The sequence below is a fragment of the Nonomuraea jiangxiensis genome (genome assembly GCF_900099965.1).
GTDB lineage: Bacteria > Actinomycetota > Actinomycetes > Streptosporangiales > Streptosporangiaceae > Nonomuraea > Nonomuraea jiangxiensis.
On the sequence record NZ_FNDJ01000018.1, the window covers coordinates 1 to 208,704 of the forward strand.

At 69.9% G+C, this 208,704-nt stretch carries 180 protein-coding genes, 2 tRNA genes and 2 pseudogenes; 90 read left to right on the forward strand and 94 right to left on the reverse strand.

Going from position 1 to position 208,704, the window contains the following annotated elements:
• The 7 genes from BLS95_RS34135 to BLS95_RS58265 all read right to left on the reverse strand — a co-directional run.
• The coding region (locus BLS95_RS34135) for a hypothetical protein (RefSeq protein ID WP_218136118.1) at positions 1-190 on the reverse strand (190 nt) is incomplete at its 3' end.
• 311 nt (positions 191-501) lie between these two features.
• Entirely contained in the window at positions 502-810 is a 309-nt protein-coding gene (locus tag BLS95_RS34145; protein WP_090941109.1) for a transcriptional regulator, read from the reverse strand.
• Positions 807-1,292, reverse strand: coding sequence for a hypothetical protein (locus tag BLS95_RS34150; RefSeq protein WP_090941112.1), 486 nt, complete (start codon positions 1,290-1,292; stop codon positions 807-809). The genes BLS95_RS34145 and BLS95_RS34150 overlap by 4 nt, the downstream gene beginning before the upstream one ends.
• A gap of 193 nt (positions 1,293-1,485) precedes the next feature.
• Positions 1,486-3,078 (reverse strand): alkaline phosphatase D family protein, encoded by a 1,593-nt coding sequence (locus BLS95_RS34155; protein ID WP_090941115.1) that lies wholly within the window; start codon positions 3,076-3,078, stop codon positions 1,486-1,488.
• Between the two features lie 191 nt (positions 3,079-3,269).
• The gene (locus BLS95_RS34160; protein WP_143043976.1) at positions 3,270-3,506 is read right to left on the reverse strand and encodes a hypothetical protein; all 237 of its coding nucleotides are present in this window, start codon (positions 3,504-3,506) and stop codon (positions 3,270-3,272) included.
• A gap of 206 nt (positions 3,507-3,712) precedes the next feature.
• Positions 3,713-3,838, reverse strand: coding sequence for a hypothetical protein (locus BLS95_RS59195; protein WP_281250061.1), 126 nt, complete (start codon positions 3,836-3,838; stop codon positions 3,713-3,715).
• Positions 3,839-3,865: 27 nt separating this feature from the next.
• A complete protein-coding gene (locus BLS95_RS58265; protein ID WP_245765458.1) occupies positions 3,866-4,054 on the reverse strand; it encodes a DUF4872 domain-containing protein in 189 nt (62 codons plus the stop codon).
• Between the two features lie 203 nt (positions 4,055-4,257).
• Between BLS95_RS58265 and BLS95_RS34170 the strand changes: the two genes are divergently transcribed.
• From BLS95_RS34170 to BLS95_RS34180, 3 genes are all read left to right on the forward strand, one after another.
• Positions 4,258-5,499 carry a vanadium-dependent haloperoxidase gene (locus tag BLS95_RS34170; RefSeq protein WP_218136119.1) on the forward strand — a complete coding sequence of 414 codons (1,242 nt, stop codon included), beginning with the start codon at positions 4,258-4,260 and terminating at the stop codon, positions 5,497-5,499.
• Between the two features lie 820 nt (positions 5,500-6,319).
• Positions 6,320-7,762, forward strand: a complete 1,443-nt coding sequence (locus tag BLS95_RS34175; RefSeq protein ID WP_090941124.1) for an ATP-binding protein — start codon at positions 6,320-6,322, stop codon at positions 7,760-7,762.
• A 487-nt stretch (positions 7,763-8,249) separates the two neighbouring features.
• Positions 8,250-8,594, forward strand: coding sequence for a hypothetical protein (locus tag BLS95_RS34180; protein WP_090941126.1), 345 nt, complete (start codon positions 8,250-8,252; stop codon positions 8,592-8,594).
• Between the two features lie 1,785 nt (positions 8,595-10,379).
• Here BLS95_RS34180 and BLS95_RS54570 read toward each other — a convergent pair.
• Both BLS95_RS54570 and BLS95_RS34190 read right to left on the reverse strand, forming a co-directional pair.
• Positions 10,380-11,573: a hypothetical protein gene (locus BLS95_RS54570; RefSeq protein ID WP_143043977.1), complete on the reverse strand. Its 1,194-nt coding sequence runs from the start codon at positions 11,571-11,573 to the stop codon at positions 10,380-10,382.
• 4 nt (positions 11,574-11,577) lie between these two features.
• Positions 11,578-12,867 carry an NsdA family TPR-like regulatory protein gene (locus BLS95_RS34190; RefSeq protein WP_090941129.1) on the reverse strand — a complete coding sequence of 430 codons (1,290 nt, stop codon included), beginning with the start codon at positions 12,865-12,867 and terminating at the stop codon, positions 11,578-11,580.
• Between the two features lie 345 nt (positions 12,868-13,212).
• Between BLS95_RS34190 and BLS95_RS34200 the strand changes: the two genes are divergently transcribed.
• On the forward strand, positions 13,213-13,497 hold the full coding sequence (locus BLS95_RS34200; protein WP_090941135.1) for a hypothetical protein: 285 nt from the start codon (positions 13,213-13,215) through the stop codon (positions 13,495-13,497).
• 246 nt (positions 13,498-13,743) lie between these two features.
• Positions 13,744-14,478 carry a GntR family transcriptional regulator gene (locus BLS95_RS34205; RefSeq protein WP_218136120.1) on the forward strand — a complete coding sequence of 245 codons (735 nt, stop codon included), beginning with the start codon at positions 13,744-13,746 and terminating at the stop codon, positions 14,476-14,478.
• Here the strand turns inward: BLS95_RS34205 and BLS95_RS34210 are convergent.
• Entirely contained in the window at positions 14,463-14,843 is a 381-nt protein-coding gene (locus BLS95_RS34210; RefSeq protein ID WP_090941138.1) for a hypothetical protein, read from the reverse strand. The genes BLS95_RS34205 and BLS95_RS34210 overlap by 16 nt on opposite strands.
• A gap of 417 nt (positions 14,844-15,260) precedes the next feature.
• Between BLS95_RS34210 and BLS95_RS34215 the strand changes: the two genes are divergently transcribed.
• The 3 genes from BLS95_RS34215 to BLS95_RS57120 all read left to right on the forward strand — a co-directional run bounded on the left by BLS95_RS34215 (position 15,261) and on the right by BLS95_RS57120 (position 17,272).
• Entirely contained in the window at positions 15,261-15,767 is a 507-nt protein-coding gene (locus BLS95_RS34215) for a site-specific integrase (RefSeq protein WP_245765459.1), read from the forward strand.
• A complete protein-coding gene (locus BLS95_RS58270; RefSeq protein WP_425434767.1) occupies positions 15,656-15,889 on the forward strand; it encodes a tyrosine-type recombinase/integrase in 234 nt (77 codons plus the stop codon). Before BLS95_RS34215 ends, BLS95_RS58270 begins: the two co-directional genes overlap by 112 nt.
• A gap of 1,134 nt (positions 15,890-17,023) precedes the next feature.
• The gene (locus tag BLS95_RS57120; RefSeq protein ID WP_218136121.1) at positions 17,024-17,272 is read left to right on the forward strand and encodes a tyrosine-type recombinase/integrase; all 249 of its coding nucleotides are present in this window, start codon (positions 17,024-17,026) and stop codon (positions 17,270-17,272) included.
• A gap of 163 nt (positions 17,273-17,435) precedes the next feature.
• Here the strand turns inward: BLS95_RS57120 and BLS95_RS34225 are convergent.
• From BLS95_RS34225 to BLS95_RS34255, 7 genes are all read right to left on the reverse strand, one after another.
• Positions 17,436-17,510, reverse strand: a tRNA-Val gene (locus BLS95_RS34225).
• Positions 17,511-17,527: 17 nt separating this feature from the next.
• Positions 17,528-18,478, reverse strand: a complete 951-nt coding sequence (locus BLS95_RS34230) for an ROK family protein (protein WP_245765461.1) — start codon at positions 18,476-18,478, stop codon at positions 17,528-17,530.
• Positions 18,479-18,813: 335 nt separating this feature from the next.
• Positions 18,814-19,149 carry a hypothetical protein gene (locus BLS95_RS34235; protein WP_090941144.1) on the reverse strand — a complete coding sequence of 112 codons (336 nt, stop codon included), beginning with the start codon at positions 19,147-19,149 and terminating at the stop codon, positions 18,814-18,816.
• 15 nt (positions 19,150-19,164) lie between these two features.
• Complete coding sequence (locus BLS95_RS34240; protein WP_090941561.1) at positions 19,165-19,623, reverse strand: peroxiredoxin; 459 nt, start codon at positions 19,621-19,623, stop codon at positions 19,165-19,167.
• A gap of 31 nt (positions 19,624-19,654) precedes the next feature.
• On the reverse strand, positions 19,655-20,083 hold the full coding sequence (locus tag BLS95_RS34245; protein ID WP_090941147.1) for a DUF3052 domain-containing protein: 429 nt from the start codon (positions 20,081-20,083) through the stop codon (positions 19,655-19,657).
• Positions 20,084-20,201: 118 nt separating this feature from the next.
• Entirely contained in the window at positions 20,202-20,609 is a 408-nt protein-coding gene (locus BLS95_RS34250) for a secondary thiamine-phosphate synthase enzyme YjbQ (protein WP_090941150.1), read from the reverse strand.
• Between the two features lie 9 nt (positions 20,610-20,618).
• Positions 20,619-20,801: a DUF1918 domain-containing protein gene (locus BLS95_RS34255; RefSeq protein WP_090941153.1), complete on the reverse strand. Its 183-nt coding sequence runs from the start codon at positions 20,799-20,801 to the stop codon at positions 20,619-20,621.
• Between the two features lie 115 nt (positions 20,802-20,916).
• Between BLS95_RS34255 and BLS95_RS34260 the strand changes: the two genes are divergently transcribed.
• From BLS95_RS34260 to BLS95_RS34280, 5 genes are all read left to right on the forward strand, one after another.
• On the forward strand, positions 20,917-22,320 hold the full coding sequence (locus BLS95_RS34260) for a sensor histidine kinase (RefSeq protein WP_090941156.1): 1,404 nt from the start codon (positions 20,917-20,919) through the stop codon (positions 22,318-22,320).
• Entirely contained in the window at positions 22,317-22,970 is a 654-nt protein-coding gene (locus BLS95_RS34265; protein WP_090941161.1) for a response regulator, read from the forward strand. Before BLS95_RS34260 ends, BLS95_RS34265 begins: the two co-directional genes overlap by 4 nt.
• Positions 22,971-23,281: 311 nt before the next feature.
• On the forward strand, positions 23,282-26,029 hold the full coding sequence (gene aceE, locus BLS95_RS34270; RefSeq protein WP_090941164.1) for a pyruvate dehydrogenase (acetyl-transferring), homodimeric type: 2,748 nt from the start codon (positions 23,282-23,284) through the stop codon (positions 26,027-26,029).
• 184 nt (positions 26,030-26,213) lie between these two features.
• A complete protein-coding gene (locus tag BLS95_RS34275) occupies positions 26,214-27,713 on the forward strand; it encodes an alpha/beta hydrolase (RefSeq protein ID WP_090941166.1) in 1,500 nt (499 codons plus the stop codon).
• A 9-nt stretch (positions 27,714-27,722) separates the two neighbouring features.
• Positions 27,723-28,472: a maleylpyruvate isomerase family mycothiol-dependent enzyme gene (locus BLS95_RS34280; RefSeq protein ID WP_090941168.1), complete on the forward strand. Its 750-nt coding sequence runs from the start codon at positions 27,723-27,725 to the stop codon at positions 28,470-28,472.
• Between the two features lie 156 nt (positions 28,473-28,628).
• Here the strand turns inward: BLS95_RS34280 and BLS95_RS34285 are convergent, their stop codons facing one another.
• The 3 genes from BLS95_RS34285 to BLS95_RS34295 form a co-directional block, all read right to left on the reverse strand.
• Positions 28,629-28,988 (reverse strand): VOC family protein, encoded by a 360-nt coding sequence (locus BLS95_RS34285; protein ID WP_090941171.1) that lies wholly within the window; start codon positions 28,986-28,988, stop codon positions 28,629-28,631.
• 88 nt (positions 28,989-29,076) lie between these two features.
• A complete protein-coding gene (locus BLS95_RS34290; protein WP_090941174.1) occupies positions 29,077-29,805 on the reverse strand; it encodes a helix-turn-helix transcriptional regulator in 729 nt (242 codons plus the stop codon).
• Between the two features lie 137 nt (positions 29,806-29,942).
• Positions 29,943-30,971, reverse strand: coding sequence for a PHP domain-containing protein (locus BLS95_RS34295; protein WP_090941177.1), 1,029 nt, complete (start codon positions 30,969-30,971; stop codon positions 29,943-29,945).
• Between the two features lie 98 nt (positions 30,972-31,069).
• On the opposite strand from BLS95_RS34295, the gene BLS95_RS34300 reads away from it, so the two are divergent.
• The 8 genes from BLS95_RS34300 to BLS95_RS34335 all read left to right on the forward strand — a co-directional run bounded on the left by BLS95_RS34300 (position 31,070) and on the right by BLS95_RS34335 (position 37,906).
• Positions 31,070-31,471 carry a hypothetical protein gene (locus tag BLS95_RS34300; protein WP_090941180.1) on the forward strand — a complete coding sequence of 134 codons (402 nt, stop codon included), beginning with the start codon at positions 31,070-31,072 and terminating at the stop codon, positions 31,469-31,471.
• Between the two features lie 3 nt (positions 31,472-31,474).
• Positions 31,475-32,620, forward strand: coding sequence for a glutathionylspermidine synthase family protein (locus tag BLS95_RS34305; RefSeq protein ID WP_090941183.1), 1,146 nt, complete (start codon positions 31,475-31,477; stop codon positions 32,618-32,620).
• Positions 32,621-32,679: 59 nt separating this feature from the next.
• Positions 32,680-33,111, forward strand: coding sequence for a DUF350 domain-containing protein (locus tag BLS95_RS34310; RefSeq protein ID WP_090941185.1), 432 nt, complete (start codon positions 32,680-32,682; stop codon positions 33,109-33,111).
• A gap of 88 nt (positions 33,112-33,199) precedes the next feature.
• Positions 33,200-34,366: a PucR family transcriptional regulator gene (locus BLS95_RS34315; protein ID WP_090941188.1), complete on the forward strand. Its 1,167-nt coding sequence runs from the start codon at positions 33,200-33,202 to the stop codon at positions 34,364-34,366.
• Positions 34,367-34,460: 94 nt separating this feature from the next.
• Entirely contained in the window at positions 34,461-35,357 is an 897-nt protein-coding gene (locus BLS95_RS34320) for an ACP S-malonyltransferase (RefSeq protein WP_090941191.1), read from the forward strand.
• On the forward strand, positions 35,354-36,310 hold the full coding sequence (locus BLS95_RS34325) for a beta-ketoacyl-ACP synthase III (RefSeq protein ID WP_090941194.1): 957 nt from the start codon (positions 35,354-35,356) through the stop codon (positions 36,308-36,310). The genes BLS95_RS34320 and BLS95_RS34325 overlap by 4 nt, the downstream gene beginning before the upstream one ends.
• Positions 36,311-36,397: 87 nt before the next feature.
• Positions 36,398-36,637, forward strand: coding sequence for an acyl carrier protein (locus BLS95_RS34330; protein WP_090941197.1), 240 nt, complete (start codon positions 36,398-36,400; stop codon positions 36,635-36,637).
• Between the two features lie 36 nt (positions 36,638-36,673).
• Positions 36,674-37,906 (forward strand): beta-ketoacyl-[acyl-carrier-protein] synthase family protein, encoded by a 1,233-nt coding sequence (locus tag BLS95_RS34335; RefSeq protein ID WP_090941199.1) that lies wholly within the window; start codon positions 36,674-36,676, stop codon positions 37,904-37,906.
• Between the two features lie 533 nt (positions 37,907-38,439).
• Here BLS95_RS34335 and BLS95_RS34340 read toward each other — a convergent pair.
• Positions 38,440-38,934: a DUF3145 domain-containing protein gene (locus BLS95_RS34340; protein ID WP_090941201.1), complete on the reverse strand. Its 495-nt coding sequence runs from the start codon at positions 38,932-38,934 to the stop codon at positions 38,440-38,442.
• 176 nt (positions 38,935-39,110) lie between these two features.
• On the opposite strand from BLS95_RS34340, the gene BLS95_RS34345 reads away from it, so the two are divergent.
• The 4 genes from BLS95_RS34345 to BLS95_RS34360 all read left to right on the forward strand — a co-directional run bounded on the left by BLS95_RS34345 (position 39,111) and on the right by BLS95_RS34360 (position 43,732).
• Positions 39,111-40,118 carry a S8 family peptidase gene (locus tag BLS95_RS34345; protein WP_090941204.1) on the forward strand — a complete coding sequence of 336 codons (1,008 nt, stop codon included), beginning with the start codon at positions 39,111-39,113 and terminating at the stop codon, positions 40,116-40,118.
• A gap of 73 nt (positions 40,119-40,191) precedes the next feature.
• Positions 40,192-40,728: an RNA polymerase sigma factor gene (locus BLS95_RS34350; protein ID WP_245765462.1), complete on the forward strand. Its 537-nt coding sequence runs from the start codon at positions 40,192-40,194 to the stop codon at positions 40,726-40,728.
• The gene (locus BLS95_RS34355) at positions 40,725-41,171 is read left to right on the forward strand and encodes a hypothetical protein (RefSeq protein ID WP_090941207.1); all 447 of its coding nucleotides are present in this window, start codon (positions 40,725-40,727) and stop codon (positions 41,169-41,171) included. Before BLS95_RS34350 ends, BLS95_RS34355 begins: the two co-directional genes overlap by 4 nt.
• A 65-nt stretch (positions 41,172-41,236) precedes the next feature.
• Positions 41,237-43,732: a CHAT domain-containing protein gene (locus tag BLS95_RS34360; protein ID WP_090941212.1), complete on the forward strand. Its 2,496-nt coding sequence runs from the start codon at positions 41,237-41,239 to the stop codon at positions 43,730-43,732.
• Positions 43,733-43,786: 54 nt separating this feature from the next.
• Here the strand turns inward: BLS95_RS34360 and BLS95_RS34365 are convergent, their stop codons facing one another.
• From BLS95_RS34365 to BLS95_RS34380, 4 genes are all read right to left on the reverse strand, one after another.
• Positions 43,787-44,602, reverse strand: coding sequence for a sulfurtransferase (locus tag BLS95_RS34365; protein WP_090941217.1), 816 nt, complete (start codon positions 44,600-44,602; stop codon positions 43,787-43,789).
• Entirely contained in the window at positions 44,599-45,708 is a 1,110-nt protein-coding gene (locus BLS95_RS34370) for an alkaline phosphatase family protein (protein WP_245765463.1), read from the reverse strand. Before BLS95_RS34370 ends, BLS95_RS34365 begins: the two co-directional genes overlap by 4 nt.
• A 68-nt stretch (positions 45,709-45,776) precedes the next feature.
• On the reverse strand, positions 45,777-46,367 hold the full coding sequence (locus BLS95_RS34375; protein WP_090941225.1) for a DUF5998 family protein: 591 nt from the start codon (positions 46,365-46,367) through the stop codon (positions 45,777-45,779).
• 229 nt (positions 46,368-46,596) lie between these two features.
• Positions 46,597-49,500, reverse strand: coding sequence for a bifunctional acetate--CoA ligase family protein/GNAT family N-acetyltransferase (locus BLS95_RS34380; RefSeq protein WP_090941228.1), 2,904 nt, complete (start codon positions 49,498-49,500; stop codon positions 46,597-46,599).
• 168 nt (positions 49,501-49,668) lie between these two features.
• Between BLS95_RS34380 and BLS95_RS34385 the strand changes: the two genes are divergently transcribed.
• Positions 49,669-50,562 carry a carbohydrate kinase family protein gene (locus tag BLS95_RS34385; RefSeq protein WP_090941230.1) on the forward strand — a complete coding sequence of 298 codons (894 nt, stop codon included), beginning with the start codon at positions 49,669-49,671 and terminating at the stop codon, positions 50,560-50,562.
• Between the two features lie 67 nt (positions 50,563-50,629).
• Here BLS95_RS34385 and BLS95_RS34390 read toward each other — a convergent pair whose 3' ends face one another.
• The 3 genes from BLS95_RS34390 to BLS95_RS34395 all read right to left on the reverse strand — a co-directional run bounded on the left by BLS95_RS34390 (position 50,630) and on the right by BLS95_RS34395 (position 53,869).
• Positions 50,630-52,744 (reverse strand): RecQ family ATP-dependent DNA helicase, encoded by a 2,115-nt coding sequence (locus tag BLS95_RS34390; protein ID WP_245765464.1) that lies wholly within the window; start codon positions 52,742-52,744, stop codon positions 50,630-50,632.
• A gap of 10 nt (positions 52,745-52,754) precedes the next feature.
• Positions 52,755-52,886, reverse strand: coding sequence for a hypothetical protein (locus tag BLS95_RS59200; RefSeq protein ID WP_281250062.1), 132 nt, complete (start codon positions 52,884-52,886; stop codon positions 52,755-52,757).
• A 158-nt stretch (positions 52,887-53,044) separates the two neighbouring features.
• The gene (locus BLS95_RS34395) at positions 53,045-53,869 is read right to left on the reverse strand and encodes a TauD/TfdA dioxygenase family protein (RefSeq protein ID WP_090941236.1); all 825 of its coding nucleotides are present in this window, start codon (positions 53,867-53,869) and stop codon (positions 53,045-53,047) included.
• A 625-nt stretch (positions 53,870-54,494) separates the two neighbouring features.
• On the opposite strand from BLS95_RS34395, the gene BLS95_RS34400 reads away from it, so the two are divergent.
• Positions 54,495-57,014, forward strand: a complete 2,520-nt coding sequence (locus BLS95_RS34400) for a DNA gyrase/topoisomerase IV subunit A (RefSeq protein ID WP_090941239.1) — start codon at positions 54,495-54,497, stop codon at positions 57,012-57,014.
• Positions 57,015-57,865: 851 nt separating this feature from the next.
• Positions 57,866-58,009 carry an ATP-binding protein gene (locus tag BLS95_RS56045; RefSeq protein WP_176993532.1) on the forward strand — a complete coding sequence of 48 codons (144 nt, stop codon included), beginning with the start codon at positions 57,866-57,868 and terminating at the stop codon, positions 58,007-58,009.
• Here BLS95_RS56045 and BLS95_RS34405 read toward each other — a convergent pair.
• Positions 57,993-58,679: a hypothetical protein gene (locus BLS95_RS34405; protein WP_218136122.1), complete on the reverse strand. Its 687-nt coding sequence runs from the start codon at positions 58,677-58,679 to the stop codon at positions 57,993-57,995. The two genes, BLS95_RS56045 and BLS95_RS34405, sit on opposite strands and share 17 nt — an antisense overlap.
• A gap of 133 nt (positions 58,680-58,812) precedes the next feature.
• Positions 58,813-58,947 (reverse strand): hypothetical protein, encoded by a 135-nt coding sequence (locus tag BLS95_RS59920; protein ID WP_425434765.1) that lies wholly within the window; start codon positions 58,945-58,947, stop codon positions 58,813-58,815.
• Between the two features lie 664 nt (positions 58,948-59,611).
• Between BLS95_RS59920 and BLS95_RS34410 the strand changes: the two genes are divergently transcribed.
• The 3 genes from BLS95_RS34410 (at position 59,612) to BLS95_RS34425 (ending at position 64,559) form a co-directional block, all read left to right on the forward strand.
• Positions 59,612-60,220, forward strand: coding sequence for an MFS transporter (locus tag BLS95_RS34410; RefSeq protein WP_176993533.1), 609 nt, complete (start codon positions 59,612-59,614; stop codon positions 60,218-60,220).
• Positions 60,193-60,774 (forward strand): hypothetical protein, encoded by a 582-nt coding sequence (locus tag BLS95_RS34415; RefSeq protein WP_090941247.1) that lies wholly within the window; start codon positions 60,193-60,195, stop codon positions 60,772-60,774. The genes BLS95_RS34410 and BLS95_RS34415 overlap by 28 nt, the downstream gene beginning before the upstream one ends.
• A gap of 752 nt (positions 60,775-61,526) precedes the next feature.
• Positions 61,527-64,559, forward strand: coding sequence for a glycoside hydrolase family 3 N-terminal domain-containing protein (locus tag BLS95_RS34425; RefSeq protein ID WP_090941254.1), 3,033 nt, complete (start codon positions 61,527-61,529; stop codon positions 64,557-64,559).
• Between the two features lie 54 nt (positions 64,560-64,613).
• Here BLS95_RS34425 and BLS95_RS34430 read toward each other — a convergent pair whose 3' ends face one another.
• A complete protein-coding gene (locus BLS95_RS34430) occupies positions 64,614-64,985 on the reverse strand; it encodes a VOC family protein (RefSeq protein WP_090941257.1) in 372 nt (123 codons plus the stop codon).
• A gap of 54 nt (positions 64,986-65,039) precedes the next feature.
• On the opposite strand from BLS95_RS34430, the gene BLS95_RS34435 reads away from it, so the two are divergent.
• The 4 genes from BLS95_RS34435 to BLS95_RS34450 all read left to right on the forward strand — a co-directional run bounded on the left by BLS95_RS34435 (position 65,040) and on the right by BLS95_RS34450 (position 68,563).
• Positions 65,040-65,603, forward strand: coding sequence for a thioredoxin family protein (locus BLS95_RS34435; RefSeq protein ID WP_090941259.1), 564 nt, complete (start codon positions 65,040-65,042; stop codon positions 65,601-65,603).
• Positions 65,604-65,720: 117 nt separating this feature from the next.
• Entirely contained in the window at positions 65,721-66,746 is a 1,026-nt protein-coding gene (locus BLS95_RS34440) for a sugar ABC transporter substrate-binding protein (RefSeq protein ID WP_090941570.1), read from the forward strand.
• The gene (locus tag BLS95_RS34445) at positions 66,743-67,684 is read left to right on the forward strand and encodes an ABC transporter permease (RefSeq protein ID WP_090941261.1); all 942 of its coding nucleotides are present in this window, start codon (positions 66,743-66,745) and stop codon (positions 67,682-67,684) included. The genes BLS95_RS34440 and BLS95_RS34445 overlap by 4 nt, the downstream gene beginning before the upstream one ends.
• A gap of 75 nt (positions 67,685-67,759) precedes the next feature.
• A complete protein-coding gene (locus BLS95_RS34450; protein ID WP_090941264.1) occupies positions 67,760-68,563 on the forward strand; it encodes an SAM-dependent methyltransferase in 804 nt (267 codons plus the stop codon).
• Between the two features lie 108 nt (positions 68,564-68,671).
• Here BLS95_RS34450 and BLS95_RS34455 read toward each other — a convergent pair whose 3' ends face one another.
• On the reverse strand, positions 68,672-68,986 hold the full coding sequence (locus BLS95_RS34455; protein WP_090941267.1) for a hypothetical protein: 315 nt from the start codon (positions 68,984-68,986) through the stop codon (positions 68,672-68,674).
• Positions 68,987-69,124: 138 nt separating this feature from the next.
• On the opposite strand from BLS95_RS34455, the gene BLS95_RS34460 reads away from it, so the two are divergent.
• Positions 69,125-69,619, forward strand: a complete 495-nt coding sequence (locus tag BLS95_RS34460; RefSeq protein WP_090941270.1) for a beta-class carbonic anhydrase — start codon at positions 69,125-69,127, stop codon at positions 69,617-69,619.
• Between the two features lie 400 nt (positions 69,620-70,019).
• Here the strand turns inward: BLS95_RS34460 and BLS95_RS34465 are convergent, their stop codons facing one another.
• A complete protein-coding gene (locus BLS95_RS34465) occupies positions 70,020-72,086 on the reverse strand; it encodes a DNA gyrase/topoisomerase IV subunit B (RefSeq protein ID WP_090941273.1) in 2,067 nt (688 codons plus the stop codon).
• A 247-nt stretch (positions 72,087-72,333) separates the two neighbouring features.
• Between BLS95_RS34465 and BLS95_RS58275 the strand changes: the two genes are divergently transcribed.
• The gene (locus tag BLS95_RS58275) at positions 72,334-72,564 is read left to right on the forward strand and encodes a DUF7455 domain-containing protein (RefSeq protein WP_090941276.1); all 231 of its coding nucleotides are present in this window, start codon (positions 72,334-72,336) and stop codon (positions 72,562-72,564) included.
• Between the two features lie 206 nt (positions 72,565-72,770).
• On the opposite strand, the gene BLS95_RS34475 is transcribed toward BLS95_RS58275, so the two are convergent.
• A complete protein-coding gene (locus BLS95_RS34475) occupies positions 72,771-73,499 on the reverse strand; it encodes a GNAT family N-acetyltransferase (RefSeq protein ID WP_090941279.1) in 729 nt (242 codons plus the stop codon).
• A gap of 86 nt (positions 73,500-73,585) precedes the next feature.
• Here BLS95_RS34475 and BLS95_RS34480 point away from each other — a divergent pair, with 86 nt between their 5' ends.
• Complete coding sequence (locus BLS95_RS34480) at positions 73,586-74,335, forward strand: YaaA family protein (protein WP_090941282.1); 750 nt, start codon at positions 73,586-73,588, stop codon at positions 74,333-74,335.
• 1,616 nt (positions 74,336-75,951) lie between these two features.
• Here BLS95_RS34480 and BLS95_RS34490 read toward each other — a convergent pair.
• The 3 genes from BLS95_RS34490 to BLS95_RS34500 all read right to left on the reverse strand — a co-directional run bounded on the left by BLS95_RS34490 (position 75,952) and on the right by BLS95_RS34500 (position 80,769).
• A complete protein-coding gene (locus BLS95_RS34490; RefSeq protein ID WP_090941572.1) occupies positions 75,952-77,619 on the reverse strand; it encodes an RNA polymerase sigma factor in 1,668 nt (555 codons plus the stop codon).
• 242 nt (positions 77,620-77,861) lie between these two features.
• Positions 77,862-79,955, reverse strand: a complete 2,094-nt coding sequence (locus BLS95_RS34495) for a SpoIIE family protein phosphatase (RefSeq protein WP_090941288.1) — start codon at positions 79,953-79,955, stop codon at positions 77,862-77,864.
• 244 nt (positions 79,956-80,199) lie between these two features.
• Positions 80,200-80,769 (reverse strand): HhH-GPD-type base excision DNA repair protein, encoded by a 570-nt coding sequence (locus BLS95_RS34500; RefSeq protein WP_090941290.1) that lies wholly within the window; start codon positions 80,767-80,769, stop codon positions 80,200-80,202.
• 155 nt (positions 80,770-80,924) lie between these two features.
• Here BLS95_RS34500 and BLS95_RS34505 point away from each other — a divergent pair, with 155 nt between their 5' ends.
• The 6 genes from BLS95_RS34505 to BLS95_RS34530 all read left to right on the forward strand — a co-directional run bounded on the left by BLS95_RS34505 (position 80,925) and on the right by BLS95_RS34530 (position 85,792).
• Positions 80,925-81,149, forward strand: coding sequence for a hypothetical protein (locus BLS95_RS34505; RefSeq protein WP_090941293.1), 225 nt, complete (start codon positions 80,925-80,927; stop codon positions 81,147-81,149).
• Between the two features lie 144 nt (positions 81,150-81,293).
• The gene (locus BLS95_RS34510) at positions 81,294-82,784 is read left to right on the forward strand and encodes a hypothetical protein (protein ID WP_245765475.1); all 1,491 of its coding nucleotides are present in this window, start codon (positions 81,294-81,296) and stop codon (positions 82,782-82,784) included.
• Positions 82,785-82,803: 19 nt separating this feature from the next.
• Complete coding sequence (locus BLS95_RS34515) at positions 82,804-83,577, forward strand: thioesterase family protein (RefSeq protein ID WP_090941299.1); 774 nt, start codon at positions 82,804-82,806, stop codon at positions 83,575-83,577.
• 15 nt (positions 83,578-83,592) lie between these two features.
• A complete protein-coding gene (locus BLS95_RS34520; protein ID WP_090941302.1) occupies positions 83,593-84,348 on the forward strand; it encodes a LamB/YcsF family protein in 756 nt (251 codons plus the stop codon).
• Complete coding sequence (locus BLS95_RS34525) at positions 84,345-84,965, forward strand: 5-oxoprolinase subunit B family protein (RefSeq protein ID WP_090941305.1); 621 nt, start codon at positions 84,345-84,347, stop codon at positions 84,963-84,965. The genes BLS95_RS34520 and BLS95_RS34525 overlap by 4 nt, the downstream gene beginning before the upstream one ends.
• Positions 84,962-85,792 carry a 5-oxoprolinase subunit C family protein gene (locus tag BLS95_RS34530; protein WP_090941308.1) on the forward strand — a complete coding sequence of 277 codons (831 nt, stop codon included), beginning with the start codon at positions 84,962-84,964 and terminating at the stop codon, positions 85,790-85,792. The genes BLS95_RS34525 and BLS95_RS34530 overlap by 4 nt, the downstream gene beginning before the upstream one ends.
• On the opposite strand, the gene BLS95_RS34535 is transcribed toward BLS95_RS34530, so the two are convergent.
• Positions 85,770-86,600, reverse strand: a complete 831-nt coding sequence (locus tag BLS95_RS34535; protein WP_090941311.1) for a PhzF family phenazine biosynthesis protein — start codon at positions 86,598-86,600, stop codon at positions 85,770-85,772. The genes BLS95_RS34530 and BLS95_RS34535 overlap by 23 nt on opposite strands.
• Positions 86,601-86,659: 59 nt before the next feature.
• On the opposite strand from BLS95_RS34535, the gene sthA reads away from it, so the two are divergent.
• Positions 86,660-88,075: a Si-specific NAD(P)(+) transhydrogenase gene (sthA, locus tag BLS95_RS34540; RefSeq protein WP_090941313.1), complete on the forward strand. Its 1,416-nt coding sequence runs from the start codon at positions 86,660-86,662 to the stop codon at positions 88,073-88,075.
• 19 nt (positions 88,076-88,094) lie between these two features.
• Here the strand turns inward: sthA and BLS95_RS34545 are convergent, their stop codons facing one another.
• From BLS95_RS34545 to BLS95_RS34560, 4 genes are all read right to left on the reverse strand, one after another.
• Positions 88,095-89,951 (reverse strand): ricin-type beta-trefoil lectin domain protein, encoded by a 1,857-nt coding sequence (locus BLS95_RS34545; RefSeq protein ID WP_090941316.1) that lies wholly within the window; start codon positions 89,949-89,951, stop codon positions 88,095-88,097.
• Between the two features lie 129 nt (positions 89,952-90,080).
• Positions 90,081-91,106, reverse strand: a complete 1,026-nt coding sequence (locus BLS95_RS34550; RefSeq protein ID WP_090941319.1) for a LacI family DNA-binding transcriptional regulator — start codon at positions 91,104-91,106, stop codon at positions 90,081-90,083.
• A gap of 23 nt (positions 91,107-91,129) precedes the next feature.
• Positions 91,130-91,861, reverse strand: a complete 732-nt coding sequence (locus tag BLS95_RS34555) for a DoxX family protein (protein ID WP_090941322.1) — start codon at positions 91,859-91,861, stop codon at positions 91,130-91,132.
• An 8-nt stretch (positions 91,862-91,869) separates the two neighbouring features.
• Complete coding sequence (locus BLS95_RS34560; protein ID WP_090941325.1) at positions 91,870-93,399, reverse strand: MFS transporter; 1,530 nt, start codon at positions 93,397-93,399, stop codon at positions 91,870-91,872.
• Positions 93,400-93,656: 257 nt separating this feature from the next.
• On the opposite strand from BLS95_RS34560, the gene BLS95_RS34565 reads away from it, so the two are divergent.
• From BLS95_RS34565 to BLS95_RS34600, 8 genes are all read left to right on the forward strand, one after another.
• Entirely contained in the window at positions 93,657-95,393 is a 1,737-nt protein-coding gene (locus BLS95_RS34565) for a tetratricopeptide repeat protein (RefSeq protein ID WP_090941328.1), read from the forward strand.
• 15 nt (positions 95,394-95,408) lie between these two features.
• On the forward strand, positions 95,409-96,305 hold the full coding sequence (locus tag BLS95_RS34570) for a haloalkane dehalogenase (protein WP_090941330.1): 897 nt from the start codon (positions 95,409-95,411) through the stop codon (positions 96,303-96,305).
• A 64-nt stretch (positions 96,306-96,369) separates the two neighbouring features.
• Positions 96,370-98,721: an AAA family ATPase gene (locus tag BLS95_RS34575; protein WP_090941333.1), complete on the forward strand. Its 2,352-nt coding sequence runs from the start codon at positions 96,370-96,372 to the stop codon at positions 98,719-98,721.
• Positions 98,722-98,901: 180 nt separating this feature from the next.
• Positions 98,902-99,885: an ABC transporter permease gene (locus tag BLS95_RS34580; RefSeq protein ID WP_090941336.1), complete on the forward strand. Its 984-nt coding sequence runs from the start codon at positions 98,902-98,904 to the stop codon at positions 99,883-99,885.
• Positions 99,885-100,793 carry an ABC transporter permease gene (locus tag BLS95_RS34585; protein ID WP_090941339.1) on the forward strand — a complete coding sequence of 303 codons (909 nt, stop codon included), beginning with the start codon at positions 99,885-99,887 and terminating at the stop codon, positions 100,791-100,793. Before BLS95_RS34580 ends, BLS95_RS34585 begins: the two co-directional genes overlap by 1 nt.
• A complete protein-coding gene (locus BLS95_RS34590) occupies positions 100,790-102,811 on the forward strand; it encodes a dipeptide ABC transporter ATP-binding protein (RefSeq protein WP_090941342.1) in 2,022 nt (673 codons plus the stop codon). The genes BLS95_RS34585 and BLS95_RS34590 overlap by 4 nt, the downstream gene beginning before the upstream one ends.
• Positions 102,812-102,842: 31 nt before the next feature.
• Complete coding sequence (locus BLS95_RS34595) at positions 102,843-104,537, forward strand: ABC transporter family substrate-binding protein (protein WP_090941345.1); 1,695 nt, start codon at positions 102,843-102,845, stop codon at positions 104,535-104,537.
• 49 nt (positions 104,538-104,586) lie between these two features.
• Positions 104,587-105,681: a winged helix DNA-binding domain-containing protein gene (locus tag BLS95_RS34600; RefSeq protein WP_245765466.1), complete on the forward strand. Its 1,095-nt coding sequence runs from the start codon at positions 104,587-104,589 to the stop codon at positions 105,679-105,681.
• 32 nt (positions 105,682-105,713) lie between these two features.
• On the opposite strand, the gene BLS95_RS34605 is transcribed toward BLS95_RS34600, so the two are convergent.
• On the reverse strand, positions 105,714-105,959 hold the full coding sequence (locus BLS95_RS34605; RefSeq protein WP_090941351.1) for a hypothetical protein: 246 nt from the start codon (positions 105,957-105,959) through the stop codon (positions 105,714-105,716).
• A 94-nt stretch (positions 105,960-106,053) separates the two neighbouring features.
• On the reverse strand, positions 106,054-107,148 hold the full coding sequence (locus BLS95_RS34610) for an MFS transporter (RefSeq protein ID WP_090941354.1): 1,095 nt from the start codon (positions 107,146-107,148) through the stop codon (positions 106,054-106,056).
• A gap of 502 nt (positions 107,149-107,650) precedes the next feature.
• Here BLS95_RS34610 and BLS95_RS56050 point away from each other — a divergent pair.
• Positions 107,651-107,818, forward strand: a complete 168-nt coding sequence (locus BLS95_RS56050) for a hypothetical protein (RefSeq protein WP_176993535.1) — start codon at positions 107,651-107,653, stop codon at positions 107,816-107,818.
• 32 nt (positions 107,819-107,850) lie between these two features.
• Here the strand turns inward: BLS95_RS56050 and BLS95_RS34615 are convergent, their stop codons facing one another.
• The 3 genes from BLS95_RS34615 to BLS95_RS34625 all read right to left on the reverse strand — a co-directional run bounded on the left by BLS95_RS34615 (position 107,851) and on the right by BLS95_RS34625 (position 110,906).
• Complete coding sequence (locus BLS95_RS34615) at positions 107,851-108,471, reverse strand: pyridoxamine 5'-phosphate oxidase family protein (RefSeq protein WP_090941357.1); 621 nt, start codon at positions 108,469-108,471, stop codon at positions 107,851-107,853.
• A 78-nt stretch (positions 108,472-108,549) separates the two neighbouring features.
• Positions 108,550-109,635 (reverse strand): PrsW family intramembrane metalloprotease, encoded by a 1,086-nt coding sequence (locus BLS95_RS34620; RefSeq protein ID WP_090941360.1) that lies wholly within the window; start codon positions 109,633-109,635, stop codon positions 108,550-108,552.
• 65 nt (positions 109,636-109,700) lie between these two features.
• Positions 109,701-110,906 (reverse strand): amidohydrolase, encoded by a 1,206-nt coding sequence (locus BLS95_RS34625; protein WP_090941363.1) that lies wholly within the window; start codon positions 110,904-110,906, stop codon positions 109,701-109,703.
• A 159-nt stretch (positions 110,907-111,065) separates the two neighbouring features.
• Here BLS95_RS34625 and BLS95_RS34630 point away from each other — a divergent pair, with 159 nt between their 5' ends.
• The gene (locus BLS95_RS34630) at positions 111,066-111,563 is read left to right on the forward strand and encodes a pyridoxamine 5'-phosphate oxidase family protein (protein ID WP_143043979.1); all 498 of its coding nucleotides are present in this window, start codon (positions 111,066-111,068) and stop codon (positions 111,561-111,563) included.
• On the opposite strand, the gene BLS95_RS34635 is transcribed toward BLS95_RS34630, so the two are convergent.
• Entirely contained in the window at positions 111,511-112,917 is a 1,407-nt protein-coding gene (locus BLS95_RS34635) for an MFS transporter (protein WP_218136123.1), read from the reverse strand. The genes BLS95_RS34630 and BLS95_RS34635 overlap by 53 nt on opposite strands.
• A 122-nt stretch (positions 112,918-113,039) precedes the next feature.
• Here BLS95_RS34635 and BLS95_RS34640 point away from each other — a divergent pair, with 122 nt between their 5' ends.
• Both BLS95_RS34640 and BLS95_RS34645 read left to right on the forward strand, forming a co-directional pair.
• Entirely contained in the window at positions 113,040-115,601 is a 2,562-nt protein-coding gene (locus BLS95_RS34640; protein WP_090941366.1) for a glycosyl hydrolase family 18 protein, read from the forward strand.
• A 177-nt stretch (positions 115,602-115,778) separates the two neighbouring features.
• A complete protein-coding gene (locus BLS95_RS34645; protein ID WP_090941370.1) occupies positions 115,779-116,624 on the forward strand; it encodes a glycerophosphodiester phosphodiesterase in 846 nt (281 codons plus the stop codon).
• Between the two features lie 12 nt (positions 116,625-116,636).
• On the opposite strand, the gene BLS95_RS34650 is transcribed toward BLS95_RS34645, so the two are convergent.
• Complete coding sequence (locus BLS95_RS34650) at positions 116,637-117,749, reverse strand: MalY/PatB family protein (RefSeq protein WP_245765467.1); 1,113 nt, start codon at positions 117,747-117,749, stop codon at positions 116,637-116,639.
• A 38-nt stretch (positions 117,750-117,787) separates the two neighbouring features.
• On the opposite strand from BLS95_RS34650, the gene BLS95_RS34655 reads away from it, so the two are divergent.
• Positions 117,788-118,657, forward strand: a complete 870-nt coding sequence (locus tag BLS95_RS34655) for a nucleotidyltransferase domain-containing protein (RefSeq protein ID WP_245765468.1) — start codon at positions 117,788-117,790, stop codon at positions 118,655-118,657.
• A 350-nt stretch (positions 118,658-119,007) separates the two neighbouring features.
• On the opposite strand, the gene BLS95_RS57125 is transcribed toward BLS95_RS34655, so the two are convergent.
• From BLS95_RS57125 to BLS95_RS56055, 9 genes and pseudogenes are all read right to left on the reverse strand, one after another.
• Positions 119,008-119,211: a hypothetical protein gene (locus tag BLS95_RS57125; protein WP_218136124.1), complete on the reverse strand. Its 204-nt coding sequence runs from the start codon at positions 119,209-119,211 to the stop codon at positions 119,008-119,010.
• 218 nt (positions 119,212-119,429) lie between these two features.
• A complete protein-coding gene (locus BLS95_RS34665) occupies positions 119,430-119,846 on the reverse strand; it encodes a prevent-host-death protein (RefSeq protein ID WP_090941590.1) in 417 nt (138 codons plus the stop codon).
• Between the two features lie 77 nt (positions 119,847-119,923).
• Positions 119,924-120,115, reverse strand: coding sequence for a hypothetical protein (locus BLS95_RS54585; RefSeq protein WP_143043980.1), 192 nt, complete (start codon positions 120,113-120,115; stop codon positions 119,924-119,926).
• 153 nt (positions 120,116-120,268) lie between these two features.
• Entirely contained in the window at positions 120,269-120,589 is a 321-nt protein-coding gene (locus BLS95_RS54590) for a hypothetical protein (RefSeq protein WP_143043981.1), read from the reverse strand.
• A 71-nt stretch (positions 120,590-120,660) separates the two neighbouring features.
• Positions 120,661-121,086: a toll/interleukin-1 receptor domain-containing protein gene (locus BLS95_RS58280; protein ID WP_245765469.1), complete on the reverse strand. Its 426-nt coding sequence runs from the start codon at positions 121,084-121,086 to the stop codon at positions 120,661-120,663.
• A gap of 94 nt (positions 121,087-121,180) precedes the next feature.
• A pseudogene (locus BLS95_RS59925) lies at positions 121,181-121,318 on the reverse strand (DUF1883 domain-containing protein); the annotation flags it as partial.
• A 579-nt stretch (positions 121,319-121,897) separates the two neighbouring features.
• Positions 121,898-124,741, reverse strand: coding sequence for a vitamin B12-dependent ribonucleotide reductase (locus BLS95_RS34680; RefSeq protein WP_090941382.1), 2,844 nt, complete (start codon positions 124,739-124,741; stop codon positions 121,898-121,900).
• Positions 124,738-125,193 (reverse strand): transcriptional regulator NrdR, encoded by a 456-nt coding sequence (nrdR, locus tag BLS95_RS34685; protein WP_090941385.1) that lies wholly within the window; start codon positions 125,191-125,193, stop codon positions 124,738-124,740. The genes BLS95_RS34680 and nrdR overlap by 4 nt, the downstream gene beginning before the upstream one ends.
• 1,588 nt (positions 125,194-126,781) lie before the next feature.
• Positions 126,782-127,066 carry a LysM peptidoglycan-binding domain-containing protein gene (locus tag BLS95_RS56055; RefSeq protein ID WP_176993537.1) on the reverse strand — a complete coding sequence of 95 codons (285 nt, stop codon included), beginning with the start codon at positions 127,064-127,066 and terminating at the stop codon, positions 126,782-126,784.
• A 1,584-nt stretch (positions 127,067-128,650) separates the two neighbouring features.
• On the opposite strand from BLS95_RS56055, the gene lexA reads away from it, so the two are divergent.
• Positions 128,651-129,358: a transcriptional repressor LexA gene (lexA, locus tag BLS95_RS34695; RefSeq protein WP_090941391.1), complete on the forward strand. Its 708-nt coding sequence runs from the start codon at positions 128,651-128,653 to the stop codon at positions 129,356-129,358.
• 973 nt (positions 129,359-130,331) lie between these two features.
• Here lexA and BLS95_RS34700 read toward each other — a convergent pair.
• A complete protein-coding gene (locus BLS95_RS34700; RefSeq protein ID WP_090941394.1) occupies positions 130,332-133,478 on the reverse strand; it encodes a S41 family peptidase in 3,147 nt (1,048 codons plus the stop codon).
• Positions 133,479-133,624: 146 nt separating this feature from the next.
• On the opposite strand from BLS95_RS34700, the gene BLS95_RS34705 reads away from it, so the two are divergent.
• Both BLS95_RS34705 and BLS95_RS34710 read left to right on the forward strand, forming a co-directional pair.
• Entirely contained in the window at positions 133,625-134,065 is a 441-nt protein-coding gene (locus BLS95_RS34705; RefSeq protein WP_090941397.1) for a DoxX family membrane protein, read from the forward strand.
• Between the two features lie 28 nt (positions 134,066-134,093).
• Positions 134,094-135,062, forward strand: coding sequence for a TIGR03557 family F420-dependent LLM class oxidoreductase (locus BLS95_RS34710; RefSeq protein ID WP_090941400.1), 969 nt, complete (start codon positions 134,094-134,096; stop codon positions 135,060-135,062).
• A gap of 6 nt (positions 135,063-135,068) precedes the next feature.
• Here BLS95_RS34710 and leuS read toward each other — a convergent pair whose 3' ends face one another.
• Positions 135,069-137,549, reverse strand: a complete 2,481-nt coding sequence (leuS, locus tag BLS95_RS34715) for a leucine--tRNA ligase (protein ID WP_090941402.1) — start codon at positions 137,547-137,549, stop codon at positions 135,069-135,071.
• A 552-nt stretch (positions 137,550-138,101) separates the two neighbouring features.
• On the opposite strand from leuS, the gene BLS95_RS34720 reads away from it, so the two are divergent.
• The gene (locus BLS95_RS34720; RefSeq protein WP_143043984.1) at positions 138,102-139,784 is read left to right on the forward strand and encodes a hypothetical protein; all 1,683 of its coding nucleotides are present in this window, start codon (positions 138,102-138,104) and stop codon (positions 139,782-139,784) included.
• A 21-nt stretch (positions 139,785-139,805) separates the two neighbouring features.
• On the opposite strand, the gene BLS95_RS34725 is transcribed toward BLS95_RS34720, so the two are convergent.
• Positions 139,806-141,047 (reverse strand): cytochrome P450, encoded by a 1,242-nt coding sequence (locus tag BLS95_RS34725; protein ID WP_090941408.1) that lies wholly within the window; start codon positions 141,045-141,047, stop codon positions 139,806-139,808.
• A gap of 294 nt (positions 141,048-141,341) precedes the next feature.
• On the opposite strand from BLS95_RS34725, the gene BLS95_RS34730 reads away from it, so the two are divergent.
• Complete coding sequence (locus tag BLS95_RS34730; protein WP_090941591.1) at positions 141,342-142,469, forward strand: TRM11 family SAM-dependent methyltransferase; 1,128 nt, start codon at positions 141,342-141,344, stop codon at positions 142,467-142,469.
• An 18-nt stretch (positions 142,470-142,487) separates the two neighbouring features.
• Here BLS95_RS34730 and BLS95_RS34735 read toward each other — a convergent pair whose 3' ends face one another.
• Positions 142,488-143,363 (reverse strand): alpha/beta fold hydrolase, encoded by an 876-nt coding sequence (locus BLS95_RS34735; RefSeq protein ID WP_090941411.1) that lies wholly within the window; start codon positions 143,361-143,363, stop codon positions 142,488-142,490.
• A 75-nt stretch (positions 143,364-143,438) separates the two neighbouring features.
• A complete protein-coding gene (locus BLS95_RS34740; protein WP_090941413.1) occupies positions 143,439-144,983 on the reverse strand; it encodes a GMC family oxidoreductase in 1,545 nt (514 codons plus the stop codon).
• Between the two features lie 147 nt (positions 144,984-145,130).
• Between BLS95_RS34740 and BLS95_RS34745 the strand changes: the two genes are divergently transcribed.
• The 3 genes from BLS95_RS34745 to BLS95_RS59205 all read left to right on the forward strand — a co-directional run bounded on the left by BLS95_RS34745 (position 145,131) and on the right by BLS95_RS59205 (position 147,976).
• Complete coding sequence (locus BLS95_RS34745; protein ID WP_090941416.1) at positions 145,131-146,666, forward strand: long-chain-fatty-acid--CoA ligase; 1,536 nt, start codon at positions 145,131-145,133, stop codon at positions 146,664-146,666.
• 113 nt (positions 146,667-146,779) lie between these two features.
• Complete coding sequence (locus BLS95_RS34750) at positions 146,780-147,733, forward strand: phosphotransferase enzyme family protein (protein ID WP_090941419.1); 954 nt, start codon at positions 146,780-146,782, stop codon at positions 147,731-147,733.
• Between the two features lie 111 nt (positions 147,734-147,844).
• The gene (locus BLS95_RS59205) at positions 147,845-147,976 is read left to right on the forward strand and encodes a hypothetical protein (RefSeq protein ID WP_281250063.1); all 132 of its coding nucleotides are present in this window, start codon (positions 147,845-147,847) and stop codon (positions 147,974-147,976) included.
• A gap of 59 nt (positions 147,977-148,035) precedes the next feature.
• On the opposite strand, the gene BLS95_RS34755 is transcribed toward BLS95_RS59205, so the two are convergent.
• The 4 genes from BLS95_RS34755 to BLS95_RS34770 form a co-directional block, all read right to left on the reverse strand.
• Positions 148,036-149,295: an SAM-dependent methyltransferase gene (locus tag BLS95_RS34755; RefSeq protein WP_090941422.1), complete on the reverse strand. Its 1,260-nt coding sequence runs from the start codon at positions 149,293-149,295 to the stop codon at positions 148,036-148,038.
• 6 nt (positions 149,296-149,301) lie between these two features.
• A complete protein-coding gene (locus BLS95_RS34760) occupies positions 149,302-150,651 on the reverse strand; it encodes an FAD-binding oxidoreductase (protein ID WP_090941425.1) in 1,350 nt (449 codons plus the stop codon).
• Between the two features lie 142 nt (positions 150,652-150,793).
• On the reverse strand, positions 150,794-151,765 hold the full coding sequence (locus BLS95_RS34765) for a 2-hydroxyacid dehydrogenase (protein WP_090941428.1): 972 nt from the start codon (positions 151,763-151,765) through the stop codon (positions 150,794-150,796).
• A complete protein-coding gene (locus BLS95_RS34770; protein WP_143043985.1) occupies positions 151,762-153,297 on the reverse strand; it encodes a serine/threonine-protein kinase in 1,536 nt (511 codons plus the stop codon). The genes BLS95_RS34765 and BLS95_RS34770 overlap by 4 nt, the downstream gene beginning before the upstream one ends.
• Positions 153,298-153,418: 121 nt before the next feature.
• Here BLS95_RS34770 and BLS95_RS34775 point away from each other — a divergent pair, with 121 nt between their 5' ends.
• Complete coding sequence (locus BLS95_RS34775; protein WP_090941434.1) at positions 153,419-154,540, forward strand: CaiB/BaiF CoA transferase family protein; 1,122 nt, start codon at positions 153,419-153,421, stop codon at positions 154,538-154,540.
• A 206-nt stretch (positions 154,541-154,746) separates the two neighbouring features.
• Here the strand turns inward: BLS95_RS34775 and BLS95_RS34780 are convergent, their stop codons facing one another.
• Positions 154,747-155,199, reverse strand: coding sequence for a GyrI-like domain-containing protein (locus BLS95_RS34780; RefSeq protein WP_090941437.1), 453 nt, complete (start codon positions 155,197-155,199; stop codon positions 154,747-154,749).
• Positions 155,200-155,296: 97 nt separating this feature from the next.
• On the opposite strand from BLS95_RS34780, the gene BLS95_RS34785 reads away from it, so the two are divergent.
• Entirely contained in the window at positions 155,297-156,736 is a 1,440-nt protein-coding gene (locus BLS95_RS34785; protein ID WP_090941592.1) for a GuaB1 family IMP dehydrogenase-related protein, read from the forward strand.
• A gap of 12 nt (positions 156,737-156,748) precedes the next feature.
• Here the strand turns inward: BLS95_RS34785 and BLS95_RS34790 are convergent, their stop codons facing one another.
• A complete protein-coding gene (locus tag BLS95_RS34790) occupies positions 156,749-157,507 on the reverse strand; it encodes an SDR family NAD(P)-dependent oxidoreductase (protein ID WP_090941439.1) in 759 nt (252 codons plus the stop codon).
• Positions 157,508-157,584: 77 nt separating this feature from the next.
• Here BLS95_RS34790 and BLS95_RS34795 point away from each other — a divergent pair, with 77 nt between their 5' ends.
• From BLS95_RS34795 to BLS95_RS34805, 3 genes are all read left to right on the forward strand, one after another.
• Positions 157,585-157,959: an FKBP-type peptidyl-prolyl cis-trans isomerase gene (locus BLS95_RS34795; protein WP_090941442.1), complete on the forward strand. Its 375-nt coding sequence runs from the start codon at positions 157,585-157,587 to the stop codon at positions 157,957-157,959.
• A 489-nt stretch (positions 157,960-158,448) separates the two neighbouring features.
• Complete coding sequence (locus BLS95_RS34800; protein WP_090941444.1) at positions 158,449-159,972, forward strand: ATP-dependent DNA ligase; 1,524 nt, start codon at positions 158,449-158,451, stop codon at positions 159,970-159,972.
• Positions 159,973-160,753: 781 nt separating this feature from the next.
• Positions 160,754-161,443, forward strand: coding sequence for a septal ring lytic transglycosylase RlpA family protein (locus BLS95_RS34805; protein WP_176993539.1), 690 nt, complete (start codon positions 160,754-160,756; stop codon positions 161,441-161,443).
• Positions 161,444-162,506: 1,063 nt separating this feature from the next.
• On the opposite strand, the gene BLS95_RS34810 is transcribed toward BLS95_RS34805, so the two are convergent.
• On the reverse strand, positions 162,507-163,106 hold the full coding sequence (locus BLS95_RS34810) for a DUF1707 and DUF4870 domain-containing protein (RefSeq protein WP_245765470.1): 600 nt from the start codon (positions 163,104-163,106) through the stop codon (positions 162,507-162,509).
• A 133-nt stretch (positions 163,107-163,239) separates the two neighbouring features.
• On the opposite strand from BLS95_RS34810, the gene BLS95_RS34815 reads away from it, so the two are divergent.
• The gene (locus tag BLS95_RS34815) at positions 163,240-163,584 is read left to right on the forward strand and encodes a hypothetical protein (protein ID WP_090941452.1); all 345 of its coding nucleotides are present in this window, start codon (positions 163,240-163,242) and stop codon (positions 163,582-163,584) included.
• Positions 163,585-164,208: 624 nt separating this feature from the next.
• Entirely contained in the window at positions 164,209-164,346 is a 138-nt protein-coding gene (locus BLS95_RS56060) for a hypothetical protein (RefSeq protein WP_176993540.1), read from the forward strand.
• Positions 164,347-164,760: 414 nt separating this feature from the next.
• Here the strand turns inward: BLS95_RS56060 and BLS95_RS34820 are convergent, their stop codons facing one another.
• From BLS95_RS34820 to BLS95_RS34840, 4 genes are all read right to left on the reverse strand, one after another.
• On the reverse strand, positions 164,761-166,155 hold the full coding sequence (locus BLS95_RS34820) for an IS256 family transposase (RefSeq protein WP_425434768.1): 1,395 nt from the start codon (positions 166,153-166,155) through the stop codon (positions 164,761-164,763).
• 632 nt (positions 166,156-166,787) lie between these two features.
• Complete coding sequence (locus tag BLS95_RS34830) at positions 166,788-167,810, reverse strand: M48 family metallopeptidase (RefSeq protein WP_176993541.1); 1,023 nt, start codon at positions 167,808-167,810, stop codon at positions 166,788-166,790.
• A 270-nt stretch (positions 167,811-168,080) separates the two neighbouring features.
• The gene (locus BLS95_RS34835) at positions 168,081-168,722 is read right to left on the reverse strand and encodes a DNA alkylation repair protein (protein WP_218136129.1); all 642 of its coding nucleotides are present in this window, start codon (positions 168,720-168,722) and stop codon (positions 168,081-168,083) included.
• A 196-nt stretch (positions 168,723-168,918) separates the two neighbouring features.
• Entirely contained in the window at positions 168,919-169,341 is a 423-nt protein-coding gene (locus BLS95_RS34840; RefSeq protein ID WP_090941464.1) for a MerR family transcriptional regulator, read from the reverse strand.
• 221 nt (positions 169,342-169,562) lie between these two features.
• Between BLS95_RS34840 and BLS95_RS34845 the strand changes: the two genes are divergently transcribed.
• Positions 169,563-170,555 (forward strand): aldo/keto reductase, encoded by a 993-nt coding sequence (locus BLS95_RS34845; RefSeq protein ID WP_090941467.1) that lies wholly within the window; start codon positions 169,563-169,565, stop codon positions 170,553-170,555.
• A gap of 395 nt (positions 170,556-170,950) precedes the next feature.
• Here the strand turns inward: BLS95_RS34845 and pyrH are convergent, their stop codons facing one another.
• The 5 genes from pyrH to BLS95_RS34870 all read right to left on the reverse strand — a co-directional run bounded on the left by pyrH (position 170,951) and on the right by BLS95_RS34870 (position 176,016).
• A complete protein-coding gene (gene pyrH, locus BLS95_RS34850) occupies positions 170,951-171,673 on the reverse strand; it encodes a UMP kinase (protein ID WP_218136126.1) in 723 nt (240 codons plus the stop codon).
• Positions 171,674-171,747: 74 nt separating this feature from the next.
• A complete protein-coding gene (locus BLS95_RS34855; RefSeq protein WP_143043987.1) occupies positions 171,748-172,785 on the reverse strand; it encodes a hypothetical protein in 1,038 nt (345 codons plus the stop codon).
• 138 nt (positions 172,786-172,923) lie between these two features.
• Positions 172,924-174,165 carry a low temperature requirement protein A gene (locus BLS95_RS34860; protein WP_090941475.1) on the reverse strand — a complete coding sequence of 414 codons (1,242 nt, stop codon included), beginning with the start codon at positions 174,163-174,165 and terminating at the stop codon, positions 172,924-172,926.
• A complete protein-coding gene (locus BLS95_RS34865; protein ID WP_143043988.1) occupies positions 174,152-174,574 on the reverse strand; it encodes a hypothetical protein in 423 nt (140 codons plus the stop codon). The genes BLS95_RS34860 and BLS95_RS34865 overlap by 14 nt, the downstream gene beginning before the upstream one ends.
• Before the next feature lie 503 nt (positions 174,575-175,077).
• Positions 175,078-176,016 (reverse strand): hypothetical protein, encoded by a 939-nt coding sequence (locus BLS95_RS34870; RefSeq protein WP_090941482.1) that lies wholly within the window; start codon positions 176,014-176,016, stop codon positions 175,078-175,080.
• Between the two features lie 183 nt (positions 176,017-176,199).
• Here BLS95_RS34870 and BLS95_RS34875 point away from each other — a divergent pair, with 183 nt between their 5' ends.
• The 3 genes from BLS95_RS34875 to BLS95_RS34885 all read left to right on the forward strand — a co-directional run bounded on the left by BLS95_RS34875 (position 176,200) and on the right by BLS95_RS34885 (position 179,587).
• Positions 176,200-178,047, forward strand: coding sequence for a serine hydrolase domain-containing protein (locus BLS95_RS34875; RefSeq protein ID WP_090941485.1), 1,848 nt, complete (start codon positions 176,200-176,202; stop codon positions 178,045-178,047).
• Positions 178,048-178,176: 129 nt separating this feature from the next.
• Positions 178,177-178,839 carry a DUF2500 family protein gene (locus BLS95_RS34880; RefSeq protein ID WP_090941488.1) on the forward strand — a complete coding sequence of 221 codons (663 nt, stop codon included), beginning with the start codon at positions 178,177-178,179 and terminating at the stop codon, positions 178,837-178,839.
• 28 nt (positions 178,840-178,867) lie between these two features.
• On the forward strand, positions 178,868-179,587 hold the full coding sequence (locus BLS95_RS34885) for a polysaccharide deacetylase family protein (RefSeq protein WP_090941491.1): 720 nt from the start codon (positions 178,868-178,870) through the stop codon (positions 179,585-179,587).
• A gap of 75 nt (positions 179,588-179,662) precedes the next feature.
• Here the strand turns inward: BLS95_RS34885 and katG are convergent, their stop codons facing one another.
• Positions 179,663-181,891 carry a catalase/peroxidase HPI gene (gene katG, locus BLS95_RS34890; protein ID WP_090941494.1) on the reverse strand — a complete coding sequence of 743 codons (2,229 nt, stop codon included), beginning with the start codon at positions 181,889-181,891 and terminating at the stop codon, positions 179,663-179,665.
• Positions 181,892-181,922: 31 nt separating this feature from the next.
• Entirely contained in the window at positions 181,923-182,360 is a 438-nt protein-coding gene (locus tag BLS95_RS34895) for a Fur family transcriptional regulator (protein ID WP_090941497.1), read from the reverse strand.
• Positions 182,361-182,555: 195 nt separating this feature from the next.
• On the opposite strand from BLS95_RS34895, the gene BLS95_RS34900 reads away from it, so the two are divergent.
• The gene (locus BLS95_RS34900; protein WP_090941500.1) at positions 182,556-183,113 is read left to right on the forward strand and encodes an AAA family ATPase; all 558 of its coding nucleotides are present in this window, start codon (positions 182,556-182,558) and stop codon (positions 183,111-183,113) included.
• Positions 183,114-183,230: 117 nt separating this feature from the next.
• Here BLS95_RS34900 and BLS95_RS34905 read toward each other — a convergent pair whose 3' ends face one another.
• The 3 genes from BLS95_RS34905 to BLS95_RS34915 form a co-directional block, all read right to left on the reverse strand.
• Positions 183,231-184,214, reverse strand: coding sequence for an LLM class flavin-dependent oxidoreductase (locus tag BLS95_RS34905; protein WP_090941504.1), 984 nt, complete (start codon positions 184,212-184,214; stop codon positions 183,231-183,233).
• A 112-nt stretch (positions 184,215-184,326) separates the two neighbouring features.
• Entirely contained in the window at positions 184,327-185,685 is a 1,359-nt protein-coding gene (locus tag BLS95_RS34910; protein ID WP_090941507.1) for a glycoside hydrolase family 6 protein, read from the reverse strand.
• 148 nt (positions 185,686-185,833) lie between these two features.
• A complete protein-coding gene (locus BLS95_RS34915; protein ID WP_090941515.1) occupies positions 185,834-186,394 on the reverse strand; it encodes a TetR/AcrR family transcriptional regulator in 561 nt (186 codons plus the stop codon).
• A gap of 48 nt (positions 186,395-186,442) precedes the next feature.
• On the opposite strand from BLS95_RS34915, the gene BLS95_RS34920 reads away from it, so the two are divergent.
• Genes BLS95_RS34920 through BLS95_RS34945 form a run of 6 tightly spaced genes read left to right on the forward strand, consistent with a single transcriptional unit; the run spans position 186,443 to position 191,048 of the window.
• A complete protein-coding gene (locus tag BLS95_RS34920) occupies positions 186,443-188,293 on the forward strand; it encodes an MDR family MFS transporter (protein ID WP_176993542.1) in 1,851 nt (616 codons plus the stop codon).
• Complete coding sequence (locus tag BLS95_RS34925; protein WP_090941521.1) at positions 188,293-188,706, forward strand: hypothetical protein; 414 nt, start codon at positions 188,293-188,295, stop codon at positions 188,704-188,706. Before BLS95_RS34920 ends, BLS95_RS34925 begins: the two co-directional genes overlap by 1 nt.
• Positions 188,703-188,939, forward strand: a complete 237-nt coding sequence (locus BLS95_RS34930; protein WP_090941528.1) for a hypothetical protein — start codon at positions 188,703-188,705, stop codon at positions 188,937-188,939. Before BLS95_RS34925 ends, BLS95_RS34930 begins: the two co-directional genes overlap by 4 nt.
• A gap of 16 nt (positions 188,940-188,955) precedes the next feature.
• Positions 188,956-189,426, forward strand: a complete 471-nt coding sequence (locus tag BLS95_RS34935) for a universal stress protein (protein ID WP_176993543.1) — start codon at positions 188,956-188,958, stop codon at positions 189,424-189,426.
• A 47-nt stretch (positions 189,427-189,473) separates the two neighbouring features.
• On the forward strand, positions 189,474-190,193 hold the full coding sequence (locus BLS95_RS34940) for a M15 family metallopeptidase (protein ID WP_090941535.1): 720 nt from the start codon (positions 189,474-189,476) through the stop codon (positions 190,191-190,193).
• A gap of 12 nt (positions 190,194-190,205) precedes the next feature.
• A complete protein-coding gene (locus BLS95_RS34945; RefSeq protein ID WP_090941536.1) occupies positions 190,206-191,048 on the forward strand; it encodes an NUDIX hydrolase in 843 nt (280 codons plus the stop codon).
• A gap of 20 nt (positions 191,049-191,068) precedes the next feature.
• Here BLS95_RS34945 and BLS95_RS34950 read toward each other — a convergent pair whose 3' ends face one another.
• Positions 191,069-191,410, reverse strand: a complete 342-nt coding sequence (locus BLS95_RS34950) for an STAS domain-containing protein (protein ID WP_176993544.1) — start codon at positions 191,408-191,410, stop codon at positions 191,069-191,071.
• Between the two features lie 36 nt (positions 191,411-191,446).
• Between BLS95_RS34950 and BLS95_RS34955 the strand changes: the two genes are divergently transcribed.
• Positions 191,447-191,533 (forward strand) — tRNA-Ser (locus tag BLS95_RS34955).
• Position 191,534: 1 nt separating this feature from the next.
• Here the strand turns inward: BLS95_RS34955 and BLS95_RS58285 are convergent.
• Positions 191,535-193,898, reverse strand: a complete 2,364-nt coding sequence (locus tag BLS95_RS58285; protein WP_245765472.1) for a MinD/ParA family ATP-binding protein — start codon at positions 193,896-193,898, stop codon at positions 191,535-191,537.
• A gap of 115 nt (positions 193,899-194,013) precedes the next feature.
• On the opposite strand from BLS95_RS58285, the gene BLS95_RS34965 reads away from it, so the two are divergent.
• Both BLS95_RS34965 and BLS95_RS34970 read left to right on the forward strand, forming a co-directional pair.
• Positions 194,014-194,970: an NAD(P)H-quinone oxidoreductase gene (locus BLS95_RS34965; RefSeq protein ID WP_090941538.1), complete on the forward strand. Its 957-nt coding sequence runs from the start codon at positions 194,014-194,016 to the stop codon at positions 194,968-194,970.
• Positions 194,971-194,975: 5 nt separating this feature from the next.
• Positions 194,976-195,491: a bacterial proteasome activator family protein gene (locus BLS95_RS34970; protein WP_090941544.1), complete on the forward strand. Its 516-nt coding sequence runs from the start codon at positions 194,976-194,978 to the stop codon at positions 195,489-195,491.
• A 10-nt stretch (positions 195,492-195,501) separates the two neighbouring features.
• On the opposite strand, the gene BLS95_RS34975 is transcribed toward BLS95_RS34970, so the two are convergent.
• Positions 195,502-196,278, reverse strand: coding sequence for a Cof-type HAD-IIB family hydrolase (locus BLS95_RS34975; protein WP_342742804.1), 777 nt, complete (start codon positions 196,276-196,278; stop codon positions 195,502-195,504).
• Positions 196,279-196,528: 250 nt separating this feature from the next.
• Between BLS95_RS34975 and BLS95_RS34980 the strand changes: the two genes are divergently transcribed.
• Both BLS95_RS34980 and BLS95_RS56065 read left to right on the forward strand, forming a co-directional pair.
• On the forward strand, positions 196,529-196,732 hold the full coding sequence (locus BLS95_RS34980) for a cold-shock protein (RefSeq protein WP_043619750.1): 204 nt from the start codon (positions 196,529-196,531) through the stop codon (positions 196,730-196,732).
• 153 nt (positions 196,733-196,885) lie between these two features.
• Positions 196,886-198,322 (forward strand): hypothetical protein, encoded by a 1,437-nt coding sequence (locus BLS95_RS56065; RefSeq protein WP_176993545.1) that lies wholly within the window; start codon positions 196,886-196,888, stop codon positions 198,320-198,322.
• A gap of 103 nt (positions 198,323-198,425) precedes the next feature.
• Here the strand turns inward: BLS95_RS56065 and serS are convergent, their stop codons facing one another.
• The 6 genes from serS to BLS95_RS35010 form a co-directional block, all read right to left on the reverse strand.
• Positions 198,426-199,688 carry a serine--tRNA ligase gene (gene serS / locus BLS95_RS34990; RefSeq protein WP_090941546.1) on the reverse strand — a complete coding sequence of 421 codons (1,263 nt, stop codon included), beginning with the start codon at positions 199,686-199,688 and terminating at the stop codon, positions 198,426-198,428.
• A 124-nt stretch (positions 199,689-199,812) separates the two neighbouring features.
• Complete coding sequence (pheA, locus tag BLS95_RS34995) at positions 199,813-200,733, reverse strand: prephenate dehydratase (protein WP_090941547.1); 921 nt, start codon at positions 200,731-200,733, stop codon at positions 199,813-199,815.
• 350 nt (positions 200,734-201,083) lie between these two features.
• Positions 201,084-201,509, reverse strand: a complete 426-nt coding sequence (locus BLS95_RS35000; protein ID WP_245765473.1) for a DUF4446 family protein — start codon at positions 201,507-201,509, stop codon at positions 201,084-201,086.
• 22 nt (positions 201,510-201,531) lie between these two features.
• Positions 201,532-202,716, reverse strand: coding sequence for a glycosyltransferase 87 family protein (locus BLS95_RS35005; protein WP_090941553.1), 1,185 nt, complete (start codon positions 202,714-202,716; stop codon positions 201,532-201,534).
• Complete coding sequence (locus tag BLS95_RS59210; RefSeq protein WP_281250064.1) at positions 202,713-202,841, reverse strand: hypothetical protein; 129 nt, start codon at positions 202,839-202,841, stop codon at positions 202,713-202,715. Before BLS95_RS59210 ends, BLS95_RS35005 begins: the two co-directional genes overlap by 4 nt.
• 182 nt (positions 202,842-203,023) lie before the next feature.
• Entirely contained in the window at positions 203,024-203,701 is a 678-nt protein-coding gene (locus tag BLS95_RS35010) for a hypothetical protein (RefSeq protein ID WP_090941555.1), read from the reverse strand.
• A 523-nt stretch (positions 203,702-204,224) separates the two neighbouring features.
• Here BLS95_RS35010 and BLS95_RS56070 point away from each other — a divergent pair.
• Positions 204,225-206,408 (forward strand): hypothetical protein, encoded by a 2,184-nt coding sequence (locus BLS95_RS56070; RefSeq protein WP_176993546.1) that lies wholly within the window; start codon positions 204,225-204,227, stop codon positions 206,406-206,408.
• Between the two features lie 817 nt (positions 206,409-207,225).
• On the opposite strand, the pseudogene mptB reads toward BLS95_RS56070, so the two are convergent.
• Positions 207,226-208,227, reverse strand: a pseudogene (gene mptB / locus BLS95_RS58290) (polyprenol phosphomannose-dependent alpha 1,6 mannosyltransferase MptB); the annotation flags it as partial.
• Between the last annotated feature and the right edge of the window lie 477 nt (positions 208,228-208,704).

Below are 208,704 nucleotides of genomic sequence, written 5' to 3' on the forward strand. Positions count from 1 at the left end.
CCAGCTCAGCGGGAGCCGCCCCCTCCTGCTCCAGCCAGCGGCTCAGATGCGCCAGCACATACGCGTGGCCCTGAGCGGTCCGCGGCGTGAACCCCTGACCGATCAGCTCCAGCCGAAACTCGTGCACCAGCCCCGCCAACGGCCCCGACACCCTGACCGGGTAGCGGCCGTCCGTCGCAGCCCTGACCATGTCTTCACCTCCATCGACAGCCCCTCGATGAAGGAGACGGTGAACCTCCGGCGTTATGAGGTCAATTCACCCGGTCGCACCACCCGCAGCCAGCACTGATCCACCCAGCCCGGCATAACATCCAACCCCAGATAATTGCCGGCGTCGTAGCCGCGGGAGTCTTCGCCGACGGTGTCGGCGCCCTTGACGCTCTGGGCGTCCAGGACCCCGGCCGACGGCGAGCCGCCGCGACGCCATGCGTGCCCTGAGCCGGCACCGGAGTACCGGAAGACCACCGGGAGAAGCCTTCGCTTCCGCAGGAAAAAACCTCGTCACTGGGGGAATACCGAGAGCCCGGACCGGGCGATGATCGCCTGGAGCGCGGCCACGTGGTTCCGGTAAGCCTGGCGGCCCAGATTCGTCAGGCTGAACCACGTTCTCGGGCGCTTGCCCACATATCCCTTGCGGATCTTCACATACCCGGCCGTCTCCAGGGCGCTCGCGTGCTTGGAGAGTACGGAGTCGCTGATGTCCAAGGTGTCGCGTACGAAGGCGAACTCGGCCTCCTCGGCGGCGGCGAGCAGAGAGACGATCTGCAGCCGCGTCGGCGCGTGGATGGCCGGATCGAGCTGCGGGGTCACCGCGCGCCCTGCGCCGCCCGGCGAGCGGTGCGCCAGGACATCCAGCGGGTAAGGACGGGCGCGCTGGCCGCCACGACCGCGACCATGATGGCACCCATGATCGTCCGAGGGTGGTCCACCTCCAGCACCTGCAGCCCGAAGGTCAGCACGATGCTCCCCAGCGTGGTGACGACGATCCACCCCACCATGCCCGCCCAGGCCCACGGATCCACCACGGAGGCGTGCGGGCGCAGGCTCTGGTTCCGGATGTCGACGACGAGCTTCACGACGGCGACCGCGAGGCCGATGGCGAGCACGGGCACGCCGATCCACAACACCCACGGCGGCGTGACCTCGGTGACGAGCTGGATGCCGGCGACGAAAACCCAGACCGCCACCAGATACCACGAAGGGAACAGCGGCGGCGCGGACCGCAGCGCCCTGTGCTGCGTCCGGCGAATCTGCGCCAGCGAGTGCGCGGCCTCTTCGGGCGTGATGTGCATGACGGTCTCCCAAGTAGTTTCCCACTCGGAAACTACTTTCCACTTTCCATACCGTCAAGTACTTTCCACCGCACGCCACCGACTCATCGCGGCGACCAATTGGCCCGGCTGCTCGGTCGCGAGAGCCCAGGTCGCGCACCCGTCCCAGCGGGGGCATGCGACCCGGGCTCTCACAGGTTCAGCAGGATCGCCGTCAGCGGCGCTCAGGGTCCAGCGTCTGCGTGAAGAGCGCCTTGCCCTCGACGTCCTTGAGGGTGACGGTCAGCCGCTTCGTACGCGGGTCGATGTCGACCTGGCCGAAGAACTGGTAGCCCTCCAGCGGCGAGGCGGACGCCCGCGACGGCACGGCCTGGAACACGGCCTCGGGGCCGAAGGTCGCGTCGAGCGCGTTCGGACCGAAGGCGCCGGCGTTGAGCGGACCGGACACGAACTCCCAGAACGGGTCGAAGTCCTGGTACGCCGCCCGGTCCGGGTGGTAGTGGTGCGCGGCGGTGTAGTGCACGTCGGCGGTGAGCCAGACGTGGTTGCGGATGCCGAGCCGCTTGATCTTCGTGAGCAGGTAGGCGAGGTCGAGCTCGCGACCCAGCGGCGCACCCGGGTTGCCGTTGGACGACGACTCCTGGTTGCTCCCGTCGGGCACCACGAGACCGATCGGCAGGTCGTTGGCGATCACTTTCCAGGTCGCCTTCGACGCCTTGAGCTCGCGCAGCAGCCACTCGGTCTGCTCCTTGCCGAGCAGGCCACCGTCGGCGACGGTCTCGAGGCCGGTGGTGTTCGCGTCCTTGAAGGTACGCATGTCGAGGATGAACAGATCCATCAGCGGCCCGTACGACAGCTTGCGGTAGACCCGACCGGTCCTGTCCGGCGAGGCCGGCGAGACCGGGATGTACTCGTGGAACGCCTGGCGGGCGCGGGCCGCCAGCTGGTCCACGCGCGTACCGTCGGGATAGCCGGCACGGCCGACCAGGACCTGGCCGGGGTACCAGTTGTTGATCACCTCGTGGTCGTCCCACTGAGCGACGATCGCGGTCTCGGCGAGGAAGGCCCGCCAGTTGTCGGCGAGCAGGTTGTACTTGTACTGCCCGCGGTACTGGTCGAGCGTCTGCGCGACCGCGGCCTTCTCCTCGGTCACCAGGTTGCGCCAGATCCGGCCGTCCGGCAGCGTCACGGTCTCGGTGATCGGCCCGTCGGCGTACACGTTGTCACCGGAGGAGAGGAAGAAGTCGGCGTTCGCCGCGCGCATCGCGTCGGCGATCCGGAACCCGCCCAGGTCGGGGTTGACGCCCCAGCCCTGGCCGGCGATGTCACCGGACCAGATGAAGCGGATGGGCCGCTGACCGTCGTGCCGGCCCAGACCCGCGCGGAAGCGGCCGACGAGCGGCTCGCTGCTGCGGTGGTGGTCGTGCTGGTCGACGGCGGTGATCCGGTAGTAGAGGTCGGTGGCGGTGGGCAGGCCGCGCAGGTCGATCTGACCGGTCAGGTCCGAGGCGGGGGTGACGGTCGGACCGGCGACCCTGCGCAGGATCCGGCGGAAGGAGGGATCCGTGGCGATCTCCGCCTGCAGCCGGGCAGGCCGGTTGACCCGGGTCCACAGGGAGACGGAGCCGTCAACGGCGTCGCCGGCCTGGACACCGTGGGTGAGAACGGGACGGTCAGAGATTACGTACCCGGAGCCACGGCGGGCCGAGCGGGCAAGAGCAGGAGAGCCGAGCGCGGGCGCGAGAACGAGCCCAACTCCGATGGCGGTGGTGCCCCGGAGCAGCATGCGGCGGTTGAGCGCGGTCATGCGCCGATCTTGATACAATCCGGACAACAGCGGGTAAAATACCGGGAACCGGGCGCTGAAACCGCAGCGATCACCAAGTACCCCAGCGAGACCGCACAGGCTGCCCCACACCAACCCCATGCCCACAGATGGGGCTCACCGCCGCAACCACACCCTCGGCGGCAACCCGCTCAGAGCCGGCACGACGCCTTTCATGATTGACCACGCTCGCGGATCGCCGCTTCCAAGCGTAGGCCGAGTCCGATCACCGCCAACATCACGAAGACTCCTAGCACCTGCCAGTACGGGTCGCCTTCCGAGAACACAAGGGCCGCCACGGACAGCATCCCGCCCGCAAGAAGAGCAACGGTTCCGCAGGCCCGAAGAGCTTCCAGGTCACCTCGTTGACTCGTATCCGCGTGTAAGCCCGGCTTCTCCGACTCAGTCATGATCGTGAGCATCCCATATCAACATCCACGTGGACAGCGGCTCTACATTCCGCCCTTGCTTCCCGATCTTCCCGCCTGCCTCGCCCAGCCGGCACTCCTCGCGGATCCGCCCAAAGCCTCGCGCGGAAGCCAGTACGCACGCCATCCCCAAAAGCGACCAATCTCGACTCCAAACCAGAGACTCTTATGTACGATGCCTGCCCGAGCTACAACTGACGCAGCACCCGCATGGCGTCCTCCTCGATGCGCGAGAGATCGTGGAGAATGTCGCCGGCCTGCTCGAGGTACCCCGCGTCGCCGCTCTCTCCAGCCTTCGCGATCAAGGTGGACACATCCGTCCACAGGACGGCGGCCTCGGCCTAAAGCCGGTGACCGGCACGGAGATTGCCGTCGTCGATCAGCCGGATGCACTCGTCGAGGAAGTCACGGAACAAGGCACCGCCGGTGCCACCCTTCTCCATGAGGAGGGCGGCCTGCGGCAGGTCCTGCTGCGAGACCGAGCTGCGCTGGTACGGGGGAACGTCTCCGTGTATGAGGAGGGCTGTCATGCCTTGGGAGGCTTTTGCGTGCTGCTGGCACTGGTCACGTCCGTACGGCAGCATCACCCCGCGCCCCGAATTTCGGCTGCGCCATTAATGGTTTTACGGAAGTTCGTTCGCTGTAATTAATATGACCGGCATAGTAATTTTCCGCCATGCCTACATTACGTGACGCCGGCCGCGCGGGTGTCCTGACGCGTAAGGCCCTTTCCTTGGCCGTCGCCGGCACCGTCGCCGCCGCAGCTCTGGTCGGACTCGGCCCGTCCGTCGCCCACGCGTCGAACACGTCGGCCAATGCCGTCATCACCTGGGACAGATACGCCCAGACAGCGATCTGGGACATCGCCGGCCAGGCGCCGCAGGTCCAGGCGCGCAGTTTCGCGATGGTTCACGGCGCCATCTACGACGCCGTGAACGCGATCGCCGGCACGCCGTACGAGCCGTACCTGAACGCGCCTCCCGCCAACGGGACCGAGTCGACGAGCGCGGCCGTCGCGACCGCGGGCCATCTTGTGCTGAACGCGCTGTTCCCGGCTCAGCAGGAGAGGTTGAGAACGCAGTACGAGGAGGAGCTGGCCCGGATTCCCGCCGGCACCGCCAAGCAGCGCGGCATCACCGTGGGCACCCAGGCCGCAGCTGCGATGATCGCCGCTCGGCAGGGCGACGGCGCCTTCGGCAACCAAACCTGGTCCGTGGGCACTCAGCCCGGCCAGTGGCGGCCGACGCCACCCGGGTTTTCCGTTGACGGGGCATGGGTCGCCCACCTCAAACCGTTCCTCATCCCCAGCGCGTCGATGTTCCGCACGTCCGGCCCGCCGGCGCTCACCAGCCGCCGGTACGCCCGAGACCTCAACGAGGTCAAGGCGATCGGCTCGGCGACCAGCACGGTGAGGACGGCCGACCAGACGCAGGCCGCGATCTGGTGGCATGACCGGCATCTGGCCGAATGGGAGATCAAGCGCCAGCTTGCCACGAAGCAGAAACTGAACACGCTGCAGTCCGCACGCATGTTCGCGATGGTAGACATGGCCGAGGCCGACGCCACGATCGCGTGCTACAGCGAGAAGGCGGCGTGGAATTTCTGGCGGCCGATCACCGCGGTCCAACTGGCCGACACCGACGGTAACCCGGCCACCACGGGCGATCCCGACTGGACGCCCCTGCTGGTTACGCCGCCGCACCCTGACTTCACGTCCGGACATTCGTGCTTCACGGCGGCGAGCATGTCGGCTTTGACGCATTTCTTCGGCCGGGACGACATCTCCTTCAGCGGGTACAGCGCCGACTCCGGTACCACCAGGTATTTCCGCAGCTTCTCGCAGGCGCTGGCCGAGGTCATCGAAGCCCGCATCTGGGGCGGAATCCACACGCGTACGGCCGACGTGGAGGGCGCGAAGATCGGTAAGAAGGTGACCTCCTACATGGTCGCGCACTACTTCAAACCAAGGAGGTAGGCGCTCACCAGGCTGGATCCGGTATGGCGGGACGAGCCGACCGCGGTGCCACCGCGGCCGGCGATCGTGTGCCACGGGCATCAAAGCATTACGTCAGGTCGGGACAATCACCCTGGAGATCTTCACGACCCGCCTGCCATGACCGTCGTCTCCTCGCACCGCAGGTGGGCTCGAACGCCTGTGCACTCAAGCGTGCCCTGGGCGACGCTGCGATTCGACCACTGGATCGTCCCCGCCATGCATGCCAGATACGTCGGAGCATGCACCGCGCGGCCTGGCAGGTCGGCGCCTACGACAGGATGCACGACCGACCGGATCGCGCGCAGACTCCCCGCTCATGACCACATGCAGGGTGCTTTCGCAGGTGGGCGGCACTGGGTTCGAACCAGTGACTCCTCGCTTGTAAGGCATGCCAGAAGAAGGCGGGATCTTGGGTGACGCGGGTTCTCGCCTCGGCAAACGTTCCGCCCAAGTCCTCGGCTGTCCACGTTCGTCTCTGGCCGTTGCCACTCAGATAGTCACTCAGCAGGACGACGTGGCCGTGTTCCAGATGGGCCGTCCCCCGGCGAACGGGCGGTGGCGGCGGCCTTGAGAGGACTGGCAAGGCGCTCGATCAGGAGGGTGGTCACGTCGGCGGCGCCGGATGGAGCGCCTCGGCATCACGTCGATCGGGAACTCGTCAGGCCGCGCGATGCTTGGACGGTCGGCTCCGGAATGCCGGACTCTGGGCGACTACGCGTCTGGGGGGCGCAGGATCGGAACAGGATGAAATATAACCAGAACTCGAGTAAATGTAACCAGTCCATGGTTACATTTACCTATGAGCCAGCACGTGCATGAGGTGGTCGCACGTCTCCGCACGACCAGGGGCGACTACGACGATGTCGAGGTCAAGTCGGCGGCAGGAGGGCTGCCGCAGTCGCTCGCCTCAACTCTGAGCGCGCTCGCAAACCATCCAGGCGGCGGGACGATCATCCTCGGCCTCGACGAGGCCACCGGCTTTCGTCCGGTCCAGCTTTCAGATCCGCAAGCACTCAAGCAGGGCCTTGCTCACAAGGCTCGCTCGTTCTCGCCACCTGTTCAGCTTACGATCAGCGACGCGGAAGTGGATGGGGCACCGGTCATCGTCGCCAGGGTGCATGAATGCGATCCGTCGGCCAAGCCGTGTCGGATCACGGCGTCGGGCACGGCATACATGCGAGGGTATGACGGGGACTTCCCGCTGTCGGATTTGGAAGAGCAGGCATTCCTTGCCGCCCGTAAGCCACCGCTCTTCGACCGGCAACCCGTGACAGGCGCCACCCGCGAGGACCTGGACGGCGACCTTGTCGAAGCGTTCCTACGTTCGGTGCGTGAACGGGATCCCCATGGCCTCGGCCGTTTCCCTGACGATGTCGAGCTGCTGCGGCGTGCTGGAGTGACTCTGCCCGACGGCACTCCGACCGTCGCAGGAGTGTTGGCTTTGGGGGTCCATCCACAGGAGTGGTTTCCGCGCTTCGTCATCCAGGCTTCGGCAGAGCCATTGCCGACCGATCCCGCAGGATCGCGGGCCCGGAACCAGACAACGATCACTGGGGCCATTCCGCGGATGTTGGAAGACGCCCTGCGCTGGGCACGGCGAACCTTTGACACCAGCGTCGTGTCGGCTCCGGACGGGACCGTTCGTGATCAGCCCGCTTATCCATACATCGCCTTCCGCGAGATCATCGCGAACGCTCTCATCCATCGCGACCTCGATCATTGGTCGGCTGGCATGGCCGTAGAGGTTCGGCTCCGCCGTGACCGGTTGATCGTCTCCAACCCGGGCGGTCTGTACGGCATCACGGTCGATCGGCTCGGCCGGGATGCCGTCACCTCCGCACGCAATGCGCGACTCGTTGCGATCTGCCAACACGCTCGCACGCCAGAAACAGGCGCGCGAGTGATCGAGGCGCTGGCAACCGGCATTCCGATCGTGGCCAACGCCCTAGCAGAGGCCGAGCTCCCACCTGCGCATTACATCGACGCCGCCATCCGATTCACTGTCGTCCTACGGCAGCAGGTAGTTCCCGTCATCCGCCCGGGCTCCGACCTGAACGAGACGGAGCTACGCGTCTACGACGCCTTGGCGGCCGGGACACGCAGTGTCGCTGACCTCAAGCAGGAACTGAACCTGTCCGCACCCAACACCCGCAAGGCACTCCGCGAACTGAGATCGAGAGGACTCGTCGAGCAACTGGGGGGCCAAGGACGGTCAACAACCTACCGGAGACTCTCGGAATAGGGGATGCTGATGTCCTTGCACGCCGGTTCGCCCAGCCAGACAAGACAGGCCCCGATGCCCAGGAGTTGGCCAGTTGGGCGACGACTGATCAAGCCAATCTCGCCGAAACCCGCTTGCGCGGGCCAATGGCCCGACAGCCCCCAAAGGGTGATCGCCACGGGGTTTCTGATGCAGGTGGGCGGTACTGGGTTCGAACGAGTGACCCCTCGCTTGTAAGAGTAGCTATTCGATCACTGGACCTGGTGTTTTCGCTGTTCAGGTCTACATTCGGTGTGCACTCATGTGCAGGGTAGCGCTGCGATGGACGTCCCTGATGTCACTCAGTTCGCCACTCAAACTCTCGATGTCTCGGGCGTCAGAAACCCTGCGGCTAGTGTCTGGCTGCGTGCCCGGTGTCAAGCTGGTCAGTGGCTGGTCTGCTTGTCTTCAACCGATGGTAGAGGAAGCCTTTTCATCGACCTGGACGGGGTCAGCTACGGTCGTTCGGGTGAGGACCGACGAGGACCGTGTTCGCCTGGCCCAGCAGCTCGGGCAGTTACCTATGCACGAATTGGTCGACGTGCTGGGCCATGTCCTGCCCCAGCATGCCGAGGACAGCAACGGATTGCGTACGATGCTGGTCTTGGCTACGGCCACCGCCTACGAGCAGGAGCCTGCCAGCATCGACGTGACGCTGGTGGCTTGGCCCGATCGGGACCACTACGACGGTGGTCTTGGACCCGAGCAGGGGCTGTGGGAAGACGGGCGCTGCGCACGGTGCGATGTCGAGGTCACCTCGAACGCCAAACGAGCTTACTGCCCGGTGTGCAACACGCCCTGCACGCTGACCTGAACAAGCCGAGCCTCTACATCAGTGAACCTTTTTTCATGCTTATGCGGCCTGCTCGACGCGATGGTTTTGAAGGACGGCGATGGCCTTGCAGAGGTGGCCGGCCCTGGAAGGGCTGCAGCGTAGCTTGCGGAGGATCTTCCAGCTCTTCAGTCTGGGCGTTCGCGCGTTCGGGCCGCCAGGCCGGATTCAGACGTTGAAGCGGAACTCTGATCGGCCTCTTGCCGACCTTGGGCGGGGGGCTTGCTGCGCTGGTCGGGCAGCTCTTTTGACTTCACGTCGATGCTCACTGGTTGCCGACGTTTCACGATGTCTTGTGCCCCGTACGTGCCCCCATGAGGTAGGAGAGCTGGCGGCCTTGCGCGGCACGCACAGCTACCCCTTGGCCTGCCCCTCTGCCGTCGTCCCACCTACGAGGTAGCGGACCAGCCGCGGGGGTGCCCCGGCCGCGCGCTCGGCACCACGGCAGTGATGGAGGGAAGGCGGCCCCGCGGCTGGTCCGCTAGGGGCTTGCCCTGGGACGGCGGTAGGCGGGCAGGCTTCCACGGCAACCCACTCAGATGGGCAGGGGAACGATCTTGGCTGCCCGGAGCCGGAGCCCCCGCCGGAGGCATGCAGTAAGGCCGGCCCCGTGACCGCGCACGCGGGCGCTGACTGGCCTCCCTCGTGACCCGAGAAGTGCGCCCCCCTGTGATCACTCTGTACTCTCGCATGGCGGTTCCTCCACTCGTCCGCGCCAGCCGTCCGGCGGTGCTTTAGCCGTCCGCCGGGAGCGCCAGCGGGAGGCGACGACGTGCCGAGACGGCGGCGCGTGCGGCCCCGTGGGGCCGCTTTAATAGCGCCAAGCTCATCGGCAAGGACTGGGCGCCCAGGGAGCTCCGACACAGTTTTGTGTCCCTGCTCTCGGAGCATGACATCCCGATCGAGGACATCTCGCGCTTGGTCGGACACTCAACACGGTTGTTACAGAGACGGTCTACCGGCAGCAGATACGACCAGTCATCCAAGAAGGCGCGACTGCGATGGACCGCATCTTCCCTGTAGCGGACGAGGCATAGCCGTTCAGCATGTCACCAAGTTTGTCACTCACGCCCCGTTTCCATGATCGGAGACGGGGCTCTTGCTGCTGGTGGGCGGTACTGGGTTCGAACCAGTGACCCCTCGCTTGTAAGGAGCCAAGATCGGCTCCGCGTGGTCCCCCACCTGGAGCAGGTTAACGCGGCTCCTCGCCCCCGGAAGCAGCCCGGACACAGCTAATGGCACGCTAATGGCACGGTGATCATGCCTCTCTGGTCTGCAGCTATGCCGACTGACCAGGGCTTCCCCTCGCTCTCGGAATCATTGAATGGCACGGGTATGGCACGCACACGTACGCATGTACACGCTGACCCCCTGGCGCCTGTCGCGATCATCACGGGGAGCGACGACGGCGTCAGAACCAAGCCCGATGATCAGCCACTTTGCTCGGTGGGCCAGGGCTGAGGAACGAAGCCCTGGACCTTCGATCGCCCCCAACCATGCACGGCGACCAATCATGCCGTGGCGATCGTAAGGGCTGCATCTGTGCGGCGGCGCGGCAACCCCTATCAGAGCGTCCGGTTCGTGCGGTGAGGTGGGCGTGCGGCGACCGGCCCGCAGTCCCGCGCCGTCCGGGACCGGCCCCCAGGCCGCACGCCCGGACGGCGGGCGGGTGGCGGGCCGGGGGTACGGCGGCGCGCCCGCCGCCGCCTTGATATCTATGAGAACAATTCAGCAACCTATTGTGCAGCCTGAAACCAGGTGATTCCATTAGCGCTTGCGCCGATCAATCTTCACCGCATGACCATCAGGTCTTCTGAATAGCTGAACGCTAAACTTTTGCTGCACGAAAGGAGCATTCGGGTTCCACCAGCGATGATACGCATCGCGAATATTAGACGGCCATTCTTGACTTATTCCGTGCACATCTATTCCAAACGACTGTAGATGTGCTTTGATGCTGCAAATATAGCCCTTTGTGAATATTAGCTGGGGCGGAGTTAATTGCGTACACATCTCCCTATTTCGCCATGCATGACGGAGACCGGACATCACTTCTTCAAGTTCGGCATAAATCATGGGGTAAAGGCGACCTCGCCCGCCCATGACGAGCACCATTCCACCTGGCGGCAGCACTTGTTTTATATGACTCAATGCCTCCCTAGATTCGGCCATACTATCAGGGGTAGTGAGAAAGTTCCCCACCATACCGAGATGGTACCGCTCAGGCAAATGCCAGCCGGGGTTCTCCTCCTGGAGGAGTCTCGCCGCCCACTCATAGCTGATTTCATCTTGGTCTAGAATGCCCCTAATGAGCTGCTCTTTGTACTGGGCGTTTTCATGCTTGGAGCGCAGGATCCTCAATCCATAGAAGTCCCTAATCGATGCGCCGTATGGCCCTCCCCGCCCGCGCTCTTCGGATAGCTGGTGAACAAAGCTAGACATGGCCGGGCTGGCTTCGGCCAATTCGACCGTTGGAGGAGGAGCGTAAAGTTGACCGATCTCGTGACCCCGAGGAAATAGCAATGCGATCTCGTTGATTGCGCGACCAAAGTCCATGAGGGCATAAGTGGCAGGACCGGGGCCAGCGCCGACATCCAATGCATGGATCCCTGAACGCCTAATGGGAAAGCGACCGCCCTGCAGCAACAGAAGAAAGACCTGCCACCATCGGCAATAACGGTCTACCAGATGGACATATGCATATGCCTCAGCGGCGAGGGGCAAGTCATAAATATCCTCATTACATCGAACCAGCACATCGGGTAGGCGATCGAGGAACATGCGCGCGGCTTGCGGGCTGGATATGGCCTTTAACAGAAACGCTCTAGTATCCAGCGTCATACGCCTTAAGTTGTCATTGAAACATTCATCAAGCATCTTGGATAGCAGCGAATAGTTTCTCCGCTGCAATGAGCGCCACGTGCGACGCCGTACTATAGATTGCTTTACTTCCTGGCTCATGTTTCTACTCAAGGAGTTCAGGGCGGCGCTCACTTAGTGCTTGGCGAGCGATAAGAAGCCGTTCATGGAATTCTATGGCAAGAGCTTCTTTACGGTAGCGCTGACGCAGCGCGCAATCGAGATCTCCAGCCCGGTTGACGAGGTCGGTGAGGGACCTACGGTCAATGTCGAAGGCGAACATGCCGTGGTCTACGGCTGCATCGAGGTCGCCTCGTCGGGCGTGGACAATGCCGAGGTCTATGTGTGCGTCGGCGAGGCGCATGGGAGCGTTGGACGTGCCGTCTGGCCGGGTGTGCATCTGGATGGTTTCGCGGGCGTGTTCTTCGGCGCGGTCGTCGTCGGCGAGCCAGGTGTAGCAGGTGGCGGCGTAGAAGATCCACTTGGCGTGGTCGAAGACGAAGTGGTGGTCTGGGTGGTCGGGCATGGGCAGGTTGCCGAGCACATCGGCTCCGCGGGTCAGGGCGCGGTCAGCTTCGCGACGGTCGCCGATGCGGGCCAGGCCCCGGGCTTCTTGGAGAGTGAGTTGAACCATGGCGCTGCTAGTGCCGGCCACTGCCTGCCCCATACGTGCAGCGGTCACGACATCTTCGTAGCGGCCTTCGACGAGGGCGAACCAGGCTGACATCTCGTGGGCCCATCCCATGAGCTCTCCGTGCCCTACCTGGCGTCCCATCTCGAAGGCGGTACGCCGGGCGGTTTCGGCTTCCTCCCTCTCCCCCAAGTCGTAATGGATACATCCCAGCAAGGCGGTTAGCCATCCGGTAGTCACGAGCAACTCACGGTGCTGGTCGAGGGTGAGGCGCCCGGCGAGCAGATGATTGATCTGGGCCAGGCGCTTCTGTGTGCGATCACGCAGGGTGCCAGCGGGCACCACCGGGTAGGCACGGCAGAGCAGATCGACGGCCTCGGCGAGAGCTTCCAAGGTGCCCGTGCCGACATCGGATGCCTGGAGTTGCTGAGCAAGCTGCATCGTTCCGTACAGGTCGGCTTCGGCGCGTAGTGCGTCGATGGGCATGACCTGGGCTTCGATGAGGCGGCTCTCGTTCTGCCTCCCCTGTGAGAAGCCAAGCTCTTCCGGTTGCTTCCCGGTCAGTTGGGTCAGCGCCAACCGGTATTCGGTGCGCGGCCACCTGACTTCGCCTGCTTCCCAGCGCCGGATCCGCTCCTCGTCGCAGGCCAACCTTTGCGCGACACCGATGGGCGTCGCGTTGATCTTTTCGGCCATCTGCGCGCGGTTGAGCTGCTCCTGGTTGCGCCAGGCGCGTAGGCGCACGTTTGGGATGTAGTCGGGCATCTGCGGGCCTTCCTCCCGGCTGGGGGCTCGAAAGGGGGAACAAGGGGGCCGTTCAGGGGTCCTGCTCAGACGCGGTTGCCGGTGGACTTGTCATCAATCAACCACGCTACGTCACGCGGCCTCCCGCCACAGGGAACGCCGAATGAACGAGGAGATGGCGACGGTGATCCGGCCAGACGAGACAAGCAAGACGTCGCCCTGCCCTGCTTGCCGGGGACGCGGGATCAAGCTGCGCGACTCGCGCCGTTCGCTCCTCATCGGCGACACCGACAGAGATCAGATCTCGAGTGAGGAGCGGGAGTGTCTCGACTGCCTCGGAGACGGCCGGGCCGAAGGGAGCGGAAGATGAACTCGATCATTCAAGCGGCGGAGAGCGGCTTCCCGCAGGGTCAGGAAGAGGGCGACATGCTCGTCCGGCTGCGTGACCAGCTCACGCGTGTCGGTGTCAACGCCGAGCTGCGGGATAACAACAGTGCGCTCATGGTGCACAAGCGTGAGCCGGGGATGCCGGTGTGGGTGTTCGTCGGGTACGGCGGGGCGTACTACTCCTGGCAGAACGCGGAGAGGCGGCATCCCACCAGTGATGTCGAGGGTACGGCGAACGTCCTGGCGGAGTACATCGCCAGGTGATGACGGGCGTGGCGGGGCAGGCGTGGTTTCTTCCGGAGGGGGTGGGGGCCGTGGCCTTGTCTCGTTGTGCCTCCCCGGCAGGCAGATGCAGTGACAGCCCCCGCGGCAGCCTTCCCAGCCCGGTCGCTGCGCTGCCTGCCGGATTACTCGTGTATGGCTTCCCGTTGTCGTCAACTACGTGGACAGTCGGCGACGAGCCGGATACGCCCAAACTTGGTAAAACAACCTGTCGGCTGTTGGACGGTCATGATGTCGCTTGAGTCCGTGCCGCCTAAGTATGCGCAGCTTGTGCAGACTCTCCAAAGGCGCATCGAGTCGGGAGAGTACCCGCCGGGCACGCTCCTCCCCAGCGAGAACCAGCTCATCCAGGAGTTCAGCGTCTCCCGTCCCACTGTGGTCGCCGCTCTGCGCGTGCTGCGTGAGCAAGGGTGGATCGAGTCCCAGCAGGGCAAGGGGCGCTTCGTGCGCGGGCGGCCAGCGATGGCCTCGGTGGAGCAGAAGCGTCCCGGGCAGGCATACCTCACCAAGGCGGAAGCCGACTCCACAGGTAAGGTCATCGAGGTGGGCGCGGTGGCCGTGCCGAATCGGGTTGCCGTCCTGCTTGACGTACGCCCCAAGAGCAAAGTGTTCGTACGGCGGCGACTGATCGCGCGCGATGGCGAGCCGACCGAGGTGGTGTCGCTCTGGCTGCCCTTGGAGCTGTCCGAAGGGACCGATCTCACCAGCGGTGAGCCGTTGCGGCAAGGCTTCCGGGAACATCTTCAGGCGCGCAAGGGCGTGCGCTTCGATCACATCGTGGAGCAGATCACCGCCCGCATGCCCTCGACCGACGAGGCCAAGCAACTGAGCATGCCCAAGAACGTCCCGATCCTGGTTGTCTTCGGCGCGGTCCGTGATGCCTCCGGCCGGCCTCTCGCCGTCGTGGAGGTTCTCCTGCCCGCCGACCGGCACGAGTTGGAGAACGCCTACCCGATCTCGTGAGGAACGACGACGACCTGTCCGTCGTCCTCGTAGATGATCCTGCCGGGGTCCACCGATTCGAGGCGTACGCATTCCACGTCGTGGGCGGCGAGGATCGCCAGGTATCCGGGCACCCTCTGCATGAGATGACCGGCTGAGAGCTTGAACCAGGCCGCGGCTCCCGGGTTGATGCTCCGGTCGTAGACCGTGGGGTCCACGGTGGCGGGATTGGTGAAGTTCGCCTCGTACCAGGCGTTGTTCTCGCGCCTGAACCGCTCCTCCGCATTGGACAGGCGCCCCTGCGCAGCCAGCCCGTTGACGAGACCGAACACGCCCGGGTACGTCCCTCGCCCGTTCGGTTTCGGGCTCTGGAACCTCACGTACATCGGTGTTCCTCCCGTGATCACCCTGCCTGGGGCGTTCTACCAGCTCCACTGGTTGGACACCAACTCACTTAGGCACTTGACCTAGCAAGCTACGGAGAGTTTCCGTCTAACGGACAAGTGGATCATCGAACGGACGAATCTCCGGCCTCGCGCCGTCGAGCTCTACAACGGACCGCTCAAGCGCTACATCCGCCCTCACCTGGGCGGCGTGCCCATCTGCAAGGTAGACACGGCTGCAATCCGTGAGTGGCGAGTCCTACTGCTCGGCAATGACGTCGGCCAGTCCGAGGTAGCCAAGGCCTACCGCTTCCTGCGGGCCGTTCTCATGACGGCGGCAGACGACCAGATAGCCCTCGCAATCCCTGCCGCATCCGGGGCGCCGGTGAGGAGAAGCCGGAGGAGCGTCCGGTCCTGACCGTGGCGAAGGTCTTCGAGCTGGCCGGCCTGATGCCTGAACGCCTGCGCGCCCTGGTCCTCCTCGCCACCTTCGCCAGCCTGCGTTGGGGCGAAGTGGCAGCCCTGCGGCGCCTGGACCTGGACCTGACCGCCCGGACTGTCAGCGTTCGGCCACAGCATGTCGAACTCGACACCGGCGAACTCCTCTTGGGCCCGCCCAAGTCCCGCGCGGGCGTCCGTACGATCGCCATCCCAGAAGCGATCATCCCGGCCCTCCGCGATCACCTCGACCAGTTCACCGACCCCGAACCCGACGCGCTGATCTTCACCGAATCACGAGGCGGCATCCTGCCCGCAGCAACTTCCGGCGCGCGTCCAAGTGGGGCAAGAGCACAAGGGAGATCGGTTTTCCAGGCCTGCATTTCCACGACCTCCGACACACCGGTAACACGATCGCCGCCAGTTCCGGCGCGAGCCTCAAAGATCTCATGCAGCGGATGGGACACGACTCCGTCCGTGCCGCGCTGATCTATCAACACAGCACAGCTGAAGCCGACCGCAAGATCGCCGATTCCATGAACGACAAGATCAACCAGAGCAACCCGGACGACGAAGGTGGATCTTCAGGAGTGCTCACCCGCGTGACCTAATGGCACGTTAATGGCACGACAGCCCCGTAGCATGATCGCTGCGGGGCTTCTCAATGCAGGTGGGCGGTACTGGGTTCGAACCAGTGACCCCTCGCTTGTAAGGGTGGTTATTCGATCACTGGAACTGGCGTTTCCGCTGTTCAGGTCCGCATTCGGTGTGCACCCATGTGCATAGTCGCGCTGTGGTGAGCGTCCCGGATGTCACTCAGTTTGTCACTCGACGATGATTTATAAGGAGGGTGGGATCACGGGATTCTGACGCTCCGAGACGTATCCGGGAGCGGTTCCATACCCACCCTCCTTGAGCTGCGGGCACTGAACGCTCTCAGACCAACTCCAACAACCTAGAGTTTAGATCTTGCGGTTTAAGCGCCACAAGGGATGCACCCTGGCCTGCCCGTATGCCGTCGTCCCACCCACGGGGTAGCGGGCCAGCCGCGGGGCTGCCCCGGCTGCGCGCCCGGTGTCAGGGCCGTGATGGAGCGGAGGCGGCCCCGCGACTGGTCTGCTAGGGCTTGCCCTGGGACGGCGGTAGGTGGGCAGGCTTCCACGGCAACCCGCTCAGACGGATAGGGACCGATCTTGGCTGCCCGGAGCCGGAGCGCCCCCGCCGGAGGCATGTAGTAAGGCCGGCCTCGTGACAGCGCACGCGTGCGCTGATGGCTCGCCCCCCGTGACCCGAGAAGTGCGCTCCCTGTGATCAGATCTGTACCGTCGCACGGCGGCCCACTTCGACTCGTCCGCGCCAGCCGTCCGGCGTTCTTTGCGCGCTGTCCGCCGGGAGCGGAGCGGGAGGCGGCGGCGTGCGCCGTGACGGCGGCGCGTGCGGCCCCTTGGGGCCGCCTTGACGTTGGCCCAGGCGGAAGATGTCTTGAAGGCCGCCGAGAGCGCCCACCCCCGCATCCGCGCCTACATCGTCGTCTCACTGCTGTCCGGAGCACGAACAGAGGAAGTGCGGGCACTTCAGTGGAGTCATGTGGTCGCATACGACGAGAAGACCCAAGCATGGCGATCAGTGGTCGAGGTCGGCTGGGACCACGACGAGTTCGCCTTGTATGTCTGGCGATCAGTTCGTAAGAAAGGTGAGACCAAAACTCCGAAGTCCCGACGCAGTCTCCACTCCCCAAACGCTGCGTGGACGCCCTGAAGGCTCACAAGGAAGCTCAGGACGGTGATCGCGAGTTGGTGTTCTCTACCCGGACCGGCTCAAAGATGGCCGCCCACAACGTCCGCCGCGACTTCCGGAAGGTGCTCGATAGCGCCAAGCTCATCGGCAAGAACTGGGCGCCCAGGGAGTTCCGACACAGGTTCGTCTCCCTGCTCTCGGATCATGACATCCCGATCGAGGACATCTCACGCCTGGTCGGACATTCAACACGGTAGTTACCGAGACGGTCTACCGGCAGCAGATACGACCAGTCATCCAAGAAGGCGCGACTGCGATGGACCGCATCTTCCCTGTAGCGGACGAGGCATAGCCGTTCAGCATGTCACCAAGTTTGTCACTCACACCCCGTTTCCAAGATCGGAAACGGGGCTTTTCCGCTGGTGGGCGGTACTGGGTTCGAACCAGTGACCCCTCGCTTGTAAGGCGAGTGCTCTACCGCTGAGCTAACCGCCCCTGATCGGCACTACACCTTACGACACCACAGGGGCCGATCGCACATCCACCGTCCAGCCCGGGCCGAGCTCGGGCCGGCCGGCCGCGCGCCAGCCCAGAAGGGCCGCGCCGAGCATGCCCGCGTCCACCCCCAGGGCCGCGGGGATCAGCGGGGGCGCGTCCCGCCAGACCAGGCGCTTGACCAGGCGCGTACGTACGGGGTCGAAGAGGGCGGGACCCGCTTCCGCCAGGCCGCCACCCAGGACGATCACCGAGGGATCGAGCAGCAGCGTGTACGTGGCCAGCGCCAGCGACAGCGCTTCCACGGCCTCGTCCCAGACCTCTATCGCGATCGGGTCGTCCGAGGACACCACCTCCTCCGCCTTGACGCCCTCCACCCCGGCGCGCTGGCTGTAGCGACGGCCCACCGAGGCGGCCGAGGCGTACGTCTCCAGGCAGCCCAGCTGCCCGCACACGCACTGCTCACCGTCGGGGAAGACGGGGGTGTGGCCGATCTCGCCGGCCCAGCCCGAGGAGCCGCCGTACGCCTCGCCGTTGATGATCGAGGCCCCGGCGATGCCCGTGCCGATGGGCAGGAACAGGAAGTCCGTCAGCCCCTTGCCCGCGCCGAGGATGCTCTCCGCCATGCCCCCGGTGCGTACGTCGTGGCCCAGCATCACGGGGATGTCCAGGGTGGTGAAGTCCGAGGCCGGGACGTGGTCCCAGCCCAGGTTCGCCGCGTAGACGGCCGCGGTCTCCGTCACCAGGCCCGGTACGGCCAGGCCCACGCCTGCCGGGGCTCCGTCGCCCGAGTCGGCCAGATGGCTGATGAAGTCGGAGATGGCGGCCACCACCGCCTCCGGGCCCTCCGCTCGGGGGGTCGGGCGCCGCTCGCTCAGCAGCACCGCGCCGGACTCGTTGACCAGGCCGCCCTTCATGGACGTGCCACCGACGTCGAGCGCGACGACGAACGAACTTATAGCGGACACGGAAGGAGACGATATCGCAGCTCAGCTGATGTCCGTAAAATTTCCGCCCGCCACCGGCGAAGGACTGTCCAGGGATCCCTCCCTGATCCACAAGTCGAACAGCCGGGGATCCAGCCATACGTCTGGTCAAGGTGCCGGTGCGGCTCGTCTGGTCAAGGTGCCGATGCGGGTCATCTGGTCAAGGTGCCGATGCATTCGTCGCCAGGCTCACGGTTGCCCGCCGTCACCGAGCCGTCCGCGCCAAAGCTGGAAGGAGCCGGAAAGGGGCTACGAAGGGCCAGGAAAGAAGCCGGGGAAGGAGCCGGGAAAGCACGGCGGGCCCCCGCAGGAGGCCCTCAGGCGCGGCCCAGGACCCGGTTGAGCGCTGCCTCCACCTCCGCCGACAATCCGGGCGCCGACGCCGGACGTGCGGCGGTCTCGGCGCGGTCCGTGGCGGCGGTGTCGTCTGAGCGCGCCAGCCGGACCGCCCCGCAGGACCGGCACTCCACTTCGCCCAGCCGGCAGATCAACGCGGTGGACCCGCAGGTCCCGCAGGAGTCGAGGTCGAGGTCGTGCAGCCGTTGACAGTCCGGGCAGATCAACACCTGTGCCTCGTCGCGCACCCCGCGCTGCCACGGGCTGGCGCCGCGCACCGGGTCGGTCTGCCTGGCCCCGCAGCGGTAGCAGGGCATCGTTCCCTCCGAAGGTCAAGAAATGTCGGCGAGTGCCTTCACGTAGTCGGCGACGTCGCGTGCCGAGGAGACCGGATGGACCACCGACCACCGGATCACGCCCTCGCCGTCGATGACGAAGGTCCCCCGAAGCGCGAACCCCTTCGCATCGTCAAAGACACCGTACGCCCGCGCGACCTGTCCGTGTGGCCAGAAATCAGAGAGCAGCGGAAACGTATAACCCTCGCGATCCGCCCAGGCACGATGGGTGAAGACGGAATCAACCGACACCGTCAGCACCTGCGCGTCGAGTGGCTGGTCACGCAGCGCGGACAGCTCGCTGTGACAGATCCCGCTGAAGGCCAGCGGGTAGAAGACCAGCACGACCTTGCCGCCCCGGAACCGGGACAGCCTCACCGGTGTACCGTGCTGGTCCTGCAGCTCGAAATCCGGAGCCTGGGCGCCGACCTCGGCAGGATGTGCGTTCACAGGCATCATCCTGCCGTACGGCAGGCGCTCGGGCTTCCTACCGGCGGCCCTTGGGCGTGACGAGCCTGGTGCCGGACCAATCGGGTGCGGCTGAGATGCTGCTGGTCTGCGAGAGACCCGCCGAAGCGGCATCCTCCCCTATGTCGCTCGGCTCCACGTGGCCTTCGCGCCCGGCCTTGGGAGTCAGCAGCCAGATCTGGCCGCCTTCGGCGAGTGCTCGCATGGCTTCGCTGAGCGCGTCGAACAGGTCCCCGTCCCCGTCGCGCCACCACAGCAGCACCACATCGACGACGTCGTCGCTCTCCTCATCCAGCAGCTCGTTACCGGTCAGGTCCTCGATGGAGTCGCGAAGTTCGTCGTCGACGTCCTCGTCCCAACCGATCTCCTGCACCACCTGACCCGGCTTGAGGCCGAGTCGTTCGGCCAGGCCGCGCTCGCCCTGCGCCTGACCCGCGGTCGCGCTCACGTTTATCCCTCCTGCTTGAGTGGCCCCGCTCTATGCGGTTTATCGCTTCGGCACAGTCCACACGCTGTGACCCTCAGTCGTCAACGGTCGCCACGGGTACGGCCGTAGTCGGCCAGAATCAACCAGACAAAAACGACAGGCGAACCTGACGTTGCGGGTTGTCGATGTTCAGATCCACGAGTGCGACCGATTGCCAGGTGCCCAACGCCATTCGCCCGCCCAGCACGGGGATGGTGGCGTACGGCGGGATCAACGCCGGCATGACGTGCGACCTGCCGTGGCCGCGCGAACCGTGGACATGACGCCAGCGGTCGTCGGCGGGCAGGAGGTCGCGCAGTGCGGCCACCAGGTCCTCGTCGCTGCCCGAGCCCAGCTCCAGCAGCGCGACGCCGGCGGTCGCGTGCGGCACGAAGACGTGCAGCAACCCGTCCTCCCCCTGCGCGCGCACGAAGTCGGCGCATTCGGCCGTGATGTCGTGCACCGTCTCTCGTGAACCCGTGGCCACAGAGATGATTTCGGATCTCACAGACGAATACTACTTTGGTAGGACGACAGCATCGGGGCCGGGAAACACCAGCCCAGTGTGCCCGTCGTCGAACCGCACCACGTAGGGGGGCCCGCCGTCGAGGCCCTGGACCTCCGTGATTACTCCGCCCCGGTCCCTTTCGCCCACGGTATTCCCGTGGACCAGGAGCCGGTCTCCAACCATCGCATTCATACCTCCACATTGGTACTCCGAAAGCCGGAGGAAAAGACCAAATCCCAAGTAGGGTGATTTTTTGCTCCCCCGCTCGGGGGAGGAAAAAAGATGACCAAAACGTTACGCTGCGCGGATGTCGCGTTTCGGACTCCGCGCCCGGATGGCGGCGTCCTATGTACTGGTCACCGCCACCGCGGTGCTGCTGGTCGAGGCCGTGGTCGTCGGCCTCTACCTGATCCCCCAGGCCAACGCCGTCGACCTGGCCGCCGTGCTCCAGGAGCAGGCGAGCAAGGACGCGAAGATGCTCAGCCTGGAGGTCGCCAGGGTGTCGGCCGCCGGCCCCGGCCGCTCCCCGAGCGAGCTGCTGGCCGCCGCGGCGCCCGGCAGGTCGACGCTCGTGGGCGGGGCCAGGCCGCCCGAGCCGGGTTACGCCATGCTGGAGGCCCTCGTCGACACCGGCGGCGTGATCGTGGCCGGCTCCGCCCCGGGGCTCTACGCCGCCGGCGACAGGCTGGACGTCCCGCTGCCCGGGCCGGACGGGGGCGGAGGCTCGTCCAGGACCAGGACGGGGCCGTCGACCTGGCATTTCAGCCCGGTGCTCGGCAGGAACCTGGAGATCCTCGGGTACGTCTACGTACAGGCTCCGGCGCAGACCGTGGTCAACGCGCCGACAGCGGAGTCGGTGGCGGGCCTGCTCGCCCCCGGGCTGCTGGTGCTGGCCCTGGCGATCCCGGTGGGGCTGGTCTTCGGCCTGCTCAGCACCCGCCGCCTGACCAGCAGGGTACGCGAGCTGGCGAACGTGACGACCGCCGTGGCCGCGGGTGACTTCCGGCCCCGGGTCCCGGTCACGGGCAACGACGAGGTCAGCGTTCTGGAACGCTCGTTCAACGTCATGACCGACCGGCTGGGCACGGCGGTGGAGGCCGCCCGGCTGGCGGCGCGTACCGAGGCCCGGCAGAGCGAGCGCGGCAGGATCGCCAGGGAGCTGCACGATTCCATCTCCCAGGACCTGTTCTCGCTGAGCCTGCTCGCCGGCGGCATGCGGCGGGCCGCGCCGGAGAGCCTGCGCGCGCAGGCCGCGTCGATGGAGCGGACGGCCGCCCGGGCGATGCGCGAGATGCGGGCGCTGCTGCTGGAGCTGCGGCCGGTCGCGCTGGAGGACGCGGGCCTGCTGCTCGCGCTGGAGGAGCTCTGCAACGCCTACCGGACGCGGCTCGGCGTGCGGGTGGAGGCCGACCTGGCGGACGTCACGCTGTCGCCGCAGGCCGAGCACGCGGTGCTCCGCCTCGTGCAGGAGGCGCTCGGCAACGCGGTCAAGCACGCCGATCCCACCCGCGTCGAGGTACGCCTGAGCCAGGACGGCGGCCCGGTCACCGTGGAGGTCGCGGACAACGGCCGGGGATTCGACCCGGCGGGCGTGGCCGGCAGGCACGGCATGGGCCTCGCCCTGATGCGCGAGCGGGTGACGGAGCTCGGCGGCCGATGGGAGATTCACAGTGACGGGAGCGGCACCACAGTGAGAGCGAGCCTGCCATGACGATCCGGGTCCTCATCGTCGACGATCATGAGGTGGTGCGCCAGGGCCTGCGGTTCGTCCTGGAGCAGGAGGAGGGCATCGAGGTCGCGGGCGAGAGCGGTGACGGGGCCGCGGCGCTGCGGGCCGTACGCGCGCTGCGGCCGGACGTGGTGCTGCTCGACCTGGTCATGCCCGTCATGGACGGGCTGGCGGTGCTGGAGAGGCTGCGCGCGGAGGAGGAGCGGCCGGAGGTGATCGTGCTGACGTCGTTCCTGGAGGAGGACAGGGTGGTGGACGCGATCCGGCTCGGCGCGCTGTCGTACCTGCCCAAGACCACCGCGGTCGACCAGGTGGTGGAGGCCGTACGCGCCGCGGCCCGCGGCGGCAGCGTCCTCGCGCCCGGGATCGCCGCGCTGCTGGTCAAGCAGGTACGCCAGGGCGGGCGCCCGCGCCCCCTGGACCCGCTGACCCCGAGGGAGCGGCAGGTGCTGGCCGCCGTGGCGCGGGGCCGGTCGAACTCCGAGATCGCCAGGGAGCTGGGCCTCGGCAGGGAGACGGTCAAGACCCACGTCTCCAGCGTCCTGGCCAAGCTCGGCCTGGCCGACCGCACCCAGGCCGCCATCTTCGCCCTCCAGCAGGGACTCGTCCCGCTCGACGAAGCCCTGGGGTGAACGGGGACCCACCGGGCCTGGGTGAGAACCTCCCTGTTCGGGGGAGGGGTGACGTACGGCGGCGACGCGGGCGCGGCAGGCCACGACATTCGAGCGAAATTTCGTCCGTTTTCCGGTCTTGTTAAATTGCTCCCGCGCTGTAGCCTTTGTGGCAATTCGTCCTACCATCGGTGGTCTAGGCCAGCAGGCAAGCCCCTGCCAGCAGGGACACTCTGGTTACTGGCTAGTAGAGATGCGTTTTCTACGAGTAGCGACCAGGATGGAAGGCGACCTAAGACCAGACATCAGTCATCCTCGGAAGGCGAGACCCAGTGGCTTCCGGACGCCAGCGTTTCTCGATCATCAGTGACGGCCTACCCAGCCAACTGCCTGATGTCGATCCCAGTGAGACCAACGAGTGGCTCGAGTCTCTCGACAACGTCGTCAAGACCGAAGGCCGCACCAGAGCCCGCTACCTGATGCTCCGCATGCTGGAAAGGGCGCGTGAGCACCAGGTCGGCGTGCCGGGCCTGCGCAGCACCGACTACATCAACACGATCCCGCCGGAGCGTGAGCCGTGGTTCCCGGGTGACGAGCACGTCGAGCGCCGCATCCGTGCCTACATCCGCTGGAACGCGGCCATCATGGTGTCCCGGGCCAACGCCCGCACCAACGTGGGCGGCCACATCGCCACCTATGCCTCGGCCGCCTCTCTCTACGAAGTGGGCTTCAACCACTTCTTCCGCGGCAAGGATCACGGCGAGTCGGGTGACCAGGTCTTCTTCCAGGGCCACGCCGCACCGGGGATCTACGCCAGGGCCTTCCTCGAAGGCCGGCTCAACGAGTCCCAGCTTGACGCGTTCCGCCAGGAGTTGTCGCACGGCTTCCGCGGCCTGCCCTCCTACCCGCACCCGCGGCTCATGCCGGAATTCTGGGAGTTCCCCACCGTCTCCATGGGTCTGGGGCCGATCGGCGCGATCTACCAGGCGCGGTTCAACCGCTACCTGCTCAACCGCCAGATCAAGGACACGAGCCGCAGCCACGTATGGGCGTTCCTGGGCGACGGCGAGATGGACGAGCCCGAGTCGCTCGGCGCCATCGGCCTGGCGGCCCGCGAGGAGCTCGACAACCTCACCTTCGTGATCAACTGCAACCTGCAGCGGCTCGACGGCCCGGTACGCGGCAACGGCAAGATCATCCAGGAGCTGGAGTCCTACTTCCGCGGCGCCGGCTGGAACGTCATCAAGGTCGTCTGGGGCCGCGACTGGGACCCGCTGCTCGCGGCCGACGTGGACGGCGTGCTGGTCAACCAGATGAACACCACGCCCGACGGCCAGTTCCAGACCTACTCCGTCGAGTCCGGCGAGTACATCCGGGAGCACTTCTTCGGCGGTGACCCGCGCCTGCGCAAGATGGCCGAGCACCTCACCGACGACGACATCCGCAAGCTGTCGCGCGGCGGCCACGACTACCGCAAGGTCTACGCGGCCTTCAAGGCGGCCCGCGAGCACGTCGGCCAGCCGACCGTGATCCTCGCCCAGACCATCAAGGGCTGGACGCTGGGCAAGGACTTCGAGGCGCGCAACGCCACGCACCAGATGAAAAAGCTCACCAAGGCCGAGCTCAAGGAGTTCCGCGACCGGCTCTACCTGCCGATCCCGGACTCGGCGCTGGAGGGCGACCTGCCGCCCTACTTCCACCCGGGCGAGAACGACCCCGAGATCCAGTACATGAAGGAGCGCCGCGCGGCCCTCGGCGGCGTGCTGCCCAAGCGGGTCATGCGCGCCAAGCCGGTCAAGCTGCCCGGCGACGAGGTCTACGGCACCTTCAGCAAGGGCTCGGGCAAGCAGCAGGTGGCCACCACGATGGCCTTCGTCCGGCTGCTGAAGGACCTCATGCGGGACAAGGAGATCGGCCACCGGTTCGTGCCGATCATCCCGGACGAGGCCCGCACCTTCGGCATGGACGCCATGTTCCCGACGGCGAAGATCTACTCGCCACACGGCCAGACCTACGAGGCCGTCGACAGGGAGTTGCTGCTGTCGTACAAGGAGGCCGTGCAGGGGCAGATCCTGCACGAGGGCATCAGCGAGTCGGGTTCGATGGCCTCGGCCATCGCGGCGGGCACCTCCTACGCCACGCACGGTGAGCACATGATCCCGATCTATATCTTCTACTCGATGTTCGGGTGGCAGCGCACCGGCGACCAGATGTGGCAGATGGGCGACCAGATGGGCCGCGGCTTCCTGCTGGGCGCCACCGCCGGCCGCACCACGCTCAACGGCGAGGGCCTGCAGCACGAGGACGGTCAGACGCCGCTCATCGCCTCGACCAACCCGGCCGCCGCCTCCTACGACCCGTCCTGGGCGTTCGAGCTGGCCCACATCGTCAAGGACGGCCTGCGCCGGATGTACGGCGACCAGCCCGAGGACGTCTTCTACTACCTGACCGTCTACAACGAGCCCTACCTGCAGCCGGCCCAGCCCGCGAACCTCGACGTGCCGGGGCTGCTCAAGGGCCTGTACAAGTTCGCCGACGGCCCTCAGACGCAGGGCCCGAAGGCCAACATCCTGTCCTCGGGCGTGGCGGGCCCGTGGGCCATGGAGGCGCAGCGGCTGCTGGCCGAGGACTGGGGCGTGTCGGCCGACGTGTGGTCGGCGACGTCGTGGTCCGAGCTCCGCCGCGAGGCCCTGGCCTGCGATGAGCACAACCTGCTCAACCCGGACGCCGAGCGGCGCGTCCCGTACGTGACGCAGGCGCTGTCGCAGGCGCGCGGGCCGTTCGTGGGCGTCAGCGACTACATGAAGGCCGTGCAGGACCAGATCGCGCAGTGGGTGCCGGGTGACTGGTCCTCGCTGGGCACCGACGGGTTCGGCCTGTCCGACACGCGCTCGGCGCTGCGCCGCCACTTCCACGTGGACGCGGCCTCGATCACGCTGGCCGTGCTGACCAGCCTGGTCAAGCGGGGCGAGCTCGACGGTGAGGTGCTGCGCGAGGCCATCGCCCGCTACCACCTCAAGAACGGCGTCACCGAGGCCGGCGGCGCCGAGAGCAACGACACGCAGTCGATGGGAGTCTGAGTCATCCGAAGCCGGCGCTCCCGCGAATGTTCTCCGCGGGAGCGCCGGCGTTTTCGGCCGCTCGCGTCGTTCAGGCTGTGAGGCGGCACGTTCAGGAGGGGTACGTGCCGCCTCACCCAGGTTTGGTGCGGGCTCACGTATTGTGGGCACTACTTCCCCCTGAGAACACGAGGGGAATTCTGTTATGCGACGCGTCCTAGCCGCCGCCCTGGTCGTGACGGCCGCCGGTTGCTCCACCGCACCCGCCGAGCCCGCCGCCGACGCCACCACCGCGCCCGAGCAGATCGCCTGGGGTCCGTGTACCGACCTCAAGCGTCCCGACGGCGCGCCGCCGGCCCGGCAGGACCCCTCCGTGCGGTGCGGGAAGCTGAGCGTGCCGCTGGACTACGCCAAGCCCGACGGCGACAAGCTGGAGTTGGCGCTCATCAAGCTGCCCGCCACCGACAAGGGCAAGCGGCTCGGCTCGATGGTGTTCAACTTCGGCGGTCCCGGCGCCTCCGGCGTCGACACGCTCGACCAGGCCGGCAAGATGCTCGCCACGCTGCGCACCCGCTACGACCTGATCAGCTTCGACCCGCGCGGGGTCGAGCGCAGCTCCGGAGTGCGCTGCGGCGACAGCGCCGAGCTGGAGGAGTTCACCTCGCTGGACACGTTGCCGTCCAACGAGGAGACGCACCGGGAGAGCGAGCAGGCCAACAAGCAGTTCGCCGCCCTGTGCCAGCAGGACTCCGGCAAGATCCTGCCCTTCGTCGGCACCGTGAACGCCGCCCGCGACATGGATCGCATCCGCGCCGCCGTGGGCGACCCCAAGCTCAACTACGTCGGCATGTCGTACGGCACCCAGCTCGGCGGCGTCTACGCCACCCTGTTCCCGCGCAACGTGGGCCGCATGGTGCTCGACGCGCCGCTCGACCCCACGGTCTCTTTCGAGCAGCGCACGCTGGCGCAGACCCGCGGGTTCCAGCAGGCCTACGAGAGCTTCCTGCGCTCGTGCGTCAAGGACGGCTCCTGCGCCGTCGGCAAGGACGTGGCCACCGCCAACGCGAACGTCGCCAAGCTGATGAACGACCTCGCCGCCAAGCCGCTGAAGGTCGGCAACCGCCAGCTGACCCAGGGGCTGGCCTCGACCGGCGTGGCCGCCGCCCTCTACTCCGAGCTGACCTGGCCGTTCCTAGAGCAGGCGCTCGGCGACACGCTCAAGGGCCGTGGCCAGGCGCTGATGTTCCTGGCCGACTCCTACACCGGGCGCAGCGAGAGCGGCACCTACTCCACGCAGATGACCAGTTTCCCGGCCATCACCTGCGTGGACACGGCCGAACGTCCCTCTGAGGCCGACCTGCGGCGCACCGAGGCGGCGGCGCTGAAGATCTCACCGCTGTTCGGCAGCGAGGGCTCGGGCGGGCTCTGCCGGGTGTGGCCGGTCAAGGGCAGCAACGAGGCGCGGCACGTGGACGCCACCGGGTCGGCGCCGATCGTGGTGGTGGGCGGCAAGGGCGACCCGGCCACGCCGTACGAGTGGGCGCCGCGGCTGACGTCGCAGCTCAAGACCGCGACGCTGGTGACGTACGAGGGCGAGGGGCACGGGGCGTACCTGTCGGGCAGCAAGTGCATCCGCGGCCTCGTGGACAGCTACCTGCTGGAGGGCAAAGTGCCCGGGAAGGGCGCCACCTGCCCGGCCGCCTAGGGTGGGCGCGTGACGATCGACTACCGAGCGCGGATCTCGCTCATCGAGCAGGAGACCGCACGCCTCGCCGCCCTGGCGGGCGACCTGTCCGTCCCGGTGCCCACGTGCCCGGGATGGACGATGGACGAGCTGGTCACTCATGTCGGCCGGCTGCACCGCTGGACGGTCCACGTGTTGCGCGAACGGGTCCAGGAGCGGATCTGGCCGGCCCGGATTCCCCTCGGCCTGGCCGAAGGAGGCAGCGTTGACGCCGGCTGGCTCGTGGCCGGGGCGGCGGAGCTGCTCGACACGCTGCGCGCCACCGATCCCGAGCTGGAGGTGTGGACCTGGGGCCCCGACCGGCGGGCGTCCTGGTGGCCCCGCCGGATGCTCTCCGAAATGGTGATCCACCGGGCCGACGCCGAGCTCGCACTCGGCATCGACCCGGTGGTCCCGGCGGAGATCGCGATCGACGTCATCGAGGACCATCTGCACAACCTGCCGTACGCCTCCTGGGTCACCCGGCCGCTGGCGGAGCTCGACGTGGAGGGGGCCACGATCCACCTCCACGCCACCGACGCCGCCGGGGAGTGGACCATCACGCAGGGTCCCGCCGGGAGGATCACCTGGGCCCGTGGCCACGACAAGGGCGACGCGGCCGTACGGGGCCCGGTGCGCGACCTGCTCCTGCTCCTCTACGGCCGGCTCTCTCCAGACCCGCTCACCGTGTACGGCGACCGCGACCTGCTGAACCGCTGGCTGACGACGGCCGCCCTCTGACCGCCCCCTCCATCCTGTCCGTGTGCCCGGCCCTGGACGCGCCGCCGCTCGGCGATCGGCGGCGTGTCCAGGGCATGGGGTGAACCGCTCCTCCGGAGCAGTCCGGTGGCGCGCCGGGGTCGGCGGGGAAGGTGCTCTCCCCGGCGCGCGACCTGCTCATCCCCTGCGGTGGAAGACGCCGAAGAGATTGCCCGACGCGTCACGCAGGTAGGCGAAGTCGGTGCCCGCACCGTCGTCGATCACCTTCGTGACCACCTTGCCGCCCAGCGACTCGCTCCTGGCGCAGGTCTCCTCGACGTCGGCCACCTGAACGTGGAACACGGCATGGCCGGGGAACTCGCCCTTGGTGTTGTAGAGTCCGCCGGCCGGCTGAGCGCCGCCCGGAAAACCGATCATCCGGTAGTCCATCGGCCCGTCGTCGCGGGTGAACTCCCACCCGAACAACCCGCCATAGAACCTCTCGGCACCGTCGGGGTCGTCGGTCGCGACCTCGAACCAGGTCACCGTGTTATCCATCGTCGCCTCCAAAATTTCGAACAAGACAACGATCTAACGTGTCGGCGACAACCCTATGTCGGTGTTTTCGATTGACTTTTCGAGCGTTTCAGTCCAGGAGGGTGCCGTGGACGATCATCTCGGGAACGTCGGGGGCGAAGCCTTCGAGCGGCCGGTCGGGGCAGCGCTCGGCGGTGACGACGGCGGCGGCGATGCGATCGAGGCGGAAGACCCGCACGTCCTCGCGCAGGCGGCACCAGGCGACCAGATACCAGAACCCGCCCCGGCCGCCCAGGAACACCCCCGGCTCGACGTCTCGTGAGGTCAGCGCGCCCTTGGCGTCGGCGTAATCGAGTCTGAGGACCCGGCGGCGGAGCAGGGCGTCCTCGATGGCCCGCGAGATGCCCTCCCCGCCCAGCGGCTGGATCCCGGCGCCCGGCTCGGGCGGCAGGTGAACGAGCTGCACCCGCCGCGCCAGCTCCCTGGCCAGCTCGCCCTCGGGCCCCGGCATCGCGGCCACCACCTTGCGTAAGGCGCTGCGGGCCTGCCGCCCGAACGGCTGGTCCCCGGCCCGGCTCAGCGCCAGCGCGATGGCCACCGCCTCGGCCGGGGTGAAGTTGAGCGGCGGGAGGGACATCTTCTTGTCGATGGCGTAACCGCCCTTGCGCCCCGGCTCCGCGTAGATCGGCACCCCCGACTCCTGTAACGCGGCGATGTCACGCTCGATGGTGCGCACGCTCACCTCGAACCGCTCGGCCAGCTCGCGGGCGGAGCGGCAGCGGGGTGAGATCGCGCGCAGGTCCTCGACGAGCGCGTAGAGCCGGTCGGTACGGTTCACAGTCGCGACGTTACGTCGCGCCACCGACAATCGTGCGGCACCCGCCGACCCCGCAACCCCCCTCTGTCCGCCCCGCCACCCTGCTGTCCCGGCTGAGCCACTACCTCACCCGCCCAGCCCGTCAGGCACGAGCCGGGTCACACCTCTCCCCGGGTCCACGCGAGGAGCCGGTCGAGCGGCCAGGTGTTCACGACCCGATCCGCCTCGATCCCGCACAGGGCCGTCCGCTCGCACCCGTACCGCTGCCAGTCGAGCTGCCCGGGCGCGTGCGCGTCCGAGTCGATCGCGAAGACGCACCCCATCTCGTACGCCAGCCGCATCAGCCGCTTCGGCGGATCGAGCCGGTCGGGCCGCGAGTTGACCTCCACCGCCACCCCGAACCGGCGGCAGGCCTCGAAGACCAGCTCCGCCTCGAAGGACGACTCCGGCCGCCGCGCCCCGCGCGCGCCCCCGGCCCGCACCACCCGCCCCGTGCAGTGCCCCAGCACGTCCACCAGCGGGTTGGCGATGGCGGTGACCATCCGGCGGGTCATGTCCTCGCTGTCCATGCGCAGCTGCGAGTGCGCGCTGGCCACCACCACGTCCAGCCGTTCCAGCAGCTCGGGCGACTGGTCGAGCGAGCCGTCCGGGTTGATGTCCACCTCGATGCCGGTCAGGACCCGGAACGGGGCCAGCCGCTCGTTCAGCTTGGCCACCACCTCCAGTTGCTGCTCCAGCCGCTCGGCCGGGAGCCCTCTGGCCACCTTCAGCCGGGGCGAGTGGTCGGTCAGCGCCCAGTATTCGTGCCCCAGAACGATGGCCGCCTCCGCCATCTCCTCGATCGGCGAGCCCCCGTCCGACCAGTCGGAATGGCTGTGCAGGTCGCCTTTCAGCGCGGCCCGCAGCTCCGCGGCGGCCGCGTCCAGCTGGACGCCCTCTGTCGCCCGCATCCTGCGCAAATATGTCGGAACCTCACCCGCCAGCGCTTCGTTGATCACGAGTGTGGTGACCTTACCGATGCCTGGCAGGTCGCCGAGTCCGCCCGTGCGGGACAGCCGCGCCAGTTCGTCCGGGGGCAGGTCGGCGACGACCGCGGCGGCGCGGCGGAAGGCCCGCACACGATAGGTGGGCTCTCCGGCGCGCTCCAGCAGGAAGGCGATCTCGCGCAAGGCCTCAACCGGTTCCATAAGCCGATTGATACCCCAAGGAAAGACAACAACCGACCATCATTGAACGGGGGGCGGGGCCGCCGATAGGCTGTTCGGCCCATGAAAGCAGGATCTTGATGCCCAATCCGCCGCACCACAACGACCAGCCGAAGCAGCCGCGAAAATCGTCCAAGGCCGTTCCGCTGACCATCGTCGGCGTCCTGTCCGTGATGCTGGTCGGGGCCTGGGTCATCGCCGAGAACGATGACGACGACGTCACCGCCGACTGTGTCATCCAATTAGCGGACGGCACCTACGAGGTCGTGGACGACGACTACTGCGACGATGACGACGACGGCTCCCACCACTACTACAGCGGTTCGCGCGGGGCGTACCACTGGTACTACGGCGGCACCAGGACCGGCAACACCGTGCACGGCGGCACCACCTACCGGCCGTCGGACACGAACATCACCACCCGCGCCGGCAAGCAGATCCAGCGCGGCGGCTTCGGCAGCCGCGGGAGCGGCGGGAGCTGACAGGTGCGCCGCGAGCATGGCACTCCCAGGCCTGGCTGGGAGAAGACGATCGAGGGCCATGGCCTGGCCTACCACCGCACCGCCCACCCGTCCGGGCTGCACCGGCCGTACTGGGACGAGTCCGTCCACTACGTCTTCTCGATGGACGAGGTCGAGGCGCTGGAGGAGCAGGTCGAGGAGCTGCACGGCATGTGCCTGCGCGCGGTCGAGCACGTGATCTCGACCCGGCGTTTCGCCGACTTCGCCATCCCCGAGTGGGCTTGGGAGGACGTGGCGCGCTCATGGGAGCGCCGCGACCCCCACGTGTACGCTCGCTTCGACCTGCGCTACGACGGCACCGGCCCGGCCAAGCTGCTGGAGTACAACGCCGACACCCCGACCTCCCTCGTGGAGTCGTCGGTCGTGCAGTGGTTCTGGCTAAAGGACGTCCACCCGGCCGACGACCAGTGGAACTCCCTGCACGAGCGGCTCATCGACCGCTGGCGCGAGCTGAGGCTGCCGCCGGGGCCGACACACTTCGCGTTCACCAACATGGACGAGTCGGGCGAGGAGGCCATGACGGTGGCCTACCTCCAGGACACCGCCGAGCAGGCCGGCCTGCAGACCATGGCCGTCGCCATGGAGGACATCGGCTGGGACTCGCTCAACCGCTGTTTCGTGGACGTCGAGGAGCGGATGATCCGCTCGGTGTTCAAGCTCTATCCGTGGGAGTGGATGCTGGGCGAGCCGTTCGGGCGGCACGCCGTACGGTACGCCACCTGGATCGAGCCGCTGTGGAAGACGCTGCTGTCCAACAAGGCCCTGCTGGCCGTGCTGTGGGAGCTCCATCCGGACCATCCCAGCCTGCTGCCCGCCTACCTCGACGGACCGCGCGACCTGACCTCCTACATCGCCAAGCCGCTGCTGGGCAGGGAGGGCGCCTCGATGCGCATCGTCACCCCCGAGGGCACCCAGGAGACCCCCGGCGCCTACGGCCAGGAGGGCTACGTCTACCAGGGCTTCGAGGCACTGCCCGTCTTCGAGGGGCAGCGTCCGGTGCTCGGCGCCTGGGTGGTCGCCGACGAGGCGGCCGGGCTGGGCATCCGGGAGACGACCGGCTTCATCACCGACGACACCTCCTCGTTCGTCCCGCACCGCATCGCCGACTGAGCCCCCTCCCGAGCTTCACCGAACCACCGACCCGCACAGCACCCCCGATTGGAACTGACGTGACCCTCATCGAAATCCTCGCCCGTGGCGCGGGCGCCATCGCCGCGTACGCCGCCGTCGGCGTGCTCCTGATGATCATCGGCTTCTACGTGATCGACTGGGCCACCCCCGGCAAGCTGAGCGAGGTCATCCGCAGCGAGCGCAACCCGAACGCCACCCTCCTGACCACCTCGGCCCTGGGCGCGGTCGGCCTGATCGTGGCCGCCTCCATCTGGTCCTCCGGCGGCCGGCTGACGGAGGGGCTGGCGGGCACCGCGGTCTTCGGCCTGGTGGGCATCGTGGTGCAGACCGTGGCGATGCTGCTGTTCGACCGGATCGTCGGCATCTCGGTCCGCGACCTGGTCAAGGAGCCCGAGCTGCAGCCGGGCGCGCGGCTGCTGGCCGTCACCCACCTGGCCATCGGCCTGATCACCGCCGTCGCCGTCATCTGAGCACCGCACCGGCCGCCGGGCGAGGCACGGCGACCACGCGGGGCCGCGGGGTTCAGCTCATCCGAACGAACCTGGCACTCTAGGAGACGTGACAGACCGGACCCGGGAGGACACCACCCGCAGGCTGGAGCGGGCCATGGGCTCGCTCGGCACGGCGGCGATGGCGCGCATGGACGAGCAGCTTCCATGGTTCCGCGCGCTCAGCGCCGAGGACCGGTCGTGGGTCGGACTCGTGGCCCAGGCCGGCATCGCGGCGTTCGTCGAGTGGTTCCAGCACGCCGGCAAGGACCGGCCCACGCCCAGCATCGAGTTCTTCGGCACGGCCCCGCGCGAGCTGAAGCGGTCGATCTCGCTGCAGCAGACCGTCGACATCGTCAGGGTCGTGGTCGAGGTGGTCGAGGCGCAGACGCACGAGCTGGCCGCGCCGGGCGGCGAGGACCAGCTCCAGCAGGCCATGCTGCGCTACACCCGCGACGTGGCCTTCGCCGCCGCCCACGTCTACGCCAGGGAGGCCGAGGCCAGGGGGTCGTGGGACGCCCGGCTGGAGGCGCTGATCGTGGACGCCCTCGTACGCGGCGAGGTGGACGACGGCCTGCACTCCTGGGCGGCCGCGCTCGGCTGGACCTCCTCCCCCGTGGTCGTCATCGCCGGCCACGCCCCCGAGGGCGACCCCCGGGCGGTCATCGACGGCCTACGGGAGAAGGGCCGCCGCATCGGCATGGACCTGCTGGCCGGGGTTCAGGCCGACCGGCTGATCGTGATCGTCGGCGGCGCCGATAGCGTCAACGACGCGGCCAGGCAGGTCGTGGCCCGCTTCGGCGTGGGCCCCATCGTCATCGGCCCCGAGGTCGCCGACCTGCACGCCGCCGCCAGCTCCGCCAGGGCGGCGCTGGCCGGGCTGAAGGCCTCCGCCGGCTGGCCGGACGCGCCCCGCCCGGTGCACTCCGAGGACCTGCTGGCCGAGCGGGCGCTCGACGGTGACGTCGACGCCAGGGAGCAGCTCATCGAGAACGTCTACCTGCCGCTCGCCGGCACGCCGCTGCTCGACACGCTGGCCACCTACCTGGAGCAGGGCACCTCGCTGGAGGCGACGGCGCGGTTGCTGTTCGTCCACCCCAACACGGTCCGCTACCGCCTGAAGAAGATCACCGAACTGACCGGCTACCAGCCCACGGAGGGCCGCTCGGCCTTCACGCTGCAGGTCGGCCTGATCCTCGGCAGGCTCTCCGAAACCGCCGTTACCTGGCCCGCCTGAAATCCCCACTGTAGGTTCCCCACAAAACAGCCGCCACAAAGTGTGTACGGATCTCCATCCGCGTGTCGGAGTTCTACAGGGCAAGGTGGAATTTGTGCTTGTACTCGTCGCTCCGGGCCAAGGCGCCCAAACACCAGGTTTCCTGACTCCCTGGCTAGAGCTGCCCGGTGTGGCCGACAGGATCGGCGCCTGGTCGGAGGTCGTCGGGCTGGACCTGATCGCCTTCGGCACGACCGCCGGTGCCGACGAGATCCGTGACACCGCCGTCGCCCAGCCGCTGCTCGTGGCAGCCGCACTGGCCTCGGCGGAGGTGCTCGGCCTGACGCCCGACGTGGTCGCAGGCCACAGCGTGGGCGAGTTCGCCGCCGCCGCGCTCGCCGGGGTGCTCACCCCGGAGGAGGCGCTCGGCCTCGTACGCGACAGGGCCCAGGCCATGGCCAAGGCCGCCGCCGTCACCGAGACCGGCATGACCGCCGTGCTCGGCGGGGTCGAGGAGGAAGTGCTGGCCGCCATCGAGCGGCACGGCCTGACCCCCGCCAACGTCAACGGCGCCGGCCAGATCGTCGCGGGCGGCACGATGGAGCAGCTCGCGGCGTTCAAGGAGGACGCGCCGGCCCGGGCCCGGCTCATCCCGCTCTCCGTGGCGGGCGCGTTCCACACCGACCACATGGCCCTGGCGGTGGAGAGCCTGCGGGAGGCGGCCCGGCACGTCGTGCCGTCCGACCCGCGGATCACGCTGCTGTCCAACGCCGACGGCAAGGCCGTCACCTCCGGCACCGAGTTCCTCGAAAGCCTGGTCAAGCAGGTCAGCAGCCCCGTCAGATGGGGCGCCTGCATGGAGACCATGGCCGAGCTCGGGGTCACCGAGATGATCGAGCTGCTGCCCGGCGGCACACTGACCGGCCTGGCCAAGCGCGGCCTGCGCGGCGTGCGGACCGCGGCCCTGAAGACACCAGACGACCTTGACGCGGCCAGGGAGTTGAACAAGTGAGGATCCCGGACATCGCCCCCGGCGGCCGAGTGCTGGCCCTGGGCCACTACCAACCGCCGAACATCGTCACCAATGACGATCTGACCAAGACCATGGACACCAGCGACGAGTGGATCCAGTCCAGGGTCGGCATCCAGCAGCGCAGAGTCGCGGGCAAGGAAGAGTCCGTCGAGGACATGGCCACCATCGCCGGCGGTAAGGCGCTGGCGGCGAGCGGCCTGTCGCCCGATGAGGTCGACCTGGTCATCGTGGCCACCTGCACGCTGGAGTCCCAGATCCCCAACGCCTCCGCCGTCGTCGCCCACCGCCTCGGCATCAACTCGCCGGGCGCCTTCGACGTGAACGCCGCCTGCGCCGGGTTCTGCTACGCGCTCGCCACCGCCAGCGCCGCCGTTCGCGCGGGCTCGGCCAGAAACGTGCTGGTCATCGGCGCGGAGAAGCTGTCGCAGTGGGTCGACTGGACCGACCGGTCCACTGCGGTGATCTTCGCCGACGGCGCGGGCGCCGCGGTGGTGGGCCCCTCCGACACGCCCGGCATCGGCCCGGTGGTGTGGGGCAGCGCCGGCGACAAGTCCGAGGCGATCAGCATCGAGGACCGCACGTCCTTCCTCTACCAGGAGGGCCAGACCGTCTTCCGCTGGGCCACCACCGCGCTGCACCCGGTGGCTCTCGAAGCCTGCAGCCGCGCGGGGGTGGACCCCTCGGAGCTGGCGGCCTTCGTGCCGCACCAGGCCAACCTGCGCATCATCGAGGCCATCGCCCGCAAGCTCGGCGCCGACAAGGCCGTCGTCGCCCGTGACATCGTCACCGCCGGCAACACCTCGGCCGCCTCCATCCCGCTGGCGCTCTCGCGCATGCTGGAGCGCGGCGAGGTCCGCTCCGGCGGCCTCGCGCTGGTGCTCGGCTTCGGCGCGGGCCTCACCTACGCGGGCCAGGTCATCGAGATCCCCTGACATCCGATACGGTTGCCCGCCGTACCGATCAGAGCTTGTGCGGCCCGACCGCACAGAAACCAGAAAACCAGAAGGAGAAATAGCGACATGGCCGCCACCGAGCAGGACATCCTCGAAAGCGTCAGCAAGATCATCAACGAGATCACCGGCATCCCGGCCTCCGAGGTGACTCCCGAGAAGAGCTTCGTGGACGACCTCGACATCGACTCCCTGTCCATGGTCGAGATCGCCGTGGCCGCCCAGGACGAGTTCGGCGTCGAGATCCCCGACGACCAGCTGAAGAACCTGAAGACGGTCAAGGACGTCCTCAACTTCATCCAGAACTGAAACACCCCTCAGCCTGACCTAGTTAGGAGCGCGAACGTGAGTGCGAACCGGGTACGTGTCGTCGTCACCGGGCTTGGCGCGACGACGCCCGTCGGTGGAGACGTCACCTCGACCTGGACGGCGCTCCTCGCCGGTCAGTCGGGTGTCGAGACCCTGACCACGGACTGGATCGACACCGTCCCCGTGAAGTTCGCGGGGACGGCCGCGGTCGACCCGACCGAGGTCCTCCCGGCGCCGGAGGCGCGCCGCCTCGACCGCAGCGAGCAGCTCGCGCTGGTCGCCGCGCGGGAGGCCTGGCAGGACGCCGGCGCCCCCGAGGTGGCGCCCGAGCGGCTCGGGGTGGTGGTCTCCAGCGGCATCGGCGGCATCTCGACCACGCTGAGCGCCTACGACACCTACCGGCAGCGCGGCTGGAACCGGCTCTCGCCGTTCACCGTGCCGATGCTCATGCCCAACGGCCCGGCCGCCTGGATCGGGATCGACCTGGGCGCCCAGGCGGGCGTGCACGCCACCGTGTCGGCGTGCGCCTCCGGGGCCGAGGCCATCGGCCACGCGATGGACATGATCAGGTCCGGCCGGGCCGACGTGGTGGTCGCCGGTGGCACCGAGGCCGCCATCCACGGCCTCAACATGGCCGCCTTCGCCGCCGCGCGGGCCATGTCCAAGCGCAACGAGGACCCGCAGGGGGCCTCCAGGCCGTGGGACCGCGGCCGGGACGGGTTCGTGCTCGGCGAGGGGGCGGGCATCGTCGTCCTGGAGTCCGAGGAATACGCCAGGGCCCGTGGCGCGCGGATCTACGCCTACGCCGCCGGTGTCGGCTTCTCCGCCGACGCCCACCACATCACCCAGCCCGAGCCCGAGGGCCGGGGCATCATCATGGCGATGACGCAGGCGCTCAACGACGCCGACGTCTCCGGCCTGGACGTCAAGCACCTCAACGCGCACGCCACCTCCACCCCCGCAGGTGACGTCGTCGAGGTGCAGGCGGTGGCCAAGGCCATCGGCACGCACCCGCTCGTCACCTCGACCAAGTCGATGACCGGCCACCTGCTGGGCGGCGCGGGCGGCATCGAGTCCGTCTTCACGATCAAGGCGCTGCAGGACCGGATCGTCCCCGCCACGATCAACATAGACGACCTCGATGACGGCATCGAGGTGGACCTCGTCCACGGCTCGAACCGGGCGCTGCCGGACGGCGACATCGCCGCGGTCAACAACTCGTTCGGGTTCGGCGGGCACAACGCGACCGTGGTGTTCAAGTCGGCGTGAAGCCCGGCCAGGGCTCCCCGCACCTGTGCGGTTGACGGTCGCTTCCTCGAGCTGCCGGCAACATCGTCCACGCTGACCACGTGGCCGTCCGAGAACGGGTGCCGGTCTTCGGACCCGGCACTCCGGCGGTGCGCGACTCGCCAAAGGCGTCGAGTCGCAGCACGCCGCCGGCCGGGTGCCCGCCGCCATGATCTGGTCGACGGCTGTCCCGACGCCACGCCGCCGAGAAAGTCACCCGTCCGTACACATGTATGACGCGCCCTGGGGGCCATTGGTTGTCCCCGGGCGGCGGCATCCCCCTCTGATCTTCTGACCAGGCCCCGCGCCGACGCCGGCGGGGGGCCTTTCGCATGCTCACCCGTGCCCCTCCTGCCGAAAGCCCCGCGCCGGCGTCGGCGCGGGGCTGTGACGAGGTCCGGGGCTCCTGCGGCGGAGCCCCTGGTGGGAGGAGGTGGCGGAGGGCGGGACGCGGGCGTCGGACGGCTTTGTGGGGCCGGTGGCGGCGGCGTGGGGCCGGTGGGGCGGGCGGGGCCTCAGACGGCGGCGTGGAGCCAGCGGACCGGGGCGCCGTCGCCGGCGTAGCGGAAGGGCTCCAGCTCCTCGTCCCACGGCCGGCCGAGCATCTTGTCCAGCTCGTCCTCCAGCACGCACCGCCCCTGCGCGGCGGCCAGCATCGCGGTGCGCAGCCGGTCCTCGGGGATCATGATGTCGCCGCCGGCGCCGATCACCGCCGTGAAGGCGCCCAGCGTCGGCGTGTAGGCGTGCCGGGAGCCGTCCACCCCCGGCGAGGCGTCCTCGGTGATCTCGAACCTGAGTCGTTGCCAGCCCATGAGCGACGAGGTGATGGCCGCGGCGATGCCCGGGCGGCCCTCCCACTCCGCCTGCGCCCGTACGACGTTGGGCGCGGCGGGTTGCGGAGTCCACGTCAGATCTACGGGCACGCCAAGGACACCCGCGACTGCCCATTCGATATGTGGGCACAGCGCGGGCTGAGCCGAGTGGACGTAAAGGACGCCACGAGCAGACACCGGACCTCCCGTTTCGGTACGAGGTGCGCCTTCCCCAACGGCCTCGTATCGGGATGATCACAAGTGACTAGGGAGAGACTACCGTCGGTCGCTACCCGGCACCAGAGGGGGGCCATACCAAGTTGGTGCGGGAGTGGCGCGTGAATGCTTGCCGAGCAGGGGGAAGCACCCCGCTCATGGAAATTCAATCTGTCGGCGAGTCGTACGTCCGGGCAGGTCAGGTGCTGACCGACCGGTCGGCGGTCTCCGCCGCGGCGCGCTGGACCCAGGCGGTCTCGGAGGCGGACGGCGTCTGCGTCCTGCACCTGTCGCCCGGCGTCGACCCCTGCGAACTGGCGGCCGACCTGCGCGATCAGGGTCTCAGGGCCTCCCCCAACCACGTGCTCCGCGGCCAGCCGCTGTGGTTCGGCGGTCCGTCGTCCCGGCCGTTCCCCGCGCCGCCCATCGCTCACAAACCGGGTAAGTCGCGCTCGGACGTGATCGTGGGCCTGCTGGACACCGGCGTCGCCGAGCACCCGTGGTGGCCGGGCGGCGGCTGGTACGACGCCCTCGGCCCCGACGAGGCCGACGCCACGGAGGGCTCGCAGGCAGGCCACGGCACGTTCATCGCGGGCCTGCTGGTCCGCCGGGCGCCCGGCGTGGCGCTGCGGGTGCGCCGGGTGCTCGACGGCGACGGCCTGGGCGACGAGGCCACCGTGGTGCGCGCCCTCCACCGCATGCGCGAGCGCCCGCCGCAGGTGCTCAACCTGTCCTTCGGCTGCCGCTCCTTCGACGACGGGCCGCCGCCCCTGCTGGCCGACGCCCTCGGCGCGCTGCCCGACACGGTGGCGGTGGCCTGCGCCGGCAACGACGGCTCCGACCGGCCGTTCTGGCCCGCGGCGCTGCCCGGCGTGGTGGCCGTGGCGGCCCTGGACGCCACCGAGGAGCACCGCGCGCCCTATTCGGGTCACGGCGACTGGGTGGACGCCTGCGCCCGCGGCGACTGGCTCACCAGCAGCTATCTCGACGGCGGCGAGTTCACGGGCTACGCGGCGTGGAGCGGCACGTCGTTCGCCACCGCCCTGGTCGCCGGGGCCATCGCCGACGCGGCCGCCGGCGAGCCGGCCAAGGAGGCGGCCAGGCGACTGCTGGACGGCCCCCGGCAAATTCCCGATCTGGGAGTTGTCTTCCCGGCGAGTCTGTAGAGTTTACGCTCAGTCCTCAGCCAATCACGAGGAGGCATGATCGCCTCTCGTCACCGGTCGGAAGGGAGGCCGCGTGAGCGATCCCCGCGAGCCGGCGGAGCTGTTGCAGGCCGCCGCCGATGGTGACCGGTCGGCGTGGGACGCGCTCGAGTCCAGATTCGGGCCGCGCATGTGGGCCGTCGCCCGCGCGTGCGGTCTGAGTCCGGCCGACGCCGCCGACGCGGTCCAGGGCTCCTGGCTGCGCCTGCTCCAGCAACTCCAGAGCATCAGGGATCCGGCGAGAGTGGGAGGCTGGCTCATGACGACCGTGCGCCACGAGGCCCTGCTGCTGTCGCGGAGGGAACGCCGGGGGATCACCTCCTTCGAGGTCGTCGAGGACCCCGACCCGGCCTCCGCCGTCCTGGAGGCCGACGGCCGGCGCCTGCTCTGGAAGACGGTCTCCGCCCTCCAGGAGCCCTGCCGCACGCTGCTTCAACTGGTCGCGTTCGACCTCGGGAGCCAGCAGATGGCCTCGCGGCTCGGCGTTCCCGTCGGCAGCGTCGGCCCGACCCGGGCCCGCTGCCTGGAGAAACTGCGCACTCTGATCTCAACCCAGGAGACGGCGCAATGATCAACGACGAATACTTCCTGGCAGCCCTCCGGCTGGCCGCCGGGAACGACCCGATCCCGAGTCGCGTGTCCGCCGCCGCGCGTGACCTGTTCAGGTTCCGGGTCCCCCGGGCGGTGACCGCCGCCTTCAGCGAGTGCGCCGCGATCCGCGGCACGCGCGATGACGACGGTTCCCACCTGGTGCGCTTCGTCGCCGCCGGCCTCACGTTCGACCTGGAGGTGACGGTGGGCGACGGGCTCATCGACGTCGCGGGACAGGTCTCTCCCTATCCGGGAGAGGGCGCTCTCGTCGATGTGCGGACCCCGCATCTCACGCTCACCGCGCGGATCGCGCACACCGGCCACTTCATCGCCACCGGGCTGCCGCCCGGCTGGCTCAGCGTGGTGTGCCACCGGCCGGGCCACGCCCCCGTACAAACCAGGTGGGTGCGCATCCGCCCCTGACCCGTGCAGCTGTCGACCAGCCGGGAGAGCCGCGCCCTCTCCCGGCTTTTTCGAGCAAGGCCCTCATGAGCGTGACATCGGATCCACTGCGCGACCGGCTCGTCAGGGCGGCCGAGGCCGCCCTCATGCGTTCCCTGGTCGATCCCGCCCATGCCCTGCACGCGGGCAGCCTCGTGCTCGCCACGGCCCGCCGCGCCGGCTTCCCTGAAGGGGAGGCCATGGCGCTTCGGGCGATGGCGCTGGCCGCCCGCGAGCTGGGTGACCTCCAGAGCGCCGAGGAGCATCTCCGCGCGGCCATCGCCACCGTGGGCGCGCCGCCGGAGCGGGTGGCCCAGGCACGGCTGTCCCTGGTCACCGTCCGCACCGAACGCGGCCATCCCCTGCAGGCCCTGCGGGTGGCCGCGCTGGCGTGGGCATACCTGTCCCCGCTGGACCGCGCCAAGCTGGACACCCAGCGCGCGGTCGCCCTGGCCCACCTCGGCCGCCACCAGGAGGCCATCGCCGCCTGCGACCGGGCGCTGCGGAAGCTGGTGAAGGCGCCGGGCACCATCGACGACCACCGGTTCCTGGCGGGCGGGCTGCTCAACCGGGGGCTCATCCACTCCTACCGTGGTGACTGGGACGCCGCCATGCGCGATCTGAGCGCCTGCCTGGAGATCTCCCGCCGGTCCGGGCTACGGCACCTGGCCCGCCTGTCCGCCGCCAACCTGCCCTTCCTCGCCGTACGCCGGGGGGACATCGCCGGGGCGTTCAAGCACTACCGGGAGGCCGAGGACACGCTGTTCGGCTTCCCCGAGCGGCTGGCCACGATGCGGGCCGACTTTGCCGGAGCCCTGCTGGCCGCCCACCTGCCCGGGGAGGCCAGGGCCATGCTGAGCCTGGCCGTACCCGATCTGGAGGCGGCCGGCGCGCACGTGGCGCTGGCGGAGGCGCGGCTGAAGCTGGCGCAGGTGGAGCTGCTCACCGGTGACCCGCGCCGGGCGTGGGAGGTGGCCGACCAGGCGACGGCCGAGCTGGCCGCGCAGGACCGGACGTCGTGGCTGCCGCTGGCCAAGGAGGTCATCCTGCGCTCCCGCCTGGCTCTCGAACCGGCCACGCCCGAGCTGCTCGCGGAGCTGATCGCGTGCGCGGACGAGCTGGAGCAGGGGTTCGCCGACCGGGCGGGGGCGGCGGCGTTGCGGCTGGCCGCGGCCGAGGCGGCGCTGGCCGTGGACGATCATCCGACGGCCTCGGCCCAACTGGCCAGGCTCACCCGGCACGTCCACCGGAACGAGCGCTGGATGCCGGTCGGCACCCGGCTCACCTCGCTGGGAGCCGAGCCTCAGACGACCGGCATCCCGGTGCCGGTGCGGCAGCACGCGCTCGCCCTGGAGGCCTCGCTGCGGGAGGACGTCACGGGGGCCTTCCGCGCGGTCCACGACGGGCTGGCGGAGGTGAGCGAGCAGGTGGAGACGTTCGACGACCCGTCGGTGCGCGCACACGCGGCCCGGGCCGGGGACCGGCTGGCGGCCTTCGGGCTGCGGCTGGCGGTCCGGGACGGGTGCGCGACGGACGTGTTCGAGTGGGCCGAGCGGTGGCGGGCGGTCACCGCGCCCGCGCACGCCTGCTCGGCGGTGGACCCCGAGCGGGTGCGGGCCGAGCTGGGCGCGCGCGGGGCGCTGGTGGAGTTCGTGGCGGAGGGCGACGCGCTGCTGGGCGTGCTGATCAGCCGTGAGCGGGTGCTGGTGCGGCGGGTCGGGAGCGTGCGCGCGGTCAAGGAGGCGATCGTACGGCTGCGTTACTCGCTGCGGCGGCAGGCCGATCCGGAGGACGTCGAGGTCGCGGGGACGGAGGTGGAGCGGCTGCTGTTGCGGCCGCTGCTCGCCGAGCTGGGTGACCGGGCGCTGGTGGCGGTGCCGGTGGGCCCCCTGCACACTCTGCCCTGGGCGGCGCTGCCGTGCCTGCGCGAGCGTCCGGTGAGCGTGGCCGCCAGCGCGGCGGCCTGGGTGCGGGCCAGGGAGCTGGGCCGCGCGCGCGACGGCGGCCCGCCGGTGGTGGTGGCCGCGGCCGGGCCCGAGCTGGCGCACGCGCGGACGGAGGTCTCGCACGTGCTGTCCTGCCATCCGGACGGGCGGGAGGTGCCCGGGCGGACGGGGGACGTGCTGGCGGCGCTGGGAGTGGCCGACGTGCTGCACCTGGCGGCGCACGGGGTGTTCCACGCGCGCAGTCCGCTGGTGTCGGGGATCACGCTGGAGGACCGCTCGCTGATGGCTTACGACCTGCTGGACGTGCCGCGGTCGGCGGGGCTGGTGGTGTTGTCGGCGTGCAATTCCGGCATGTCCCGTACGCCGGTGGAGGGGGCGCCGCTGGGGCTGCCGGGGACGTTCCTGGCCAAGGGGTCGACCTGTGTGGTGGCGGGAATGGTGCCCGTGCGGGATGACGTGGCTCCGGTGATGATGAGCACGTTCCACCAGCTCGTGGCGGCGGGGCATCCCCCGGACGCGGCCCTGGCCCACGCCGCCGCCAAGACCGGCGAGGTCGGCTTCGCCTGCTTCGGCGCGGGTGACCTTCCCCTGTATTAGGGGGTGGTGGATCGAGATGGCCGGTGCTTCGAGGGATGCCCGGGGCCGGGGTGGTCAGCCTGTGGCGATCGGGCGGGTGGGGTCGGTGATCCAGTGGGACCAGGAGCCCACGTAGAGGGCCGCGGGCAGGCCCGCCACCGCCAGGGCCAGCACCTCGTGGGCGGCGGTCACGCCCGATCCGCAGTATGCACCCGCCTGGACGCCCTCGGCGACGCCTAGCCCGGCGAAGCGGGCCCGCAGGGCGGCCGGGTCGAGGAACCTGCCGTCGGGACCCACGTTGTCGGTCGTGGGCGCGCTGACGGCCCCCGGAACGTGCCCGGCCACCGGATCGACCGGCTCCACCTCGCCCCGGTAACGCTCCGCGGCCCTGGCGTCGAGCAGCACGCCCTCAGTGGCCAGCGCCGCCGCCGCGGCGGCGGTCAGCGTCGGCATCCCGCCCGGCCGGGCCGTGAAGTCGCCCGGCGCGACGTCCGGGGTCTCCTTGGTGATCGGCAGTCCGGCCTCGGTCCAGGCCGGCAGGCCGCCGTCGAGCACGCGTACGTCGTCGTGGCCGAAGTAACGCAGCACCCACCAGGCCCGGGCGGCGGCCGTCGCGGCGGTGTCGTCGTAGACCACCACGGGCCGCGCGTCCGACACCCCCAGGCGGCGCATCGCGGCCTGGAACAGGCCCGCCTCCGGCAGCGGATGCCGCCCACCCGCGCCGGGCGCGTCCGCGAGATCGGCGTCGAGGTCGCAGAAGACGGCGCCCGGGAGGTGCCCCTCGCGGTAGAGCTCCACCCCGGGCGGGCCGCCGAGCCGCCAGCGGACGTCGAGCACCGTCACGTCGCCGAGCGCGGCGAGGTCGGCGGGAGTGATCAGCGGGCTCGTCACGTGCGTACCTCCAGGAGCGGGACGTGCTGCTCGGCCCGGGTCAACGAACCGTGGTATCCGGTGAACAGGGCCTCGATCGGGTGGTTGCCGGGCGCGGTGATGGCCACGTCGGCGTAGGGGACGGCGATGACGTCGCCGATGCGCCCCAGCCACGCGTCACGCACCCGGGGCCCGAACCAGCCGGAGTCGACCGCCTCCTGCCTGGACACTACCCAGGCCTTCCCGTCGAGCCTCTCCCGCCACGCCTCCAGCACCTGCTTGGCCGCTCCGGGGCGCGCGTAGACGTGCCTGGCCCTGGCCTCGCCGCCGAGCATCGCCACCCCCGCCGTCAGCTCGGGGACGCTCTCCGCGTCGATCTTCTCGGTGGCGTTGATCATGCCGTGGTCGGCGGTGACGTAGAGGGCGGAGCCGGGCGGCAGGCCCTCGGCGAGCCGGCGCGCCATGTCGTCGACGATGCCGAGCCGGCGCAGCCACTCCTCGCTGCCCCAGCCCGTCATGTGCCCGGCGGCGTCGAGGTCGCCGTAGTAGACCGTGACGTGGGCGGATCGCTCGCGCATCGCCTCGCGGGCGCGGGCGACGCGGTCGTCCGGGGCCTCGGCCGCGAGGTAGCGGACCCCGCGGTAGACGGCCCTGGTCAGCCCGGTGCCCTCGAACTCGGCCGGCGCCACGTAGACGCTCTCGATCCCGGCCTGGGCGGCGCGCTGGTAGACCGTCGCGGCGGGCTGCCACTCCTCCGGGTCCATGAACAGGCCGTCGGGCATCGTCCAGCGCAGGCAGTTGAGCAGGTGGCCGGTGCCCGGCACGGCCAGCAACAGGCCGAGCATGCCGTGCTCGCCCGGGGTCAGGCCGGTGCCGAGGGAGCACAGGCTGGTGACGGTGGTGGCGGGGAAGCCCGCGGTGAGGGTCCGGTGGGCCAGCCCGGAAAGGAACGGGGCCGTCTCGGCGTGGGCGCGCAGCAGCTCGGCTCCCAGGCCGTCCACCAGGAACAGGCAGATGCGGTCCGCGGGCTCTATGGCGAGCGCGTTGGGCTCGCGCAGGCCCAGCGCGGCCAGCAGCGAACCTGGCAGATCGGTCAGGGACCCACCGCCATAACGCGGGACCAGCATGTTCCCCATCGTAGCCCTCGTCCGATTTCTTAAGTTTTTACTGTTTGGCGGCGTGCGGTGCGGCCCGGTCAGGAGGCGGCGCGGGCGGTGGCCTCCGAGAGGGCCTTGGCGAAGGCCAGTACGTGCGTGACCGCCTCCGGGCCGTCGGCCGCCTCGCTCACCCTGAGCGAGAGGTCGTCGGCCGTGATCGCGCCCGTGTAGCCGTGGTCGGCCTCGCAGTTTTCGTCGCCGCACGTGGCCGGCTCCAGGTCCACGTGGGAGATGGCGCCCCAGCCGATCGTGAGCGTCACCTCCGTGGGCGGCACCCCCGGCGCGTAGGAGGCGGGGTCGGGCACGACGCGGGTGACGGCGACCGACTGGACCCGGCTGAGCCGCACGGCCTCGGTGGTGGTGGAGGCGTGGGAGGCCGAGACGCCCTCCACCGCGGGGTGCTCGTCGGTGTGGCAGACCAGCAGCCGCGTCGCCGACAGCACCAGGACGGTGACGTGTCTGCGCACCTCCATCGCGGGATCGAATGTGGCCTCGTGATGGACCACGAACGCGGTCACGGCCTCCTTGCCCAGCGCGGATTCGACCGCATCGGTGACGAGGTCGGGATAGTAGCCGCTGCGCTCGATCGCTTCACGCAGGCCCGCGGCTGAGACTCGGGTTTCCCTCATGGCTCCATCCTGCCAGGGACCGGCTCCGCACTCACCCGCCGCATATAACGCTCTATAACGTCTTTATCCAGGCATCATTGCGCACTCAGGCCACTTCCTTCGCTCAGGGCGGATCACGAGATCCGACCCGGGCCGCGTCGGCTCAGGGCGGGGTCAGGAGCCGGCGTGGGCCGCCTTCGCTCTGGGCGGGTCAGGAGAGCCGACGTGGGCCGCCTTCGCTCTGGGCGGATCAGGAGAGCCGGCGTGGGCCGCCGTCCAGCCGTGGGCCCGCCGGGGTGCGCAGGGTGGCCCTGGCGCCGAGCACGAAGGCGTCCGACTCGCCCACGAGCACCGGGTCCAGGTCCAGCCGGGCCAGCTCCGGCAGGTCGCCTGCCAGGCGGCCGACGCGCACGAGGAGGTCCTCCAGGGCACCGACCGCCACGGGCGGGTAGCCGTACTGGCCGAAGAGCAGGGGCGCCGCGCGTACGGACCTGACCAGGGCGGAGGCGTCCGCGCCGGTCAGCGGGGCCAGGCGGAAGCCCTGGTCGAGCAGGAGGCGGGCGGCCACCTCGCCCAGTCCGAACGACACCACCGGCCCGAACGCCGGGTCCTCGATGACGCTCACCACGGTCGGCACGGCCGGCTGCGGCGCCATACGCTGCACCGCCAGCTCCACCTCCGCGCCGAGCTGGTCGGCGAACTCGGCGTACGCGTGCCGCACCATCTCCTGGCCGGTCAGCCCCAGGCGCACGGTGCCCGCGCGGCGCGAGGCGCCCGGATCGGCCACCTTGAGCACCACGGGCCAGCCGAGGCGTTCGGCGGCGGCGACCGCCTCGTCGGGCGAGCGCACCACCTCGGCGGGCCAGACCGTCAGGCCGTAGCAGGAGAGCAGCTCGGTGGCGTCGATCTCGACGGGCGGGCCGGCCTCGGCGAACACAGGCGGCGGCGCGGCGACCGCGTCTCCCCCGCCGACCGGACCAGCCGCGTCTCCCCCGCCGGTCGGACCGGCCACGCCGGCGACCAGCCCGGCCACGCCCGCAGTCGGGGCGGCCAGGCCGGTCGCACCGGCAGTCGGGGCGGTCGCGGCGGTGAGCTGGTGGGTCTCAGCAGTGAGCTGGGGGGTTGCGGCGGTGGACTGGGGGGTCTCAGCGGCGGGCTGGGGGGTTGCGGCGGTGGGCTGGGGGGTCGTCGGCTCTGGCGGGGTGGACAGGGCGGTGTGGGCGAGGGTTCGGGCGCGGGCGGTGTCGATGTCGTCGAGCGCCGTCGGCGGCGCCACCGGCTGGGCGCGCCACTTCGCGTAGCGCACCGCGTGGGCCAGCGCCCTGACCGCCTCCTCCGGCGCCGCATAGGACGGGATCGAGCCACGGGCGGGCGTCACGGAGCCGCGCGTCCCCACCCGCAGCGCCGGGTCCATGCCCAGGTAGCCGCGGAACGTCGTGAGCACCGGCTTGCCGGTGTCCTTCGCGGCCCGCAGCAGCTCGGCCGCCACCTGGTCCGTCTCCCCGGGAACGGGCGGCATGTAGATCACGACCGCGGCGTCCACGTCGGGGGAGGCCAGTTCGTCGGCGAGCGCCGTACCGAACTCCGCGGGGCCCGCGGCCGCACCCAGGTTGACCGGCGCACGGGGCTCCAGCCCTGCGGCGCAGCAGGCGTCGGCGGCGAGCAGGCCGAGCGCGTCGGAGTTGGTCACGAGCGCGACCCGGGGGCCGGCGGGCAGCGGCTGGTAGGCCAGCAGCTGGCCCACGTCGAACAGCTGGAAGAGGTCGTCGACCCTGATCAGGCCCGCCTGTTCGAACAGCGGGCCGATCGCCGAGTCCGGCAGCCCCGGCTCCTCCGGCGAGAGCCCGGCGCGGGTGCCGCCGCTCTTGACCACGACGATGGGCTTGCTGCGGGAGATGCGCCTGGCCAGCCGGGTGAACTTGCGCGGATTGCCCAGCGTCTCCAGGTAGAGCAGGATCACCTCGGTCGAGTCGTCCTCCTCCCAATATTGCAGCAGGTCGTTGCCCGAGACGTCGGCCCTGTTGCCCGCGGAGACGAACGTCGAGATGCCCATGCCGCGCTGCGCCACCCGCTGGAGCAGCGCGGTGCCGAGCGCGCCTGACTGGCTGAAGAAGCCCACCTTGCCCCGGCCCGGCACGGTGGCGGCGAGGGTGGCGTTGAGCTTGACGGCCGGGTCGGTGTTGGCGATGCCGAGGCAGTTGGGGCCCACGACGCGCAGGCCGTAGGAGCGGGCGACGCGCGCCAGCTCCCGCTGCCGGGCCCTGCCCTCCGCCCCCCTCTCGCCGAACCCCGACGAGACCACGACCAGCCCGTGCACACCCTTCTCCGCGCATTCCTTGACCACGTCGACGACGCTCTCGGCCGGCACCGCCACCACGGCCAGGTCCACGTCGTCGTCGATCGCGCTCACGCTCGGATATGCCCGCACGCCCGCGACCGCCCGCACCTCGCGGTGCACCGGATAGACGGGGCCGGTGAAGTCGGCGGCCAGCAGGTGGCGCAGGACCGTCTGGCCCACCCCGCCCGGCTCGCGCGAGGCGCCGATGACCGCGACCGAGCCCGGGGCGAGCAGCCGGGCGATGGACCTGGCCTCCGCCCGGTGCTCACGCGCCGCCGTGACCTCGGCGGAAGTGTCGGTGGGAGTGAGGTCTAACGTCATGCGTACGACGCCGTCGGCGAACTGGGTCTGCGCCGTGTAGCCCGCCTGGCGCAGCAGGCCTGTCATGCGCTTGTTGGCCGGCAGGACGTCGGCGATGAACCGCTCGATGCCGCGCTCGCGGGCCGTGGCCGCCAGGTGCTCCAGCAGCACGGAGGCCACTCCCCTGCCCTGGTGGGCGTCCTCGACGAGGAAGGCGACCTCGGCCTCGCCCGGGCCCGTGCGGTCGTAGCGGATCACGGCCACCATGTCGGCGCCGATGGTGGCGATCAGCGCGACCCTGTTGACGTAGTCGACGTTGGTGAACCGCTCGACCTCCCGGTCCGACAGGTTGGGGCGCGGACCGAAGAACCGGAAGTAGATCGACTCGTCCGACAGGCGCGAGTAGAAGGAACGGAGGCGGTCGGCGTCGGCGGGCCTGATGGGACGGACGTGTGCGGTGCCACCGTCGGCCAGGACGACATCGGCCTCCCAGTGGGCCGGATAATGTGCCTCCACGGTGTTGAGCGTAAACCCGCATCCCAGATGCCAAGACCAGTACGCTTTTTGGGCAACGCTTGTGCATCGACTGCAGTCCGGTGTCGGGGGTCCGCCCCACGGGCAGCCCGGAAGCTGTTAGTTTTGCCGTGGCCAGGCTCGTTCAGAAGGATGCAAGGTGGTGGCATCATGACGCGGGTCGTCGTGGTGGGTGATCTCATGACCGACGCCGTTGCGCGCGCCCGTTATGCGCTTGCCAGGGCGAGCGACACCCCGGCGATCGTGACCATGCACGGCGGTGGTTCGGGAGCGAATGTCGCCTCGTGGCTTGCCGTCGAGGGTGCCGAAGTGGCCTTCATCGGCCGCAGGGGCGCCGACATCACGGGGCGAAACCGCGACATGGAGCTGATGGGCTACGGCGTGGACGCCCGGCTCGTCATGGATCCCGAGCGCCCGACCGGCACCTGCGTGGTGCTCGTGACGCACAAGGGCGAGCGCACCATGCTGTCCGACCCGGGTGCCAACGCGGCGCTGTCGCCGGAGGACCTGCCGCGTGACCTGTTCGCGCCGGGCACGCACCTGCACCTGTCGGGCTACACGCTGATCAACGAGGGTTCGCGGGACGCCGGGCTCGCCGCGCTCGACATGGCCCGCCGCGCCAACATGTCGATCTCGGTCGACTGCGCCTCATCCGCGCCGCTGGAGCGCACGGGTGCCGAGCCGTTCCTGGAGTGGACGAGCGACGCCCGGCTGCTGTTCGCCAACACCGACCAGGCCAAGGTGCTGACCGGCCGCGATGACGCCGAGGCCGCCGCCAAGGTGCTGACGGCGTGGTTCCCGCAGGTCGTGATCAAGATGGCCGGCGAGGGCGCGTTGTGGTACTCCAACGGCCGCCCCGACTCGGTGCACGTGGCCGCCGAGCCGGTCGACAAGATCGTGGACGGCACGGGGGCCGGTGACGCGTTCTCGGCCGGGTTCCTGCCGGCGTGGCTGGCGGGCAAGCCTCCGGCGGAGGCGCTGTCCTCGGGGTGCCGGCTGGCGGCCAAGGCGATCATGCACCTGGGCGCGCGCCCGCCGTTCTAGCCGTTCGGAGCACCGGGTGCCGCGGGCATGCGGCCCCGGTGGACCAGCGGCTCGCCGAGCGAGCCGCTCAGGACGTGATCGCCAGGGCCAGGGGCAGGACGGCCGGGGCGCCCGCGTGGCGGACCAGGGCCGCCGCCAGCGTCATCGTCCACCCCGTGTCGACCTGGTCGTCCACGAGCAGCACCGGGCCGCCGCAGCTCCCGATCGAGGCGCCCAGCTCCCTGGGCATGGCCAGCGTGCCCCTGATCGCCCGCACCCGCTTGGCGCTGTTGAACTGCTGCCCGGGCGAGCCCGCCCGATAGCCCAGCTCCCCCAGGTAGGAAAGCCGCCCGACCTGCGCCAGCCGTTCGGCGAACCCGCGTACCAGCAGGGGCCGCGTCGCGGACGGCACGTTGACCACGGCGACCGGGCGGGAGGCCCACTCCCAGGACGACAGCACCTGCACCACGGCCTTGAACAGGTCGTCGGGCAGCGGCCCGTCCGGCCCGTTGAACAGCTCGCGCAGCCGGTTGCCCCACCCGATGTCGGTCAGCCGCCCGAGCGCCCTGCCCGGCTCCGCGCCGAGCTCGGGCTTGATCCGCCCTGACAGGTCGGCCAGGCCGGTCGGCCACTGCTTGCGGGCCTCGATCTCGACGCCGGGGCGGCTCAGGCGTTCGCGGGCGGTCTCGACGGCCTGCGCGCCGATCTCCGGGGAGCGGTGGTCGCCGGTGCAGTTGTCGCAGCGGCCGCACGGGGCGGCGGACTCGTCGTCGAGGTGCCTGCGCAGGTACTGCTCGCGGCACTCGGACGTCGTCAGGTAGCCGAGCATGGCCTGCTGCTCGCTCTTGCGCTCGGCGGCGATGCGGGCGTAACGGTCGGTGTCGTACGACCACGGCTCCCCGGTGGCCTCCCAGCCGCCCTTGACCCGCCGGACCGCGCCGTCCACGTCGAGGACCTTGAGCATCATCTCCAGGCGGCTGCGGCTCAGGTCGACGGCGGCCTCCAGGGCGGGGGTGGACATGACGCCGCCCGCTTCGAGGGTCTGGAGGGTGGCGCGTACGACGGGTTCGGGCGGGAACGCCAGCGAGGCGAAATACGCCCAGATCTCGCGGTCCTCCACGCCGGGCAGCAGGATCACCTCGGCCCGCTCCACCCCACGCCCGGCCCTGCCGACCTGCTGGTAGTAGGCCACCGGCGACTGGGGCGCGCCCACGTGCACCACGAACCCGAGGTCCGGCTTGTCGAACCCCATCCCGAGCGCGCTCGTCGCGACCAGCGCCTTGAGCTTGTTGTTGAGCAGCGCCTCCTCGGCCGCCAGCCGCTCGGCCGGCTCGGTCTGCCCGGAGTAGGAGGCCACTTCCAGGCCCTGTTCGCGCAGGTAACCGGCGATCTCGTGGGCGGCGGCCACGGTGAGGGTATAGACGATGCCGGAGCCGGGCAGCTCGCGCAGCGTCCGGGCGAGCCAGGCCAGCCGCTGCTCCGCCGACGGGAGGCGGACGACGCTGAGGTGCAGGCTGTCGCGCTCCAACGGGCCGCGCAGGACGAGCGTGTCCTCGCCCTCGGGCCGCAGCTCCTCGGGCAGGCGCATCTGCTCGGCCACGTCGCGGGTGACGCGGGCGTTGGCGGTGGCGGTGGTGGCCAGCACGGGGATGCCCGGCGGCAGCTCCGCGAACATCGTGGCCAGCCTGCGGTAGTCGGGCCTGAAGTCGTGGCCCCAGTCGGAGATGCAGTGAGCCTCGTCGACCACCACCAGCCCGGCGCTCTCGGCCAGCTCGGGCAGGACGTTGTCGCGGAAGTCGGGGTTGTTGAGCCGTTCGGGGCTGACCAGCAGCACGTCGACCAGCCCGTCGGCGACCTGTCCGTAGACCTCCTCCCACGCCTCGGGGTTGGCGGAGTTGATCGTGACGGCGTTGATGCCGGCGCGCTCGGCGGCGGCGATCTGGTTGCGCATGAGCGCCAGCAGCGGCGAGACGATGACCGTGGGGCCCTCGCCCAGCTCGCGCAGGAGGGCGGTGGCCACGAAGTAGACGGCCGACTTGCCCCACCCGGTGCGCTGGACGACGAGCACCCTGCGCCGGTCCACGACGAGCGCCTCTATCGCGGCCCACTGGTCGTCACGGAGCCGCGCGTGGTCGCCGGCCAGCGCCCGCAGCTTCTCCTCGGCCTCTTCGCGCAGCATCGCCGCATCGGGGGCATCAATCATGCCCTCCTTGTTACCAGCTTCCCGTGCCCCCGCGCGCAACCTCCGGTCGTACGGGGGCGGCGCACACGTGGTCGCCATCGTGGTCACCATCGGGGTCGTCGTCGGGGTCGTCGTCGGGGTCGTCGTCGGTCAAGCTGGTCACCAGCTTTCCCGGCGGGCATGGAAGCACCACCCAGGGGGCCCAGTTCGCGCACGTCACGGCGCCCCGCCCCGTGCGGGTCAGAGGGCGTTTTCCTGGAGGCCGCCCGCCGGGTGCGGCGGGTGGCGGTGCCGTTGGCTCCGCCGTACCGGATGGGGTTTTCAGGTCTTGTCGGCGTGCTCGGGGAAGGCGTTGATGGTGACGCGGTGCATGCGGCGGCGTTCGGTGTAGTCGGCGACCGCGTAGTGCTGGGTGGGGCGGTTGTCCCAGAAGGCGAGGGTGCCCGGGCGCCACCTCAGCCTCAGCTGGAACTCCGGCGACCTGATGTGATCCGTGAGGAGCGGCAGCAGCGCCTCGTTCTCCCGATCGGTCAGCCCCACGAGGCGGGTCGTGGAGGCGCGGTTGACGAAGAGGGCCTTGCGGCCGGTCTCGGCGTGTACGCGCACCACCGGACGTTCCACCGGCGGCCACTTCGCCTGGATCTCGGCCAGATCGAACGGGTGCCCCTTCGCGATCGCCTTCTTCATCGACATCGTGATGTCGTGCGTGGCCGTCAGTTCGTCGCACAGCCGCTGCATCGACGGCGAGAGCGTCTCATAAGCCAGGTACGTGTTCGCCCAGCACGTGTCCCCGCCCACAGTGGGCAACTGGACGCAGCGCAGCAGGGATCCCATCGGCGGGGTCGGTTCGAAGGTGTTGTCGCTGTGCCATTCGTCCGCGCCCTCCCCCTTGGGCGACGTCTGGTCGAGTACGTGGATCGGGCTGCCGGAGTCCCGCTTGAAGGCGGGGTGGTTGAGCGTGCCGAAGTTCAGGGCGAACTGCAGGTGCTGCTCGTCGTCGATCCCCGTTTCGCGGAAGAACAGCACGAGGTGCCTGAGCCAGCCCGCCCGCAGGATCTCGACCTCTTCCTGGGCCAGCGGCTTGCGCAGATCGACCCCGGTGACCTCGGCGCCGATGTGCTTGGTCACGGGATGGAACTCGATCATGACGCCTCCGGACAAGAGGGGGGTGACCGCAGTGTCCCGAACGTAACACCCAAGCAATTGCTTGGTCAACGAATCGCCCTCCGGTCGACACGGAGCCCGCCTATCGAACAGATATGCGAGAAGCGGCGAGGATCGGGTATCCTCTTGCCTCGGCAGGATGTTCGACGCCATGCTCTCCCGGGTCACCGGGCCGAGTCGGCCAAATCCTGCGTGACCAGCCCAGTCATCGGCGTGGGAGGTGCCCTTGACGACTCCGTGCCGCGTGCCCGGCAGGACCCGTCCCGTGCCCGCGCGGCGACCGGCCTCGCCTTGCTGGAGGTTCGCGACGACGGCCACGGGCTTACCTCACTCGCGCCCGCCAAGGCGGAAGGAACGCTCCGGATACATCACTGGAGACCTGGCTCGTGCCATCATCTCCAGGGGGCGAAGACGTCGGCACCCATACCGGTCGCGTGGCCGTGCTCCTCTGGCCGTCACCGAGTCGCGACCGGGACGGGATACGTTGACACCCCACAGGCCGATCTGACGCTGCTCCAGCGGGCTGACGGCTACGGTTACAGCACAAGGACAGAAGGAGGATGCGCTTCCCCTCGGCGCGACGGCCGAGGCAGCCGCGCAGCACAAGATGGCCCGACGCACGACTGCACCCCCGCCTGAGGATTTCGAGGAGCGGATCGTCGACATCGACGTCTCCTCGGAAATGCGCACGAGTTACCTCGAGTACGCCTACTCGGTTATCTACCAGCGCGCCCTGCCCGACGCTCGTGACGGACTCAAGCCGGTGCAGCGGCGCATCCTCTACTCGATGAGCGAGATGGGCCTGCGCCCCGACCGCGGGCACGTCAAGTGCTCGCGCGTCGTCGGCGACGTCATGGGCAAGCTCCACCCGCACGGCGACTCCGCGATCTACGACGCCCTCGTCCGCCTGGCGCAGCCGTTCTCCATGCGCCTGCCCCTCGTGGACGGCCACGGCAACTTCGGCTCGCCCGACGACCTGCCCGCCGCCATGCGTTACACCGAGGCCAGGCTGGCCCCGGCGGCGATGCTCATGGTCGAGTCGCTCGACGAGGACACCGTCGACTTCAAGCCCAACTACGACGGCCAGGAGACCGAACCCGCGGTCATGCCGTCGGCCTTCCCCAACCTGCTGGTCAACGGCACGAGCGGGATCGCGGTCGGCATGGCCACCAACATGGCCCCGCACAACCTCGCCGAGGTCGTGGCCGCCGCCCGCCACCTGATCAAGAAGCCGGACGCGACGCTCGACGAGCTGATGCGGTTCGTGCCGGGTCCCGACCTGCCGACCGGCGGCTCGATCATCGGGCTGCAGGGGGTCAGGGACGCCTACGAGAGCGGGCGCGGCACGTTCCGCATGCGGGCCAAGTGCGCGGTCGAGCAGATCACCCCGCGCCGCAAGGGCATCGTCGTCACCGAGCTCCCCTACAACGTCGGCCCCGAGCGCGTCGTCACCAAGATCCGGGAGCTGGTCACCAGCAAAAAGCTGCAGGGCATCGCCGACCTCAAGGACCTCACCGACCGGCACAAGGGCCTGCGCCTGGTCATCGAGATCAAAAACGGCTTCATCCCCGAGGCCGTCCTGGAGGAGCTCTACCGGCTGACGCCGATGGAGGAGACCTTCGGCATCAACAACGTCGCCCTGGTCGACGGCGAGCCCCGCACGCTGGGCCTGCGCGAGATGCTCCAGGTCTACGTGGACCACCGGCTCGAAGTCGTGCGCCGCAGGACGGAGTTCCGTCGCCGCAAGCGCGAAGAACGCCTCCACCTGGTCGACGGCCTCGTCATCGCCCTGCTGAACATCGACGAGGTCATCCAGGTCATCCGCTCCTCCGACGACTCGTCGCAGGCGCGGACGCGGTTGATGGACGTGTTCTCGCTGAGCGAGATCCAGGCCTCCTACATCCTCGACACGCCGCTGCGCCGCCTGACCCGCTACGACAAGCTGGAGCTCGACCGCGAGAAGCAGACGCTGACCGAGGAGATCGCCGCGCTCTCCGAGATCCTCTCCTCGGAGACCAAGCTGCGGCAGGTGGTCTCCGGCGAGCTCTCCGACGTGGCCAAGAAATACGCCACGCCCCGCCGTACTGTCCTGCTGGAGGCCCCGGGCGTCACCCGCACCGCGGCGATCTCGCTCCAGGTGGCCGACGACCCGTGCCTGGCGCTGCTGTCCTCGACCGGCCTGCTGGCCCGCACCGCCGACGCCACGCCGCTGCCGGGCGAGGGCGATCGCGCGGCGCACGACGTGCTGGTGTCGGTCGTACGGACCTCCGTACGCGGTGAGGTCGGCGTCGTGACGTCACTGGGCCGGTTGATCCGGGTCCAGGTGGTGGACCTGCCGACGCTGCCGCCCGCGGCCAACCCGCCGTCGTTGTCGGGCGGCCACCCGGTCTCCGAATACGTCTCGCTGCAGCCCGACGAGAAGGTCGTCGGCCTCGGCTCCCTCGATCCCGACGGCCCCGGCCTGGCCCTGGGCACGGCGCAGGGAGTGGTCAAGCGGGTGGTGCCGGACTATCCGGCCAACCGCGACGACTTCGAGGTGATCGCGCTCAAGGACGGCGACCACGTGGTGGGCGCCGTGGAGCTGGTGTCCGAGGCTCACGACCTGGTGTTCATCTCCTCCGACGCCCAGTTGCTGCGTTTCCCGGCCTCCCTGGTGCGCCCGCAGGGCCGTCCGGCGGGCGGCATGGCGGGCATCCGGCTGGACGACGGGTCCAGGGTGATCTGGTTCGGCGTCGTCGACCCCGATCGCCCCGCGCAGGTGGTCACGATAGCGGGCTCCTCCACGGCACTGCCCGGCACGCAGGTGGGGGGCGGCAAGGTGGCCGACTACGCGGACTTCCCCGCCAAGGGGCGGGCCACGGGCGGGGTGCGGGCCCAGCGGTTCCTGAAGGGCGAGGACGAGCTCCTGCTGGCCTGGGCCGGCCCGGCCCCGGCCAAGGCGGTCTCGGCGGTGGGCAAGCCGGTGCCACTGCCGGAGGAGCTGGGCCGCAGAGACGGCTCCGGCGTCCGCCTCACCCACACGATCGGCGCCATCGGCGGCGCCATCGCCTCAGACCCCACCTCCTTGCCCACCACGTCCACCTCCACCACCGGCTCCGAGCCAGACGAGGACGACGAGGAGGAATAACCCCCCCAACGGCCCACCTCCCAAGGGCCCACGACTCCCCAGGGGGTCACAGCTCCTCGCGGGCTGCGACCCCCTACGGGCGACGACTCTTGCCAGGCCACGACTCCCCACGGACTACGGCTCCTGGCGGGCCACGACTCTTGGCAGGCCACGACTCCCCACGGGCTACGGCTCTTCGCGGGCTACGGCTCTTCGCGCACTGCGACTCCCAGCGGGCTACGGCTCCCCAACGGCTACGGCTCTCGGCGCGCTCGAGTTTCCCGGCGTGCTGGGACTCGGGGCGGGGAGTGGGTGGTGGTCCCGGGGGCCACTTCACGGGAGCGAGGCCCGGCGCACAGTGGACCGGAAACCACGTGGACTGCGATGCTCACAGGCGCTACTTCGGGAGCGCGCGGGTCCCGCGCACGCGGGACTGCGGTGGCCCGGCCCTGCGGGGCTGCGAGCCTGCGGGGCTGCGAGCGTGCGGAGTTGCGAGCGTGTAGGCGCGCAGGGCTGTAGGTGTGCGGGCGCGCAGGAATGTCGGCGTGCCGGCGGGCAGGACTGTGGGCGTGCGGGGTTGTCTCCAGCGCGCTGCGCCGACGTGCCGGAGGCGTCTCCAGACGGTCTCGCCGCAGTCGCAGGCCCAGGCGGTCTGGTGGACGCCCGGCTCGTCTCGTAAGGCAATGCCCGGCCCGCCCCCTCGTGAGACACCACCCATGCGCTCTCCGCGACACCACCCTGGCGGACACTGTGACACCGCCCAGTCCGCCTCGTGGGACGCCATCCGCTTCACCTCCGTGAGCCGTCGCCCAGGCGGTGGCCGTGGCTCCACCAAGGCGGTTCAGGAGGCGCACGTTACGGCGGCCCGCCCTGTGCGGACCAGAGGGCGTTTTCCTGGAACACTCCTGCGGGATCGGCTCCTGCACCACTGCGAGGTCCTGGCGATCAACGGCCCCAGCTACCGGCTCAAGAACCGGCTGGCCACCGTCGACATCCACATCACCGCCACCGGCTGACCTCACCGGTCGGCGTCAACGCGAGCACACCCGTTCCCTGCACCCTGGTCTCCTGCGTCAACGTGAACGGGCTGACGCCGTAGGAGGCGGCGATCTCAGGGGCTAGATCGAAAGCGGCCCACTTCCACGCCTCGATCTGTTCATCGCCCGCGCTCCGCAGGTCTCCGTCGGCTGGCAGCCCCAGTTCCAGGCACTTGGCTTGTTCCTGGGGCAGTGATTCGCCGAGGGTCAGCAGTTCGTCCTCGGGTTCGCCGGTCGCCGCATACCGGCGAATGACGCGGCCGTGCTCGGCCACCAGCCATGCCGATCCGTCTCCTTGCGCGCCGTAATAGTAAGCCTGGGCCCCTCCGTAGCAGGCGCTGAGCGCCTCGCACAACCGGAGCACATCCTCCTGACGCGCGCGGTCACAGGGATCGCACCAGGCTCCGATGACCAGGGTCCAGCCATCTACTTCGGGAGTGACGAAAACCCGTGACAGGTGACGAAAATCATCGGGGTCGCCGTGTCCATCGGCGTCGATCACTTCTCTGGCCTCGGCGAACGTGATCGGCCTGGGCGAGGACAGGCCGAGAACGTCCATGATGCCCGCCTGGTCACCGGTCGGGACCGCGATCCAGTGGTTCCAGCATGTCCATACCGGCTCAGGCCAGTCCTTCACCTCTGCCTGCACGGGGCCACTATGCCAGGTACACCGAACCGTCAGCACGGGGGGATTCACGCAGAGGTGTACGTCGACATGTTGCCGCTACAGCTGCCTTTGCGCCACGGGAGGTCAGTATCAGACTGCTGCATAGCAACTCCTTTCAGTCCCCTTCGCTCAGGGATCTCAGTAGTGCAGTGGTGTCGGTGGGGCTCAACGTCACGGCGCGAAGGTGTTCAAATGTCAGGTCATGCCTGATCAGCTCGGTCTCCTCTTCGAGGAAGAGATCACCTCCCATGCTGTCCACGTAAACGATGTCGAGCTGACCGCTCGGGGCGCGGTGCGGCTGGGCGCATGAGACGGGGGTGGGGCTCCTCGTGCATCCCGAGACGGTTCACGATGACCTCTGACGCCTGATCAGGGAGGCGGCATCGCGGGGGCAATCCCCTAGCGGTGCCGTCCAAGCACTACGGCGAGAGCCCCCGTTGCCGGCCCGAGCCGCCGAAGGCATCCGAAGGACAGCCGTTGAGGCTAGGTCGGCCGGCGACGGGCGCGGCCTTGGAGCTGCTGTTAGCGGTCATGTGGAACCTGGTAGGCGGACACATCATGCCTGGTAGATGGCCAGGTGCCTCCCGGTGGGGGACATAGGAACTCCAGGTAGACGGACAGCGATCGGGCACGATGGCGGCCGAGCGCGAGTCGCGCTGCGCCAAATTACGTTGACAGCACGCAGTCGACCTCAGCAGTATCTCGGCGAACAGTCGTGTTCGATCCAGTGAGAGGGACGGGACGAATCATGCGCGGACTCGTGTGCCCAGAAGCCACCGCTGACCTGCACACGAGGAGCCATGAGCCGTTCGAATCCGCCCACGCCCGCAGGACTTGACGCCTTCTCCGAGCACCCGCACCCTGGACCCCGCGTCCTCGCCCGCCGTTTCCTGGTCTGGAATTTCCTGCGGGCAGTGCTGCACCACGGCTGGTGGCTCGTCACCAGCCTCTATATGGCTATCGATGCGGGCCTGTCCCCTGCGCAACTGCTGCTCATCGCCGCCGCGCAGGGGGTGGCCAGCATCCTCTTCGAGGTCCCGGCCGGGGTTGTGGCCGACACCGTTGGTCGCAAGAAGGCGATCGTCGCGTCGCACGTCCTGATGGCCACCGCCATGGCAGTCACCGGCCTGTTCCCCGGCTTCGTCCTGCTGATGCTGGCCCAGATGCTGTGGGGCATCTCCTGGACCTTCACCAGCGGATCGGACGTTGCCTGGGCGACCGACGCGATTGACCGGCCCGACCGCATGCACCTCCTGATCGCCGCTCAGGCCCGATGGCAGATGATCGGGGCAGGGGCAGGGATCGTCGCGTTCGGCGTCTTCGCGGCCATCGTGGACCGCCCGACATCGATCGTCTGCGCGGGAGTCTTGATGCTCCTGCTGGGCACGTGGTTCACCGCGGCCTTCCCGTCCGCGTCCGCAAGAACCACCTCAAGGCCGCACTCGGTATCGCCCGCCGAGGCGCACGCCTGGCGGTCACCGATCGCACCGTCCTCATGCTGGTCGTCGTCACCGTCCTGGTGAACGGCGCGGCCGACACGTTCGGCCGGATCTACCCGGTACACCTCGCCGACCTCGGCCTGCCTCCAGGAACCTCCGGCATGGCCTGGTTCACCGCGATCAATCTGGCCGTCTACGCCACCGCGGCCCTCGCCCTCGCCGCCGCCCAGTGCCGGCTCGACTCCGATGCCGGGGCCCGCACCTTCCTGGCCCTTTCCTGTCTTACCGGGCTGGTCAGCCTCGTCCTCCTCGGCTTGGCGTCGAACCTCCCCCTCGTGGTCGCCGTGGTGATCACCGCGAACGGCATCGCCATGCCCCTGGTGCGAACCGTCACCACCATCTGGGTCAACCGTCGCACCGCCAGCGACATCCGGGCCACCACCCATTCCTTCCTGGCGCAGGCCGAGTACACCGGCGAAATCCTCTGCGCCGCCGCCCTCGCCGCCCTGGCCGGGACCTTCGGAACCGGCGGCACCATGCTCCTGGCCGCGACACTCTTCGCGGCCAGCGCAGGAACCGTCGCCCTCAACTGGTGTCGAACGAAAGCCCGAGCGAGGGACTGCCAACGTGAAGGCTGATCTTGGCGGTTGGGTGGCAATGGCCGACAACTGACGGGCTGGGAAAAGCCCGAAACCTGGGGCTCCTGGGCTGAGAACGGTCACCGGCATCTGAAACACCCTCGCGTGTCGGCCGCGCACTGTGATCATGTCGCGGCTGACCTCCTCCACGCGTCGTCGCGGCCAGCCCACACGCCTAAGCGGCTGACCAGCTAATCCGCTTGGCGGCCCTGGATAACGATCGGGCTGAGATAAGGGCACCGGGAGTCAGGTGCCGCGGACGACAGCGTAGCCCGCAGGCTCTACCAAGCTGCGCAGAGCTGTAAGCCCGATGCCGGGAGGCCCGGAGGATGGCCTTGTGGCCCTGATCGCCCTGGCCGTACGGCGAGTGTCGAAGTCAGCGATCATGACGGCCTCAGCTTGAAGCCCTTCGAAGGCCATGAGGTGCTCACTCGATGGCCGTCCGCCGGTACGCGTGGTGTCCGTCTGCCAGGAGGTCGCGTGGCCATGGATCTGGATCGTCATGGCCGTTTTCCTGGAGGCCCTTGCCACGTGCGGCGGGTGGCGGCCTGCTTGGCTCTGCCGTACTGGATGGAGGGGTTTTCCCACTTGGTAGGGGCTTTACTGTAGGAGGGGGAGGTTTTAAGGAGGGGATTGGTTGCGCGGGGGAGCGGTGGTTGCACGGGCTGTTATGAAAGGTGCGGTACGGCCGATCACACCTGGGAGAGCGCTCTCTTCCGACTGGAGGTACCGTGTTCCGATCGAGACCCCCCATGTGGGCCGCCCTCGCCGCACTGATGACCTCGCTCGTCGTCGCCCCGCCCGCCACGGCCGCCGGCGAGCCGCTCACGATCACCGACTTCCAGTCGGACGGCGTGCCCGCCGGCGTCTACGCCTGGGGCAACGACGCGGCCTCCACTCCCGTCCTCACCACGGAGCCCGCCACCGACAGGCCGGGCGCTCCCCCCGCCAACCGGGCGCTCAAGTCCGTCTACGCCGTCGGCCAGTGGGGCGGCTGGTCCCACGACCTGACCGTGCCCCAGGACTGGTCCCCCTACGAGGGGTTCTCCTTCTGGGTGAACGGCAGCGGCTCCGGTCAGCGGATCTTCTTCGAGGTCAAGGACGGGGGCGGCGGAGCGGGGTCGGCGGAGCTGTTCGAGTCGTCGTTCACCGATGACACGGCGGGCTGGCGGCAGGTGCGGGTGCCGTTCTCCAGTTTCACCCGGCGCACCGACCACCAGCCCGGCGGCGCTCCCACCGACGGCGCGCTCGACCTGGACGTCATGTGGGGCTACGCGATGCGCCTGCCCACCGCCACCGGCACCCTGGTGTGGGACGAGGTCCAGGTCTACGGCACGGCTCCGCCGAGACCCGTGCGGCTGTCCACCGACGCGCCCGTCTACCCGGTGGACGAGCAGGGCCGGGCCGAGGTCAGGGTCACGATCATCACCGCCACCGGCGCCCCGCTCTCCACCGACCTGGCCGTGGACTACCGCACCGGCACCGGCACCGCCACCCCGGGCGCGGACTACACGGCCGCCCAGGGCACGCTGACGTTCCCGGCGGGTACGGCGTCCGGCGCCAGCAAGGCGTTCACCGTCAGGACAAACCAGGACGGGCAGAACGAGGTCGCCGAGACCATCCCGATCGAGCTGTCGGGCACGGGCACCAGGCCACCGGCCGAGGCGCCGGCCATCGTGATCAACGCCCACGGCTTCCGCTACCTGAACGCCCGCCTGCCGGTCAAGAAGCGCGTCGCCGACCTCCTGCGCAGGATGACGCTGGAGGAGAAGGCCGGCCAGATGACGCAGGCCGAGCGCGGCGCGCTGGCCAAGCAGAGCGACGTCGCCACGTACCTGCTCGGCTCCCTCCTGTCCGGCGGCGGCTCCGCGCCCGCCCAGAACACGCCGCGGGCGTGGGCCGACATGGTCGACGCCTTCCAGCTCCAGGCCCAGCGGACGCGGCTGCAGGTGCCGCTGATCTACGGCGTGGACGCGGTGCACGGCCACAACAACGTGGCCGGCGCGACGATCTTCCCGCACAACGTCGGGATGGGCGCCACCCGCGACCCCGCGCTGGTCGAGCAGCAAGGCAAGATCACCGCCAGGGAGGTCAAGGCCACCGGCATCCCGTGGGACTTCGCGCCGTGCCTGTGCGTGTCGCGCGACGACCGCTGGGGGCGGGCGTACGAGTCGTTCGGCGAGGACCCGGCACTGGTGACCCGGATGGCCACGATCATCGACGGGCTGCAGCAGAACGGCGTGCTGGCCACCGCCAAGCACTACGTCGGCGACGGCGGCACCGCGTACGGCTCCTCCACCAACGGCGACTTCACCATCGACCAGGGCATCACCAGGACCAGCCGCGAGGAGCTGGAGGCGATCCACCTGGCGCCGTTCACGGAGGCGGTCAAGCGCGGCGTCGCCACCGTGATGCCGTCGTTCTCCAGCGTCGATTTCGGCGCCGGCCCGCTCAAGATGCACGCCCACGGCGAACTGCTCAACAACGTGCTCAAGGGCCGGCTCGGCTTCAAGGGCTTCGTGATCAGCGACTGGCAGGCCATCGACCAGATCCCCGGCGACTACCCGAGCGACGTGCGCACGTCGGTCAACGCCGGGCTCGACATGATCATGGTCCCGTACGCCTACCCGGCGTTCACGAGCACCCTCAAGGCCGAGGTCGAGGCCGGGCGCGTGACCATGAAGCGGGTGGACGACGCGGTGACCAGGATCCTGATGCAGAAGTTCCGCCTGGGGTTGTTCGAGCGCCCGTATGCCGACCGCTCCCGCATCGGCGACGTGGGCTCGGCGGCGCACCGGGCCGTCGCCCGCACGGCCGCGGCCAAGTCGCAGGTGCTGCTGAAGAACGCGGACGGATTGCTGCCGCTGCGCCGTGACGCCAGGGTGTACGTGGCGGGCTCGAACGCCGACGACATCGGCAACCAGTCAGGCGGCTGGACGATCAGCTGGCAGGGTTCGTCGGGGCCGATCACCCCCGGCACCACGATCCTGTCGGCCATCCGCTCCCGCGCGGCCGGCGTGACCTACTCCCGCGACGCCTCCGCCGGCCTGGCAGGGCATGACGTGGGCGTCGTGGTGGTGGGCGAGACCCCGTACGCCGAGGGCCAGGGCGACGTGGGCCGCGCCGGCCGCACGCTCGACCTGTCCGCCGCCGACCGGGCCGCCGTCGAACGGGTCTGCGGGGCCATGAAGTGCGCGGTCCTGGTGGTGTCCGGCCGCCCGATGGTGCTCGGCGACCTGTCGGGCGTCGAGGCGGTGGTGGCCTCCTGGCTGCCCGGAACCGAGGGTGACGGGGTGGCCGACCCGCTGTTCGGCGCCGTGCCCTACACCGGGCGGCTGCCGTTCACCTGGTTCCGCTCGGCCGAGCAACTGCCGATCAACGTGGGCGACGCGGCCTATGACCCGTTGTTCCCCTATGGATGGGGGCTGCGTACCGACCGTGGACAGGACCGGCTCAAGGCCGCAGGCGCCGGCCTGGGCGCCGGCGACAACCTGTCCAAGGCCGCCGCCGCGGCGCTCACGCCCGCCCTGCACGACCGCAACTGGAACGCCGACGGCTCGGCCCGCGACCCCCGCGCCGTCCTGAGCGCCCTCGGCACGGCGGCGTCGCTGCTCGACCGCTCGAAGAGCGACGCGTACGCCGTCGGCGACGCGGTGGTCTCGGTGGCCAGGGACATCGCGCAGCGCGCCGGCAAGCGGCCCGATCTGCAGGCGGCGGCCGACCACGAGCTGGCGGCCGGCAACCTCAGGAAGGCGGTGGACCTACTGGCCCAGTCCGCCGGCTGACCCGTCCGGGACCGGCCCGGCGGCGGGCCGGTCCCGGACGGCACACCGTCGTGGTCAGTCCACGCAGAGGCAGAACGGATGCCCGGCCGGATCGAGGAACACCCGGAAGTCGTCCTCCTCGCTCGGCTGGTGCTCGTGCTTGACCGCCCCCATCTTGATCGCCTGTGCCTCCGCCTCGTCCATGTCCTCCACGGTCACGTCGAGGTGGAGCTGCTGGGGCACCTCGGGGTGCGGCCAGGTCGGCGGCCGGTGGTCCGGCGCGAGCTGAAAGGCCAGCCGCATCGGCGACCCGCCGTCGCTGACCACGACCCAGTCGTCCTCCACGGACGTGATCGGCCACCCGAGCAGGTTGGCATAGAACTCGGCCAGCCCCTTCGGATCCGCGGTGTCGAGCACGATGCTCCGGAACTTGGCGATGCCACCCATCAATTCATCTCTCCGCTCGTTTGCCTGCCCGCCCGGGGGACGAGAATTAACGCCATGGCTGCCAACTCGTTCATGGTTCCACTGGGGACTCCCGCGCCTCCCTTCGACCTGACCGCCATCAACGGCGGCAGTGTCTCGCTGGAAGACCTCAAGGGCTCACCCGCCACCCTCGTGGTGTTCCTGTCCAACCACTGCCCCTATGTACGGCACATCGAAGCCGGCATCGGTACCCTCGCCAACGACTACGGCGCCAGATTGTCGATCGTCGCCATCTGCAGCAACGACGCCGTGAACTACCCGGATGACGATCCCACACACCTGGCGGAGCAGGCCAACAGAGCGGGCTTCACGTTCCCGTACCTGCTGGACGACACCCAGGAGGTGGCCAAGGCCTACCGGGCTGCCTGCACCCCTGACTTCTTCCTGTACGACGCGCAGCTGCGGCTCGTCTACCGGGGCGAGTTCGACGGCGCCAGGCCTGGCAACTCCGTACCGGTGACCGGCTCGTCGGTGCGCGCGGCCATCGACGCCCTGCTGGAGGGCGAGCCGGTGCCCGAGGAGCAGATCCCCTCGCTCGGCTGCGGCATCAAGTGGAAGCCGGGCAACGCTCCCGCCTGAGACAACACCGCCCTCCGGCCGCCCATCGGCCGGAGGTGCCTCCGCGGCCTCCCTGGTTTCTCTATGATCACAGGCACCCTGCCCCGTGAGTCCCCGAGGATGCCGAAGGAGACCGTCATGGTCGCACGATGGACTGCCTTACCCGTTCTGGCGGCGGTGGCCCTGCTGACCACCGCCTGCGTCAACCCCGCCGACTCCGGCACCGCCACCGCGACCGGCAGCGCCACGTCGGCCCCGGCCACCGGCGGACCGAAGCGCATCGGGTTCTTCGGCTTCGCCAAGGCCAACTCCTTCTCGACCGCCACGTTCGCCGGGATCGAGGAGCACGCCAAGGCCAACAACGCCACCGCCGAGTTCCTCGACTCGAACTTCGACGCCCAGGCCCAGGTCCAGCAGTTGCAGGACGCGGTGACGGCCAAGCGCTTCGAGGTGTTCGTGGTGCAGGCCAACGACGGCGCGGCCGTGGTGCCGGCGATCCGCTCGGCCGTGCGGGCCGGGATCTCCGTCGTCGTTCATTTCACCCCGGTCGGCAACCGGTACGACACCGCCGAACCCCAGGTCGAAGGCACGATCACGCTGGTGGACGTGCCCACGGTCAACGGCGAGGGCCTCGGCAGGCTGGCCGTCGAGGCGTGCAAGAGCAAGAAGCTGGACCCCTGCGAGGTCGGTTACTTCGAGGGTCTGAAGGCGCTGCCGCTGGACAACGCCCGCACCCAGGCGGCCGTAGACGTGCTGCGGGCGACGCCGGGCGTGGAGCTCAAGGCCCAGATCGAGGGCGGTTACACGCAGGAGAGCGGGCGCAAGGCCATGCAGGACGTGCTGCAGAAGGACCCCGGCATCGACGTGATCATCGGCGCCTCGCAGGCCATCCTGGGCGCCGAGGCGGTGGCCAAGGACAAGGACATCCTCTACGTCGCCAACGGCGCCTCCCGGCAGACCGTCAAGGCGGTGCAGGAGGGACGCTGGTACGCCGCGTACTACCTGCCGGTCAAGACCCTCGGTGCCAAGGCCGCCGAGCTGGGCCTGAACAAGGCGCTCGGCCGGCCGGTGCCCACCACGAACCTCGCGACCGAGGTCGACCCGGGCAAGGCCATGGGGACCAAGGAAGCGCTCGCCCAGGTGACCGGCGAATACGACGAATGACGACGCTCCGCCTGCGCGACTACGGGATCGTGCTGGCGGTCGCCGTGCTCGTGGTGGCGCTGTCGCTGTCCACGGACACGTTCCTGACCACCGGCAACCTCGTCAACCTGCTGGACCAGGCCGTCGTCGTCGGACTGCTCGCGTGCGGCATGACCCTGTGCGTGATCTGCGGGGTCTTCGACCTGTCGGCCGGCGCGGTGCTCGCGGTGAGCGCCATCGTGGCGGTGATCGTCACCGAGCGCGCCGGGGTCCCGGCCGGGTACGCCGCCGCCGTCGTCACCGGCGGCCTGCTCGGCACCCTCAACGGCGTGGTCGTGGTGCTCTCACGGGTGCACTCGTTCATCGCCACGCTGGCGCTCGGCATCGTGCACCGCGGCCTGGCCCTGGTGATCACCGGCGGCGCGATCGTCTACCCGGGCCCGGAGCGGCTGGCCGCCTTCCAGTCGCTGAGCTGGCCCACGGTGCTGGGCGGCGTCACGGCCTCGTCCCTGCTGCTCCTGGTCGTGGCCGTGGCGGCGACGGTGCTGCTGTCGCGTACCACGTTCGGGCGGCGGGTCTATGCCGTCGGCGGCAATCCCACGGCGGCCTGGCTGTCCGGCATCGGGGTGGGCGGGATCCGGGTCGCGGTGTTCGCCGTCAGCGGGGTCTGCGCGGCGCTGGCCGGCCTGGTCCTGGCCGCGCGCGGCGGCTCCGCCCAGGCGGACATGGGAACGCTGCTGGAGCTCACCGCCATCGCCGCGGCCGTGATCGGCGGCACGAGCATCCTGGGCGGTCAGGGGGCCGTCTGGCGGGGCATGGTGGGCGTGCTGATCCTGACGCTCATCGGGAACGGCTTCAACCTGCTCGGCTGGAATTCCACCTACCGCCCGATCGTCGAAGGCCTGCTCATCCTGACGGCCGTGAGCACTGATTACGCGCTCAGACACCGCCGGGATTAGCAGGAAAGATCAAAAAATGAGGGACTTGGGCGTTAACATCTGGTCCAACAGCGGTGCTTGATCTGAAGGGCCGAGATGACCAACCCCTCGCGGGTCCCGAAGGGGATCAATCCGAACATCCCCAATGCGGCGCGCATGTACGACTTCTACCTCGGAGGGAAGGACAACTTCGCGGCGGACCGTGAGGCCGCCATGAAGATCATGGCCCTGGGGCCCAGCAGGGAGATCTGCCTGGCCAACCGCCGCTTTCTCGGCCGCGCCGTCCGCTACGTGGCCCACCAGGGCATTGACCAGTTCATCGACCTGGGCACCGGCCTGCCGAACCAGAACAACGTGCACGAGGTCGCCCGCAAGGTGCACCCGGAGGCGCACGTCGTCTACGTGGACTACGACCCCGTGGTGATCGTGCACGCGCGGGCCCTGCTGGCCGGGACCGACTCGACCATCACGATCGTGCACGCCGACGTGCGCGATCCCGCGACCATCCTGGACAGTCCGGAGACCAAGCAGCTGATCGACTTCAGCAAGCCGGTGGGGGTGGTGTTCCTCGGCGTGCTGCACTGCCTGACCGACGCGGAGAACCCGTGGCAGGTGGTCGCCGAATTCCGCGAGCGCATGGCGCCGGGGAGCGCGCTCATCCTCTCCCACCTCACCGACGACGCCCATCCGGAGGTGGGGGTCGCGGCCAGGGAGGTGTACGACAAGGCCGACGCACCGCTGATCCACCGCAGCCATGAGCAGGTGTCGCGCATGTTCGACGGGTTCGACGTGCTCGACCCCGGCGTGACGCATGTGGCCGACTGGCGCCCGGACGAGGTCTGGGAGACCGAGCTGGCGGGCAGCGAATGGTGGTATGTCGGCGTCGGCCGCAAACCCTGACCACCCGTGCCCACCCCTCGCTCCCCACAACTCCCGACGTCACTCGGCACCGTCGACCAGGCCGCACCCGGTGGGTCCGGGCGTCATGTGGCAGCTGCCGGGCTGGCGTCAAGTGGCGGCGGCGATGGCAGCCGGGATGGCGAGCAGCAGTTCGTGTGGCTCGCCGCCCTGCCAGTGCCGGATCAGCCGGTTACCGGCCTCTCCCGGATCGAAACCCTCGCACCCCAGCGGGCCGAAGCAACCAGCCTGGTCCAGCATGAGGATCAGCGGGTCGTCCTCGGGGAGGCTGGCCGCGTAAACCGCACTGTCGAGCAGGGCCAGGGCGCACTTGGCGTTGCGGCCGTCGTCCCTGGACTCCACACGGTCGAGGCGGCGCCGGGCCTGGGCGCGGAGATACTCGGCGAGCGATTCGGACCTACTCACAAGAACCTTCTTCGATGACGTACACACGGCTACGACATCATCACGCAAAGTGAAGCGCTCTAGTGGGACGTTTGCCAACTCCGGACAGTTGCCACCCCGGAAACCACCAGCTATAGGTCATAGGGGATCATTTGTGCCATGAGCCCGTTCGACGATTTGTACGCCGCCAACGCGAAGTTTGCCAAGAAGTTCGGGAGCTCAGGGCTGACCGGCCGGGCGGCCCGCGGACTGGCGGTCGTGACCTGCATGGACTCCCGCATCGACCCGCTGGGACTGCTGGGGCTGAAGGCGGGTGACGCCAAGATCCTCCGCAACGCCGGGGCGCGGGTGACGGACGACGTACTCCGTACGCTGGTGCTGGCCGTCTACGTGCTCGGGGTGGACCGGGTGCTCGTCATGCCCCACACGGACTGCGGTATGACGAAGGTGACGGACTCGGACGTACACGCTCTGACGGCCGAGCGTGGGGTGGACACCCGCAGCCTGGAGTTTCACACGGTGCCCGACCAGGGCGAGGCCCTCCGCCACGACCTCATCCGCATCAGGAGCACCCCGTTCCTGCCGGAGGGCATCCCGGTGGCCGGAGCCATCTACGACGTGCACACAGGCCGCCTGACCCCGTCACCGCACTGACACACCGCCTGACCCTGTCACCGCACTCACACGCCCCCTGGGCCCCTCAGCGCACTCCCACGCAACGCCCTGTCGCCCACCAGCCCGACCTGGCCGCAACGTCACGCGCGCCGGGCCGCGATCCCACCGTGCGTAGCAGGGGAACCACAGACAGGCCCGCACGCGTCAACACAACCGCGCGGAAGCACTCCCCTGTATCGACTCTGCGCGCGCACAGCCCGCGAACCACCAAAACGCGGATGTATTCCCCCGTACCGACAATGCGTGGACGCACACCCGCGTACCGACAACATCCGGATGCACACCCGCGAACCGATGCGCCCGAGCACACTGCCGAGCTCGCACCCCGCGTACCGACACGACATGCCCCCCGCCCACCGGCGGGGCGGGAGCCGCGTCGTCAGGCGTCGATGTGGTCGCGGTCGACCTCGGCCGCGCTGTTGACGATGAATTCGCGGCGGGGCGCCACGTCGCTCCCCATCAGCAGGTTGAAGATGCCCTCGGCGCCCTCGGCGTCCTCGATGCGGACCCGGCGCAGGATGCGGTGCCTCGGGTCCATCGTCGTCTCGGCGAGCTGGTCGGCGTCCATCTCACCCAGACCCTTGTAGCGCTGCACCGGGTCCTTCCACCGCTTGCCCCGCCGCTCCAGGTCGCGCAGCACCTTGTGCAACTCGGCGTCGGAGTAGCAGTAGATGTATTTGTCCTTGCCGCGGCCGGGGTTGGTCAGCTCGATGCGGTGCAGCGGCGGCACGGCGGCGAAGACGCGCCCCGCCTCCACCATCGGCCGCATGTAGCGGTGGAAGAGGGTCAGCAGCAGGCAGCGGATGTGGGCGCCGTCCACGTCTGCGTCGGCCATCAGGATGACCTTGCCGTAACGGGCGGCCTCGATGTCGAACGAACGCCCCGATCCGGCCCCGACCACCTGGATGATGGCGGCGCACTCGGCGTTTTTCAGCATGTCGCTCACGGACGCCTTCTGCACGTTGAGGATCTTGCCTCGGATCGGCAGCAGGGCCTGGAACTCGGAGTCGCGGGCCAGCTTGGCGGTGCCAAGCGCCGAGTCACCCTCGACGATGAACAGCTCGCTGCGGTCCACGTCATCGCTGCGGCAGTCGACCAGCTTCGCCGGCAGCGCGGAGTTTTCCAGCGCGCTCTTGCGCCGCTGGTTGTCGCGGTGCTCGCGGGCCGCGATGCGCGCCTTGGCCGCGGCCACGATCTTCTCCAGCACGGCCCGCAGCGGCTGCTTGTAGCCACGCGGCGGGTTGGCGAACAGCTCCTTGAGCTCGCGCGAGACCACGTGGGAGACGATGCGGGTGGCCGCCGAGGTGCCGAGCACCTCCTTGGTCTGGCCCTCGAACTGCGGCTCCGGCACCCGCACCGTGACCACACCGGTCAGACCCTCGGAGATGTCCTCCTTGTTGACCGGGTCGTCGCCGTTTTTCAGCAGGCGGGTCTCGCGCAGCAGCTCGTTGATCGTGCGGACCAGGCCGCGCTCGAACCCGGTGAGGTGGGTGCCGCCCTTGGGGGTGGCGATCACGTTGACGAACGAGCGCACGGTCGACTCGTAGCCCTTGCCCCAGCGGACCGCCACGTCCACGGTGAGCTCGCGCTGCACCTCGGTGGGCGTCATGTGGCCCTGGTCGTCGAGGACCGGCACGGTCTCGTGGAAGTGACCCATGCCCTGCAGGCGCAGCACGTCGCACACGGCCTCGTCGCGGGCCAGGAACTCGGTGAACTCGGAGATGCCGCCGTCGAAGTGGAACTCCTCCTCGACGCGCTCCTCCTGCCTGCTGTCGAACACAGCCAGGGTCAGGCCGGGGACCAGGAAGGCGGTCTGGCGCAGGCGCACGTGGATCTCGTCGAGGGAGACCTCGGCGTCCGGCAGGAAGATCTGCTTGTCGGCCCAGAACCGCACCCGCGTGCCGGTGACCCTCTTCGGCAGCTTGCCGCCGATCCGCAGCCCCGACTTCTTCTTGAACTTGGCCGTGGGGCCTTCGCCCTCGAAGACGCCGGCGACGCCGCGCCGGAAGCTGATCTCGTGGACGAGCCCGTCGCGGTCGACCTCGACGTCCACCCGCGCGGACAGGGCGTTGACCACGGAGGCGCCGACGCCGTGCAGGCCGCCGGAGGCGCCGTAGGAGCCGCCGCCGAACTTCCCGCCGGCATGCAGCTTGGTGTAGACGAGCTCGACACCGGCCAGGCCGGTCTTCGGCTCGATGTCGACCGGGATGCCGCGCCCGTTGTCGCGGACCTCGATGGAGCCGTCGGCGTGGAGCTCGACCTCGATGCGGTCGCAATGCCCGGCCAGCGCCTCGTCGACGCCGTTGTCCACGATCTCCCAGAGGCAGTGCATGAGCCCGCGGCTGTCGGTGGACCCGATATACATGCCCGGCCGCTTGCGAACCGCTTCGAGGCCCTCAAGCACCGACAGGTGACGAGCCGTGTAACCCGCCTCCACTAGCGTCACTCCAGCTCCCCTGGTCTAGGCATCGAACACCTGTGCGCAGCCTACCGTTCTTCCCACACGCGCGCGTACAAGCTTGCCATGGCGCGACGTTTGCCGTTACCAGCAGCCTGATCATCATTACCAGTGGACACATTCTGCTCTGGGCGTAGCGACCCGGCGGTTGGGAACGTCCACGTCCGGTTAGATGTTGTTCCAAGTGACTGACGCCAGATCCTCGCTTCGGCGGGGGTGACCCGAAAGGCGATACGTGACTGGAGCTCTCGCCCCCGTTAAGCCGCTGACGGCCCTCGACCGCTGCGACCGCTGCGGCGCCCAGGCCTATGTTCGCGCAACCCTGCCCGTGGGTGGGGAGCTGTTGTTCTGCGCTCACCATGGGCGTCAGCACATCGCAGCGTTGCGTGAAAAGGGTGCCGACATCCTGGACGAGTCGGCTCGCCTCAGCGAAACCCGTGCAATCGCCCCCAACGACGAGCGCTGACCCTTGGCGCTGGTCGTGATGACATAACACATTCGCACAACCGGTGACGGCGACCTCGGTACACCCGGGGTCGCCGTTCCGCGATCAATCAAACGTCCGAGGTCCGCGCTACACCGACCAACGCGCGGGCCCGCGTGTTTGGCGTGCCCGACTCCTAAGCCGCCGTTCCCCCCGGACCTCCGGGGGTCGCGTGACGCGGTCAGGGGTCATCGGACCCGATAGTGATAGCTTCCGGCGGCCTCGAAACCCTCACTGCGATACAGCGCCTGCGCGGCCTGGTTGGGTGCGGTCGTGACCAGATACGCGGATTTCGTCCCGCTATGCCGTATCAGGGCTCGCAGCACCCTGCGTGCCAGCCCTCGGCGGCGCGCCTGCGGCAGCGTGGCCATGCAGTAGATCCCGAGCGTGTCGCCCTGCGGGACCCCCCGCCCCACCGCGACCGCCACCCCGTCCTCCTCGTACGCCGCGTACCAGGCGGGCACGCCGGTGCAGATGCGCTCGGCGACCTCGATCTCGCTGGTGAAACGCCCGTCCACGGCCCACCACGTCTCCAGCCACCCCGCCCACGGCCGCCCCTCGATCCTGACCTGGGAATCGCCCCGGCCGTATCCGACCGTGGCGCCGTCCAGGAAGTCCGACAGGGAAGTGCCGGCCATGATGATCGTCGGATCGACCGGCTCATAACCCCTGCGTGCCAGCTCGTCCTCCAGCCCCGGCGCGGCGTTCGGCCCCAGCGAGAAGACGCAACGCTGCTCACGCTCCCGGTAGAACTCCTCCGCCGCTTCAATGGCCCCGTCCAGGTCCTGGGGGATCGTCAGGGCCAGCACCGAGTTGGCCCGCTTGGTCACGCCTCCCGCGTAACGCAGCACCCATCCCTCGTGAACGCGCTGCTCGTAGGCGGGCCATGCCTCATGGACAAGTAGGTCAAAATTCACCTGCGCAGCCTAATTGACCTGCTCAGTCGCGCCTTCAGCCGACCTCCGGCCCTGCCGGCGGCGGTGACGCCGTAAGGTTGAGGGTCGTGCTGATGTTGTTGCCGCCGTCCGAGGGCAAGGCCCAGGAAGGGGACGGCCCGCCCCTCGGGGAGCTGTCCTTCCCGACCCTCGACCGGACCCGCAAGCGGGTGATCACCGCACTCGTACGGGCCTCCAAACGGCGTGACGCCCTCGACGTGCTGGGCCTGACCCCCGGCCTGGCGGGCGAACTGGAGAAGAACGCGGCCCTGAAGACGGCCCCCACGCTCCCGGCCTCCGCCCTCTACACCGGCGTCCTGTACGACAACCTCGGCCTGGACACCCTGGACCCCGAGGCGAGACGCCGCGCGGAGGAGTCGCTGCTGATCTTCTCCGGCCTCTGGGGTGTGGTGAAGATCACAGACCGGATTCCGCCGTACCGCCTCTCGATGGGCGTCAACCTCCCTCCGCTCGGGGGTCTGGCGGCCTTCTGGCGCCCGCAGATCACCAAGGAACTGGACCGGATCCCCGGTCTGGTGGTGGACCTCCGGTCGGCCACGTACACGGGGGCGTGGCAGCCGGGCGAGCGTTCCGTGACGGTACGGGTGTTCCGGGACGGCAAGGTCGTCAGCCACATGGCCAAGGCCACCCGAGGAGAGATCGCCCGCGCCCTTCTCCACCAGGACACCACCCCCACGTCCCCGGACGAACTAGCCAAAACCCTCGACACCCTGGGCTACACCGTCGAGTTGACGGCTCCCCCACGCCCCACCCGTCCCTGGACCCTAGACGTCCACATCACCGACCCTCCTGCCTAGCTCCCAGCCGACGACACCAGAGAGGCCCAACTGCGGAGGGGACCGGACACAAACCCCACCTCCGGACTAGAGCCGACCACAGAACAGCCCAAAGGCCCACGTCCGGGATGAGCCAGCCGTAGGACGGCCCATAAAAGGCCCACCCGTGGGACCGGCGATCACACGGCGGCACAGGTGGGCCACACGGCGCACACACAGGCCCACATACGGCCCTGACTGGTTGGCTACCCCTAACGCTAGGTCGCGCCTGAGAGACGCTGCCAGGACCGCCTGCGGGCATTCGGGGGCGGAGCCGGGCGGGGGCCGGGCGGGGGCCGGGCGGCGGCCGGGCGGGGGCCGGGCGGCGGCCGGGCGGGGGCCGGGCGGGGGCCGGGCGGCGGCCGGGCGGGGGCCGGGCGGCGGCCGGGCGGCGGCCGGCGGGTGTCAATGGCCACGGACGCGGGGAGGCGAGCACGCAGAGCGACGGCATCCGACTTTCTGCCGCCGAGCGATCCCATCGGCCAGTGACGTGTCCAGATGCCATCCAGCCATGTGAGGCGCGCCTGCTCAATGCGCGCGATCCGCCGTATGAGGCGTGACCTGGGTGCGCCGCCAGTCCTGTGGGGCGGCAGATGTCGGTGCGCCGCCAGTGACCTGTGTGGCGTGTCCCAGGCTCGCTGCCGCCCTTGGGGTGCGCATCCCAGGTCCACTGCCCCAGCCGGGTGGGATGCGGCGTGTCCCCAGGCCCGCCGCCCAGCCCTGCGTGGCACCGCGTGTCCCACATCCGCCGCCCAATCGCGTGACATGCGGCGTGTCCCCAGGCCCGCCGCCCAGCCCTGCGTGGCACCGCGTGTCCCACGTCCGCCGCACAGTCGCGTGAGATGTGGCGTGTACAAGGTGCGCCGCCCAGCCCTTGGGGCGCCAGATGTCGTTGCGTCGGCAGTGACCTGTGTGGCGTGTCCCGGGCTCGCCGCCCAGCCCTTTGGGCGCCGCGTATCCCAGACCCGCCGCCCCGCCGCATGAGATGCCAGATGCCCCAGGCCCGCCGCTCAGCCATGTGAGATGCCGCGTGTCCCCAGGCCAGCCGCCCAGTTCTGCGGGGGGTCGCGTGTCCCAGCTACGCCGCGCAGCCCTGCGGAGCGCACCGCGTGTCGCAGGGGCACCCGTCGTTGCCCCCCTCCGATCAGCCCGCCCCGGCAAGGCCCGGGCGGCACAGCGACCCGCGTGCCCCGCCGTCCCACAGTTGGGGCGTTGCTCGGCCGGGGTGCAGTGAGCGGCGATGCCATCCCACAGGTCGCTGGGACAGTTGTGGCCCAAGTGGCGAGGCCATGAACACCACCTCGTCCCCATGAAGCCAGAAGCGCCAACCCGCCCACATGATGGTGGAAACGCCCACCTCGTCCACATAGGTGGCGGAAACGCCCACCCCGCCCACACAAGGTCGAAACGCCCGCCCGCAGGGGCCGGAGACGCCCAACCTCACCCGCATAAGACCGAAAACGCCAACCCCACCCGCATAAGGCTGGAGACGCCCAGACCCGCCTGATCGGCAACGCCCCGACACCGGGCATAGTTCCGGAAACGCCGCCGCCCCGCCCGGAAAAGTCCCGGGCGGGGCGGTGGGTGGTTGAGCGCTGTCAGTCCAGGTAGTCGCGCAGCACCTGGGAGCGTGACGGGTGGCGCAGCTTGGACATGGTCTTCGACTCGATCTGGCGGATGCGCTCGCGCGTCACCCCGTAGACCTTGCCGATCTCGTCCAGCGTCTTCGGCTGCCCGTCCGTGAGACCGAAACGCATCGACACGACGCCCGCCTCCCGCTCCGACAAGGTGTCGAGAACGGAGTGGAGCTGCTCCTGGAGCAGCGTGAAGCTGACGGCGTCGGCCGGCACGATGGCCTCGGAGTCCTCGATGAGGTCACCGAACTCGCTGTCACCCTCCTCACCCAGCGGGGTGTGCAGGGAGATCGGCTCGCGGCCGTATTTCTGGACCTCGACCACCTTTTCGGGCGTCATGTCCAGCTCGCGGGCCAGCTCCTCCGGCGTGGGCTCGCGGCCCAGGTCCTGCAGCATCTGCCGCTGGACACGGGCCAGCTTGTTGATCACTTCGACCATGTGGACCGGGATGCGGATGGTCCGCGCCTGGTCGGCCATGGCACGCGTGATCGCCTGCCGGATCCACCACGTGGCGTAGGTGGAGAACTTGTAGCCCTTGGTGTAGTCGAACTTCTCCACGGCCCTGATCAGGCCCAGGTTGCCTTCCTGGATCAGGTCGAGGAACAGCATGCCGCGCCCGGTGTAGCGCTTGGCCAGCGAGACCACGAGCCGGAGGTTGGCCTCCAGCAGGTGGTTCTTGGCCCGGCGGCCGTCCTCGGCGATCCACTCCAGCTCGGCCCGGACGTCGACCGGCAGCCCCTCGGTCTCGCCGCCGCCGAGCTGCTCCTCGGCGAACAGGCCCGCCTCGATGCGCTTGGCCAGCTCGACCTCCTGCTCGGCGTTGAGCAGGGGGACCTTACCGATCTGCTTGAGGTAGTCCTTGACCGGGTCGGCGGTGGCGCCGGCGGCGGCGACCTGCGCGACCGGCGCGTCATCGTCGTCGTCGGACAGGATGAGGACCTCGTCCTCGCCCTTCTCGACGGCGGCGACGTCGGCGGCCTTGGGCTCCTCGTCGGCGTCGGAGTCGGAGTCCGGCTCGGCGTCGTCGTCGGCATCGCCCTCGGTGTCGGCGTCGGCGACGATCTCGTCGACGTCGAGATCCTCGAGGTCCTCCAGCTCCACGTCGCCGTCGAGCTCGATGTCCTCGTCGTCGTCCGAGTCGGCCCTCGGGGCCTCGGGCGCCTTCTGCTTGCTCTCGGCAGGCCCACCGTTCTTCGGCTCGGCCTTCTTGGCGGCGGCCGGAGCCGCGGCCTTCTTCGCCGCCGGAGCGGCCTTCTTGGCAGGGGCCGCCTTCTTGGCGGCCGGCTCGGCTTCAGCGGTGCCCACGACCGCGGTCACGGTCTCGGGCTGCTGCTCTTTGGCGGCCGCCGCCGTCTTGGTCTTGACGGGGGCGGCGGTGCGGCGCTTTGCTGGACCACGAGACTTCTTCGGCGCAGCCGAATCCGCGGCGGTCACCACCACGGTCACGCCCTCTTTGCTGAGGTTCCGCAAGAACGCGGCGGCGTGCGACATGGGGATGTCCGCCTCCTCGAAGGCCTGACGAACATCCTCAGACTCGAGGAAACCCTGCGAGCGCCCACGCTCGAGCAGTCGCTGAATGACGGGCTCGTTCAGCTCTTGTGGCTTCGAGCGAGTCGAACTTGCAGGCGACACGAACACCTCTCGAACGAACGCGTGGCGACAATGGACCCAGATGCCCGCTGGGGGGCTGTTGCCTCTCTCGGAGATCGGTGAGGCCGTGCGGACCGCGACGGACCTGCACAGCATTCTGGCACGACCCCGCACTCCATACGGCCACCTCCCGGCGGTTGACCTCCACCCTAGGCCGACCAAGACAGTAGTGCGTACGTAAGCGGGGCACTGATACCCGAAAGCAACCGTTATGACTGTTTCATTCAGTCACTCTTCGTGGCGGGCGGCACGTGGATGGCCAGGGCGGTAACGTCATCATCCTGTTCATATCCAGACAACATTCGGTCAACCAGGAAGTCCAGCAACATATGCGGGCTACTGACCACCTCAGGCGGCGCTTCGGTCACAACACTGCAAACCTCTGCCAGTCCGGCATCCAGCCCGCGCTTCCTGTTCTCCACGAGTCCGTCGGAGTAGAGCACGGCGGTATGGCCGGGCGGCACCACGAACCGGAACTGCCTGCGGCTGGTCGGCCAGCCTAGCGGAGTGCCGGGCTCGGCGTCGCACAGGATCGCCGTGCCCTGCGGCGAAACCAGGACGGGCGGCGGGTGGCCGGCCAGCGCCAGCGTGCCCTCACCGGTGACCGGCTCGACGACCATGTAGGCCAGGGTCGTGACCTGCTCCTCCTCTTCGGTGGCCTCGAAGACCCGGTCGAGACCGGTGAGCACGGCCGCGGGCGGCGGGTTGGTCAGCGCCAGCGCCCGCATGGCGTTGCGGATGCGGCCCATGCCCGCCGCGGCCTTGACGCCCTTGCCCATGACGTCGCCGACGACCGCCGCGACCCGCCCGTCCTGCAGCACGAACGCGTCGTACCAGTCGCCGCCGACCTGGACGTGGCGGCTGCCCGAGCGGAAGCGCTGGGCCAGCACCAGGCCCTTGACCACGGGCAGGCGGTCGGGCAGCAGGCTGCGCTGCAGCGTCTCGGCGGTGCGGTGCTCACGCTCGAACAGCGTGGCCCGCTCGACCGCCAGCGCGCACTGGCCGGCCAGCGCCTCCAGGAAGACGCCGTCCTCCTGCGAGATCTTCTGTGGCCTGGTGAAGGAGAACCGCAGCGCTCCCAGCGCCCGTCCCGCGGCGAGCAGCGGCAGGCCGACCCAGGCCTTCTCGTCGCTGTGGAACAGGTAGTTGGCCAGGATCTCCTCCTCGCCACCCGCCTCCAGCAGCTGGGCCTTCAGCGACTCAGGCGACTCGGCGAACACCGGCCGGCGGCTGTTGACCGCCATGGTCATGACGCTGGAGCTGGACAGCGGGATCTCCTCGCCGGAAACCCCGGACGCCTCGGGCACGCCCTCGCCGTTGATCAGCTTGAGCGCCGCGCGGTCGGTGTCGAGCAGCGCGACCGCCGAGCGGTCGGCGGCCAGGGCGGTGCGGCCCACGTCGATGATGACCTGGACCACCTGCTCGACGGTCAGCGCCTCGGCGAGCATCGCGGTGGCGCCCTGCAGCCGGGCGGTGCGCAGCGCCGCGGCGCCGAGCTGGTCGGTCAGCCGGCCGCGCATCTCCTCGGCCTCGCGCTGCGGGGTCACGTCGGTGTTGGCGCCGACCCACTCCACGACCCGGCCGTGGCGGATGATCGGCACGGCCCGCACCTCGAAGTGGCGGTAGCCGCTGGCCCGGGTGCGCACCCGGTAGTTCCACTCGAACATGGTCCGCCCGCGCAGCGCCTCCCGCCAGGCCTCCTCGGTGTGCTGGCGCTCCTCGGGGTGCACGACCTCCAGCCAGCCGTTGGCGAGATATTCCTCCAGCCCCTGGCCGGTGATGGCGCGCCACTGCGGCGCGTCCTCGACGACGGCGCCGGTGGGCGAGGTGATCCAGACGAGCTGCGACTGCGCCTCGACCAGCGACCGGTAGCGCTCCTCGCTGCGGCGCAGCGCCTCCTCGGTCTGGCGGCTCTCGGTCACGTCGAGCCCGATTAGGGCGATGGCCCGCAGCTCACCCGCGTCGTCGTGGACCGGCGAGAACGACAGCGACCAGTGCCTGGTGTCGCCCTCCGCCGACCGCACCCGCACGCGGCCCTCGGTGACCGGCGCGTCGCTCTCGATGACGGCCTGTACGGCGTGCGTGATGATCTGGCTCAGGTCGGCGGCCAGCACTTCGACGGGCTGGCGGCCGAGCATGCGGTCGGCGGGCACGTTGACGACATCGCTGAACACGTCGTTGACCCGCTGGACGCGGCCATCGCCGTCGAAGAACGCGAAGGCGAACTCGGCCTCCGACAGCATGCCCTTGAAGAGGGCGGAGTCTGAGATGTCCACATCCGACTCCCGGGGACGGGGAACGGAGGTCTCGGCGCTCATGGTCGGCACCTCCGTCGCGTGCCAGGGTCTCCCACGCGGCACATCTCCATAACTGTGTATCGGCGTAGCGCAGCTCCGGGCGACCGGATTCTGCAGTACATCATCGGCGATGGGCATGTGCGGACGGAAGCCCCCGTCGCGGCCGGGTCGCCTTTAGGGTCAACGCATCCTGTCAAAGTAGCTCCACATCGCGCAGCAAGATCAGGTTACAGCGCAGGATTGCCAGGCCCGCCTACTGGGCCTCCTACTGGGCCTTCGCCGCGCGCTTGGCCTCCTGCTTGGCTGAGCGCACGCGGGTCAGGCTGTCGGCGTCGACCACGTCGGCCACCGAACGGTATGACCCCTCCTCGCCGTAAAGTCCGGCCGCCTCACGCCAGCCTGACGGCTCGACCCCGAGTTGCTTGCCCAACAATGCCAAAAAGATCTGGGCTTTCTGCTTGCCGTATCCCGGCAGGGCCAGCAATCGTTTCAGCAAGTCCTTGCCGTCGTCGACCCCGGCCCAGATCCGCTCGGGCTCCCCGTCGTAGTGCTCGACGAGGTAGGCCGCGAGCTGCTGGACCCTGGCCGCCATGGACTTGGGGTAGCGGTGCACGGCCGGTTTCTCCGCCAGCAGCGCGGCGAACGCCTCCGGGTCGTACGACGCGATCTCCGCGGCGGTGAGGTCGTGACCCAGCCGTTGCGAGATCGTATAGGGCCCCGTGAACGCCCACTCCATGGGGATCTGCTGGTCGAGCAGCATGCCGACGAGCAGGGCGAGAGGGCTGCGGCCGAGGAGCTCGTCTGCCTCGCTCCGCTGGGCAAGCTGGATGCGCATGGAGACAGCTTTGCACGAATGCGCACCGGGTGAAGTGAACACAGGCTCTGCGGAGCCTTGACACACTCCCGAGAAAGGGTGAAATGAGAGCGCAAGTCGCCCTGCCAGACATTCCTGGGGGTTTGCCCCCAGTGTTCCAGAGGAATCTCACTCCTATGCTCGCTCTGGCCACACGGTTCCTCAGGGAGCCGGTCAGTCTCAAGCTGGCCGAAGAGTTCCTGACCGTGCCCGTGGACACGATCGACCGCTGTGTCGCCGACGTGTGCGCGTGCGCGCAGCATCTGGGCATCTCCGCGACGCCCGAAATCGTGGAGCGCGTCGCTCGCGAGCACCTGCTCGCGATCGTCAACTCCGCCCCTCCGCCCAGAAGCCTCCGCTGACGCAAGGGCGCTCCCCGATAACATCGGGGTCACCAGGCCGTGTTCTGCGCAACGTTTGCGCCTGGAATACGAGAGAGTGAGGGCGTGCGCCGACACCGACGAGATCCCAGGGAGAGCACTCCGCCGGACGATGTGTTCAAGGAGATGGTGCAGGCGGCTCGCGAGCTGCTGGCCGTACGCACTCCGCTGGACGCTGAGCTGATGGTCTCCGACATGATCGGCGCCTGGTGGGGCCGGCGGGTCAGGGGCGGCGACGTGGAGCAGGTGCTCGGCGAGGGACTGGTCGACTACGCCGCCAAGGCGGGCACCCCCGCCTCGCTGACGCTGCTCATCTGCCTGGCCTACCTCGGCACGGCCCGCCAGGGCGCCAAGGCCGAGGGCGCGGCCCTGGCCATGATGGAGTCGGGCGTGGCCCGGCCGGGCTGGGCCGACCGGGTGGGCGCGGTCAAACCGGCCGGCTGCTATGTCTCCCGCGACGCCTACGGCGACCAGGACACGGTGATCTGCACCTTCGCCTACCGCTGGAACGAGCACGCGCTGCCCGAGGACCGCCACGCGCTCGTCATGGTGGTCGACTACAACATGAGCGGCATGGCCCGCGACGCCTGGGTGTCCTCGCAGGTCGACAAGCTGCTGGAGCAGGCCAGGGCCGAGGCGGCGGGCAATCCGCTGCTGCTGTTCGAGGAGATCCAGCCCGAGCAGGCCAGGGCGCTGCTCGACTCGGCCATGAAGGCCACCAAGGAGCCGAAGACGCCGCCCCCGGTGAGCGAGAGCTACAGCGCCTACCACGCCTTCGCCCGCGCCCGGCTCAAGGCGCTGCCCCCGGGGCGCAAGCGGCCGGCGCCCCTGCACATCGAGGCCCCGTACAGCAGGGAGCGGCGGGCCATGCTGGCGGCGGAGTTCCTGGCGTCCGACGCGGCCGAGCACCTGTCCGACCCTTCGGCGGCCTCGCGCTGCGCCGACCACATCATCGACTACGGGTGCGACCAGGACTTCAACCGGCCGCTGCGGGTCAGCCCGACCAAGTGCCAGACGTTCCTGCTGGACTGGCTGCCGCGCAAGGTGATGCTGAGCGTGGCCGAGCAGGAGGCGATGCCGCACGTCATGTCGGCGTGGGTGCGCTTCGCCGCCCGCCGCAGCGGGCTGCCCGAGCAGGGGCTCAAGGCCACGCTCGACGCCGTGTGGGAGGCCATCGGCAAGTTCCCCGAGGCCTACCGGGATCCGACGTCGTTCGGGCTGGACCGGCCGCTGCTGGAGCGGCTGCTGCCGGACGGCGACCTGTCGGCGCTGGCGCGGCGGGTCTTCGCCTTCCCCTATCTGCAGGGCACGCACAACGGGATCGATCTCGACCGGCTCAACCCGGCCGACGAGGCCGACCGCCGTACGTTACTCGAGCTCGACCACGGCGGCGCGATCGATCAGGAGCACCTGGCCTGGCACGAGGAGATCGCCACGCGGCTGTGGGAGGGCGACCCGCCGCAGTTGTGGGAGGCCGCGCAGCGGCTGCTCGACCTCGGCCACGACCGTCACGACGTGCTGCACGTGCTGATCGAGATCGCCGAGCGGATCGGCGGCGACCCCGAGGAGCTGGCGGCGGCACTCGACGACATCGCCGACATCCCCGACGAGATCTGAGCCTCTAGAATCTCGTTCCATGGCGATGTACACGCGCTTGGGCACCGGCCGTTACCAGGCGTCGGAGCACACCCAGGGGCCGTGGGACCCGGGCACCCAGCACATGGGGCCCGTCACCGCGCTGATCGTGCACGAGCTCGCCACGACCGCCCCCCGGGCGGGGCTGGAGCTGTCCCGGCTGGTGGTGGACGTGTTCGCGCCCGTGCCGGTGGCCGACCTGGAGATCGCGACCGATGTGGCCCGCGACGGCAAGCGCGTGCAGTGCCTGACCGCGAGCGTCTCGTCGGGCGGGCGCGAATACTGCCGGGCGAGCGCCTGGCGCGTCCGCGAGGCGCCCACGCCGGCCACGCCCGTCCCGGGGCCGCCGCCGCTCCCGCCGCCTTCCGCTGAGCACGCCGGCTCGTGGCTGACCTCGGGCTTCGGGTACGGCAGGGCGCTCGACTGGCGCTTCGTCACCGGCGGCCCCTTGGAGACCGGCCCCGCCACGGCCTGGGGCAGGCTCACGACTCCCCTGGTCGAGGGCGAGGAGACGACCCCGCTGGAGCGGCTGGCGGTGTTCGCCGACAGCGGCAACGGCATCAGCTCCGCGATCGACTTCGGCACCCACCTGTTCGTGAACGTGGACCTGACCATCTCCCTGTTCCGCACCCCGCGCGGCGAGTGGATCTGCATGGACGCCGCCACCGTCGTCGGCCCCTCCGGCCGCGGGCTGACCCGGTCCACCCTGTACGACGAGAGCGGTGAGGTGGGCACGGCAACGCAGACATTGTTCGTCGCGCCGAGGCAGCCATAAGCCATGATGGGGAGCATGGTGATCGACCTCAACGCGGATCTCGGCGAGGGCTTCGGCATCTGGCGCCTCGGCGACGACCTCGCCCTGCTCGACGTCGTCACGAGCGCCAACGTGGCCTGCGGCTTCCACGCGGGCGACCCCGTGACCATCCGGCGCACGTGCGCGGCGGCGGTGGACCGCGGCGTGGCGATCGGGGCGCAGGTGTCCTACCGCGACCTGGCGCACTTCGGGCGCAGGGAGATGGACGTCGAGCCGGAGGAGTTGTGCGCCGAGGTGCTCTACCAGCTCGCGGCCGTCGACGGCATCGCCAGGGCGATGGGCGGCCGGGTGTCCTACGTCAAGCCGCACGGCGCGCTCTACAACCGCATCTGCCGCGACAAGACGCAGGCGGCCGCGGTGATCGACGCGGTGGCCGACTACGATCCCGGGCTGCCGGTGCTCACGCTGCCCGGCTCGGTCGTGCACGAGGTGGCGGCCGCCGAGGGGGTGCCCACGGTGAGTGAGGCGTTCGCGGACCGGGCCTACACCCCCGAGGGGATGCTGGTGTCGCGGCGCGAGCCGGGTGCGGTCATCCACGACGTCGGCCAGGTGGCCGCCCGTGCCCGCCAGATGGCCGTGGAAGGCTCTGTGACGGCCGCTGACGGTAGTTCTGTACCAATTTCCGCGCGTTCCATCTGCGTCCACGGAGACACGCCTGACGCGGTCCGGCTGGCGCAGGCGGTGCGGGACACGTTGCTGGACGCCGGAGTGGTCCTGCAGGCGTTCGGGTGATCCGTCCCGTCGGGGAGCACGGGCTGCTCGCGGAGACCGGTTCGCTGGAGCTGTCGCATCGGGTGCACGCGGCGTTGCGGGCCGAGCGGCCGGAGGGGGTCGTGGAGATCGTGCCGGGGCCCGAGACCGTGCTCGTGGTGGCGCCGGGCGCGGATCAGGGGCGGTTGCGCGCCCGGCTGGAGGCGGTCGTGGACCGCGAGCGCGGCCGGACCGGCGCGGGCGCGGCCGAGGGGCCGGTGGTGACGATTCCGGTGGTCTATGACGGGGCCGATCTCGATTCCGTGGCGGCACTGGCGGGGATCCCGGTGGCGGAGGTGATCTCCCGGCACTGCGGGCGGGAGCTGGTGGTGGGGTGGCTGGGGTTCGCCCCGGGGTTCGCCTATCTCACCGGGCTCGATCCGGTGCTGGAGATGCCCCGGCTGGACACGCCTCGCACTTCGGTGCCGGCGGGATCGGTGGCGGTGGCGGGGCCGTACTCCGCGGTCTATCCGGGGCCCTCGCCGGGCGGGTGGCGGCTGCTGGGTCGTACGTCCGTGCAGGTGTGGGACGTGGCGGCCGATCCGCCCTCGCTGTTCAGGCCCGGGATGCGGGTGCGATTCGAGCCGGTCGCGGCATGATCGAGGTGCTGGCGCCCGGCCCGTACGCGACCGTCCAGGACCTGGGGCGGCCCGGCTACGCCCACCTGGGGGTGCCCCGGTCGGGGGCGGCCGACGTGGGCAGCCTCAAGCTGGCCAACCGGCTCGTGGGCAATCCGGAGGGGCTGGCCGGGATCGAGCTGACGTTCGGCATGGCCAGGTTCCGCTTCCGCGACGGGGCGTGGGCTGCGCTGGCGGGCGCGCCGCTGGAGGCGGAGATGGGGGTGCCGTTCTGGGTGCCCGCGGGCGGGGAGTTGCGGCTGGGCGCGCCGGCGCGCGGGATGCGTACGTATCTGGCCGTGCGCGGGGGGATCGCGGTCGAGCCGGTGCTCGGCAGCCGGTCCACCGACTCGCTGTCGGGGCTCGGGCCCGAGCCGCTGCGGGCGGGCACACTGCTGCCCGTCGGCCCGCCCCTGGGCGGCATCCACGCGGACCTGGCGCCGCCGCCCGCGCCACGGCCGCCCGTGCTGCGGGTGCTGCCGGGGCCGCGCGCCGACTGGTTCGTCCCGGAGGCGCTGGACGTGCTGTGCGGGCGGCCCTACGAGGTCAGCCAGGACAGCAACCGCGTCGGCGTCCGCCTGCGCGGGCCCGAGCTCGCCAGGGCCAGGAACGGCGAGCTGCCGAGCGAGGGCATGGTGGTCGGGGCCGTCCAGGTGCCGCCGAGCGGGCAGCCGATCGTCTTCCTGGCCGACCACCCGCCGACCGGCGGCTATCCGGTCATCGGCGTCGTACGCGCCGCTGACCTGCCCGTCGCCGCCCAGCTCCGGCCGGGCGACCAGGTACGTTTCACAACTCGACGCGGCCCGTGACGCACGTGACGACGGAGCCGCCCACCCAGACCTCGCCCCCGGCGCCGGTGGAGATGTGGATCCGCCCCGCGTGCCCCACCGCGCTCCCCTGCGCCGCCACGTAGGGCGCCGTGGCCCGGCCGGTGCGCAGCAGCCACTGGGCGAGCGAGGCGTTCAGGCTGCCCGTCACGGGGTCCTCCACGGTGGAGCCCCGGTACGGGCTGAACGCCCGCACCTCGAACGCGTACGGCGACCCCGCCGGATACGGCCCCACCACGCCCACGTCGTGCGGCACCAGGCCGGGGCGCAGCGCCAGCACCGACTCGGCGTCGGCGAGCAGCACCCCGATCCAGCCGGGACCGTTGTCGGCCCACTCGACGTCCACGATGTCGTCCCTCTTGATCCCCAGGGACGCGGCGACCCGCGCGACGAGCTCCTCCTCCACCGGCCCCGTGCGCATCAGCGGCGGAGCCTGGAACGCCAGCCCGTCGTCCGTCCTGCGCACGCGGACCAGCCCGGCCCCGCACTCCTGCACGATCTCCGTGCCGGCCCGCGGCCGGCCGCCCGCCTCCAGCCAGGCGTGGCAGGAGCCCAGCGTCGGGTGCCCGGCGAAGGGCAGCTCGGACTCCGTGGTGAAGATCCGCACCCGGTAGTCGGCCTCCGGCGTGGTCGGGGGCAGCAGGAAGGTGGTCTCGGCCAGGTTCGTCCACCTGGCGAACCGCTGCATCTCCGCGGTGCCCAGCCCGTCGCCGTCCAGGACGACCGCGAGCGCGTTGCCCTGGTAGGGCGAGGCGGGAAAGACATCGACTTGTGTGAAAGGTCGAGACATATCCCGGAGTCTCCCAGAGAGGTCTTTTCCCGTTAACACGGCACCCGCAGACTGGGGGCGTGGCGGACTTTGATGTTGTGGTCCTGGGCTCGGGACCGGGTGGGCAGAAGGCCGCGATCGCGGCGGCGAAACTCGGCAAGAGGGTGGCGGTGGTCGAGAAACGGCACATGATCGGCGGGGTCTGCATCAACACCGGGACGATCCCGTCCAAGACCTTGAGAGAGGCCGTGCTCTATCTCACGGGGCTCAACCAGCGCGACCTGTACGGCGCCAGCTACCGCGTCAAGGACGAGATCACGGTCACCGACCTCGGGATGCGCACCCAGCACGTGATCGGCCGCGAGATCCAGGTGATCCGCAGCCAGCTCGGCCGCAACCACGTGACCGTGCTGCAGGGCACCGGCCGGTTCCTGGACGCGCACACCATCGGGATCACCCACGAGGAGGGCAAACTCGAGGAGACGAAGGTCACCGCCGACAAGATCGTGATCGCGACCGGCACCTCGCCCGCCCGTCCCGGCAGCGTCGAGTTCGACGACAGGACCGTCATCGACTCCGACGCCATCCTGCACCTCGACCGCGTCCCCGAGACCCTGGTCGTGGTGGGCGCCGGGGTCATCGGCATCGAGTACGCCTCGATGTTCGCCGCCCTCGGCACCAAGGTGACGGTGGTGGAGCGGCGCGACCGCATGCTGGAGTTCTGTGACCTGGAGATCGTGGAGGCGCTGAAATACCACCTGCGCGACCTGGCGGTGACCTTCAGGTTCGGCGAGACCGTGGCCGCCGTCGAGCGCCGCCCCGGCGGAGCGCTGACCCTGCTGGAGAGCGGCAAGAAGATCCCCGCCGACTGCGTCATGTACTCGGCCGGCCGGCAGGGCAAGACGTCCGAGCTCTGCCTGGAGGCGGCGGGCCTGGCGGCCGACGACCGGGGCCGGATCACCGTGGACGGGAACTACGCCACGCAGGTGCCGCACATCTACGCGGTCGGCGACGTGATCGGCTTCCCCGCGCTGGCCGCCACGTCCATGGAACAGGGCCGGCTGGCCGCCCAGCACGCGTGCGGCGAGCCGGTCGAGGACATGCGCGAGCTGCCGCCCATCGGGATCTACACCATTCCGGAGATCAGCTTCGTCGGGAAGACGGAGGACGAGCTGACCAGGGACAAGGTGCCGTTCGAGGTGGGCATCTCGCGCTATCGGGAGCTGGCCAGGGGGCAGATCATCGGCGACTCGTACGGGATGCTCAAACTGCTCGTATCCTCCGAGGACCGGCGGCTGCTGGGCGTGCACGTGTTCGGCACGGGGGCGACGGAGCTGGTGCACATCGGGCAGACGGTCATGGGGTGCGGCGGCACGGTCGACTACCTGGTGAACGCGGTGTTCAACTATCCGACGCTGGCGGAGTCGTACAAGGTGGCGGCGCTGGACGCGATGAACAAGATGCGGGTGGTGGCCCGGCTCACGGCGGGCATGTGAACCGGGCCCGGTAGGTGGATCAGCTCAGCGTCCACTTCTGGTTGGCGGCGCCCGTGCAGGTCCAGATCTGCAGCCGGGTGCCGTCGGCGCTGCTGTTGCCGGTGACGTCGGCGCACTTGCCGGCGGCGGGGTTGACCAGGTCCCTGGCCGCGGTGTGGGTCCACTGCTGGTTGGCGCCGCCGGTGCACGTCCACAGCTGGAGCCGGCTGCCGTCGGCCGTGCCGCGGTCGACCACGTCGAGGCACTTGCCGAGCGCGCGCAACGTGCCGTCGCCCGGGCGGGTCCACCGCTGGGCGGCGCTGCCGTTGCAGGTGTAGAGCTGTACGGCGGCGCCGTCGGCGCTACTGCCCCCGGCCACGTCCACGCACTTGCCCGCCAGGCCGACGATCGCGCCCTCGCCGCCGCCCGGGTTGCCGGTCTGCGTGCCCAACCAGGTGAAGGTCGCGGTGGTGCGGGCGGGCAGCGTGTACGTGAAGGACTGGTTGCCCCAGTTGACCCGGACGGACTGGGCCGACGTGCCGCCGTTGTGCGCGATCAGCGCCTTGGAGCCGTCGGAGTTGCGCCAGGCGACGTTCTGGACGGTGGCGTTGGCGGTGGAGTCGATCCGGTAGGCCCCCGGCCTGACGAACTTGGTGAGGTGGCCGGTGGTGTAGTACTCGATCGTGTAGTCCACCTGGCCCGCGCGGGCGCCACCCTCCTGGACGGTGATCAGGCCGGTGCAGGTGCCGCAGCCGCCGTTGTGCGGGCCCATGAACTGGTTGAGCGCCAGGCTCCACTTGACGAGGCTGCCGCTCCAGTTACGGGTGTAAGTGACGATGTCGGCCATGTCCTCGTTGTGCTGGTTGCCGATCCAGGTGCCGCCCGAGTGCTCGGTGCTGAACTGCCGTACCGACGGATACTGGTTGCGCACCTGCGTGCCGACCGCCGGGTCGCCGAAATAGCCGTGCCAGGCGATGCCGCCGAACAGCGGGTCGTTGCGCAGGGCCGCATCGGCCAGGATCGGGGAGCCGATCTGGCCGTAGTCGCCGTAGTTCCAGTCATGCACGAGCACCTTCGTGGTGATCCCGGCGGCGCGGAAGGCGGGATAGACGAAGTTCTTGGTCAGCTCGATCAGGCCGGAGGCGTTCCAGGACATGCCGGGGTAGTTCATGGCCGTCGGGTTGCCCGCCTGGCAGCAGTTGGGCTCGTTCTGGACCGAGATGTAGTTCACCGGGATGCCGGCGGCCTGGTAGCTCTGCACATATTTGACCAGGTACTGGGCGTACATGCCGTAGTACTCCCACTTCAGCCAGCCCATCTGGTCCATCCGGCCGTTGTCCTTCATCCAGCCGGGGGCGCTCCACGGCACGCCCTTGACCCGCAGGGCCGGGTTGAGCTGCTTGGCCTGGGCGGTCAGCAGGCGCACGTCGGTGTCGTAGCCGTTGGCGCCGAAGTCGTTGAGGTCGCAGCAGGTGTCGTCGAGCGAGACCATGCCGGGGCGCGACAGGTCGGAGGCGCCGATCGGGTTGCGGACGAACGACAGCCCGATGCCCTCCGTCGGCGAGAACAGCTTGCGCATCGTCGCGTCCCTGGTGGCGGCGCTGACCGGGCCGCCGCGCAGCAGGTACGCGGTCGTGTCCGTGATCGACGCGCCGCCGCCCTCGAACTGCTGGTACGTGGTGCCCTCGTTGACGGTGATCGTGTGGGCGGCGCTGCCGCCCGCCGGGCCGAAGGCGATGGGGGCCTGCTGCTGCAGGCCGCGGGTGACGGCACGGCCGCCTGAGTCGCTGGTGGTGGTGAGCCAGACGTTCACGGGTTCGTTGGCCGCGGCGGCCGCCGGAACGGGCACGGCCAGCGCCAGCGCGGCGGCGCAGAGGAGTGGGAGGAGTCGGGACACGGCGAAGTTTCCCTTCCGGGCGGGGGGTGACGCCCCTGTAACTCATGAAACAATAAAGAAACTTTCCTTGTCATTCAGCACACCAACACGAGTCAGGCAGCGGGTCAAGGGATGTAACAAATGAAACGCTCAGCGCGGGACCGGGCCCGTCGAGCCGCGTACGACCAGTTCGGTGCCCAGCGAGACGTGCAGCGCCTCCAGAGTGTGCCTGCCGAGCAACCGCATCAGCAGCGTGACCCCCATCCGGCCCATCTCCGCCAGCGGCTGGCGCACGGTGGTGAGCGGCGGCGAGGTCGCCGTGGCGACGTCGATGTCGTCGAACCCCGCCACCGACAGGTCCCCGGGCACGCGCAGCCCCCGTTCGGCCGCCGCCCACAGCGCCCCGACCGCCATCTTGTCGTTGAAGGCCACCAGCGCCGTGGGCGGCTCGGGCAGGTCCAGCAGCTCGCCGGCGGCGCGGTGGCCGTGCTCGGCGTTCGGCTCGGGCACGTGGCGCAGCAACTCGGGCGCGGGCAGCACCCCGGCGTCGGCCAGCGAGGCCGTGTAGCCGGCCAGCCTGGCCTCGCTCGGCAGCCACTCCACCGGGCCGCCGATGATGCCGACCCGGCGGTGGCCCAGCCCGGTCACGTGCGCCATCAGCCTGCGGGCGCCGGCGAAGTGGGCGGCCGAGACGGCCACGATGTCCTTCGGCGGCGGGGTCCTCGGGTCGATCACCACGAAGGGGAAGCGGTGGTCGCGCAAGCGTACGAGCTCCTCGCCGGGCTCGGGCGGCAGGATGAGGACCGCGCCCGCGACACCCTGGCGGCCGGGCAGGGCGGGCAGAACGGCGGAGTGCTGGGCCGCCTCCCCCGCGCCGAGGATCATCTGCATGCCGTGCAGCTCGATGGTCTCCCCCACCGAGGAGACGATGAGCCCGAAGTAGTCCGTGAGCACGTACGGGCAGCGCACGTAGATCGCGCCCCCGCCTTCCTGCGGCGTGCGCGGGCGCGGCGCCTGGTCGCCGAGCCTGCCGACCGCGCGCAGCACCAGCTCGCGGGTGTGCGGGGCGACGTTGGACCGGCCGTTGAGCACGCGCGAGACCGTGGCGATGGACAGGCCGGTCTCGGCCGCGACGTCACGCACCGTCGCGCGCGCCCTGCCCGCCCTCCCCGCCATGCGGGCCCCTGCCGTTCGCGGGGTCAGTCGGTGGCGGGGCGGCGGTTGCGGGCCGGGGGCTTCTTACGGCCCGCGACCAGCGTGTCGCCCTCGGCGGGGGTACGTTCCTCCGTGCGGGGCGGCTCGCCGCCCCGGGCACGCGGCGGGCGCGGGTGCGGGGCCGTGTCCTCACCCGCCGGGGCCGGGGGAGCCTCGCCCGGGGCAGCGGGTTCCTCGCCCGCGGCCGGGGAAGCCTCCTTCGCGGCCGGGGCGCCGGCGGGTTCGTCCGGCTCGCGCAGCGAGGCGATGACCTGGTCGGCCTCGGTCTCGGCGGCGAACTCGTCGGCCGCCGCCGACTCCCTGCGCCGGATCACGACCATGTGGTCCACCGACACCCGCCCGGCGCCCACCACGGCGAGCAGCAGCGAAGCGGCGCCGAGCAGGATCAGCTCGTTCATGGTGATCGGATTGAGCGGCGGGGCCACCAGGAAGACCGCCAGTGCCTCGGCGAAGAGGATCAGGCCGGTGACGGAGACCGCCAGCCCTGCGATGAGCAGCGCGCCGCCGATGAGCTCGGCGAGCATGGTCACCGTGGCCCAGGCGCCGGGCGCGGGCGCGCCCTGCTCCAGGAACTTCGCCCCGGTGATTTTCAGCCCGTCTTCCAGCTTGGTCCAGCCATTGGCGAAGAAAATACCGCCCACGCCGACGCGGGCGACTAATGCGGCAAGATCACAAAAGGCCTGTTTCACGGTTGATGTCTGCCCTAATCGGGACATGGCATACCTCAATCACGGCTGAGCAGCACGGCCACCGCTACGGCGGTCAGGGTGAGCAGGACGACGCTGACGACCACGGTCGTGTGCAGGGCGTTCACGAAGGCCCACCGGGCCGCGTCGAGCAGCGCGCCGCCCGCGCCGCCGCCGACCTCGTGGGCGACGTGGGCGGCCGCGGCGAGCGACTGCCTGGCCTCGTCCATGCCGCCCGGGGACACGCCCGGCACGGTGGGCAGTCCGGGGGCGTACACGATGGTGGTGATCGTGCCGAGCACGGCCACGCCCAGGCCGGCCCCCAGCTCGTACGCGGTCTCCTCGATGGCGGCGGCACCGCCCGCCTGGGACTCAGGGGCGGCGGCCATGATCGTGTCGGAGGCGGCCAGCAGCGCCACCTGCACCCCGAACCCGACGCCCACGAAGCAGATCGCCAGCATCACGGGATGGCGCTCGACGCCCCAGGTCAGGGTGGGGGTCAGGGCCAGCGCGACGAGCCCGAGGCCGCCGCTCATCGTGGCCCGCATGCCGATCCGGGGCAGGATGTGGGCGGCGGCGAGCCCGCCCGCGATGGCCGACAGCACCAGCGGCAACATCCTGACCGCCGCGTGCAGCGGGCTGTCGCCCAGCACGAGCTGCAGGTACTGGGCGAGCATCAGCTGCAGGCCCACCAGCGCGAACACGCCGAACAGCACCCCCGCGACCCCGGTGGAGAACGCCCGCGACCGGAACAGCCCGACCTCCAGCAGCGGCGCGCGCAGCCGCGTCTGCCGCCGGACGAACGCCACCAGCAGGCCCAGCCCGGCCAGGAACACCAGCAGCGACGCCCACAGCGGCATGAGGCTGCCCGAGCCCGCCTCCTTCAGCCCGAAGGCCAGCGCCAGGATCCCGAGCACCGACATCACCGCGCTCACGCCGTCCCACGGCCGGTCCTCACGCTCGCGCGACTCGGGCAGCAGCCGGACCGCGGCGGGCAGCAGCACCAGCAGGATCGGCACGTTGACGAGGAAGACCGCGCCCCACCAGATGCCGACGAGCACGCCGCCGATGAGCGGCCCGACGGCCGCGCCAGCCGCCGCGACGGCGCTCCAGATGCCCAGCGCGACGGCCCGCTCGCGCCGGTCGGTGAACACCTGGCGAATGAGCGAGAGGGTGGCCGGCATGATCATCGCGCCGCCGACGCCGAGCAACGCCCTGGCCAGGATGAGGGTCAGCGGGGTCGGGGCGAACGCGGCGGCGGCCGAGGCCACGCCGAACAGCACGAAGCCGCCCAGGACCAGGCGTTTGCGACCGTATTTGTCGCCGAGCGTGCCGAACAGGATCAGCAGCGGCGCCACCACGAGGGAGTAGACGTCGATGATCCACAGCAGCTGCACCGCGGACGGTTCGAGCGCCGCCGTGAGCGCGGGCACCGCGATGTGCAGGACCGTGGCGTCGACCGTGATCAGCAACAGGCTCAGGCAGAGCAGCGTGAGGATGGCCCAGCGGCGGTCCTGGGGCCCGCGGTCGGCAGTCCGTACGGGGGGCGCGGCCTGTGTGACGGTCATGGCTCTCCTTGCGGGCCGATCCGTGCACTGGGCCCGCACATGCTGTTGGGCGACGGCCGCCGGCGAAATGCGGCTCGGACGCTCACTCTTCCCGAGCCGTTCCATCCCTGATGCCCGCGCTCCGGCTTGCGTGGCAGCTTAGGCCATGCCAGGCACTTGTCATAGCGGTATCGGCCGATCCACCACGGCCCCGCTACCTCTCTAGAGAGATACAGCCATATGTCGGTACCTATCCAATTTTGGATCTCCCGCCGATCATGGGTCACGTGGGGATCGATCAAGGTGAAGGTAACGGCAATATTCCCGACAGGTCCTCACGCGAGTGGTGCGCCGAAGCCCTGACCAGGCTGAACGCCGGCCGCCCGGAGTCCGCGCTCGACGCCGCCGGGCGGGCCGCGGACCTGGATCCGGGGGCGGAGTGGCCGTACCGGCTGATGAGCCTGGCCCACGAGCGGCTGGGCCGCGACGCCGACGCCGTGCTCGCCGCGGAGCAGGCCGCCGGCCTGGCCCGCGGCTCCTGGTCGGCCCGCCTGCGCCTGGCCGCGAGCCTGCGCCGGGTGCCGGGCCGCTGGTGCGAGGCCGTCGAGGAGGCCGCGCTGGCCAGGAAGTTCGCGCCGGAGGAGGCCGACCCCGAGGTCATGGCGGGCGACCTGGCCCTGCTGACCGGCGAGCACGCCGAGGCAGAGCGGCGCTACCGGGCCGCGCTGGAGATCGATCCCGGCCATCCGCAGGCCCGGGTCAACCTGGGCCTGGCCCTGCTGCGCTGGGACCGGCCCCGCCCGCACCACGATCCGGCCTGGCCGGTGGACCCGCGCGAGACCGGCCGGGCCAGGCGCGCGCTGGAGGTCTGGTCCCGCCAGGTCCGCCTCCTGGCCGCCGTGGCCACGGTCGCGATCGCGATGGGCGCTCTCCTCCTCGACCGGGGCGCCGAGGCCCGGCTCGGCGGCCTCGCCGTGCTCGCCCTGCTGGTGCCGCTGACGATCAGACAGGTCCGGCGGGTCGGCCGCTGGGCGTACGTGCCCGCGATGCTCTCCAGGGACCCCTGGCTGGGCTCGTCCCTGGTGTCGGCCGTGGTGTCGGTGGTGGCGTTCGCCGCCTGGCTGCTGCTGGCGGCGGTGCCGTCGATGCCCTCCGCGCTCGACCCGGTGTGGGCCGGGCTGGCGGGCCTGGCGGTGCTGGGCTGGCCGGCGCTCGCGGCCCTGCGCGCGCTGGCCGAGGCGTGGCGCGGGCGTCCCCTGCCGGCGCTGGCCGAGACGGCGAAGGCGAACGAGCGCAGCGCCAGGCGCAACACCGGCGTGACGTTGTGGATCGTGCTCGGCAGGACCTGGTCGGTGCTGGTGCCGCTGCTGGGCGGGGCGCTCGCGGTGGAGCCCAGGGCCGCCGTGGTGGCGGTGGCGGTGCCGTACCCCTTGGTGCGCGGTTACCTGCGGGCCCGGCACCGCGACAACGGGGCGCTGCTCGCCGCGATCGCGCTCGTCGTGGCCTCCGCCGCGGCCTGCGCGGCGGGCGGGCTGCTCGGCTCGGCGTGGGCGTGGCGCGCCGGGCTGGCCGCGCTGGGCGCGGCGGCGGTGGTGTTCGCGGCGCGGGGGCTGCGCTCGTGGTGGCGCGGCGCCCCCGGGCCGTGGCGGGCCTCCCTGATCATGTGCGACCTGCCCATGGGCGCCGCGCCCTCCGTCACTCTGGACGCCGAGGTCCGCCAGACCTTCTCCTACGCCCGCAGCGTCGTCCTGTCCTACGGTGACGGCCACGGGCCCAGGGTCGCCGGGGCGGTGGCGTCCGTGACGCCCTCCGGCGAGCTGCGCCTGATCGCCGAGACGGCGGCGTGGGCGGCCATCGAGGCCGATCCCCGGGTGGCGGTGTTCGCGACGGACCCGCTGCAGCGCCGGTTCTGGGTGGAGGTACGCGGGATCGCGCTGGCCGACTCGGACGTCCTGCGCGTCACGCCCAAACAGGTGTCCGTGGGCGAGTTCCCTGGGCGGCACCAGCGGCGCTGACTAGAGTCTTGTTCTATGCGTATCCTGCGCACCCCCGAAGAGCGCTTCGCCGATCTGCCCGACTTCCCCTACGAGCCCCGCTACGCCGACGTGCCGGACGGCCTGCGCATGGCCTACGTCGAGGCGGGCCCGGCCGGCGGCGAGCCCGTCGTGCTGCTGCACGGCGAGCCGAGCTGGTCGTTCCTCTACCGGCACGTCATGCGCGAGCTGGCCGCGGCCGGGCTGCGCGCCATCGCGGTCGACCTGGTCGGGTTCGGCCGCTCGGACAAGCCCGCCGAGCAGGCCGAGCACACCTACGCCAGGCACGTCGAGTGGACCCGCGCCCTGCTGCTGGACGCGCTCGGTCTGAGCGGCCTCACGCTGGTCGGCCAGGACTGGGGCGGGCTGATCGGGCTGCGGATCGCCGCCGAGCACCCGGAGCGGGTGGCCAGGATCGTGGCGGCCAATACGGGCTTGCCCACGGGTGACATTCCCATGCCCGAGGTGTGGCACCGGTTCAGGCAGGCGGTGCTCCACGCCCCGGAGCTGGACATCGCCCGGCTCATCCAGGCGGGTTGCAAGAGCGAGCTGTCCAAGGAGGTGCGCGCGGCCTACGAGGCGCCGTTCCCAGACGAGTCGTACAAGGCGGGGCCGCGTGCCATGCCGGGCCTCGTGCCGATCACCCCGGACGACCCCGCCGCGCCCGCCAACCGCGCGGCCTGGCAGGTTCTCACCACGCTCGACAGGCCGTTCCTGGTGGCGTTCTCCGACGGGGATCCGATCACCGGCGGTATGGCACCCATTCTTCGCAAATCTCTGGCAGGGGCGTCCGGCCTGCGACATCCTGTGATCACGGGCGCGGGGCACTTCCTCCAGGAGGACGCCGGTACGGAACTCGGGCGGCAGATCGCCGCTTTCGTGACCTCCACCTAGCGTGTCAGGACCGCCCAACTGCCGCTCCAGTGCGGTATAACCGGGGGCGGACCGGGGAGGCGTGATGCGTGAGTCCGACAGGGCCCAGGCCGCGGGGCGGGCCGCGGCGCGGGATCTGTTCGAAAAGGTTCGGCTGCGTTATTTCCAGATTCCCCCGGCCGTGCGCCGGGTGCTCTACGTCGTCGTGCTCGTCGCCACCATGGGCGTGGGCGCCGCGCTCGGCTGGGACCTGCTGAAGACCTTCCCCGTCGCGCTCCTGGTGCTCGCGTTCGTCGCGCTGACCATGCGCTTCCCCCGTGCCGCCGCCACCGCGCTGGTGGTCGCGGGCTGGGTGGTCCTGGCACTGCCGGTCTACTCCGGGCTGTTCCCGCCCGGCGCGGGCACCGTGCACCTGATGGTCGGGCTCGCCCTGCCGGTCGCCGCGGCCGCCCACCTCATCCGCTGGGTGACGCCGTGGATCACCACGGTGGCGGCGCTCGCCCCGGCGGGCGTGCTCGCCGCCGCCGTCTCCCCGATCTCCGACGAGGCGGCCGTGTGGGCCGCCTGCGCCGTCGCGGCCGCCGTGCTGGTCTACCGCTTCCTGCTCGCCCGCAGGACCAGGGCCGCCCGCGCCGCGGCCGAGGAGCGGCAGGTCCGGGTCAGGGCGCGTGAGGGCAGGCCGGAGGCGCCCGCCGACAAGCAGGGCGCGCCCCCGCAGATCTCCGTCGAAGACGCGCTCAGCGAGCTGGAGAGCATGGTCGGCCTGGCCCCGGTCAAGGAGCAGGTGCGCTCGATCGCCGCCTCCATCGAGGCCTCCCGGCTCAGGGCCGAGGCCGGCTACACCACCGACCGGCCCACCAGGCACTTCGTCTTCCTCGGCCCGCCCGGCACCGGCAAGACCAGCGTGGCCCGCGCGGTCGCCAAGATCTTCTACGCGTTCGGCCTGCTGGAGACCCCCTATGTGGTCGAGGCGCAGCGGGCCGACCTGGTGGGCGAGTTCCTGGGCGCGACCGCGATCAAGACCAACGAGCTGGTCGACCGGGCGCTCGGCGGCGTGCTGTTCATCGACGAGGCGTACGGTCTGGTCAACTCCTCCGACGGGCAGCCCGACCGGTTCGGCGCCGAAGCCGTGCAGACCCTGCTCAAGCGCGCCGAGGACGACCGGGAGCGGCTGATCATCATCCTGGCCGGCTACGAGCAGGAGATGAGCTCGTTCCTGTCCAGCAACCCGGGCCTGGCCAGCCGGTTCGCCACGCGCGTGCGCTTCCCCGGCTACTCCCCCGCTGAGCTGGTCGAGGTCACCGAGCTGCTGCAGCGGCGCCGCGGCGACGCGATGGGCCCCGAGACCAGGCGCACGCTGCTCGGCCTGTTCGAGGACGTGCACCGGCGCGGCCTGGTCGACGAGCTGGGCAACGCCAGGTTCGCGCGCAGCCTGGTCGAGGCCGCCGCGCAGGCCCGCGACGTACGGGTGGTGGGCGCCGGCGGCACCCCGACCACCCAGGACCTGGTGACCACCACCACGCCCGACGTGACCAAGGCGTTCGACGAGCTGACCGCGCGCTTCCGCGGCTACGTCGCCACGCCCACGCTGGAGGAGGCGCTGGCCGACCTCGACAGGATGGCGGGCCTGGCCCCCGTCAAGCGGCAGGTGCACGCCATCGCGGCCCAGCTCCAGGTGGCGCGCATGCGGCAGGAGCGCGGGCTGCCCACGCCGCCGCAGACGAGGCATTTCGTGTTCGTCGGGCCGCCGGGCACCGGCAAGACCACGGTCGCCCGGGTCCTCGGCCGGGTCTTCGCCGCGCTCGGCCTGCTGGCCAGGCCCGACGTGGTCGAGGCGCACCGGGCCGACCTGGTCGGGCAGCACCTCGGCGCGACCGCGATCAAGACCAACGAGCTGGTCGACCGGGCGCTCGGCGGCGTGCTGTTCATCGACGAGGCCTACGGCCTGCTCAACCCCGGCTACCAGGGCGGCGACGCGTTCGGCGCCGAGGCCGTGCAGACCCTGCTCAAACGCGCCGAGGACGACCGCGACCGGCTCGTCATCGTGCTGGCCGGCTACGAGCGCGAGATGGACTCCTTCCTGGCCACCAACCCCGGCCTGGCCAGCCGGTTCAACCAGCGCGTCGCCTTCCCCAGCTACTCCCCCGCCGAGCTGTCGGAGATCTCGGTGCTGCTGGCGGAGAAGTCGGGCGACACGTTCGACGAAGAGGCGCTGCGCAACCTCGACGAGGTGTTCGCCTGGGTGTGTGGGGAGCGGCTGATCGACGGGCTGGGCAACGGCCGGTTCGCCCGGTCGCTGTTCGAGCGGGCCGCCATGCGCCGCGACGTGCGGCTGGCCGCCCACGCTTCGCGCGGCGGGTCCGCCAGCTCGGCCGACCTGACGACGATCACGGGTGAGGACGTGCGGACCGCCGTGGACGAGCTGTCCGGGCGTTGACCGGCGGCATTGACGCCCTCCGGACGGAAGCCTCCGCCCTCCCGGAGGGAAGCCCTTCGCCGGGAAGGCGGGGCCCCGGCCCATGGCATGTCGTCCCATAGTGTCGGCGTGATGTCGTAGAGTGAGCGGCGTCGGCGACAAGCCGGCGCTACGTGCGGGTGGCGCGTCGGAGGGGGAGCGATGGCGGGGTTCCTGGCCCGCAGGCTGCTCAACTACGCGGTGCTCATCGTGGTGGCCGCCAGTCTCGCCTACCTGCTGGCGGCCATCGCCCTCGACCCCCGCTCCAACTACGCCGACCGCACCCCCAAACCGCCGGCGACCGTCGTCGACGCCCAGCTCACCGCGCTCAACCTCAACGACAAGACGCCGCTGCTGCAGCGTTACGCCACCTGGGCGGGCGGCGTGCTCCACGGCGACTTCGGCAAGTCCGTCGCCGGCGCCTCGGTCAACGAGGATCTCAAGCGCCGCATGGGCGTCACGTTCCGGCTCGTCATGCTGGGGCTGATCTGCGGGAGCCTGCTCGGGGTGCTGCTCGGCGCCGCCGCCGCGGTCCGGCAGTACGGCTGGTTCGACCGGCTCACGACCGGCGTGTCCTTCGTGGTGCTGGCCGTGCCGGTGGTCGTGCTGGCCAACATCCTGATCCTGCTGGCGTCCTGGGCCAACTTCCGCCTCTTCGACCGCCAGGTGTTCCTGGTCAGCGGCGAATACAGCGTCGGGCTGGAGGCCGGGTTCTGGGGGCACGTGGTCGACCGGCTGCAGCACCTGATCCTGCCCACGGTCTCACTGTCCGTGGGGCTCATCGCCGTCTTCAGCCGCTACCAGCGCAACATGATGCTCGACGTGATCGGCGCCGACTTCGTGCGCACCGCGCTGGCCAAGGGGCTGAGCAGGCGGCAGGCGCTCACCCGGCACGCGCTGCGGACCGCGCTGATCCCGGTGATGACCTATTTCGCGTTCACGTTCGGGGCGCTGCTGACGGGGGCCACGTTCACCGAGAAGATCTTCGGCTGGCACGGGCTGGGCGAGCAGCTGATCAACTCGATCTTCACCAACGACGTCAACACGGTGGCCGCCATCTCCTTCCTGGCGGCCGTGTCCGTGCTGTGCGCCTCGCTGGCCTCCGACCTGCTGCACGCGGCGCTCGACCCGAGGGTGCGGGCCTGATGACGCTGTCCGACGAGGAGCTGGCCGAGGAGCTGACCGACGGCACGGCCTATCGGGCCCCGTCGCGGCTGCGGGTGGTCACCGGGCGTTTCTTCCGCTCGACGCAGGGGCGGATCGGGTTCGCGGTGCTCGCGCTGATGTTCCTGCTGGCCTTCGCGGGGCCGCTGGTCAACCGGTGGTCCTACACCGACAAGGACCTCACCGCGTTCATGCGGCCCCCATCGGCCGACCATTGGTTTGGAACGCTCCAGACGGGCTCCGACGTCTTCGCGGTGACGCTGCGCGGGATGCAGAAGTCGCTGATCGTGGGGCTGCTGGCGGCGCTGGTGTCCACGGCGCTGGCGGCCGTGGTGGGGGCGTTCGCCGGCTATTTCCGCGGCTGGACCGAACGGTCGCTGACCTGGCTGACCGACCTGCTGCTGGTGCTGCCCGCGTTCCTCATCCTGGCGATCATCTCGCCGCTGTTCGGCTCGGGGCAGTGGGTGGTGTTCGTGATCATGCTGGCGCTGTTCCTGTGGATGGTCACCTCCAAGATCGTCAGGGGGATGGCGATCTCGGTGAAGGAGCGGGAGTTCGTCCAGGCCGCGCGTTACATGGGGGTGCCGCCGGTGCGGATCATCTTCCGGCACGTGATCCCCAACCTGTCGTCGCTGCTCATCGTGGACGCCACGCTCAACGTGAGCGCCGCGATCCTCACCGAGACCTCGCTGTCCTACTTCGGGTTCGGCATCCAGCCGCCGGACGTGTCGTTCGGCACGCTCATCGCCGACGGCTCCAGGACGGCCGTCTACGCGCCGTGGACGTTCTGGTTCGTGGCGGGGCTGCTGGTGGTGACCGTGCTGGCGGTCAACCTCATGGGCGACGCGCTGCGTGACGCCTTCGATCCGTCCGCCAAGAGGTCACGATGAGCCCGGTCCTCGAAGTCAGCGACCTCACGGTGAGCTTCGGCGGCGTGCCCGCCGTGCGCGGGGTGAGCTATTCCGTACGCCCCGGCGAGGTGCTCGGCATCGTCGGCGAGTCGGGCTCGGGCAAGTCGGTCGCCTCGGCGGCCATCATGGGGCTGCTGCCGCCGGGGGCGCGGGTCACCGGGTCCGTGCGCCTGCACGGCAGGGAGCTGATCGGGGCCTCGCAGCGGCAACTGGCCGCCTTCCGCGGCAAGAGCATCTCCATGGTGTTCCAGGACCCGTTGTCCGCGCTCACCCCGGTCTACCGGGTGGGTGACCAGATCGCCGAGGCCGTACGCGCCCACCAGCGGGTCAGCAAGGAAAACGCCATGGTCAAGGCCGTGGAGCTGCTGGACCTGGTGGGCATCCCGCGGCCCTCCGAGCGGGCGCTGGCCTTCCCGCACGAGTTCTCCGGCGGGATGCGGCAGCGGGTGGTGATCGCGATGGCCATCGCCAACGACCCCGACGTGATCATCTGCGACGAGCCGACCACGGCGCTCGACGTCACCATCCAGGCCCAGGTGCTGGAGGTGCTCAAGCGGGCCCAGGCCAAGACCGGCGCCGCGATCATCATGATCACGCATGATCTCGGGGTGGTGGCCGGGTTCGCGGACCGGGTGCTGGTCATGTACGCCGGGCGGGCCGTCGAGGTGGGCGCGGTGGACGACATCTACTACCGGATGCGGATGCCGTACACCGCCGGGCTGCTCGGCTCGATCCCGCGCGTGGACCGGGGGCGGCAGCCGCTGGTGCCGATCGAGGGCCACCCGCCCTCCCCCGCGGCGCTGCCGCCCGGGTGCCCGTTCGCGCCGCGCTGCCCGATGCGCGTCGAGGCGTGCGACGACCGGGAGCCGCCGCTGTTCGAGGTGGGCGCCGGGCACGGGGCGGCGTGCATCCGCTGGGAGGAGGTGCGGCCGGACGGCCTCGCCCGGCAGGCTGCGGCGGGCGACACGTCCCGGCTGCGGGTGCGCGGGGAGCGGACGGTGCTGGCGGTGCGCGGCCTGGTCAAGGACTATCCGCTGCTCCGCGGGGCGGTGTTCAAGCGCAGGGTGGGCACGGTGCACGCGGTGGCCGGGGTCAGCTTCGACATCCGGCAGGGCGAGACGCTGGGGCTGGTCGGCGAGTCGGGCAGCGGCAAGACGACCACGCTGACGCAGATCCTGGAGCTGGTGCCGCCGCAGCGGGGCCGCGTCGTCGTGCTCGGTCACGACACCGCGCGGCTGAGCCGGGGCGAGCGCACGGAGATCAGGCGTGACATGCAGGTCGTCTTCCAGGACCCGCTGGCCTCGCTCGACCCGCGCATGACGGTGCACGACATCCTGGCCGAGCCGCTGCGCACCCACGGCAGGCCCGCCGGCCGGCGCATCCGCGAGCTGCTCGCCCTGGTCGGGCTGGAGTCCTCGCACGCCGCCCGCTATCCGCAGGACTTCTCCGGCGGGCAGCGGCAGCGCATCGGCATCGCCAGGGCGCTCGCGCTGGAGCCGCGGCTGCTGGTGCTGGACGAGCCGGTCTCCGCGCTGGACGTGTCGATCCAGGCCGGGGTGATCAACCTGCTCGACTCGCTGAAGGACCGGCTCGGGCTGTCCTACCTGTTCGTGGCGCACGACCTGGCCGTGGTGCGGCACATCGCCGACCGGGTGGCGGTGATGTACCTGGGGAGGATCGCCGAGATCGGCCAGGTGGAGGCCGTCTATGACGCTCCGGCGCATCCGTACACGCAGGCGCTGCTGTCGGCGATCCCGCTGCCCGACCCGGTGCGCGAGCGCTCGCGGGAGCGGATCCTGCTCGAAGGCGACCTGCCCAGCCCCGCCAACCCCCCGTCGGGCTGCCGGTTCCGCACCCGGTGCCCGAAGTTCCGCGCCGAACTCACCGACGAGGAGCGCAGCCTCTGCGTGACCGTCGAGCCCGAGGTGCGACCGCTGAACGGTGCCACGGACCAGGGCGCGGCCTGCCATTACGCCGAGAAGCGTGGAGTCGTCTAGACCTCGCTCAGACCAGGAGGAATCCGCTCAGATGAAAACGTTCTATCTTGTCGTGGCCGTCGCCGCGTCTTTGTGCCTGACGGGCTGCGGCGACGGCGTGGGGAACGCGCCGCGGGCCGGGGGTCTCAGCGGGGACGAGCCCACGATCAAGGCCTTCGACATCAACCAGCAGCCCCGCGACAAGGTCAAGGACGGCGGGACGCTGCGGTGGGGCATCAACGAGTTCCCCACACAGTGGAACCGTAACCACGTCGACGGCAACCTGGCCGTTGCCGCCGCGATCAGCAACGCGCTGCTGCCCTCGCCGTTCGTGTCCGACGAGAAGGCGGACATCTCCCCCGACCGCGAATACCTGCTGGACGCCAAGGTCACCGAGCAGCAGCCCAAGCAGGTGGTCACCTACACGCTCAACCCCAGGGCCAGGTGGTCCACCGGGCAACCGATCACGTGGGCCGACTACCAGGCGCAGTGGCACGCGCTCAACGGGCGTGACCCCGCCTTCCACATCGCCTCCTCCACCGGCTACCAGGACATCGAGAAGGTGGCGCGGGGCAAGGACGACTACGAGGTGGTGGTGACGTTCGCACGGCCGTTCGGGGACTGGCAGGCGCTGTTCGGGCCGCTGCTGCCCGCCGCCACCAACCGGACGGCCCACGCCTTCAACACCTCCTGGCTGAACAAGATCCCGGTGACGGCCGGGCCGTTCAAGTTCGGCGGGTTCGACCAGACCGCCAAGACCATCACCCTGGTACGCGACGACAAGTGGTGGGGCAACCGGGCCAAGCTCGACAAGATCATCTTTCGGGCGTCCGAGCAGGACTCGCTGATCGGCGCGTTCAGCAACGGCGAGCTGGACATCATCGACGTGGGGCCCTCCGCTCCCGACTACGCCCGCGCCAAGTCCACGGCGGGCGCCCAGGTGCGGCAGGCGGCCGGGCCCGACTTCCGGCACTTCACCTTCAACGGGTCGAGCGAGCTGCTCAAGGACCGGAACGTGCGCCAGGCCATCCAGCTCGGCATCAACCGCCAGGCCATCGCGCAGTCCGACCTGCAGGGCCTCGACTGGCCGATTGCCCTGCTGAACAACCACTTCTTCATGAACACCCAGGAGGGCTACCAGGACAACGCCGGGAGCCTGGGCCGCTACGACCCGGGCCGCGCCCGGCAGCTGCTGGACGCGGCCGGGTGGCGGCTGAGCGGCGGCGACCCGGTCAGGCGCAAGAACGGCAAGCCCCTTGAGCTGCGCTTCGTGGTGCCGACCGGGGTGCAGATCAGCAAGGCAGAAGGGGAGCTGGCGCAGAGCATGCTCGGCCAGATCGGCGTGAAGCTGAACATCAAGGCGGTGCCGAGCGACGACTTCTTCACCAACTACGTGATCCCCGGGAACTTCGACATCACGCCCTTCGCCTACATCGGCACGCCGTTCCCGGTCTCCAGCAGCTACGGGATCTACGCCAACTCGCCCGACGGCAAGACATGGAACGCGAACTTCGGACGGATCGGGTCGCCGGAGATCGACCAGGCCATGAGCGCGGCGGGGCAGAGCCTGGACCCGGTGCGGGCGCGCGAGGCGGCCAACAAGGCGGACGCGCTGATCTGGCAGGAGGTGAACGTGCTGCCGCTCTACCAGCGACCACAGAACGTGGCGGCCAAGGAGACGCTGGCCAACGTGGGAGCGCGCGGTTTCTTCGACCTCCGCTACGAGGACATCGGTTTCACCGGCTGATCCTCCGGGCGGGGGCGGGATGTCGGTGTCCTGGTGTACTAGTGAACGCGTGACAACCAAACTCACCTGGCCCCAGATCCTGGCGTGGCGGCTGCGCAGGCAGTTCGTGAGCGCGGCCGACGGGCCCGACGCCGTGGCCGTCGCGCGCCGGTTATGCGGCGTGCAGGCCCAGGTCGCCTCCTCGGCCCGGCTCGCGGTGGCGATCAGGAGCGCCAAGCCCGATCCCGGGGAGATCGACACGGCCCTGTGGACCGACCGTACGCTGGTCAAGACCTGGCTCATGCGCGGCGGCACCCTGCATCTCGTCCCCGCCGACGAGCTGGCCGACTACTGCGCGGCCCTGAGCACCCTGCGGTTCTGGGAGAAGGGGTCGTGGCAGCGCGGCCACGCCGTCACCGCCGGGGAGATCGCGGCGATCATCGACGCCGTGCCCCGGGTCCTGTCCGGGCCGCCGATGACGCGCGAGGAGCTGGTCGACGCCGTGGTGGCGGCGACGGGGCAGCCCCACCTGACGAGGGCGCTCACGTCCGGGTGGGGGGCGCTGCTCAAGCCGCTGAGCCGCCTGGGCGAGCTCTGCTACGGCCCGCCCCGCGACGGCCGGGTGACCTTCACCACCCCGCGCACCTGGCTCCCCGGCTGGGCGGGCACGCTGCCGCCGCCCGAGGAGGCCGGGGTCCGGCTGGTGCGGGCCTTCCTGGGCGCGCACGGGCCGGCGACGCAGGAGATGTTCGACAAGTGGCTGTTCGGGGGCGTGGCCCGCAAGGCGATGCTCAAGTCCTGGTTCCGTGAGCTGGCTCCGGAGCTGACGGAGGTGGAGACCGACGACGGGCCGGCGTTGCTCGCCCTGACCGAGCATCTCGACGACCTGGCCGCCACCCGCCCGTCCACGGAGGTGCACCTGCTGCCCGGGTTCGACCAGTACATCCTGGCCGCGCCCCGCGACCTCGCGCCGCTCCTCCCGCCCGCGCTCAAGCCCAAGGTCAGCCGCCAGGCAGGCTGGATCTCCCCCGTGGTCGTCCACGAGGGCCGGGTCGCGGGGGTCTGGGAGGCCAGGGACGGCGCGATCACGCTCGACCTCGCCACGCCGGTGCCCGAGGGGCCGCTCGACGAGGCGGTCTCCCGGGTGCGCTGCTTACTGCCCTGAGCTGACCGGTGACGGCCATCACCTGGCGGTTCTCAGGTGCTGGCCATCACCCGGTCGACGATGCCCTGAGTGCCCTCCTCGCGGGCGCAGTGGGCGCAGCAGTACCAGTGCTCGCCCGACTGGACGCCATGCCCGATGACCTTGGTGCCGCAGTGTTCGCACACCGGTGCCATCGCCTCGATCGCGCACTGGAAACTGTCGAAAGTGTGCGCCGCTCCCTGCGCGTGCACCTCGAACGCCATGTCGTAGTCGTTGCCACAGGTCTCGCAGACAGCCATGGTGACTCCCCTTCGCAGTCGGTCAGCCCGGGGATACCCGGTTCCTGGTTGCCTCTTCCCCAAGCGACGGCCATATTCCGGCGTTCCACCCCTGTCACGCTCGCGCCACGGCGAAGCGCGCCACCAGCGGCAGGCCCAGCAGGCCGAGCGCGGCCAGCGCGGCAGGCAGGCCGAGCCACCCGCTCAACCCAGCCACCAGCAGCGGGCTGACGACGAACCCGGTGTAGGAGATCGTGGACACCCCCCACACCAACGTCCCGCTCGCGTCGTCGGCGGCCGACCGGCTGAGCACGGCGGGCACCAGCGGCCCGAGCGCCAGCCCCGTCACCGCGAACCCCGCCATGGAGACCAGCACGGTGCCGCCCAGCCCGGCCAGGGCGATGCCCGCGCCCCCGCCCACCCCCGCCACCAGGTACAACGCCCTCAGCGGCACCCGGGGCAGCACCTGCACGACGAGCCGCCCGGTCGTGAGCGCCGCCATGTAGACCGCGGGCGCGGCGCTCGACACCACCGGCGGGGCACCGCGATGCGCCTCCAGCAGCAGCACCGACCACTGCTCGACCGAGTTCTCGATGACCAGCGCGCACGCGGCCAGCAGGCCCAGTACGAGCGCGGCCCCCCAGAGCGAGCGTCGATCGGTGCGCGGCGGGCCGGCGGCCGGGCCGTGCCCGAGGGGCAGCGCCGGCAGTGACAACGTCGCGGCGAGCACGACCGCCGCGACGATCAGCAGCACCGGCGCGACGCCGAGCCCGAGGGAGCGTGCCAGCCCGGTGAGCGGGGCCGCGGCGATGACCGCGACGGGGAAGGCGGCGTGCACCGCCTGGAACAGCCGGCGGCCGCTCTCCCGTTCGGCCCGCCCGGTGGCGAGGTTCAGCGCGACGTCGAGCGCGCCGCTGGCCGCGCCCACCACCAGCAGCGCGAGCGCGAGCTGCCAGAGCGTGGAGACCAGCCCGATGCCCGCGACGCTGACCGCGAACAAGGCGGTGGTGGCCATCAGGGCGGCCCGCTCCCGGCCCCGCGCCAGCCGTCCGGCAAGCGCCATCGCGGGCAGCGCCCCCACCGGTACGAGGCTCAGCGCCAGCCCGAGGTCCCCGGCCGTGACGCCCAGCTCCAGCTTGAGCGCGGGCAGCAGGGCCGACCACGACCCCCAGAACACGGCCCACGCCGCACTGACCGCGATCAGCGGCATACACCAGCCTCCTCCGAAATTTCGGCAAAGCCACCACAAAGATCATCGGTGTGCTAATTACCCAGCCTGTGCCCGTGATGAGACTGGTTCGGAGCGTTGGTTCCGCCGCACATGTCCACCGAAGTCATCACAACCGGGCGGGGCGTGATGGACGCCGCTCATGGGGAGGCCGCGGGAGGTCATCGCTCAACCTGGCCGACCTTCTTACCCACTGTGGAGAAATGCATTGAGCGGCCGGGTGACGCCGGTTAGGTTGGCGCGCATGGCGGGTGACGACCACCGGTCCTGCCCGCGGAAGGAGAACGGCGCGCTTCGAAGGGGGAGACATGAGACGCGTCAGAGTCAGCAAGACGGTCGCCAAGCGGCGGCTGCGGCTGGTCGCGCAGCTGGATCTGCGGACACCGGCGGGTCGCCGGCTGCCCTATTGACCACTCCTTACACCAGGCTTACGAGGGCATCTGTTAAACAACAGAGGTCTCAGTATTATCACGGGGGGCTCACGATGAAGAGGCTTGTGGTGGTGCCGCCACAGATCGCCAGGCACAAGGTCCGCGACATCCGCTCGGCGGACCCCCGCAAGCCGCCCGCCGATCCCAAGGTCGTCGACCTGCGGGCCTACACCGGCAAGAACGTGATCCACTTCCCCGGCGGTCCCACCCCCGCCGCCTGACGCCCCCGGGGCCGGGAGCGCCCGGCGCGCGGTCAGCCGTACAGCCGGCGGGCGTAAGTCTCCCCGTAGTAGGCCTCCAGCTCCTCCACGCTCTCCTCGACCTTCTGCACGTCCTTGACCAGGGTCGCGTGGGACGGCAGGCCGTCGGGGGCCCAGCGGTCGGGCTTCCAGAGCGAGGAGCGCATGAACGCCTTGGCGCAGTGGAAGAAGATCTGCTCGATCTCCACCACGAGGGCGAGGTGCGGGCGGTGGCCCTTGACGATCAACTGGTCGAAGAACGGCGCCTCCCGCACGAGCCGCGCCCGCCCGTTGATGCGCAGGGTCTCGTTCCGCCCGGGGATCAGGAAGATCAACCCCACGTGCGGATTTTTCAGGATGTTGAGGAATCCGTCCGCTCGGCGGTTCCCCGGGCGGTCCGGGATGGCGATCGTCGTGTCATCGATGACGTGTACGAACCCGGCCGGATCGCCCTTGGGCGACACGTCGCAGGAACCACGCTCGTCGGAGGTGGCGACCAGGCAGAACGGCGAGGCCGCCAGCCACTGCAGGTCACGTTCGTGCAAGCGGACGCGGTCCTTGTCCGCGGCCCGGGGCATGACCTCGCCGAGCAGCTCGCGCAGCTCCGTCTCCGAATCGATCTCCACCCAGCTCATGCGTTCTCCCTTCGGGGGTTTCCCCCATCTTGTCAGGGAAGCGGGCTCAGCAACCGGTCCGCCCGCCAGTGCCGGGATTCACCAGCGGCGGGCGTGCGCCATGGCCCCCAGGTACGCATCCCGCTCCACCGCGAACCGCACCGGGTCCATGCCCTGCCGCTCGGCCCGCAGGTGCAGCAGGGTCAGCTCGGTCGCCGCCTGCTGGTAGTCGCTCATGGCCCGGCCGAGCCCCGCCCGCCGGGCCTGCTTGCGGGCCGCCTTGCGCGCCTGCAACGTGGTGAGCATGCGGACGTCGGCCTCCGTGACCAGCCCGGTGTCCCGATATCTGGGCAGATAGAGGCCCATCTTGGCGACGAGGTGACGGCGCTCGACCACGGTCACCACGATCAGCAGGACCAGCACCGCCATGATCACCAGGTAGGCCGTGCCCAGCAGGGGCAGCGACTTCACGGTGGCGGCGCCGTTCCAGAAGGCGTGCAGGAAGACCGCGCCCAGGTAGCCGAGCGGGATGGCCGCGTACCTGGCCGCGGTGCGGCGGGTGAGCGCGTAGGCGACGCCGACGCCGACCAGCGAGGTGTAGATGGGGTGGCCCAGCGGGTCGATCAGGCCGCGCAGCACGAAGAGCTGCACCGCGCCGCCGGGGCCGTCCTCGCCGAACGCGAGCAGGTAGTAGCCGACGTTCTCCACGGCGGCGAAGCCGAGGCCGGCCATGGAGGCGTACACGATGCCGTCGGTCAGGCCGTCGATCTCCCCCCGCCGGCGCAGCAGCAGCAACAGCGCCGAGCCCTTGAGCGCCTCCTCGACCACCGGGGCCAGCAGCACCGTGCCCACGTCGTCGACCACCGCGGAATGCAGGCCGGCCCTGGCGAACAGCTCCTGGCCCAGGAGCGTCAGCGCGATGCCCAGTACGATCGCCACCCCCGCGCCCCAGACGAACGCGAAGGCGAGGTTGAGCTTGGGCTCCGGTTCGAGCCTGTCGAGCGAGAGCACGGCCCCGAGCAGCACCGGCAACGGCGCCACGGCCAGCAACGCGGACAGGCCGAACCCGACGGGGCCGCCGGAGGCGAGCATGACGGCCAGGACGACCAGCGCGAGAATGCCCGAGACGACGAGGCCGACCAGCAGGGCCTTACTGGGCCGTTGAACGAGCAACGGTGCGGTCATGGTGGTGCCTCTCTTCCCGTCGGTCCCGCCACTATGCGCCCGTCGTATCGACAGTCACTTAACGGTTACTTGATTTCGCGGTAGTACGGGTCCGTCACGACCGACTCACCATCCGCGTACGTGTAGACCTCCCGGCCCGACACGAACACCCGCAGCGCCCGGCTCATGACGTCCAGCGGGTCACCCGACCAGATCACCACGTCCCCGTCAAGCCCGGGCTTGAGTGCGCCCACCCGGTCGTCGAGGCCCATGATCCGGGCCGGGTTGAGGGTGATCGAGCGCAGTGCCGTGTCCCGGTCCAGCCCTTCCTTGACCGCCAGCGTGGCCTGGTGCACCAGGAAGTGGATGGGCACGACGGGGTGGTCGGTGGTGATGGCCACCTCGACCCCGGCCCGCGCCAGGATGCCCGGGTTGCGCAGCGAGCGCTGGCGCAGCTCCACCTTCGACCGGCTGGTGAACAGCGGCCCGATGATGACCGGCACCTTCCGGGCGGCCAGGGTGTCGGCCAGCAGGTGGCCCTCCGTGCCATGGTTGAGCACCACCCGGTAGCCGAACTCCGCCGACAGCCGGAGGGCGGTCGCGATGTCGTCGGCGCGATGGGTGTGCTGGCACCACGGCAACTCGCCGTCCAGCACGCGGACCAGGATCTCCAGGGTGCCGTCCCGGTCGAACGGCTTGCCCTCCGCCGCCGCGGCCTCCCGCCTGGCCCTGTAGTCCTGCGCCTTCATGAAGGCGTCGCGGATCACGGCGGCCACGCCCTGCCGGGTGGAGGGCAGCTTCTTCTGGTCGCCGTACACGCGCTTGGGGTTCTCGCCCAGGGCGCTCTTGACGCTCACCGGCTCCTTGATCAGCATCTCGTCGACGGACCTGCCCCAGCACTTGATCGCGACGGTCTGGCCGCCGATCGGGTTGCCGGAGCCCGGCTTGATCACGGCCGTCGTCACGCCACCGGAGAGCGCGTCGCCGAAGGCCAGGTCGGCGGGGTTGATGGCGTCGAGCGCGCGCAGGCGGGCGCCGTTCGGGTCGGTCATCTCGTTGGTGTCCTGGCCGGCCCAGCCCTCGGACTCCTCGTGCACGCCGAGATGCCCGTGGGCCTCGACGAATCCGGGCAGCACCCAGCCACCGGCGGCGTCCACCACCGTGATCCCGTCGGGCAGCGGCACGTCGCGGCCGACCGCGGTGATCTTCCCGTCCTGTATGAGCACGGTGCCACCGTCGATGGGATCGCCGTCGACCGGTACGACATATCCGCTGGTAATAGCAAGATTCATGACTCGTAACTTACAACTGACCGGGTAGGCAACGCCGATGACCTCCTGTTTGCACGAACGATGGTCGATGGAGAGGTGGAGCGGCTCTCCGGTACCCGGAGCTTCGCCCGGCGGCTCGGGGTAGGCTGACGGCTTCACAAATCGGACGGGGGAGGGCGGATGTCGCTGCACCACGAACCGGGTCCCGAGCGCCGGACGCCGGACGACGCGGAGCTCGCGCGCCCGCACGAGCCGGGCCCGCAGTTCCGGGCGCTGACCGACGAGGAGCTCTCGCGCCTGCTGGGAGAGCAGCACTTCGGCGCGCTGGCGACCGGCGCCGGCCTGTCCACGGTCGGCTACACCTGGGACCCCGGGCGGCGGGTGGTGCGGATCTCCACCGTCGCCGACCGGCTCAAGCTGCACCAGGACCCGCGTTGCGCCCTCTACGTGGCCAGCGGCGACTTCCAGTCCTACGCCGTGGCCGAGGGCACGGCGGAGATGTCGCCGGTGAGCGGGGCGCCGGGCGACGAGGTGGGCCGGGAATTGCTGGCCATGCAGCCCGCCGTCGCCGACGAGGCCGCCTTCCTGCGGCGCATGGTCGCCGGCCGGCGACTGGTGGTCAGGCTCAGGGTCGCACGGCTGTACGGGACGGCTCTGCCGCCGGCGCCCGTCGCCTAGCGCGCCGCCCGGCGTAGGCCACCGAGGCGACCATGACGAGGACGAGCACCAGGTCCACGGCCGCCGAGGAGCGCATGGCGGCCACGTGGTGCCCGCCCTCGGCCGCGGCGAAGTACACCGCGCCGATCACGGCCACGCCGCCCGCCCCGGCGAACTGCTGCGCCGTGCTGAGCACCCCCGCCCCCACACCCGCCTGGTGCGGCGCGACCTCCACCAGCGCCGCCCCGATGAGCTGCGGCAGGACCAGGCCGTTGCCCGAGCCGACGAGCGCGAGCGCCACCACGATGTACGGCAGGCCCTGCCCGGCCGCGACCACCAGCAGGCCGAGCCCCAGCGCCGCGACGGCGCCGCCGGCGAAGACGACGGCCAGGCCGTGCCGCCTGGTCAGCCGGGTGCCGAGCAGCGAGGTGATCGAGTACAGGATCCCCATCGGCGCGAACGCCAGCCCCGCCTGGGAGGCCGTCAGCCCGAGCCCGCTCTGCAGCAGCAGCGTCAGCGTGAACATGAACGAGGCGAAGTAGGCCATGAACGCCACGAGCGAGCCGACGCCCGCCAGGTAGGAGTGCACCTTGAGCAGCGCCAGGTCGAGCACCGGCTGCCCGCCGCGGGCGCCGAGCACCCGCTGCCAGCGCCACGTGACCAGGAAGACCGGCACGCTCGCGGCCATGCACACCCACGTCCAGGCCGGCCAGCCCAGGCTGTTGCCGAGGCCGAGCGGCACCAGCAGCAGCGCCAGGGTCACCGCGAAGCCGGTCGCGCCGGGCACGTCGAGCCTGGACCGGCCGGGCGTCTGTACCTTGGGCAGCAGCCAGCCGGCCAGTGGCAGGACGACCAGGCCCACGGGCAGGTTGACCAGGAAGATGGCCCGCCAGCCCAGGCCGAACAGGTCGGCCGACAGCAGCATCCCGCCCAGCACCTGACCGGCGATCGAGCCGAGGCCGCCGGTGGCGCCGTACCAGCCGAGGGCGCGTCCCCGCTGGTGCGGCGGGTAGACGGCGGAGATCGTGGCCAGCACCTGCGGCACCATCGCGGCGCCGGCCAGGCCCTGGAGCAGGCGGGCGGCGACGAGCTGGGCCGGGTCGACGGCGATGCCGCAGAGCACCGACGTGATCGTGAACGCGGCCACGCCCCAGAGGAACAGGCGCCGGTAGCCGTAGCGGTCGCCCAGCCGGCCTCCGGTGATCATGCCTGCCGCGTACGTGAAGGCGTAGCCGCCCACGATCAGCTCCAGTGCGGCGGAACCGGTGTGCAGGTCCCGTTCGATGGAGGGTGCCGCCACATTGACCACGAAGAAGTCGAACTGTGCCATGAACCAGGCCGAGAGCAGCACTGGGAGCGTTCCACGATATTTCACGACAGCCTAGGGTAAAGCGCGGCTTTTGGGTGATCTCCAGTGGACCCTTGCAACTTCGCTGGCAGCGGCCTACGATCCGGCTAATTGTTAGGAAACTTTCTTTAAAGAAAGGTTTCTGCGACATGCGCCGATTAGTCACCCCCCTGATCGCCGTTCTCGTGACCGTCGCGCTGTGCGCGCTTCCCGCGCACGCCGCCGGCCGCCTCCTCGCCACGTTCTCGCTGTCCGGCACCACGGGCACGTTCGTGGTCGCCAACCCCGGCACGACCGCCGTGACCGGATGGTCGATCGTCTTCGAGCTGCCCGCCGGGGTCACCGCGTCCGGCGCCCAGCACGCCACCATCCGGCAGAGCGGCACCAGGGTGACGCTCACCCCCGCGTACTACATCAACACCCTCCAACCGGGCCGGAACACCGAGCCGTACAGCCCGAGGATCACGCTCAGCGCCGCCGCCCAGCCCACGAGCTGCCTGATCAACGGAGCCAACTGCGACGGCAGCGGCGGCGACCCGCCCGCCCGGCCACCTGTGACCGCCACCTACGACGTCAGCGGCACCTCGGCCAAGTTCGTGATCGCCAACAACGGGACGGCCCCGCTCAGCGGCTGGTCGATCGTCTTCGAACTGCCCGCCGGTGTCACCGCGTCCGGCGCCCAGCACGGCTCGCTGAGCCAGAGCGGCAGGACCGTGACGCTGACGCCCGCGCACTACAACACGACGGTGAACGCCGGCGCGACCACCGAGCCGTACAGCCCGTCCTTCACCGTCAGCGCCGCGAACGCCGAGCCGACGAGCTGCCGGATCAACGACGTGAACTGCGACGGCGCCCCCGACGCGCCGCCCGGCGCGCCCGGCAATCTGCGCTCGCCGGTCAGGACCACGAGGACGGTCTCGCTCGCCTGGGACGCGGCCGCGCCGGGCAGCCTCCCGATCACCGGGTACGAGGTCCACAACGGCTCCACCCTGGCCGCCTCCGTGACCGGGACCTCGGCCGTCGTGTCCGGGCTGACGCCCTCGACCGGCTACACGTTCACGGTCAGGGCCAAGGACCGCAAGGGCACGTTGTCGGCCGCGTCCGCGCCGCTGACGGTCACCACCCGCAACCCCGCCGACGACACGCAGCCGCCCACGGTCCCCGGCGGCCTGCGCAGCACCGCCAGGACGTCGTCCAGCGTGACGCTGGCGTGGAACGCCTCCTCCGACGGGTCCGGCATCGCCGGTTACGACGTGTACACCGGCTCCACCCTGGCCACCACGGTCGCCGGCACCACGGCGGTCGTGTCCGGGCTGTCTCCTTCGACCGGGTACGCGTTCACCGTCAGGGCACGCGACCTCTACGACAACCTCTCCGCGCCCAGTGCGGCGCTGCAGGTGACGACGGCGGACATCGTCGAGACCGGCTACGCCCGGGTCGGATATTTCGTGCAATGGGGTATCTACGGCCGCCAGTACTTCGTCCGCAACCTCGACACGACCGGCGCCGCCGCCCGGCTCACCCACATCAACTACGCCTTCGCCAACATCGACCCGGTGAACCTGACCTGCCTCCAAGGGGTCACCAAGGGCACGACGACCAACCCGCAGGACCCCGACCAGGGCGACGGGGCGGGGGACGCCGAGGCCGACTACGGCCGGCCGTTCAGCGCCGCGCAGTCGGTGGACGGGGTGGCCGACACCGGCTGGGAGCAGCTGCGCGGCAACTTCAACCAGCTCAGGAAGCTCAAGGCCAAGCATCCGCATCTCAAGGTGCTGATCTCGCTCGGCGGCTGGACGTACTCGAAGTACTTCTCCGACGTGGCGGCCACGGACGCGGCGCGCAGGAAGTTCGTGGCGTCGTGCATCGACATCTACATCAAGGGCAACCTGCCCGTCTACAACGGCGCGGGCGGTCCGGGCACGGGCGCGGGCATCTTCGACGGCATCGACCTGGACTGGGAGTGGCCGGGCGCCGAGGGGCATCCGGGCAACCACGTCAGCCCGAACGACAAGGTCAACAACACGCTGCTGATCGCCGAGTTCCGGCGCCAGCTCGACGCGCTGACGGCGACGACCGGGAAGCGGTATCAGCTCACGGCCTTCACCCCGGCCGATCCGGCCAAGATCGCCGCCGGCTGGGACCTCTCGCAAGTCGCGAAATATCTGGACATCTTTAATGTGCAGGGGTACGACTTCCACGGCGCGGGCAGCGACAACTCCTGGGAGCCGAACCGGACCGGTCACCAGGGCAACCTCTACCTCGACGACGACAGCCCGTACGACCCGGACTTCAGCGTCGAGCAGGCCATCGACGTCTACCTGCGGGCCGGGGTGCACCCGCGCAAGCTCACCATCGGCCTGGCGTACTACGGGCGCGGCTGGCAGCGTGTCCCCGACGGCGGCACGTACGGCGAGTGGCAGAGCGCGGGCGGCGCCGCCCCCGGCCAGTTCCAGGAGGAGGCGGGCACCCGCGGCTACGGCAACCTGCTGGCCATGGTGCCCGGCTGCACGGTCCGGCACGACGAGCAGGCGGTCGCCACCTACTGTCACACCGGGGACGGCGGGCAGTGGTGGACGTTCGACGACGCCTGGTCGATCGGCCGGAAGGCGGCCTGGCTGCGGAGCAAAGGGTTGCTGGGCGCGATGATGTGGGAGATGTCCGGCGACACCGGCGTACTCACCGCCGCTCTGGACTCCGCTCTCAGATAGCGCCTCCCCGCCCGGGCGGGAAATACCATCGGATTCTTCGCGGGGTAGGGCGTTTCACCTGCCCCGCGTGTCCAATGCTCACCGTCCCGGCACCGCTGGGTTACTCTGCACTCAACTATCGGTCATGATCGCTTGTCACCGTCGAGTCATAACAGCTCTCCCCACCAGAGGAGACCCATGTTCGGACGACTCGCCGTCACCCTCGCGACCTCGCTCACCCTCCTGGCAGCGCCGGCCACCGCCACCGCCGCAACCACCATCGCCACCGCCCCCGACACCGCCGTCAACGTCGCCCACCGCGGCGCCTCCGCCCGCGCTCCCGAGAACACGATCCCCGCCTTGGAGCTCGCCGCCTCCCACGGGGCCGACGTGGTCGAGTTCGACGTCCAGGAGACCAGGGACCACAAGCTGGTCCTGATGCACGACACCACCCTGGCCAGGACCACGAACGCGGAGAGCGTCCTGCCCGGACTGTCCCCCTGGCGGGTCGGCGACCTCACGCTCGCCCAGATCCGCAAGCTGGACGCCGGCTCGTGGTTCTCCGACGAGTACGCCCGTACGCGGGTGCCCACCCTCGACGAGGCACTGCGGGCGGCGGACGACTCCGGGGTCGGCGTGCTGCTGGAGGTCAAGGCGCCGGAGCTCTATCCGGGCATCGAACAGCGCATCGTCACCGAACTGCGCCGGCACCCCGAGTGGGTCTCACCGCAACGGCTGGTGGTGCAGTCCTTCGACTGGGACTCCATGCGGACCTTTCACCGGTTGCTGCCGAGCGTGCCGATCGCGTTGCTCGGCCGGCCGTCCACCGGGCAACTCCCTGAGGTGGCGAAGTTCGCCGACCAGGTCAATCCGCACTACACGGACCTCAGCACCTCGTACGTCCGCCGCGCGCACGACCTCGGACTGCGCGTGCTCACGTACACGGTCGACAGCGCGTCCGCGATGCGCCGGCTGATCGACTACGGCGTGGACGGCATCGTGACCAACCGGCCCGACGTCCTCCGCTCACTCATCGACGGCTGAGCCCCGCACCGGTCACCGGGGCACCAGCTCCAGGCGCTGGAGGATCTCGGTGAGGACGCGTTCGGTGGTGGCGAAGTTCAGCCGGACGTAGTCCTCGCCGCCCGGGCCGAACGCGGCGCCGTCGTTCAGCCGCACCCTGGCCGTACGCTCGATGACCTCGGCCACGCCGGGACGGTCCGTACGCAGCCAGGCCAGGTACGTCGCCTCCGGCAGCCGGTAGCCGAACGTGCCGGGCAGGTGCGCGGCGATGAGGTGCCGGTTGCGGTCGAGCGCGGCCAGCGTGTCGCGGAGCCAGGCGTCCCCGTGCCGCCAGGCCGCGACCGTGGCCTCGACGCCGAACAGGTTCGCGGAGCCGTACACGAAGGGGGGTTGTGCCTTCAGGGCCCTGCGGACCTCGGGGTGGCCGAAGTGGGCGACCGCGCAGCGGATGCCGCCCAGGTTGAACGCCTTCGTCGCGGACGTGAGCGTGACGGTGCGTTCAGGCAGGATCGTGGCGAAGGGGATGTGCCGGTGCGGCTCGTAGGTCAGGTCGGCGTGGATCTCGTCCGCGATGACCAGCAGGTCGTGGCGTTCGACGTGCTCGGCCAGCTCTTCCAGCTCCGCGCGGGTGAAGACGCGGCCCGTCGGGTTGTGCGGGTTGACCAGCAGCAGCACCCGGCAGCCGGACAGGTCGGGCACCTCGAAGCGCCAGGAGTCGCCGTCCGGCACCAGCTGGAGATGACGCGGGGGTCGTTCCATGACGTCCAGCGTCTCCAGGAACGGGTGGTAGGCCGGGGTGTGCAGGGCCACGCCGTCGCCGGGTTCGGTCCAGATCTGCAGGAGCGCCTGGAGTGCCTGGTTGACGTCGTTGAAGGAGCGTACGTGGGAGGGGTCGGCGGCCCAGCCGTACCGCTTGGCCATGCGCTCGGCGAACGCCTCACTCAGCGGGCCCGCGGTGGGGTCCAGCAGCCAGGCCGGGTAGCCGAGATCTCCGGCGGCCCGCCGTTGCAGCGCCTCGACCACCGCGGGCGCGGTGGGCAGGTCCATGTCGGCCACCCAGGCGGGGATCACGTCCGGTTCGACGTCCGACCATTTGAGCCCATCGTGTAACGCTCTGAGGTCATCCGCGCGATATACGTTTTTCACCCACCTATTCTAGGATCCTGGAATGTGATGAGCCGGTGGTGCCGCTTGTGGCAGGCTGGGCGGCCATGATGCCCCATCCGAAGATCGATGCCATTGTCGAGACCTATCTGTCACTGGCCGACGCCGAGGCCCCCGGGCTGGTGGAGGGGCTCTACCTGGAGGGCTCCGCGGCCCTGGGCGACTACCGACCGGCCACGAGCGACATCGACTTCGTCGCGGTGACGGCCGCCGCACCGCCGGTCGAGGTGCTGGAGCGCATCCACGACCGGCTCGGCGCGCATCCGCTGGAGGGCTTCTACCTCACCTGGGACGACCTCCGCCGCGACCCCGCCAAGCTGGACGAACGGCCCAGGGCGCACGCGGGCCGGCTCAACCGCCGTGGCACGGTCAATCCGGTCACCTGGCACACTCTCGCCCGCCACGGCCTCACCTGCCGGGGGCCGGAGCCGTACGAGCTGGAGATCTGGAACGATCCCGACGCCCTCGCCGCGTGGACCGACGACAACCTCGACCGCTACTGGCGGCGCCTGGTGACCCGCGCCACCAACCTGGCCACCCCGTGGGGGCTGGCCACCCTGGGGAACTACGCCGTCGTGTGGATCGTCACGGGGATCGCGCGCCTGCACTACACGCTGGCCACCGGCGAGATCACCTCGAAGTCCGGGGCCGGGCGGCACGCCCTCAAGGCGTTCCCCGAGCCCTGGCACCGCGTGGTGAACGAGGCCCTGCGGCTGCGCGAGGATGACACGGCGCTGCCGTCACTGGCGAGCGCCCTCTCCGGCCTGGGCGACCACTTCGGCACCCCGCGCCGCTCACTCTACGGCTCCCCTTTTGAACGCCGCCGCGACACCCTGGGCTTCGCCGACCAGGCCATCACCGCCGCCCACACCCTCTACACCAACCGCTAGCCCCCGCCCCCGGCAACCTGACCCAGCCCACCCCCACACGCAACGCCCCCGACGAGCCCAGCCCCCACCCGACCGCAACCGGCACCGCCCCCCTCGCAACGCCTCATTCCGACCGACATGAGGTCAGGACCACGCCAAGCGAAGCCGAACCTGGTGGGTTGGGGCACGCAGACCCGCAGGGGAGCCGAGCATGAGTATGGGCCTGGCGCCGATACACGCATGTCACATGTCGTATCGGCGCCAGGCCCGTCGAATCCGTCCGCCAGTTTCACCCGGCGGACGACCAGCAGTAGCAGCAGTGCTTATACCGGGGCAGTGCACTTATCCGAGAGGTGCGGTATTCCTCAGGATCAGACCCCGTCGGTCCAGTACTTCTGGAGTCGCGCGATGGCCTCCTCTTTGCTCATCTCCGCCACGGTCGTCTCGTCAAGACCCACCCTGGAGATCAACATGAACACGAGGTCTGCGGGCAGGGCCTCCGATGGCAACTCGGGGGCTCCGCGATCAGGTCTCACCTCGTTCTGAACGCACGCCCAGAAGGTCGCCTCGTCCACCTGAAGTTGATCGCGGAGAACGTGACTCCAAATACCCGGGCCGTAGGTGCTTCGGTCGACCGGATGAGAGATACGGGTTCTCAGAATCCTGCCATCGGGGAGATCCAGCTCGTAGGTGACATGGTGCGTCCCCGTTCCTCCCCGGGCGTTCCGCACCAGACGCCAGCCCTCGATCCGACAGAACCGGTCGTGATGCTCACGGGCAGGTTGGGGCCAGCTCACCGGCCCTTCCCTATGAGCCATTCGCGCAGTTGCTCGTCATCACTGAGGCTGATCAACTGCACAAGCCCCCAGTTCTCGCGGTGGTTCGGCGCGTCGAGCAGACGGTCCTGCCAATCCTCTGCGTACTCACGGAGGCTCTCGATCATCTCCGTAATGGCTTGATCAAAGGTCGCACCGTCCGCGGCGACAGGGAGCCCCGGAATGAAAACCGACCAGCCGCCAGCTTCAGGAAGCACCTGTGCTCGAGAAGGAGTGACCATCGCGAGGTAGTGCCGGAGTCTTTCAACATCCACGAAGGCGGTCACGGCTGACTCACGACGCACCGTTGCCACGCGACCTCTCTCGGCCGCATCCAAAAGCGCCTTGAGATGTGCACGAGCTTCTGTATAGGTGTCGAAGTGAACAGGGGTCATGACGAACCTCCCAGCGAGACGCACCTCCACGGTGCCATGTCACTTTAGGTACGTCAAGTACGTCGCGTACTGATCATTCAACCGCACGGCCGACCATACAGTTGCATCAAGCGCACGTCGGCGATCCAGTCCATCTCCTGGACCGTCAGCACAGTGCGGCGCTTGGGCGGGCTGCCGCGCGAGGCCTTGCCGTAGCGGACATATAGCCCGCCATACTGCCGGAACTGGGGTGTCTTCGGGGCGCGCCGCAGATCACCCAGATCCAGCATGCGGGCCTCGTTGCGGCGCAGGCCGAACGCGTAGATGGTCTTGAACAGCGCCGCGTCCCGCCGCGCGGGTGAGGCTGCCCTTGCGACCGAGGGTCTGGGTCTGCTCGACCCGTGCATCGACGGCGTCGAACAGGGCTTGGACCTCATCGAAGATCAGCGGTCGTCGCCCGACTGCCCCTCATACTCGGCGACGTGCGCAACCCGGTTGTCCTCGGTGAAGATCTGCTGCGGTGTCACCCCGAAGCGACGTTCGCGCTCCTCCGGGCAGCCGTAACGCCGGTGAACTCCACCAACCGCCGCACCATGGACAGTCGCGGACTGATCGTGGCTTTCTCTCTCAGGAACCGGGTCCGCTGCTGGCACGCCCACCTGCCGGCATCGCCTCCGGAACGGCCTGCTCCGGGTCGAGCGGGACGATGCCTTCGACCAGTTCCAGATGTGCCGCGCCAGGCAGATCAGCAGCTTGAGCCACACCTACCTCTGTTGCTGGCAACATTGTTGAGGCTGGCTAGCTGTGGCGCAAGCAGGTCGGAGAGATCGCTCTGTCAGTCGTCGAATGTGGGAGGCCGGACGACGTCCGCGATCTCCTTTGCGATCTCTTCGATCGTGTATTGGGCTGTATTTCTCGCTATTTTGTCGGCCAGCGACGGACTCTGGGCCATCACTTCGTCCTTGGTGATGTTGTGCCAGATCGGGAGAAGGTTCTGCTCACCAGAAACATATCGAGTAATCAGCCCGTCGAGCTCATACTGCGGCCACCCCTTCCTGAAGAAAGAGTTCGACAGGACGACCACGCCGAAACGGCTTCCAGCAAAGCCAGAGTCGATCTTGCGACGCAAGCTATCACCGATACGAAGTTCGAAGGCATCCAGCCACACCTCCAGGCCGGCAGCTTTCAGATGATCGGCGAGAGGGCTCACCACCGCCGCCTTGTCCTCGTTGGCGTGCGAGATGAAAACATCGCCAGACACGCTGACCCACAACGACCTGGCTAGGAGGAACCTCATGGCGGATCCGCTCCAGCGAGGACGTTTCCGACCGGAGCGCTGGCAGCGGAGGAGGCTCGACACTGACCGAGGATTTGACTCTGCCACCAAGGCCGGCGAGGTCGACGGTGATATACCAATGCCCGCTGCTGGGAAGGGAGATACGGGCAGGTGAGCGTTTGGCCAGCCCACCGCGGCAGTTGAACTTTCGCCCGTTCTTATATGCCCGAAGTTACTGGCATTCATTAGTCGAACGTTTGCAGCGTTGCCGCTTAGGGTGACCACCGCTACGGCCCCGCGTTGTTGCTGCAGGGGTGTGATTGCGCGTGCCGCATGCCGTGGACACATTGCTGCACCGCGGTCTACCCAAGCCCTCCAAGGTGTGGGCCTCGGACGGCTCTACATCATTTCCGACGCCCGCGCGTCGGCGTCTGGGAAAGCGCGCTAGCCGCTGCGGCCTTCGCCGCCTTGCCCGACTTCGAGCTGGACAGCGTCTTGCCGGCGGCAGACGCAGCCTTACTGCTGGTCTGGCGCAGGTTTCGCTTCGCCATGCGACCCGGAAGCTGATGTCATGCAGGTTCCTACGCCGAGCAGGAACATCAGCTTCCTGATCGCACCGAGCGCCTGGCCTCCCAAAGGCCAGGCGCTCGCCGTATCAGCCGTCATACTGACGACCAAGACGGAACCCAGTTGTCTCTTCCGGGGCGCAACCCGGAGGAGACCACCTCTATTTGCGTATCTGCAACTCGTCTGAGCACTTGCCCAGTTGTTGCATCCGCCGCAACTTTGCCCGTTTTCAGCTGCAGCCGCTGGTAGAACCGCATCCTTCGCAGACGTAGCAACTACCGGCGGGCCGCATCTTGGTGCCGCAGGTCATGCAGAGCGGCGCGTCGGCCGTGAAGCGCTGGTGGCTCTCCAGCGTCAGCTCCTGGCCCGACGCCGACAGCGACGCCTGCTGCCGCTCCTCCCCCTTGGGCTTCTCCTCAATGGGCGCCGACTGGGCCAGCGTCTCGCGGTCCAGCGACTCCTGCAGCGCCGCCGGGTCCTCGCCCCGCTGCTGCGCCGCCCGCTCGGCCGCCGAGAAGATGCCCAGGGCCGCCCGCTCCTCGTAGGGCAGGTGGTCGAGAGCCAGCCGGCGGAAGATGTAGTCCATCACGGACGTGGCCATCCGGATGTCCGGGTCGTCCGTCATGCCCGCGGGCTCGAACCGCATGTTCACGAACTTGCTCATGTACGTCTCCAGCGGCACCCCGTACTGGAGCCCGATGGAGATCGCCACGGAGAACGCGTCCATGACGCCCGCCAGCGTCGAACCCTGCTTGGACATCTTGAGGAAGACCTCGCCGAGTCCGTCGTCCGGGTAGGACGAAGCGGTCATGTAGCCCTTCGCGCCACCCACCGTGAAGCGGGTGGTCATGCTGGGCCGCTGGTTGGGCATGCGCCGCCGGGTCGGCCGGTTGACCTCAATGACCTTGACCTCGGGCTCCGCCGCGGCCTCGACCTGCTTGACCTCGTCCTTCTTGGCGCCGTTGCCCGCCGACAGCGGCTGGCCGACCTTGCAGTTGTCGCGGTAGACCGCGAGCGCCTTGAGGCCGAGCTTCCAGCCCTCCAGGTAGACCTGCTCGATGTCGTCGATCGTGGCCGACTCGGGCAGGTTGACCGTCTTGGAGATGGCGCCGGACAGGAACGGCTGCGTGGCCGCCATCATCCGTACGTGCCCCATCGGCGCGATGGCCCGCTCACCCATGGCGCAGTCGAACACCTCGTAGTGCTCCAGGCGCAGGCCGGGGGCATCGACGACGTGGCTGTGCTCGCCGATGTACTCGACGATGGCCTCGATCTGCTCCTGCTGGTAGCCGAGCTGCTTGAGCGCCCGCGGGATCGTCTGGTTGACGATCTGCATGGACCCGCCGCCGACGAGCTTCTTGAACTTGACCAGCGCCAGGTCCGGCTCGATGCCGGTGGTGTCGCAGTCCATCATCAGGCCGATCGTGCCGGTGGGCGCGAGCAGGCTGGCCTGGGCGTTGCGGTAGCCATGCCTCTCGCCGAGCTTGAGGCACTCCGACCACTGACGCGACGCCTCGCTGTGGATCTTCGAGTCCATGGAGCCGATGGTCCGCAGGTCGTCGTTCGCCGCCGCGTGCTTGCGCATGACCCGCTTGTGCGGCTCCGCGTTCCTGGCATATCCGTCGTACGGGCCCACGACCCCGGCCAGCTCGGCGCTGCGACGGTAGGACACGCCGGTCATGAGGCTGGTGATCGCCCCGGCCACGGCCCGGCCGCCGTCGGAGTCGTAGGCGTGGCCCGTGGCCATGAGCAGCGCGCCCAGGTTGGCGTAGCCGATGCCGAGCTGCCGGTAGGCCCGCGTGGTCTCGCCGATCTTCTGCGTCGGGAAGTCCGCGAACGTGATCGAGATGTCCATCGCGGTGATGATCAGCTCGGTCAGCTTGACGAAGTTGGCGACGTCGAAGGAGTTGTCGTCCTTCAGGAACTTCAGCAGGTTGATGCTGGCCAGGTTGCAGGAGGAGTTGTCCAGGTGGACGTATTCACTGCACGGGTTGCTCGCCGTGATCCGGCCGGTCTCGGGGGTGGTGTGCCAGTCGTTGATCGTGTCGTCGTACTGCAGGCCCGGGTCTGCGCACTCCCAGGCGGCCTTGGCCATCTTGCGGAACAGGTCCTTCGCGTCGACCTTCTCGATGACCTCGCCGGTCAGGCGGGCCCGCAGGCCGAAGTCGTCGCCCTTCTCCACCGCCCGCATGAACTCGTCGGAGACGCGTACGGAGTTGTTGGCGTTCTGGTACTGGACGCTGACGATGTCCTTGCCGCCCAGGTCCATGTCGAACCCGGCGTCGCGCAGCGCGCGGATCTTGTCCTCTTCGCGCGCCTTGGTCTCGATGAACTCCTCGATGTCGGGGTGGTCCACGTCGAGCACGACCATCTTGGCGGCCCTGCGGGTGGCGCCGCCGGACTTGATCGTGCCCGCGGACGCGTCCGCGCCACGCATGAAGCTCACCGGGCCGCTGGCGGTGCCGCCGCTCGACAACAGTTCCTTGGACGAGCGGATGCGGGACAGGTTGACCCCCGACCCCGAGCCGCCCTTGAAGATCACGCCCTCTTCCTTGTACCACTCCAGGATCGACTCCATCTGGTCGTCCACGGAGAGGATGAAGCAGGCGCTCACTTGCTGCGGCGACTTCGTGCCCACGTTGAACCAGACCGGCGAGTTGAACGCGAACACCTGGTGCGCCAGCGCGTGCTTGAGCTCGTGGTCGAAGATCTCGGCGTCCTCGTCACTGGCGAAGTAGCCGTGCTCGATCCCGGTCTTCGTGTAGACGCCCACGACGCGGTCGATGAGCTGCTTGAGGCTCCACTCGCGCTGCGGCGTGCCCACGGCACCCCGGAAGTATTTGGTGGTCACGATGTTGGCCGCGTTGACCGACCAGAACTCGGGGAACTCGACGCCATGCTGCTCAAAGTTCACTGAGCCGTCGCGCCAGTTCGTCATGACGACGTCACGGCGCTCCCACTGAATCTCGTCATACGGGTGCACGCCGGGCTTGGTGAAGATCCGCTTCATCTTCAGTCCCTTGCGCGGACGCTTCCCCCCGCGCGCGACTGAACCGCTGGCCGTCTCCGTCATGACTCCCCCTTCTCCGCCTTCAACTGTGAGATCTCGGCCTCGAAGTCCGCCAGGCTCTCGAAACCGCGATATACCGATGCGAACCGCAGGTAAGCCACCTCGTCGAGCTCTCGCAACGGGCCGAGGATGGCCAGGCCCACCTCGTTGGAGGGGATCTCGGCCGCGCCCTTGGCCCGGATCGCCTCCTCCACCCGCTGCCCGAGTTGCGCCAGCGAGTCCTCACTGACCGGCCTGCCCTGACATGCCCGCCGCACGCCCGCGACGACCTTGTCCCGCGAGAACGGCTCCGTCACCCCACTGCGCTTGCTCACCATGAGCAGAACGGTCTCCTGCGTGGTGAACCTGCGCCCGCACTCGGGGCAGGTGCGACGACGCCGGATGGCCGCGCCGTCGTCCGTGGAGCGGCTGTCGATGACCCTGGTGTCAGGATGGCGACAGAACGGACAGTGCACGCTTTCGCCTCCATTTACCGCCACCAACGGTCCACAACCGATCGCCGCAACCGGACGCTCGCGCACACCCCACGGGCTTCCATGGGGCGGTCACGTAAACACAAGGTGTGGTGAACCTACATCGGTGTAACTACTAGATGTTGTGGTCCAACCGTAGAAGCGAGCGACCATGAACGCAAGTTGAGCGACCCGTTCGACCCGAAGTCGCTGATCAGCCAGCCGTACGCCGACCGATCCGGGCGTGTCGCCCTCAACACCGACCCGCCGACCGATGTTCCCACCCCAAAGCCACCACAGGAGTCCCCCACTTACCCTCCCGCGAACAATCCTCACAACCGTACCCAACCCTCCACCCACCCCTCAGACCCTCCCAGCCCCCACCGTCCGCCCCACCAGCATCGCGATCGGACCGGCCTGCTAACTGCCCCCCCGCACCACATTTCACCCACTCCCCACCGGGAACGGATGCCCTGACGACATCCACCGCACCGGAACCGCAAAGCAACAACGCCCCCGTCCCGCCCCCTCGCATGCAGCCATGACAGCGCCCACCCAACGCCACAGACGCTGAACGGGTTACGACACGAGCAACCCGACCGAACGCGCACGTTAGCCATCCCACGACGGCCACGCACGTTAACCACGCCGAGACTGCTCGCGCACATCGGCCACACCGGAACCGCAGCGCACCTTAACCCCCTGAACTGGTCCGCACGTCGGCCACGCCGGGGACGGTCCGACACCCTCAGCCACAGGGAAGCCGAAGGCGCACGTTAACCACGCCGTGCCGGTCACGCACCTGGGCCACGCCGGACCGGTCGCACACGTCAGCGACACCGGAGCAGAGCGCACATTAGCCACGCCAGGCCAGTGACGCACGTCGGCCGCGCTGGGCTTATCGCACATGTCGGCCACGCCGGGACCGGTCGAGCTCGTCGTCCACACCAAGCCGCACGCCGACGCGAACCGCACAACGCGGACACGACCCAGGCAACGCCAAACGAGGCGCCACTCGTCAGCCACACCAGCACGACCCAGCCGCACGGACACCAGAGCCGACGCGACCACGAACCACCTCAGGTGGAAGTTACCGCTAGCCACGCCGGGGCCTGCCCAGACAGGAACCGCACCAGACGGACACGAACCCGAGCACCATCTCGCGGGCACCCCACGTCGGCCGCAGCCACCAGGCGCACGTGGTCGCTACCCGCTGGAGTCGGACACGGAGGCGGAGGCGGACACGGACACGGACACGGACACGGACACGGACACGGACCATCCTCGGGTGGAAGGGGCCGCAACCCCAACGCCAGGACCCGCACCCGACACAAACCACGCCAGGCGGACACAACCGAGCAACGCCAAACGAACCGAAGTCCGCCCCTCAGCCGCACCAGCGGGACAAAGACGCCACCCACACCCAAGCCGGACGCGAGCACGAATCACCCCAAGCAGGAGGGACCACCGTCCACGCCGGGCCGGACTCGACCACGAGCCATATCAGGTGGGCAGTGACGCGGCCCATCGCCAGGCAGGGTGCAGAGGTCAGGCGCCTGACCCCGGCGGGAGATTCGTCCCTACCGAGTGATCAGCGTAAGGCGGCCGTGTCGTTGGGGACGTAAAGGCGGGTGCCTGGACGGATGAGGGAGTCAGGGAGCCCGTTCAGCCGCTTGATCTCCGCCACCACGGCATCCGTGTCACCGCCTCTGGTGAGCGCGTCGGCGATCCCCCACAAGGTGTCCCCTTGGTGCACCTCCACCCATGGCAGCCCCGCATGGCCGGGCACCACGACCTGCACCGCCGCATGCCCTGCGGCACGCGTACCGAGCCAGAACCCGCCCAGCGACAGCAACGCCACCCCGATCACCACCACGAGCCGCCCACGGCGGGTCAGCCGAACCGGCGGGGCGGACCGACGCCCAAGCCGCGCCGCCGCCCGCCGCTCACGCCACCCAACGGCCCACCGGCTCCACCCCCGCCGCGCCGTCCCACGACCCACAGGCCGCCTCGGACCGACCCCCACGCCGCCTTTCGCCCCTACCGTCGGCCCTGGACCCCCACCGGCCACACCACCAACCGTCCGCTTGCCCGCTCCGGGCCCCTTTACCGCTACCTTCGGCCCCCTACCAGCGCGAACCTTGCCCCCGGCGATCCGGGAGCCCCTGCCCACACCACCCTCCACCCCCGCCGCCGTCACTCCCTCACGCGCCCCTGCGCCGCCGTTCGCTCCGGTCCCCCTCACCGACCCACGCGCACCCCTGCCGCCGTCCGCACCCGTCCCCGTCACCGGCCCACGAGCACGTACGCCGCCATCCCCGCCAGCCGCCGTCGCCGGCCCAGGAGTGCCTCTGCCGCCGTTCGCGCCGGTCGCTGGCACTGGCCCGCGACCACGCGCGCCACCATCCGCCCGGCTCGCCGCTACTCCCTTACGCCTGCCGGCACCAGCCCTCGCCTCGGGCGCCGCTGTGCCACCACGCCCGTCTACGCCTGTCTTCCTCGCCCCCGCGCTCATTCCGCCGCGCGGACCTGCGCCGCCCCTCGGCTCTGCCGCCGCCGCGCCCCAGGATCCGGCGCCCCCAGGCCCGGCGCCCCCAGGCCCGACGCTCCCAGGCCCGACGCTCCCGGGTCCGGCGGCGGCGACCTGTGCCCCTGCCACAGTCAAGTTCCTGGGTGCACCCGCGCTGTTCGCCTCGGTTGCCGGTGCTCCGCCACGCCTGCCCGCGCCGCGCTTCGCCCCTGTCGCCGCCGCCGCTGCTTCCCCACGCCTCCACACGCCGCGCCGGGCTCCCGTCGGCGCCGCCGCTGCTCTCCCGCGGCCGGCTGTGCCGGCTTCATCCTCCGCCGCCACCGTTCCTTGGCCGTTGCCCGGCACGAAGGGCTTTCGGCCTGTCCGTGTCTCCTCGCCGTCGACGGGGGGCGCGTGAGGCCCTCTGCGGGTTTGCAGGAGGGTGTCGTCCTGGTCGGAATCCGCACGTGGCGAGGGGACAAGTCGCAAATGCGGCTTTCCACGTCCTCGGATCGCTCCCCCGCCGGACGAAGATCCGCCGCGCGTTCGCCCGCCACTCGAACGGAGCCCCAACATCTTCCCGGAATTCCCGCGGGATCCAGCCCCCGAACGCGTATTGTCTCCACGTCGATCGTTACTCTGCGTGGCGTCGGCGATGAGCGTGAGTAGTTTGACGTCTTCGCTGGTCGTGTCCGTATTTGTGGTCGTTCGCATGGATGACCTCCCGCCGTGTGGCCTGAGGAAAAGGCCAAATAAAGATCAGCAAATCGAACACGGTGTCGATCGAACTCCCGTACGATGTTGTACACCACACTGGCGACAATTTCGAGGAAGACTCGAACAATTGTTTGAAGATGATCTTCAACAGCGATAACGTCGCTGTGTGCGACATCAAGACCACGGACCGGGAGGTTCGCCGGTGAGGCGGGCCGCCAGGCGAGGAGGAAGAGCATGAGTGAGCGGGATGACGCAAACGGGGTCAGTGACCTCGCAGTGCGCCGACGCGACTCCCTGGGGTTGACCCCCAGGCAGCGCAAGATTCTCGAAGTGATTCGCGACTCGGTGCAACAGCGCGGATATCCGCCCTCCATGCGCGAGATCGGCGAGGCGGTGCAGCTGACCAGCACGTCCAGCGTGTCACACCAGCTGACGGCGCTGCAGCGCAAGGGCTACCTGCGCCGCGACCCGCACCGGCCGCGTGCTCTCGAGGTGCGCCTCCCGGGCGAGCCCGTGCTGTGGGTCGACCCCGACGCCACCGACGAGGAGGCGACGGTCAGCCGCCCGACGGCCGCCTACGTCCCGCTCGTCGGCCGTATCGCCGCCGGTGGCCCGATCCTCGCCGAGGAGAGCGTCGAGGACGTCTTCGCCCTGCCCAAGCAGCTCGTCGGTGAAGGCACCCTGTTCCTGCTGCAGGTCGCCGGTGACTCGATGATCGAGGCCGCCATCGCCGACGGTGACTGGGTGGTCGTGCGCCAGCAGCCGGTGGCGGAGAGCGGCGACATCGTGGCCGCCATGATCGAGGGCGAGGCCACCGTCAAGACCTTCAAGCGCAAGGACGGCCACGTCTGGCTCGTTCCTCACAACGCCAACTACGAGCCCATCCCCGGTGACGAAGCCAGCGTCCTGGGCAAGGTCGTAGCGGTCCTCCGCCGGTTGTAGGCGCCCAGCTAGCTCACCACGGGCCACCGCCGTCCAGGACCTGCGTCGTCCACGGGCCACGTCGTCCAGGGGAAAGCGCCGTCCACGACGCCTCACCGGGCGTGGTGGACGTCCCGGGTGCACAAGTGTACGTCCCAGAGGAGGCGGACGCTCCGTGGTCGCGGATGTCGGACGGGTTGGGTACGCGACCACCCCGAGTGTTCCCCGGGGGACGCCCCGGTGGTGGGCACCGCTGGGGAATGCGGGTGCCCAGGTTCACGGGACACACGCTCGTCCCTGAAGCACAAGCGTCCCGCTTGGCGAAGGTGCCGGTCGCAGGCGTCCCGGGTCACGGCGGGCGTCCTAGGTCATTGATGTCGTAACGGCGGCTCGGGCATGTGTCATTCGCCCGAGCCGCGCCCCAGAAGCAGCCCAAGCGGCGCTCCGCAAGCCGCCCAGACGGCGATCGACGCCGCAGCGAGCAGCCCACGCACCGAGCCCACGTCCCCGCCAGCAGCCCGCCCGATGAAGCCACGCCCCCGTCGGCAGCCCGCGCGCCGACCCAGCGCCCGCAATGAGCACCACCCGCGCCGGCCCCGGCCCCGGCCCCGGCCTCGCGATGAGCTCCTCGCATGCCGACACCGCGCCCCGGCGAGCAGCCCGCGCACCCAGCCCACGCCCCCGCCAGCAGCCCGCCCGACAACGCCACGCCCCCGTCGGCAGCCCGCGCGCTAACCCAGCGCTCACAACGAGCACCACCGGCGCCGGCCCGGCCTTGTGATGAGCTCCTCGTATGCCGACGCCACGCCCCGGGGCGAGCAGCCCGCGTGCCGATCCGCGCACCGGCGGGCAGCCCGGCTTGACAGGGTGGCGTCCCGGTGAGTGGTGGGCTTTCAGACGGCTCGCTCTCGTGCGGTCCCATGCGCCAACGAGCAACGTGCCGCTTGATCGTGCCTCACCGGTCGGCGGGACGCCACGTGGGGTGAAGGCTGCGTTATCGGGGCAGCGGGGGCAGGTCCGGTGGGGTGGCGGGCGGGTGCTCCTCCAGGGCGGCCAGGGCGAGTTCAATTGCCTTGTCCAGCTGCGGATCCCGGCCCGCCGCCCGGTCCTGAGGTGTGATCACCACCTCGATGTCCGGATCCACCCCGTAGTTCTCGACTCCCCACCCCGGCCCGTCGAGCCAGAACGAGTAGCGAGGCTGGGTAACCCGGGTTCCGTCCACCAGCGAGTACCTCGAGTCGATGCCGATCACCCCGCCCCACGTCCGGGTGCCCACCAGCGGCCCGATCCCCCGGTTCTTGATCCCGGCGCTGACGATGTCCCCGTCCGAGCCCGCGAACTCGTCGGTGATCGTCACGATCGGCCCCCGGGGCGAGTCCTCCGGATACCGCATCGGCTCGTACCCGCGCGCCCGCGCCCAGCCGGTGACCTTGCGGGACAGTTTCTCCAGCACCAGCTCCGACAGGTGCCCGCCGCTGTTCCCGCGTACGTCCACGATCAGCCCGTCATAGGCCATCTCGGTACGCAGGTCGCGATGGAACTGCGCCCACCCGGAAGCCACCATGTCGGGCACGTGCAGGTACCCCAGCGTGCCCCCCGACGCCTCCCGGACGGCGGCCCGGCGGCCCTCGACCCAGTCGTGGTAGCGGAGCTGTGTCTCGTCCGCGATCGGGCTGACCACGACGCGGCGCGGGTCCCCGCCGGAGGACGGCCGTACGGTCAGCTCGATCGCCTGGTTGGCGGTGCCGGCCAGGAGGGGAAGCGGGCCGCGTACCGGGTCCACCGGGCGTCCGCCGACCGCGATGATCGCGTCACCGGGACGGACGGCCACGCCGGGGGCGAGCAGCGGCGAGCGGGCGTCGTGGTCGGAGGACTCGCCGGGCAGGATGCGCGTGATCCGCCACACCCCCTGGTCGTCCCTTTCCAGGTCGGCCCCGAGCAGGCCCTGGCGGCGGCGCGAGTCGAAACCGCCGCCGGAGGCGATGGCGTAGGCGTGGGAGGTGCCCAGCTCGCCCTGCGCCTCCCAGAGCAGGTCGATCAGCTCGGAGTGGACGCCGATGCGCTCGACCAGCGGCTCGTAACGGTCGAGTACGCCCTGCCAGTCGACGCCGTTCATGTCCTCGCGCCAGAAGTGGTCGCGCATGAGCCGTCCGGCCTCGCGGAAGCCCTGCCGCCACTCGGCGACCGGGTCGAGCTGGATGGTGATCCGGTCGAGGTCGATGGTCACGACCTCGTCGCCCTCGGTGGCGGCGCGGGTCTGCAGGCCGTTCTTGCCGTTGGTGACCAGCCTGCTGCCGTCCCCGCTGACCTCGAACGAGCGCAGTTCCTTGCCCAGCTCGGCCTTGGCGCGCTTCTTGAGGTCGTAGCGTTCGAGCACGACCTCGCCGGCCGGTTCCGCCCCGTCGCCGAGCATGCCGGTGAGCGGGTGACGCAGCCAGAGCAGCGCGTCCTTGGCGGTGCGCAGGTTGCTGTAGCGGGCGGCGGCCACCGGCACCGGCACGACGCGCGAGGCGAGCCCTTCGGGGTCGACCTCGGTACGGGGCGGCGCGCCGTCCTTCTTCTCCTCCTTGTCGGGCTTGTCGTCCTCGCCGTTGAACCCGCGCCCCTGCAACGAGGGGTCGAACGGGGACGGCGTGGCGGCCTGCAGGGGCACGATGTACGGCTTGCACCCGTACGGGAACGACAGGTCGAAGACGTGCGCATCGTAAACAGGATCGAACGTCCGTATCGACAGGAACGCCAGATGCTTCCCGTCCTTGGTGAACGCCGGGTCGAAGTCGGCGAACCGCACCGGCGTCACGTCGATCACCGACGTGCCGTCCACCCGCCCCATCTTGATCTGTGACAGCGGCTCGTGATGCGGATGCACCCAGGCCAGCCACCCGGAGTCGGGCGAGAACGTCAGCCCGCTCACGTCCCCCTGCGTGGTCCGGTCGAGCTCCCGGATATTTCCGGATTCGAGGTCGATGACCAGCAGCCGCCCGTCATGCGTGGCCACGGCCGCATGCTTGCCGTCGGGCGCGGCCTCCAGTTCGAGCACCCGCCCGAGCTGCCCCGTGGCCAGCGTCCTGACCTCGCCGCCGGGCGTACCGATCTCCAGCCCGTCCTCCCCGCCGGCGTCGGACACCCACACGGCCCGCCCGTCGGCGTTCAGCACGCGCGGCAGGCGTACCCGGACGCCCGCCTCCGCCCGCAGCACGCCCGCGGGCCCGTCGCGGTGGGTCACCCAGTGCGCGGTACCGCGGATCTCGACGGCGCTGGCCCGCCCCGACACGTCCGGCGCGTAGCCCCCGACCCGCAGGGGCGCGGGCCTCCTGGCCCGCCCCGGCCGCGGCCCGCCGAGCCGCACGTCCAGCCGGTACGGCTCCGCCTCCAGGCTCTCCAGCAACCACAGATCCCCGGCGTGGCTGTAGATCACCCGCTCCCCGTCGCTGGTGGCGTGCCGGGCGTAGAACTCCTCGTGGGAGCTGTGCCGGCGCAGGTCGGAGCCGTCGGGCAGGGCGGAGTAGACGTTCCCGACGCCGTCGATGTCGGCCAGGAACACGATCCGGCCCCCCACCCAGCTCACCGACCAGTACTGGGCCGTGCTGTCGGCGAACAACCGGACGAACTCCCCGCCCCCGTCGGCGTCGACCCAGAGCTTGCCTGCGGTGCCGCCCCGGTAGCGCTTCCACTGCGACGGCTCCCGCCACACCGATGACACGGTGGCGACCCGCTCCTGGTCGAGCGCGACATCGCTGACCCATCCGAACGGCAGGCGGGTGGCCGGCCCGCCGTCGAGCGGCACCTCGTAGGCCCAGGTCCGGCTGCGCTCGCTCTCCCCGGCCGAGGTGATCGCGAGAACCTGCCCGCCGGGGGTCCATCCACGCACGCCGGAGCCGGTGCCCCAGTGAGTGAGCCGCTCGCCCTCGGGCCCGTCGATCTCGGCCGCGAACACCTCGGGGGCGCCCTCCTTGGTGCTGCTCCACGCGATGCGGCTGCCGTCGGGCGAGAATCGCGGATGTGCGACGGGCACGCGATCGGCGGTGAACCGCCAGGCCCTGCCACCGGCGAGAGGAGCCAGCCAGACATCGTCGTCGGCGACGAAGGTCACCACGTCACCGTGCAGATGGGGGAATCTCAGGTATGCGCCATTTGTCACAGCTGCACACTATGCGAGAAGCCAAGGTCAGCCCTCGAATTCTCCTCCAAGCAGACCCGCCCCGTCCTGCGAACGGTCAAGTGAGGGATGCGTCGGATATGTACGGGAATGAGCCGATCGCCCGTCTTCATATCCTGTGAGGAATCATGAGGATCTTCGCCCGTACGCACCAGCTGCCGCCCCGCCTGGCCGCCGGGGCCTTCTTCCTGAACTCCGGACTCGGCAAGATCAACGCCGACCCGCAGACCGCCGCGTTCCTGCACGGCACGGCCGCGAACGTGTACCCGTTCCTGCGCCGCCTGGACCCGCAGACCTTCACCAGGGTGCTGTCGAGGTGCGAGGTCGGGCTCGGCCTGGCGCTCCTGACCCCATTCGTGCCGTCCCTGGTGGCCGGAGCGGGTCTGACCGCGTTCGCGGCGGGCCTGGTCGGCCTGTACCTCCGCACGCCCGGGCTGCGCCGCGAGGGCAGCCTGCGCCCCACGCCCCAGGGCCTGTCCATGGCCAAGGACGTCTGGCTGCTGGGCATCGGCCTGGGACTGGTGGCCGAGGAGCTCGCCCACCGACGATCTCCGCTCCCCGGGCGGTAGTCCGCGCCCGCCGGGGTAGCCGGGACACATGGTACAAATCGGCTACACCCTGATGTCCGAGCAGACCCCGCCCCGCGAGCTGGTCGACTACGCCGCCGCGGCCGAGCGCGTCGGCTTCGACTACGCGGTCATCTCCGACCACTACTTCCCCTGGGTCGAGGAGATGGGGCACTCCCCCTACTGCTGGTCGGTGCTGGGCGCCGCCGCTCAGGTCACCGAGCGCATACCGCTCATGACGTACGTGACCTGCCCCATCATGCGCTACCACCCGGCCGTGGTGGCGCAGAAGGCGGCCACGATGGGCGTGCTGAGCCAGGGCAGGTTCACCCTCGGCCTCGGCTCGGGCGAGAACCTGAACGAGCACGTCATCGGCGAGGGATGGCCCCCGGTGGACACCAGGCACCGGATGTTCGCCGAGGCCGTGCAGATCATCAAGGAGCTGTTCAGCGGCGAGTACATCACTCACCAGGGCCAGTTCTACGACGTGGACTCGGCCAAGCTCTACGACCTGCCGGACGAGCCGGTCCCGATCGGCATCGCCGCCTCCGGCGGCCAGTCGGCCGAGCTAGCCGCCGAGTACGGTGACGCGCTGATCATCAACGACCCGATGCCGAACGTGGTCAAGCAGTTCGGCGCCGCGGGCGGGCACGGCAAGCCGATCTACGGGCAGCTCGCGATCTCGTACGGCACGGATGCCGCCGCCGCCAAGGAGCGGGCCCACACGCTGTGGCGCTGGGCCGCGGTCGGCGGCTGGAAGGTCATGTCCGAGCTGCCCGCACCGGTGAACTTCGCGGCCGCCGCCAGCACGGTCCGCCCCGACGACGTCGCCGAGAGCGTGCCGTGCGGCAACGACGTGGACGCGGTCGTGGCGGGCGTGCGGAAGTTCGCCGAGGCCGGGTTCACGCACGTGGCGCTCGTCCAGATCGGCCACGACCAGCAGCAGCCGTTCTTCGACTGGGCGGAGAAGGAGCTGCTGCCGGCCCTGCGCAACCTCTAGGCCCCCTCAGGGGACGATGTTGACCAGCTTCGGCGCCCGGACGATCACCTTGCGAGGCGTGCCGGTCAGGTAGGCGGCGACCCTCTCCGAGGCCAGGGCCAGCTCCCGCAGGCTCTCCTCGGAGATGTCGGGCGAGACCTCCAGCCGGTCGCGCACCTTGCCCGCCACCTGCACCACGCACGTCACCGACTCCTGCACCAGCAGGTCGGCCTCGGCCACCGGCCACCCGGCGAACGCGACGGACCCGGTGCGGCCCAGCCGCTCCCAGCCCTCCTCCGCGGTGTACGGGGCCACCAGCGACAGCATGATCGCCAGCGACTCGGCGGCCTCACGCACCGCGGGGTCACCGGCGCCCGGACCGGAGTCGATGGCCCGGCGCGTGGCCGAGGTCAGCTCCATCATGCGCGCCACCGCCACGTTGAAGCGGTAGGAGTCGAGCAGCTTGGTGACCTCGTCGATGGTGTGGTGCGTGACCTTGCGCAGCTCCACCTCGCCCTCGGCGAACGGCACACCGGGCGCGCTCGTCACGTCGGACATCACGCGCAGCGCGCGGGCCAGGAACTTCTGCGACGCGGCGGGCGAGAGGTCCGCCCAGTCGATGTCGTCCTCGGGCGGCCCGGCGAACACCATGGTCAGGCGTACGGCGTCGACCCCGAAGTCGTCGATCTGCTGGCCCAGGTCCACGCCGTTGCCCAGGGACTTCGACATGGCCTTGCCGCCGTTGATCACCTGTCCCTGGTTGAGCATGCGCAGGAACGGCTCGTTGAAGTCGACCATGCCCATGTCGTGCAGGACCTTGGTGAAGAAGCGCGAATACAGCAGGTGCAGCACCGCGTGCTCGATGCCGCCGACATATTGGTCGATCGGGCCCCACTTGCGCACCTGCTCGACGTCGAACGGGCCCTCGGTGTAGCCGGGCGAGCAGTAACGCAGGAAATACCACGACGAGTCGACGAAGGTGTCCATCGTGTCGGTGTCGCGCTTGGCGGGACCCGAGCACTTGGGGCACTCGACGTTGACCCACTCCGTGGCGCTGGCCAGCGGGGAGACCCCCTTGGGCGCCAGCGCCTCGCCACGCAGGTCGGGCAGCGTGACCGGCAGTTGGTCGTCGGGTACGGGCACCTCGCCGCAGTCGGGGCAGTGGATGATCGGGATCGGCGTGCCCCAGTAGCGCTGCCTGGACAGCAGCCAGTCGCGCAGCCGGAAGTTGACCGCGCCCGTGCCCCGGCCCTCGGCCTCCAGGATCTCGATGATCTTGGCGATGGCCTCGGCCTTGCGCAGGCCGTCGAGCGCACCGGAGTTGACCAGCAGGCCCTCGCCGGGCGTGGCCTCGCCGCTCTCGCCGGGGTCGGCCAGCCCGGTGTGCACCACGACCTTCACCGGCAGCCCGAACTTCAGCGCGAAGTCCAGGTCGCGCTGGTCGTGCGCGGGCACGGCCATGATGGCGCCGTGGCCGTAGTCGGACAGCACGTAGTCGGCCGCCCAGACCGGGATGCGCTCGCCGTTGACCGGGTTGATCGCGTAGCGGCCCAGGAAGACGCCGGTCTTCTCCTTGTCGGTGGACAGCCGCTCGATGTCGCTCAGCTTGGCGACCTCGGCACGGTAGGCCTCGAAGGCCTCCCGCCGGTCGTCGGTGACGATCTCGTCGGCCAGCGCGGCGTCCACGGCGACCACGAAGAACGTGGCGCCGAACAGGGTGTCGGGCCGGGTGGTGTAGACGTGGACCGGCTCCTCGCGCCCTTCGATCTCGAACAGCACGTCGGCGCCCTCGGAGCGGCCGATCCAGTTGCGCTGCATGGTCAGCAGCCGCTCCGGCCAGCCGTCCAGCTGGGCCATGTCGTCCAGCAGGCGCTGCGCGTAGTCAGTGATCTTGAAGTACCACTGCGTCAGCTCGCGGCGGACGACGTCGGCGCCGCAGCGCTCGCACTTGCCCGCCACGACCTGCTCGTTGGCCAGCACCGTCTGGTCGTTGGGGCACCAGTTGACCAGGCCGCCCTTGCGGTAGGCCAGCCCGCGCTCGAAGAACCGGACGAACAGCCACTGGTTCCACCGGTAGTAGTCGGGGTCGCTCGTGTGCAGGCGGCGCGACCAGTCGAAGGACAGGGCGTAGCGCCTGAAGGAGTTGGCCTGCGTCTCGATGTTGGCGTAGGTCCACTCGGCCGGGTGGGCGTTGCGCTTGATCGCGGCGTTTTCCGCGGGCAGGCCGAAGGAGTCCCAGCCGATGGGGTGCAGGACGTTGTAGCCCTGCTGCATCCAGTAGCGCGCGACGACGTCACCCAGGCCGAACGCCTCGGCGTGCCCCATGTGGAGGTCACCCGACGGGTAGGGGAACATGTCGAGCATGTAGCGGCGCTCCCGCGGGTCGGCGGGGTCCTCGCTGGCGCGATAGGTGTCCTGCTCGTCCCAGCGCTGCTGCCACTTGGCCTGCAGCGCCTGCGGGTCGTACTCACTCACGGCTACTGTCCTTCTGGCTTGACTCGGACCCATAAGAAAACCCCTCGCGCACACAACGAGGGGTGGAGCCGCGACGGCGAGATCTCAGGGCCGTCGCGGCCCGCTAAGAAGCAGGGTCGCGGAACGCACGTGTCAAGCCTAGCGCACGTCTTCGGCTGAATGCAGATACTCGATCGAGGTCCATGGGCACAATGGACTCTTCAGGTCTAGCGAGACCTGATGGTGATGTATCCGTTGTGACCTCATTCGTCCCGAAAGAATACGCTTGTCGCCGTGGTATACCCAGCTGAGCCTGATCGACCGGAGGCCGACCTGCCGCTGCAGGATCCGCCGACCGATCCTCATGGCTTCGCTCGTTTGGCTGCGGAACCACCAAGGTCTCCTGGAAAATCCCATGAGATCATGCCTGGTACGTCAAATCCGGATATAACGGGATATTCGGGTACAACCTCGGGAGGGCCGGCAGCCATGGCAGCGGAGAATTCCGGACCACACCTGCCACCGGCGTGGCCGGAGGCCTCGCCACAGCCGGGCGGCACGCGGCGGTCCGGCTCCCGGCCCGCCTCCCCCGCGCCCGAGGTTCCCATGTCCTGGCCGGAAGCCACGGCCCCCGGTGCTCCGGCGTCCTGGTCCGAGAGCCCCGGCCCGCCCGCCGCGCAGGGCCCGTCCTGGCCCGAGCCGCCGCGCAACGACGGCCCCTGGCCCGAGCCGCCGCGCCACTCCCGGCCCGACACCCCGGGCCCCGCCCCCTGGCCGGACGCGCCACCGCAGGGCGGCACCTCGCGCTCCTGGCCGGACACGCCGCCACCGAACAGCACCTCGCCCTCCTGGGCGGACACCCCGCCACCGAACAGCACCGCACCCTCCAGGCCGGAGCCCGCCCGGCAGGACGCCGGGGGCCGTCCCGAGACGTCCCGCCACAACGCAGGCGGCCGGCCAGAGACACCCCGCCAGGACACCGGCTGGCCCGACGTGACCCGCCCGGAGCGCCCGGACGCCTCCCGCCCCGACCTGAGCCACCCCAACCTCTCCCACCCCAACCTGAGCCACCCCGACCTGAGCCACCCGAACCTGACGGCCCCGCAGGACGTGCCCCTCTCGTGGCCCGAGTCCCCGCCGCAGAACGGTGGCCGGCAGTCCGGCCGCCCGGAGCCGCCCGTCCCGGACCCGGTCCCCGCGTGGTCGCAGCCGCCGCCCCAGGGCCACCCTCCCGCGGACCGCACCGTCGCCTACAACCAACGTTCCGAGACCCTGCTCAACGATCGCGCCATACCCTCGAACCCCATGGACTCCGCCCGCACCGGTACGCCCCAGACCGAGTCACAACCCCCCAATCCCGGCGCACAGCCCCCGCCCGACGGCCACGGCCCCCGCCCCGGCTCGAACCTGAACCGCGACCCCTCCGACCCCGACCGCCGGTTCGTCACCGCCGGCCAGATCAGCGGCTCCCGCACCCCGCCGCCCGAGCGCCAGCAGGAGCTCTGGAACACCGTCTTCGGCGACGACAACCAGGCCATGAACGAACGGGACGTGCTGGACGAGGAGCAGGGCAAGCCGATCTGGATCTACGCGCTCGGCGGCTCCGTGGCGGTCGCCCTGGTGGCCGCGCTGCTGTGGGCGTTCCTGGCCGGGCCGCTCTCCGGCGAGGACCCCGCGAGCTCCGAGACCGCCTCCGAGTCCACCGCCACCGCGGCCCCGCCGAGCGCCAGCAAGGGCCCCGCCAAGACCTCGATCGGCCCGCTGCCGAAATACCCGGGCAAGACCTCCCCCGTCATCGGCCGGGTCCCCGACGCCCAGGCCGGCATCTCGGTCCCGCGCCTGGGCGGCACCTGGCGGCTCGACCAGCGCGCCACCGTCAAGGCCACGTACGGCTTCGACACCCGCCAGTACGTCCCCGTGACGCCGGAGAAGTCCGCCCAGCTCCTGTCGGGCCCGCTGTCGCCGCGGCTGGCCTCCTTCTACAAGGAGGACGACCTGGAGCCGGCCATCAGGCAGGTGGTGCTCGCCGCCCGCAAGAAGTTCTTCCCCGAGGGCAACACAGTGCGCAAGATCGCCGAGCAGCCCATCAAGGTGGGCGACTCGACGGGCAGGCTGATCGCGTACGCGCTGACGTCGGACACCGAGAAGGCCACGATCGTCACGATGGCGGTGAACACCGGCGGCAGCGTCCCGGCCATCGTCTACATGTCGATCCCGGCGGAGAGCAAGCAGCTCTTGCCGGACATCCGTACGGTGATGAACCAGATCAGGCTGACCGCCCAGTCCTGAGGCCGGGCGCCCGGCCGCCGGTCAGAAGGTGCACTCCATGTGCTTGATGCCGTTGATGAAGGCGGAGTGCAGGCGGTCGGGCTTGCCGCCCTCGATCTGCGGCACGCGGCGCAGCAGCTCGCGGAACATCACCGTGATCTCCCGCCGGGCCAGGTGGGCGCCCAGGCAGAAGTGCGGGCCCGGGCCGCCGAAGCCGACGTGCGGGTTGGGGTGGCGGGTGATGTCGAAGCGCTGCGCGTCCTCGAACACGTCCTCGTCCCGGTTGGCCGCCCAGTAGAACAGCACCGCCTTCTCGCCCTTGCGGTAGAGGTGCCCGTTCATCTCGAAGTCCCTGGTGACCTTGCGGCGCATGAAGTTCACCGGGGACGCGAGCCGGACGATCTCCTCCACGGCCCCCGCCGCGTTGCCGCCGACGTCCCGCAGCCAGAGGGCGCGCTGGTCGGGATTCTTGGTGAGCAGGCGCAGGCCGTACGAGATGGCGTTGCGCGTGGTCTCGTTGCCCGCCACGACCAGCAGGATGAAGAACGAGCCCAGCTCCTGCAGCGTCAGCCGCTCGCCGTCGATGTTGGCGTTGACCAGGGAGGACGTCAGGTCGTTCGTGGGGTTGTCGGCGCGGTGGGCGGCCAGGTCCTGCACCAGCTGCTGCAGCTCCATGCCGGCGCCCAGCAGGTGAGTGACGATCTGCTCGGGGTTGTCGCCGGCGTACTCGGGGTCGAAGCCGCCGAGGATGACGTTGGAGCGGTCGAAGACGAACTGGTAGTCCTTCTCCGGGATGCCCATCATGTCGCAAATGATCTTCAAGGGCAGCCGGGCGGCGACCTCGGTCACGAAGTCGCAGCCTGATCCCTTGGCGAGCAGGTCGTCCACGATGCCGCCGGCGGCGGCGTCCACGTCCGCCTCGAACTGTTTGATCATCTTGGGCGTGAACGCGCGGGAGACGATCCTGCGCAGCCTGGCATGGCGCGGGTCGTCCATGTTGATCATCGAGCCGAAATACTCGGCGAACTCGGCGGGCATGTCGGGGATGTTCGTGGCGCCCCCGTCGCCGGAGCAGAACACCTCGGGGGTGCGGCTGGCCTCAAGGATGTCGGCGTGCTTGACGAGCGCGTAGTAACCCGGCCCCCTGGGCGCGAAGCCGACGTCCATCTCCTCGAAGAAGGCCGGTGTCGCACGCGACCGCAACCGGCCGAACGCCTCCTCGCGCTCCTCCATGGGCCGAGCCCAGAAGTCACGGTCGGACAGGTCGAAGTCGAGAGCGCTCATGAAGCCATCATTCGAAGCGCGGCCACCTACGTCAATGGGTGTTACGTACACCGTACGTCCCCCGGACGGAAAACCCGTCCCCGCAAGGCCCGGATTGGCAATAGGGTGGGGGCCATGACGTTCTTCTTCCGACGGTAGCGATCCGCCGGCGGGTCGCGGACGACCCACCGCCGGTGATGCGGGACGGCTGACGGCCGCCGTCCCGGGTCGCTACCTGGGAAGAAGGATTTGTAGGTGCGGATTCCGCAACCTACGGTGGGCCGCTGGTCGCGGCCTGCCGTGCACAGTTTCGCCGTGGCCAGAGTGGTGCGCGGCATCGAGGCCCTCGTGGCCGGGGAGATTCGAAAGTCCGGGCTCGGCGTGGTGCGCGGGGTGCGCCGCCGCGAGGTGTGGTTCGAGCCCGCGCCCGGGGCCGATCCGCTGGGCCTGCGCATGGCGGACGACGTGCTGCTCGCCGTCGCCGTGGTGGACGGGATCGGGCACGACCGCTCGGCGCTGCGCCGCCTGGCCGGGGCCGCCCGGGCACTGGACACGAGCGGCTTCGTCCGGTCCGCGAGTCCCGCGGGGCCGGCACCGGCCGCCGATGGGCTGGAGGTGTCGGCGTCGTTCGTCGGGCGGCGCAACTACACGAGGTTCGAGGTCGAGGACGCGGTCGGGACCGAGCTGGCGCGATCGCTGCGGCTGGCCTACCACTCCAGGCGGGACGGGCTGCGGCCACCGCCGGGGGCCATGTCGTGGCGGGTCACGATCGAGGACGAGCGGGCGGTCATCGCGTTGCGGGCGGCCGACCGGCCGCTGCACCGGCGGCCGTACAAGCTGGCCTCGGTCCGGGGCACGCTGCATCCGCCAGTGGCCGCCGCGATGGCGGAGCTGGCCCGGCTCGACGGGGCAGGAACGGTGCTCGACCCGTGCTGCGGGGCGGGCACCACCCTGATCGAGGCCCACGCGCTGACCCGGTCGCATGCGCCGGACGGCCTGCGGTTACTGGGCTTCGACCACGATCCGGCCGCCCTCCGAGCCGCCACCGCCAACGCCGCCCTCGACGCCACCGCCGCTGCCGCCGAAGACGTCACTGCCAACGTCACTGCCAACGCCGCTGCGGCGTCGCCTCCGGGAGCGGCTCGTCGCTCGCGCTTCAGGTGGGCGGTGGCGGACGCCGGCCGGATCCCCGTGCCCGCCGGCGGGGTCGACCGCGTGCTGGTGAACCCGCCCTGGGGTCGCCAGGTCGCGCCCCGGGGCACGCTCGCCGGGGACGGTGACCTGCTGTGGCGGGAGGTACGGCGCGTGCTGGCCGCCGACGGGCTGGCCGTGGCGCTGCTCCACGACGAGGTCCCGAGCGGGTTCGCGGTGGAGGAGGCGGTACGGGTGAGCCTGTCGGGCCGGCACCCGCTGATCGCGGTCCTCAGGAGCCGGGGCCGCTGACGGGCTGCGGCGCGGCCCTCAGGAGCCGGGCCGCCTGACGAGCTGGGTCGACTCCGCCGACGTGGAGCCGAGCCAGTCGAGGATGAGGTTGTTGACCTCCCTGGGCCGTTCGAGGTGGAGGAAGTGGCCGGCGCCCGCCACCAGATCGGCCCGGGAGCCGGCCGGCAGGTGACTCTGCGCGTCCTTGGCCAGGTCCGCACCGAGGGCGCCGTCCTGGGCGCCGTGCAGGTACAGGACCGGGCCGGTGACGCCGGGCTCGACGGCCGGGTAGCGGTCGGAGGGAGGGGTGGTGCCGAGCATCGCCCGGTAGTAGCCGATGGCCGCGCTCAGGTTGGCGGGCGCGCCGAGGCTGCGCCGTACGAACTGCAGGTCCTCGCTCGCGTCGTAGCCGGGTGACCAGTCGCGCCAGAGGTTCTCCAGGAAGCCGGGCCGGGCGGCGGCCTGCTCGGCCAGGGCCGTCTGGAACAGGAACACGTAGAACGAGCGCTTGAGCTGCTCGTACTCCTGGAAGACGGTGGCGACCGCACCCGGCGGCGGCACCGCGAGCGCCACGGCCCGCCGGAAACGGCCGGCCAGGTGGTAGACGGGGAAGGCGCCCCAGTCGTGGCCGATGACGACCGCGTCGGCGTCGCCGCCGAGCTCCTCGTGCAGGGCTCGGACGTCGGCGACGAGCGCGGCGGCCTCGTACGCGCCGTCGGCGGGGACCTCGGTGGGCGCGTAGCCACGCATGAACGGCGCGACCGCGCGGTAGCCGCGCTCGGCCAGCGCGGGCATCAGGTACCGCCAGGTGTGCGCGGTGTCGGGAAAACCGTGCAGGCACAGCGCCAGTGGTCCCTCACCCACCGTCAGATACGCGAACTCCACCCCATTGGCGTGGATAGTCCTGATCTCCATGACTGCGAAACCTAGCACTAGCCTCCGCCCGGAGGTATCACAATACGGCCGGAGTGATCCGAGGCGTCGCCGGTCTCAGGTGCCCTGCCGGATCAGGTCGGCCCCCTTCTCGCCGATCATGACGGCGGGGGCGTGGGTGTGGCCGCGGTTGAGCGTCGGCATGATCGACGCGTCCACCACCCTGAGCCCTTCGACCCCGCGGACCCGCAGTGACGGATCCACGACCGAGTCGTCGTCGACGCCCATGCGGCATGTGCCGACCGGGTGATAGAGGGTCTCGCCGCGCTCGCGTACCCACTGGGCGAGCTCCTCGTCGCTCTCCGGCGCCCAGTAGGGTGCCATCGGCCCGCCCGCGTACGGCTTCATCGCCGCGGTCGCGAACACCTGCTTGGCCGTCTTCAGCCCCGCGACCAGCCGCTTGACGTCGCCCTCCGCGGCCAGGTAGCCGGGGTCGACGAGCACGTCCCGGCCGTTGAGCCCGATCCGGCCGCGGCTCTCCGGCTGCAGCAGCACGACCCCGACGGTGAGCCCGTGGCTGGTCGGCGGGGTGAGCCCGTGGTCGATGAACGGCCCCGGCGCGAAGATCAGCTCGACGTCGGGCGCGGGCTCCTCCGCCGAGGTCCTGATGAACGCCACCGCCTCGCCCACGTTGGTGGTGAGCATGCCGGAGCGCAGGACGATGTAGCGCAGCAGGTTGCCGATCGACTGGGCCCCGGTCAGCGTCACCGGCTGCCTGCACTCGACGAACACTCCCGACGAGAGGTGGTCCTGAAGGTTCTTGCCGACCTCGGGCAGCTCGTGCACGATCGGCACCCCGGCGTCGCGCAGCTCTCCGGGCTCGCCCACGCCGGACCGCATGAGCAGGTAGGGCGACCCGATCGTCCCGGCGGCCAGGATGACCTCGCGTCTGGCCCTGACCTGGGCGCCGCCGCCGTGTTCGATCCCCGTGGCGCGCCTGCCCTCGAACGTCACCCGGTCCACGGTCGTCCCGGTGATCACCTTGAGGTTGGGCCGCGACCTGGCCGGGCGCAGGTAGGCGTCGGCGGAGCTCCATCTGCGCCCGCGGTTCTGCGTGACCGGGGTGGGGCTGTAACCCTCGTTGGAGGGGCCGTTCAGCTCGCCGAGCCGCTCGAAGCCGAGCTCCTCGCACGCCCTGAGGAAGGCGGCGGTGGTGACGTTGGGGCTGCGCAGCTCGGAGATGTACAGCGGGCCCGAGGTGCCGTAGACGCCGCCGTGGTTGCTGCCGACGCGGTTCTCCGCCCTGGTGAAGTACGGCAGCACGTCCTCGTACGTCCAGCCGGGGACGCCCCACTGGTCGTAGTCGAGCCGGCAGCCGCGGACCCACATCTGGGCGTTCAGCGAGGACGAGCCGCCGAGCACGCGCCCGCGGGGCCAGTAGAGCTCACGGCCGGACATCTCGCCCTGTTTGGCGGTGGTGTAGTTCCAGTCGTAGTCGGTCTTGAAGAGCTTGGCGAAGCCCGCGGGCATGCGGATCTCCAGCTTGTCGTCCTGCCCGCCCGCCTCCACCAGGGCCACCGAGACGCTCGGATCGGCCGAGAGCCTGTTGGCCAGTACACACCCCGCGGATCCCGCCCCGACGATCACGTAGTCGTACTGCATGACCCCTCCAAGGGGTGAGTGACTTGGTACTTGCTTACTCCAGGCCGGAGGGGGCGTCCATATCCACTTGTAACCTTGCCTACCTACCAGTCGGTATGGCGAGCCTGCGAGGATGGCGCCCAAGTCGGCACAGAGGAGGAAGGCGTCATGCTCAATCTGTCGATCGTCCTGGAGGACAGCGCCAGGAACACCCCCGACGGCACCGCCATCGTCTTCGGTGACATGCGGCTGCCGTACTCCATGATCGACACTGTAGCCAATCAGGTGGCCAACCTGCTGGTGGCTCGCGGGATCGGCAGGGGTGACAAGGTGGCGCTGGCGTGCCCGAACCTGCCGTACTTCCCGTTCGTCTACTTCGGCATCCTCAAGGCCGGGGCGACCGTGGTGCCGCTCAACGTGCTGCTGCAGTCGCGGGAGATCGCCTACCACCTCGACGACAGCGACGCCAAGGCGCTGTTCTGCTTCGAGGGCACGCCGGAGCTGCCGCTGGGCGAGCGCGGCAGGGCGGGGTTCGAGGCGGCGCCGGGCTGCGAGCACTTCTTCGTGCTCCCCGCCACCCCGCTGGCCACCGAGTCGGAGTACGGCGAGTCGATCTGGGCGGCGCTCGGCGGGATGGCGAGCCAGTTCGAGACCGTGCAGACCGCGCCCGACGACACCGCGGTGATCCTCTACACCTCGGGCACCACCGGCCAGCCCAAGGGGGCCGAGCTCAGCCACCAGAACATGCTGACGAACGCCCTGATCAGCGACCGGATGTTCCCCAGCACCGACGGGGGCGACACCTACCTGGCGGTGCTGCCGCTCTTCCACTCCTTCGGCCAGACCGTCGTCATGAACACCGGCTTCCTGCGGGGCGCGAGCGTCGTCCTGATGCCACGTTTCGATCCGGCCCAGGCGCTCTCGCTCATGCTCTCCGAGAACGTGACGTTCTTCGCCGGGGTGCCCACGATGTACTGGGCCATGCTCACCACGATCCACGCGGAGGGCGTGGAGGTGCCACGCTCCCTGCGGGTGGCCGTCGCGGGCGGGGCGTCGTCGCCGGTGGAGGTGCTCAAGGACTTCGAGACGACGTTCGGGATCGGCATCCTGGAGGGGTACGGACTGTCGGAGACCTCGCCGGTGGCCAGCTTCAACCAGCCCGGCCGTCCCGCCAAACCGGGCACGGTCGGCACCCCGATCTGGGGCGTGGAGATGAAGCTGATCGACGGCGACTGGAAGACCGTGGAGGGCGAGGGGCCCGGCGAGATCGCGATCCGCGGCCACAACATCATGAAGGGCTACTACGGCCGGCCCGAGGCGACCGACGAGGTCATGCGCGACGGCTGGTTCCGTACGGGCGACATCGGGACCCGCGACGGTGACGGTTACTACTCCATCGTCGACCGGGCCAAGGACATGATCATCCGGGGCGGGTTCAACGTCTATCCGCGCGAGCTGGAGGAGGTCCTCATGACCCACGAGGCCGTCTCGCTGGCGGCCGTGGTGGGCGTGGCGCACGAGTCGCACGGCGAGGAGATCAAGGCCTACGTCATCAGGACGCCCGGCTCCGCGATCACGGAGGAGGAGCTGATCGCCTGGGCCAGGAACAACATGGCGGCCTACAAATATCCGCGCATGGTGGAGTTCCGCGACTCCCTGCCGATGACGGCGACGGGCAAGATCCTCAAGCGCGAGCTCCGGTAACCGGCCGGCCACGACCGCCTACCTCGGCGCCGCCGGGAAGGCGAGCGGGGCGTGACCGGCATCCTCGGTCAATCGGGATGAAGGCGGGCGTGGCGGGCCGATAGCGTGATCTCATGCAAGATCGACCGGAGGGGTTCGACGAGGGGCTGCTGCGGCCCGCGCTCGGCGCGTGGCAGATCGACGCCGTCACGCTCGACTACGCGCGGGTCGGGTTCGGCGACTATCACTGGGTCGCGGGTGACCGGGGTGGGCGGCGGTGGTTCGTCACCGTGGCCGACGTACGGCACAAGCCGTTCGACGGGCTGCGCTCGGCCATGGACACGGCAGCGGCGCTGCGCGAGGAGGCGGGGCTGGACTTCGTCGTGGCCCCGCTGCGCACGTCCGACGGCGCGACGCTGCTGCGGCTCGACCGCCACCGGTACGCCATGAGCGTCTTCCCGTTCGAGCCAGGGGCCGCCGGGCGGTTCGGCGAGGAACAGCCGCCGGAGGCCCGTGGCGCGATCATCGACCTGCTGGCGCGGCTGCACGCGACGCCGCCCCCGTACTCGGCTCCGCCGCGCCCGCTGGAGCTCTCCAGGCGGGCCGCCCTGGAACGGGACCTTCAGGACTCGGCCGGGCCCTGGCTGGGCGGGCCGTTCGCCGAGCCCGCCAGGGAGCTGCTCTCCGAGTACGCCGGGACGCTGCGGGACAGGCTGCGGGAGTTCGACGAGCTGGTGGACAAGGTGAGCAGGACGGGCGAGCCGGTCGTGACGCACGGCGAGCCGCATCCGGGCAACCTGCTGCGGGCGGGCCAACGGCTGCTGCTGGTCGACTGGGACACGGTGGGGATGGCGGTGCCCGAACGCGACCTGTGGCTGGTCGCCGCCGGCCCCGCGGACCTCGACCGGTACGCCGAGGCCACCGGCCACACCCCCGACCCCGACGCCCTGGCTCTCTACCGGCTGCGGTGGGCGCTGGACGACGTGGCGGAGTTCGTGGCGTGGTTCCGCGCCCCGCACGGGCGCACCCCGGATGCCGAGGAGAGCTGGCACGGCCTCAGCGGCACCCTGCGCGACCTGGCCCGCTGATCGACGCCTGACCGGGGCCGATGGGCCGTACCGGGTAGTTAATGGCTTGCCTGGATACGCCGTGTAGCAATAACGTCACTCTAAGCTGTAAGTAGAGGCAAAGGAGCGCACGTGGGCAGGCACGAGAAGCCCCGTAGTCCCAAGGAGCAGCCACCGGAGGGCCAGGAAGCGGCCTCTCAGGAGGAGAGTCCCATCAGCCGCGGCAAGCACGCGGCGACCGTCGGGGCGCAGGACGAGAAGTAAGGGGGCGGTCCGGGGGCGTCACCGTCCGCCCCCGGACCGAACGTAGGGTCGGACGAAGGTCAGGGCCAGTCGAGGGCCGGGCGCAGGGAGACGCCGGAGCGGCCTTCGTGGTCGAGTTTCACGGCCAGGACCTGGTGGAGCTGGACCTTGTTGCGTTCGAAGCCCACGATGCAGCCCGCCATATAGAGGGCCCACACCCGAGCCGTGCCCATGCCCACCTCCTGGACCGCGTCCTCCCAGTTGGCGTCCAGGTTGTCGCACCAGTGGCGCAGGGTCTTGGCGTAGTGCTCCCGCAGGTTCTCCTCGTGGCGGATCTCGAAGCCGAGGTCCTCCATCTGCCTGACCAGCCAGCCCACGGACTCGATCTCGCCGTCGGGGAAGACGTACCGGTTGATGAAGCCGCCCTTGTTGAACGTCTTCTCCTTCCCGGTCGGCCGGGTGATGCAGTGGTTGAGGAGGCGGCCGCCCGGCCTGAGCTTGCCGTAGAGGAACTCGAAGTAGGACGGGACGTTGGCCTTGCCGATGTGCTCGGTCAGGCCGATCGAGCTGACCGCGTCGAACCCGGTCTCCTGGACGTCCCGGTAGTCCATGAAGCGGACTTCAGCCAGGTCCTGCAGGCCGGCGTCGATGATGGCCTGCTGGGCCCATTCGGCCTGCTGCTTGCTCAGGGTCACGCCGAGCGCCTTGACGCCGTAGTGCTTGGCGGCGTGCATGACCATGCCGCCCCAGCCGCAGCCCACGTCCAGCAGGCGCATCCCGGGCTTCAGGTCCAGCTTGCGGGCCACCAGGTCGAACTTGGCGTATTGCGCCTCCTCCAGCGTCGCGTCCTGCGACGGGAACACCGCGCACGTGTAGGCCATCGACGGCCCCAGCACCCACCGGTAGAACCGGTTGGACACGTCGTAGTGGTGGTGGATGGCCTCGGCGTCACGCTGCTTGGCGTGCCGGGAGCCCAGCTTGGCCAGGGCGCTCTGCCGCATCTCCTGCGGGGGCGGCGGCACGCGCATCAGCAGCGGCTTGACCCCCAGCGACCGCACGGCGGCGATCTTCTCGGACGTGGTCAGGTCGTTCGTGGTGATGTTCCACATCCGGTCCAGCAGCGCGTACAGGTCGCCGTGCACATCGATGTGGCCGGAGATGTACGCCCTGGCCAACCCCAACTCCCCCGGAGCGTGGGCCAAATACGCGACCGCTATCGGGGACTTGACCTCGATGGCGAGGTCGGCCCCGTCCGGCCCGGCTTTGCTGCCGTCATAGGCCATGAACGCGACGTTCGCGTCCGGGCCGACAATCTTTTCAAAGATGGTTGCCAGAGCCATCTGCTCTCACCTTCCCCGCACACACTTTTCGTACAGGTCCAGCAGGCGCCCATTCGGGTCGTATTCCCGCTTGACCGGCCAGTAGGCATCGCCGTTGTACAGCCGCCAGAACTGTTCACGGGCGTAGAAGGAAGTCGAGTAGAGCGACTTGTGGCCGTCGAGATCGTGCACCGCGTTCTCGATGAGCCGGTTGTAGTAGCCGTCGAACTGTCCCCGCGGCAGCGGGACCATACCCCAGAACCCGAAGTTGACATAGAGCCTGCCCGGCTCCAGCGGATAGATCGGCCAGCGGGATCCGGCGCGCAGCGGGCACATCCACACCGGTGTCATGCCCACCTTGTCGTTGAAGAACTCCAGGAACTCCGATCCCCGCTCGATCGGGGTCTCCACGTCCTGGATGACCGACTCCTGCACGGGCCGGTCGCGCCAGCGGTCGATGCGCGCGGTCACACCGTGTTTCCGGTCGAGCGCGACCAGGCGGCGGTAGACGTCGGAGCGCATCCAGCGGCGCGGCATGAGCGAGCGGACCACCGGCTGCTGCACGCCGAAGGCGCGTGAGCACCAGAACCAGTCGGTGTCCCAGCGCCACAGGTAGTCGCGGATGGTGAGCCAGTCGCGGTTGCGCTGCCGGATCGACTGGTAGTAGATCCGCATCCCGGTGTAGTCGGACACGTACGGGGCGCGTTCGGCGAAGCGGCCGACCGTGATGTACATCTCGCCCGGCTGGAAGAAGACGCCGTCCACGAAGTCGACGTTCTCGCCTTCGTGGACCATGCTGTCGCAGATCTCCGCCATGGCCAGCATGCACTTGGCGGCGTCGGTGAACTTGAGGTGCGTGAGGTGCACGTACGGCTGCACCTTGCGCAGCTTGATCCGGATGCGCAGCGCGTAGCCGAGGGTGCCGTAGGAGTTGGGGAAGGTCCGGAACAACTCGCGGTGCTCGTTGTCGTCGCGGGCCACGATGATGCGCCCGTCACCGGTGAGGATCTCCAGCTCTTCGACCGACTCATGTGGCAGGCCGTCCCTGAAGCTGCTGGACTCGATGCCGAGCCCCGTCACGGCCCCGCCCAGCGTGATGGTCTTGAGCTGCGGCACCACATACGGCATGAGCCCGTGCGCCAGCGTGGCGTCCACCAGGTGCTCGTATGTGGTCATGCCCTGGACCTCGGCCGTCATGGTCTCCGGGTCGACGCTGATGACCTCGTCGAGATCGCGGGCCGAGAGCTTGGCGGTCCTGCCCCCGTCACGGAACCTGAACAGGTTGGACGTGGACTTGGCCAGCCGGGGCGCCGCCCCGCCAGGGATCTCGGCGTACGACTGCCTGATCTGCTCTACTGCCCGTCGGTGTGTCGACATCGTCGTCGTCACAGAAGCACCCCCTTGAGCTGGTAGAGATCGTCCGTAAGACGTTATCTCCCACAGCGGACCCGGAACAGACCGGGGTCGTTAAAGACACGAAAACTGTTCATAGTGCCAGGTGAAACGGCTATCCGGGAGGCTAATCAGCAAACTTCCTGGTGATCACCGGTGGCACGCCGTTCAGCACGCCCTCCACCTCGCGTCCTTCCACCGCGGCGGCCAGATTGCTCAGTGTGATGGCGAGCAGGCGGCTCGTCGACTCCGACGTGACGCCCGCGACGTGCGGGGACAGCAGGACGTTCGGGAGCTCGCGCAGCGGGTCTCCGGCGGGCAGCGGCTCGACGTCGAAGACGTCCAGCGCGGCCCCGCCCAGGTGCCCCTCGCGCAGCGCCGTCACCAGCGCCTCCTGGTCCACGACGCCGCCCCTGGCCGCGTTCACGAGCAGGGCGCCCTCCTTCATCCGGCGGGGATCGACGAGGGCGCGGGTCTCGTCGGACAGCGCGATCACCACGATCACGACGTCACTCGCCGCCAGGAGCGTGTCGAGATCCTCGAAGGCGGGTTCGGCGCGGGGCGTGCGGGTCCAGTAGGTCACCTGGCAGCCCAGCGCGCGGAACATGTCCACGCAACCGGCGCCGATCGCGCCGTAGCCGACGACGCCCACCCGCCGGCCCGCCAGCTCGCGGGGCTGCAGTTGCTGCTGGGGCCACTCACCGGCGCGGACGGCGGCGTCCGCCTCACCGAGCTTGCGCAGCAGGGCCATCGCGGCGGCCAGGCACCACTCCGCGACCGCGACGGAGCTGACCCCGGGCGTGTTGGCCAGCGGGACCCCCGCGGCGGCCAGGGCGTCCAGGTCGTGGCCGTCCACGCCCACGGAGGGCTGCTGGACGAACGCCAGCCGGGGCGCGGCGCGCACCGCCGCGGCGTCCAGCACGAGCGTGCCCGTCCAGTCGCCGAGCACGATCTCCGCCTCCGGCAGCGCCGCGAGCAGCGCGGCCCGGTCGCGCGTCGCGGGCACGCTGACCCGCACCCGGTCGCCGAGCGGGTCGAGCAGGCGACGCATCAGCCCCTCGGGCAGCGGAGGCAGCGCGAGCAGGTTCCAGGGACTCATGCACCCACAGTAAAGCTGCCGATCACCTTCCGCATCAGTGGTCTGTTGCGCATCCACTGACCCTCGGTGACCGTCCACGACACGACGTAGGCGGTGTTGCCGTTCACCAGCACCCGCCGTATCTCGTGGTAGCGCCTGCCCGGCCTGGCCCATGGGGCGTCGCCGGCCGTGCCCGCGGTCCAGGAGAACTCCCACTCCACGGCCGTGGCGCCCTGGTGCCTGACGGTCCTGCGGCCACGGCTGACGACGTTCTGGGCGTTCGCCTTGAAGGTCTCCTCCGAGTCGCGCAGGATCTGGTGCGGGTCGAGCTTGGCGTAGACGGCCTCGACCCCGAGGTGAGCGTTGCCGTCCCTGCGGGTCCACTCGGTGTAGGCCTCCTCCAGCGCGCCCCGCCAGCCGGTGGGCCGCATGATCGTCCAGCCGTCCCGCGACGTCCACGCGCGTACGACCGGGGCGGCCCTGGTCGCGCTCGGCGTGGACGTCGGTGTGGCCGTGACAGTCGGGGTCGCCGCGGGGGGCGTCGTGAACGGGCTGGTCGCGGCGGCGGGCAGCGGGGCGGCCCGCGGGGTGCCCTCGGCGGGCGTCGCGAGCCGGAAGTACGCCACCGCGCCGCCCGCGAGCACCAGCACGGCCGCCGCGCCCGCGGCCAGCACGGCCCGGCCACGGCCGCCGCCCGGCTTCCTCTCGGGCACGTCCCGGTCCTCGTACGCGGGCTTGGTCGCGATTATGTCCGAGAGCAACCGGTCGGCCTCCTCGGCGCTCACCCGGTCCTCCGGCTCCTTGCGGAGCAGGCCACGCAGCGCCGGATGCATGATCGGCGGGATCCTGCGGTAGTCGGGCTCCTCGCTGAGCAGCGCGTTGAGCGTGGCCATGGGGTCGCCCCGCTCGAACGGGGAGCGCCCGACCATGCACGCGTACAGCGTGGCGCCCAGCGACCACAGGTCGGAGGCGGGTCCGGCGTCGGCGGCGCGGACCCGTTCGGGCGCCAGGAAGCTCGGCGAGCCGGTGACCATGCCGGTCTGCGTAAGCGATGGGTCGCCCTCGGCCTGGGCGATGCCGAAGTCGGTGAGCACGGCCCGGCCGTCGTCGGAGAGCAGGATGTTGCTCGGCTTGACGTCCCGGTGCAGGATCCCGGCCTCGTGGGCGGCCCTCAGGGCGGACAGCACCTGCCGGCCCACGTCGGCCGCCTCGCGCACCGGCAGCGCGCCCGAGGTCAGGACGACCTCCTCCAGCGAGGGGTGGCGCAGCAGCTCCATGACGATCCACGGCCGGCCGTCCTCCTCGACCACGTCGTAGACCGCGACGACGGACGGGTGGTTCAGCTTGGCGGCCATACGGGCCTCGCGGGCGGTGCGCATGAGCTGGCGTTCGCGGTCGCCGGGCGGCAGCCCGTCGGGCAGCAGCACCTCTTTGATGGCGACCTGCCGGTTGAGCAGCGTGTCGCCGCCTTCCCAGACCACGCCCATTCCCCCGCGACCCAGTTCGCGGAGTAACTGGTAGCGCCCCGCGACAAGGCGGTTACTGTCCGACACGATGTCCTACCCCTGTTGACCACCCGAACACAGCAGGCAAGTTTCCCATACCTCCCACGGCTTCGCCGGAAGTCCGGACGTCGGCTTGCGATAGATCACCGAATGTTGTTCTACTGTGGAGATGCCTGAAGTTCGCAAGGGGCCGCTGGCCGGGGTGCGCGTGCTGGAGCTCGCGGGGCTCGCCCCCGGGCCGTTCGCCGGGATGATGCTGGCCGACCACGGTGCCGAGGTGCTGCGGATCGACCGCGTCAAGGCGGTCTCCGACCGGCCCAGGACCGACGTCATGAACCGCGGCAAGCGCACGATCGGGCTGGACCTGAAGGCGCCCGAGGGCGTGGCGGCGCTCAAGGAGCTGGCCCGGCACGCCGACGTGGTGATCGAGGTGTTCCGGCCGGGTGTGGCGGAACGGCTCGGCATCGGGCCCGACGACCTGCACGCGGTGAACGAGCGGCTGGTCTACGGCCGCATGACCGGTTGGGGGCAGGACGGGCCGCTGGCGTCCACGGCCGGGCACGACATCGACTACATCGCGATCTCCGGCGTGCTGTCGATGCTCGGCCGGGCCGGCGAGCAGCCGACGCCGCCGATCAACATCCTGGGCGACTTCGCCGGCGGCGGGCTCATGCTCGCCTACGGGGTGCTGCTGGCCCTGTTCGAGCGGGAGCGGACCGGGCGGGGGCGGGTGGTCGACGCGGCCATGGTGGACGGGGCGGCGATCCTGTTCTCGATGTTCTACCAGGCCGTGCAGGGCGGTCACTGGGGCGCCCGGGGGACCAACCTGCTGGACACCGGGGCGCCGCAGTACGACACGTACGAGACCGCCGACGGCCAGTACGTGGCGGTGGGGTCGCTGGAGCCGCAGTTCTGGGAGGCCATGGTGACCCTGATGGGGCTGACCGACCTGCCCGACCGGCACGACCGGGCCCAGTGGCCGGCGCTGAAGGCCCGGCTGGCGGAGGAGTTCAGGAGCCGGACGCGGGCCGAGTGGGAGGCGATCTTCGAGGGGTCGGACGCGTGCGTCTCGCCCGTGCTGTCGATGGCCGAGGCCCCCGAGCACCCGCACAACGCCGCCCGCGGCAGCTTCGTCCGGGTCGGCGAGGTCACCCAGCCGGTGCCCGCGCCGCGCCTGGTCGGCGTGCCGGAGCAGGACCTCTCGCCGGCCACCCGGCTGGCCGACCTTTCGGGGTGGGGGCTGCCGGCGGAGGTCACGGACAAGCTGCGCGACCAAGGAGTGCTGGCCTGACGAGGGACGGGGACGCCGGACATCAGCCTGACGAGAGACCGGAACGCCGGACATCAGCCCTGACGAGGGACCGGGACTCCCGACATCGGCACTGGCAAGAGGCCGGGTCGCCGGCATCAGCCTGGTCGCACGCCGGGACCTTGGATCGGCCGGAGGGCCGCCCGGGCCGGTCCCCTTCAGACCGGTCGCCGGCGGTTCGGTTGCTTTCAGATCGCGATGTAGAGGTCCACGCCGTCGCGGTGGTGGACCTCCAGGTCCGTGGTGAACGCGCGGGCAGGCGTGCCGCCGGCCTCGGTGTGCTTCCACACCTCCTGCCAGGCGTCGACCAGCGCCTGCGGCATCGGGCCGCGGGCCTGCAGCCTGAGCGCCTGGGCGGCCGGTACGCGGACGGCCACCATCCCCTCGGGCAACCTCGGCACGGTGCGCACGCCGATCCCCACGACCTGCGTGTAGGCCCCGTTGTGATCGCTCTCGTAGTCGGTCAGCACGGCGTAGAGATTCTCGTCCACGCGCGCCGGCACGTGCGCGAACGCACCCGGCGCACCCGCCCGCTGCCACAGCGTGGGCAGTTTGGCCCGCGCCGGATCCAGCTCGTCGGCATTCGAGGTACGTACGGCGAAACCGACCACGGTCAGTTCTGCCCTGTCAATGACGTCCACAGGCCCTCCCCTCCCCCAAAGTGTCCCGGCCGATCATAAGCCACCGAGAAAGTGGGAAACCCCTCGATGTAACAGGCACCACATAAGATGGATGAACGTGAAGTTTCTTAATGACCTCGAGCCTCCCTACGATCTGACCTACAGCGACGTCTTCATGGTCCCGTCGCGATCCTCGGTCGGCTCCAGGCTCGCAGTCGACCTTTCCACCAACGACGGCACGGGCACCACCATCCCCCTTGTCGTGGCGAACATGACCGCGGTCGCCGGCCGGCGCATGGCCGAGACCGTGGCACGGCGGGGTGGCATTGCCGTGATCCCGCAGGACATTCCCCTCGATGTCGTGGCGAACGTCGTCGACTGGGTCAAGAAACGCGACCTCGTACATGACACGCCCCTCACGCTCACCCCGCACGACACCGTCGGCGAGGCGCTGCAACTGCTGCCCAAGCGGGCGCACGGCGCGATCATCGTGGTGGACTGGGAGAACCGGCCGGTCGGCGTCGTGACCGACGCCGACTGCCAGGGCGTGGACATGTACACGCAGCTCTCGCAGGTCATGTCGAGCGCGCTGCTGACGTTGCCCGCCGGGCTCGACCCGCGCGGCGCGTTCGAGCGGCTGCACGAGGGGCGGCACCGGCTGGCGCCCATCGTGGACGAGGGCGGGCGGCTGGTGGGCATCCTCACCCGTACCGGCGCGCTGCGGGCCACCCTCTACCGGCCCGCCGTCGACGGCTCGGGCCGCCTGCGCATCGGGGCGGCGGTCGGCGTGAACGGCGACGTGGCCGCCAAGGCCAAGGAACTGCTGGAGGCCGGGATCGACTGCCTCGTGGTGGACACCGCGCACGGCCACCAGGAGAAGATGATCTCCGCCCTGCGCGCCGTCAAGGCGCTCTCCCCGGGCGTGCCGGTCGCCGCGGGCAACGTGGTGACGGCGGAGGGGGTGCGCGACCTGGTGGCGGCCGGGGCCGACATCGTCAAGGTCGGGGTGGGCCCGGGCGCCATGTGCACCACGCGGATGATGACCGGGGTCGGGCGGCCGCAGTTCTCGGCCGTGCTGGAGTGCGCCGCCGAGGCGCGGCGGCTGGGCCGGCACGCGTGGGCGGACGGCGGCGTGCGCCACCCGCGCGACGTGGCGCTGGCACTGGCCGCCGGGGCGTCCAACGTGATGATCGGGTCCTGGTTCGCAGGGACGTACGAATCGCCCGGCGACACCCACACCGACGCCAACGGGCGCAAGTACAAGGAGAACTTCGGCATGGCCTCCGCACGTGCCGTGCGGCTCAGGACGGCGGACGACTCGCCGTTCGAGCGGGCGCGCAAGGCGCTGTTCGAGGAGGGGATCTCGACGTCCAGGATGTATCTCGATCCCAAGCGGCCGAGCGTGGAGGACCAGATCGACGGGATCGTGGCCGGGTTGCGGTCGTCGTGCACGTACGCGGGGGCGGGGAACCTGGAGGAGTTCCACGCGCAGGCGGTCGTGGGGATCCAGAGCTCGTCCGGGTACGCCGAGGGCATGCCCCTGCACCAGAGCTGGTGACCACGGGAGCGGTCACTCGACGCGTCGCCAGCCGCCGGCCGCGTTGATGCCGCCGTCCACGTGCACCGTCGTGCCCGTGACGAACCTCGCCAGGTCGCCGGCCAGGAACACGGCCGCTCCCGCCGCCTCGCTCGGGTCACCGAGGTGGCCCAGCGGCGGGACGCGGGCCGGGTCGTAGGGCAGCGGGTGGGCGAGCATGCGCTCCCGTACGTCCGACTCGCCCTCGGTCCGCAGGGCGTCGGGGGCGATGGCGTTGACCCTGATGCCCCTCGGGGCCAGCTCCAGGGCCAGCGACCGCGTCAGGCTCTCCAGGGCCGCCTTCATGGCCGCGTACACCGCGAACCCCGGCGCGGCCTGGTGCGCCTCGCTGGAGGTCACGTTGATGATCGACGAGCCCGCCGCCATCATCGGCAGCAGGCGCCGGATCATGCCGGTGACCTGGGTGAAGTTCTCCTCGATCAGGGTCTTCTCGCCGCGCGGCGAGGTGTCCGCGAACGCGGCGTGGAAGGTGCCGCCCGCGTTGTTGACCAGGACGTCCACCCGGCCCCAGCGCTCGGAGACTGCCCGCGCGAACACCTCGACCGCCGCGTGGTCGCGTACGTCGAGGGTCATCGCCAGGTCGGCCTCCGCCTTGTCGCGGTCGCAGACGGCCACGTGGGCCCCGAACGCGGCGAACGTCTCGGCGATCGCCCGCCCGATGCCTCTGGCCGCGCCGGTGACGACGGCCACGCGCCCGGTGAGCAGGATCGCATCGGGAGAAAGGGCGGCCATGAACGATGACGATATCCCGAGCGCATAGAGTCGTCGGGTCCATTCTCATCGTCAACAATCGTCAACAGGAGCACTTCGTGGCACTCGAAAAGCCCGAGATCGACTTCCCGGAGGGCAACCCGCCCGCTGACCTGGAGATCGTCGACCTGACCGTGGGCGACGGCCCGGAGGCCAAGCCCGGCCACACCGTACGCGTTCACTACGTGGGCGTGGCGTTCTCGACCGGGGAGGAGTTCGACGCGTCGTGGAACCGCGGCGACGCGTTCGAGTTCCCCCTGGGCGGGCGACGCGTCATCGCCGGCTGGGACCAGGGAATCGCGGGCATGAAGGTCGGCGGCCGGCGCAAGCTGGTCATTCCGCCGCATCTCGGATACGACAGCCAGGGCGCGGGCGCCCGCATCAAGCCGAACGAGACGCTCATCTTCGTCGTCGACCTGCTGGGCGTCCGCTAGCACGGCTCTCCGGGGGACGAACGGTCCGTCGCTACGGGCGAGGCCCGCAGCCAACAGGGCGGGCCACCATCCCGGTCGGCCACCCCGGAGCGGGCGGGCTTGGCGCCTACCCGGCGAGCCACTGGAAAGGGACGGAGCCATCGTCCCGGCAGACCGCTCGGCCGTCGTCCCGGCAGACCGCTCGGCCGTCGTCTCGGCAGGCCGCTGGGAAGGCACGGCGCCGTCGCCCCGGTCGGCCGCCCAGCCGTCGCCCCGCCCAGCCGTCGCCCCGCCCAGCCGTCGCCCCGGTCGGCCGGTGGGCCGGTTGGCCGGCGTTCTGGGGCGGGCGCTCGGAGCGGCGGAGCGGTGTCCTGGCTGGGCGTTCGTAAGGGTGGGCCTCCGTGATGGTCGCCCACCCTTACGTTTCCTTTGCCCGCCTTATACGCACCCGGCCGCTTCTCCCCGAATTCCGAGTGGGGAAATGTCGGCTGGGTAAGGCAACATAGGCGTGTGCTTCTGATCGACGTCGTCCGGGTGTCCGAGGCAGTGGCGCGCACGTCCGCCAGGCTCGGCAAGATCGGCCTGCTGGCGGAGCTGCTCGGCCGGGTCGGCCCCGACGAGGCGGAGACCGCGATCTCCTACCTCTCGGGCGAGCTGCCGCAGCGCCAGGTGGGCGTGGGCTGGCGCACCCTGGAGGACCTCCCGCAACCCAAGCTGGCCGCCACCGCCACGCTGACCACCGTCGACGCGCTGCTGAGTCGGATCAAGGCCGTCTCCGGGCAGGGCTCGCAGGCGGCACGCAAGGCCCTGGTGGAGGAGTTGTTCGCCGGGCTGACGAGCCAGGAGCAGCAGTTCATGCGCAGGCTGCTGTTCGGGGAGTTGCGGCAGGGCGCACTCGACGGCGTCATGATCGAGGCGGTGGCCAAGGCGTCGGGTGCGCCGTCGGCCGACGTACGGCGGGCGCTCACGTTGCGCGGCTGGCTGCCCGCGGTCGGGGCCGCGGCGCTGGCCGGTGGGGTGACGGCGCTGCACGAGTTCCGGCTGGAGGTGGGCCAGGCGGTCTCGCCCATGCTGGCGAGCAGCGCGCCCAACGTCGCCGCCGCGCTGGAGAAGGCGGGCACGCCCGCGGCGCTGGAGTGGAAGCTCGACGGCGTCCGGGTGCAGGCCCACCGCTCGGGTGCCGAGGTGCGGGTCTTCACCCGTACGCTTGACGACATCACACCGCAGGTGCCCGAGCTGGTCGAGGCGCTGCTCGACATGCCGTCGGAGGACCTGGTGCTGGACGGCGAGGTGATCGCGCTGCGTCCCGATGGGCGGCCGCACCCGTTCCAGGTCACGGCCAGCCGGGCGACCAGCAAGACCGACGTCGCCACGCTGCGGGAGCGGACGCCGTTGAGCGTGTTCTTCTTCGACGCGCTGCGGGTCGACGGCGCCGATCTGCTCGACCTGCCCTATGAGCGCCGCCAGGAGGCCCTGATCCGTACGGTCCCGCGCTCCCTCCTCACGCCGCGGCTGGTCACGGAGGAGGTGGCGGAGGCGGAGCGGTTCTTCATCGACGTGGTGAAGGCAGGTCACGAGGGCCTGGTCGTCAAGTCGCTGGCCGCCCCCTACGCGGCCGGCAGGCGAGGCGCGGGCTGGATCAAGGTCAAGCCGCGGCACACCCTCGACCTGGTGGTCCTGGCGGCCGAGTGGGGCCATGGGCGTCGCGAGGGCAAACTGTCCAACCTCCATCTGGGCGCGCGCGACCCAGAGGGCGGGTTCGTGATGCTGGGCAAGACCTTCAAGGGGCTGACGGACGAGCTGCTGGCCTGGCAGACCGAGCGCTTCCTGGAGCTGGCCGAGGGCCCCACCGACTCGTGGACCGTCACCCTCCGGCCCGAGCTGGTGGTGGAGATCGCTTTCGACGGGGTGCAGCGGTCGCCGCGCTATCCCGGGGGGATGGCGTTGCGGTTCGCGCGGGTGCTGCGTTACCGGCCGGACAAGCGGGTGGAGGACGCCGACACGGTGGACACCGTACGCTCCCTCATGCTGTGACCTCGTCGGGCATGCCATGCCTGGATTACGACACCGCCGGATCCACCGGCCGACCCACGCTTGCGTCACACGGGCCTGACCCGATCCCCTTCGGGTGAACACCGAAGCTTTCGCGAAAGCTACCGCCGTCCCCGATTAACCCCGCCACCCAGGCCACCACATTCCCCGCCCAGGCCCGTACACACGCGCTCCGAGCCCCACACGCGCTGCTGGGCCGCCGCATGCGCTACCCCACACCCCTGAGCCGCGCCCTGCAGCACACCGCATCCACACAGACAGAGCCACCGCACGCGTGCGTGACCCCCATACGCACGACCGAACCGACCACCCCACGGCCCGCACACAGGCTGGGCCGCCGCACCGCAACACTGAGGCCGCCGCTCGGCTGAGCCCCCACACGCCAACCGACCCCATGGCTGGCCCCCACACCACCCGCGCCCACGACCGACCCTCACACCCCCGCACTCACGACTGGGCCACCGTACACACCGCATCCACGCAGGCAGAGCCACCGCACGCGTGCGTGACCCCGCACGCGTGCGTGACCCCCGCACGCACCCCCACCTATCCGGGAGTTGGACGCGAAGGTCGTGTGCGCGACACGCGTGAGATATGTCACTGTATATATCCTTAAGTTGCCTTTACGTCCCTTTTGTCCCATATGTTCGTCTTCACGTGCGGGATCCCCTAGCCCGCCTGCGGATCGGCCGTCGACAAGCCCATCACCCCCGTTGACCTGGCCTTTCCTTCCCCTATCCCCGAACGAGGACTGTGGTTTACCTTGGGCAAGCACTCCTACAAGCCCTCTCGCAAGCCCGCCCGCCGCTGGGCGGCGGTCGTCACCGGTGCGGTGCTCGTGGCCGCCGCTTCGACCACCGCCTGGGCGGCGACGATCGGCAACGACTCCCCTGTACGCACGGCAGCCGCCATCGACTCGGCCCCGACCGCGATCGCAGCCACCCGCCAGCTCACCCCACAAACCCCCACACCGGCGCCGCAACCCGCGAAGCCACGGACAACACCGTCACCCAAGTCCACGCACAGCACCCGTACGGCGCCGAAGGCCACGAAAACGGCCTCACCACCGAAGCCGAGCGCAGTTCCGCACCCTTCGCCGACCACCCGCCCGAAGACCGTCGAGACCTCCGAGCCCAACAAGCGCAGGAAGCACAAGAACCGCGTCCTCGCAGCCGGAGCCTGCGGCGCCTCGTACTACGGCGACCCCCAGATGACCGCCAGCGGCGAACGCTTCAACCCCTCGGCCATGACCGCCGCCCACAAAACCCTCCCCCTGGGCAGCAGGGTCCGCGTCACGAACCCGCGCAACGGCGAGTCGGTCACCGTCCGCATCAATGATCGCGGCCCGTACGTCGGCGGCCGCTGCCTCGACCTCTCCGAAGCCGCCTTCGCCGCCATCGGGAACGTGGGCGCGGGCGTGATGCGAGTCAGGTACGAGGTCCTGTCCCACTGAATGCCCCAGCGCTCAGTGCGCGTCTGTCTGACGCAATGTACTCCTGCACCACCAGACGACGAACCAACCGCCAGACGACTAAAACACCCAAATGATGACGATCAACCCCAACCCCGGAGGCCGATGACCTTCACGCCCACAGGCGCACTAGCACGCACAGGCTGCGCTAGTGCGCCTGCTGTGCACCCCCAACTCACCGCCACCACCCCAAGGCCACACGGCCCCACCGCCCCCACAACACACACACCCCCACGACCCCCAGGACCTCAAAGCCTAAGAAGCCCCAAAGCCCACGAAGCCCACGAAGAGCACCAGAGCCCAGAAAGCGCATGAAGCCCATGAAGCCCATAGGCTCAGGACTCCACCGTCCACCCCAGGACCCACCACCCACCACCCACCACCCACGGCCCACGGCCCACGGCCCACGGCCCACGGCCCACGGCATCGAGGACGCTACGAGCGCGAGGATGCCGACGGCACGTAGATGCCGACGGCACGTAGATGCCGACGGCACGTAGATGCCGACGGCACGTAGATGCCGACGGCGCGTAGATGCCGACGGCGCGTAGATGCCGACGGCGCGTAGATGCGCGAGGATGCCGAGGGCGCCGGGGCACACCAGCACAGTTGACACGCACAACCGCCAGCACAGACCACCACCAAAAGCGCCGGACGGCTCCGCACGCTAAGCCACTGGCACCCCGGAGCCACTGCGCACGTTACGTTCACCAGCACACCCCGAGCGCCGGCACCCCACGACCGCCTTGCCCTCCCCTCGGCGTTCGGGCACCTGGATATCGGGCAGCCCGGCATTCAGGCACCCAAGCCTTCAGGTTCCCGGGCCTTCCAGGTTCCCAAGCCTTCAGGCATCCTCACCTTCAGCACCCCGCCACCATCAAAGCGGCGAGCCCTAGCAGCCGGGCCTTGGGGCGCTTGGGCACCTCGGCACTTGACTGCTTGGCTGCTTGGGCGCCTGGACGGGTCCGTATCCCGCCCCGCCCAGGGAATCGCCGACCCCACCCCAGCGCGCGTTTCGTTGGCGGGCCGGTTCTGACCTGTGGCGTTATTTCACCAGGCGAATTGTCAGGGGGTAGCGGAAGGCACCCTCCGTAAGGGCCGAGATGCCCCCGACGATGGCAAGAACGACGGCTGCCACCCAGATGAACGGCAAGAGCACGACGCCGATGATCGTGAACGGCAGGAGGACCGACGCGCCCGTCACCGTGATCTGGAAGTTGAGTGCCTCCAGTGCCTGCTTGCGGATGTAGGGAGAGGTCTTGCCTCCGGTGAGGAGCAGGATCAGCGGGCCGACGATCGGGATTCCGACGAGCAGCAGGAAGTGCGCGGCGGCGGCGCCCAGGCGTTCGTTGCTCTCTGGCGCGCGTTCAGGGTGGATCGGGGTCGAGACCGCTGACGGGCCGGGCTGGGGCACGACTTGGGTGCCGTAGAGCTCCGTCATGATGGGCATGAGATCGCCGTGGGTACGCGCCGTCATCGCGCGCTCCAGGCGATCATCGAACTCGAGCTTGTCGAAGCGGCCTTCCGCGTAGGCGGCCTTGACGTGCTCGACCACGTGCTCGCGGTCCTGGTTGGTGACGCGCAGATGAGCTGACGGCACCTGTCCCGGCCCGGGGCTTTTCGGTACCCCAGCCATAATTGCCATGCCTCTCCTTAGAGAATTGGGCAGTCATCTCTCATACTGCGTCACCGAGGCAGCGAGCGGCATCGGGAGAATCCCCGATGTATCCCCTAGATCATCCCCGACGCATGGCCTCCAGACGGTATAAAAAGGATTCATGAGATGGCGAGACCGCTACGGCATTCGCCGGCTGCGTGGGCCCAAGATTGCCAGATTCGACCGCGAGGCGACGGATGCCGACATCGAAGCGCTCATCGCCTTTGCCCGTTCGCGGCGTGGCGTCGAGTTCTACGTCGAGCCAGAGACATTTGCCACCGACACGACCGCTGTTGCGGTGGCCGACGACGGCGAGTGGACCAGACGCAGGGTGGGCTCCCCTGCTGTGATCCACAAGGTCGCTCGCGATCTTGCCCTTCCGGTGTACGACGTTCAGCTCACCGGGTATCCGCAGCGTATGCGCGCGTACAACGAGCGCCGCCGCCGCGAGGAAGGCACCCAATAGCCCAAATAACCAAATTCCGAATGGCCAGTACTGTCCCCCAGTCGCCAACCCCCAGGTCACCAAGCCCCCAGTGGCGAAACCCGCAAGTCCCCGAGTGGCCAAGCTCCCCAGTGACCAAGTCTCCAAAGTACGAAGCAGCCACCCTGAAGTGACTCCCCTGTCAGGCCGCAACCCCTCCAGTCCCCATGCTGTCGAGAGACCCGAGCAAACCAAGCGGCCGACAGGCCAAGCGATCCGACCTGGCCAAGCACCCGAATACGCCAAGAATCCCTACCGAACCGCCCGATGGGACGCCACCCGTCACCACCAGATGACGGGTGCTCCCGTTGAGCGGTCCTGTTCCCCTTCCTAGCCGTCGGACCTGTACGTCAAAGTGCCACCACCATCACGTGCACTGTTGGGGCTGCGGCCAGAGCCACGGCCTGGCGTGACACGCAGGTCCGCACGCTCCCCCGATAGTCAGCACACATTCCGGCAGTCCAAGATCGAGCGCTGGGTCAGCGCAGGGCTACTACTCGATCACCGACGTGCGGATGTACCGGGCCCAACCGCCGACCGCGCCAACACGGCCAACTCGACCACTGACGACGCGGACACAACCGACCACCTACTGGCCGCACGGACATGACCGACGCGACCGCCGACCGCGCCAACACGACCGACCCGACCACTGACCAGGCGGACATGATCGACCACCTACTGCCGCGCGGACACGGCGGACACGGCTACTGGCCGCACGGACACGGCCGACCCGACCACTGACGGCCGACCCGACCACTGACCGCGCGAACACGGCCGACGCAGCTGCCGAGCGTGCGAACACGGCCGACGCAGCTGCCGAGCGTGCGAACACGGCGGACCCAGCCGCCGACCGTGCCGACATGACGGCCTCAGCGGCTGGGCGGGTCGACATGACGCCTTCGGTGCGGCGCCACAACCAGCTCGGCGCGTTCGGCACGACCCGTTCTGAATGAGAACCCGACCGGCCCAACACCCCAGCAAGACCGGCCCCCAAGCATGCCCAGCACGAGCGGCACTATCGGCACCCCAGCATGCCCGGCACGAGCAGCACGAGCAGCCCGACTGCAGGGCCTGCACGACTTGCACGACTGGCTCGGCCAGGAGGTTGTCACTTCAAGTGTGTAAAGATCGTTCTTGAGAGCTAGAGGCCGGTCTTTACTTGATACGTCCTGGATAGGCGATGTCGAGTTCGATGAGTGCTTCGCGCCAGCCGATGGTGCGCTGTCCCTCGATCAGGCGGGCGGTGCTGGGCGAGTTCTTGATCTTGCCGGTTTTCTCCTTGTGCACGGCGCGTTCGCGGGCGCGTTTGTCCTCGATGTTGATGATGGCCAGCCACAGCAGCTTGACCACGGCGTCGTCGCCGGGGAAGTGCCCGCGGGCCTTGGTAACCTTGCGCAGCTGGTAGTTCAGCGACTCGATGCCGTTGGTGGTGTAAAGCAGCTTGCGGACCGCCGGGGAGAAGGCGAAGAACGGCGTGAAGCGATCCCAGGCGGTCTCGAACACGCGAGCCGCCTGCGGATACCGCTGACCCCAGACGGAGGCGGTGAAGTCGGCCAGGGCGTCGAAGGCAGCCTCCGCTGTGGGCGCGGTGTAGATCTTCTTCAGTTCTGCGGCCACCGCGGCGCGGTCGCGGCGGGGCACCGGCCGCAGCGCGTTCCTGATCATGTGCACCACGCAGGTCTGCACGGTGGTGTGCGGAAACGCGGCATGGATGGCCTCTTCGAAGCCGGCCAGTCCATCGGTGCAGGCGATGACGATGTCGCGCACGCCGCGGTTGCGCAGGTCGTTCATCACCGCGCTCCAGAACCGGGCGGATTCGCCGGCTGTCGCGCTCTCCAGCGGGGTCTTGGCCAGCCAGATGCCCAGCACGTGCTTCTCGCCCTCGGCGTCGATCCCGACGGCCAGGTAGGCGGGCTTGGCCTGCACGCTGTGGTTGTCACGCACCTTGACCACGATGGCGTCCAGGAACACCACCGGATACACCGCCTCCAAAGGTCTGCTCTGCCAGGCGCGGACCTCTTCCAGCACCGCGTCGGTGATGTTGGAGATCGCCTCATGGCTGAGTTCGGTGTCGTAGATCTGGCGCAGGTGGTGCTGGATGTCACGGACGCTCATGCCGTGCGCGTACAGGCTGATGATCATGTCGTCCAGGCCGCCGGAGATACGGCCGGCCCGCTTGGGCACCAGCACCGGCTCGAACGTGCCGGCCCGGTCCCGCGGCACGGCCAGCCGGACCGGCCCCACACCGGTCTGCACCGTCTTGCCGATCCTGCCGTTGCGGGAGTTGCCTGTGCCGTGGCCGGCCACCTCGTGCTTGCCATAGCCCAGATGCGCCGACAACTCGCCCTCCAAGGCGCGCTCCAGCACCGCCTTGACCAACTCACCGAGCATCGAACCCTCTCCCGTCAGCCGCAGCCCGCCCGCACCGTCGCGAGAACGCTCCAGCAGGACGTCCAGCACCTGATCGCCGAGCAACTCCCGCAGCGGCACCGGCTGCTGCACCGCACCGGAAGGGGGGTTTTGCCCGCCATGATGAGCAGCCGCCCCCAGCAGCGCCGATGCGTCATCATGCTGGTCTTGCCCCACCGCGGCCAGCGCGGATCTTCCCCGTGTCGTGGACATGATCGTGTTCTCCCCCGAAATGGTGAATGATCTTTCTAGACTTCCGTCTACGTTTGGTGATCATTTCCACACCTGGAGTGATACCCCCGTTCATCTCGGGGCTCGGGATCTGGGTGTAGACGTCCATGGTCATCGAGATCTGCGAAGTGCCGCAGGATGCGCGTGGCCACACGGCGGTGGACGTCGAGGGCGGCCAGGAGTGAGGCGCAGGTGTGCCGGGTGTCGTGGACGCGGATACGCGGGGCGCGCCGGTCCGGGTCGTGAACGTCAGGTCCGAGGTCTTCCATTCGTCTCGGCCATCTTGCGGATCTCCTCCTGAACGCGCTGACGTGCCTGAGTGCGGTAACGCATAGGCCGAAGCGCGGCAGCGAGGAACGTGCACGCGAAGCCGGGCTTGACACTCCGTCCCTCGCTGCCGCTACGCGGTGAGTCGACGGCGTACGAGGGGATCAGGGGCGGCAGTGTGCAGGCTGCTCAGGTGTCGGCAAATGCCTGGCCGTTATTGATTGTTGTGCTTTGGGGATCGCGTGGAGGCGGGCGGTGGATTTCTTCTGTGGGGCTTATCGGTAAAGGGCGGACTGGGCATTTTCTCTCAGGCTCTGCGCCACGCGTCCTGCCGCCTTGGCGAGTTCTGTCTCGATCTGTTCCATGTCTGCGGCGGACACCCTGGGCTCCGGGTATGGCAACGCCAACACGCGTTGCATGCGTAGGTACGTGGGTGGATGGGTTGAGTCGAGCCGGGTCTTCTCGACGCGGGCGAGCTCGCGGTGTCGTTCGAGTTCGGTTGGGGAGAGGGTGTCCATTTGGGACTGGAGGGCCGTCCACAGGTTCCCGGTTCCTACGGCCACCGCGCTGGATTTGAGGAAGCTGCGGGCCGCTTGAGTCCGGGTGGTCAGGGTGTCCAGGAGCGAGGCGGTGGCCGCGGAGCCGGCTATCTGGGCTTGCAGCTCGTCAGCACGGTGTTCGGCGTGCTGCGAGGAGCGGTTGAGCAGGAGTTCCAGCAGGAAGATCAGGATGCGGACGGGAACGCCCAGGATCGCGAGCGCGCACTCGGTGATGAGAGCCGACACGCCGTCACCGGGCTGCCATCCGAAGCTCGTGACCATGCGAAGTACGTGGAGCGAGTACAGGGCGCTGCCGACGACGAGGCCGTGTCTGGCGTCGCCGTTTCTGGAGTGGGCCATCTTGTGGGCCAGCAGGGAGACGCGTTCCTGCGGGGTGAGGATCAGCCAGAGCGGGTAGCCGATCTCCACCAGCCGGCTGCGCCGCCGACCGTAGGTACGGAACGAGGCGTTGACCACGCCGCTGACGGCGATCAGGTCTGTTCGGGGCGCCCCCAACTCCACGCCGATGTGGTCGATGAGGGCGTACAGGTGGGGGGCGTCGGAGCGAGTGAGGGGTACGGCGGAGGCGGGGAAGGGGACGGGGCGAGGTCGCCGCAGCCAGGCAAGATCCAGGGCCACCAGGCCGAACAGGATGCCGCCTATCGTCAGGCGGGTGACCAGGTAGATGCCACCGACCAGGAACGCTGGTGCGCAAAGGTGGATGACGAAAGCGAGGACGTAGCCGGTGGTTCGCGACACGCGGCCGGGTGGTCGGCTCGACTGGAGGGGAGCCGGCGGAGGGGGCAGGAAGGGTCCCGGAGGTCCGGGAGGTTCCGGAGGTCGCGGAGGTCGTGAAGGGTTCTGCGGGGTGCTCGGTATTTCGGCTGGTAGATCGGCGGACATGGCGAACAAGGTGCCAGAACGCCACAAAATGGTCCAATTCCGCCGTTGGGGGTAGTTTTCGGTAGTCCTTGAACGTGGAAGACCGCCGGCCACCAGATTGCGGCTGAAAGCGGACGTGCGTGGCGCTCAGTGTTGCTGTCGGCGCACCATCTCGGTGATCCAGGTGGGTGCGTACGGAGATGTGCAGCCTGGGGAGGTCGGGTAGTCCTTGAGCACCTCCAAGCGCTCACCGATGTCGAGTGCACGGGCGCGGTGTTCGGCGTGTTCGATCCCTATCTGGGCCAGGCAGTGGTTCATCGCCCACTGCAGGCGGTCCGGGGCGGCCTTCATTTCCGCCTCTATGACGTCGAGCAGTCCTGTGAGGTCGAGGCTTTCGGGCTGCTTCGTCACGCGTTCGGTGGTCAGTGCCCAGCTGGCGCTCGCGACCACCGGATCCGGGTCGGCGGACCAGGCCAGGCGCAGCGATTCGGAGTGCGGGTTCTTCTTCACCACGTAGTTCACGAGCCAGTCGTGCACCTTGGGCGCGCGTGCCTCGCGCAACATGACGTCCAACTGGTCACGCTCGAACGCCTTCGGGCGGCAGATCAGGAGCGCCAGCAGTCTCGCGGCGGTGTCGTCCGTCTCCCAGAGCCGGCACGCGAGGTCCTGCTGTGTCTTCAGCCGTTTCGCGAGCGCGCGCAGCTTGCTGAGGTTCACTCCGTGGTCGTCGCCGTGTTTCTCGTTCACCGCGCGCATCTGCGGGTCCTCGAGCGCGGCCAGCTCGGCCATCACCTCGGCCACCGTCGTCCCGGTCAGCGTCGTCTCGGCCACTTCAGCCTCCTGTCCATCACGCGCGATTCAGCCTATGACGGAAGCCGAGGTCCGGTCGATCGTCTCCTGTTGCACGCGCCGGTTCGGGGAGCCGGGCGATCATGAATGGTCATGCACACGGGTGGCATGGCTGGTGCAGGCCGTTCCCGATTCTTCAGCTGCGCTGCGGGGCGACGCACGTGATCGGGCCTGTGGCGCCTTCGGCCAGTTGCTCGCTGTACGCGCTGATCTTGTGGGTGACCATACCGAGGGACTCGGTGAGCTGTTCGAGCTGTGCGGTGACCCGGTCCCGGTGTTGCCTCAGGAGGTCCAGCAGGTGCTCCTCGTTGCCCGCACCCCGCCGTACGAGGTCGGCGTACTGGCGGATGGCGGGCAGTGGCATGCCGGAGGCGCGCAGGTTGACGCAGAGGTGGAGCCATTCCACGTCCCTGTCGCTGTAGACGCGCCGGCCGCCTGGGCCCCGCCGTACGGGGGCGACCAGGATGCCCTCGCGCTCGTAGAAGCGCAACGCGTGGACGCTCAGGCCAGTGCGTTCGGCGACCTGCCCGATGCTCAAACCTGGGTTTGTTTCTGGCATGAGGTCAAGACTAGGGCTTGGTCCAGGGCTCGGCTCAGGGGCTTGGCTCAGGGGCTTGATCTAGAGTCGGCTCTAGCTCGTAGGCTCCGACGCGCGTCGATCCCGCTCAACGTACCGCGGGGTGTACTCGGCGTTTTCGCGACATTTCGAGGAGCTGATGATGCGCTACCCCTTTCCCTACGGCACTGCCGGGGCATCGGACAGGCGGCAGGTGAGTTGACGTGAAGTACCGGACGATCGGCGGCGATCCGAAGACCCGCCGTGAGGTCAGCGTGCTGAGCCTTGGCGCGATGTTGTTCGGCACCGTCACCGACGAGGCGACGTCGTACGCCATCCTCGACCGCTTCGTCGAGGCCGGCGGCAACTTTCTCGACACCGCCAACAACTATGCCTACTGGGTCAACGGCACTCAGGGAGGCGAGAGCGAGGCGCTGCTCGGCCGCTGGCGACGTAGCCGGAACGTCACGGACGAGGTCGTCATCGCCACCAAGCTGGGAGGGCGGCCCAACGCTCCGGCGACCGGCCTCAGCCACGACCTCGAAGGTTTGTCCGCCCAAGTGATCCGGGAGTCTTCTGAGCGGAGCCGGGAACGGCTTGGCGTGGACAAACTGGACCTGCTGTACGCGCACGTATACCTCGAAGGTTCCAAGGTGCCGCTGGAGGAGACGGTCGAGGCGTTCGCGGGGCTGGTCCAGGAAGGCACCGTGGGTCTTCTTGGGGCCAGCAACCACTGGTCGTGGCGGCTGGAGCGGGCCAGGAACCTGGCGGCGGCGGCCGGGCTGCCGGGGTACGAGGTCCTGCAGTACCACCACTCCTACCTGCGTCCGCGCACCGATCTGCCGACGATGCGCTCCAAGGACGGCAACCTCGGTGTGGCCGACGGGAACCTGCTCAGCTACCTGAGGGCCGAACCCGCGCTCACGCTCGTCGCCTACTCGCCCTTGCTGAGCGGCGGATACGTACGTGACGACAAGCCGCTGGATGCCATGTTCGACCATCCAGGCACCCCTCGGCGTCTCGCGGCACTTCGAGAAGTGGCGAAGGAGACGGGAGCCACCCTCAACCAGGTGGTGCTCGCCTGGCTCATCGGCGGCGAGATACCGGTGATTCCGCTGGTCGGCGCCTCCTCGGTCGAGCAACTGGAGGAGAGCCTCGCCGCGGTGGACCTGGAGTTGACGGCAGAACAGCAGGCCAAGCTCGACGCCGCGTACTGAGGCGCCCCTCACTGAGGCGCCCCTTGCAGGTGTCGCTCGCTGAGGCGCCGCCTGCTGACACGCCGCGCACGCGGGCGCGTGTCGTCACGCCCCCCTGGGCGAAGGCGCGGCCATGGGCGTCCTCTGGCATTCGCGTGGTCGGATGATCTGGACGTCCACGGCCGCCGTCTGCGCTCGGAGTGCCCCGCTTACTCTCGCGTCCGGCATACCGCGTAACGCAGCACCGTGGTCTCGCCCTCCTGGTGAGAAGAGATCACGGGGGTTGCGCAGGCGGATCGTGCCGCAGCACGAAGAACGGACCGCGAAAGGCGCCCCCGTAGAAGCGCCATGCTCGCTCACCTCTCATAACCGCGCGTACGCCCTTGTCGACCGGGGTCGCAGCCGGAACTCATCGGTCAGTCATGGGTGGCGATGCGGGTCCCGATGTCCTCGCCCTCGCAGATGGCCTTCATGACACCCGTAGCCGCCACGTCGAAGACGTGCATGAGCAGCCTCTGCTCGTTGGCCAGCACGAACGCGCTCTCGTCCATCACCCTCACGCCGGCCGCCAGGGCCTCGCGGTAGGTCAGATTGGTGTAGCGCTTCGCGTCCGGGTCGACGTTCGGATCGTGGTCGTACACGCCGTCCACGCCCCGCTTGGCCACCAGCAGCGCGTCGGCGTCGAGCTCCAGAGCCCGCTGGACGGCGGGGTAGTCGGTGGTGACGTACGGCTGGCCGATGCCGCCCGCCAGAAGCACGATCAGGCCGCGGCGCAGATGCCGGTCGGCGCGGAGCCGGATGAAGGGTTCGGCCACGCTCTGCATGGGCACCGCCGTCATCACTCGTACGTCGGTCTCGGAACGTGCGGTCAACACCCCACGCAGCATCAGCGCGTTCATGACCGTGCCGAGCATGCCGATGTTGTCGGCCTCCGCCCTGCCGATGCCCCAGCCCTCCGCCATCCTGCCGCGGAAGTAGTTGCCGCCGCCGATCACCACGGCGACCTCGACGCCGAGTTCGCGCACCGAAAGGATCTCGTCCGCCAGTTGCGCCAGAACTTCCGGATCCGTGCCCCAGCCGGTGGCTCCCGCGAGCGCCTCACCGCTGAGCTTCACCACGACACGCGAGTAACGACGCACACCCGATCCCTTCATGGGCGGGCCGCGCACTCGGCGACCCGGCCAAGGATATGGGGAGCCGTCGCAGGGTGGTTCTACCGGGTCGGGGTGAAGGATGTGGCGACCAGCCAGATGCCGGCGGCCGCGATCACGGCGGCGACGACGAGGTTCTTGGCCAGGCCGGGGGTCATGCGTTCCGACAGTCGGCGGATCAGGCTTTGCGCCAGGCGGGTGATCCTGGTCCGCGGGGTTCGCGTCCAGGTGCGCCAGGTGGTCGATGCCACGAGGAGGGCCGCGAGGAGGAGCGGCCACCGTACTGAATCGATGAAGGGCAGCTCGTAGTCGTCGCTGTCATAGGTGAGGTACGCCGCGAGGTCGAGCAGCGGGAAGAGGAGGAGAGCCGCCGCGGCCACGGTGGCGGGCGATCGTTCCCGGCGGACGGGGACGGTGGCCTGCGCGGTCGCCGCGAGGGCGACGAGGACGACCGGTAAGCCGATCGCGTCGGCCGAACCGGACCACCACGAGAGGTCGTCCAAGAACGACTTCGGAAAAGTGACGAAGACGAAGGTGAGGCCCCTCTCGTCGTAGGTGATCGCGCAGCGGTGGAACAGCGCCGCCCACGCCGCCGCGCCGGCCGCGCCCGCCCACAGGATGATCCCGTGCCGCGAGCGGGTCAGCGGGCGCCGGGATGCCGCGAGCAGTGCCATCACGGCCATCGGGTAGCAGACGATCAGGAGCCAGGGCGGCACGGCCGCGCGTTCCTGTCCGGTGCAGGGGTCGAGGCCCGGGACGAGGTACGCGGTGACGAGCCCGTACACGAGGACGGCCGCGATCACGGCGGCGGCGGCGAGCGTGGCCCGGCGTGACCCGAGTAAGAGCAGGCCGGCCACGACGACCGGCAGCAGGAGGACGGCCCAGAACAGCACCTCCGCAGGCAGGTTGACCAGCGCGTACGGGCCGTCCGGCGGGTAGGGAGCCGAGGCCGGCGAGGAGCAGAACCAGCCGACGCTCTGCCTGCCGATCCCGAAGGCCGTCAGGAGCACCGGTCCGGACGCGGCCAGCACCGCGCCGAAGCGCAGCACCGCCGCCGCCGTCACCGGGGACGACGCCTCAGCCGCGGGTTCCTGCGTCACGGGACCTCCCGAAGGTGATCAATTCGGGCCAGCGTAGCGGAGGACCGGGCGCCTGTTCGGAAGGCTGGCTTCTGGTCGCGCGGTCAGCCGCATCGCCGGCCGGGGGCAGGGTGGGGGCGAGTGACTCCGACCCCGTCGTCAGTCCCTCGACAACGCCTCGGCGACGTGTCGATGACCCACCGTCTCGTAGCCGACCACCGTCACGGCCGGCGCGAGCATCAGCACCACCAGGCACCACGACATGCTCAGCCCCAGCTCGGCGCAGACCACGGCGACCACCACCACCCCCGCGGTGCCCGCCAGGAGCAGCAGGTGGAACGGGTCGCGGTGCCGCATGAAGATCGAGTAGAGGACGTACAGCGTCAGGACGAAGAACGACAGCGGCACCGCGACGGTCAGCACCGTGGCGGTGGGGTCCAGGGCGGCGGCGCGCTCCAGGAAGTACGCCGCGACGTGGAGCCCGGCGCCCGTGGCGGCGATGGAGCCGAACAGCAGGATGTGGCCGGCACTCCACAGGTACGCCCGTTCCCGGTGCCGCTCCAGCACCTCGGCCCAGGGCACGACGAAGTACATCCACCAGATGCCGAACGTGAGCCCGATACCCGCCACGGCGAGCAGCGCGACGTCCACGGTCCAGCCATGCTCGGCGTGCACGAGCGCGTTGAGGGCCGCGACCGTGCCGATGACCCCCTCGCCCAGCGTGATCAGCACGAGCAGGCCGTGCCGCTCCGCGATGTGGTGCGCGTGCCACGGCGTGGGACTGCGGCGCTGGGCCAGTACGGGGCCGACCAGCTCGACGGCGAACAGCCCGACACACCCCAAGAGGAACGCCGACAGGGGCAGGTCCAGCAGGGCGAAGGCCACCCAGCCGACCTGCGCGCCGCCGATCGTCCACATGAACTTGCGCGCCGCCGGCATGCGACCCGGGTCGTGCCGGGCGACCAGCGCCCACAGGAACAGCATGGACACCCGCATCACGACATATCCGAGCACCATCACGTCGATGTCCGGGGAAGCCCCCCGGTCGATGGAGGCGAACATCTCCTCGATGCCGAGCGCGTTGATGATCACACCGACCATCTGCACCATCGTGGCGACCCGGAACACCCAGTCGTCGTTGTCGTACGCCGAGGCGAACCAGGAGTAGTTCATCCAGGCCCAGGCGACGGCGAAGACCGCGAAGCAGAAGCCCGCGATCGCCGTGCCGACGTGGCCCTCCGCCAGGTAGTGCGCCAGCTCGTTCGCGGCGGTCCCGAACGCGACCACGAACGTCAGGTCGTAGAGGAGCTCCAGCGGGGTCGCGGTCCGGTGCGACTCCTTCGGGTTCCGGCCCGAGAGCGGCCGGTGCCGATGGTCCCTGCGGCGGTCAGCCTGGGCCATGTGGCGATCCTCCCAACTGGCCCGGGACGTCCGGGGTGAGGCCGGCGAAGACCCGGTCGAGCTCGTCCCCGAGACCGCCCGCGGCCGTCAGAGCGTAGCCCTCACCATGCCGGCCCTTCCAGACCAGGGCGCTGCCGTCCTCGCTGCGGTGAACGGCCGCCTCGCCGTGCATCGGAGTGGGGCTTTCCAGGCGAAGATCCAGGCTCTGCCGGGCCCATCGGGTGAGGGGGCGGCCATGCAGCCATTCCGCGGTCAGGGTGATGCTCTTGCCGTCGGCTCGCCAGGTACGGGAGCGATAGTCACGCTCGCCCCCTTGCGATGTGTACGTGCTCCACAAGGTCACGCCTTGGGGCAGGTAGCCGATGCGCAGCCCTTCGAAGTGGCCTCCCGCTGCGCCGGTCAGGTTCACGGGTTTCAGCTTGCCGGCGATGAACCGTAGGTCGTCGATGTGGTTACTGCCCACGGTGACGCGCAGCAGGAGGCCGTGCTGTTCGATCCAGAGGAGGTCGTTCCGCTCGGGGGTGGTGCGCGCGTATTCCTCCCAGATGGTGGACCTGCCATTCGGTGGCAGGGCCAGCCGGTCGAGGTCGTCCGGGCTGCGGATGTTCGTGTTGCGGTAGACGGTGATGCGGACGAGGTCCTCGGCGGTTCCCCAGGAGATGGCGGTGCCCCTTTAGGGGGCCGTCCTTGACGGGCTGGGTGCGGGGTGTGCCCAGTTCGGGTGGCAGGTAGTGGACCTCGACGTTGTCCACCGTGATGACGCGTTCTGCGGGTCGGATCAGGAAATATCCGACAGCCACCATCAGCCCTGCGGCCAGTAACAGCGCTCCCGCCGGCCGCATGCTGAGCCGACGGCGTGTCTTCGGGGCGGTGCGTAAGTGAGGGGCCGCGTCATCGGTCGCGGGCCCGGGCTCACGCATGGTCGTACGCTCCCTTCTCGGCGGCCGGTCGGTTCTCGTCCGGCGTGGAGACGCGGCGCAACCGTACCGCGAGCACGATCAGGACGACAGGGAGGAGTGTGTGCCACGCCCACGCGAGCGTCACCGGATGGGCCGCCTCCTCCGAGGAGCGCGCGCACCCGAGGGCGGGCAGCCAGTTGAGCACGAGGTCACTGGCCACAAGAGGGACCACCGTCAGCCAGCCGACCACCCGGCCCAGCGGCCGGTGGCCGGTGCCGGCCAGCAGCGCCCACAGCCCGAAGCCCACCGCGACCATGATCGGCAGCGGGACCAGGACGAGCATGATCATCACCGGCCCGAGCAGGACCGCCTCCAGGGCTCCCGCGCAGCTCCCGTCCCACAAGATGATGCCCTGATCGACCGACCCGTCCGCGACGGCCGCCACGTACAGCGCCTGGGGAACGCTCACCAGCGCCAGGGCGACGCCCCACAGGAGCAGCGGCCACCGCCAGCGCAGCGGCCGAAGGGCCGGCCGGCCGTCGCCGTGGACGGCCCGGCCGAGGGCCGGTAGCAGAGCCGCCGCGGCGAGGCAGGCGGCGGCGATCAGCAGCAGATCAGCGGAGTACCAGGGCAGGAGCCACGGAGACCCGCCGGAGTCGGCCGGTCCGCCGTTGATCGCGTGGATGACCGCGTAACGCTGGAGCTCCTCTTCGCTCGGCGCGCCGAGCCCGGTGATCGGCAGGGCGACGGCCACGGCGAGCAGGACCAGCAGCGCGGCGCCCAGCCGCGACGCCCACCGCCGGCGGCGCAGCACCACGACCGGCACGATCAGGAACGCGGCGATGGCCACGCCGATGACGACGTTCGCGGCCCTGGGCGCGATGACGGCGGGCACCAGCGGCATCAGGACGACCGCCGTACATAAGGCGGGCACGGCGGTTTTCGACGACACCCGCGGTGTGTATCGCTCGCGGCGCGATCATGTCAAGCGCACCTCGGCCGTCCACGTCCAGCCCGCGGTCGTATCGGCACGGCGAACCAGTACCAAGGCGCCGGCCCGCCGTCGGGCAGATCGGCACATCTGCCAGTATTTACGGGCTTGACAATCTGTTGACCTTGTTGAGGAGTCGCCCGCATGGACCGCAGAAGTTTCCTGGCCGTGACCACCGCCACCGGGCTCGGTGTCGGGTTGTCCGCATTCGGCTCTGCGGCCCAGGCGGCGAGCTACCCCTACGTCAACCGCCGGGTGCCCGCCGAGGCGACCACCAAGATGGGCGAGCTGGCGCCGTACGGCGTGACGGCGTTCGCGTTCACGCCGTCCAACGGCTGGGTCATCGTCACCCAGGACGGCCGCTATTTCGCCCGCGGCATCCCCGACGCGTGCTTCACCGAGCTGGCCGGCCTGCTCAAGGCCGGGAGGAAGGTCACCTGCGTGGCCTTCCCGCCCGAGGGCGGCGACCGCTGGGTGATCACCACCGACAAGGGGATGTCGTCGCGCGGGCTGCCCGAGGAGTGCCGGCAGCGGATCGCCGACAACTACGCGGCCGGGCAGCCGGTGGCGCACGTGGCCTTCCCGCCGGCCGGCGGGAACCGCTGGGTGGTGGTCACCACGACCGGTTTCTTCGCCCGCGGCGTCGATGACGAGTGCTACCAGATGATGCGCAACCTGACGCAGGGCGGCCGGCGGGTGACCCGCGTCGCCTTCCCGTACGGTGGCGGCTGGACGGTGGTCGCCCAGGACCGCTTCTTCGCCCGCGGCATCGACGACGAGTGCTACCAGCAGATGAACGAGCTCGCCGGCGGCGGCTGGGAGCTGCACAACGTGGCCTTCTCGCCGGTGAACGACGGCTGGTCGCTGTGCTCGCGCGGCAAGGCCCCGGTGTTGCCCGCCGACCGGGTACGCCAGGTGGAGAACAACGTGCAGGGCGGCACCGTCTGGCAGCGGATGAGCGCCTGGAAGACGCCCGGCGTGGCCGTCGCGGTGGTGACCGGCAACCGGGTCGCCTGGTCCACCGGGTACGGCCGGCTGACGGCGGGCGGGACCGCCGCCGTGCATCCGGAGTCCGGCTTCCAGGCCGCCTCCATCAGCAAGGCCGTCACCGCGATCGGCGTGATGCGGCTGCTGCAGACCCGCAAGAAATCGCTCACCGACGACATCCGGCCCTACCTCGACTGGACCCTGCCCCGGCGGGCGTGCGTGCCGGAGTCGGCGGTGCCGACGATCGACCGCGTGCTGAGCCACCGGGCCGGGATCATCGGGCGCGGCTCGACCTCGCCGGCCGACGCCTGCTCCGGCTTCACCGCCGGGGGCGGCGGCTTCGCCGGGTACGGCCAGGGCGCGACCGTGCCCTCACTGCTCCAGGTGATGAACGGCGAGGGCAACTCCCCGCGCATCGAGCTGACCACGACACCCGGCGCGGAATACCACTATTCCGGCGCCGGCTACGTACTGCTGCAACGGATGGTGGAGCAGGAGACCGGCCAGACCCTCGACCGGTACATGACCGACGAGGTCTTCACGCCCCTCGGCATGACGACCAGCTCCTACGCGCTGACCCCGGCGTTCGAGCTGGCCTCCGGGCACACCACCACGGGAGCGGTGATCCCGGGCGGGCACAACCGGTATCCGGAGTCGGCCGCGGCCGGCCTCTACACGAACGTCCTCGACCTGTCCCGGCTGATCTGCTACCTCAACAAGGCGTGGACCGCCTCCGGCGACATCGCGGGGCCGCTCTCCCGGTCGTCGGTTCGTACGATGCTGAGCAAGGGTGCGCAGCCCGACATGGGCCGGGGCTACTTCATCGCCGGCTCAGGGACGAAGAGCTTCTCCTACACGCACGACGGCTCGAACCACGGCTTCAAGTCGGTGTTCAAGGGCTATCCCGAGCTGGGCGCCGGATACGCCGTCATGGTCAACGGCGACAACACCGGCCTGGTCAACGAGATCGCCGCCGCCATCCGCTCGGTCTACGGCTGGGCCTGACGGCCCGGCGAACCGCGCGCGAGTGTTATGGTCGCCACGCCACGTCATGGGAGGATCATGAGGTTGCGGAGGAGCCGTCGACCGTCACGCCGCCGATCGTTTCCCGGACGCTCCTTAGGGCGGTGGATCGTGGCCGCCCTCGGGCTCGGGGTGCTCGTGGCGGCCCTGGTCGGCGCCGCCGCGCCCTACCGGCAGACCCGCGAGTTCCGCGAGGTGGTCGCGTGCGACGACCGGGGTGCCGACGGCTGTTTCGGCAGCGAGGCGGGCTCCGTCGCCGCCCGGCGCACCTACACCACGACGACGACGAGCACCGACGCCAACGGCCACACCAGCACCAGCACGACCACCCACTACGAGGTCACCTGGCAGCGGGCCGATGGTTCCCGGCAGACCAGCGACGTGTCGGAGGACTTCTACGGCAAGGCCCGGGAGGGAGAGCCCGCCAGGCTGCGGCTCTGGCGCGGGGAGGTCGTCGGCGTGGAGGTGATGGGAGGGGAGCAGTGGTTCCTCCCGGAGGCCGGCGAGACGCTCGGCTACTGGCTCTACCTCGCCTACCTCGGGCTCGGGGTGATGCTGTGGGGGCTGCTGTACGGCTGGTGGGACGGGTTCTTCATGCTCGCCTTCCGCACGTTCGCCTGGATGTTCATGAGCTTCGTGCCGGTGAGCATGGCGACGGACGCCCTGGCCTACGGCCTGGACGGCGGGACCGGGCTCGTCGTGCAGATCGTGCTCGCCCTCTTCTTCGCCGGGATCGCCGGCTGGATGCTGCTCGGCTCGCTCGAACGATGGTGACCCGCACTCGACCCGAAGGAGCGGCCCGGTGACAAGCGCTCGCCGCGTGGCCATCCAGTTCGACGACGGCCCGTCGCACTACCGGACCGAGACTCTGCGGATCCTCCGCGAGAAGCGGGTGCCCGGCGTGTTCATGGACACCGGTGCCCGGGTCGCGGCGAACCCGCACTTCGCCCGGTTCCAGCTGGCCGAGGGGCACCAACTGCTCAACCACACCCACAGCCATGCGAACCTCGACGAGGTGCTGGACCGCGAGGGCCCCGACGGCGTCCGCCGGGAGCTCGCCGCCGCGGAGGCCGCGTTCGCGGCAGCCGGTGCCCCGATCTCGTTCCTGGGCGTCCGCCCGCCGTTCGGCGCCGCGAACGCGCAGGTCCGGCAGATCATCGCGGACCTGGGCTACACGGCCTACCTGACCCGCATCGGCACCGACGACTGGGTGCCGGGGCGCACGCCGCGGGAGATCAGCGACGCGATCGTCGATCAGCTCCACCCGGGCGCGATCATCGCGCTGCACGACGGCCCGTACGACAGCCCGGCCGGTCCCGGCACGAACGGCGGCCTGGCGCTGCTCATCGACGCCGTCCGGGAACGGGGCTACCACTTCGGCGCCGTCGGCCCGCACGGCGACGTGGTGGAGCACCGGCTGACCCCGACGGACCAGCCGATCCCGGTGGTGGAGAACCCGGTGCCGTACGCCCCGCTGGGCTTCCCCGGCGAGCCCCCGGAGCCGTACGTGATCCTCGGCTGAGCGAGAAAGGCCCGCTACCAGGCAGCACCTGGGAGCGGGCCTTCATTGTCCTCCGTCAGGAGGGTCCCGTCATGATCAGACGAGGTCGAACCGGTCGAGCTCCATGACCTTGGCCCACGCCGCGACGAAGTCCTTCGCGAACTTCTCCTTGGCGTCGTCGCTCGCGTAGACCTCGGCGAGCGCGCGCAGCTCCGAGTTGGAGCCGAAGACGAGGTCGGCCCGGGTGCCGGTCCACTTGACCGCGCCCGTGGCGTCGCGGCCCTCGAACGTGGTCGCGTCCTCCGAGGTCGCCGTCCACGTCGTGCCCATGTCGAGCAGGTTGACGAAGAAGTCGTTCGTCAGGACCCCGGGGGTCTCGGTGAAGACGCCGAGCGAGGACTGCTGGTAGTTGGCGCCCAGGACGCGGAGGCCGCCGACGAGGACCGTCAGCTCCGGAGCGCTCAGGGTCAGCAGGTTGGCCCGGTCGAGCAGCAGGTATTCGGCGGGCAGGCGGTTGCCCTTCCCGACGTAGTTGCGGAACCCGTCGGCCTTCGGCTCCAGCGCGGCGAACGACTCCACGTCCGTCTGCTCCTGCAGCGCGTCACCGCGGCCCGGCCGGAACGGGACCTCCACGTCGACGCCGGCGTCCTTGGCGGCCTGCTCGACGGCCGCGTTGCCGGCCAGCACGATCAGGTCGGCCATCGAGACCTGCTTGCCACCGCTCTGGGCGGCGTTGAAGGTCTCCTGGATGCCCCCCAGCGTGCGCAGCACCGTCGCGAGCTGGTCGGGGTCGTTGACCTCCCACCCGCTCTGCGGCTGCAGGCGGATGCGGGCGCCGTTGGCGCCGCCGCGCTTGTCACTGCCGCGGAAGGACGAGGCGGACGCCCAGGCGGCGGACACGAGCTGCGGCACCGACAGGCCGGAGGCGAGGATCTGGGCCTTGAGCGCGGCGGCGTCGGCGGCGTCGATGAGCTCGTGCGTCACCGCGGGGATGGGGTCCTGCCACAGCAGCACCTCGTCCGGGACCTCCGGGCCGAGGTAGCGCACGATCGGGCCCATGTCGCGGTGGGTCAGCTTGTACCAGGCGCGGGCGAAGGCGTCCGTGAGCTCGTCGGGGTTGGCCAGCCAGCGACGCGTGATCTGCTCGTAGATCGGGTCGACGCGGAGCGCGAGGTCGGTCGTGAGCATCGTCGGGGCGTGGGTCTTCGACGGGTCGTGGGCGTCGGGCACGGTGCCCGCCCCGGCGCCGTCCTTGGGCCGCCACTGGTTGGCGCCGGCCGGGCTCTGGAACAGCTCCCACTCGTAGCCGTACAGGATCTCCAGGAAGCTGTTGTCCCACTGCAGCGGCGTGTTCGTCCAGATGCCCTCCAGGCCGCTGGTGATCGCGTCGCCGCCCTTGCCGGTGCCGTACGTGCTCTTCCAGCCCAGGCCCTGGGCCTCGATCGGGGCGGCCTCGGGGTCGGGGCCGACGCTCTCCGCCGGGCCGGCGCCGTGGGTCTTGCCGAAGGTGTGGCCGCCCACGATCAGGGCGGCGGTCTCCTCGTCGTTCATCGCCATCCGGCGGAACGTCTCACGGATGTCGCGGGCCGCGGCGAGCGGGTCCGGGGTGCCGTTGGGGCCCTCCGGGTTGACGTAGATGAGGCCCATCTGGACCGCGCCCAGCGGGTCCTCAAGCTCCCGGTCGCCGGTGTAGCGCTCGTCGCCGAGCCAGGTGGTCTCGGGGCCCCAGTAGACGTCCTCGTCAGGCTCCCACACGTCCGCCCGGCCGCCGGCGAAGCCGAAGGTCTTGAAGCCCATCGACTCCAGGGCGACGTTGCCGGTGAGGATCATGAGGTCGGCCCAGGAAAGCTTCTTGCCGTACTTCTTCTTGACCGGCCAGAGCAGGCGGCGGGCCTTGTCGAGGTTCCCGTTGTCCGGCCAGCTGTTGAGCGGGGCGAAGCGCTGCTGTCCGGCGCCGCCACCACCGCGGCCGTCGCTGATGCGGTAGGTGCCCGCGCTGTGCCACGCCATCCGGATCATGAACGGGCCGTAGTGACCGAAGTCGGCCGGCCACCAGTCCTGCGAGGTGGTCAGCACCTCGGCGATGTCCCGCTTGACGGCCGCGAGGTCAAGGGTCTTGAACTCCTCGGCGTAGTCGAAGTCCGCACCGAGCGGGTTGGCCACGGCGGGGTTCTTCGCGAGGATCTTCAGGTTGAGCCGGTCCGGCCACCACTGGCGGTTGCCGCCACCCTGGGTCGGGTGCGGCGCACGGTCGTGCGCGACCGGGCAGCCGGCCGCGCCCTCCGTCTTCGCGTCGGTGACGATGGCGTCATGGTTCTCGGACATGGAATCCTTCCGGATTAGGCGATCATGATCTTCAGGAAGTGCGGTTGCCGGAGCAGTCGGGGCAAAGGCCCCAGTAGGTGACCTCGGCCTCGTCGATCGAGAAGCCATGGGTGTCGGACGCGGTCAGACAGGGCACCTCTCCGACCGCGCAGTCGACGTCCGCGACGGCACCGCACGACCTGCACACGATGTGGTGGTGGTTGTCACCGACGCGTCCCTCGAACCGGGCAGGGCTGCCGGCCGGCTCGATGCGGCGGACGAGTCCGGCCGCGGTGAGAGCGTGGAGGGCTTCGTACACGGCTTGAAGGGAGATGTGGCCAACGCGTTCGCGCACCCCGGCCGTGATCGCCTCGACTCCGAGGTGGTCACCGTCGCGGACGGTCTCCAGCAGCGCGACACGGGCGGCGGTCACCCGCAAGCCCGCACCGCGCAACTCCTCGGCGGTGGTCGGGGTCCTGGGTGCGGTCATGGCCCAAACCTACTCCCTAAACCTGAACTGTCCAAGAGAACGAATAGTGCAAGTTTATGACTGTGTCAAGCAACGTTTTCCCAGCTCGGCCGCTCGCGCCCGGCATTGGTCGAGCCCGATGGTCGCCGCCGGCCTGGCGCTCACTCCCCATTTCCCGGCGACGCGGCACTTTGCCCGAAAGGCATCCAGACGACCATGAAGCGTTACATCCTCACCGGCACCCCCGGCGCCGGCAAGACCACGATCTTGCGAAGCCTCGCGGCCCTCGGGTACGCGACGGTCGAGGAGGCGGCCACGGCGGTCATCGCGGACGAGCAGGCCCGCGGCGACGCCGAGCCGTGGACCCGCCCGTCCTTCATCGACAAGGTCGTGACCCTGCAACGGCTACGGCAGACGACCGGCACCGCACACCCCCCGGACCGTCCGGCCGTCTTCTTCGACCGGTCGCCGGTCTGCACCCACGCCCTCAGCACGTACGTCGGACATCCGGTCTCCCCGGCCCTGTCCGCCGAGATCGACAGGATCACCCGGGAGCAGGTCTACGACCCGCACGTGTTCTTCGTCCGTAATCTCGGCTTCTGCGAGCCGACCGAGGCCCGCCGGATCAGCTTCGAGGAATCCCTGGAGTTCGAACGCCTCCACGAGCGGACCTATCGCGACTTCGGCTTCCGGCTCATCGACGTCCCGGCGGGGCCGCTGCCCGAGCGCGTGACCACGATCCGCGCCGCGCTCGCCCGGCTCGCGGACCTCTGAGCGGATCGCCCCGCCGAGGCGCCAGAGCTCGCCCAGCTCGCCGAGGAGCTTGTTCCAGTAGTCCGGCATTAGCCCAACAGCGGTGAGTAACGGAGAGGCCGTCGCCGCGCCGCGGGCTCACGCCTGGTCGTTCACCTGTGCCAGCAGCTCGGCCGAGCGCAGCCACGCCTTCCGGTCCGGGGCCGGGAAGACCACGATCAGCTCGTCGGCCTGGGCGTGCCCTGCGAACCAGGTCACGTAGTCCCGCACCTCGTCCGGGTTTCCGACGGCGGAATAGCGGGCCATCTGGACGATCTGCTGCCCGGCCGGCGATTCGAGGATCATGTCCGCCTCCTCCGGCGTGAACGTACGCCCCCGCCCGAGGAACCTGCTCACCCGGAACCGCTTGGAGTCCAGGAACTGCCGCTGCGCCTCCTCGGTCGTATCAGCGGCGATCACGTTGAGCGCCGCGATCACGTACGGGCGGTCGAGCTGCGCGGAAGGCTTGAAGTCCCGGCGGTAGATGGCGACGGCCTCCTCCAGCGCGGTGGGCGCGAAGTGGGAGGCGAACGCGTACGGGAGCCCGAGCGCGGCGGCGAGCTGGGCCCCGAACAGGGAGGAGCCGAGGATGTACAGCGGCACGTCGGTGCCCTTGCCCGGCGTGGCGTCCACCCCCGGGATCCTGGACTCGCCCGTCAGGTATCCCTGGAGCTCCAGCACGTCCTGCGGGAAGGTGTCGGCGGCGGAGGGCGTGCGGCGCAGGGCCCGCATGGTCTGCTGGTCGCTGCCAGGCGCCCGGCCGAGACCGAGGTCGATACGGCCGGGGTGCAGGGTTTCCAGGGTGCCGAACTGCTCGGCGATGGTCAGCGGGGCGTGGTTCGGGAGCATGACGCCGCCCGCCCCGAGGCGGATCGTCGTGGTGTGGGCGGCTATGTGCGCGATGAGCACGCTGGTCGCCGAGGACGCGATGCTCGCCATGTTGTGGTGCTCGGCGTACCAGATCCGCCGATATCCCAGTTCCTCCGCACGCTGTGCCAGGGTCAGGCTCGCCGTGAGGCTGTCGCGCGCCGTCTCGCCCTCGCCGATATGTGCCAGATCAAGGATGGACAGCGGCAGAGCCATGAGTTACGCGCCTTTCGCAGACCTGTGTGCTGGGTGTAGGTAACAGCGGAGAAGGCGGCGTTATTTCGCCGATGAGCCCCTGCGGGACGCCGCGCAGGGGCTCATCGGGCTTTCAGGAGGCGGTGCAGGTGACGGTGGACGGAGTACCGTTCTGCCCGTTGTGGGCGCCGAGGAAGCCGAACGTGGTGGTCCCGGCGGGCGCCAGTGCGCCGTTCCAGTTGAGGTTCGTCACGGTGACGGTGCCGGTGCCGGACAGGGTGCCGTTCCAGAGCTGCGAGATCGTCTGACCGTTCGGGAACGTCCAGCCGACCCGCCAGCCGCCGATGGCGGCCGAGCCGGTGTTCCGCACGGTGACCTCACCCTGGAAGCCGCCCTGCCACTGGCTCGTCACCCGGTACGTGGCCGCGCACCCGCCCGGTCCCACGGTCGGGGTGACGGTGGGTGTCACGGTGGGGGTCACCGTCGGGGTGACGGTGGGGGTCACGGTCGGGCTGACCGTCGGCGGCGGCGCGGCCATGGCCAGGTCGTACGCCCGCTGCGGCACGAACTGTCCCGCCCCCGCGATGCACCCGTCGGCCTCGCCGGGCGGCTTGACCCACAGGTAGGCGTCGATGGCCGCGTCCCCCGTGTTCGTGGTGCTCCAGATGCCCGTCGCGCGGCCCGCCGGGTCGCACCACTCGCTGCCCTGGGGGCCGTTGCCGTTGCGGCTGGTGTCGATGACCGCCTTCAACCTGGACACGCCGGTCGCCGCGATGACGCTCTTGGCGTACGACACCAACCCCGGCGTGGCCCGGTAGTTCGAGGTGTTGACCGCGATGCCGTCGGCGCTGTTGGCCACGTCCGAGCCGGTCAGCCGGGCGGCGGCCTCCGAGGCCCCCAGCCAGCCGTCGTGCCCGATGTCGAAGTACACCTTGGTCTGCGACGACGTGCCCTTGAGCCGCTTGCCCGCGTACGCCATGGAGGCCCGCACCTCGGCCTGCTGGGCGGAGTTCATGCAGTTGGACATGATCGCCAGCGCGTCCGGCTCCAGCACGATCGCCGCGGGCCGGCCGGCCACGCCGGCGGCGATCTGGTCGATCCAGGCCCGGTACGCCGTGTGGTCCGGGGCGCCGCCGGCGCTCGCGCCGCCGCAGTCGCGGTTCGGCATGGCGTACACGACCATGATCGGGATCTTGCCGGCCGCCGCGGCCGCGCCGACGTAGGCGTCGACCTGGCCGCGCACGGTGGTGGGGTTGTACGTGGCGAACCACCGGCCCTGGGGCACGGCGGCGATCCTGTCCCTGATCACCGGGGTCCGGCTGTCGGCCGGGTTCGCGGCCACCCACCTGGCCGCGTTGGTCTGGGGATCGACGTAGAAAGCGGAGTCGGCGGCCCGGGCGGTGGACGACGAGAGCACGACCGCCCCTGCCACGGCCGTGGCGGCCGCCGTGAGAAGCGCCGCCAGTACGGGCCTGCTACGAGACTTCACCATTCACTCCGTCCGTCATGTGGGAGCGCTCCCACGGATACCCCGGATGGTAGGTAGCCGTCCCCGGCCGATCAAAGACCTCGGACCTCCCCGACCGCCATCACCGCAGGCCAGCAGCACCCCGGGGGGTGAAAGTTTCACCTGGCGGGACCTACTCGGCCAGGCACGCCTCGAAGACGGCGGTCAGGCGGTCGACGTCGGCCGCCGTCGCGGTCACCGGGCCGAGGCGGCGGCGGGTGGCGGCGACGCCGAGGACGACGGAGGTGGCCATGCGGGCCCGCGCGAGCGCGTCCGGGCCTTCGAGGTAGGACTCCAGCGGGTGGAGCACCGCCCCGATCAGGCGCTCGCGGGCCACCGCCTGCACCTCCGGATGGCCGGCCGAGCGTTCGAGCGTGCGCAGGACCGGGCTGTCCGGCGGGCGCTCCATCCGCGCGGCCGCGTATTCGGCCAACCGGCGCGGCAGCCCCTCCCGGGGGCCGTCGAACAGGGCCCTGAAGGTCGGCTCGCCTTCCAGGACCGCGCTGAACAGGCCGGCCTTGGAGCCGAAATAGCGGCCCACCAAGGCGATGTTGGCCTCCGCCGCACTGGCGATCATGCGGACGGTCACGCGTTCGTAGCCCTGCTCGCCGAACAACGTGCGGGCGGCTTGCAGGATCCGCTCCCGCGTGGCCTCGCGGTCACGCGGTCGAGCCTCGCTCACCTGGGCGTTCATGCCCCGAACTCTACTGAGCGACACCCACTTGCCGCGCGGCTAGTAAACATGCGTATACTCAAAAGGGTTAAAGTTGTCGTAAGGGGATGTGGTGTCTTGGTAGTGCAGACTCAGGCCGCAGCCCCCACGAGGCGGCAGTACTCCCACCGCGAAATCCTCGAGGTCATGTCCGGGCTCATGCTCGCCATGCTGACCTCGATGATCTCGACCTCCGTGGTGGGCACCGCGCTGCCGACGATCGTTGGGGAACTCGGCGGTCAGGACCAGTACTCATGGGTGGCGTCGGCCACGATGCTGACGATGACGGTGTCCACCCCGTTGTGGGGGAAACTGTCCGACGTCTTCGGCCGGAAGCTGCTCTTCCAGACGGCCCTGGGTTTGTTCGTCGCGGCCTCGCTGGTGGCCGGTCTGTCCCAGAACATGGGCGAGCTCATCGCGGCACGTGCCGTACAGGGCCTCGGTGTGGGTGGGTTGTCGGCCCTCGCCCAGGTGATCCTGGGGGACATCGTGTCGCCCAGGGAGCGCGGCCGATACTCCGGCTACATGGGGGCGGTCTTCGGCATCTCCACCGTGGCGGGGCCGTTGCTGGGCGGGTTCATCGTGGACACCGACTGGCTCGGCTGGCGCTGGTGCTTCTACGTCGTGGTGCCGTTCGCGGTGGTGTCCTTCCTGGTGATCCAGAAGGTGCTGAAGCTGCCGAAGGTCAGGCGGAGCGCCTCGATCGACATCTGGGGCGCGACCACGATCACGGCCAGCGCCAGCGCGCTCATGCTGCTGCTGACGCTCGGCGGCAACGAGTTCGAGTGGAACTCGTTCTGGACCTACTTCCTGGCCGCGATCTGCCTGCTCATGCTGGCCCTGGCGGTGCTGGCCGAGCGGACCTCGCGCAACCCGATCCTGCCGCCGCGGCTGTTCCGTAACCGTACGTTCGTGCTCACCGGCCTGGCCTCGCTGTTCGTCGGCATGGCGATGTTCGGCGCGATGATCTACCTGCCTCAGTACCTGCAGATCGTCAAGGGGCTCAGCCCGACCAACTCGGGCCTGATGACGCTGCCCATGGTGGTGGCGCTGTTCCTGGCCGGCGTGATCTCCGGCAAGATCGTCACCCAGACCGGCAGGTGGAAGATCTTCCCGGTGGCGGGCCTGCTGATCGTGGCCATCGGGCTGTTCCTGCTGTCCAAGCTGCACGTGGACTCCAGCGAGTGGCTCATCGGCTTCGACGTGGCCGTGCTGGGCGTCGGGCTCGGCCTGTCCATGCAGATGCTGATCCTGGCCGCCCAGAACGGCTCCGAGCTGCGTGACATGGCCTCCACCACCTCGGGCGTCTCGTTCTTCCGGTCGCTGGGCGGCGCGGTGGGCGTGGCCGCGTTCGGCGCCATCCTGACGAACCGCCTCAAGGACGAGATGGCCTCCATGCTCTCGGCGGCGCACATCGCCCTGCCCGGCGGCGCGGACGTCAAGCTCGGCAGCCCCGAGGCCATCCAGCACCTGCCCGGCCCGATCAGGAACATCGTGCTGGAGTCGTTCACCCGCGGGCTGGAGACCGTGTTCCTGGTGGGCGTGCCCATCGCGGTGCTCGGGTTCGTGTGCGCGCTCCTGCTCAAGGAGCTGCCGCTGCGCGGGTCCGGCACGACCCCGCCGGAGGCCAAGCCCCTCACCAAGGACGACCTGGTCCTGGCCGGCCTGCTGCTGGAGCTCGTCGTCCAGCGCATCGAGCGGGCGAACGGCACGCGCTCCGCCCTGCTCACCGCCGTCGCCAGGATGGCGCCGCCCGACGACCGCCCCGAACGGGAGCGGGCCAGATCGGTCGCCCACGGCGTGCTGCGGCCCACCTCGCGCGCCCTGCTCGCGCAGGCCGCATCCCCCCAGAAGGACCTCGTCACAGGAGGCATCTCTTAATGATCCGCAAGTTTGTCGGCGCCGTCGCCGCCGCCCTGGCCGTGATGGCCGGGATGTGGCTGATGATCGCCCCCTTCGCCCTCGGCACCCAGCCGGAGAACGCCGACTGGACGGATCCCACCGCCACCGAGTTCTTCACCGGCCTCGGCGTGGCCGTCGTGGGGCTCATCGGGGTGATCTGCTTCGTCCTGGCGATCTACGAGGAGCTGGTGGTGCGGGGCCTGGTCGTGGTGCGGCAGCGCCAGGCCGAGCCGGAGCCCGAGCCCGCGCCGCCGGCGCCCCAGGCGTCCTCCGCCGAGCTGGCGAGCCTGCTGGCCCCGCTCGTCGAGGCGCTGCGTGAAGACCTGAACAATCCGGGTGAGCACCGCCGCAACGGCAAGGCTTCCCTGGTCGGAATGGAGGACAACCGATGAAGGCCAAACTGGGCGTCTCCGCCCTCGTCCTGCTGTTCCTGGCCGGCCTCTGGCTGGTCGCCGCGCCGTTCGCGGTCGGCTACCAGCCGCGGGGCGCCGGCTACGTGGACGCGACGGTCAACGATCTGTGGCTCGGCGGCTCGATCGCCGCGGTCTCGTTCGTCTCGCTCGTGGTCTACGCGGCCGACGCCCTGCGCGAGCTGGCTCGCCGCGGCAAGCACGCCGACGCCTGACCTCGCTGGACATGCCGTGTTCGGCGGTGACACAGACCCGGGCCAGGAGCCACTGACAGGCCCCGCCGGGGAGTTCGAGATCGGCAAGGACGGCGCCGGCCTGCTCGTGGTGGGCTTCGACGGATCGGGCCCGAGCCGCAACGCGCTCGCGTACGCGGCCGGGCTCGCCCGCAGGGACGACGCCGCGCTGCTCGTCGCCTTCGTCGAGTCGCTCTACAGCACCACCTTGTGGTTCTACGCCGGGTCGCCGATCATCCCCGACTCGGCGGCCGACCTCACCGACGACCTCAAGGAGGAGCTGAAGGGCGCCGGGGTGCCGTGGCAGTTCGTCAGCGTGCGCGGGGACGCGGCGCGCGAGCTGGAGACGCTCGCCGCCGCGTACAGGGCCGACGCCATCGTGGTGGGCCGCTCGCGCTCCTCCTGGCGGGGCTCGGTGGCGGTCGGGCTGGCCAAAAGGTCCACGCGAACGGTCCTGATCGTGCCCTGACCAGGCATGATGTCGCATATGGTGGCCAGATGAAACGTACTGCCACCATGGCGCTCGTGGTGCTCGCGTCCGTTTCGTGCGGAACGCAGCACCAGACCGCGACGCCCGCGACGGCGACGACCGTGCCCGTCGACGCCACGACCGCTCCGGCCGCCACCCCCTCGCCCACTCCCACCCCCAGCGCCTCGCCCACGGGGCCGCCCCCGTTCAGTGCCAAGGTCACGCGCATCTCGCGGGACCGGCTGCCCTACTCGTGGCGGCCCGGGTGCCCGGTCGGCTATCGGGACCTGCGCCTGGTCTCGCTGACGTACTGGGGCTTCGACGACAAGCCGCACACCGGGGAGCTGGTGGTGCGCTCGTCGGTGACCGACGACATCGTCACGGTCTTCAGGAAGCTGTACGGGTGGCGCTGGCCGATCAAGCAGATGAAGCTAGTGGACGCGTACAAGGGGAGCGACTTCGACTCGATCGACGCCGACAACACCTCGGCCTTCAACTGCCGGCCTGCCACCGGATCGAGCAACTGGTCAAATCACGCGTACGGCATAGCGATTGACGTCAATCCCCGCGAAAACCCATATGTCACCTCAGACGGGCATACAGAGCACCAAAACGCCAAAAAGTTCACTAAGCGCCCGACCAAGGGGAAAGGCGTAATAAATCCTGGCGACAAGGTCGTCAAGGCTTTTGCCCAGGTCGGCTGGGAGTGGGGCGGCTACTGGGCGGGCACCAAGGACTTCCAGCATTTCAGCAAGGGCGGAGGCTGAGAGAATCACCTCATGGCGGCTAAGGACGGCGACGGCTGGGCGGAGTGCTCCCTGGGTCACAGGCACTGGGGGCTGCACGGCGCTTCGGGGCTCCTCGTCGTACACCATGACGATCTCGGCGTGCCTCACGTGCTCATGCAGAAGCGCTCCTTGTGGAGCCACCACGGCGGCACCTGGGGATTGCCCGGCGGGGCCCGCGACAGCCACGAGGACGCGGTGGCGAGCGCGTTGCGCGAGGCCCGCGAGGAGGCGGCGCTGGGCGAGGAGGGCCTGCGGGTGCAGGGCGTCTATCGCGACGACCACGGCGGGTGGATGTTCGAAACGGTGATCGCCGAGTCGGCCGAGATGCCGGCCGCGACGCCCGCCAACGGCGAGAGCGACGAGCTGCGCTGGCTGCCCCTGCCCGAGATCACCGGCAGGACGCTGCATCCCGGCTTCGCCGCGACGTGGAGCGAGATCCAGGGCGTGATCAGGCCCGAGACCATCGTCCTCGACGTGGCGAACATCGTCGGCGCCCGGGCCGAGCGCGGCTGGTGGCACGACCGGCTGGGCGCCGCGACCCGGCTGATCGAGGAGGTGGCACGGCTCAGGTTGTCGCATCCGGTGCTGGCGCAGTGGTTCCCGCGGGTGGTGGCGGTCGTGGAGGGGGCGGCGAAGAGCGCTCCGGCCGTGCAGGGGATCCAGGTCGTGGCGGCCATGGGCAGCGGCGACGACGCGATCGTCGACGTCGTACGCCGGGCCAAGCCGTGGGAGCACGTGGTCGTCGTCACCGCTGACCGGGGGCTGAAGGAACGCGTCACCGCGCTGGGCGCCGAAACGGCCGGCCCGAAATGGCTGCTGTCCCAGCTCGGCTGAGAGCGCCCCCGGTGGGGTCCTTACAGCTCGGCCGGGCGGACGGTGTCGAAGGCGGCGCGCAGGCCCGTGACGTCGAGCACCCGCTCCAGCACCCCGTGCACGCCCACCAGGGACAACGATCCGGCGCGCTCGGAGATCCGGTGCTGGTGCTCCAGCAACACCCACAATCCGCTGGAGTCGCAGAACTCCAGCTCGGTCGTCTCGACGACGACACGCACCCGCCCCTCGGCGAACAACGTCGCCAGGGCATCCTTGAGCAGTGGTGCCGTCACCTTGTCGAGGTCGCCGTCGAGGCGCACGAGCGCGTACGAGTCGCCGCGCTCCACCTCGACGTTGAGATCCACCACCTCCTGAACGTACACCCCTGTCACCACAGCCGCTATCGTGGTTTCCGCACGGGAGGGTTCGCATAGTGGACGAGTGCAGCCGCCTTGAAAGCGGCCAGGTCAGCGATGGCCTCGTGGGTTCGAATCCCACACCCTCCGCTCATTCGCGCACACCCGCGAAGCCGTCGCCCACGCAGGCGGCGAGCTGCAGGTAAGCCTCCCTGGTCGCCTCCTGGAGCCGGTCGAGGTCGATCTCCGCGCCCTCCTCCAGGTGCGGGTCGTACGGCACCCGGATCACCGCGCGGCACCTGGCCGCGAAATGGGCCTCCAGCTTCTTGATGTCCACCGCCGATTTCGACCGGGGCCGGACGCTGCACAGCACCACGGTCGCCGCCTTCACCAGGTCGCCGTAGTGGTGGGCCTCCAGCCAGTCGAGCGTCGCCGAGGCCGCCCTGGCACCGTCCACCGACGGGGAGCTGACCAGCACGACCTGGTCGGCCAGGCCGAGCACGCCGCCCATGGCGGAGTGCAGCAGGCCGGTGCCGCAGTCGGTGATGCAGATCGAGTAGAAGTTCTCCAGCACCTGGGAGACGGCCTGGTAGTCGGAGCCGCTGAACGCCTCCGACACCGACGGGTCGCGATCGGAGGCCAGCACCTCCAGCCGCGAGGGCGCCTGCGAGGTGAACGCCCTGATGTCGACGTACCGCTTGACCTGGTCGCGCTCGTTGAGCAGGTCGCGTACGGTGGCCGAGGTCTCCAGGACGAGCTTGTCGGACAGGGTGCCCCTGTCGGGGTTGGCGTCCACGGCGATGACGCGGTCGCCGCGCATCTGGGCCAGGGTGGCGCCGAGGCCGACCGTGGTCGTGGTCTTGCCCACGCCGCCCTTGAGGCTCAGCACGGCCACGCGGTGGTGGCCGGTGGTCACCGGGGTACGGGCCCGGGTCATGAGCTGGCGGCGGCGGCGCACCTCCGGGGCCTCGCCCGGCTTGATCCAGCCGCCGGAGGCCCGGTAGACCAGGCGGCGCCAGCCCTTGGCGGGGGCGTTACGCCTGCCGCGCAGCAGCGTCTCGGGGTCGAGGCTGTCGGCGGTGGGGCGGCCGGTGACCGGAGGTCTGGGCGGGGCGGCGAAGACGGGGATGGGGGCGGGACGACGACGCGCCGGCGGGGCGGCGTGTGTCCGGGCGGCACGCGGCGCCTCGGTGTGCGGCGCTTCGGCGTGCGGCGCTTCGGCGTGCGGCGCTTCGCTGTGAAGCGCCTCGGTGTGGGGGGCCGCAGGGTTTGACGACGCGGTGTGGGACGTCGCCGTGTGGGACGTCGCGGTGTCGGATGACACGATGTGGGACGTGTCCGGGTGCGGCGTGTCCAGGCGCGGCCTGTCGGGATGCGGCGTGTCCAGGCGCGGCCGGTCGGGATGCGGCGTGTCCAGGCGCGGCCGGTCGGGATGCGGCGTGTCCAGGCGCGCCCTGTCGAGGTTGAGCGGGTCGGTGTACGGCTGGTCGAGGTTGAGCGGGTCGGTGTGTGGCCTGCCGCCGGGTGGGGTGCCGATGTGGGTGGTCCCGCTGGGCGACGTCCCGGTCTGCGGGATCTCGGCGTGCGGGATCTCCCGCTCGGCGGGGCGCCACTCCTGCTGCTCGGTCCACGCGGAACGTTCCGGCTGCCGGAACCGCTCCTCGGGCTCCGGGCGCGGGGTGAGCGCCTCCGGCTCGGCCCACTGCGGACGGTCGTTCACCGGGAACGTCTCGGACTCCGTCCAGTGCGGGAGGTCGCTCGCCTGGGAGACGGCCGGCTCCGTCCACTGGGGACGCTCGTTCCCCGGGGAGGGCTCCGGCTCCGTCCACTGCGGGGGCACGATCCTGGGCAGGGTGTCCGGCTGCTCGGCCCAGTGCGGACGCTCGTTCGCCGGGGAGGTGTCCCCCCAGGGGATGCGGTCCCCCTCCGCCGCCGCCGTCACCGGAACGTCGTCTTCCACGTGGCCGAGTTCCGTGCGGGTGGACTCCGTGCGGACAGGGTCCGTACGGGAAGGGTCTGTGTGGGCGGGCTCCGGGTGGGCGCTCTCCGGGCGGTCGGGCTCCTCCGGCGTCGCCGGCTCCTCGGTGGACGGCTCGGCGGCCTCGGCGGTTTCCGGGCTGGAGAACGACAGGGTGTACGTGTCGGTGTCGTCGGGCCGCGGCAGCGGCCGCAGCGGGGCGAGGAAGGGGTCGTCCTGGGCGGCCGGGGCCGCCGGCTCCTCCCTGGTGCTCGCCTTGCCGAGCCATTCGCCGGCCTCGGCCTCCCCCTCGGGAAGCTCCTCGGCGGCGGCGGAGCCGTACACGGAGTCGACCGCGGCCCGGAACAGCGGCGGCGTCGGCGTCTCGTGCTGCGTGGGAACCAGCAGCCACGGGTCCTGGGGGTACGGGGAGACGACCGTCTCATCGGCAGCGGCTGCCGAGGCGCTGACAGGGACGGGGGCCTCCTCCGTCTCCTTGATGGCGTCCAGCCAGGCCAGCTGTTCCTCAAGAGATTCTTCTCGATCGTGTCTTGCCACCGTGTTCCCCCTCGGGTGGGTCTAAAGGGGCAGCAAATTACCTTGCAGGTTAACGCCACAGGTTCCCGTACAGCCCGGCAACCCACAACTTCTTTGCCCCGCTACCGTGGTTCGCATGCGAGCCATTGAGATCACCGAGTCCGGTGGACCCGAGGTACTGGAGTGGCACGAGGTGCCCGATCCGCCGGTCGGGCGGGGAGACGTGCTCATCGACGTGACCGCCTCGGCGGTCAACCGCGCCGACGTGCTGCAGCGGCAGGGCTTCTACAACCCGCCGGCGGGCGCGTCGCCGTACCCCGGGCTGGAGGTCGCGGGGGTGGTGGCCGAGGTGGGCGCGGACGTGGAGCAGTTCAAGGTGGGCGACCAGGTGTGCGCGCTGCTGGGCGGCGGCGGTTACGCCGAGCGCGTAGCGGTGCCCTGGCAGCAGGTCATGCCGGTGCCCGACGGGCTGACGCCGCGCGAGGCGGCGGGGCTGCCCGAGGCTGCGTGCACGGTCTGGTCCAACGTGTTCATGGTCGGGCGGTTGCGGCGCGGCGAGACGCTGCTGGTGCACGGCGGGGCCAGCGGGATCGGCACGTTCGCGGTGCAGCTGGCCAAGGCGCTCGGCTCGCACGTGGTCGCAACCGTCGGATCCGCCGCCAAGGGCGAGCGTGTGCGGGAGCTGGGCGCCGACGAGGTGATCAACTACCGCGAGGAGGACTTCGCGGAGAAGGTTCAGGCCGACGTCATCCTCGACATCATGGGGGCCAAATACCTCCCGGGCAACATCCGGGCGCTCCGCACCGGCGGGCGGCTGGTGATCATCGGGCTGCAGGGCGGCCGGAAGGGCGAGATCGACCTGGGCGCCATGCTCGCCAAGCGCATCTCGGTCCACGCGACGACGCTGCGCTCGCGTCCCGTGGACGAAAAGGGCGTCATCGTGCGCAGCGTCGTGGACAACGTGTGGCCGTTGGTGGCGGCGGGCGCGGTGCGTCCCGTGGTGTACGCCGAGGTGCCCATGGCGGACGCGGCCGTGGCTCACCGTATGTTGGATTCTGGGGAGCACGTAGGCAAGATCCTGCTAGTACGGTGAGTGTTATGAATGCTGAAGAGAAGAACACCCCCCACATCGTGGTGGTGGGTCCGGACTTCCAAGGTCAGGGTGACAGCGGCGATGACGACCGCTCGGTGACCAACCTGGTCGAGCAGCCCGCCAAGGTGATGCGCATCGGCAGCATGATCAGGCAGCTCCTTGAGGAGGTCCGCGCGGCTCCCCTCGACGAGGCCAGCCGCAAGCGGTTGAAGGAGATCCACGAGTCCTCCATCAAGGAGCTCGAGGACGGCTTGGCGCCGGAGCTGGTGGACGAGTTGGAGCGGCTGTCGCTGCCGTTCACCGACGAGAACGGCACGCCGCCCAGCGAGGCCGAGCTGCGCATCGCGCACGCCCAGCTGGTCGGCTGGCTCGAAGGGTTGTTCCACGGCATTCAGACCACGCTGTTCGCCCAGCAGATGGCCGCCCGGGCCCAGCTGGAGCAGATGCGCAGGGCGCTGCCCGGCGTGCCGCAGGGTGACGACCAGCCGCGTCCGCACGGCGGCTCCGGCCCCTACCTGTAGGGCTCCTCGATCATCTGAGTCCGTAGATCTCCTCGATCGCCTGCGCGACGCCGTCGTCGTCGTTGGCCGCGGTCACGTGATCGACCGCCGCCAGCACGTCGGGGTGCGCGTTCGCGACCGCGTACGACGTGCCTGCCCAGCTCAGCATGGGCAGGTCGTTCGGCATGTCACCGAACGCCACGGCCTGGGCGGCCAGGATCCCGTGCTGCCCGGCGAGCGCCGCCAGGGCCGAAGCCTTCGTCACGCCCTGTGCGCTCATCTCGATCAGCCCCTTGCGGCTTGAGTGCGTGGCGGTCACCAGGTGTCCCACCAACTCGTGCACGGTGGCCTGCAACTCGTCCGCGACCATCCCCCGGTGCAGCACCAGCAGCTTGGCGCAGGGGCGCGAAGTCACGGAGTCCACACGTACCGTCGCCGTGCCCCGGTCCAAGCCGCCGAGGAGGAAATCCGACTCATGCGCAAAACCGGCTTCATACTCGACCGAAAATGCGAGATCGGGCACGTTCGCTCTTAGCTGAGCGACAACTTCCCGGAGTACGTCGACGGTGATCAGGTGAGATTCCACTATCCGTTCGGTATGGAGATCGTAGATCAGCGCCCCGTTTGCACAGATGGCGAGCCCGCGGTGACGTACGACACTCGCGACCTCACCCATCCACCGAGGCGGGCGCCCCGTCACGAACACGAGCGCCGCTCCGGATTCCTCGACTTTGGCGAAGGCCGACGCGGTGCGGGGAGACACGGTTCCGTCCGTCCGCAACGCGGTTCCGTCGAGGTCGGTGGCCACAAGGCGTGGTGAGGGAAGGCTTCGCATAACAGGTTCCAGTTTGCCCGGTGATGCTGCCTGACAGAAATCTTCCTACCGACGGGAACACCAACGCGCCAGAATGGTGTTAGATGTGATGGCGTTGTATTAGCTGATCCCGTAGTGAAAACCAGCATGACTTTGTCTGAGCCACCCCGGGTGCTTGCTGTACGACACACCGGGACCCACGAGGTGTGGGTCCCATAGATTCACATCCTGAGGGAGAGCTTTTATGGCTCAGGGAACCGTCAAGTGGTTCAACGCCGAGAAGGGCTTCGGCTTCATCGCCCCGGACGGCGGTGCGCCGGACGTGTTCGTGCACTTCTCCGAGATCGTCGGCAACGGCTACCGCAGCCTTGAAGACGGCCAGCGGGTCGAGTTCGAGATCACGCAGGGCCAGAAGGGGCCGCAGGCCTCTCAGGTCCGAGCCATCTGACCTGTAGCAGCGAGACAGACCGGAGTTCGCTTCCAGCGGGCTCCGGTCTTTTGCTTGTTCCGGGTTGGTCACGGCGCGAACCTTCGCCCGCCGCCCGCCATCGATCCCTACATGAGGTACGCGTGGTTATGCCACCCCGTGACGGTTGCCGGGGTGATCGTGCTCTTGGTCAACGACCACCTGCTCAAGCAGGCCTGGCCCGGGTTCCTCACGGGCAAGCTCAGCGACGCGGCCGGACTCCTCGTGGCGCCCGCCCTGCTGGCGCTGCTCCTGCGACGGCGGGCCGACCTGGCCGCCACGGTGCTGACCGGAGTGCTCTTCGCGGTCGTGAAAAGCACGGAGACGGGCGCTGAGGCCGCCTCCCATGCCTGGACCCTGGTGGCGGGTCCATCGCGCGTCCTGGCCGATCCTACGGACCTGCTGGCCCTACCCGCGCTCGCCCTGGCCTGGTGGGTACGCGGGCGCAGCCTCCACGCCCACTCGGCGACCGACGACTCCGACGTCACGACCGGCGGCTCGAATCCCGCCGTGACCCACCCCCGTGGCCGGTCACGGCTCCGGCGGGCCTGGTCGTCGGCCGGGAGCCGCCCGCGGATCTTCATCACCGTGCCGCTGGCCGTACTGGCGGTGACCGCCACCTCGGCCGCCGCCCTGCCCACCGCCCACTCCGTCGAGGCGGACGAGAAGCGGATCCTCGTCCACGTGTGGAACGGCTCCTCGCGGCTTTCCACGGACGGCGGGGTCACCTGGTCGGAGGTGACCACCGACCAGGTCACCTCGCGCCAGCGCGCCCGCTGCGTCGCCGGGCAGGCGACCCGCTGCTACCGCGTCGTACCCGACCGGATGGCCGTCGAGCAGTCCGACGACGGCGGCACGACGTGGAGCCCGTCGTGGGCGATGGGCGAAAACGACATGGAGCGGCTGAACAGGACCTACTCCTCCCTGGACGGCCGGTACTCGATGGCGCTGGCCACGCAGACCCGCCCCGGCGGGCACGTCGTGGTCGTCGCGAACGGGCTGGACGGCATCCTCGTCCGCGACGTGGACGGAAAATGGCGGCGGGTGGGCTGGCCCGGCGCCGAGGCCGCCGAGGCTGCCGAGGCTGCCGAGGCCCCGGCCATGGACCTGAGCATCGAGCAGAACCTGGCGATCTTCCTGGCCGCGTGCCTGTTGTTCGGCGGTATCGGGGCGGGGCTGCGCCGGTTCCAGCGGGTCTACACCGGCTTCGCCGCGGTCGGCTGCCTGGGCTTCTTCGCCGCGGCCGGGGACGCCGACTGGGGGCTCCTGGACGCCGGCCTCACCGCGGGTGTGACCGCGCTCGGCGTGGTCGCGACCGTGGTCGGCGTCGTGGTGTGCCTCGTGCTGGCGTTCGCGGGCCAGGCGCGCCCGGCGACGGCGGCGGTCAGCGCCCTGGCCGCGCCGTTCGTCTACGCGAGCGTCTATCTGCCCTTCCGCGCCTGGTCCGTGGGCGTGCCCGACGCCTACGGGGTCGCCGTCGCGATCGCCATCGTGCTGACCGCCCTCGTACTGGTGGGAGCGGTCAGCCTCATCAAGATCTCCTTGCCGCGCACCGACCCGGACGGCCTGTAGACGACCGGCTGTCCGAAATGGCCGACCAGGACCGAAACCAGCGGGACACCGTAGGGCCGGCGCACACCGGCACGGCCTCTACGGCACCCCACGGGAGCGGCGCTTACTTGGCCGGCTCCAGCACGTCGAGCCCCACGTACGGGCGCAGCGCCTTGGGGACCACCACGGACCCATCGGCCTGCTGGTGGTTCTCCAGGATCGCGACGATCCAGCGGGTGGTGGCCAGCGTGCCGTTGAGCGTGGCCAGGTGCTGCGGCTTGCCGTCCTTGTCGCGGAAGCGCACGGCGAGCCTGCGGGCCTGGAACTCGGTGCAGTTGGAGGTCGAGGTCAGCTCGCGGTAGCGCCCCTGCGTGGGGATCCACGCCTCGCAGTCGAACTTGCGGGCCGCCGACATGCCGAGGTCGCCCGCCGCCGTGTCGATGATCCGGTAAGGGACCTCGATCTTGGCCATCATCTCCTTCTCCCACGCCAGCAGCCGCAGGTGCTCCTCGTGCGCGTCCTCCGGACGTACGTAGGAGAACATCTCCACCTTGTCGAACTGGTGGACCCGGATGATGCCCCTGGTGTCCTTGCCGTACGAGCCCGCCTCGCGCCGGAAGCACGAGGACCAGCCCGCGTAGCGCAGCGGCAGGTCACCGGCGTCGAGGATCTCCTGGGCGTGGTAGCCGGCCAGGGCCACCTCGGAGGTGCCGACCAGGTAGAGGTCGTCGTCCGGGAGCCGGTAGATCTCCTTGTCGTGGGCCACGTGGAACCCCGTGCCCTGCATGGTCTCCGGCTTGACGAGCACCGGCGTGATCATCGGCGTGAACCCGGCCTCGATCGCCTGCTGCATCGCCATGTTGAGCAGGCCGAGCTGCAGCCGGGCGCCGACGCCCTTGAGGAAGTAGAACCGCGAGCCCGACACCTTGGCGCCACGCTCGGTGTCGATGCAGTCGAGCGCCTCGCCCAGCTCCAGATGGTCCTTGGGCTCGAAGTCGAACTCCCGCGGCTCGCCGTGCGTCTCCAGCACCACGTAGTCGTCCTCGCCGCCGGCCGGCGCGCCCTCCTCGACGATGTTGGGCACCGCCTGGAGGACCTCGTCCAGCTCGACCGCCAGCTTCTCCGCCTCCGACTCGGCGGCCTTGACCTGGCTCGCGAGCTCCTTGGCCCGCTCCAGCAGCGCGGCCTTGTCCTCGCCCTGCGCCTTGGAGACCGACTTGCCCATGCTCTTCTGCTCGGCGCGCAGAGACTCGAACGAGGTCAGCGCCGATCGGCGGCGCTCGTCGAGGTCGAGCAGCGTGTCGACGACGGAGTCGTCCTCACCGCGGGCACGCTGCGACGCCCGTAGCCGGTCGGGATCCTCACGAAGGGTACGCAGGTCAATCACAAGGAAAGGCTACCGGCGCGGAGCGGCTACCCGCCCCCGGATTATCCCTTCGCCCCCGGAACCCCGTCCGGAACCAGGCCGGCTCTTCCGCCGCCATCGCCCCTGATGACCGACCGGCGTGCGCTCAGACCTCACCCGAACGGATGCGCGCGAGCCAGCCGCCCGCCTCGGCGAACTCCGTGTCGGCCGTACCGCGCTTGATCTGCGGCGCGACCCCGTCGGCCCGCGGATAGCTGCCGAGGAAGCGCACGTCGCCGCAGATGCGGTGCAGCCCCGAGAGTGCCTCCCCGACCCGGGCGTCCGCGACGTGCCCTTCAAGATCGAAGTGGAAGAAGTAGCGCCCGATGCCGTTACGGGTCGGCCGCGACTCGATGCGGGTCAGGTTGACCCCGCGCACGGAGAACTCCGTCAGCATCTCCAGCAACGCGCCCGGGTGGTCGTCGGCGAGGAAGACGACCAGCGTGGTCCGGTCGGAACCGGTCGGCTCCGGCAGCGCCCCCGGACGGCTCACCTTGACGAACTTGGTCACGGTGTCGGACCTGTCGCCGATGTTCCCCGCCAGCTCCAGCAGCCCGTAGTGCTCGCCCGCGATACGGGCGGCGATGGCGGCGTCGTACGGCGAGCCCGGCAGCGACACCTCCTGCGCCGCGGCCGCCGTCGAAGGGGCGGCCACCACGACGGCGTCGGGAAGCTCACGGGAGATGAACGCTCGGCACTGGGTGATGGCGGCCGGATGGGTGTAGACCCGCTTGATGTGCGGGACCTCGGTGCCGGGCCTGGCCAGCAAGGAGAACTGGACGGGCAGCAGCAGCTCGGCCGTGATCAGCAACGGCTCACCCCAGGCGAACTCGTCGAGCGTCGTGGTGATCGCGCCCTCGATGGAGTTTTCCAGGGGCACCACGGCGCCGTCGGCCTCGCCGGTGCGGGCGGCGTTGAGCGCCGCGCTCACCGTGGCAGCCGGCAGGCGCTCGGCGATGGGGTCGAGGAGCCGCAGGGCTTCTTCGGTGAAGGTCCCTTCCGGTCCGAGATAGGCGAGTCTGGGCATGCGTCCAGAGTAACCGCAGGTTGAGGGCACATGCGCTGCTTTCCGCCCCTGTCGCGTACGCCCGCCACCGCCCATCCCCGGCACGGCCTCCCCCAACGGCGATATCAGCGACCCGCAACCCCGACACGCCGAAGCCACCCTCTCCCAGCCCGAGAACCGACCCCCGCCGCCCCACATCACCCCGAGCCCCGAAGCGGGGACGCAACGGTTGACCTCGCCCCCACCCGCGAGACGCCTACCTCACCCCCACCCGAGAAGCCGAGGCCCGACGCCTACCTCACCCCCACCCCCAGAAGCCGAGGCCCGACGGCTACCTCACCCCCATCTCCGGCAACCGGGGGGCGCGACACCTACCTCACCCCCGTCCGCGAGGTCCGGGGCGTGACCAGCGGCCCGAGCCCCAGCCTGGCCGCCCGCACCGCCTCTTCCTCCTCCGGCGAGAGCGGCTGCTGCCCCCTCCCGCTCACCACCGGCCGCACATAGGTACGCGTCTCGCTCCGGCCGTTGATCGAGGTCAACACGATCCCGTCACCCAGCCCGTTGATCATCGCCACCGAGAACGACAGCCGCCCGGTCATCTCCTCGAGCGCGTCGTACCGGCAGACGGCCACGTCCCTGATCGCCTTGAGATCCCCGACGCCCTCGCTCGTCTGCCTGGCGAGCCTCCGCTGACACTCCTCCACCGTGGCCCTGGCCTGCCGGAGCGACAGGTATCCGATGAACACGCCGGTGACTCCGGCGACGATCCCCACGATCACCCATATGGTAACCAGCACGGCACAGAGGGTAATGGCTACGTCACGCGAGCTCCCGCCGTTTCGGCAACCAGGCCACCAACAACCACACCAGGGCCAGCGCCCCGAGCCCGAACCCGTTCTGCACGATCTTCCCCAGCACCAGGCTGACCCCGGGGATCTGGGCCGCCAGCAGCGAAACCCCCCACCACGGCACGGGCACCACGTAGAACAGCCACACCCCCGCCGCAACCCGCAGCCTGACCGGATCCCGCCCGTCCCCGACGATCGCGGCGAGCACGACGACCACCCAGGCCAGGTGATGGATCCAGGCCACGGGCGAGAGCAGCACGGCCATCAGGCCGACGAGCGCGACCGCGGTGACCGAATCGTTCGCCTTGTACGCGTCCCGTGCCCCGCGGAACCCGTACCAGGCGACCGCGGCCACGATCAGCGCCCAGATCACCATCGTCAGCGTCTCGGGCATGTAGAGGCGGATCAGCATGCCGCGGATCGACTGGTTGGTGGTGGCCGCGTTGGCGCCGAGCCGTTCGGGATCCAGCAGTGCCGAGAACCAGAAGTCCGTCGCGTCCTGCGGAATCACCACGAACGGCAACAACGTGAGCACCGCCGCCACGAACGCCGCCATGAAGAACGTCCGCCACTGCCTGGTGACCAGCAGGTAGATCAGGAAGACCCCGGGCGTCAGCTTGACCGCCGTGGCCAGCCCGATCAGGAACCCCCGCGGCCACCACGGCCGCTTCGCCAGGCAGTCGGCCACGCACAGCGCGACCAGCAGGATGTCCACCTGCCCGAACCGCACCTGGTCCCGGATCGGCATCAGATACGTGCATACCACCATGAGGAATGCGAACACCCACGGCACGTACTTCCGCAGCGCCTCCCCTCCCAGGACCCGCCGGAAAGAATGCCCCACGGTCACGGCCAACGTCACGAAGATCCCAACCGTCCACACCCACTGCGCCGTGGTCCACGACATCCCGGCCAGCAGCACAGCCAGCATCGCCGCGATCGGCGGGTACGTGAACGGCAGCAGCTGCGGCGCCGGCGTGAAGAAGTCGTACACCGGCTGCCCGTCGAGCAACATCTGCCCGCCGGTACGGTAGACATCCAGGTCGACCAGCCGCTGATCGTCGGGGTTGGTGAGCCACGTGTGCACCAACGGCGCCACGGCCGCCGCGACGAGGACCGCCCCGGCCACCCACGCCCACCACAACCGCCGACTCATAGCCCACCCACGCCCTCGGCGGTGTCGCGGTCCAGAATGTACGGGACGAGCCCGCTGTGGGGCACGGGGTGGCTGCGCGGGGAGGCGACCGGCTTGCCGAGCCAGCGGACCGCGAACCTCAACACGACCTCTTCCTCATGGGGTAGTGATTGCCAGTGGAATCCCCCGCCTTCAGACGAGGGAGGCTGCCAAGATGTGGCACGTTACCGTGTGCCGGCTTGGCTGTTGTTGATCGAGGGGATACTGGGGGTCCGTACATGCCGAACGCCACACCGTACCCACCTCCTGGCCGGCCCGAGCACCCCCATCACGCCCCGCGCAACGCGGCCCCCCAAAGCACAACCCCCCACCCCAGCAGAGCCCCCCGCCCAAGCACGGACCCCTGCCCCGACCTCCACCCCACCACGAATCCCTGCACCAAGCCCCACCCCAGCACACACCCCGGCACCGAAGCCCTGGCCCAACGCGAAAACCGGGCCCAGCGCGACAGTTCCGTCCAGGGCACGAGCTCCCCCCGCGACGAAGCCCACCCCCAACGCGCCCACCTCTGGACAACCCCGTCCCAACACGCCAGGCGCGCCATCACCACACTCTTCCTCGGCCTCACCCTCGCGACCTCACTGACCCCCACCTCAGCCCACGCCACCACATTCCCCACCCACAAACACCCCCTGATCACAAGCGGCACCCCATCCACGACCACCGCCACATCCCCCACCATCGCGCCGCCGGCCAGCACCACCACCCAGCCCAGCACAACACCCGCCACCACGCCGCCAGCCACCACCGCCACGGCCAGCGGAACCAGCACGGCAATCGCCACTGCCGCCCAGACCAAAACGGCGGCCAGCGCGATCACCAGCAGTGCGGATGCCGCCCCTGCGATCACGGCTGGCACGGCCATCGCCACCACCGGCACCGCCAGCACGACCATCACCACCCACACCGGGACGACCGCCACCACCCACACCGGGACGACCAGCACTCACGCTTCCGCCGGGACAACCACCACTCACACCGCCGCCGACACGACCACCACTCACGCTCCCGCCGGGACAACCACCACTGACACTCCCGCCGGGACGACCACCACTGACGCTGCCGCCAGGACGACCACCGCAGACATCCAGCAAGCACCTATCAACGCTCCGGCGGCCGGCCAAGGACGAGTTGCCCTCATCGGCGTCCCGGGCCTGGAATGGAGCGACCTGGACCGGTCACGGACCCCCAACCTGTGGCGTCTCGTCGACCAGGGCGCCTCGGCCTCCCTCTCCACGCGAGCCGTACCACCCCCCGACCGCGGCACCACCTGCCCCACCGCAGGCTGGCTGACCGTCTCAGCGGGCCAGCGAGCCGGAACAGCGGGCAAAGGCTGCCAAGCACCACCCACCCCACAGCCCCTCCCCAACGCTCCCGCAGGCGCAGCCACGATCCCGAACTGGTCAGCCCTGACCGCGTACCAGTCGGAAACCGGCTACGACGCCCAACTCGGCACGCTGGGCCAGCTCGTGACGGACAACGGCGGCAATGTCGCCGCCATCGGCCCGGGGGCCGCCATCGGCGGAGCTGACAGGTCCGGAAATATCGCCAAATACGCCCCCACCCCGGACGCCTTGGGCGACCCCACCCCGTACAACCTGATCGTTTTCGAAGCCGCGAGCATCGCCAACGCCTGGGCCCGCCAACCCCTCGACGAGCGTGCGGTCCCCACCCCGCTACCGGCCGCGACGCGCCAGGCGGCGGTCGCCCAGGCGGACCAGCAGATCGGCACCCTCCTTGCCGTACTGCCACCCGACACGACCGTCCTGCTGGCGGGCATCTCCGACGTGACGCCGAACGCCCACCTCCACGTCGCCATCGCCACCGGCCCCTCCCCGACCGGCCGGCCGTACCCGCACGGCTACCTCACAGCGACCTCCACCCGCCAGGACGCCCTGGTCACGATCACGGACCTCACCGCCACCACCCTTCAACTCCTCGGCGTGGCCGCCCCACGCCAGGTGGTCGGCCGCCCCTGGCAACCCAGCAACCTGGCCCCCGCCACCCCGGCGGACACGGTCGTGGAGCTCGCCGACGGCGACCTGGCCAGCCAGGTCCTCCGAGAGGTACGCGGCCCGTTCTTCACCGTCCTGGTGACCCTCCAGCTCCTCTTCTACGCCTTCGCCGCCCTGGCTCTCCGCCACCGCCGCTCCACCAACCTCCCCCACCCCCCAACCGCAAGCGCCTCCCCCCACGCCGCAGACCAAGGACCTTTCCGCCACGCCGTGAACCCAGGCACCTCCCCGCACCCCCTAGGCCAAGCCAGCACCTCCCCCGACACCCCAGGCGAAGCGGCCTCCCCTGGCACCCCGGGCGAAGGGGCCTCCCCGAACCCTCAGGACCAAGGCAGCGCCTCCCCCCACACCCCCGACCAAGGAGCCTTCCCGCAGACTCCAGACGGGGGCACTTCCCCAGACCGGGGCACTTCGTCCTACACCCTGGACCAAGGGACCTCCCCACCCACCCCGAACCGCGACAACACCTCCCCGAACCTTCCGTCCCCGCCCGCACCAGCCGCCGGCCAGGGAGCCACGCCAGAGGCGGGGTCAAACCCCTCACCCCTTGCCTCCTTGCCAGCAAGCGCCTCCAAGCTTCTGAAGGCCGTGCAGATCGTCGCGGTGGTCAGCGGAGCCATCGCCGTCTCCACGTTCCTGGCCCAGCTGGTGCCCTGGTGGACGCTGCCGGTGCCGATGCTGTCGGTGATCGTGACGATCCTGGCCATCGCCGGGCTGATCACCGCCGCCGCCTTCGCCGGGCCGTGGCGGGCCCACGTGCTCGGCCCGCTCACCGTGGTCGCCGCCGTCACCTCGCTCGCTCTCCTCATCGACGTCATCACGGGCTCCAAACTCCAGGTGAACGCCGTATCCGGCTACGAGCCCGTGACCGGCGGCCGGTTCTACGGCTTCAGCAACATCGCCTTCGCCGTCTACGCCACCGGCACCGTCCTCGGCCTGGCCGGGCTGGCGCAGTGGCTGCTCAGCAGGGGTGTGGCCAGGAGTCTGACCGTGGTGATGTGCGCGCTCTACGGGGGATTCGCGATCTTCGCCGACGGGTGGCCATCGTGGGGTGCCGACTTCGGTGGTATCCCGGCATTCGTGACCGGGCTGGCTGTCTTCCTCATCCTGCTGTCGGGCAAGCGCGTCTCGGTGCTGCGGCTCCTGATCGTCGGCCTGGTGGGGGTCGTACTCGTGGGCGCCATCTCGATCTTCGACTGGCTGCGCCCCGAAACCCAGCGAACCCATCTGGGCACCTTCGTACAGCAGGTCATCGACGGTCAGGCCTGGACCGTCGTCTCCCGCAAGTTCACTGCGATGATCGGCGTGACGATCGGCAACTGGTCACTGACCCTCCTTTCGCTGGTCGCGCTGGCCTTCCTGTATCTGGTGCTCGCCCGCCCCTCCCGCTGGGGCGCCCCCGCCCTGGGCCAGGCCTACCGCCTGGCCCCCACCCTCAGGGCGGGCCTGTTCGGCGCCCTCACGTGCGCCTTCATCGGCTTCCTCATGAACGACTCCGGCATCGCCATCCCCGCTATGGCGCTGACGGTTGCCGTACCGCTGACTCTGGCCGCCTCCGTACGCGCCCTGCAGCTCGCCACGCCCACACCACCAGCGCCACAGTCAGACCCAGCAGCACCCACGCAATCTGGGGCCTGACCACGGTCACCAGCCACCCGATACCTTCAGGCTGCCCCTCCACCCGAGCCGGCAGATAGGCGAGCGACAGAACCAGCAGGTGGCCGACCACGAACAGATCCACCGCCGACGCCGCCACCATCGCCAGCAGCCCGAACGCAAGCCCCTCATACCAGGGCAGCAGATAGGGAGTAGCGAACAGGTACGCCACCACCAGCCCGGCCGCCACGACCGGCGCCGCCAACCCGCGAGGCTCGCCCAACCCTTCCTTCCCACCCCGCCCGCCGAACGTCCCCACTCCACCACCCTCACGTGACGACCCCACCCCACCGCGCTCGCGGGGCGTCCCCAGCCCGCCAGGCTCGCCCAGCACCCCAACCCCGCCACGCTGACCGGATGGCTCCTCCCGGCCGCTCTCACTGGACACTCCCTCGTCATGCTCAGCGGGCGCGCCCACCTCCCTGGCCTCACCGGGCGCGCCGACCTGGCTGCCCTGCCCAGACCCCTCCACCTCGCCGCCCTCACCAGACCCGCCGACCTGGCTGCCCTGCCCAGACCCCTCCATCTCGCCGCCCTCACCAGACCCGCCGACCTGGCTGCCCTGCCCAGACCCCTCCACCTCGCTACCCTCGGCGGACCCGCCGATCTCGGTGGGCTCATCGGACCTGCCCACCTCGCCGCGCTCGCCAGGCGCCTCCGGTCCGCCACGCTCGACGGGAACCCCCTCTCCGCCACGCTCGACAGGGGACGTGAGTCTGTCGCGTTCGCTCTGCTCGGGTTGCCTCGTTGCGGGACTCACGAGTCCTGGGTTGCTCGCCCAGTAGGAGCGGGATGCCAGGCGGAGCAGGGACCAGGCGATCAGGGCGAGCAGTAGGAGGGAGCCGATCTGGATCTCGCCTCGGTAGGCGCTGCCGGTCCCCACGATCATCTGCAGCCAGCCCTGGACCAGTTTCCAGGGTGAGGCGTGTGAGATCGACTTGCTGGTGCGGGTCAGCGGCGCGATCGCCTCCGGGCCGACGATGGCGTATCCCACCACCACGACCGCGAGAGCGCATGCCGCCATGAGGGCCAGGCGGGCGGGGCGGCGGCGGAGCTCCCAGGCCGGGCCGAGGGCCACGAGCCCAGCGTTGATCTTGATAGCCGCACCAAGCCCCAGCAGCCCGCCGGAGCCCATGGGACGGCCCCTGGCCAGCACTGCCGCGACCATGCACGCGATGGCCAGCGTGTCCACGTGCATGCCCGCGACGAGCTGGTAGAGCAGCAGGGGGTTGGCCGTCCACAGCAACGCGGCCCGCAGGCGCCTGGCCGGGTCGTCTCTGCTGAAACGGTCGATGAGCAGCCCGGTCGCGACGAAGGCCGCCGCGTTGAACAGGGCCAGCACGAATATCGTCAGCCGCATCGAGTCGCCGCCGACCCAGCTCGCCGCCGCCTGCAGGGCCGTGGCCAGTGGGCCGTAGACGCTGGGCTCCTCACGCCACGGTTCCTCCACCGCGTCGGCGATGGGATCGCCGGCGAGGTCCACAGCGCCATGGGTGTACGGGCTGAGGCCCAACATCACCATGCGGCCGTACGCGGCATAGTTGAGGTGGTCACCTGAGCCCGACGGCGGGAGGAACGCGAGCACCCCGGCGGCCAGGCAACCGATGAGTACCAGGTGCCGTGCGCTCGGCAGGAGCCGATGCCCGGTGGCGGAGGACCGGATGGTGATCAGGGCGGCGAGCAGTCCCAGGCCGCCGAGGACGATCGCGGCCGTCGCCAGGGCCACCACCAGGTAAGGGTTGGGGTGGGCGTCCAGGGAGTAGGGCGGGTGCCAGGCGGGGCCGCCCAGCGCGGGGACCATGGGCGACGGACCCAGGAGACCGATGGTGATCGTCAGCAGGATCGAGGCGCCGATCGCCGCCGTGGCCGGCCCCGCAAGCCGACCTCGTGCCTTTTCCTGCCGCGTCTCCGAAGTCACCGGGAAATTCCAGCACACTCCCGAGGCGCTTTCGGCCCGCCGTCGGCTGCCTGTGGATAACTCGCAGGGGTGACATCGCCATCGGCGACCGCTGCGGACGCCCCGCCGGGGTCACATCCCCATATCGACGATCTCCTGTGGAAAACCCGCCGAAGGTCACATCCGTTCGACGACTGCTTGTGGACAGGCGCCGAGGTCATGACCCAGCCCTCGATCGTCCGTGGGCAACCTTCCGAAGTCGCTCCCCAGCCGACGAACGCCTGTGGACAGCCACCGCGATCACATCTCAGCCAACTCGGCCGCCCATGGGCGACCTACCAAAGTCACACCCCAGCCAACGAACGCCTGTAGACAGCCACC

Coding starts and splice junctions, on each gene's coding strand:
- BLS95_RS34740 (WP_090941413.1), bottom strand. CDS start 144,983: ATGCAGTACGACTACGTGATCGTCGGGGCGGGATCCGCGGGGTGTGTA.
- BLS95_RS34790 (WP_090941439.1), bottom strand. CDS start 157,507: ATGGCCGCCCTTTCTCCCGATGCGATCCTGCTCACCGGGCGCGTGGCC.
- BLS95_RS34945 (WP_090941536.1), top strand. CDS start 190,206: ATGGCGGCTAAGGACGGCGACGGCTGGGCGGAGTGCTCCCTGGGTCAC.
- BLS95_RS34400 (WP_090941239.1), top strand. CDS start 54,495: ATGGCCCGACGCACGACTGCACCCCCGCCTGAGGATTTCGAGGAGCGG.
- katG (WP_090941494.1), bottom strand. CDS start 181,891: ATGTCCGAGAACCATGACGCCATCGTCACCGACGCGAAGACGGAGGGC.
- BLS95_RS34360 (WP_090941212.1), top strand. CDS start 41,237: ATGAGCGTGACATCGGATCCACTGCGCGACCGGCTCGTCAGGGCGGCC.
- BLS95_RS34980 (WP_043619750.1), top strand. CDS start 196,529: ATGGCTCAGGGAACCGTCAAGTGGTTCAACGCCGAGAAGGGCTTCGGC.
- BLS95_RS34200 (WP_090941135.1), top strand. CDS start 13,213: ATGAACTCGATCATTCAAGCGGCGGAGAGCGGCTTCCCGCAGGGTCAG.
- BLS95_RS34745 (WP_090941416.1), top strand. CDS start 145,131: ATGCTCAATCTGTCGATCGTCCTGGAGGACAGCGCCAGGAACACCCCC.
- BLS95_RS34460 (WP_090941270.1), top strand. CDS start 69,125: ATGAGCCCGTTCGACGATTTGTACGCCGCCAACGCGAAGTTTGCCAAG.
- BLS95_RS34630 (WP_143043979.1), top strand. CDS start 111,066: ATGTCGCTGCACCACGAACCGGGTCCCGAGCGCCGGACGCCGGACGAC.
- BLS95_RS34920 (WP_176993542.1), top strand. CDS start 186,443: ATGCGTATACTCAAAAGGGTTAAAGTTGTCGTAAGGGGATGTGGTGTC.
- BLS95_RS34965 (WP_090941538.1), top strand. CDS start 194,014: ATGCGAGCCATTGAGATCACCGAGTCCGGTGGACCCGAGGTACTGGAG.
- BLS95_RS34910 (WP_090941507.1), bottom strand. CDS start 185,685: ATGGTGAAGTCTCGTAGCAGGCCCGTACTGGCGGCGCTTCTCACGGCG.
- BLS95_RS34620 (WP_090941360.1), bottom strand. CDS start 109,635: ATGACCGCACCGTTGCTCGTTCAACGGCCCAGTAAGGCCCTGCTGGTC.
- BLS95_RS34930 (WP_090941528.1), top strand. CDS start 188,703: ATGAAGGCCAAACTGGGCGTCTCCGCCCTCGTCCTGCTGTTCCTGGCC.
- BLS95_RS34265 (WP_090941161.1), top strand. CDS start 22,317: ATGACGATCCGGGTCCTCATCGTCGACGATCATGAGGTGGTGCGCCAG.
- BLS95_RS34595 (WP_090941345.1), top strand. CDS start 102,843: ATGAAAACGTTCTATCTTGTCGTGGCCGTCGCCGCGTCTTTGTGCCTG.
- BLS95_RS34875 (WP_090941485.1), top strand. CDS start 176,200: ATGGACCGCAGAAGTTTCCTGGCCGTGACCACCGCCACCGGGCTCGGT.
- BLS95_RS34900 (WP_090941500.1), top strand. CDS start 182,556: ATGAAGCGTTACATCCTCACCGGCACCCCCGGCGCCGGCAAGACCACG.
- BLS95_RS34895 (WP_090941497.1), bottom strand. CDS start 182,360: ATGACCGCACCCAGGACCCCGACCACCGCCGAGGAGTTGCGCGGTGCG.
- BLS95_RS34710 (WP_090941400.1), top strand. CDS start 134,094: ATGGTACAAATCGGCTACACCCTGATGTCCGAGCAGACCCCGCCCCGC.
- BLS95_RS34500 (WP_090941290.1), bottom strand. CDS start 80,769: ATGCGCATCCAGCTTGCCCAGCGGAGCGAGGCAGACGAGCTCCTCGGC.
- BLS95_RS34750 (WP_090941419.1), top strand. CDS start 146,780: ATGCAAGATCGACCGGAGGGGTTCGACGAGGGGCTGCTGCGGCCCGCG.
- BLS95_RS34235 (WP_090941144.1), bottom strand. CDS start 19,149: ATGCCCTGCTACCGCTGCGGGGCCAGGCAGACCGACCCGGTGCGCGGC.
- BLS95_RS34725 (WP_090941408.1), bottom strand. CDS start 141,047: ATGAGCGCTCTCGACTTCGACCTGTCCGACCGTGACTTCTGGGCTCGG.
- BLS95_RS34345 (WP_090941204.1), top strand. CDS start 39,111: ATGGAAATTCAATCTGTCGGCGAGTCGTACGTCCGGGCAGGTCAGGTG.
- BLS95_RS34915 (WP_090941515.1), bottom strand. CDS start 186,394: ATGAACGCCCAGGTGAGCGAGGCTCGACCGCGTGACCGCGAGGCCACG.
- BLS95_RS34645 (WP_090941370.1), top strand. CDS start 115,779: ATGTTCGGACGACTCGCCGTCACCCTCGCGACCTCGCTCACCCTCCTG.
- BLS95_RS34925 (WP_090941521.1), top strand. CDS start 188,293: ATGATCCGCAAGTTTGTCGGCGCCGTCGCCGCCGCCCTGGCCGTGATG.
- BLS95_RS34530 (WP_090941308.1), top strand. CDS start 84,962: ATGATCGAGGTGCTGGCGCCCGGCCCGTACGCGACCGTCCAGGACCTG.
- BLS95_RS34240 (WP_090941561.1), bottom strand. CDS start 19,623: ATGCCTGTGAACGCACATCCTGCCGAGGTCGGCGCCCAGGCTCCGGAT.
- BLS95_RS34355 (WP_090941207.1), top strand. CDS start 40,725: ATGATCAACGACGAATACTTCCTGGCAGCCCTCCGGCTGGCCGCCGGG.
- BLS95_RS34605 (WP_090941351.1), bottom strand. CDS start 105,959: ATGGCTGTCTGCGAGACCTGTGGCAACGACTACGACATGGCGTTCGAG.
- BLS95_RS34150 (WP_090941112.1), bottom strand. CDS start 1,292: ATGCACATCACGCCCGAAGAGGCCGCGCACTCGCTGGCGCAGATTCGC.
- BLS95_RS35005 (WP_090941553.1), bottom strand. CDS start 202,716: ATGAGTCGGCGGTTGTGGTGGGCGTGGGTGGCCGGGGCGGTCCTCGTC.
- BLS95_RS56050 (WP_176993535.1), top strand. CDS start 107,651: ATGAAGAGGCTTGTGGTGGTGCCGCCACAGATCGCCAGGCACAAGGTC.
- BLS95_RS34275 (WP_090941166.1), top strand. CDS start 26,214: ATGCGACGCGTCCTAGCCGCCGCCCTGGTCGTGACGGCCGCCGGTTGC.
- BLS95_RS34760 (WP_090941425.1), bottom strand. CDS start 150,651: ATGTCGACACACCGACGGGCAGTAGAGCAGATCAGGCAGTCGTACGCC.
- BLS95_RS34940 (WP_090941535.1), top strand. CDS start 189,474: ATGGCGCTCGTGGTGCTCGCGTCCGTTTCGTGCGGAACGCAGCACCAG.
- BLS95_RS34385 (WP_090941230.1), top strand. CDS start 49,669: ATGACGCGGGTCGTCGTGGTGGGTGATCTCATGACCGACGCCGTTGCG.
- BLS95_RS34560 (WP_090941325.1), bottom strand. CDS start 93,399: ATGACCGTCACACAGGCCGCGCCCCCCGTACGGACTGCCGACCGCGGG.
- BLS95_RS34155 (WP_090941115.1), bottom strand. CDS start 3,078: ATGACCGCGCTCAACCGCCGCATGCTGCTCCGGGGCACCACCGCCATC.
- BLS95_RS34550 (WP_090941319.1), bottom strand. CDS start 91,106: ATGGCGGGGAGGGCGGGCAGGGCGCGCGCGACGGTGCGTGACGTCGCG.
- BLS95_RS34565 (WP_090941328.1), top strand. CDS start 93,657: ATGGGTCACGTGGGGATCGATCAAGGTGAAGGTAACGGCAATATTCCC.
- BLS95_RS34575 (WP_090941333.1), top strand. CDS start 96,370: ATGCGTGAGTCCGACAGGGCCCAGGCCGCGGGGCGGGCCGCGGCGCGG.
- BLS95_RS34205 (WP_218136120.1), top strand. CDS start 13,744: ATGATGTCGCTTGAGTCCGTGCCGCCTAAGTATGCGCAGCTTGTGCAG.
- BLS95_RS34370 (WP_245765463.1), bottom strand. CDS start 45,708: ATGCTGGTCCCGCGTTATGGCGGTGGGTCCCTGACCGATCTGCCAGGT.
- BLS95_RS34285 (WP_090941171.1), bottom strand. CDS start 28,988: ATGGATAACACGGTGACCTGGTTCGAGGTCGCGACCGACGACCCCGAC.
- BLS95_RS34505 (WP_090941293.1), top strand. CDS start 80,925: ATGCTCGCTCTGGCCACACGGTTCCTCAGGGAGCCGGTCAGTCTCAAG.
- BLS95_RS34435 (WP_090941259.1), top strand. CDS start 65,040: ATGGCTGCCAACTCGTTCATGGTTCCACTGGGGACTCCCGCGCCTCCC.
- BLS95_RS34580 (WP_090941336.1), top strand. CDS start 98,902: ATGGCGGGGTTCCTGGCCCGCAGGCTGCTCAACTACGCGGTGCTCATC.
- BLS95_RS34440 (WP_090941570.1), top strand. CDS start 65,721: ATGGTCGCACGATGGACTGCCTTACCCGTTCTGGCGGCGGTGGCCCTG.
- BLS95_RS34295 (WP_090941177.1), bottom strand. CDS start 30,971: ATGGAACCGGTTGAGGCCTTGCGCGAGATCGCCTTCCTGCTGGAGCGC.
- BLS95_RS34840 (WP_090941464.1), bottom strand. CDS start 169,341: ATGCCAGAAACAAACCCAGGTTTGAGCATCGGGCAGGTCGCCGAACGC.
- BLS95_RS34705 (WP_090941397.1), top strand. CDS start 133,625: ATGAGGATCTTCGCCCGTACGCACCAGCTGCCGCCCCGCCTGGCCGCC.
- BLS95_RS34665 (WP_090941590.1), bottom strand. CDS start 119,846: ATGACCCCTGTTCACTTCGACACCTATACAGAAGCTCGTGCACATCTC.
- BLS95_RS34425 (WP_090941254.1), top strand. CDS start 61,527: ATGTGGGCCGCCCTCGCCGCACTGATGACCTCGCTCGTCGTCGCCCCG.
- BLS95_RS34610 (WP_090941354.1), bottom strand. CDS start 107,148: ATGCCGCTGATCGCGGTCAGTGCGGCGTGGGCCGTGTTCTGGGGGTCG.
- BLS95_RS34775 (WP_090941434.1), top strand. CDS start 153,419: ATGCCTGAAGTTCGCAAGGGGCCGCTGGCCGGGGTGCGCGTGCTGGAG.
- BLS95_RS34615 (WP_090941357.1), bottom strand. CDS start 108,471: ATGAGCTGGGTGGAGATCGATTCGGAGACGGAGCTGCGCGAGCTGCTC.
- BLS95_RS34590 (WP_090941342.1), top strand. CDS start 100,790: ATGAGCCCGGTCCTCGAAGTCAGCGACCTCACGGTGAGCTTCGGCGGC.
- BLS95_RS56060 (WP_176993540.1), top strand. CDS start 164,209: ATGACCGACGCGACCGCCGACCGCGCCAACACGACCGACCCGACCACT.
- BLS95_RS34495 (WP_090941288.1), bottom strand. CDS start 79,955: ATGAGCGCCGAGACCTCCGTTCCCCGTCCCCGGGAGTCGGATGTGGAC.
- BLS95_RS59920 (WP_425434765.1), bottom strand. CDS start 58,947: ATGGGAGGTGATCTCTTCCTCGAAGAGGAGACCGAGCTGATCAGGCAT.
- BLS95_RS34905 (WP_090941504.1), bottom strand. CDS start 184,214: ATGGCTCTGCCGCTGTCCATCCTTGATCTGGCACATATCGGCGAGGGC.
- BLS95_RS34520 (WP_090941302.1), top strand. CDS start 83,593: ATGGTGATCGACCTCAACGCGGATCTCGGCGAGGGCTTCGGCATCTGG.
- BLS95_RS34815 (WP_090941452.1), top strand. CDS start 163,240: ATGAGATGGCGAGACCGCTACGGCATTCGCCGGCTGCGTGGGCCCAAG.
- BLS95_RS34390 (WP_245765464.1), bottom strand. CDS start 52,744: ATGATTGATGCCCCCGATGCGGCGATGCTGCGCGAAGAGGCCGAGGAG.
- BLS95_RS34735 (WP_090941411.1), bottom strand. CDS start 143,363: ATGGAGATCAGGACTATCCACGCCAATGGGGTGGAGTTCGCGTATCTG.
- BLS95_RS34210 (WP_090941138.1), bottom strand. CDS start 14,843: ATGTACGTGAGGTTCCAGAGCCCGAAACCGAACGGGCGAGGGACGTAC.
- BLS95_RS34515 (WP_090941299.1), top strand. CDS start 82,804: ATGGCGATGTACACGCGCTTGGGCACCGGCCGTTACCAGGCGTCGGAG.
- BLS95_RS34300 (WP_090941180.1), top strand. CDS start 31,070: ATGCCCAATCCGCCGCACCACAACGACCAGCCGAAGCAGCCGCGAAAA.
- BLS95_RS34970 (WP_090941544.1), top strand. CDS start 194,976: ATGAATGCTGAAGAGAAGAACACCCCCCACATCGTGGTGGTGGGTCCG.
- BLS95_RS34680 (WP_090941382.1), bottom strand. CDS start 124,741: ATGACGGAGACGGCCAGCGGTTCAGTCGCGCGCGGGGGGAAGCGTCCG.
- BLS95_RS34330 (WP_090941197.1), top strand. CDS start 36,398: ATGGCCGCCACCGAGCAGGACATCCTCGAAAGCGTCAGCAAGATCATC.
- BLS95_RS34160 (WP_143043976.1), bottom strand. CDS start 3,506: ATGACTGAGTCGGAGAAGCCGGGCTTACACGCGGATACGAGTCAACGA.
- BLS95_RS34260 (WP_090941156.1), top strand. CDS start 20,917: ATGTCGCGTTTCGGACTCCGCGCCCGGATGGCGGCGTCCTATGTACTG.
- BLS95_RS34535 (WP_090941311.1), bottom strand. CDS start 86,600: ATGTCTCGACCTTTCACACAAGTCGATGTCTTTCCCGCCTCGCCCTAC.
- BLS95_RS34395 (WP_090941236.1), bottom strand. CDS start 53,869: ATGATCGAGTTCCATCCCGTGACCAAGCACATCGGCGCCGAGGTCACC.
- BLS95_RS54570 (WP_143043977.1), bottom strand. CDS start 11,573: ATGAGCCAGGAAGTAAAGCAATCTATAGTACGGCGTCGCACGTGGCGC.
- leuS (WP_090941402.1), bottom strand. CDS start 137,549: ATGGGTCCGAGTCAAGCCAGAAGGACAGTAGCCGTGAGTGAGTACGAC.
- BLS95_RS34555 (WP_090941322.1), bottom strand. CDS start 91,861: ATGTCCCGATTAGGGCAGACATCAACCGTGAAACAGGCCTTTTGTGAT.
- BLS95_RS34430 (WP_090941257.1), bottom strand. CDS start 64,985: ATGGGTGGCATCGCCAAGTTCCGGAGCATCGTGCTCGACACCGCGGAT.
- BLS95_RS34720 (WP_143043984.1), top strand. CDS start 138,102: ATGTCCTGGCCGGAAGCCACGGCCCCCGGTGCTCCGGCGTCCTGGTCC.
- BLS95_RS34450 (WP_090941264.1), top strand. CDS start 67,760: ATGACCAACCCCTCGCGGGTCCCGAAGGGGATCAATCCGAACATCCCC.
- BLS95_RS34190 (WP_090941129.1), bottom strand. CDS start 12,867: ATGCCCGACTACATCCCAAACGTGCGCCTACGCGCCTGGCGCAACCAG.
- pheA (WP_090941547.1), bottom strand. CDS start 200,733: ATGCCCAGACTCGCCTATCTCGGACCGGAAGGGACCTTCACCGAAGAA.
- BLS95_RS34640 (WP_090941366.1), top strand. CDS start 113,040: ATGCGCCGATTAGTCACCCCCCTGATCGCCGTTCTCGTGACCGTCGCG.
- BLS95_RS34570 (WP_090941330.1), top strand. CDS start 95,409: ATGCGTATCCTGCGCACCCCCGAAGAGCGCTTCGCCGATCTGCCCGAC.
- lexA (WP_090941391.1), top strand. CDS start 128,651: ATGAGTGAGCGGGATGACGCAAACGGGGTCAGTGACCTCGCAGTGCGC.
- BLS95_RS34255 (WP_090941153.1), bottom strand. CDS start 20,801: ATGAATGCGATGGTTGGAGACCGGCTCCTGGTCCACGGGAATACCGTG.
- BLS95_RS34810 (WP_245765470.1), bottom strand. CDS start 163,106: ATGGCAATTATGGCTGGGGTACCGAAAAGCCCCGGGCCGGGACAGGTG.
- BLS95_RS34755 (WP_090941422.1), bottom strand. CDS start 149,295: ATGGCTCTGGCAACCATCTTTGAAAAGATTGTCGGCCCGGACGCGAAC.
- BLS95_RS34415 (WP_090941247.1), top strand. CDS start 60,193: ATGCTGGTCGTCGTCACCGTCCTGGTGAACGGCGCGGCCGACACGTTC.
- BLS95_RS54585 (WP_143043980.1), bottom strand. CDS start 120,115: ATGCTGGATCTGGGTGATCTGCGGCGCGCCCCGAAGACACCCCAGTTC.
- BLS95_RS34585 (WP_090941339.1), top strand. CDS start 99,885: ATGACGCTGTCCGACGAGGAGCTGGCCGAGGAGCTGACCGACGGCACG.
- BLS95_RS34175 (WP_090941124.1), top strand. CDS start 6,320: ATGAGCCAGCACGTGCATGAGGTGGTCGCACGTCTCCGCACGACCAGG.
- BLS95_RS34510 (WP_245765475.1), top strand. CDS start 81,294: ATGGTGCAGGCGGCTCGCGAGCTGCTGGCCGTACGCACTCCGCTGGAC.
- BLS95_RS34765 (WP_090941428.1), bottom strand. CDS start 151,765: ATGAGTCCCTGGAACCTGCTCGCGCTGCCTCCGCTGCCCGAGGGGCTG.
- BLS95_RS58265 (WP_245765458.1), bottom strand. CDS start 4,054: ATGACAGCCCTCCTCATACACGGAGACGTTCCCCCGTACCAGCGCAGC.
- BLS95_RS34860 (WP_090941475.1), bottom strand. CDS start 174,165: ATGGCCCAGGCTGACCGCCGCAGGGACCATCGGCACCGGCCGCTCTCG.
- BLS95_RS34835 (WP_218136129.1), bottom strand. CDS start 168,722: ATGGCCGAGCTGGCCGCGCTCGAGGACCCGCAGATGCGCGCGGTGAAC.
- BLS95_RS34445 (WP_090941261.1), top strand. CDS start 66,743: ATGACGACGCTCCGCCTGCGCGACTACGGGATCGTGCTGGCGGTCGCC.
- BLS95_RS34625 (WP_090941363.1), bottom strand. CDS start 110,906: ATGAATCTTGCTATTACCAGCGGATATGTCGTACCGGTCGACGGCGAT.
- BLS95_RS34375 (WP_090941225.1), bottom strand. CDS start 46,367: ATGAGGGAAACCCGAGTCTCAGCCGCGGGCCTGCGTGAAGCGATCGAG.